Origin of the sequence: Flavobacterium gilvum (genome assembly GCF_001761465.1) — a bacterium.
Taxonomy (GTDB): domain Bacteria; phylum Bacteroidota; class Bacteroidia; order Flavobacteriales; family Flavobacteriaceae; genus Flavobacterium; species Flavobacterium gilvum.
This window is the reverse complement of the sequence record NZ_CP017479.1, coordinates 1,959,668-2,190,353: the sequence shown is the minus strand read 5'-3', so window position 1 is coordinate 2,190,353 and position 230,686 is coordinate 1,959,668. Positions and strand designations below refer to the sequence as shown.

At 35.5% G+C, this 230,686-nt stretch carries 203 protein-coding genes and 2 tRNA genes (2 of these 205 cut by a window edge); 74 read left to right on the top strand and 131 right to left on the bottom strand.

Annotated elements, in window-relative coordinates; genetic code table 11:
- On the top strand, window positions 1-1,357 hold the 3' portion of the coding sequence (gene uvrB, locus EM308_RS09205; protein ID WP_035633757.1) for an excinuclease ABC subunit UvrB. Its footprint begins 632 nt before the window's first position; the window shows 1,357 of its 1,989 coding nt (coding positions 633-1,989); its start codon lies beyond the left edge, outside the window; its stop codon occupies window positions 1,355-1,357.
- On the opposite strand, the gene EM308_RS09200 is transcribed toward uvrB, so the two are convergent.
- A complete protein-coding gene (locus EM308_RS09200; RefSeq protein ID WP_035633759.1) occupies window positions 1,354-1,755 on the bottom strand; it encodes a tellurite resistance TerB family protein in 402 nt (133 codons plus the stop codon). The genes uvrB and EM308_RS09200 overlap by 4 nt on opposite strands.
- A gap of 166 nt (window positions 1,756-1,921) precedes the next feature.
- Between EM308_RS09200 and EM308_RS09195 the strand changes: the two genes are divergently transcribed.
- Window positions 1,922-2,494, top strand: coding sequence for a hypothetical protein (locus EM308_RS09195; RefSeq protein ID WP_035633762.1), 573 nt, complete (start codon window positions 1,922-1,924; stop codon window positions 2,492-2,494).
- Window positions 2,495-2,609: 115 nt separating this feature from the next.
- Window positions 2,610-3,419: an alpha/beta hydrolase gene (locus EM308_RS09190; RefSeq protein ID WP_035633765.1), complete on the top strand. Its 810-nt coding sequence runs from the start codon at window positions 2,610-2,612 to the stop codon at window positions 3,417-3,419.
- Window positions 3,420-3,610: 191 nt separating this feature from the next.
- On the opposite strand, the gene EM308_RS09185 is transcribed toward EM308_RS09190, so the two are convergent.
- Entirely contained in the window at window positions 3,611-5,122 is a 1,512-nt protein-coding gene (locus tag EM308_RS09185) for a thioredoxin-like domain-containing protein (RefSeq protein ID WP_035633766.1), read from the bottom strand.
- A gap of 179 nt (window positions 5,123-5,301) precedes the next feature.
- On the opposite strand from EM308_RS09185, the gene EM308_RS09180 reads away from it, so the two are divergent.
- Entirely contained in the window at window positions 5,302-5,769 is a 468-nt protein-coding gene (locus EM308_RS09180; protein ID WP_035633770.1) for a DUF1456 family protein, read from the top strand.
- Window positions 5,770-5,966: 197 nt separating this feature from the next.
- Here EM308_RS09180 and EM308_RS09175 read toward each other — a convergent pair whose 3' ends face one another.
- Window positions 5,967-7,532: a protein adenylyltransferase SelO gene (locus EM308_RS09175; protein ID WP_035633773.1), complete on the bottom strand. Its 1,566-nt coding sequence runs from the start codon at window positions 7,530-7,532 to the stop codon at window positions 5,967-5,969.
- A gap of 165 nt (window positions 7,533-7,697) precedes the next feature.
- Window positions 7,698-8,891 (bottom strand): ADP-forming succinate--CoA ligase subunit beta, encoded by a 1,194-nt coding sequence (gene sucC, locus EM308_RS09170; protein ID WP_035633776.1) that lies wholly within the window; start codon window positions 8,889-8,891, stop codon window positions 7,698-7,700.
- Window positions 8,892-9,510: 619 nt separating this feature from the next.
- On the opposite strand from sucC, the gene gltB reads away from it, so the two are divergent.
- From gltB to lysA, 3 genes are all read left to right on the top strand, one after another.
- Window positions 9,511-14,031 carry a glutamate synthase large subunit gene (gene gltB, locus EM308_RS09165; protein ID WP_231560024.1) on the top strand — a complete coding sequence of 1,507 codons (4,521 nt, stop codon included), beginning with the start codon at window positions 9,511-9,513 and terminating at the stop codon, window positions 14,029-14,031.
- A gap of 4 nt (window positions 14,032-14,035) precedes the next feature.
- Window positions 14,036-15,496: a glutamate synthase subunit beta gene (locus tag EM308_RS09160; RefSeq protein WP_035638273.1), complete on the top strand. Its 1,461-nt coding sequence runs from the start codon at window positions 14,036-14,038 to the stop codon at window positions 15,494-15,496.
- A gap of 489 nt (window positions 15,497-15,985) precedes the next feature.
- Window positions 15,986-17,209, top strand: coding sequence for a diaminopimelate decarboxylase (lysA, locus tag EM308_RS09155; protein ID WP_035640244.1), 1,224 nt, complete (start codon window positions 15,986-15,988; stop codon window positions 17,207-17,209).
- A gap of 84 nt (window positions 17,210-17,293) precedes the next feature.
- Here lysA and EM308_RS09150 read toward each other — a convergent pair whose 3' ends face one another.
- The 13 genes from EM308_RS09150 to EM308_RS09090 all read right to left on the bottom strand — a co-directional run bounded on the left by EM308_RS09150 (window position 17,294) and on the right by EM308_RS09090 (window position 35,570).
- Window positions 17,294-18,262 (bottom strand): c-type cytochrome, encoded by a 969-nt coding sequence (locus tag EM308_RS09150; protein WP_035640247.1) that lies wholly within the window; start codon window positions 18,260-18,262, stop codon window positions 17,294-17,296.
- Between the two features lie 142 nt (window positions 18,263-18,404).
- Window positions 18,405-20,021, bottom strand: a complete 1,617-nt coding sequence (gene pafA, locus EM308_RS09145; protein WP_035640242.1) for an alkaline phosphatase PafA — start codon at window positions 20,019-20,021, stop codon at window positions 18,405-18,407.
- Between the two features lie 211 nt (window positions 20,022-20,232).
- Complete coding sequence (locus EM308_RS09140) at window positions 20,233-20,646, bottom strand: hypothetical protein (RefSeq protein ID WP_035640241.1); 414 nt, start codon at window positions 20,644-20,646, stop codon at window positions 20,233-20,235.
- Between the two features lie 37 nt (window positions 20,647-20,683).
- Window positions 20,684-21,628 carry an NAD(P)H-dependent flavin oxidoreductase gene (locus EM308_RS09135; RefSeq protein ID WP_035640239.1) on the bottom strand — a complete coding sequence of 315 codons (945 nt, stop codon included), beginning with the start codon at window positions 21,626-21,628 and terminating at the stop codon, window positions 20,684-20,686.
- Window positions 21,629-21,641: 13 nt separating this feature from the next.
- Window positions 21,642-23,255: a S8 family peptidase gene (locus EM308_RS09130; RefSeq protein WP_035640238.1), complete on the bottom strand. Its 1,614-nt coding sequence runs from the start codon at window positions 23,253-23,255 to the stop codon at window positions 21,642-21,644.
- Window positions 23,256-23,427: 172 nt separating this feature from the next.
- Window positions 23,428-24,615 carry a tRNA 2-thiouridine(34) synthase MnmA gene (gene mnmA, locus EM308_RS09125; protein ID WP_035640237.1) on the bottom strand — a complete coding sequence of 396 codons (1,188 nt, stop codon included), beginning with the start codon at window positions 24,613-24,615 and terminating at the stop codon, window positions 23,428-23,430.
- Window positions 24,616-24,873: 258 nt separating this feature from the next.
- Window positions 24,874-25,587, bottom strand: coding sequence for a toxin-antitoxin system YwqK family antitoxin (locus tag EM308_RS09120; protein WP_035640235.1), 714 nt, complete (start codon window positions 25,585-25,587; stop codon window positions 24,874-24,876).
- A 252-nt stretch (window positions 25,588-25,839) separates the two neighbouring features.
- Entirely contained in the window at window positions 25,840-28,584 is a 2,745-nt protein-coding gene (gene fdhF / locus EM308_RS09115; protein ID WP_035640233.1) for a formate dehydrogenase subunit alpha, read from the bottom strand.
- A 3-nt stretch (window positions 28,585-28,587) separates the two neighbouring features.
- Window positions 28,588-30,240, bottom strand: coding sequence for an NADH-ubiquinone oxidoreductase-F iron-sulfur binding region domain-containing protein (locus tag EM308_RS09110; protein ID WP_035640231.1), 1,653 nt, complete (start codon window positions 30,238-30,240; stop codon window positions 28,588-28,590).
- A gap of 4 nt (window positions 30,241-30,244) precedes the next feature.
- Complete coding sequence (fdhD, locus tag EM308_RS09105) at window positions 30,245-31,072, bottom strand: formate dehydrogenase accessory sulfurtransferase FdhD (RefSeq protein WP_070261925.1); 828 nt, start codon at window positions 31,070-31,072, stop codon at window positions 30,245-30,247.
- 461 nt (window positions 31,073-31,533) lie between these two features.
- Complete coding sequence (gene yidC / locus EM308_RS09100; RefSeq protein WP_035640229.1) at window positions 31,534-33,435, bottom strand: membrane protein insertase YidC; 1,902 nt, start codon at window positions 33,433-33,435, stop codon at window positions 31,534-31,536.
- A gap of 120 nt (window positions 33,436-33,555) precedes the next feature.
- Window positions 33,556-35,169, bottom strand: a complete 1,614-nt coding sequence (locus tag EM308_RS09095; protein WP_035640227.1) for a CTP synthase — start codon at window positions 35,167-35,169, stop codon at window positions 33,556-33,558.
- 170 nt (window positions 35,170-35,339) lie between these two features.
- Window positions 35,340-35,570, bottom strand: a complete 231-nt coding sequence (locus EM308_RS09090; RefSeq protein WP_035640226.1) for a DUF3820 family protein — start codon at window positions 35,568-35,570, stop codon at window positions 35,340-35,342.
- Window positions 35,571-35,732: 162 nt separating this feature from the next.
- Between EM308_RS09090 and EM308_RS09085 the strand changes: the two genes are divergently transcribed.
- Window positions 35,733-36,533, top strand: a complete 801-nt coding sequence (locus EM308_RS09085; protein ID WP_035640225.1) for an endonuclease/exonuclease/phosphatase family protein — start codon at window positions 35,733-35,735, stop codon at window positions 36,531-36,533.
- Window positions 36,534-36,603: 70 nt separating this feature from the next.
- Here the strand turns inward: EM308_RS09085 and EM308_RS09080 are convergent, their stop codons facing one another.
- From EM308_RS09080 to guaA, 4 genes are all read right to left on the bottom strand, one after another.
- Window positions 36,604-37,005 carry an OsmC family protein gene (locus EM308_RS09080; protein WP_035640223.1) on the bottom strand — a complete coding sequence of 134 codons (402 nt, stop codon included), beginning with the start codon at window positions 37,003-37,005 and terminating at the stop codon, window positions 36,604-36,606.
- 111 nt (window positions 37,006-37,116) lie between these two features.
- Window positions 37,117-39,099, bottom strand: coding sequence for a LysM peptidoglycan-binding domain-containing protein (locus EM308_RS09075; protein WP_035640221.1), 1,983 nt, complete (start codon window positions 39,097-39,099; stop codon window positions 37,117-37,119).
- Between the two features lie 96 nt (window positions 39,100-39,195).
- Window positions 39,196-41,082: a LysM peptidoglycan-binding domain-containing protein gene (locus EM308_RS09070; protein WP_035640219.1), complete on the bottom strand. Its 1,887-nt coding sequence runs from the start codon at window positions 41,080-41,082 to the stop codon at window positions 39,196-39,198.
- Between the two features lie 64 nt (window positions 41,083-41,146).
- Window positions 41,147-42,676 carry a glutamine-hydrolyzing GMP synthase gene (gene guaA / locus EM308_RS09065; protein ID WP_035640218.1) on the bottom strand — a complete coding sequence of 510 codons (1,530 nt, stop codon included), beginning with the start codon at window positions 42,674-42,676 and terminating at the stop codon, window positions 41,147-41,149.
- 235 nt (window positions 42,677-42,911) lie between these two features.
- Between guaA and EM308_RS09060 the strand changes: the two genes are divergently transcribed.
- Window positions 42,912-43,442 (top strand): hypothetical protein, encoded by a 531-nt coding sequence (locus EM308_RS09060; RefSeq protein ID WP_231560004.1) that lies wholly within the window; start codon window positions 42,912-42,914, stop codon window positions 43,440-43,442.
- A 32-nt stretch (window positions 43,443-43,474) separates the two neighbouring features.
- Here the strand turns inward: EM308_RS09060 and EM308_RS09055 are convergent, their stop codons facing one another.
- Window positions 43,475-44,173 carry a hypothetical protein gene (locus tag EM308_RS09055; RefSeq protein ID WP_051877748.1) on the bottom strand — a complete coding sequence of 233 codons (699 nt, stop codon included), beginning with the start codon at window positions 44,171-44,173 and terminating at the stop codon, window positions 43,475-43,477.
- 417 nt (window positions 44,174-44,590) lie between these two features.
- Here EM308_RS09055 and EM308_RS09050 point away from each other — a divergent pair, with 417 nt between their 5' ends.
- From EM308_RS09050 to EM308_RS09020, 7 genes are all read left to right on the top strand, one after another.
- Window positions 44,591-44,977: a RidA family protein gene (locus tag EM308_RS09050; protein ID WP_035636580.1), complete on the top strand. Its 387-nt coding sequence runs from the start codon at window positions 44,591-44,593 to the stop codon at window positions 44,975-44,977.
- 87 nt (window positions 44,978-45,064) lie between these two features.
- Window positions 45,065-46,294 (top strand): voltage-gated chloride channel family protein, encoded by a 1,230-nt coding sequence (locus tag EM308_RS09045; RefSeq protein ID WP_051877747.1) that lies wholly within the window; start codon window positions 45,065-45,067, stop codon window positions 46,292-46,294.
- A 255-nt stretch (window positions 46,295-46,549) separates the two neighbouring features.
- Window positions 46,550-47,554, top strand: coding sequence for a DHH family phosphoesterase (locus EM308_RS09040; RefSeq protein WP_035636576.1), 1,005 nt, complete (start codon window positions 46,550-46,552; stop codon window positions 47,552-47,554).
- 103 nt (window positions 47,555-47,657) lie between these two features.
- On the top strand, window positions 47,658-48,293 hold the full coding sequence (gene gldI / locus EM308_RS09035) for a gliding motility-associated peptidyl-prolyl isomerase GldI (protein WP_035636573.1): 636 nt from the start codon (window positions 47,658-47,660) through the stop codon (window positions 48,291-48,293).
- An 8-nt stretch (window positions 48,294-48,301) separates the two neighbouring features.
- Window positions 48,302-49,426 (top strand): peptidylprolyl isomerase, encoded by a 1,125-nt coding sequence (locus tag EM308_RS09030; protein ID WP_035636571.1) that lies wholly within the window; start codon window positions 48,302-48,304, stop codon window positions 49,424-49,426.
- Between the two features lie 142 nt (window positions 49,427-49,568).
- Entirely contained in the window at window positions 49,569-50,636 is a 1,068-nt protein-coding gene (locus EM308_RS09025) for a peptidylprolyl isomerase (RefSeq protein ID WP_035636568.1), read from the top strand.
- Window positions 50,637-50,760: 124 nt separating this feature from the next.
- Window positions 50,761-51,870, top strand: a complete 1,110-nt coding sequence (locus tag EM308_RS09020; RefSeq protein ID WP_035636565.1) for an acyltransferase family protein — start codon at window positions 50,761-50,763, stop codon at window positions 51,868-51,870.
- Between the two features lie 66 nt (window positions 51,871-51,936).
- On the opposite strand, the gene EM308_RS09015 is transcribed toward EM308_RS09020, so the two are convergent.
- The 6 genes from EM308_RS09015 to EM308_RS08990 all read right to left on the bottom strand — a co-directional run bounded on the left by EM308_RS09015 (window position 51,937) and on the right by EM308_RS08990 (window position 57,217).
- A complete protein-coding gene (locus tag EM308_RS09015; RefSeq protein ID WP_035636582.1) occupies window positions 51,937-52,374 on the bottom strand; it encodes a hypothetical protein in 438 nt (145 codons plus the stop codon).
- 88 nt (window positions 52,375-52,462) lie between these two features.
- Entirely contained in the window at window positions 52,463-53,062 is a 600-nt protein-coding gene (locus EM308_RS09010; protein WP_035636562.1) for a GNAT family N-acetyltransferase, read from the bottom strand.
- A 267-nt stretch (window positions 53,063-53,329) separates the two neighbouring features.
- A complete protein-coding gene (locus EM308_RS09005; protein ID WP_035636559.1) occupies window positions 53,330-53,686 on the bottom strand; it encodes a hypothetical protein in 357 nt (118 codons plus the stop codon).
- Window positions 53,687-53,797: 111 nt separating this feature from the next.
- The gene (locus EM308_RS09000) at window positions 53,798-54,976 is read right to left on the bottom strand and encodes an AIR synthase related protein (RefSeq protein ID WP_035636556.1); all 1,179 of its coding nucleotides are present in this window, start codon (window positions 54,974-54,976) and stop codon (window positions 53,798-53,800) included.
- Between the two features lie 172 nt (window positions 54,977-55,148).
- The gene (locus tag EM308_RS08995; protein WP_231560003.1) at window positions 55,149-56,033 is read right to left on the bottom strand and encodes an OmpA family protein; all 885 of its coding nucleotides are present in this window, start codon (window positions 56,031-56,033) and stop codon (window positions 55,149-55,151) included.
- A gap of 59 nt (window positions 56,034-56,092) precedes the next feature.
- Complete coding sequence (locus tag EM308_RS08990; protein WP_035636550.1) at window positions 56,093-57,217, bottom strand: SDR family oxidoreductase; 1,125 nt, start codon at window positions 57,215-57,217, stop codon at window positions 56,093-56,095.
- A 1,111-nt stretch (window positions 57,218-58,328) separates the two neighbouring features.
- Here EM308_RS08990 and EM308_RS08985 point away from each other — a divergent pair.
- Window positions 58,329-63,476 carry an Ig-like domain-containing protein gene (locus tag EM308_RS08985; protein ID WP_157503397.1) on the top strand — a complete coding sequence of 1,716 codons (5,148 nt, stop codon included), beginning with the start codon at window positions 58,329-58,331 and terminating at the stop codon, window positions 63,474-63,476.
- A gap of 379 nt (window positions 63,477-63,855) precedes the next feature.
- On the opposite strand, the gene EM308_RS08980 is transcribed toward EM308_RS08985, so the two are convergent.
- Entirely contained in the window at window positions 63,856-66,045 is a 2,190-nt protein-coding gene (locus EM308_RS08980; protein WP_035638402.1) for a glutamine synthetase III family protein, read from the bottom strand.
- A 662-nt stretch (window positions 66,046-66,707) separates the two neighbouring features.
- Between EM308_RS08980 and EM308_RS08975 the strand changes: the two genes are divergently transcribed.
- Window positions 66,708-67,724, top strand: a complete 1,017-nt coding sequence (locus EM308_RS08975) for a glutamine synthetase beta-grasp domain-containing protein (protein ID WP_035639034.1) — start codon at window positions 66,708-66,710, stop codon at window positions 67,722-67,724.
- 339 nt (window positions 67,725-68,063) lie between these two features.
- Window positions 68,064-69,038: a TerC family protein gene (locus tag EM308_RS08970; protein WP_035638981.1), complete on the top strand. Its 975-nt coding sequence runs from the start codon at window positions 68,064-68,066 to the stop codon at window positions 69,036-69,038.
- Between the two features lie 116 nt (window positions 69,039-69,154).
- On the opposite strand, the gene EM308_RS08965 is transcribed toward EM308_RS08970, so the two are convergent.
- The 3 genes from EM308_RS08965 to EM308_RS08955 form a co-directional block, all read right to left on the bottom strand.
- Window positions 69,155-69,688 (bottom strand): hypothetical protein, encoded by a 534-nt coding sequence (locus tag EM308_RS08965; RefSeq protein ID WP_035638983.1) that lies wholly within the window; start codon window positions 69,686-69,688, stop codon window positions 69,155-69,157.
- A 283-nt stretch (window positions 69,689-69,971) separates the two neighbouring features.
- Window positions 69,972-70,829 carry an alpha/beta hydrolase gene (locus EM308_RS08960; RefSeq protein WP_035638985.1) on the bottom strand — a complete coding sequence of 286 codons (858 nt, stop codon included), beginning with the start codon at window positions 70,827-70,829 and terminating at the stop codon, window positions 69,972-69,974.
- Window positions 70,830-70,985: 156 nt separating this feature from the next.
- Window positions 70,986-71,858, bottom strand: coding sequence for an AraC family transcriptional regulator (locus EM308_RS08955; protein WP_035638989.1), 873 nt, complete (start codon window positions 71,856-71,858; stop codon window positions 70,986-70,988).
- Window positions 71,859-72,043: 185 nt separating this feature from the next.
- Here EM308_RS08955 and EM308_RS08950 point away from each other — a divergent pair, with 185 nt between their 5' ends.
- Complete coding sequence (locus tag EM308_RS08950) at window positions 72,044-72,448, top strand: T9SS type A sorting domain-containing protein (protein ID WP_035638992.1); 405 nt, start codon at window positions 72,044-72,046, stop codon at window positions 72,446-72,448.
- A 68-nt stretch (window positions 72,449-72,516) separates the two neighbouring features.
- Here the strand turns inward: EM308_RS08950 and rhuM are convergent, their stop codons facing one another.
- Both rhuM and EM308_RS08940 read right to left on the bottom strand, forming a co-directional pair.
- Entirely contained in the window at window positions 72,517-73,503 is a 987-nt protein-coding gene (rhuM, locus tag EM308_RS08945) for a RhuM family protein (protein ID WP_035638996.1), read from the bottom strand.
- A gap of 284 nt (window positions 73,504-73,787) precedes the next feature.
- Entirely contained in the window at window positions 73,788-77,240 is a 3,453-nt protein-coding gene (locus EM308_RS08940; RefSeq protein WP_035638999.1) for a methylmalonyl-CoA mutase family protein, read from the bottom strand.
- Between the two features lie 330 nt (window positions 77,241-77,570).
- Here EM308_RS08940 and purU point away from each other — a divergent pair, with 330 nt between their 5' ends.
- Window positions 77,571-78,425, top strand: coding sequence for a formyltetrahydrofolate deformylase (purU, locus tag EM308_RS08935; protein ID WP_035639002.1), 855 nt, complete (start codon window positions 77,571-77,573; stop codon window positions 78,423-78,425).
- Window positions 78,426-78,649: 224 nt separating this feature from the next.
- Here the strand turns inward: purU and EM308_RS08930 are convergent, their stop codons facing one another.
- Both EM308_RS08930 and EM308_RS08925 read right to left on the bottom strand, forming a co-directional pair.
- Window positions 78,650-79,693 carry a methyltransferase gene (locus EM308_RS08930; protein ID WP_035639004.1) on the bottom strand — a complete coding sequence of 348 codons (1,044 nt, stop codon included), beginning with the start codon at window positions 79,691-79,693 and terminating at the stop codon, window positions 78,650-78,652.
- Between the two features lie 19 nt (window positions 79,694-79,712).
- Entirely contained in the window at window positions 79,713-80,393 is a 681-nt protein-coding gene (locus EM308_RS08925; RefSeq protein ID WP_051877849.1) for a VOC family protein, read from the bottom strand.
- A 187-nt stretch (window positions 80,394-80,580) separates the two neighbouring features.
- On the opposite strand from EM308_RS08925, the gene EM308_RS08920 reads away from it, so the two are divergent.
- The gene (locus EM308_RS08920) at window positions 80,581-81,303 is read left to right on the top strand and encodes a DUF4197 domain-containing protein (protein WP_035639006.1); all 723 of its coding nucleotides are present in this window, start codon (window positions 80,581-80,583) and stop codon (window positions 81,301-81,303) included.
- Between the two features lie 320 nt (window positions 81,304-81,623).
- Here the strand turns inward: EM308_RS08920 and EM308_RS08915 are convergent, their stop codons facing one another.
- The 4 genes from EM308_RS08915 to prfA form a co-directional block, all read right to left on the bottom strand.
- The gene (locus EM308_RS08915; RefSeq protein ID WP_035639008.1) at window positions 81,624-82,436 is read right to left on the bottom strand and encodes an alpha/beta fold hydrolase; all 813 of its coding nucleotides are present in this window, start codon (window positions 82,434-82,436) and stop codon (window positions 81,624-81,626) included.
- Window positions 82,437-82,551: 115 nt separating this feature from the next.
- Complete coding sequence (locus tag EM308_RS08910; protein ID WP_035639038.1) at window positions 82,552-83,349, bottom strand: ABC transporter substrate-binding protein; 798 nt, start codon at window positions 83,347-83,349, stop codon at window positions 82,552-82,554.
- A gap of 214 nt (window positions 83,350-83,563) precedes the next feature.
- Complete coding sequence (gene pyrF, locus EM308_RS08905; protein WP_035639011.1) at window positions 83,564-84,385, bottom strand: orotidine-5'-phosphate decarboxylase; 822 nt, start codon at window positions 84,383-84,385, stop codon at window positions 83,564-83,566.
- 162 nt (window positions 84,386-84,547) lie between these two features.
- On the bottom strand, window positions 84,548-85,624 hold the full coding sequence (gene prfA, locus EM308_RS08900) for a peptide chain release factor 1 (RefSeq protein ID WP_035639014.1): 1,077 nt from the start codon (window positions 85,622-85,624) through the stop codon (window positions 84,548-84,550).
- A gap of 191 nt (window positions 85,625-85,815) precedes the next feature.
- Between prfA and EM308_RS08895 the strand changes: the two genes are divergently transcribed.
- The 14 genes from EM308_RS08895 (at window position 85,816) to EM308_RS08830 (ending at window position 107,581) form a co-directional block, all read left to right on the top strand.
- A complete protein-coding gene (locus EM308_RS08895; RefSeq protein ID WP_035639017.1) occupies window positions 85,816-86,466 on the top strand; it encodes a hypothetical protein in 651 nt (216 codons plus the stop codon).
- Between the two features lie 222 nt (window positions 86,467-86,688).
- Complete coding sequence (locus EM308_RS08890) at window positions 86,689-87,648, top strand: nitrilase family protein (RefSeq protein WP_035639018.1); 960 nt, start codon at window positions 86,689-86,691, stop codon at window positions 87,646-87,648.
- Between the two features lie 314 nt (window positions 87,649-87,962).
- Window positions 87,963-89,873, top strand: coding sequence for a S9 family peptidase (locus tag EM308_RS08885; protein ID WP_035639021.1), 1,911 nt, complete (start codon window positions 87,963-87,965; stop codon window positions 89,871-89,873).
- A 323-nt stretch (window positions 89,874-90,196) separates the two neighbouring features.
- Window positions 90,197-92,500, top strand: coding sequence for a type IA DNA topoisomerase (locus EM308_RS08880; RefSeq protein ID WP_035639024.1), 2,304 nt, complete (start codon window positions 90,197-90,199; stop codon window positions 92,498-92,500).
- A 172-nt stretch (window positions 92,501-92,672) separates the two neighbouring features.
- Window positions 92,673-93,164, top strand: a complete 492-nt coding sequence (locus tag EM308_RS08875; protein WP_035639026.1) for a DUF6265 family protein — start codon at window positions 92,673-92,675, stop codon at window positions 93,162-93,164.
- Between the two features lie 159 nt (window positions 93,165-93,323).
- The gene (locus tag EM308_RS08870; protein ID WP_035639029.1) at window positions 93,324-95,690 is read left to right on the top strand and encodes a TonB-dependent receptor; all 2,367 of its coding nucleotides are present in this window, start codon (window positions 93,324-93,326) and stop codon (window positions 95,688-95,690) included.
- Between the two features lie 53 nt (window positions 95,691-95,743).
- Window positions 95,744-96,877, top strand: a complete 1,134-nt coding sequence (locus EM308_RS08865) for a PepSY-associated TM helix domain-containing protein (RefSeq protein ID WP_035639031.1) — start codon at window positions 95,744-95,746, stop codon at window positions 96,875-96,877.
- A 456-nt stretch (window positions 96,878-97,333) separates the two neighbouring features.
- On the top strand, window positions 97,334-98,860 hold the full coding sequence (locus tag EM308_RS08860; RefSeq protein ID WP_035639237.1) for an ankyrin repeat domain-containing protein: 1,527 nt from the start codon (window positions 97,334-97,336) through the stop codon (window positions 98,858-98,860).
- Window positions 98,861-99,088: 228 nt separating this feature from the next.
- A complete protein-coding gene (locus EM308_RS08855) occupies window positions 99,089-99,571 on the top strand; it encodes a DUF2271 domain-containing protein (RefSeq protein ID WP_035639234.1) in 483 nt (160 codons plus the stop codon).
- 110 nt (window positions 99,572-99,681) lie between these two features.
- Window positions 99,682-101,865: a PepSY domain-containing protein gene (locus EM308_RS08850; protein WP_035639231.1), complete on the top strand. Its 2,184-nt coding sequence runs from the start codon at window positions 99,682-99,684 to the stop codon at window positions 101,863-101,865.
- A gap of 219 nt (window positions 101,866-102,084) precedes the next feature.
- Entirely contained in the window at window positions 102,085-103,089 is a 1,005-nt protein-coding gene (locus EM308_RS08845; RefSeq protein WP_035639228.1) for an FAD:protein FMN transferase, read from the top strand.
- A 443-nt stretch (window positions 103,090-103,532) separates the two neighbouring features.
- Window positions 103,533-105,815: a TonB-dependent siderophore receptor gene (locus EM308_RS08840; protein WP_035639226.1), complete on the top strand. Its 2,283-nt coding sequence runs from the start codon at window positions 103,533-103,535 to the stop codon at window positions 105,813-105,815.
- 315 nt (window positions 105,816-106,130) lie between these two features.
- The gene (locus tag EM308_RS08835) at window positions 106,131-106,982 is read left to right on the top strand and encodes an NAD(P)-dependent oxidoreductase (protein ID WP_035639223.1); all 852 of its coding nucleotides are present in this window, start codon (window positions 106,131-106,133) and stop codon (window positions 106,980-106,982) included.
- A gap of 173 nt (window positions 106,983-107,155) precedes the next feature.
- The gene (locus tag EM308_RS08830; RefSeq protein WP_035639220.1) at window positions 107,156-107,581 is read left to right on the top strand and encodes an HIT family protein; all 426 of its coding nucleotides are present in this window, start codon (window positions 107,156-107,158) and stop codon (window positions 107,579-107,581) included.
- Between the two features lie 138 nt (window positions 107,582-107,719).
- On the opposite strand, the gene EM308_RS08825 is transcribed toward EM308_RS08830, so the two are convergent.
- A complete protein-coding gene (locus tag EM308_RS08825; protein ID WP_035639217.1) occupies window positions 107,720-110,353 on the bottom strand; it encodes a valine--tRNA ligase in 2,634 nt (877 codons plus the stop codon).
- A gap of 252 nt (window positions 110,354-110,605) precedes the next feature.
- Between EM308_RS08825 and EM308_RS08820 the strand changes: the two genes are divergently transcribed.
- Window positions 110,606-110,995, top strand: coding sequence for a DUF1573 domain-containing protein (locus EM308_RS08820; protein ID WP_035639215.1), 390 nt, complete (start codon window positions 110,606-110,608; stop codon window positions 110,993-110,995).
- 43 nt (window positions 110,996-111,038) lie between these two features.
- Here the strand turns inward: EM308_RS08820 and EM308_RS08815 are convergent, their stop codons facing one another.
- Complete coding sequence (locus EM308_RS08815) at window positions 111,039-112,370, bottom strand: PDZ domain-containing protein (RefSeq protein WP_035639214.1); 1,332 nt, start codon at window positions 112,368-112,370, stop codon at window positions 111,039-111,041.
- 125 nt (window positions 112,371-112,495) lie between these two features.
- Between EM308_RS08815 and EM308_RS08810 the strand changes: the two genes are divergently transcribed.
- The 5 genes from EM308_RS08810 (at window position 112,496) to lgt (ending at window position 117,583) form a co-directional block, all read left to right on the top strand.
- On the top strand, window positions 112,496-113,713 hold the full coding sequence (locus EM308_RS08810; RefSeq protein WP_035639212.1) for a pyridoxal phosphate-dependent aminotransferase: 1,218 nt from the start codon (window positions 112,496-112,498) through the stop codon (window positions 113,711-113,713).
- A gap of 209 nt (window positions 113,714-113,922) precedes the next feature.
- Window positions 113,923-114,594, top strand: a complete 672-nt coding sequence (gene folE / locus EM308_RS08805; protein ID WP_035639209.1) for a GTP cyclohydrolase I FolE — start codon at window positions 113,923-113,925, stop codon at window positions 114,592-114,594.
- A gap of 137 nt (window positions 114,595-114,731) precedes the next feature.
- Complete coding sequence (gene cysS / locus EM308_RS08800; RefSeq protein ID WP_035639206.1) at window positions 114,732-116,210, top strand: cysteine--tRNA ligase; 1,479 nt, start codon at window positions 114,732-114,734, stop codon at window positions 116,208-116,210.
- A gap of 98 nt (window positions 116,211-116,308) precedes the next feature.
- Complete coding sequence (gene yidD, locus EM308_RS08795) at window positions 116,309-116,575, top strand: membrane protein insertion efficiency factor YidD (protein WP_051877855.1); 267 nt, start codon at window positions 116,309-116,311, stop codon at window positions 116,573-116,575.
- Window positions 116,576-116,653: 78 nt separating this feature from the next.
- Window positions 116,654-117,583 (top strand): prolipoprotein diacylglyceryl transferase, encoded by a 930-nt coding sequence (gene lgt, locus EM308_RS08790; protein ID WP_035639203.1) that lies wholly within the window; start codon window positions 116,654-116,656, stop codon window positions 117,581-117,583.
- Window positions 117,584-117,619: 36 nt separating this feature from the next.
- On the opposite strand, the gene EM308_RS08785 is transcribed toward lgt, so the two are convergent.
- Window positions 117,620-118,213, bottom strand: a complete 594-nt coding sequence (locus EM308_RS08785) for an NAD(P)H-dependent oxidoreductase (RefSeq protein ID WP_035639200.1) — start codon at window positions 118,211-118,213, stop codon at window positions 117,620-117,622.
- Window positions 118,214-118,317: 104 nt separating this feature from the next.
- Between EM308_RS08785 and EM308_RS08780 the strand changes: the two genes are divergently transcribed.
- The gene (locus tag EM308_RS08780; RefSeq protein ID WP_035639196.1) at window positions 118,318-119,211 is read left to right on the top strand and encodes a LysR family transcriptional regulator; all 894 of its coding nucleotides are present in this window, start codon (window positions 118,318-118,320) and stop codon (window positions 119,209-119,211) included.
- A gap of 93 nt (window positions 119,212-119,304) precedes the next feature.
- Here EM308_RS08780 and secDF read toward each other — a convergent pair whose 3' ends face one another.
- The 11 genes from secDF to EM308_RS08725 form a co-directional block, all read right to left on the bottom strand.
- Complete coding sequence (gene secDF, locus EM308_RS08775; RefSeq protein ID WP_035639193.1) at window positions 119,305-122,280, bottom strand: protein translocase subunit SecDF; 2,976 nt, start codon at window positions 122,278-122,280, stop codon at window positions 119,305-119,307.
- A gap of 222 nt (window positions 122,281-122,502) precedes the next feature.
- Window positions 122,503-123,438, bottom strand: a complete 936-nt coding sequence (locus EM308_RS08770; RefSeq protein WP_035639189.1) for a malate dehydrogenase — start codon at window positions 123,436-123,438, stop codon at window positions 122,503-122,505.
- A gap of 60 nt (window positions 123,439-123,498) precedes the next feature.
- Window positions 123,499-125,439: a DNA topoisomerase (ATP-hydrolyzing) subunit B gene (gene gyrB, locus EM308_RS08765; protein ID WP_035639186.1), complete on the bottom strand. Its 1,941-nt coding sequence runs from the start codon at window positions 125,437-125,439 to the stop codon at window positions 123,499-123,501.
- A gap of 449 nt (window positions 125,440-125,888) precedes the next feature.
- The gene (locus EM308_RS08760; RefSeq protein WP_070261817.1) at window positions 125,889-126,470 is read right to left on the bottom strand and encodes a hypothetical protein; all 582 of its coding nucleotides are present in this window, start codon (window positions 126,468-126,470) and stop codon (window positions 125,889-125,891) included.
- Window positions 126,471-126,714: 244 nt separating this feature from the next.
- On the bottom strand, window positions 126,715-130,044 hold the full coding sequence (gatB/aspS, locus tag EM308_RS08755; RefSeq protein ID WP_035638004.1) for a bifunctional amidotransferase subunit GatB/aspartate--tRNA ligase AspS: 3,330 nt from the start codon (window positions 130,042-130,044) through the stop codon (window positions 126,715-126,717).
- Window positions 130,044-131,441: an amidase gene (locus tag EM308_RS08750; RefSeq protein WP_035638002.1), complete on the bottom strand. Its 1,398-nt coding sequence runs from the start codon at window positions 131,439-131,441 to the stop codon at window positions 130,044-130,046. Before EM308_RS08750 ends, gatB/aspS begins: the two co-directional genes overlap by 1 nt.
- A 1-nt stretch (window position 131,442) precedes the next feature.
- A complete protein-coding gene (locus EM308_RS08745; protein ID WP_035638000.1) occupies window positions 131,443-131,712 on the bottom strand; it encodes an Asp-tRNA(Asn)/Glu-tRNA(Gln) amidotransferase subunit GatC in 270 nt (89 codons plus the stop codon).
- Between the two features lie 275 nt (window positions 131,713-131,987).
- Window positions 131,988-132,437 (bottom strand): hypothetical protein, encoded by a 450-nt coding sequence (locus tag EM308_RS08740; protein WP_035637998.1) that lies wholly within the window; start codon window positions 132,435-132,437, stop codon window positions 131,988-131,990.
- A 124-nt stretch (window positions 132,438-132,561) separates the two neighbouring features.
- Window positions 132,562-134,379 carry a TonB-dependent receptor gene (locus EM308_RS08735; RefSeq protein WP_231560022.1) on the bottom strand — a complete coding sequence of 606 codons (1,818 nt, stop codon included), beginning with the start codon at window positions 134,377-134,379 and terminating at the stop codon, window positions 132,562-132,564.
- Window positions 134,380-134,440: 61 nt separating this feature from the next.
- The gene (locus EM308_RS08730) at window positions 134,441-135,304 is read right to left on the bottom strand and encodes a PhzF family phenazine biosynthesis protein (RefSeq protein ID WP_035637996.1); all 864 of its coding nucleotides are present in this window, start codon (window positions 135,302-135,304) and stop codon (window positions 134,441-134,443) included.
- 103 nt (window positions 135,305-135,407) lie between these two features.
- Window positions 135,408-138,422 (bottom strand): tetratricopeptide repeat protein, encoded by a 3,015-nt coding sequence (locus tag EM308_RS08725; RefSeq protein WP_035637994.1) that lies wholly within the window; start codon window positions 138,420-138,422, stop codon window positions 135,408-135,410.
- Window positions 138,423-138,821: 399 nt separating this feature from the next.
- Between EM308_RS08725 and EM308_RS08720 the strand changes: the two genes are divergently transcribed.
- Window positions 138,822-139,505, top strand: coding sequence for a cell division ATP-binding protein FtsE (locus EM308_RS08720; protein WP_035637992.1), 684 nt, complete (start codon window positions 138,822-138,824; stop codon window positions 139,503-139,505).
- Complete coding sequence (locus EM308_RS08715) at window positions 139,505-140,401, top strand: glycosyltransferase (protein ID WP_035637990.1); 897 nt, start codon at window positions 139,505-139,507, stop codon at window positions 140,399-140,401. Before EM308_RS08720 ends, EM308_RS08715 begins: the two co-directional genes overlap by 1 nt.
- Window positions 140,402-140,528: 127 nt before the next feature.
- Here the strand turns inward: EM308_RS08715 and EM308_RS08710 are convergent, their stop codons facing one another.
- The 3 genes from EM308_RS08710 to EM308_RS08700 all read right to left on the bottom strand — a co-directional run bounded on the left by EM308_RS08710 (window position 140,529) and on the right by EM308_RS08700 (window position 143,331).
- Window positions 140,529-141,605 (bottom strand): glycosyltransferase family 4 protein, encoded by a 1,077-nt coding sequence (locus EM308_RS08710; RefSeq protein WP_035637988.1) that lies wholly within the window; start codon window positions 141,603-141,605, stop codon window positions 140,529-140,531.
- Entirely contained in the window at window positions 141,602-142,006 is a 405-nt protein-coding gene (locus EM308_RS08705) for a sugar 3,4-ketoisomerase (protein ID WP_035637986.1), read from the bottom strand. The genes EM308_RS08710 and EM308_RS08705 overlap by 4 nt, the downstream gene beginning before the upstream one ends.
- Before the next feature lie 230 nt (window positions 142,007-142,236).
- Window positions 142,237-143,331, bottom strand: a complete 1,095-nt coding sequence (locus EM308_RS08700; RefSeq protein WP_035637984.1) for a glycosyltransferase — start codon at window positions 143,329-143,331, stop codon at window positions 142,237-142,239.
- Window positions 143,332-143,379: 48 nt separating this feature from the next.
- On the opposite strand from EM308_RS08700, the gene EM308_RS08695 reads away from it, so the two are divergent.
- Window positions 143,380-144,276 (top strand): glycosyltransferase, encoded by an 897-nt coding sequence (locus EM308_RS08695; protein ID WP_035637982.1) that lies wholly within the window; start codon window positions 143,380-143,382, stop codon window positions 144,274-144,276.
- A gap of 103 nt (window positions 144,277-144,379) precedes the next feature.
- On the opposite strand, the gene EM308_RS08690 is transcribed toward EM308_RS08695, so the two are convergent.
- The 5 genes from EM308_RS08690 to EM308_RS08670 form a co-directional block, all read right to left on the bottom strand.
- A complete protein-coding gene (locus EM308_RS08690) occupies window positions 144,380-145,102 on the bottom strand; it encodes an acyltransferase (RefSeq protein WP_231560021.1) in 723 nt (240 codons plus the stop codon).
- A 25-nt stretch (window positions 145,103-145,127) separates the two neighbouring features.
- On the bottom strand, window positions 145,128-146,615 hold the full coding sequence (locus EM308_RS08685) for an O-antigen translocase (protein WP_035637980.1): 1,488 nt from the start codon (window positions 146,613-146,615) through the stop codon (window positions 145,128-145,130).
- A 4-nt stretch (window positions 146,616-146,619) separates the two neighbouring features.
- Entirely contained in the window at window positions 146,620-147,720 is a 1,101-nt protein-coding gene (locus EM308_RS08680; RefSeq protein ID WP_035637978.1) for a DegT/DnrJ/EryC1/StrS family aminotransferase, read from the bottom strand.
- 20 nt (window positions 147,721-147,740) lie between these two features.
- On the bottom strand, window positions 147,741-148,718 hold the full coding sequence (locus tag EM308_RS08675) for a GNAT family N-acetyltransferase (RefSeq protein WP_035637976.1): 978 nt from the start codon (window positions 148,716-148,718) through the stop codon (window positions 147,741-147,743).
- Window positions 148,719-148,866: 148 nt separating this feature from the next.
- On the bottom strand, window positions 148,867-149,478 hold the full coding sequence (locus tag EM308_RS08670; RefSeq protein ID WP_035637974.1) for a trimeric intracellular cation channel family protein: 612 nt from the start codon (window positions 149,476-149,478) through the stop codon (window positions 148,867-148,869).
- Between the two features lie 359 nt (window positions 149,479-149,837).
- On the opposite strand from EM308_RS08670, the gene EM308_RS08665 reads away from it, so the two are divergent.
- The 5 genes from EM308_RS08665 (at window position 149,838) to nudK (ending at window position 155,835) form a co-directional block, all read left to right on the top strand.
- A complete protein-coding gene (locus EM308_RS08665; RefSeq protein WP_035638008.1) occupies window positions 149,838-150,623 on the top strand; it encodes a TrmH family RNA methyltransferase in 786 nt (261 codons plus the stop codon).
- Between the two features lie 189 nt (window positions 150,624-150,812).
- The gene (locus tag EM308_RS08660; protein ID WP_035637972.1) at window positions 150,813-153,032 is read left to right on the top strand and encodes a RelA/SpoT family protein; all 2,220 of its coding nucleotides are present in this window, start codon (window positions 150,813-150,815) and stop codon (window positions 153,030-153,032) included.
- A 301-nt stretch (window positions 153,033-153,333) separates the two neighbouring features.
- Window positions 153,334-153,813, top strand: a complete 480-nt coding sequence (locus tag EM308_RS08655; RefSeq protein WP_035637971.1) for a Fur family transcriptional regulator — start codon at window positions 153,334-153,336, stop codon at window positions 153,811-153,813.
- An 18-nt stretch (window positions 153,814-153,831) separates the two neighbouring features.
- Window positions 153,832-155,103: an adenylosuccinate synthase gene (locus EM308_RS08650; RefSeq protein ID WP_035637969.1), complete on the top strand. Its 1,272-nt coding sequence runs from the start codon at window positions 153,832-153,834 to the stop codon at window positions 155,101-155,103.
- Window positions 155,104-155,253: 150 nt separating this feature from the next.
- Entirely contained in the window at window positions 155,254-155,835 is a 582-nt protein-coding gene (nudK, locus tag EM308_RS08645; RefSeq protein WP_035637967.1) for a GDP-mannose pyrophosphatase NudK, read from the top strand.
- An 849-nt stretch (window positions 155,836-156,684) separates the two neighbouring features.
- Here nudK and EM308_RS08640 read toward each other — a convergent pair.
- From EM308_RS08640 to EM308_RS08630, 4 genes are all read right to left on the bottom strand, one after another.
- The gene (locus EM308_RS08640; protein ID WP_070261816.1) at window positions 156,685-158,334 is read right to left on the bottom strand and encodes an autotransporter outer membrane beta-barrel domain-containing protein; all 1,650 of its coding nucleotides are present in this window, start codon (window positions 158,332-158,334) and stop codon (window positions 156,685-156,687) included.
- Between the two features lie 136 nt (window positions 158,335-158,470).
- Window positions 158,471-158,650, bottom strand: coding sequence for a hypothetical protein (locus EM308_RS18070; RefSeq protein WP_156101361.1), 180 nt, complete (start codon window positions 158,648-158,650; stop codon window positions 158,471-158,473).
- Between the two features lie 1,104 nt (window positions 158,651-159,754).
- A complete protein-coding gene (locus EM308_RS08635) occupies window positions 159,755-160,393 on the bottom strand; it encodes a peroxiredoxin (protein ID WP_035637963.1) in 639 nt (212 codons plus the stop codon).
- Between the two features lie 318 nt (window positions 160,394-160,711).
- Window positions 160,712-161,623, bottom strand: coding sequence for an AEC family transporter (locus EM308_RS08630; protein ID WP_035637961.1), 912 nt, complete (start codon window positions 161,621-161,623; stop codon window positions 160,712-160,714).
- 174 nt (window positions 161,624-161,797) lie between these two features.
- On the opposite strand from EM308_RS08630, the gene meaB reads away from it, so the two are divergent.
- The 5 genes from meaB (at window position 161,798) to EM308_RS08605 (ending at window position 167,202) form a co-directional block, all read left to right on the top strand.
- Window positions 161,798-162,892 (top strand): methylmalonyl Co-A mutase-associated GTPase MeaB, encoded by a 1,095-nt coding sequence (gene meaB / locus EM308_RS08625; protein ID WP_035637959.1) that lies wholly within the window; start codon window positions 161,798-161,800, stop codon window positions 162,890-162,892.
- Between the two features lie 269 nt (window positions 162,893-163,161).
- On the top strand, window positions 163,162-164,106 hold the full coding sequence (locus tag EM308_RS08620; protein ID WP_035637958.1) for an NAD-dependent epimerase/dehydratase family protein: 945 nt from the start codon (window positions 163,162-163,164) through the stop codon (window positions 164,104-164,106).
- Between the two features lie 135 nt (window positions 164,107-164,241).
- Complete coding sequence (locus EM308_RS08615; protein ID WP_035637956.1) at window positions 164,242-164,955, top strand: glycosyltransferase family 2 protein; 714 nt, start codon at window positions 164,242-164,244, stop codon at window positions 164,953-164,955.
- Window positions 164,955-165,587, top strand: coding sequence for a lipid-A-disaccharide synthase N-terminal domain-containing protein (locus tag EM308_RS08610; protein ID WP_035637954.1), 633 nt, complete (start codon window positions 164,955-164,957; stop codon window positions 165,585-165,587). The genes EM308_RS08615 and EM308_RS08610 overlap by 1 nt, the downstream gene beginning before the upstream one ends.
- Window positions 165,568-167,202 (top strand): ArnT family glycosyltransferase, encoded by a 1,635-nt coding sequence (locus EM308_RS08605; protein WP_035637952.1) that lies wholly within the window; start codon window positions 165,568-165,570, stop codon window positions 167,200-167,202. The genes EM308_RS08610 and EM308_RS08605 overlap by 20 nt, the downstream gene beginning before the upstream one ends.
- Before the next feature lie 85 nt (window positions 167,203-167,287).
- On the opposite strand, the gene EM308_RS08600 is transcribed toward EM308_RS08605, so the two are convergent.
- Together EM308_RS08600 and EM308_RS08595 are read right to left on the bottom strand one after the other, a co-directional pair.
- Window positions 167,288-167,515 (bottom strand): hypothetical protein, encoded by a 228-nt coding sequence (locus EM308_RS08600; protein WP_035637950.1) that lies wholly within the window; start codon window positions 167,513-167,515, stop codon window positions 167,288-167,290.
- Between the two features lie 121 nt (window positions 167,516-167,636).
- Window positions 167,637-169,016 carry an MATE family efflux transporter gene (locus EM308_RS08595; protein ID WP_035637948.1) on the bottom strand — a complete coding sequence of 460 codons (1,380 nt, stop codon included), beginning with the start codon at window positions 169,014-169,016 and terminating at the stop codon, window positions 167,637-167,639.
- Window positions 169,017-169,351: 335 nt separating this feature from the next.
- On the opposite strand from EM308_RS08595, the gene EM308_RS08590 reads away from it, so the two are divergent.
- Window positions 169,352-169,864, top strand: coding sequence for a hypothetical protein (locus EM308_RS08590; protein WP_035637946.1), 513 nt, complete (start codon window positions 169,352-169,354; stop codon window positions 169,862-169,864).
- A gap of 81 nt (window positions 169,865-169,945) precedes the next feature.
- Here EM308_RS08590 and EM308_RS18065 read toward each other — a convergent pair whose 3' ends face one another.
- Window positions 169,946-170,095: a hypothetical protein gene (locus EM308_RS18065; RefSeq protein WP_156101360.1), complete on the bottom strand. Its 150-nt coding sequence runs from the start codon at window positions 170,093-170,095 to the stop codon at window positions 169,946-169,948.
- A 16-nt stretch (window positions 170,096-170,111) separates the two neighbouring features.
- Here EM308_RS18065 and EM308_RS08585 point away from each other — a divergent pair, with 16 nt between their 5' ends.
- The gene (locus tag EM308_RS08585) at window positions 170,112-170,942 is read left to right on the top strand and encodes a DUF6929 family protein (RefSeq protein ID WP_035637945.1); all 831 of its coding nucleotides are present in this window, start codon (window positions 170,112-170,114) and stop codon (window positions 170,940-170,942) included.
- Window positions 170,943-171,171: 229 nt separating this feature from the next.
- On the opposite strand, the gene mtaB is transcribed toward EM308_RS08585, so the two are convergent.
- Complete coding sequence (gene mtaB / locus EM308_RS08580) at window positions 171,172-172,500, bottom strand: tRNA (N(6)-L-threonylcarbamoyladenosine(37)-C(2))-methylthiotransferase MtaB (protein ID WP_035637944.1); 1,329 nt, start codon at window positions 172,498-172,500, stop codon at window positions 171,172-171,174.
- Window positions 172,501-173,019: 519 nt separating this feature from the next.
- Between mtaB and EM308_RS08575 the strand changes: the two genes are divergently transcribed.
- Window positions 173,020-173,541 (top strand): hypothetical protein, encoded by a 522-nt coding sequence (locus EM308_RS08575; RefSeq protein ID WP_035637943.1) that lies wholly within the window; start codon window positions 173,020-173,022, stop codon window positions 173,539-173,541.
- 72 nt (window positions 173,542-173,613) lie between these two features.
- Here EM308_RS08575 and EM308_RS08570 read toward each other — a convergent pair whose 3' ends face one another.
- From EM308_RS08570 to EM308_RS08530, 9 genes are all read right to left on the bottom strand, one after another.
- Entirely contained in the window at window positions 173,614-175,206 is a 1,593-nt protein-coding gene (locus EM308_RS08570) for an ABC-F family ATP-binding cassette domain-containing protein (protein WP_035637941.1), read from the bottom strand.
- A 185-nt stretch (window positions 175,207-175,391) separates the two neighbouring features.
- Complete coding sequence (locus EM308_RS08565) at window positions 175,392-176,204, bottom strand: Cof-type HAD-IIB family hydrolase (protein ID WP_035637939.1); 813 nt, start codon at window positions 176,202-176,204, stop codon at window positions 175,392-175,394.
- 74 nt (window positions 176,205-176,278) lie between these two features.
- Window positions 176,279-176,497 carry a putative signal transducing protein gene (locus EM308_RS08560; protein ID WP_035637937.1) on the bottom strand — a complete coding sequence of 73 codons (219 nt, stop codon included), beginning with the start codon at window positions 176,495-176,497 and terminating at the stop codon, window positions 176,279-176,281.
- 102 nt (window positions 176,498-176,599) lie between these two features.
- A complete protein-coding gene (locus EM308_RS08555) occupies window positions 176,600-177,331 on the bottom strand; it encodes a DEAD/DEAH box helicase (RefSeq protein WP_081907306.1) in 732 nt (243 codons plus the stop codon).
- A gap of 105 nt (window positions 177,332-177,436) precedes the next feature.
- Entirely contained in the window at window positions 177,437-178,600 is a 1,164-nt protein-coding gene (locus EM308_RS08550) for a sigma-54-dependent transcriptional regulator (protein ID WP_035637935.1), read from the bottom strand.
- Window positions 178,601-178,756: 156 nt separating this feature from the next.
- A complete protein-coding gene (locus tag EM308_RS08545) occupies window positions 178,757-180,073 on the bottom strand; it encodes an ABC transporter permease (protein WP_035637933.1) in 1,317 nt (438 codons plus the stop codon).
- Window positions 180,074-180,133: 60 nt separating this feature from the next.
- Window positions 180,134-181,066, bottom strand: a complete 933-nt coding sequence (locus EM308_RS08540) for an ABC transporter ATP-binding protein (RefSeq protein ID WP_035637931.1) — start codon at window positions 181,064-181,066, stop codon at window positions 180,134-180,136.
- A gap of 120 nt (window positions 181,067-181,186) precedes the next feature.
- Entirely contained in the window at window positions 181,187-182,290 is a 1,104-nt protein-coding gene (gene dnaJ / locus EM308_RS08535; RefSeq protein WP_035637929.1) for a molecular chaperone DnaJ, read from the bottom strand.
- Between the two features lie 130 nt (window positions 182,291-182,420).
- Window positions 182,421-182,963, bottom strand: coding sequence for a nucleotide exchange factor GrpE (locus tag EM308_RS08530; RefSeq protein ID WP_394332831.1), 543 nt, complete (start codon window positions 182,961-182,963; stop codon window positions 182,421-182,423).
- A 429-nt stretch (window positions 182,964-183,392) separates the two neighbouring features.
- On the opposite strand from EM308_RS08530, the gene EM308_RS08525 reads away from it, so the two are divergent.
- Together EM308_RS08525 and EM308_RS08520 are read left to right on the top strand one after the other, a co-directional pair.
- Complete coding sequence (locus tag EM308_RS08525; RefSeq protein ID WP_070261923.1) at window positions 183,393-183,758, top strand: ISAon1 family transposase N-terminal region protein; 366 nt, start codon at window positions 183,393-183,395, stop codon at window positions 183,756-183,758.
- Window positions 183,739-184,722 (top strand): ISAon1 family transposase, encoded by a 984-nt coding sequence (locus EM308_RS08520; protein ID WP_070261769.1) that lies wholly within the window; start codon window positions 183,739-183,741, stop codon window positions 184,720-184,722. Before EM308_RS08525 ends, EM308_RS08520 begins: the two co-directional genes overlap by 20 nt.
- 188 nt (window positions 184,723-184,910) lie before the next feature.
- Here the strand turns inward: EM308_RS08520 and EM308_RS08515 are convergent.
- Window positions 184,911-184,985, bottom strand: a tRNA-Pro gene (locus EM308_RS08515).
- Window positions 184,986-185,136: 151 nt separating this feature from the next.
- On the opposite strand from EM308_RS08515, the gene trxB reads away from it, so the two are divergent.
- Window positions 185,137-186,111 carry a thioredoxin-disulfide reductase gene (gene trxB / locus EM308_RS08510; RefSeq protein ID WP_035640823.1) on the top strand — a complete coding sequence of 325 codons (975 nt, stop codon included), beginning with the start codon at window positions 185,137-185,139 and terminating at the stop codon, window positions 186,109-186,111.
- 110 nt (window positions 186,112-186,221) lie between these two features.
- Here the strand turns inward: trxB and EM308_RS08505 are convergent, their stop codons facing one another.
- From EM308_RS08505 to EM308_RS08370, 28 genes are all read right to left on the bottom strand, one after another.
- Entirely contained in the window at window positions 186,222-187,055 is an 834-nt protein-coding gene (locus EM308_RS08505; RefSeq protein ID WP_035640836.1) for a GIN domain-containing protein, read from the bottom strand.
- 83 nt (window positions 187,056-187,138) lie between these two features.
- Window positions 187,139-187,879 (bottom strand): head GIN domain-containing protein, encoded by a 741-nt coding sequence (locus EM308_RS08500; RefSeq protein ID WP_035640826.1) that lies wholly within the window; start codon window positions 187,877-187,879, stop codon window positions 187,139-187,141.
- Window positions 187,880-187,881: 2 nt separating this feature from the next.
- Window positions 187,882-189,609, bottom strand: coding sequence for a PspC domain-containing protein (locus tag EM308_RS08495; RefSeq protein WP_035640828.1), 1,728 nt, complete (start codon window positions 189,607-189,609; stop codon window positions 187,882-187,884).
- Between the two features lie 5 nt (window positions 189,610-189,614).
- Window positions 189,615-189,944: a PadR family transcriptional regulator gene (locus EM308_RS08490; RefSeq protein ID WP_035640831.1), complete on the bottom strand. Its 330-nt coding sequence runs from the start codon at window positions 189,942-189,944 to the stop codon at window positions 189,615-189,617.
- Window positions 189,945-190,187: 243 nt separating this feature from the next.
- Window positions 190,188-190,649 (bottom strand): DUF4870 domain-containing protein, encoded by a 462-nt coding sequence (locus EM308_RS08485; protein WP_035640833.1) that lies wholly within the window; start codon window positions 190,647-190,649, stop codon window positions 190,188-190,190.
- A gap of 323 nt (window positions 190,650-190,972) precedes the next feature.
- Complete coding sequence (locus EM308_RS08480) at window positions 190,973-191,611, bottom strand: thymidylate synthase (protein WP_035635639.1); 639 nt, start codon at window positions 191,609-191,611, stop codon at window positions 190,973-190,975.
- A gap of 190 nt (window positions 191,612-191,801) precedes the next feature.
- A complete protein-coding gene (locus EM308_RS08475) occupies window positions 191,802-192,125 on the bottom strand; it encodes a hypothetical protein (RefSeq protein WP_035635636.1) in 324 nt (107 codons plus the stop codon).
- Window positions 192,125-192,499: a hypothetical protein gene (locus tag EM308_RS08470; protein ID WP_035635634.1), complete on the bottom strand. Its 375-nt coding sequence runs from the start codon at window positions 192,497-192,499 to the stop codon at window positions 192,125-192,127. Before EM308_RS08470 ends, EM308_RS08475 begins: the two co-directional genes overlap by 1 nt.
- A 34-nt stretch (window positions 192,500-192,533) precedes the next feature.
- Window positions 192,534-193,589: a Vgb family protein gene (locus EM308_RS08465; RefSeq protein ID WP_051877696.1), complete on the bottom strand. Its 1,056-nt coding sequence runs from the start codon at window positions 193,587-193,589 to the stop codon at window positions 192,534-192,536.
- 2 nt (window positions 193,590-193,591) lie between these two features.
- Window positions 193,592-194,734, bottom strand: coding sequence for a hypothetical protein (locus tag EM308_RS08460; protein ID WP_035635631.1), 1,143 nt, complete (start codon window positions 194,732-194,734; stop codon window positions 193,592-193,594).
- Between the two features lie 2 nt (window positions 194,735-194,736).
- Window positions 194,737-195,549 (bottom strand): hypothetical protein, encoded by an 813-nt coding sequence (locus EM308_RS08455; protein WP_051877695.1) that lies wholly within the window; start codon window positions 195,547-195,549, stop codon window positions 194,737-194,739.
- 4 nt (window positions 195,550-195,553) lie between these two features.
- The gene (locus EM308_RS08450) at window positions 195,554-195,970 is read right to left on the bottom strand and encodes a hypothetical protein (RefSeq protein ID WP_156101327.1); all 417 of its coding nucleotides are present in this window, start codon (window positions 195,968-195,970) and stop codon (window positions 195,554-195,556) included.
- A gap of 43 nt (window positions 195,971-196,013) precedes the next feature.
- Window positions 196,014-196,883: a hypothetical protein gene (locus tag EM308_RS08445; RefSeq protein ID WP_035635625.1), complete on the bottom strand. Its 870-nt coding sequence runs from the start codon at window positions 196,881-196,883 to the stop codon at window positions 196,014-196,016.
- Between the two features lie 3 nt (window positions 196,884-196,886).
- On the bottom strand, window positions 196,887-197,189 hold the full coding sequence (locus EM308_RS08440; RefSeq protein WP_035635622.1) for a hypothetical protein: 303 nt from the start codon (window positions 197,187-197,189) through the stop codon (window positions 196,887-196,889).
- Window positions 197,186-197,476, bottom strand: coding sequence for a hypothetical protein (locus EM308_RS08435; RefSeq protein WP_051877694.1), 291 nt, complete (start codon window positions 197,474-197,476; stop codon window positions 197,186-197,188). Before EM308_RS08435 ends, EM308_RS08440 begins: the two co-directional genes overlap by 4 nt.
- Window positions 197,477-197,482: 6 nt before the next feature.
- Window positions 197,483-197,911, bottom strand: a complete 429-nt coding sequence (locus tag EM308_RS08430; RefSeq protein ID WP_156101326.1) for a hypothetical protein — start codon at window positions 197,909-197,911, stop codon at window positions 197,483-197,485.
- Between the two features lie 62 nt (window positions 197,912-197,973).
- Window positions 197,974-198,960 (bottom strand): hypothetical protein, encoded by a 987-nt coding sequence (locus EM308_RS08425; RefSeq protein ID WP_035635619.1) that lies wholly within the window; start codon window positions 198,958-198,960, stop codon window positions 197,974-197,976.
- The gene (locus EM308_RS08420; protein WP_035635616.1) at window positions 198,961-199,581 is read right to left on the bottom strand and encodes a DUF6046 domain-containing protein; all 621 of its coding nucleotides are present in this window, start codon (window positions 199,579-199,581) and stop codon (window positions 198,961-198,963) included.
- Window position 199,582: 1 nt separating this feature from the next.
- Complete coding sequence (locus EM308_RS08415; protein WP_035635614.1) at window positions 199,583-201,286, bottom strand: tape measure protein; 1,704 nt, start codon at window positions 201,284-201,286, stop codon at window positions 199,583-199,585.
- A gap of 165 nt (window positions 201,287-201,451) precedes the next feature.
- Entirely contained in the window at window positions 201,452-201,871 is a 420-nt protein-coding gene (locus EM308_RS08410) for a hypothetical protein (protein WP_035635611.1), read from the bottom strand.
- Between the two features lie 15 nt (window positions 201,872-201,886).
- Window positions 201,887-202,321: a hypothetical protein gene (locus tag EM308_RS08405; protein ID WP_035635608.1), complete on the bottom strand. Its 435-nt coding sequence runs from the start codon at window positions 202,319-202,321 to the stop codon at window positions 201,887-201,889.
- Between the two features lie 4 nt (window positions 202,322-202,325).
- Entirely contained in the window at window positions 202,326-203,486 is a 1,161-nt protein-coding gene (locus EM308_RS08400; RefSeq protein WP_035635605.1) for a DUF2586 family protein, read from the bottom strand.
- Window positions 203,486-203,896 carry a hypothetical protein gene (locus EM308_RS08395; RefSeq protein WP_035635603.1) on the bottom strand — a complete coding sequence of 137 codons (411 nt, stop codon included), beginning with the start codon at window positions 203,894-203,896 and terminating at the stop codon, window positions 203,486-203,488. Before EM308_RS08395 ends, EM308_RS08400 begins: the two co-directional genes overlap by 1 nt.
- A gap of 23 nt (window positions 203,897-203,919) precedes the next feature.
- Window positions 203,920-204,432 carry a hypothetical protein gene (locus EM308_RS08390; protein ID WP_035635601.1) on the bottom strand — a complete coding sequence of 171 codons (513 nt, stop codon included), beginning with the start codon at window positions 204,430-204,432 and terminating at the stop codon, window positions 203,920-203,922.
- On the bottom strand, window positions 204,429-204,941 hold the full coding sequence (locus EM308_RS08385; RefSeq protein WP_035635600.1) for a glycoside hydrolase family 73 protein: 513 nt from the start codon (window positions 204,939-204,941) through the stop codon (window positions 204,429-204,431). Before EM308_RS08385 ends, EM308_RS08390 begins: the two co-directional genes overlap by 4 nt.
- Complete coding sequence (locus tag EM308_RS08380) at window positions 204,938-205,273, bottom strand: hypothetical protein (protein WP_156101325.1); 336 nt, start codon at window positions 205,271-205,273, stop codon at window positions 204,938-204,940. Before EM308_RS08380 ends, EM308_RS08385 begins: the two co-directional genes overlap by 4 nt.
- Window positions 205,274-205,343: 70 nt before the next feature.
- A complete protein-coding gene (locus tag EM308_RS08375; RefSeq protein WP_035635597.1) occupies window positions 205,344-206,300 on the bottom strand; it encodes a phage capsid protein in 957 nt (318 codons plus the stop codon).
- 12 nt (window positions 206,301-206,312) lie between these two features.
- Window positions 206,313-207,305 (bottom strand): phage protease, encoded by a 993-nt coding sequence (locus EM308_RS08370; RefSeq protein WP_035635596.1) that lies wholly within the window; start codon window positions 207,303-207,305, stop codon window positions 206,313-206,315.
- A 145-nt stretch (window positions 207,306-207,450) separates the two neighbouring features.
- On the opposite strand from EM308_RS08370, the gene EM308_RS08365 reads away from it, so the two are divergent.
- Genes EM308_RS08365 through EM308_RS08345 form a run of 6 tightly spaced genes read left to right on the top strand, consistent with a single transcriptional unit; the run spans window position 207,451 to window position 212,856 of the window.
- Window positions 207,451-207,894: a terminase gpP N-terminus-related DNA-binding protein gene (locus tag EM308_RS08365; protein WP_035635594.1), complete on the top strand. Its 444-nt coding sequence runs from the start codon at window positions 207,451-207,453 to the stop codon at window positions 207,892-207,894.
- Window positions 207,887-209,434, top strand: a complete 1,548-nt coding sequence (locus tag EM308_RS08360) for a hypothetical protein (RefSeq protein ID WP_035635592.1) — start codon at window positions 207,887-207,889, stop codon at window positions 209,432-209,434. Before EM308_RS08365 ends, EM308_RS08360 begins: the two co-directional genes overlap by 8 nt.
- Window positions 209,434-209,595 (top strand): hypothetical protein, encoded by a 162-nt coding sequence (locus tag EM308_RS18060; protein WP_156101324.1) that lies wholly within the window; start codon window positions 209,434-209,436, stop codon window positions 209,593-209,595. The genes EM308_RS08360 and EM308_RS18060 overlap by 1 nt, the downstream gene beginning before the upstream one ends.
- 1 nt (window position 209,596) lies before the next feature.
- Window positions 209,597-210,067, top strand: coding sequence for a hypothetical protein (locus tag EM308_RS08355; protein ID WP_035635590.1), 471 nt, complete (start codon window positions 209,597-209,599; stop codon window positions 210,065-210,067).
- Window positions 210,068-210,070: 3 nt separating this feature from the next.
- The gene (locus EM308_RS08350; protein WP_035635588.1) at window positions 210,071-211,384 is read left to right on the top strand and encodes a phage portal protein family protein; all 1,314 of its coding nucleotides are present in this window, start codon (window positions 210,071-210,073) and stop codon (window positions 211,382-211,384) included.
- 17 nt (window positions 211,385-211,401) lie between these two features.
- On the top strand, window positions 211,402-212,856 hold the full coding sequence (locus EM308_RS08345) for a phage minor head protein (RefSeq protein WP_156101323.1): 1,455 nt from the start codon (window positions 211,402-211,404) through the stop codon (window positions 212,854-212,856).
- Here EM308_RS08345 and EM308_RS08340 read toward each other — a convergent pair.
- Window positions 212,849-213,127 carry a hypothetical protein gene (locus EM308_RS08340; protein WP_035635583.1) on the bottom strand — a complete coding sequence of 93 codons (279 nt, stop codon included), beginning with the start codon at window positions 213,125-213,127 and terminating at the stop codon, window positions 212,849-212,851. The two genes, EM308_RS08345 and EM308_RS08340, sit on opposite strands and share 8 nt — an antisense overlap.
- 60 nt (window positions 213,128-213,187) lie before the next feature.
- Between EM308_RS08340 and EM308_RS08335 the strand changes: the two genes are divergently transcribed.
- Both EM308_RS08335 and EM308_RS08330 read left to right on the top strand, forming a co-directional pair.
- The gene (locus tag EM308_RS08335) at window positions 213,188-213,748 is read left to right on the top strand and encodes a hypothetical protein (RefSeq protein ID WP_035635581.1); all 561 of its coding nucleotides are present in this window, start codon (window positions 213,188-213,190) and stop codon (window positions 213,746-213,748) included.
- Between the two features lie 2 nt (window positions 213,749-213,750).
- Entirely contained in the window at window positions 213,751-214,242 is a 492-nt protein-coding gene (locus EM308_RS08330) for a hypothetical protein (protein ID WP_035635579.1), read from the top strand.
- 307 nt (window positions 214,243-214,549) lie between these two features.
- On the opposite strand, the gene EM308_RS08320 is transcribed toward EM308_RS08330, so the two are convergent.
- The 22 genes from EM308_RS08320 to EM308_RS08220 form a co-directional block, all read right to left on the bottom strand.
- On the bottom strand, window positions 214,550-215,122 hold the full coding sequence (locus tag EM308_RS08320; RefSeq protein ID WP_035635575.1) for a hypothetical protein: 573 nt from the start codon (window positions 215,120-215,122) through the stop codon (window positions 214,550-214,552).
- A gap of 377 nt (window positions 215,123-215,499) precedes the next feature.
- Complete coding sequence (locus EM308_RS08310; RefSeq protein WP_051877692.1) at window positions 215,500-216,024, bottom strand: hypothetical protein; 525 nt, start codon at window positions 216,022-216,024, stop codon at window positions 215,500-215,502.
- The gene (locus EM308_RS08305; RefSeq protein WP_035635571.1) at window positions 216,021-216,305 is read right to left on the bottom strand and encodes a hypothetical protein; all 285 of its coding nucleotides are present in this window, start codon (window positions 216,303-216,305) and stop codon (window positions 216,021-216,023) included. Before EM308_RS08305 ends, EM308_RS08310 begins: the two co-directional genes overlap by 4 nt.
- Complete coding sequence (locus EM308_RS08300) at window positions 216,286-216,831, bottom strand: hypothetical protein (protein WP_035635569.1); 546 nt, start codon at window positions 216,829-216,831, stop codon at window positions 216,286-216,288. Before EM308_RS08300 ends, EM308_RS08305 begins: the two co-directional genes overlap by 20 nt.
- Before the next feature lie 78 nt (window positions 216,832-216,909).
- Window positions 216,910-217,173, bottom strand: a complete 264-nt coding sequence (locus tag EM308_RS08295; protein ID WP_035635568.1) for a hypothetical protein — start codon at window positions 217,171-217,173, stop codon at window positions 216,910-216,912.
- Between the two features lie 21 nt (window positions 217,174-217,194).
- Window positions 217,195-217,629 carry a hypothetical protein gene (locus EM308_RS08290; RefSeq protein WP_070261815.1) on the bottom strand — a complete coding sequence of 145 codons (435 nt, stop codon included), beginning with the start codon at window positions 217,627-217,629 and terminating at the stop codon, window positions 217,195-217,197.
- Between the two features lie 3 nt (window positions 217,630-217,632).
- The gene (locus EM308_RS08285; protein WP_051877691.1) at window positions 217,633-217,983 is read right to left on the bottom strand and encodes a DUF4406 domain-containing protein; all 351 of its coding nucleotides are present in this window, start codon (window positions 217,981-217,983) and stop codon (window positions 217,633-217,635) included.
- A gap of 136 nt (window positions 217,984-218,119) precedes the next feature.
- Window positions 218,120-218,452 carry a hypothetical protein gene (locus EM308_RS08280; RefSeq protein WP_156101322.1) on the bottom strand — a complete coding sequence of 111 codons (333 nt, stop codon included), beginning with the start codon at window positions 218,450-218,452 and terminating at the stop codon, window positions 218,120-218,122.
- 1 nt (window position 218,453) lies between these two features.
- The gene (locus EM308_RS18055) at window positions 218,454-218,597 is read right to left on the bottom strand and encodes a hypothetical protein (RefSeq protein WP_156101321.1); all 144 of its coding nucleotides are present in this window, start codon (window positions 218,595-218,597) and stop codon (window positions 218,454-218,456) included.
- Window positions 218,584-218,760, bottom strand: a complete 177-nt coding sequence (locus EM308_RS18050) for a hypothetical protein (RefSeq protein WP_156101320.1) — start codon at window positions 218,758-218,760, stop codon at window positions 218,584-218,586. Before EM308_RS18050 ends, EM308_RS18055 begins: the two co-directional genes overlap by 14 nt.
- Before the next feature lies 1 nt (window position 218,761).
- Window positions 218,762-219,205: a hypothetical protein gene (locus tag EM308_RS08275; RefSeq protein ID WP_156101319.1), complete on the bottom strand. Its 444-nt coding sequence runs from the start codon at window positions 219,203-219,205 to the stop codon at window positions 218,762-218,764.
- 64 nt (window positions 219,206-219,269) lie between these two features.
- Window positions 219,270-219,506, bottom strand: a complete 237-nt coding sequence (locus EM308_RS08270) for a hypothetical protein (RefSeq protein WP_070261814.1) — start codon at window positions 219,504-219,506, stop codon at window positions 219,270-219,272.
- Window positions 219,507-219,527: 21 nt separating this feature from the next.
- Window positions 219,528-219,594 (bottom strand) — tRNA-OTHER (locus EM308_RS08265).
- Between the two features lie 11 nt (window positions 219,595-219,605).
- Window positions 219,606-219,806 carry a hypothetical protein gene (locus EM308_RS08260; RefSeq protein WP_035635557.1) on the bottom strand — a complete coding sequence of 67 codons (201 nt, stop codon included), beginning with the start codon at window positions 219,804-219,806 and terminating at the stop codon, window positions 219,606-219,608.
- A 116-nt stretch (window positions 219,807-219,922) separates the two neighbouring features.
- Window positions 219,923-220,633 carry a DUF3164 family protein gene (locus EM308_RS08255; RefSeq protein ID WP_231926277.1) on the bottom strand — a complete coding sequence of 237 codons (711 nt, stop codon included), beginning with the start codon at window positions 220,631-220,633 and terminating at the stop codon, window positions 219,923-219,925.
- An 8-nt stretch (window positions 220,634-220,641) separates the two neighbouring features.
- Entirely contained in the window at window positions 220,642-220,881 is a 240-nt protein-coding gene (locus EM308_RS08250) for a hypothetical protein (RefSeq protein WP_035633719.1), read from the bottom strand.
- Window positions 220,878-221,063 carry a hypothetical protein gene (locus EM308_RS08245; RefSeq protein WP_035633718.1) on the bottom strand — a complete coding sequence of 62 codons (186 nt, stop codon included), beginning with the start codon at window positions 221,061-221,063 and terminating at the stop codon, window positions 220,878-220,880. Before EM308_RS08245 ends, EM308_RS08250 begins: the two co-directional genes overlap by 4 nt.
- Window positions 221,064-221,420 (bottom strand): hypothetical protein, encoded by a 357-nt coding sequence (locus EM308_RS08240; RefSeq protein WP_035633716.1) that lies wholly within the window; start codon window positions 221,418-221,420, stop codon window positions 221,064-221,066. It lies immediately after the preceding gene.
- Between the two features lie 21 nt (window positions 221,421-221,441).
- Window positions 221,442-222,071, bottom strand: coding sequence for a hypothetical protein (locus EM308_RS08235; RefSeq protein ID WP_051877629.1), 630 nt, complete (start codon window positions 222,069-222,071; stop codon window positions 221,442-221,444).
- Complete coding sequence (locus tag EM308_RS08230) at window positions 222,065-223,027, bottom strand: AAA family ATPase (RefSeq protein WP_035633714.1); 963 nt, start codon at window positions 223,025-223,027, stop codon at window positions 222,065-222,067. The genes EM308_RS08235 and EM308_RS08230 overlap by 7 nt, the downstream gene beginning before the upstream one ends.
- Window positions 223,027-225,108 carry a hypothetical protein gene (locus tag EM308_RS08225; protein ID WP_051877628.1) on the bottom strand — a complete coding sequence of 694 codons (2,082 nt, stop codon included), beginning with the start codon at window positions 225,106-225,108 and terminating at the stop codon, window positions 223,027-223,029. Before EM308_RS08225 ends, EM308_RS08230 begins: the two co-directional genes overlap by 1 nt.
- 9 nt (window positions 225,109-225,117) lie before the next feature.
- Complete coding sequence (locus tag EM308_RS08220) at window positions 225,118-225,321, bottom strand: hypothetical protein (protein WP_035633711.1); 204 nt, start codon at window positions 225,319-225,321, stop codon at window positions 225,118-225,120.
- Between the two features lie 104 nt (window positions 225,322-225,425).
- Between EM308_RS08220 and EM308_RS08215 the strand changes: the two genes are divergently transcribed.
- The 4 genes from EM308_RS08215 to EM308_RS08200 form a co-directional block, all read left to right on the top strand.
- On the top strand, window positions 225,426-226,148 hold the full coding sequence (locus EM308_RS08215) for a LexA family transcriptional regulator (protein WP_051877627.1): 723 nt from the start codon (window positions 225,426-225,428) through the stop codon (window positions 226,146-226,148).
- Window positions 226,149-226,776: 628 nt separating this feature from the next.
- Complete coding sequence (locus tag EM308_RS08210; RefSeq protein WP_035633708.1) at window positions 226,777-227,229, top strand: DUF4442 domain-containing protein; 453 nt, start codon at window positions 226,777-226,779, stop codon at window positions 227,227-227,229.
- 160 nt (window positions 227,230-227,389) lie between these two features.
- Window positions 227,390-229,885 carry a DUF2339 domain-containing protein gene (locus EM308_RS08205; RefSeq protein ID WP_035633705.1) on the top strand — a complete coding sequence of 832 codons (2,496 nt, stop codon included), beginning with the start codon at window positions 227,390-227,392 and terminating at the stop codon, window positions 229,883-229,885.
- Window positions 229,848-230,686, top strand: the 5' portion of a protein-coding gene (locus tag EM308_RS08200; RefSeq protein WP_051877626.1) for a hypothetical protein. It continues 409 nt past the right edge of the window; the window shows 839 of its 1,248 coding nt (coding positions 1-839); its start codon is at window positions 229,848-229,850; its stop codon lies off the right edge, out of view. Before EM308_RS08205 ends, EM308_RS08200 begins: the two co-directional genes overlap by 38 nt.

Below are 230,686 nucleotides of genomic sequence, written 5' to 3'. Positions count from 1 at the left end.
GATTCACTTTTTTGGAGATGAAATAGAAGAAATCGAAAGCTTTGACATAAAGACTTCAAAAGTCATTGAGCGTTATGAAAAGCTCACTATTTATCCCGCCAATATGTTTGTGACTTCACCAGATGTTTTGCAAAATGCGATTTGGGAAATCCAACAGGATTTAGTCAAACAGGTGGATTATTTCAAAGAAATTGGCAAGCACCTCGAAGCCAAAAGACTCGAAGAGCGCACGAATTTTGACTTGGAAATGATTCGGGAGCTGGGTTATTGCTCTGGAATCGAAAACTATTCACGTTACCTTGACGGAAGGGAAGCCGGCACCAGACCTTTCTGTTTGCTTGATTATTTCCCAAAAGATTATCTGATGGTTGTTGACGAAAGTCACGTAACGGTTTCTCAGGTTCACGCGATGTATGGTGGTGACCGCAGCCGAAAAGAAAATCTAGTAGAATATGGATTCCGACTGCCTGCTGCGATGGACAACCGTCCGCTTAAATTTGAAGAATTTGAGGCGATGCAAAACCAAGTGATTTATGTCTCGGCCACCCCAGCCGATTATGAATTGCAAAAATGCGATGGCGTTTATGTAGAACAAATCATTCGTCCTACTGGTTTGATAGATCCTGTTATTGAAATTCGCCCGAGTTTGAACCAAATTGATGATTTGATTGAGGAAATTCAACAACGGTGTGAGTTAGACGAACGTGTTCTTGTCACAACTCTTACCAAAAGAATGGCAGAGGAACTAGCAAAATATCTAGCGAAGGTTTCCATTCGCTGTCGATACATTCACTCTGATGTGGATACTTTGGAACGAATCGAAATTATGCAGGATTTACGAAAAGGATTGTTCGATGTTCTGATTGGGGTAAACTTATTGAGAGAAGGATTGGATTTGCCCGAAGTGTCTTTGGTTGCGATTTTGGATGCTGACAAAGAAGGTTTTTTAAGAAGCCATCGTTCCTTAACCCAAACAATTGGTCGTGCCGCCAGAAACCTGAACGGTAAGGCCATAATGTATGCTGAAAAAATCACCAACAGCATGCAAAAAACAATAGACGAAACCAATTACCGCAGAACCAAACAAATAAATTACAACACCGAAAACAATATTGTTCCACAAGCCTTAAACAAAAAATTAGACAATGTCTTTACCAACAATAAATTGGTAGAATATGAATTAGGACATATCGAAAAATTGGCTGCAGAACCGGAAACAGCTTATATGTCCAAACCCGATTTGGAAAAACTCATTCGCGAAAAGCGAAAAGCCATGGAAAAAGCTGCCAAAGATTTGGATTTTATACACGCAGCAAAACTTCGTGATGAAATTAAAGCTTTGCAGGAAAAAATTTAATTATGTTGTTCCTGAAAATGTTCTAATAAAACTTCGGGAGAAATTATAGCAGTTGGAGCAGTTTTCATCAATTTAAGAATTCGACTTGTTGCACTAGGGTTCAATCCCATATTTATGGCAATTTGCCGAATGGCATCTTCTTCTTTTTGGTGTAACTCGCCATCGACATGCATCAACAATGCCAAACGATAAAACTGTTGAACTCTTTCAAATTCAGTTTTTAAAACACCTGTTGGCAATTCCTGATGAAACAAATCCCTAAACTCTTTTTTGTCAATACCCAATTCTTGAGCAACAATCCAAAGAAATTGGTATTCTCTGTCATGCAACCGGCCATCAATAACTGAAAAGGCAATCATTTCGGACAATAAACTGATTTTTTCTTCCTTTGTTCCCATGCTATTTATTTTTATTGCTAAAATACAATATCAAAGTTTAATTTATTGATTATCATCATTCCAAAAAACACGCTAACCATATAAAAGTGCGTATATTTTGACAAAAAACAAATAAAAGATGTTATATTTATATCAAACAAAAATAATTAAATTAGAAATACTAATTATGACAGCATATATAATTTCTAAAAAAATAACATCGGCATATAAATTCTTGGTTTTACTAGCATTTATAGTAACTCTTTCTTGTTCGACTAAATATAATAGTTATCCAAATAGGGAGTATGAAAAAGCTGCAAAAACGTATTCAGGTCAACTTACAACTGAACATTATAATACCTTGATAAAAGAATTAGAAAGAGAGTTAAAGACAACAATACCAAGAGACAAATCAATTCTTATAAATTACCAACAGGATGCACGGAATTGCATTTTAATACGCTTTGACAACAACGAAATAAAAAGAGTGACAAAAAATATCATCAACATTTCTAAGCAAATGACTAGTGAAAATAATGCTGTCGATTATTTTGTTTACAAAGGGGATTCACCTTTAAAACAATATTATCCCAAAAATTTTAATTTAATTTTAGATTCTGGATATTTTGCAAATAATGTATTTACGAATAATGAAATTTGTGCAGCTTTTTTTATTGTAAAACCAAATGGAAAATTTATGACGCATTTCGGTGATGACTATTTTACTGAAGTACAAAATTTTCTGCAAAGCAAAGATTAGACTTCGTAAAACAATTTGAAAATAACTCTAATGCAATTTTTTATAAAACATAATTAACTTTGTCAACTGAGTATATAAGATACTTTATAAAACACCAATAAAAAAATAAAACCTCTTGAAATTAATCTATATCCTTCTGCTATTTTTATTTTTTACTGAAACAAAAGCACAGGAAAGCACTGCATCCAGACAGGTTTCCTCTTTTACTGTTGAAGCTCCACAGCTAAAAACGAACCGAAAAATATGGCTGTATTTACCTAAAAACTACGAAACTTCGACCAAAAAATATCCTGTCATTTATATGCATGATGCTCAAAATTTATTTGATGCAAAAACTTCCTTTGCAGGCGAATGGAATGTGGATGAAAAACTAGACAGTTTGAAGGCACAGGTCATCGTCGTAGGTATTGAAAACGGTGGTGAAAAACGACTGGAAGAATTGACTCCATATAAAAACGAAAAATACGGAGGAGGTAATGCTGATAAATATCTTGACTTTATCGTGAACAACCTAAAACCTGAAATCGACAAAAAATACCGAACAAAATCCAATGCCAAAAACACTACCATAATGGGAAGTTCATTGGGTGGTTTAGTTTCTTTTTATGCTGTTATAAAATATCCAGAAGTATTTGGTAAAGCTGGCGTTTTTTCTCCCGCTTTTTGGATTAACCGAAAGGATATCAATGATTATATGTCAAACAGCAAAAAACTTAAAGCCAAAATTTATTTCCTCTGCGGCGATTCTGAAGGGGATGATGACAGTATGGTAACCGATCTCAATCACATGGAAACCTTGTTGAACACAAACCGTTGTTACTGCCTTCATCTCAACAAAAAAGTAATTGTAAAAGGCGGTCATCACAATGAAAAATTATGGCGTGATGGTTTTACAAATGCTTTTCTTTGGTTGGGTTATAAATAGTAAAAAAGGTTACGCAGAGACTCACAAAATAAACACAGAGATTCGCAAAGAATTATAAAAACTCCGTGATTCTCTGTTTTTTTACTTTGTGCAACAGTGCAAAACAATTTATAAAAACTCTGTGAATCTCTGCGTAAGCTCCGCGAATCTCAGTGAAACAATAAAAAAGGTGAATCTCTACCCGAAGCAGACTATTTCTTAGCGTACTCTTTTTCCATTTGTCCAATAATGCTTTTTATAGATTCTGAGCCAATTCCTTTAGCCTTTATGACTTTATTTTTATCGAGAATATAAATCACTGGCGTTGTCACAACATCGTATTTATCCTTCAGATTGTTGATGTGAACACCATCATAAACATTAATCCAATCGACTTTATTATCACTAATGTATTTTTTGTATTTGTCAAATTCATTTTGTGTGTAAACCCCAAAAACTTTTACATCTTTCTTTTCTTTTAGAAAATCATGATACATTTCCAGAATTTTAGGTACTTCTTTTTGGCAATGACCGCAATCTATATCCCAAAAGAGGAGCACAAGATAGTCCGCTTTTATGCTGGATAAAGTCACGTAATTTTTCTCAATTTCCGATTTATTATCATAATAAATTTTGGTAATTTCTTCACTAGTTTTGGCTGTATCAAACCCCATTTTGGCAATTTTATCATGACCTGGAATGTCTATCATATATAAATCTGGCGCCGTTTTTCCGAGTTGCAGTGGTGCCAAAGTATTACCTCTATTGATAATAAGTTTGATTACGCTGTCATCATAAACACCCTTGGCTTTTCCCGTTTTAAAGTAATTATCAACCATATATACAAAAACTTTGTCCATTCCCATTATTTTTGGAATCTCATAAGTTGAAGTAAAATAAGCCAATAAAAGCATATTCATCTTAGTCCCTTGCTTGGTTTTCATCATCATCCTATCTATTTCGGCACAAATAGAATCGGGATGCTGCACCACAACCGAATTAAAATATTGTTTTATTTTATTGGCAAAAAAAGGATTGCGCATCATGGCATCATCCTGAAAATTAACTCCATCCCAAAAATGTTTTTTGAAATAATGATAAACAAAAATGCTGTCCGGTCTTCCATTAGAAGCTTTGGGAACTTCCTTGGCTACTTTTTCAGTCTTTAAATTGATAATTTCAGAAAGATAATTCCCTTTGTTTTCGGCAATGTATTTTGAATCATTTTCCTGAATGGATTCATTCAAGACTTTAAATTCCTTGGTCAAAACAGCTGTAGAATCAGCTCTTTTCTGCTCTTTCACAGATTTTTTAAAACTATCATATTCCTTGTTTTTTGCCGAAATAAAACGAATATAGCTAAAAAAATTTTCGTTCTGTTTTGAATTAACCGCTTTGAGATTTGTAACCAAATTGGTTTTATCCGAAATAATCTGCTGTTTTTGAGATTGCTCATCAACAATGAAGTCAAAATAATTTCCTTTTTCCTGACTTAGCAGAAAATAAACACCTTTGTCTAAATTCTTTTTCCCCTTGAAAACAATATTTCCGTTGACTACTTTTTTGCAAGTATCAGAAATGTACAGTTTGTCAAATTGATAATAGGCCAAATAGGCTATAGTATCTTTGCAATTTTTTAAATTAATTCTAATATCATATCCTGACTGAGCCTGAGTCGACATTAGCCCAAAAAACAACATTAAACTTAGTATGATTTTTTTCATTGAAATACCCTTTGAAATATTTTAAACAATTTTCAGAAAACAATTCTCATTATCGTTAGTCAAAAATAATCCAATTAAAATCTAATTTCAAACAATTGGCAAAGTGTTTTACTGTCACAGCAACAATAATGTCTAATTGATTTTGCAAATGTGTATCTTTGCCTTTTAAATAATGAAAAATGACAAATAACGATATATTCAAAAAACTTCGAGTAGCCTTGATGTTACGAGATGACCAAATAGTAGAAATTTTAGAATTGGTAGATTTTAGAATTTCAAAATCAGAATTGGGCGCTTTTTTCCGCGACGAGAAACACCCAAATTACATGGAATGTGGCGATCAGGTTTTACGTAATTTCCTTAACGGATTGGTGATTCATTTGAGAGGAACCAAAGAAAATCCTAAAAATCCAAATGAGGTTATTGCCAAACACAAAGCTCAAATCCCTGCAAAAGAAGGTGATTCTAAAAGACCTGAATTCAAACCAAAAGCAAAAGACCCAGAAAAATCAAGAGGTGATCAAGCACCAGGTAAATCTGATGGAGCAGCAAAAAAACCTGCCAAAAAGAAATTCCCAAAAGGAAACGGAAAGCAGTCTGTCGTCGAAAAAGTAAAATTCAATTTTGGCAAAAACAAAAAATCCTAAACTTATCAAATTTAGATTGCATAAAAAATATGAGGCTGCCTATTTTAGACAGCCTCATTTGTTTTTTATTCAATTATAAACAATCGAAAAAACTGTCTAAAATTTATTCGAAAAAAAAGTATTAAAAAAGCAATAAAACGGTATTCTCATCAATTAAACGCAAACAAAATTTTGGTAACATTTGCTTAAAAAAGTCTTTACGAACTACAACTTAACATAGAACAACCCACTTTGTCCCTTGCCCAATCAGGTCTTTTGGCAAACCATTTTTGATTCTCAGGCTGTTCATCATAAGGTTTTTTCAGCAATTCATTCAATTCATTCAATAAAGAATAATCTCCTTTGTCGGCAGCGTCAATACACAATTGCGCCATATAATTTCGCAAAACATATTTAGGATTTACCGTATCCATCAGTTCTTTTCTTTCGTCATCTGAAAGAGTTTCTCCATTAATTCGGTCAATATAATACCCGAGCCATGTCTGCCAATTATTCAAAGCAGATTCATCAAGACCTTTTTCATTATAAAAAGATTCTTTTATTTTATCAAAAGCAATTTGAGCCGAATCCGTTTTTAAAATAGTAGCTAAATTTCTAAAGAAAATAGTCATATCGGTTTCTGCCAATTGAAGCAATTCGGTCAAACTTTCTATCAAAACAGCATCTTCTTCCTTCGTTGTCTTAAAACCAAGTTTATTTCGCATCATATTCAAATAGCCCACTTTATAATTAGTACCAAAATCATTGAGAATTTCTTCCAAAGGTTTGGCATCATTAACCAAAGGAAACATAGCATTTGCCAATTGATATAAATTCCAAAGCGCAATATTGGGTTGATTTCCAAAACGGTATCTTTTATGCTGTCTGTCTGTTGTATTAGGTGTCCAACCAGAATCATAATCTTCCAGCCATCCGTAAGGACCATAATCAATTGTAATTCCGTGAATAGACATATTATCGGTATTCATGACTCCGTGAACAAAACCTACCCTTTGCCAATGAATAATCATATCAAGAGTCGTTTGGCTCACCGTTTGAAAAAAGTCAACATATTTTTGTTTGTCTTCACTTTTAATTTCCGGAAAATGATGTTTAATGGTATAATCTGCCAATAATTTAAGCGTAACAAGATCATTTCTGGACGCAAACAATTCAAAATTTCCAAAGCGAATAAACGATGGCGCTACTCTACAAACAATCGCTCCTTTTTCATAAGCCGGGTTTCCGTTATAAAGAATATCACGTAAAACGGGATCGCCAGACAGCATTAATGAAAGTGAACGAGTAGTTGGGACACCTAGATAATGCATCGCTTCGGCACATAAATGTTCTCGAATCGAGGAACGCAACACTGCAAAACCATCGGCAGTTCGGGAATATGGTGTAGGTCCTGCCCCTTTCAATTGCAATGTAAATAACGTATCATTATGAACGACTTCAGTTAAATTAATAGCGCGTCCGTCACCCAATTGCCCTGCCCAGTTACCAAACTGATGTCCGGCATAACTCAAAGCATAAGGTCTTGTATCAGGATAAACGGCATTTCCCGAAAAAACATTTAAAAAATCAACCGAAAGAATGTCCTCCTGCGACAATCCCACCATATTTGCCACTTCAGCCGAAGCATGAATCAAAGACGGATTGGAGGGCTGTTTCGGTGTTACGTAGGAAAAACAAGCTTTCTCGACCTGCCTTGGAATATTGATTTCATTGGGATCAGCTGGCAATTCAGTAATGAAATTATTTTGAATATGAAGTTTCATTTTTGGCTACATTAAAATAAAGTATAAAGATACGCCATGAATAAGAGATTAAAGAATACTTAGGATAACTTTAATTTATTATCAAAATCATTTTGTTTATCTAAACAAAAAATCCTGAGCTCTCACTCAGGATTTTCTAAAATATATAAACTTTTTTTATTTCAATTAAGAAAGTGCAGCTTGAACTTGATCAGCAGCTTCTTGGAATTGTACTGCAGATAAGATTGGCATTCCAGAATTATCAATTAATTCTTTTGCAATCTCAGCATTAGTTCCTTGCAAACGAACAATGATTGGCACTTTTATTGCATCTCCCATGTTTTTGTATGCATCAACAACACCTTGAGCAACACGGTCACAACGGACGATTCCTCCAAAGATATTGATCAAAATTGCTTTTACGTTTGGATCTTTCAAGATGATACGGAAAGCGGTTTCAACACGTTTTGCATCGGCAGTTCCTCCTACGTCAAGGAAGTTTGCAGGTTCAAAACCAGCATACTTAATCAAATCCATAGTTGCCATTGCAAGACCAGCTCCGTTTACCATACAACCTACAGTACCGTCAAGATCTACATAGTTCAATCCTACTTCTTTTGCTTCAACTTCGATTGGATTTTCCTCACGAATATCACGCATATCAGCATATTTCTTTTGTCTGTACAAAGCATTATCATCGATATTTACTTTAGCGTCTACCGCCAAAATTTTATCATCCGAAGTTTTCAAAACCGGGTTGATTTCAAACATAGAAGCATCAGAACCAATATATGCATTATATAAAGAGTCGATGAATTTAACCATTTCTTTGAAAGCATTTCCAGAAAGACCTAAGTTAAAAGCAATTCTTCTTGCTTGGAAACCTTGTAATCCTACAGCCGGATCGATTTCTTCTGTAAAAATCAAATGAGGTGTGTGTTCAGCTACTTCTTCGATATCCATTCCACCTTCAGTAGAATACATAATCATGTTACGACCTGTAGCTCTATTCAAAAGAACAGAAACATAAAACTCAGAAGTTTCACTTTCACCTGGATAATAAACATCCTCAGCAATTAAAACTTTGTGAACTTTTTTTCCTTCAGCAGAAGTTTGAGGAGTAATCAATTGCATTCCGATTATTTCGCTCGCAATTCCTTCAACTTTGTCAAGACCTTTTGCAAGTTTAACTCCGCCTCCTTTTCCACGACCACCTGCGTGTATCTGCGCTTTTACAACATACCAGCTTGTACCGGTTTCGGCAGTTAATTGTTTTGCAGCGGCTACCGCTTCTACTGGGCTATTAGCAACGATTCCTCGTTGAATGCGAACTCCATAGCTAGCTAAAATTTCTTTTCCTTGATATTCGTGTATGTTCATAATATAGATTTTGTCTGGATTCTGAATCTATTTCAGAATAAAAGTGCCACAAAAATAGCAAAATTTAGTTTACTTGAAATTTTTTTTAATTATAATAACTGATAAAAAACAATAATTAACTCGATGGGTGTAATTATTTTTAAACACATAGAAACATAGAATTTATTGTATTTAAAAAAGACTTGATAGTCGTTTTACTCCTCACATAGCTAATCTATGTGAAAAATAATACTATTTCTATTCAATCTTTAATGATTTACTATTAAATCTATGTATCTATGTGCTTGATTTTTTATTTAAACTGAATTTCACCTCTTGGGTTAATAATTAACGAATTCTTTATCTCAATCGTTATCGTGTGAAAAATTTAAAAATTATTCGCTTTTTTGTTAAAATAAAAAATTCAAAAAAGTATAATCATATAATTATTACAAAAAAGATGGGTTTTTGAAAAACTATAAAATAAATTTTGAAGATATGACAATTGAAAAGTAAAAATTCCGCATTATTATCAATTATACATACCTTTTTTAATTTTATAACAAAAATATATGCTAAGTGTTCCATTTCTTAGGTATGTGTTATGAAATCTTTAATTTTGTAAAAAAAAATATCAAGCATGAGAATTAAAGAACAAGGCCTTTATTTGCCAGAATTCGAGCATGAAAACTGTGGAGCTGGTTTTATCTGCAACCTTAAAGGTGAGAAAACAAATCAAATTATTCACGACGCATTAGAAATTCTAGTAAAACTAGAGCACCGTGGTGGTGTAAGTGCTGACGGAAAAACGGGAGATGGAGCTGGACTTTTGATTGACATTCCCCATGAGTACTTCAATAGAGTTTGTGATTTCAAATTACCTGCTGCACGTGAATATGCTGTTGGGATGGTATTTTTGCCTAAAAATCAAAATCAATATGTTTATTGTAAAGACATATTTGAAAAAGAAATTAAAGCGCAAGGACTTTCTGTTTTAGGATGGAGAGAAGTTCCTGTAGATTCTACGCAACTAGGTGAAATTGCCGCTGCTTCAGAACCTACTATCGAACAAATTTTTGTTGGAAAACCAGAAGCTATTGACATTGACGAAGCTACATTTAAAGCTAAGCTATATGCTGCCCGTAAAATAACTGAGCACACTATTGCGAATTCTAAAATATCGCAAAGCTCTTATTTTTACGTACCTAGTTTATCTACTACTACCTTAATATATAAAGGTATTATCATGCCCGAAGATATTGGGCCATATTATACTGACTTGCAACAAACGGATTTAGTAACTCGTTTAGCGTTAGTACACCAACGTTTCTCTACTAATACAATGCCTACTTGGGAATTATCTCAACCTTTTAGATACATGTGTCAAAATGGTGAAATCAACACTTTGAGAGGTAACGTAAGCAGAATGCGTGTTCGTGAAGAAATCATGAAAAGTGATGTCTTTGGGTCACAAATTGAGAAATTATTCCCGATTATTTTACCAGGAAAATCGGATTCAGCTTCTATGGATATGGTGGTTGAATTATTGACACACACCGGAAGATCATTGCCTGAAGTAATGATGATGATGATTCCTGAAGCATGGGAAAAACACAAAACCATGTCTGAAGAAAGAAAAGCATTCTACGAATACAATGCTTGCATCATGGAGCCATGGGATGGACCAGCTTCTGTACCTTTCTCAGATGGTGATTACGTAGGAGCTTTATTAGACCGTAATGGTTTGAGACCTTCTCGTTATACTGTAACCAAGAGTGGTAAATTAATTATGGCATCAGAAATTGGTGTTGTAAACATCGATCCAGAAGACGTAGAAAGCCACGGTAGATTGGAGCCAGGAAAAATGTTCCTTGTAGACATGAACGAAGGACGTATCATCAATGACGAGGAAATCAAAAGCAAAATTGTTTCTGAAAGACCTTACCAAGAATGGTTAAAACAATACCGTTTGAACCTAAGAGATGTTCCTACTACGAATAAGGTTTGTCCTATTGAAACTATCGATTTAAAAACAAGAGAGCGTTTATTTAATTATACATTAGAGGATATTCAAGATATGATTACCCCTATGGCCCAGGATGGAAAAGAAGCTCTTGGTTCAATGGGTACCGACACTCCTCTTGCTGTATTATCTGACAGACCTCAATTGATCCCTAACTATTTCAAACAATTATTCGCACAAGTTACCAATCCTCCTTTGGATGGTATTCGTGAAGAAATTGTTACTGATATTGCTCTGAATTTAGGACAAGACAGAAATATTTTTGATATTTCAAGCAAACAATGCAGAAAATTAAGAATTCAAAATCCGGTTATTTCTAACGATGACTTAGAAAAAATCAGAAATATCGATATCGATAATTTCAAAGCAGAAACTATTGAAATCCTTTATACTAAAAGCAAAGGTTTAAATGGTTTAGAAAATGCATTAGAAGATATCATTGTTCAAATCACTAAAGCAGTAGACAGAGGAACAAACATCATTATCTTATCGGATAGAGGTGTAAATAAAGAATTTGCTCCTATCCCTGCTTTACTAGCTTGTTCTTATGTCAACCACCAAATGAACCGTTTGCGCAAGCGTTCTTATTTTGATATCATTATCGAATCAGCAGAGCCACGCGAACCACATCATTTTGCAACATTATTCGGATACGGTGCCAGTGCAATCAACCCTTATATGGTTAACGAAATCATTCGTGTTCAGGCACAAGAAGGTTTCATCACTGGAATTAGCGAGCAAAAAGCGGTTGACAACTTCAACAAAGCAATTGGTTCTGGTATTTTAAAAATCATGAACAAAATTGGAATCTCTACTTTACACTCGTACAGAGGTTCTCAAATTTTCGAAATTGTTGGTTTCAACTCTAAATTCGTTGAAAAATACTTCCCTTACACCGCTTCAAGAATTGAAGGTATCGGATTGTACGAAATTGAAAAAGAAATTAGCGAAAGATATAACTACGCATACCCAGATGTACTAATTCCTAATCGTTTAGGATTAAACATTGGAGGAGAATACAGATGGAGACGTAATGGGGAAAGACACATGTTCAACCCTACTACTATTGCAAAATTGCAACAAGCTGTACGTTTAAGCGATCAGGCTAGTTATGATGTATATGCTAAAACAGTAAATGATCAGGCTGAAAGTTTAATGACTATCCGTGGTTTATTTGAATTTGACAACTTAGACCCAATTCCATTAGACGAAGTAGAACCTTGGACTGCTATTGTAAAACGTTTCAAAACGGGTGCAATGTCTTACGGATCTATTTCTAGAGAAGCACACGAGAATTTGGCGATTGCAATGAACCGTATTGGAGGAAAATCCAATTCAGGTGAAGGTGGAGAAGACAGAACTCGTTTCCAGCCAGATGTAAATGGTGACAGTCGTAACTCGGCTATCAAACAGGTAGCTTCTGGACGTTTTGGAGTAACTTCTCACTACTTGACAAACGCAAAAGAGATTCAGATTAAAATGGCTCAGGGTGCAAAACCTGGAGAAGGTGGACAATTGCCTGGTGATAAAGTATTGCCATGGATTGCAGCGGCTCGTAACTCAACTCCTTTCGTAGGATTGATTTCACCTCCACCACACCACGATATCTATTCAATTGAAGATTTGGCTCAATTAATCTTCGATTTGAAAAATGCTAACAGAGAAGCACGTATCAACGTGAAGTTGGTTTCTGAAGTTGGTGTTGGAACAATTGCTGCGGGTGTTGCCAAAGCAAAAGCTGACGTCGTATTAATCGCCGGTTATGATGGTGGTACAGGAGCTTCTCCATTAACATCATTGAAACACGCAGGTCTTCCTTGGGAACTTGGATTGGCCGAGGCACAACAAACTTTGGTATTAAACAACTTAAGAAGCCGTATCGTTGTAGAATGTGACGGACAATTAAAAACGGGTCGTGACGTAGCTATAGCTGCTTTATTAGGTGCCGAAGAATTTGGTTTTGCTACTGCTCCATTAGTTGCTTCGGGTTGTATCATGATGCGTAAATGTCACTTGAATACTTGCCCTGTAGGTATTGCAACTCAAGACAAAGAATTACGTAAAAACTTCAAAGGAACACCTGAACACGTAATTAACTTCTTCTACTATGTTGCAGAAGAGTTAAGAGATATCATGGCGCAACTTGGATTCAGAACTCTGGAAGAAATGATTGGTCAAACACACAAAATCAATTCTAACAAAGCAATTACACACTATAAAGCCAAAGGATTAGATTTATCTTCTATCCTACACAGACCGGATCAATACAAATACATGACCGTTCGTAACACGGAGAAACAAGATCATGGATTGGATGACGTAATGGATTTCCAAATCTTAAAAGATTCTCACCGTGCTTTATACAGAAAAGAAAAAACAACTTTAGAATATCCTATTAAAAATACCGACCGTTCTGTGGGAGCTATTGTTAGTAACGAAATTTCTAAAATATACGGACACTTAGGTTTACCAGAAGACACCTTGAATGTTAATTTCACAGGTTCTGCCGGACAAAGTTTCGGGGCATTCAGTGCGCATGGATTGACTTTTACTGTTGAAGGAAATACAAATGATTATTTAGGAAAAGGATTATCCGGAGCCAAATTAATCATCAAGAAACCAGCTAAAGCAACTTTTGTTGCCTCTGAAAACATCATTGTTGGTAACGTTTGTTTATTTGGAGCCATCGAAGGAGAAGCTTTCATCAACGGTATTGCAGGAGAACGTTTTGCAGTTCGTAACTCAGGAGCCACAGCAGTAGTTGAAGGTGTAGGAGATCACGGTTGTGAATACATGACTGGTGGAAAAGTAGTTGTCCTAGGTAGAACAGGAAGAAACTTTGCTGCAGGTATGAGCGGTGGTATCGCTTATATTTACGATCCTGAAAACAAATTCACAAATGGCTTATGTAACACTGAATCTATCGATTTTGAAAAAGTGGAAGGAACAGAAGCTGATGAATTGAAAAATTTAATAGAAAGACACGTTGCGTACACAGACAGTACAAAAGGTAGCGAATTATTAAATGATTGGGAAGCAAGCCTAGAAAATTTTGTAAAAGTAATGCCTACAGAATACAAAAAAGCATTAAAGCGTTTGGAAACTGAGGTTCAAATGGTAGAAGAATTAACAGCATAATACAATGGGAAAAGTAACAGGTTTTAAAGAATTCGAAAGACAAGATGAATCATACACAGCAGTACAAGAGCGTGTAGGACATTATAAAGAATTTACAGTTCCTTTGAGTGATGCTGAAATTACAAAACAAGGATCTCGTTGCATGGATTGTGGTATTCCATTTTGCCACAGTGGATGTCCGTTAGGGAATTTAATCCCCGATTTCAACCACATGGTACACCAAGGTGAATGGCAAAAAGCTTCTTGGATATTACATTCAACGAATAACTTCCCTGAATTTACAGGGCGCTTATGTCCTGCGCCATGCGAGAAAGCATGTGTATTGGGAATCATCAACGAGCCAATTTCTATTGAAAATATAGAAAAAAATATTGTGGAACGTGCCTTTGCAGAAGGATGGATTAAACCACAACCACCAAAAACAAGAACTGGAAAAACTATTGCTGTTGTTGGTTCAGGACCTGCTGGTTTAGCAGCCGCGCAACAATTAAACAGAGCAGGACACACTGTTACTGTTTTTGAAAGAGACAATGCAATTGGTGGATTATTACGTTACGGAATTCCTAATTTCAAATTGGAAAAAGAAATTATCGACAGACGTATTGCCATTCTTGAAGCGGAAGGAATTACTTTCAAAATAAATACTAATGTTGGTGTAAACTATGATATCAACGATTTAAAAGCATTTGATTCTATTGTCCTTTGTGGTGGAGCTACTCAAAGAAGAAGCTTACCAACCCCTGGTGCTGATGCGGATGGTGTAGTTCAGGCAATGGATTTCTTAACGCAACAAACTAAAGTTGTTTTTGGAGAAAAAATTGAAGATCAAGTTTTAGCTACTGGAAAAGATGTAATCGTGATTGGTGGTGGAGATACAGGTTCTGACTGTGTAGGAACATCAAACCGTCAAGGTGCAAAATCGGTGACAAACTTCGAAATTATGCCAAAACCACCAGTTGGAAGAAGCGAAACAACTCCTTGGCCTTTCTGGCCTTTACAGTTAAAAACTTCTTCTTCTCACAAAGAAGGTGTTGTAAGAAACTGGTTAATCAATACCAAAGAATTCATCAAAGATGCCAATGGTAAATTAACAGCTCTTAAAACTGTAAATGTAGAGTGGAAAATTGTTCCTGGAAAGGCTCCTCAATTAATCGAAATTGAAGGTTCTGAAAAAATATGGCCTTGTGACTTGGCTTTATTAGCACTAGGATTTACAGGTCCAGAAAAAACTTTGGCAGAACAATTGGGTCTTGAAACAGATTTTAGAAGCAATTATAAAGCTGAATATGGTAAATACCAAACAAATGTTCCAAACATATTTACCGCTGGAGATATGAGAAGAGGTCAATCATTAATTGTTTGGGCTATCTCTGAAGGTCGCGAGGCCGCCAGACAAGTAGATTTGTACTTAATGGGAACTACAAACCTTCCTACTAAAGAAGGTGGAGATTTACCAGGAGTATAACATAAGTATAAACGTTTCCTAAAGACCTTGATTCATTTCAAGGTCTTTTTTTGGTTTAAAAAGAAATCATAAAGGGGAGGAATATGTATAAAACATCTTTATCTGATAACCTGAATTCTATTATTAATGTTTTTTATAGTGATAATTATAAAAAAGCAAATTCTCTATCTTTAGCCCCGATTGAAGCGGCATCCTTTTTCTTTTTTCTTTAAAAAGGAAAAGATATAGCGAAAAGCGGGACCAATGCTTACTGAAAAAACCATATCTTTCTGCTTCAAAAAATTAATAATGAAACCAAGACTAATAGTAAAAACAACAAAATTTTAAAAATTTTAACGATAGTTATATTTTTAAAATAAAGTTAAATTTATACCTCAACAAGAACTATTTGTTTGAAATAAAACAAAATGTTATGTTTTGTTAAATAACATTTAATTGTTTGGTGATAATATCAAAGAATAATAAATTTGCCAAAAAATAATGAGCAAGATGCAAGCAAACGATTTACTACAATTAGCAGAACAATTTGGCAGTCCACTTTATGTGTATGATGCAGAGAAAATACAATCCCAGTACAATCGGTTAACGAAGGCTTTTTCTAAAGTCCCTAATTTACGCATCAACTATGCAATGAAAGCATTGTCCAATGTTGCTATTTTGCAACTATTGAGAGATATGGGTTCTGGATTGGATACTGTTTCTATACAAGAAGTTTTACTAGGTCTACATGCTGGTTACTCACCAGAAAAAATATTTTATACCCCAAACGGTGTTTCTCTTGAAGAAATTGAGGAAGTACACGCTTTGGGCGTTCAAATCAATATCGATAACTTATCTATATTGGAACAATTTGGTGCAAAACACCCACACGTTCCGGTTTGTATCCGCATCAATCCACACGTAATGGCCGGTGGAAATGCAAATATTTCTGTTGGACATATCGACAGTAAATTTGGTATTTCGGTACATCAATTACCACATTTGGTTCGTATTGTTGAGAACACAAATATGAATATTGTGGGGATTCATATGCATACTGGATCAGATATTTTAGACATTGAAGTGTTTTTATATGCTGCCGAAATTTTATTTGATGCTGCAAAAAACTTCAAAAACCTAGAGTTTTTAGATTTCGGAAGCGGATTCAAAGTTCCTTACAAAAAAGATGATATCGCTACCGATATTGATGAATTGGGCAAAAAATTATCAAAAAGATTCAACGCTTTCTGTACTGAATATGGAAAAGATTTAACTCTAATATTTGAACCAGGTAAATTCTTGGTAAGTGAAGCTGGTTTCTTTTTAGCAAAAGTAAATGTGGTTAAACAAACAACCTCAACCGTATTTGCAGGTATCGACAGTGGTTTCAATCACTTGATTCGACCAATGCTTTATGGTTCATCACATTTTATAGAAAACATCTCTAATCCAAAAGGAAAAGAGCGTTTTTACTCTGTGGTGGGATACATTTGTGAAACGGATACTTTTGCAACCAACAGAAGAATTGCTGAAATAAAAGAGGGCGATATTTTATCATTCCGTAATGCGGGAGCCTATTGCTTCTCGATGTCTTCAAATTACAATTCAAGATACAAACCAGCAGAGGTTTTATGGATGAATGGCCAAGGCTATTTAATTAGAGCTCACGAAAAATTCGAAGATTTACTTCAAAATCAAATTCCGTTGCCTGTAGACGTTGCAGCAACAGTTTAATAAAACAAGAATCCCGTCTCTCTAAAAGGACGGGATTTTTATTTCAAAAGAATTGAGATTCTGATTTATTTTAATTTTAAGACGCTATTGACTTACAAATTTCACAACGTTATTACGTATCGGCTTTATTGTCTTTAAATAGGCGAAAATCGCTTTTAAATCCTGCTCATTCATCCCTCCATACATTGTCCAAGGCATAACGGTATTAAAATTCCCTTTTTCTATTTTATTAGGAACATAAGTACTGTCTGTATAGGATTTGAATCGTTTGACAAAGTCAGCTTCTGTCCATTTGCCGATTCCAGTAATTTTGTCTTGAGTAATATTGGCAGAACGCACAGTTCCTCCGGTTATAATAGGGAATTCAAAACCTCCGGCAAATTCCATTCCAGCGATAGCTTCACCCTTTTCTTGTTGTGTATGACACATTATACAAGATGCAGCATTTACTAAATAAGCACCGTAAGCAACCGCATTATTTTTATCTGGAATTTTTGAAAATTGAGCTTCCTTCGGAATAGTGTTCACTATAAAATTCATCGGAAAATCAGGTTCAGATTTTGGAACTATATTTTTAATAGGTTTCAAAGTTCGTAAATACACAATTATCGATTCCAGATCTTCTTTATCCATTTGCCCAAAATGAGGATGCGGCATTACAGGAAACAATGCAGAACCATCTTTGGAAACACCACTTGAAATAGCGCGCAAAACTTCGGCATCTGTCCAATCACCAATTCCTGAAGGCGTAATATTTTTAGAATAAAAACTACCCGGAAAACCAAACCTCTGGTCAAAAACTTCTCCTCCCATACCGATAGTTCCATCAACCAATGGCCCAGAAAACTCATTCCAGTTCCTACTCGAATGACAGTCAATACATACGCAAACATGGCTAGCAAGGTACTTCCCTCTTTCAATTTTGCTTATTGTCGGCTTAATACTGAGATATTTCAATTCCCCAACATTAGGCAAAGCAAACTTTACATACGACAAAACAATCATTACAAGAATGACAAACGACAATAAAACCCATTTGATAATTTTCTTCATAATTTCCATTTATTTAAACTAAACTTCTAAATTTAACAGTTTAATTTAAAAAAACAGCAACAATCAGCAATATAATCGATGAAACAAAAAAAAATCCCATTCATCTACACGAATGGGATTTTTGAAACTGAAAAAAAAAAAATTATTTCTTAACAAATAGCTCTTCCAAAACTTGTGATTCTGAGCCGTTTGGAGTCGTAATTTTTAGCATTTTAGAAAGTGTTGGAGCAATTTCTGTTATATATTCTTTTTTATTCGATTCTCCTTGCGGAACGTGCCAACCGTAGAAAAGCAAAGGAACATTGGTATCATAGCTATTAGGCGTACCGTGGGTCGTTCCTGTTTCGTTATTTTCCATATACCCAGCTTTATAAAGAACAACTAAATCTCCGTTCTGTTTTGGATCATAACCTTTGAAAATAAAATTCAGATAATAATCGGCACCTGATGCATTTAAAATATCTTCTTCGGAATAAACTCTTTTAACCTGATCCAATCCCATTAAAAAGTCTTTAAAACTTTGTTTTACATTGGCCAACTCCAATCCTTTTTCTTTGATAATCTTTTTATCAAAATACAAATTAAAATTAGAGTAATTCAGTACTACGTTTGCACCAAATGTATCAACAGAAAACTTCTTCAACAAAGCAGAAACATCTTTAGCAGCATCATTGGTAACATCATATTTACGATCTTTCAGATAATTAATATTCTCTGCAACGGCATGATCAGCAGTAAGGAAAACCAAATAATTATCCTTTCCGACAGTTTTATCCAAATAATCCAAAAAAGTAGCAATGGAGAGATCCAATCGTAAATAAGTATCCTGAATTTCCATAGATCTTGGACCACACAAATGCCCAACATAATCAGTTGAAGAAAAACTTACTGTCAGAAAATCTGTGTTTTCATCTTTTCCTAAAGATTCACTTGAAATGGCTTTCATTGCAAAATCAACCAAAAGATCATTTGAAAAGGGAACAGATCTCATGATATCAGCTCCGCTCGTCTGATAAATTTTATTCAAATCATAAGGAAAAACTGGTCTAGCCGTTTTATCAAGTTTTCCTTCATAAGGATTATCATCAGGAAGGCTTTCATTGTAGGTCTCAACAGGACGCAACAGACTCCAGCCTTTCTTTATATAATCCATATATTTTTTTTCTTTATTGAATTCTGTAACCCAATCCGGCATTTTGTCCCCATAAAAACTACTCGAAATAAAATCTCCCGATTTGCCGTACCAAAAAGCCCAATTTGCAAAATGTCCCGCCGGCAAAATTGCCCCACGATCCTTCATACTCATCCCGATCACTTTACCTTTGAAATTTGTTGCCATACGCAATTCATCTGTAATGGTTGTACTCAAAAGATTTTTTGGAGACATTGCTCCTTCTTTTTCAGTACCCGGCACCAAAGTTTTGGCATTGGCATCATCCGTACAATAAATGCTTTTTCCTAAAGAACGAACAAACCAATCATTCCCCATAATTCCGTGAGTTGCCGGTGTTGTACCGGTATAAATAGAAGCGTGCCCCGGAGCGGTATAAGTAGGCACATAATTATAATTCATGTTATAAAAAGTAAACCCTTTATCCATCATTCTTTTGAATCCATTTGCCGAAAAATCATCTGAAAATCGATATAAATATTCCATTTTCATTTGATCCACCACAATTCCAACAACTAACTTAGGACGCTGTTGTGCCTGACTATAAATAGAAAAAACACAAACAAATAACAAAATAATTTTTTTCATAATATAATTTAATTGGTCACAAAAATACATTTTATCTGTAAAAAAAAGTTTAAAACAATTTTATCTAAATGATAAGTTTGGTTAATCGTTTAACCGCTTAATCGCCAAACTGTTTAATTGCTTAGAGCCGTTAAAAGTCAAGCGAAATAATCAGTTAAAGAAACTATTGCAAAAAAGGGGGGATTTTGGCCTGAAATTTAACTCCTTTTTTTTACTCAAACTTGACAATATTATACGCCAACACCCTGTCTTCATATTTGACATAGAGTTGCATTCTGTTGTCTTGCTTTTTTCGGGTAATAAAAGAAAGTGTACAGTTTTCGCCACTGTTGTCTTTACAAACAAAAGGGTAAATAAGGTCTGAACTGTTTTCTTCAGTAGGAAGATATTCGACAATATCAAACACTTGAATTGCCTCGGAATAAATGACAATTCGGTTTTTATTGGTATCCAAATTGACCAAAATTTTAACCGATTTCAAATCGGTCCAATTACCAAATTTTCCGTTTGCTTCTTTTGCAGAAACACTCAAACCGGTTGTTTTGAATTTATAAACCTGACTAAATCCTTGGCTTACGCCAAAAAAAAGCAAAAGCAATATAAATCCTGTTTTTAATTTATTCATTATTTAAAAAAATTTAACAAAAACAAATGTACCATTTTTAATAACCAAATGAAACCACTTCCTGTTTTGCCTGTTCAAATTCGGTTATCATTGTATTAATTATCTCTTTTGCAGGCAGAATTTCTTTTATCAATCCAGCTATTTGACCTATTTCCAGTTCCCCTTCATCCAAATCACCTTCAAACATCCCTCGTTTGGCTCTTGCTCTACCTAACAAAGCTGCCAATTCTTCTTTACTTGGACATTTTTCATACAATTGCTGAATGTCCTGATAAAATTTATTTTTAATCAAACGAACAGGAGCCAGTTCTTTCAAGGTTAATTGCGTGCCTCCTTCCTGCAGTTCAATAATAGTTTGCTTAAAATTATTATGAGATGAAGATTCCAATGAAGCAGCAAATCGACTTCCAACCTGCACTCCATCAGCCCCGAGTATCATTGCAGCAAGCATACCGCGACCTGTTGCAATTCCGCCTGCAGCAATCAACGGAATCGAAATTTTATCTTTCACCATCGGGATTAAAGTAAAAGTCGTGGTTTCCTCACGACCATTGTGTCCTCCTGCTTCAAAACCTTCGGCGACCACAGCATCCACACCAGCATCTTGGGCTTTTAATGCAAAAACAGAACTGCTCACCACATGCACAACTGTAATCCCATTTTCTTTTAAAAATGGCGTCCAAGTTTTAGGATTTCCAGCCGAAGTAAAAACGATTTTCACTCCTTCATCTACGATGATTTTCATTATTTCTTCAATGTTGGGATACAACATTGGAACATTGACACCAAAAGGTTTATCGGTTGCTTTTTTACATTTTTGGATATGTTCTTTCAAAACCTCAGGATACATGGAACCGGCACCTATCAAACCCAATCCTCCCGCGTTACTCACCGCACTCGCCAGTTTATAACCACTATTCCAAATCATTCCTGCCTGTATAATTGGGTATTTAATATTGAAAAGCCTCGTAATTTTATTCATATAAAATTGAAGTTTATTGCTTGATTAATTTTCCTGTGGTTACTTTTCCGTCCCAATCTATTTCATAAATATAGATTCCAGATTGCAATGCTTTTAATGAAACCGAAGGCAAAGTTTTAGAAATTTTCTGTTCCGTTATTTTCTGCCCGGGAATTGAATAAATTCGAATTGTGGCTGTATCCAAATTATTTGGAAAAGAAACAACACAAAAATCGCTTGTTGGGTTTGGATACAAAACGAAATCATTTTTCAAAAAATCATTAACTCCCAATCCATTGGACAAAGCCAAACTGAAATCAGGAATCCCGTATCCATATTGATTATTGGGTGCAGTATATCGATCTGCAGATTTTATGATTAAATCTCGAATCTCTTTATTGGTTTTATTGGGAAAAGCCTGCCAGAGACAAGCCACCAATCCCGCTGTAATCGGACTGGAAAAAGAAGTTCCATTTGCCGTTCCGATATTTCCCGATGAATCCGACAAATACACTGATTGCCCCTGCGCCATAACATCCGGTTTAATTCTTCCATCAAATGAAGGTCCGATTGAACTAAAACTGGTTACCGTTTTGGAGGCAGTCACAGCTCCAATTGTAAGTACCGAAATACCATCCGCTGGCGCAGCAATATGTGGATTTACAGTTGCCCCTTCATTACCAGCGGCCACCACCACTATCATTCCGCGGGAAAATGCAATTTCGGCACCTCGGGTCATGAAAGCCGTTTTACCATCCATTTCAGCATACGTATGACTGTATGCTGTTTTATCAAACTCAAAATACCCTAATGAAGTATTAATGACATCCACACCCAAACTATCCGCTTTCTCAGCCGCTTCTACCCAATACGATTCTTCAACAGGATTTTCAGACGAAACATCTTCCGTTCGAAACAAATAATAAGAAGCATCCGGAGCAGTGCCTACAAGAGCGTTTTCTTTGTATCCTCCCATCGACGATAGAACCATCGCACCATGAGAATCGCTTGTATAAAAATTGGAACTCCTACTCACAAAATCATAACCACCCAAAATTTTATTATTATCTCTTAGTCTCTGAAATGGTTGCGCTGTATTCACACCCGGAAAACCAGTATCCATAACAGCAATTATTTTCCCAGAACCTGTGTAGTTTTGTTTGTGCAAAATATCACCGTGCAGCATTTGTATTTGATTGGCTGATGTACCGTAGGCAAAATCTACTTTGGATTCCAATACTTTTTCAACGGCTTTTATCTTTGAGGTAATGGTTTTTTTACTTGTTGAATTCAATGATTTATTAGCAAAATCTATTTTTTCCACAAATGAAAAAGATTTCAAAGAGTTAATGGCTGTTTGAGTCCCACGAATGTGCAACGCGTTCAACCATTTTGACTTGGCCATTATTGTAATCCCAGAAACGGCTTTTATTTGGTTAATGTAACTAATGTCAATTGGAATATCTTTGGAATCCAAAGGAATGTTTTGAATTGTTCTCCGATCCAAAGCTCTTTGCGAAAGCATCAGCAAAGGATTGTTATAATAACTTTGAGAATTATTTTTTACATTAAAATATATCCAGGCATCTTCTTGGGAAAAGCCCGCAAAACAGGAAAACAATAAAATAATAGTAACTATTTTTTTCATGTTTTATTCAAAACTAAAGTTTTATTGAACCAGAAAGTTATTAATCTAAAATACAAAGAAACATTTTATCTAACCATATAAGGCATATAAGTTCATTTAAGTTTTCTTATATCAACTTAAATGCCTTATATGGTTAAAACTTTTTACTTGTATCGTTTAAACTTTTCCTTTTTTACGAAATAACTCCAGAACCTATCAGTTCATCATTATGATACCAAGCTGCAAACTGCCCTTCGGTGATGGCTGATTGCGGGTCTTCGAATGAAATATACATTCCATCCGAAAATTGATGTAAAGTCGCTTTTTGCAAAGGCTGTCTGTAGCGGATGCGTGCCATAACTTCCATTGTTTCGCCATTGGCCAAAGCCAAATCCTCACGAACCCAATGCACTTCGGATTTATCTATAAACAAAGCTTTTTTGAACAATCCGGGATGCATACTCGACAAACCGGTATAAATAGTATTGGTTTCTACATCGGTAGCAATAACAAACAAAGGATCTGTTGTTCCGCCTACATTCAAACCTTTTCTTTGCCCAACGGTAAAATAATGTGCCCCTTGATGTTTCCCCATTACCTTTCCCATTTTTGGAGTATATGGTATTTTTTTCGATGCAAAAAGCAATTGTTCCTGAACAGATAATCCACTTTGCATTTCATTACAATATACCGGATCATTTTTGTCTATCTGAATAATTGTTCCTTCTTTGGGCTGCAGTTTTTGCTGTAAAAATTCAGGCAAACGTACTTTTCCGATAAAACACAGTCCTTGCGAATCTTTCTTTTCGGCGGTAACCAATTCCATTTCGGCTGCAATTTCACGCACTTCAGGTTTGGTCAATTCACCGATAGGAAACAATGCTTTGGATAATTGCTCCTGTGATAATTGACATAAAAAATACGATTGATCTTTATTTCCATCAACTCCTGCAAGTAGTTGGTACACTTTTTCACCATTTACTTCGATTTCACTTTTTCTACAATAATGTCCCGTTGCCACATAATCGGCACCAAGACTTATGGCGATTTTCATAAAAACGTCAAATTTTATTTCGCGATTACAAAGTACGTCAGGATTTGGAGTTCTCCCTTTTTCGTATTCGTTGAACATATAATCAACGATTTTTTCTTTGTATTGTTCGCTTAAATCAACTGTTTGAAAAGGAATCCCCAATTTTTGGGCGACCAATAATGCATCATTACTATCTTCCAACCAAGGACATTCGTTTGAAATGGTCACCGAATCATCGTGCCAATTTTTCATAAAAAGACCTATTACCTCATATCCTTGTTGTTGCAACAAATACGCCGCAACACTCGAATCCACACCACCAGAAAGACCTACAACTACACGTTTCATTATTGGAAATTTAATTTAATCTTTTGCAAAAGTACGAATAATATAACTTATTTCTAAAGGCGACAAAATGGGGAGGCCCTTTTTGAAACCCATGTTTTAAACATATAAGGCATATAAGTTTATTTAAGCTAATCGTTTAAAAAGGTTTTTTTTAAAAGGCCAAATAAGTTTCCCCTTTTGTGTTCTTAAATAAAATATTCCAATAGAACTTTTAGTTTTTTATCAAATGAACTTATATGACTTATATGTTTAAATAAATTATTTTTTCACACTATCCCTTTTCAATTGTATTTTTTTCGGCTTATCCATGTTTTCTTCACTTTCTAATTTTCCGTTTACAAAAAACTGCCACTTCCCTACTTTTTTTCCGTTTTTGAATTTTCCTTTGGCAATGACAAGATCGTTTGGATCTTTGTAAGTTGCTTCTCCTTCGTATTCATTGTTTTTGAAAAAACTGTTTTCTAAAACAATCCCCTTCTCCGAATATCGTTTATAAACACCTTCTTTCAAACCGTTTTTATAAATGGTTTCATCCACAATTTTACCACTTGGATAATAAACGGTTCGAACCCCATCGAGTTTCCCATTTTTATAATTCTCCAAAGTCATAATTGTTTTGGATGCTTTATGGTAATATTTCCATTGCCCTTCACGCAATTTATTTACCTCTTTGCCTTCACTCACAATATTTTTATTTTGATCATAAAAAATGGTGTAGCAGGAGTTGTCCTTAGCGTTAAAAGTTCTTGTCGCAATAATTGATTGGGCTTTTGTATCATCAAAAAAATTAAAGACACCCACTTCTTTTCCGTGTTCAAAAGTTCCCTCGTAACGCTGTCTGCCCGATTCTTCATAAAAGCCTTTCCAAACGCCATGTTTTTTCCCATTCTCATCTACTGGGTTATTATTCACTTGCGAGAAAACAACTTGGCAACACAATACAAGAGCAAAAATTCTAAAAATAGAAAACATACAATTTCAATTAAATTATTCTGAAACAAAAGTACAACCCTAAAACCAAATGATTGTAAATAGATTTTTTATTTTTTTGAAAATATGACATCTCAACTCAACAAATTGGTACTTCAATAGAATTTATCAAAATATTTCTCAGCGTAACCACATAGTTTGCGATAAATATTTTTTTAACTATTCGTAACTAGTAAGAAAACAAAACCCCTTTGCCTAAATGACAAAGGGGTTTTCCTGTTTTCTTGAATACTATTACGAAAGGGCAATTTTATCCAATTTCTTTTTGTTGTCGCCTTTACTTTTACGGATATTGACGGCTACAACTTTGTACTCCGGGCACATCGCTTCGCAATCGTGCTCGTTGCCGGTTATCAGATTGAGTAATACATCCGGGAAATGGAAAGTTGTGCTCAAAATTCCGGGTTTCACCTCATCTGAAACACTGGCTCGCATATCGACTTTTCCTCTGGCCGACATTACACATACCAAATCCTCGTCTTTAATCGAAAATTTTTCGGCATCAATCGGGTTGATTTTTAAGTGATCTTCAGTCAGAATCTTTACGTTGTCGGTTCTGCGGGTCATGGTGCCGGAGTTATAATGCTCCAAACCACGATTAGTCGTCAAGATATAAGGAAAATCTTTTCCGTTTTTGACAATTTCATTGGTTTCCTTAAAGTCATAAAAATTGAATTTACCTCTTATTCCTCCTTCAAATTTTTCGGTATGGAGGATCTTGGTACCTAATCCATCCTCTTTTACAGGCCATTGCTTACCGTTTATTCCTAATCCTTCCCAAGTAACCCCTGAGAAGAATGGAACTATTTTAGAAATTTCACGAAGCACCGCCTTTGGTTGATACGGTGCTTGGTAATACCCCATTTTGTTCATCATATCCACTAGAATTTGACCATCGGTTTTTGCTCCGTCCAAAACTTCGACTACTGCGTTCACCTGCTGAATTCTTCTTTCACCATTGGTAAAAGTTCCCGTTTTTTCAAGGAAAGAAGCTCCCGGAAGCACTACAGTGGCATGTTTGGTCGTTTCGGAAAGGAATAATTCCTGCACTACTAGCAATTCTAAACTTTCTAGAGCGGCAATCACCTTATTGGTATTTGGATCGGTATGTACCACATCCTCACCCATTATCCACATGGCTTTTAGTTTTCCATCTAAAGCGGCATCAAACATTTCTGGAATTTTATATCCATAGCTCGTCGGAATTTTTCTTTCGTAGAAAGCTTCATAATGTTTGTTAATTTCAGGATCGTAAGCGCTCATATATCCAGCTCCCATATTAGGCTGACAACCCATATCGGCAGCGCCCTGAACATTGTTTTGTCCTCTGAGCGGGTTTACGCCTACTCCTCTTCGGCCAATGTTTCCGGTAATCATGGCTAAATCAGCGATAAGCATTACAGCGTGAGACCCCTGAGAATGCTCAGTAACTCCCAAACCATGGAACAACATGGCGTTTGGAGCTTTGTCAAATACTAGCGCAGCTTCTCTCACGAGATTTCTGTCAACACCGGTTATTTTCTCCATTTCGGCGATGTCAATTCCTTTTATTTTCTCACTGAATTCTTCATAACCCTCAGTGCGGTGTTTGATAAATCCTTTGGAAACATAACCTTCAGTAATGATGTAATAAAGAATCATATTCAAAAGTGCCACATTCGTTCCCGGTCTCAACTGAAGATGATAGGTCGCGTATTTGGCAATTTCTGTTTTTCGAGGATCAATAACGATAGTCGTTTTGCCTTTCATGGCAAACTGCTTAATTTTTGCGCCTGTAACCGGATGAGCATTGGTTGGATTTGAACCAATAACCATGATACAATCGGTAAGTTTGATATCTTCGATTGAGTTTGTAGCCGCTCCTGTTCCAAATGCTTTTTGCATTCCGAAAGCGGTTGGACCATGACAAACACGTGCACAACAGTCAATATTATTGGTTCCAATGGCAGCACGCATGAATTTCTGCATCAGATAGTTTTCTTCATTTGTACATCTTGAAGAAGAAACTCCCGCAACAGCATCAGGTCCGTTTTTTTGAATGATTGCCGTCAATTTTTCGGTTATAAAATCGTAAGCTTCTTTCCAAGTGGTAGGCTCCAATACTCCATTTCTTCTGATTAACGGAGTTTTGATTCTGTCCTGATGATCGTAGAAAGAGAACGCATAACGTCCTTTCAGGCAAAGATGACCTTCATTTACTTCAGCATTAATAGGCGCCTGAATTGATTTTACTTTTCCGCTCACTACAGAAACTTCGAGATTACAGCCAACGCCACAATACGAACAAACAGTTCGTATTTTCTCATCAACATTAATTGATTTTGATTCGAATACATCCGAAATGGCCGCAGTTGGACAAACCTGAGCACAAGCACCACAACTCGCACAATCGGATTCGAAGAAATTATTTTCATAGCTTTTCACTACATGGCTGTCAAATCCTCTTCCTGCCATGCTAAGCACCAATCCTCCCTGAATTTCATCACAGGCTCTCACGCAACGGAAACAATTGATACATTTTGAAAAATCCGAAGTCATATAAGGATGACTCAAATCTTTTGGCGTGTCCAAATGATTTTTACCTTGCGGATAACGAACATCCCTTACCCCAACTTTTGCCGCAACCGACTGCAGCTCGCAATTATTGTTTACCTCACACTGCAAACAATCCATGGGATGGTCGGTTAGAACCAATTCAATAATGTTTTTTCTCAGTTTTTTAATATGATCGGTATCAGTATATATGTAGGAATTCGGAATAACCGGAGTATGGCAAGAAGCCTGAGTTTTGGTTGGCCCGTCTTTTACCAAAGCAACTTCAACGCTACAAACTCGGCAAGAACCAAATGGTTCTAATTTTGGTGCATCACACAAGGTTGGGATACGGTCTTTTCCGTGATTTCTTTTAACAAATTCTAAAATGGTTTCACCTTCAACTATCGTGTGCCATTTGTCATTAATAAATGCTACTTGTCCCATAATTTATTTATTAAAATAGTCTGCTAATTCTGAATTAAAATACTGCATCGCATTTCTTACCGGCAAAGGCAATCCTCCGCCCAAAGCACAAAGTGATCCTGTTTGTAAAGTATCCAAAAGATCGGACATCAATTCTTGATCAATTTTATAATCTTCGTTTTTGGCTTTTGCAATCAACTCATAACCACGAGTTGACCCAAGACGGCAAGGAAAACATTTTCCACAGCTTTCGTGAGCGACAAACTGAAACAGATGTTCTATATAATCAATCATTGGATAGTCTTCTGGGATGCAAACAATAGAAGCATGTCCTAGTAAAAATCCTAATTTCATGAACGAATCATAGTCAATACTCAGCCTTTCAATCAACGAAATAGGCACCAAACCTCCTAGAGGCCCGCCGATATGCATGGCTTTTACAGGCATGCGGAAACCACCTCCCAAATCTTCAATCACTTTGGTCAAGCGAGTTCCCATATTAACTTCGTAAATTCCTGGTTTGTTGAAATGACTGTCAAGCGAAATCAATTTGGTTCCGGTTGATTTTGGAGTTCCTATTTCGGCATAGGCTTTACCGCTATGTTTCATAATAAACGGAATATTAGCCAATGTTTCTACATTGTTTACCACTGTTGGTTTATTAAACAATCCCTTTTGAGTAGGATATGGCGGACGTACTCTCACTTCCGGACGCTGTCCTTCTATAGACGACAACAAGGCTGTTTCTTCTCCGCATACATACGCACCTTGAGCACTTATCACTTTAAAATCAAAATTGAAATCGGTTCCTTGGATATTTTCTCCCAAAAGCCCCAAACTGCGTAGGTGTTCAATGGCTTCGCCAACAATTTCTATAGATTCCGGATATTCTCCACGAATATATACCACTCCATGTTTTGCCCCAATGATATATCCAGAAATCATCATTCCCATCAGCATATTGTGCGGGCGTTGTTCCATTATATAGCGATCCGAATAAGCTCCTGGATCTCCTTCATCGGCATTGCTCACGATGAATTTGGTATCGTCTTCCGTATTTTTACAGGATTCAAACTTAAAAGCAATCGGAAAACCGGCACCTCCACGCCCTCTCAATCCAGAATCACGAAGTTCTGACAAAAGCTCATCGGGAGTTCTTGTCAGACAATCGGTAAATATTTTATAGAATGCCGAAACATCTCCATAATCGCCGGTTAGAATTGGAGTCCCAAGCGAATCAACGTTGTAGGTTTCTTTCGTATTAGTTTTTCCGGCTTTAATTTCCTCGATGAAGTCAATGTCATTTCCTGAATAATTTTTTTTATTGATATGAAAAGCACTGTTTTCATGACATCTTCCCAAACAACACATTTCGCCAATTTCATCTTCACCAAAATGATTGCTCAATTTCGCTTTCAATTCATCCTGAGTATTCGACAACATACAGGCGCTTCCATTACAGGCATACACTTTCTTGTTTTTGTTTGCTGGTTTCAGGAAATCATAAAAAGAAACCGCTCCATAAGCCGTTGCTTTACCTATTAAAAATTCTTCCCTCAATTTTTCCAGCTCCTCAATATTAGGAGTTCCGGTAGCTTTTGCCAAATTTCCATACTCTTCGAACAGGTTTTTGGCAAGTCCTTTACGACTCGATAATTCACTTAAATTTTTTGACATGTGATTAATTTTTTACCTCATCACCAATCCAAAGAGGGGAATTTTGGATTACCTGATTAGAATTTGTGTAAATAGTTAATTTATTTTTTCTGCAAAAACCCATTAGAGTAATTCCAAGCTCCTCGGCAGTAGTAATTGCCAAGGAGGAAGGCGACGAAACGGAAGCTAAAAAAGTGATTCCTGCTTCTTTTGCCTTGCTTATAATTTCATACGAAACACGACCGCTTACTGTCAAGCAGGCTACTTCTCCCATTAAATTGTTTTGAATCAGATGCCCGATGACCTTATCTACCGCATTATGTCTACCGATATCTTCCTGAACTTTGAGCAGTCTTCCGTCAATAGTAAAAGCTCCGGCAGCGTGACTACCGCCTGATTCTTTGAAAACTTTTTGATTTTCATAAACTTCATCAAACATCTTTTCCAATAATCTGATGTCAATTTTTTTTGAAACTTTACTATTGGCAACGCCCAAATCATCCAATTCCGTTTTTCCGCAAAGTCCACACGACGAAGATGAAATCACATTTCGATTTCCTGCAAAATCTTTTAAAACCAAATGGGAAGGCACAACTGCATTAATCGATGTAATCGCTCCACTTTTGTCTCTCGATTTGATTTCCATTCCAATCGGCAGACTGTTTTGGTATATTTTTTCAGTAAATAATATACCACGAACCAAATCTCTTTCATTCCCGGGCGTCTGCATTGTTACTGTAAAAGGAACACTGTTTACGGCAATTTTTAATGCAACTTCTGTAATAATGGAATCTTCCACTTCAGAAATCTGATCTCCGTTATAAAAAAATCCTTTATGTTTTTTAATATCCATTTTGCCAATCATATTTAAATCTTCATTTTCCTACTTCATCTTTTTGTTTAGCAATCGAACCACATTCTCAGCAATTTATCAATCTTTTTACAAACCTCACAAACCTCAGTTATTCAAACGTTTAGACGTTATAAAATAAAACACGAAAACGTTATATTTTACAAAACTAAATTTTAATCAATTTTCAAAAGATGATTTTTATCAGTATTCTAAAATTTAGAAACAAAACAGATAGTGAATAAATTGTTACATTTCAAACTCTAATACAATATTTCTTTGGAAGAGAAAATTTTTGTTTTTTTCAAATAATGATTTTAACCGCAAGGTTCGCAAAGAAAGAACACAAAGTTCACAAAGCTTTGCGTTCATAGTGTTTTACCTTGCGGTTAAATATTTTATGTCAAAATAGGACCAAAAAAAAAGCTCCTTTTTCAAGGAGCTTTTGCAATATTCTTTAATTCTTATTTCTTTTTTGTTTTTTTCTGAGCTTCGGCCTGTTCCATAGCTTCTTGTAAACGCTGCTGAAATTTACCAGGTTTCTTAGGCTCTTTCAACTTATTCTCTTGAATTTGAGCATGAATTTTATCTGAATCAACAATATGATTTTTGATTACAAACATAATTCCGATAGTGATTAAATTCGAAATGAAGTTATACAAACTCAATCCGGCACCATAACTATTGAAGAAAATCAACATCATGATTGGCGAAATGTAAATCATCATTTTCATCATTTTGGCCATATCCGGCATTCCTTCTTGTTGTGGAGCTGCCATTTGCTGGTCGCCAGAAGTCATTTTCATATAAAAGAAAATCGCAATAGCCGCCAAAATCGGAAACAAACTGATGTGATCTCCATATAATGGAATGTGGAAAGGCAATTTATAAACAGAATCAAATGAAGATAAGTCATCAGCCCAAAGGAAACCTTGTTGTCTCAATTCGAAAGCAGAAGGGAAAAACTGAAACGAAGCATACATAAACGGAATCTGAATCAAGGCCGGAATACATCCCGCCATTGGATTCACACCCGCTTTAGAATACAATTTCATTGTTTCCTGTTGTTTCTTCATTGGATCCTTTTTAAATTTTTCTCCAATTTCAGCTATATCAGGACGCAACACTTTCATCTTTGCCTGAGACAAGAATGATTTATATGTAATAGGTGACATACCTATTTTTATGATAATCGTAAAAATGATAATCGCAATTCCCAAAGACATTCCCATGGTTGTACTTAAAAACCCAAACAACGGAATAAAAATAAATTTATTAATCCATCCAAAAATTCCCCAACCTAGCGGAACAATTTTTTCTATGTCTTTATCATACTTTTTCAGAGTGGTATAATCTGTTGGACCAAAATACCAATTCATTTTATAATCCACTTCTCCATTACGGAAAGCTAATGGAACTGTAGCTTTAAGATCTTTTATAAAAATTGTGTCTTTTGTTTCATCCAAAACTAATTTATTCGATTTCAAAACAGACTTTTCAAAAGGAGTATTTGTCAACAAAATAGAACTAAAAAAATGCTGTTTGAAAGCGATATAATCCACTTTATCAGGAGTTTCTTCTTTGTCTTTCCCGTCAGACACATAACTATTTTTGCTTTCTTCGTATTTATAACGGATTTCTGTATAACGGTTTTCGTAAGCAATACTTTTTTCGCTTCGGTACGTTTTCATATTCCATTGCAAATCCAATGGTTTAGCCGTATTCAAGACTTTGTTCAACCCTTGAGACTGCACATCAAAACCTACCATATAATCATTAGGTTTCAAAATGTATTTGTATTCCAAATATTCATTGGCACCCGCTTTCAATTTCATCGAAAGAACTTGTTCTTCACCAACTTTTGATAATGTTGGTTCAAAATACAAATCTTTTGTATTTAAAACTCGATTATCACTAGTTTGCAACTGAATATTCAAATCGGCATTGTTGTCTTTTATCAAAGAAACCAATTGACCCGAATTTTTCTTGAATTTTTCAAATTTTTTCAAAGTGGCTTCAACGATGTATCCTCCTTTGTTGGCTATTTTTAAGAGTATAAAATCATTTTCGAGCGTTGTAACATCATTTTTTGCTGATGGCAAAGTAGCCGAATAAGCAAAATTACCTAATGTTTTTTGCAATTGAGCCAATTGAGTAGAATCGCCTGGTATTAAAGTTGCTGGAGTTGTACCTGTTTTTCCAGCTACTCCCTGAGCTTTTGCTTCTTTGGCGAGCATTTCCTTTTTGGCCTTTTCAGTAGCAAGTTGTGCCTCCGAAGGTTTGTTTTGGTAGGTCATCCAAATAAAAATACCAATAATCAAAACAATCCCTATAACCGAGTTAAGGTCTAATTTTCTGTCTTCCATTTTATTTTTTTGTTGTTTTTCGTGTTCCTAATTGAGCTGAATTAGAAACTGATTTCTTTAGTCATCAAAAAACGGTTAACGTTACATTTTGACAACTATGATTTTTCAATTAAAACCTTATTATTTTTTTTTAGCTTTTACAGCAGCCGCTACAAAATTCACAAAAATAGGATGCGGATTTGCTACCGTACTCTTGTATTCAGGATGGTATTGCACACCTATGAAGAACGGGTGGTCTTCTAATTCTACAATCTCCACGAGCCCTGTATCAGGATTTACACCAGAAGAAATCAGACCCGCTTTTTGCAACTGATCTACATATTGACTATTGTATTCGTAACGGTGACGGTGACGCTCTGAAATGGATGTTTTTCCGTAAATTCTATGAGCCAATGTATTAGGTTTAATCTCACATTTCCAAGCTCCAAGACGCATTGTTCCTCCTTTGTCGGTAACATTTTTTTGATCTTCCATCAAATTGACAACTGGATTCTTGGTTTTGTCATTCATTTCGGTAGAATTGGCATCGGCTAATCCTACTATATTTCTTGAATATTCGATAATAGACATTTGCATTCCTAAACAAATTCCGAAAAACGGAACTTTATTTTCACGTGCAAAACGGATAGCTTCAATTTTTCCTTCAATTCCTCTCTCTCCAAAACCAGGAGCAACAAGAATTGCATCCAAACCACTCAATTTTTCTTTGATATTCTCTGAATCTATAAATTCTGAATGTATAGAAATAACATTTACTTTGGTTTCATTGGCAGCACCTGCATGAATGAAAGCCTCAAGAATAGACTTGTAGCAATCCTGCATTTCTACATATTTTCCTATCAAACCAATGTTTACTGTGTGTTTTGGAAATTTTAATCTACGTAAAAAAGTGTTCCAATTTTTTAAATCTGGAGCCGCTTTTTTAGGCAAATCCAGTTTTTTCAATGCCACAATATCCAATCCTTCTTCCAACATTAAATTTGGCACTTCGTAAATAGTTGAAGCATCAATAGATTGGATTACCGCTTCTCTTTTTACATTACAAAACAAAGCTAATTTATTACGGATATCATCAGCAATTTCATGTTCGGTTCTACAAACCAAAATGTCTGCTTTGATACCGCTTTCCATTAAAGCTTTAACAGAATGTTGTGTAGGTTTTGTCTTTAATTCTCCTGCTGCGGCCAAATAAGGAACCAACGTTAAATGGATAACTATCGCATTATTTTCGCCTAAATCCCACACCAACTGACGTACAGATTCAATATAAGGCAAAGATTCAATGTCACCCACTGTACCACCAATTTCGGTAATAACAATATCATAATCACCGGATTTACCCAGCAATTGCATTCTTTCCTTAATTTCGTTGGTAATATGAGGAACAACTTGAACGGTTTTACCCAAGAATTCACCTCTACGTTCTTTTTCAATTACAGAAAGATAAATTCTACCAGTCGTTACGTTATTAGCCTGAGAAGTCGGAACGTTCAAAAAACGCTCGTAGTGACCTAAATCCAAATCGGTTTCAGCTCCATCATCCGTTACGTAACATTCTCCATGTTCATAAGGATTTAAAGTTCCTGGATCGACATTGATATAAGGATCAAATTTCTGAATTGTTGTCCTATAACCTCTTGCCTGTAACAATTTTGCCAACGATGCCGCTATAATTCCTTTTCCCAAAGAAGAAGTCACACCACCTGTAACAAAAATATATTTCGTTTGATTCATCTGTTGTTGTTTGAAATGTAGTTGTTTAAAAAACGTGGCAAAAGTACAAATTTAATTAGACAATTTGCTAATTAGAAAATTAGAAAATGATGAATTAAATTCATTTCAACCAATATTATAATATCCATCTTAAATTATCTAATTTTCTAATTGTTCAATTAGCAAATTATTTAAGGTTTTGGATATTTCTTTTTTATGTTCCGAATTAGCTCTTCGAGTCCATTGAGCTTTAATTCATGAATTAATTTCAGTTGTTCGCCCAATTCTCCTTTTGGAAAACCTTTATTGCTGTACCAAACAATGTAATACTCCGGAATGTCTATAAGAAACCAACCTTCGTATTTCCCAAAAGGCATTTTGGTATGCGCCAATTTTATAAGCTGTTTTTGGTTTTGGTCCATTGTTTTGCTGATTTTTTCGCAAGGTAAAATATTAGCCCGACAAAATTGTTTTCAAAAGTCTTTGTTCAGAAAAAAAATCTAAATATTTTTTTGCCATTTATTACAAAACATTTCACAATTATATCTACATTGTGCTCGAAAACAAACCTAAAACGATTTACTATGAATTTAAAACCATTTCTGATTCCATTATTACTTTTCGCAGTTAGTTTAACATTCGCGCAAAGCGAACAAAAGGACAAAAAAATAATAAAATTTCTAACCTTCAACATTTATCATGGCGAAACCATGAAAGGCGATTTTAACCTTGATGTTATTGCTAAAGTAATAAATGATGCCAATCCTGATTTTGTAGCACTACAGGAAGTTGATTACAAAACAAACCGTGCCAGAAAATACGACTTGGTAACCGAATTGGGTATCAGAACCAAAATGTCTTCTCTTTTTGCAAAAGCAATGAAATTTGACGGTGGAGAATATGGCGAAGGAATTTTATCCAAACACTCTATAGCCTCTTCCAGAAATGTAAATTTACCTTACACCAAAGGCAATGAACCCAAAAATGCAGTAGAGATTGTATCGGTTCTTCCTTCTGGCGACACGATTGCTTTTGTTGGCACTCATTTGGATTATAAAGAAATCGAAACAGACAGAATCAATCAGGTTAAAAAAATCAATGCTGTTTTTATAAAAAATAAATACCCAACAATTTTAGCCGGAGATTTAAACTCCTTGCCAGACAGTAACCCAATGAAAATTCTGGAAGAAAAATGGGGAACATCTTATGACAAACAAAACCCACAATCACAATTTACTTTTCCGTCAAGCAAACCAGACAAAACAATTGATTACGTAATGTATTCTCCAAAAAATAGATGGAAAGTTATAAGCAGAGAAGTCATTCAGAATTCAGTAGCCTCCGATCATTGTGCTTATTTGGTCACTCTTGAACTTTTGGATTAAAGATTAAAAGAAATAAAAAAACTGTCTCGCGACAGTTTTTTTTTGCATTTAGAAATCTTCTACTTCCAATTTATTTCCAATTAAAAGTAATTCGTTTATCGATATCATCATTCAAACTCAGGAAAACAGGACAAGTCATTGCAGCTCTTTCCAAGATTGTTTTATCTTTTTGCTCTGTAACACCCTGCATTTCAAAAACAATTTCGATAGCACCAATTTTTCTAGGCTCGGCATTCATAATTTTAGTAACTGCCGCAGTTGAACCTTTAAAATCAACATTCATGGCTCTTGCTTTTATTCCCATGATGGTCATCATACAGGTAGCCAAAGCATTTGCGACAGCATCTGTAGGAGAGAAAGCCTCTCCTTTTCCATTATTGTCAACCGGAGCATCTGATAGTACTTCAGTACCCGATTGAATGTGTATTGAGGAAGTTCTTAAATCTCCCAAATAAGTTACTTTTGAAGTCATTTTTTTTTTAGTTATGAGTTATCAGTTGTCGGTTATCGGTTGTCAGTTATTGGTTTTGGGTTTTCAGCTATCAAAACCGATAACTCATAACTGAAAACCGAAAACAGTTTTTCACTTCGCTTCTTTAATTGTCAAATCAGTGTCGTAATACAAGATATATACACCTTTATTTGCATAACCTTCATCTTGGTTTTTATGATATTCAAATTTGTTCTCCACCTGTTCTGTAATCATCGTTTCGGCTGTTTCCTGATAGGTTTTATCTTGTGACAAACGCATCATAGTGTCAAAAGTAATATCAAAACCACGAATAGCATACGAACTTGGATTTACTTTATTCTTTTTTCTGTAATTCTGCATAAATATCTGTGCTTCGGGAGAATTATTTTCTCGAGTTGCAGAAGGATACATCAAATGCAACTTGGTCAGATTTGCAAAACTAACTTCGTCTGTATCCAAAGTATCATTAGGTTCCAAAATCACCAATTGCACTTGATAACCATTGGCCATAGCCCAAAGCATGGTGTTTATAGTGTACTTAACCATTCCCGTATTGGCCGACTCCAGAATAACATAATTCATTCTGTCTTTTACCAATAATTTTTTTAAATTCTCCACATCTAAACCGCCTGTTTCTGTCAACGGAGCAATTTTTACAGCTGTTTGATTTTCCGAAATATATTTTCTGATCGATTCTCTTTTCTTGTCGATTACTGCTACCAAATTTCCTTGTTTGGCATTCAAAAAATCAAACATTGCAGTTTTCAGCACTGATGGTGGCACAATGGATTGATATAAATTCGGTATCGGATTACCTGCGTCTTTTGACAGAGGAGAAATCACTGGCACATTATTTTTTGCAAATAACACTGCCGCTTTTTCCACATTATTTTGATAAAAAGGCCCAACAACTGCATCTACATCTGCAAGATTATTGTCATTAAAAATAGAACCTATGTTGGAAGTTGTCTTGGTTTCATTAGAATCAAAAATCTTCACATCAATATTAACTCCAACTGTTTTTGCAGAATCAATCGCCATCAAAGCTCCCGAATAAAAATCCAGAGTCATATTCAAAAACTTGTCATTATTCAATCGATTAACTGTAGAAGTAATCGTGTCACCACTATTTTTGGCCAAATTAAAAGGGAACAACAACACAAGAGTCTTTTTGTCCTGACTGTATTTTTTAGTCAAAACAACTTTTTGCTTAGCCGAATTAACCGCAATTTGATTCGATTTTGACGGTACTTTCAAAACCATTCCTTCCTGCACACCCGAGGATAAAATTGGATTTAATTCAACTAATTGCTGTTGCGTCAATCCAAACATTTTTGACAAACTGTAAAATGTTTCTTTTGGTTTTACTGTATAATCTATATAATGTATCGGTTCTGAAACCTTCACTACAGATTTCTTTTCGGTTGTAACAGAAGCTTTTACAGGAACGCTTTGGGCAACCGGTTTGGGTCTGTTTCCTTTTATCAGCAATTCATATCCTATCTCCAAATTGGCTACGATATCAGGATTTTTTTGTTCCAGTTCTTCGATAGTAATATCATACTTCTTAGCTATAGAATACTTGGTTTCTTTTGGTTGCACAATATGATAAACAGGAACATTATTCTTTACAAGAACACTTTGTTTTACATCACTTTGAGAAGGAATATTCAAAAGCTGTCCTATTTGCAAACCGTTTTTTACAAGATCTGGATTGGCTTTTTTCAAAGCTTCATCGCTTACATCGTATTTTTTTTCAATTCCAAATAAAGTTTCTTTTGCAAGCACCAAATGTGTTTTAGGCGATTGTGCCACTGATTTTGATGGAGACGGAGTAGTTTTCACGGGTGGAGCCGCATTAGTTTTCACGCTACTCACATTACTTTTTGGAATCAGCAAAACAGCATTTGGCTTCAATCCATTTTGTACATCTGGATTGAGTTTATAAATTTCGTAAGGAGTAATTTTAAATTTTTGAGCAATCTGTGCTACAGTTTCCCCTTTGGCAACAATATATTTATCAATTTTTTCCTGCGAAAAACTAGAGGACACTGAAAATAAAACAGTACAAAGTACAGCTGAAAAATAGTTCATATTAGTAGGGTTTATGTGCATTATAAATTTCAGTAAAAATACTGTGTTTATAGGAAAACATCGCTTCTCATCTTGTTAATTTATTCCTTAATTAGTTTATTCGGAAACTACATTTGCTATAAACATTTTTTCAAAAAGAGGTTTCCCTTGTTTTTGAATACATTCATAAAGTGCTTCTTCCTTGGTCGCAACCATTTTAGAATAAACATAATAAGAAAGTATATTCATATTATAGAAAAAATTAGCTTCCAAAGAACCAGAATCACTCAATTTCCTGATAAAAGAATCTCTCGCAGCGGCCTCCTGAAAATTACCCAAAACAACATAATATCCCGATTTCAAGTCTTTAATTCCTTCCACTTTTTCCACTTTAATGGCTTTTACTTTTGCAGGTTGCTTGGCTAATTCTTTTTTTATTTGTTCCAAAGTAAGCGACTTGGACACCACTCCTGTTTTTGCTTTCGATTGGGATTCGGATGCTTTATTCTGATAGCTTTGGTTTTTTAATTTCGCCAAATTATCATCAAAAGCCCGAGCCTGTTTGCTGTAAAAAGTCGCCTTACTGATGTGCAATTTCAATTCTGATTTACTTTCATTATTCAAAGAATCCAGTTTGGTAATCAGTTTCAAATTATTCAAATCGCGCATACGCTGTTCCATTTCCATGTTTTTCAAATCCACGGGAGTCAATTTCACAGCCTTCACATTTGCTTTTCCTTTTTCGTTTTCACGAATACTTTTCTTGTATTCCTGATTTTCTTCAACAACAATACGCTCAGCTTTGTCCATCAAACCCGAATACACTTTTCTATTATCTGCCAATTGTTTTTTAAGCTGTTGAGACAATTCATTTGTTTTCGAAATATTCTCATTGGAAATCTTTTGCATACGAATGGATTCGTCAAGATCCACTAATTCGGTTTTTTTCAGTTCGTTCAAATCTTTACTCATTGTATTCACCAAAGAATCCAATTTAACCAAAAGAATCTCCTGTATATTTTTATTTGCTTCTAAAACCATTTTTAGTTTTTCGGCAGAGCCCTCTTTGGTATTGTCAATTTCTTTTAAATCCACCAAAAGACCATTTACTTTAATTACTTTTTGGTTGATTTCATTCTGCAATTCCAATTTTTCTTTTAGGCTGTTGATTTCTTTGGCATTGGCTTTGGATTTTTCGACCACCACTTGTTTTTCTGCCAAAGCAAGCATCAATTCCTCATTTTCATTGCTCGGCTTCACTTCTTTGACATTGATTGCCAATCGATTTCCTTCTGTCAATCCGTTTACAATTTCTGGATTTTGAGATTCTAATTGTTCTACGCTAATCCCAAATTGTTTTGCTATCGAATATTTGGTCTCTTTGGCTTTCACCACATAAAAAACAGTTTCGCCATTGATAACTCTCACTCTTCCATCAAGTGTTTTCTTTTTATTCGGAATTTTAATTTCCTGACCCACCTGCAAACCATTTTTCAAAATATCCGAATTGGTTTTATCCAAATCTTCCACAGATACATTATATAATCTGGCAATACTAAACAATGATTCTTTAGGTTGAACCAAATGCGTTTTTTTTGCGACAGCAACTTCTGTTTTTGGAGCATTATCCTGAGGAATAATTAATTGTTGTCCTACCTGCAATCCATTAGCAAGTACAGCAGTATTTGCATTTTGAATAACGTCAGCTTTGACATTATATTTTGTTGCCAGCCCAAACAATGTTTCTTTTGGGGCAACAATGTGAGTAATTGTATTTTTGACTTGAGGAAGTAATTCTGGAACGATTAGAATTTGATTTTCAGAGATTCCTTTTTGAGCTTCCGGATTCAGTCTGTAAATTTCAGAAGGAGTTGTGTTGTGATTTTGGGCGATTTGGGCTATGGTTTCGCCTTTTAAAACGGTATGTTTAGTTGCAGATTGCTGTCCGAGGGAGACATTTGAAACAAAAGCAACAAACAAAAAAAATCTTAAAATTTTTTTCATAAATAAGTAGGTTTAAACAATTAAGTCGTTACAAATGTAACGACTTAATGTTAAAAAAATTATATTATTCCCACTCAATTGTTGCCGGTGGCTTCGAACTTATATCATAAACTACGCGGTTTACACCTTTTACTTTATTGATAATATCATTAGACACTTTCATCAAGAAATCATAAGGAAGGTGTACCCAGTCTGCGGTCATTCCGTCTGTTGATTCTACTGCTCTCAGGGCTACTACTTTTTCATAAGTACGTTCATCACCCATAACTCCAACGCTGTTGACAGGTAGCAAAATCGCTCCGGCTTGCCATACTTTATCGTATAATCCCCAAGATTTCAATCCGTCGATAAAAACTTTATCTACATCCTGAAGGATTTGAACTTTCTCCAAAGTAATATCTCCCAAAATTCTAATAGACAATCCTGGCCCAGGGAAAGGATGTCTTCCTAATAATTCTGGATCAATTCCCAAAGTTGCACCCACTCTACGTACTTCGTCTTTGAAAAGCATACGCAAAGGTTCAACCACTTTCAATTTCATATAATCTGGCAAACCACCAACATTATGATGTGATTTGATAGTTGCAGATGGCCCTTTTACAGAAACCGATTCGATTACATCAGGATATATAGTTCCTTGGGCTAACCAAGTAACATCTTCGATTTTATGGGATTCATCATCAAAAACTTCGATAAAAGCATTACCAATCGCTTTTCTTTTTAACTCTGGGTCAGTAACTCCGGCCAAGGCATCATAAAAACGTTGAGAAGCGTCAACTCCTTTTACATTCAATCCCATTCCTTCGTACTGATCCAAAACGCTTTGGAATTCATTTTTACGAAGCAATCCGTTATTTACAAAAATACAATACAGATTTTTGCCAATTGCTTTATTCAATAAAACTGCTGCTACTGTTGAATCCACACCTCCTGAAAGACCTAAAACAACTTTGTCGTTTCCGATTTTTTCTTTCATTTCGGCTACAATTTCTTCAACAAAAGCATTTGGTGTGAAATTTTGAGGAACTTGAGCAATTTTTACAAGGAAATTTTCCAATATTTTTGTTCCTTCAGTAGAATGATAAACCTCTGGGTGATATTGAATAGCATAAGTTGTTTCGCCTTCAATTCTGTAAGCGGCAAATTCTACATCGTGCGTACTGGCTAATTTCACCCCATTTGCAGGCAATGTTTTGATACTGTCACTGTGGCTCATCCAAACTTGGCTGTTTGGAGAAATCCCTTCGAAGAAAACTTCATCTTCCTTAATATAGGACAAATTTGCTCTACCGTATTCTCTGGTATTAGAAGCAGCTACCTCACCTTCACTGAAATGAGCCAAATACTGAGCTCCGTAACATACGGCCAGCATAGGGAGCTTACCTCTAATTTGCGACAAATCCGGGTGTGGCGCATCTTCTCCTCTAACAGAGAATGGGCTTCCACCAAGAATTACGGCTTTATAACTTGATAAATCATCTGGAAAATGATTGTAAGGGAAAATTTCGCAGAATATATTTAATTCGCGAACTCTACGCGCAATAAGTTGAGTATATTGCGATCCGAAATCTAAAATAAGTACGTTGTGTTGCATGCGCAAAAATACTTTTTATATTTTGATTTCAAAAATTGAATTTCGAAAAAAAATATTTTCTTTTTTTATTAAAAAAATATTCAATTCTCAATCTCTAGCTTTACATTTGCAACGATTTTTTTTGAAAAACACTTCCCCACAAAAATCAAAAAAAATAGATTAGAAAAACAAACATCTAGTTCTCATTAGATAATAACCAAAAAATTAATACGTTATAATCTTCAAAAACCTACAAATGATGAAAACAAAAACAATCGCAATTACAGCTCTTATCTTTTTATTGACTATTTCCTGCAATGAAGTGGATAAATTATTAACCTTCAAAATTTCAAACGAAACTTCGTTCAAAATTAGTCCCGGAGCATCACTTAACACTCCGTTTGAAGTTCCCACTCCAGACGTTACAACAAATTCTACAGCTGAATTCAAAAACAACAACACCAATGCAGATTTGGTTAAAGATGTAAAATTGGACGAATTAAAACTAACCATCACCAATCCTGCCGATAAAACATTCAGTTTTGTAAAATCGGTTCATTTGTACATTTCAACAAATGCTACGGATGAAATCGAATTGGCGTATCAAGACAATATCAGTTCTACTAGCAACACAATTAATCTAACCTGTACAGACCAAAAACTAGACAAATACATTAAGTCTTCTAGCTATAAAATACGTACATCGGTAACAATTAATCAAACTTTTAGCCAAGAAGTAACGGTTAATGCCAGAATGACTTTTAAAGTTACAGCAGATCCTTTTTAATCTTATTTTATAAAAAAAGAGTAGTTGAAAAACTACTCTTTTACTATAACAAACTTTCCTTTTACACCAGCATCCCAATTATCCCAATATTCATGAATAATTAATTTGCCGGCGGCATCATATATATAAAACTCGCCAGTATTTCCACCTAAACTACCTCTATTCAAGGCCTCCAGTTCAAATACATTTATTCCGTCATGGAAATAAATAGTAAATTCCTTAAAATAGGCTTGCAATTCTAATGCCCCTCTTACCACTTTCTGATCAAGAATACCTTGGATAAAATCTCCATCAATAGCACCATAATCCCTGCATTTTATAACAAAATAAGCTGATTTTGTCCGTATTTCGCCGAAACTAACATCTTTTTTTACCAAATATCTGGTATCTTCTTTTAGCCCCTCCTTAATTAACCTTCTATCCATATCCTTGGCTAACTTATCCCTAACTTCGTCTCCGGGATTTATAAACTCATCTGTGGGAATCATCGAAATCTCACTCTTAACTTTTGGTCTATAATCAGTAACTGGATTGGGCGGCGACTGCACATTCGGATTTTTATAAACATTTGGAGGAATAATAGTAGAAGTATCTACCGGCGGAGGTACACTTTTCTTTTCTTTCGGTTTTATATTTACTGGAGGAATTCCCTTGAACTTATTATTAAACTCAACCTGAGCATAAGTACAAGTCACAAAACCCATAAGGAAAACAAAAAAAAATTGCTTCATAGTTTAAAAATGGTAGGTTTTCTATCTTAAAAAACAGTTTTTCCAAAAATAAAAAATCAACTATAATAAAATCACAAAACTAACATAATTTATTCTCGATTACCTGTTAAGATATTCTAAATTTTTAAAAAACATAACAAATCATCAGCTAAAAACCAGACAAGAGCACATTCATTTTCTTAAAAAAAGCAACACATCTGCAAAACAATTTATCTCCAAATAAAAAATACAAATCATTAAATCGTAATAAGAAATTAAAACAAAATTCCTTTTTTGTTATAAAAAACAGAAAATGCTCCATATAAAGCCTCTACCACAAAAGTGTCTCTTTTTTTAATTCTAATTTTTATAAATTGCGGGCTTTTTGAGAATTCCTCTATCCTTAAAAGTAATTAACATCAACTAAATAATAAAATAATGGAAAGAAAAAACATCTTAACCGGTTCACCTTGGGAAGACAAAATGGGATATTGCCGTGCAGTTCGCATTGGAAATATAATCGAAGTATCCGGAACTGTTGCAATCGTTGACGGCGAAAAAGTTAAAGCTGATGATGCCTACGCTCAAACTTTAAATATCCTTGAAAGAGTTGAAAAAGTACTGGAAGATTTAAATGTAGGCATGAAAGATGTAATCCGTACTCGAATTTTCACTACCGATGTTTCTACATTTGAAGACGTTGCAAAAGCACACGCTATTTTCTTTAAAGACATAAAACCAACCACTGGATTTTACGGCATCAACCAATTGGTAGCTCCTGAATATTTGGTTGAAATCGAATTAACCGCAGTTGTTGCTGAATAATCCAAAAAAACACTACGTTTGTAATACTTTTAAACCTTTTTTTAAAAAGTATTAGAATTAATCGATTTGGAAAAATTAAAAAATATAATGCCTATCACGCTCAAATGGATTCTCATTTGTTGTCTGATAGGCATTTTTTCAGGATCGGCATCAGCATTTTTCTTGGTTTCTTTAGAATTTGTAACCAAAGTCAGAGCTCATAACGAGTGGATTATCTGGATGTTGCCTCTTGGTGGTCTACTCATTGGTTATAGCTATTTTTATGCTGACTCCAAAATCGCAAAAGGCAACAATTTACTATTGGAAGAATATAATGAGCCTGATAAAAGGGTTCCCTTTCTGATGGCTCCACTGGTTCTTTTAGGAACATTAATCACGCATTTTTTTGGAGGATCTGCAGGACGTGAAGGAACTGCTGTACAAATGGGCGGAGCGATTGCCGATTTATGCACTCCTATTTTCAAACTTAATCATTCTGAGAGAAAGACACTAATGATTCTGGGAATTAGCGCAGGTTTTGCATCGGTTTTTGGAACACCGTTAGCGGGAGCAATCTTTGCTTTAGAAGTCGTTTTTTTTCATAAAATAAATTTAAGAAGTATTGTCCTTTCCTTTTTAGTAGCTTACATTGCTTACTTTACAGTTGAGTTTTGGGAGATAAAACATACTCATTATAGTATCCCATCAGTTCCCGAAATGGATTTTACCGCACTATTCTGGATAATTATTGTTAGTATTTTATTTGGGCTGGCAGCATTACTTTTTGCAAGAAGCACTCATTTTTGGGGCAAATTATTTTCCAAAAACATAAAATATCCGCCGTTAAGACCTTTTGTTGGCGGAATCATATTGGCTCTTTCGATTTATTTTATTGGAACAACAAAATATATAGGTTTGGGAATCCCCATGATTGTTGATGCTTTTAGTCTTCATAATGCACCTTACGATTTTATTCTAAAAATTCTCTTTACCGGATTTACGTTAGGAGCTGGATTCAAGGGAGGCGAAGTAACTCCATTATTTTTTGTGGGAGCTACTTTGGGAAGTGCATTGTCAGTAATTGTTCCTTTGCCAATTGCTCTTTTGGCCGGAATGGGATTTGTCGCAGTATTTTCGGGATCAACCCACACTCCTATCGCCTGTACTATTATGGGAATAGAACTTTTTGGTTTGCAAAGTGGAGTCTATATCGGTATTGCCTGCATTATAGCTTACTTTTTTTCCGGCAGTGTCGGTATTTACAAATCACAGATTTTGAAAGGTCCGAAATCTATTTTATACCAAAGTATTCGAAAAAAAGGATTGAAATACCTCTAGATTATTTTTAGTTTTAATCAGACAAACTCATTAGTTGTTTTTTAATGACCGCAAATTCGCAAATTTATTTTTAAAAAACCTAAGCCTGTAATTTTAAGAATATAATTTGCACTTAATTTAGCTAAAAGCGTCTCAATTTATAATAGTCCTTTTAATTAAAATTTGCGAATTTGCGGTCAAAACAACTCATTCCTTACTCATTAATTTTCCTAAAAGTTTTCAACTTTTGGTTTAAAAAATGTATTTTCGCAATCTATGAATACACTAGACATACAAGCGATACAGTTGCTATTGGCAACTCCAAAAAAAATTGCCATAATTCCTCATCGTGGTCCAGACGGAGACGCTATGGGTTCGACATTGGCGTTATATCATTTTTTGATAAAAAACAATCACCATCCTACTGTGATTTCCCCAAATGAATTTCCTGATTTTCTGGCTTGGATGCCGGGTTCCGAAACAGTAAAACTATACGAAAAAGACAAGGAAAACTCCACCAAAATACTGGAGGAAGCAGAACTGGTTTTTACTTTGGATTTTAACGCACTACACCGGGCGGGCGAAATGGAACAGGTTCTAGAAAAACTGACCGTTCCCTTTATCATGATTGACCACCATCAATGGCCGGACGATTATGCCACCTACACGTATTCGGATGTAGCTTATGGTTCTACCTGCGAAATGGTGTACAATTTCATTGATTTTTTGGGCAAAAAACAAGATTTAGACAAAACAATCGCAACTTGTATTTACACAGGAATCTTGACTGATTCAGGTTCATTTCGTTTTCCAAAAACCACTGGAACAACCCACCGAATTATCGCCGAATTGATTGACCTTGGTGTAGAAAACACTTTGATCCCAACCTTATTATTTGACAATAGTTCCTACAACCGTTTACAACTTCTTGGACGTGCTTTGCAAAATATGAAAGTGATGGAGGATAATAAAACCTCGTACACTACGTTGACACAAGAGGAATTAAACAGTTTTAACTATGTAAAAGGCGATACCGAAGGAGTTGTCAATTATGGTTTAAGCATAAAAGGAATCGTTTTTACAGCCATTTTCATCGAAAACAAAGAGGAAGAAATCATCAAAATCTCTTTCCGTTCCCAAGGTAATTTTGATGTCAATCAGTTTGCCCGAGATCATTTTAATGGCGGAGGACATATCAATGCCGCCGGAGGAAAATCAGAAACATCAATGGAGGAAACCATTAATAAATTTGAGAGTTTAGTACAAAAATTAAAAATATAAAGCCCCCATGAAATCGCAATTAATAGCAGGTTTATTACAAATAAACACAGTTAATAAAAAGGCGATAACATATATGCCCCCTATCAAATAAATTTTTACATATATGAAATATTTTAAAGTATTGCTAATTCCTTTTTTTACAGCCGTTTTATTAACAGGCTGCAAACAACATCAGGAAGCCCGAAGACCTGTTTCACAATCGTCTGGAAGTTTCATGAAACAATCAATAGCCCGCAATAAGAAAATGATTGCCGGTGAAGAAGATCAAATTAAAACAGTAATAAAAAGTGACCCTTCCAAAAAATATATTGCTTCAAAGAAAGGCTATTGGTATTATTACGAAACCCGAAATCTTGCCGACAGCCTTACTCCAAAAAAAGGTGATATTGCCCTATTTGATTATGAAGTAAAAGATTTGAAAGGCAATATCATTTATTCCCAAGAAGAATTGAAACCTCAAGTCTACAAAGTGGACAAACAGGAAATCATGATGGGACTGAGAGATGGTATTAAACTCATGCGAAAAAAAGAAAAAGTACATTTCCTTTTCACTTCGCATATGGGATATGGCTATCATGGTGACAATAACAAAATCGGAACCAATCAGCCATTGCTATGCACCGTAACGCTACATGATTTTATGACTGAAGCCAAATACAATGCGCAAATTCAAGCTAGTGCTGTGCCAAAAATAAAACCAGCAGTAAAACAAACAATAAAAGACACTTTAACAAATTAAAAAACAAAATGAAAAAAAGCATTTTATTTGCAATGTTCCTCATTGCAACTTTAATTTCCTGTAATAAAAAACACAGCAATCTACCCGATGGTTTATATGCCGAAATCGAAACCAACCGAGGCAGCATTTTATTAGAATTGGATTATAAAAAAGCGCCGGTAACCGTTGCCAATTTCATAACCTTGGCCGAGGGCGACAATGAATTTATTGTTAATGACACTCTTAGAGGAAAACCTTTTTTCAACGGATTGAAATTTCATCGCGTAATCAAGGAGTTTATGATACAAACCGGAGATCCGCTGGGAACAGGATCTGGAGATACCGGTTATAAATTCAAAGACGAATTCAGCGATTTAAGATTTGACAAAGGCGGAATGTTGGCTATGGCCAATAATGGTCCGGGAACAAACAGCAGTCAGTTTTTTATCACGCATTTAGAAACGCCTTGGCTGGATGGACTTCACACTATTTTTGGACATGTTGTAAATTATGATTTGGAAGTAGTCAATAAAATTGAACAGGATGATTTTATCAAAAGCGTAACAATCATCAGAAATGGTGAAGATGCCAAAAAATTTGATGCCAAAAAGACTTTTTATGATTATTTCAAAATAGAATCTGAAAACCAAAAAAGAAAAGTAGAAGCCGAAGCCGCTGCCAAAAAAGAATACGAAGCCAAATACAAAGCTGTTTGTGATCAAAAAATAGCTTCTTTTGCTGAATTGAAAGGAAAATCTACTAAGACCTCAACAGGCCTTCGATATGTAATTACCAAAAAAGGAACAGGCAAAAAACCAGCCGCAGGAACTACTGTCTATATTCATTATGCAGGATTTTTAGAAAATGGTATTTTGTTTGACACCAGTGAAGCAGAAACCGCCAAAACTTTTGGAAAATTCATTCCAGAAAAGGCAGCTGCCAATCAATATGTGCCAATTCCTTTTCAGGCTGGAAGTAAATCTGGTTTGATTCCAGGTTTTATTGAAGGAATTGAGAAAATGGCTATTGGCGACAAAGCAACTCTTTTTATACCATCTTATCTTGCATACGGCGAAGCTGGTGCTGGCGAAGTTATTCCGCCAAATGCCAATATCATTTTTGAAATTGAGCTAATGGACAAAATGTCGAATTAATTTTCAAAGATGCTAAGATTCTGAGAAGCTAAGTTTTTTCTGTTGCTTATGAATACTTTATCTTGTAATGAACGTCATTTCAAAATCTTAGAATCTTAGCATCTTGGCAACTTTTTTTTAAAACTAAATAATTATCTGATAAATGAAATCTAAAATCACATTATTACTCTTTTTAGGACTATTCAATTTATATGCCCAACCCAAAAAAGTAGGACCTGCAAAAAAACCAGCTACGACAGCTGTAAAAACCACTACTCCTACTGAAGGAATTTTTGCAACCATCGCTACCAATAAGGGAAACATTACCCTTGAATTATTTTATAAAAAAACGCCTGTTACGGTTGCTAATTTCATAAGTCTTGCCGAAGGAAAAAATCCATTTGTTACTATTGAAAAACTTAAAGGAAAGCCTTTTTTTGACGGTTTGAAATTCCACCGAGTTATTAGTGATTTCATGATTCAGGGGGGAGATCCTAACGGTAACGGTTCTGGTACACCGGGATATTCATTCAAAGACGAGTTCACCGACTCCAAATTTGACAAAGGCGGAATTCTCGCTATGGCAAACTCTGGACCGGGAACAAACGGAAGCCAATTTTTTATTACTCACAAAGAAACATCGTGGTTAAACGGAAAACACACCATTTTTGGTCAAGTAACACAAGGAATGAATGTTGTGAATACTATTGCACAGGATGATGTTATCACAAAAATAACTATCACAAGAAAAGGCGAAGCAGCCAAAAAATTTGATGCCGTAAAAGTATTCTCAGACTATTACAGCAATAAGGCTACCGATGAAAAATTACAAAAGGAAAAAGAAGAAAAAGAAAGAGCTGCCAAAAATGCAATTGCTTTAAAAGAATTTGCCAACGGACAAACAACCGCTAGCGGACTAAAATACATTGTACTAAAAGAGGGTACTGGTGCAACACCAAAGATTGACAGTAACGTAAAGGTTCATTACACTGCATCTTTTATAGATGGAACCGTTTTTGACAGTAGTATCAAGCGCGGTGAACCCATCGATTTTAATCTAAATCAGGTGATTCCTGGTTGGACAGAAGGTGTACAATTAATGAAAGAAGGAGCAAAATATAAATTTTATGTTCCTTATACATTGGCTTATGGAGAGCGCGGTTATCCAGGTGCCATTCCTCCAAAAAGTGACTTAATCTTCGAAGTGGAATTGATTAAGATAAATCAATAAAACAAAAAACTTTTTATCATTTTCTTTTAAGTAGTAAAAACTTAAAAAAAATTAAAATTGAAGCCCAAATTTTGCGAATAATTTCGTTAAGTTTGGGCTTTCTCATAAAACAATAATTTTTGCAATGAAAGACATCGAATTGATTAAAAGTAAACAGCATTACGAAATCCTTGACGGACTTAGGGGAGTTGCAGCCATATCAGTGGTAATTTTCCATTTTTTAGAATTTGTATATCTCGACGAAGGCCCAACTAAAAATCCTTTTGCTCATAGTTTTTTGGCCGTTGATTTTTTCTTTTGTCTTTCGGGCTTTGTGATTGCTTACGCTTATGATGACCGAATTGCAAAAATGGGTGTTATCGAATTTTTCAAATCACGTCTTATCCGATTACATCCGTTGGTAATTCTAGGATCTATCTTAGGCTTGATTGGTTATTTTCTTGTTCCTTACGGAGATATTGCGAGCAGAAGTACGGGTGAACTGATTTTTATATTTATTTGTTCCTTATTATTGATTCCGCTTCCGATAATGAAAGACCGCTACCTCAATAATTTTGGGTTGAATGCTCCGGCATGGTCCTTATTTTGGGAATACATCGCAAATATTGTTTATTCCTTAATTCTATGGAGTTTGCCTCGCAAGATTATGGCAGTTCTAACACTTATTGCTGGAATTATTTTAATCTACGTTTCATACAATTCCAAAGGACTTGTAGGCGGATGGGGAGGCGATACCTTTTGGGATGGAGCTGCTCGTGTTTCTTATTCCTTTTTTGCTGGTATCTTAGTGTACCGTTTCAAATGGATTATTTCGTCAAAACTTGGCTTTTTGGGACTCGCAATACTTTTAATGCCTGCATTTTTATATCCTTTTAACGAAGCCTTAAATTATATAACAGAACCTCTTGTTGTACTGTTTTATTTCCCTCTTTTAGTTGCCTTGGGTGCTGGAGCTGTGACTTCTGTTAATACCAAAAAAATCTGTGTGTTTTTTGGAAATATATCCTATCCATTATACATGACTCATTATTTTGCAATATGGATTTTTGGAACGTACCAAAGTATTTATAAGTTCAGCGGAGTGACACTCTTTGCCATTGTTGCTTTAAGTACGCTTACGCTAATTGGCTCGGCTTATTTGATAATGACTTATATTGATGCTCCATTACGCAATTATTTAACAGAAAAAAGAAAATCCAAATTGAGCAAAAAAACAGTTGTTTTAAGCGAATAATTCATTTACTAAAATAATAGAACAAAAAAAATGGGATACTATAAAATATCCCATTTTTTTTCTTTGTTATTTTTTAAACTTCCAGTCAAATTCATCTTTGTTATTGATTATCGCTCCGATTTCGAATTTGACCACTTCATCAAATTCGGTTTGAAGAATAATCCAATTTTCCTCATTGAAGTAATTTTCAAATGTATCAAACTCTTCTTCGGTAAATTTGGTTATTCCTTTTTGAGCCAAATCCTTCTTGACATCACTTATTTTTCTGTTGATGATTTTATTTCCAAACAATTCCAAACTTGGAGATGATGCCACTAAATATCCCAACTTCAACTCTTCTTCGTCATAAAAAGTCAACCTGATTTTGTGCTCTTTATAAACATAAATCACATTATCATCTTCGTCTTTGTAATTTTTATCGGGTTTACCGTAAACAGCAACAACATCGTTTTGCTTCATCCCAAAAATTAATTTATCAATTCCGTTTTTTGGATTTATCTTCATATTGACTTTTTTTTTATTACCGCAAAGATACCTTTTTTGAGGAAATTGTTCTCCCTTTAAACAATGATACATTTAAAAAAAATCTCCTTCAAAGTTTCTTTTTCAAATTTTCTTTAACCTCGCTAAACCATTCGTCTTTAAGGATACTTAACACAATGCTGTCTCTGCGAACATCACTATCTGCAGTTGGCATATGGCTTCGCAATACACCTTCTACTTTGCAACCTATACTTTTCATGGCGGCAATACTTCGTTGGTTGTTGTTGTCTGCGCGAAATTCTACCCGTTCTATTCCTAATGTTTCGAAGGCAAATTGAAGCAAAAGATACTTGCAATGTTTATTGAGTCCAGTTCCCCTAAAATCTTTTCCGTACCAAGTGTATCCTAATTGCAAAGTTTTGAACTGCAAATTAATATCGTAAAAACGAGTACTTCCAGCATATTTCCCTGATTTTTTATCAAAAACGATAAAAGGAAATTCTGTTTTATTTTCTTTGGCTTTGAGCGCTAAGCGAATATAATTTTCAAGGTTTTCTTTTCCGTTGGCACGAACAAGGGAATACTCCCAGGTTTCGGGTTCATTGAGGGAAATATCCAAAAGATTTTCGAAATCAGATAATTGTAGTGAACGAAGAAAAACCATTTCGTCTTCGAGTATTATATTTTGCGGAAATTGAGAAATAGACATTATTCTTTTTTATACTAATTTATAAAAAATATGCTTATTCGCTATGTTGTCTATAAGCCGAAGATAGGCCACAGATTGAACGGATTAAACTGATTATCACAGATTTTTTTGATCATCAATCCATAGATTCAATAATAGTTCCCATTTCAACAATATCTACTGATGTTTTAGCCCAGATAAAAGTGAAAAGCCCACAGCGCGAGGACTTGTAACGGATAGCTGACACGAGCGAAGCGAACTGACGAAGTAAATTAGCTACAAAAAAAATTATTCATTCATCTCGTCGTAACGAACCGGAACTTGCGGGTCGTACAACGGGCATTTGAATTCTTCCAAAGTATCAGCGATAAGATTCATCGTTTTGCCTTCGGTTCCGTAGCAATCGATTTGGACACTTTGTGGGGTTGTTTTTACCTGAAAAGCACCTTTCCCTTTGGTGTTTTTCCAACTGTTTTCATCTACTTTTTCCCAAGTTGAAAACACAGAATGAATCCGATTCAAAATTACCTCCACGGGAAGTTCTTCCAAACCTTCGACTTCTTGTTGTTCTACCAAAGCTTCGTAAACCAAATGATGGTTGAGATAGGTTCCTTCCTGATATCGCCAAAAAAGTAGTTCGTACATAATTTTTAAGTTACAAAGATTCTGAGACTCTAAGATACTAAGACTCCTTACAACTGAAGATAACGTAAAATCTCAGCAACTTAATTTCTTAGTTTCTTAGCAACTCTTTAATTAATACTCGAAAGTACCGTATTCGCTGTTGATGGTAAGTTTTTTTGAATCCGAAGCTTCTACTCTACCTACAATTTGGGCATCGACATTAAATGATTTTGAAATTGCGATGATATCCTCAGCAATGGTTTCGGGAACGTATAATTCCATACGATGACCGCAGTTGAATACCTGATACATTTCTTTCCAATCCGTTTTTGATTGTTCCTGAATTAATTGGAACAAAGGCGGTACGGGAAATAAATTGTCTTTTATAATATGTAGATTTTGTACAAAATGCAAAATTTTTGTTTGCGCACCTCCGCTGCAATGTACCATTCCATGGACTTCCTCAGAAGTATATTTATCTAAAATCTTTTTGATTATCGGTGCGTAAGTTCTGGTTGGTGAAAGCACCAATTGTCCAGCATCGATTGGAGAATTTGCAACCGCATCGGTCAATTTTACCTGACCAGAATAGATTAATTCATTTGGAACAGCTGCATCAAAACTTTCTGGATATTTGCTGGCCAAATACTTTTCGAAAACATCGTGACGGGCAGAAGTCAATCCGTTACTTCCCATTCCTCCGTTATACCCTTTTTCGTAAGTCGCCTGACCAAAAGAAGCTAATCCAACGATGACATCTCCTGCTTTTATATTAGCATTGTCTATCACTTTGGAACGTTTCATTCTGGCTGTCACGGTAGAATCTACGATGATGGTTCTTACCAAATCACCAACATCGGCAGTTTCACCTCCAGTTGAATGAATGGTTACACCAAAAGAATCCAACTCTTGAATCAATTCTTCGGTTCCGTTGATAATGGCTGATAAAACTTCACCCGGAATTACATTTTTGTTTCTTCCAATGGTTGACGAAAGCAAAATATTATCGGTTGCGCCTACACACAATAAGTCATCAATATTCATAATTAAGGCATCCTGAGCGATTCCTTTCCAAACCGAAAGATCTCCGGTTTCTTTCCAATACATATAGGCCAATGAGGATTTTGTTCCCGCACCGTCTGCATGCATTATCAAGCAATAGTCTTCGTCCTGAGTCAAATAATCAGGAACAATTTTACAAAATGCTTGAGGAAATAAACCTTTGTCTATATTCTTGATGGCGTTATGCACATCTTCCTTGGATGCCGATACACCACGTTGTGCATATCTTTTTGAAGTATCTGAACTCATTCTTTTTGTTGTGTGTATGTCGGGCAAAGATAATTTTAATGTAACAATTATACAATAGCAATATCAAGGGTAAAAATCAATGGCAATATCAATGTGAAATTCCAAATCTCAAATTCCAAATTCCAAGTTTTCAGAAAATCTTAATTCTTAATTCTGAAATCTTAATTCTTCATTAATTGGCTATGATTTCGATTTCGACGCGGCGGTTTGCTTCTCTTTCGGTCTCATCTTTTTCGGGAATGGCAAACAATGGTTTTGTACTTCCGAATCCAACAAAGGTCATGCGACTTTTACTGATTCCATTGAATTCTAAAAATTTATAAATGGCTTTGGCCCTTTGGGTACTTAAATCCCTAAAATCTTTGGTAACGCAACAAATATGTCCTTGGATTTGTATTTTCAGATCCGGACAGTTTTGCATGACGGTAAGCAATTCAAACATTACCGGTCTGGATTGCGGCATAATTGCAAAAGTATCCACATAAAAATTCATACTTTCCAGTTTCAGCTTTTCACCAACACTGGCAACACTTACTTTTCTCATAAAAACGGTGTCGATTTTAATACTTGAAGTAGAGCCATCTGGATTTTGATAGACATACACGTCAGGAAATTTGATTTTCGGCTTTTCCTTTTCTGCCTGAACTTCCTGATTGGTCGCTATTATTTTTTCTTCATTCACAAAATCACTTGGAAGAATATAATACAAGGTAACTTTTCTGTTTTCGGCTTTGATAGGAGATAAGGCATGCAGTTTTCCAAAACTTCGTGTTTTAAAATCCTCCCGAATCTTTACTTTATTTTTTATAATATTAAAAACATAATCGATTCGTTTTTTGGCCAAAGTATCATTATACCCGACAGTTCCAACCTCATCACAAAAGCCGTAAACTCCAACAACTTTTACTTCTTTATTTGCAGTTAACCAATTATTCAATTTTGTAAGTTCTTCTTTTTTCAAAACAAACTTATCGCTATCAAAAAAAAACGAAACTTGCTCCTGCGCAAAGGCACAAGAAGCCATAAGGCTAAATAGTAGGATGGTAAAAAACTTCATGATTGGGGTGTTTTAATTCCCAAATTTACGACAAAAACAAATTGATTCCCCAACCGGAATTAAACATTAATATCTCTAAAATTGTTGAGTTTGCCGTACCGAATCATTTGGGTGAACGTTTCATCGTCTAATATTGGGATTTCTAGAATAGAGTTGAGTAATGTGGTATTATACTCTTTGGCACTAGAAACAAGATAAGGTTTAAGGTGTTTACCAATACTCTCATAATATAATTTTTCGGTTATATTATGATATTCAAAATGTGGTGTATTGGGCACTATAGCGTAATTGGAATAACCAACTTCATCCATAATCAGCTGCAATCCTTTCACCAAATTCAGACTTTTATGACTTACAATATTGAGTTGCTGAATATCTTCTCTTCTAAAAACCGAAACAATTACTTTGGCAACATAATCGACCGCAATAATATTCAATCCCGTTTCTTTGTTCATTATAAAACGTACATTCTCTTGCTCTGTAATCCTTTGGGATGCAAAATAAAAAAATTTGGCCAAGAGATAAAAAACCATGTACTTGGAAATGAAATATCTATTTTCGTCCCCAAGCATTTTTCCGCAAATAACACTTGGGCGTAAAATTTGAAAGGGTAATCCCAATGCTTTACATCGTTGCGCAACAAAGTTTTCTGAGTGAAATTTTGCATTTTCGTAAGCATTGCGATGTTTTGGGATAAAACCCAAATTATGAAAGTCATTTTCAACAAGTCCCGAGCGCTCACCCGATGAAAAAGCAGTTCCTATATAAATGAATTTTTTTATGAAATGATGAAAATTATTCAAAATGATTTTGGTAATCTTCGTGTTTTCCTCAAAAATCTTTTCCCGATGTTCTTCATCCGTAGATAAATTGACATATCCGGCAGAATGAATAAAATAGGCACCTTCTATTGTGGTTGAAAAATTTTCCTCCACTGCATCCAAATCCGTATCTACAATCTCGATATAGGCATCCAGCTTTTCGAGTCCAATGTCTCTTAAAAATTGAGGTGTATAACTACTCGAAAGCAATTGATTTATCCGCTCTAAGGCGGTTTTTTTTTTCTTTCCTCTTACAATCAAAATAAGTTTCCCTTCAATCGATTCTTTTACGAATAATTCAAGAATTTCATACATAATCTGTGAACCCAATACGCCTGTTGCGCCTGTCAATATAATTTTCATCGAAAAGTTATTTAATTGAAGACTGATTTGATTAACTAACTATTAAAAAAATAAGAAAGGGCGATTAGTTTTTTAAAGCATTTGGGGTTCAGAAATTTAAAACTAAAGTCTTCATTAAGAGTGTAATAAAGTTAAGGTTTTTTTTTATTTTAATAAATGATTGTTGATTAAAATTAAATCACTGAGCCAATAATTTTTAGCTTAAAAAATTAAAGCAAGATATTTCCATCAGATTCTTTCTGATATAATTTTGGTTTAAAATTTAACCTCAAAAAAAACTGTTTTTAACTTAAAAAACTGTCGATTTTTTTATGAATTAGCTCTTATAATGATAACACAGTTACTTTTATACGTTTTTATGTTCAAAAATCAAAAAAAACAACAAGTAATTAATTGATTATTAGTAAGTTATATTAAAGTCATTTATGCTATGCAAACTACTTTTTATGTATTCTTATTCCTATTCAAGATGCATTTTGTCGTTTATATATGAATTTTATCGATGATTAAAATCTTTTCCGGTCGTTTAGTTTTTAATTTAAGTAATTTTACAGCATCACTCTTAGGGTGATTTTGGCAACTCAAAATGGAAGCCAAAAAGTCAATAAAAAATTGGTTATTGTTCTTTAATAATATTAAAATCTTTTGATGATTTAGGAATAATCCAGACTCGACCCCACAGGATTTCCGAAAAAATTATTACAAGAAAAAAGCTTTGTTCTTCAATATTTTTTGAAGTTAATCATTTGCCTAAAGTCACATTTTCTCTAAAGGTGAGCTTTTGGTTTTTAATCTATTCACAATTAATTTATTTTTTTTGGAGCATTTTTGGGAATCAAAGTTTCCTGGTTTTAAACAAATTTGTTAGAAAAAGAATTTAATTATTGTTCCCCACAATAGAATCTCTTTTTGATGCTTGTCTACTTTGTAAATCTGTTTATGAAGTTGTTATCTTTTTTCCTTATTTTTTAGTTTTTTGTACAGACTTTTAAAAGTTTGTTCCCTCTTAATTTTAATGACGCAATATGAAACAACATTCATTGGTTTTTCGGAAACCCTTTGTCTACTAATCTTTTCCTATTAATAGTATGGCCTAAAAACCATTACTAATATGAAAAAAAATTTCTCTTTTAAGATAAAAAGCGTCCAAGAATATTGTTACGCTTTTTCCTGTCATCTCAAAACAGGACTCTCGAATTTTAACCTTACGGACACTTTAATTCGAGTTTTAAAACCCCGGTTTGCCAACTGGTATCAGAATCTAATCTTACCTATGGCTTTTGTGGGGATTCTTATGACCGGATATACAACGGTCTACTCACAAAATATTCAAGGAGTAGCGCCGGTATCAACTCCCAAATTGGGAGATGCTATCGATGGTAATGCCTTTGCTCACCAACCACTCAGTAGCATATACTTTGGCGTTGGTGATTTATTTGACTCAGATCATCCGCTTATTGGTGGACATGGATTAATTAATATAGATCCAACGAGTCCAGATGTAGGAAAGGTTTTTTACCCACCTGTAATTCAGCCTCCATCACCTGCTCCACCTATTCCTCAACCTGTTCCAGTTACTATTCAATTAAAAGATCGTTATCTAAATGACCTAACGATATTCACCAAATCTAATAAAATTAATGACAATCCAAATACGTATGAATGGGGAGCAGGAAGTTCTCCAAATAAAAATGAAATCCAAAATTGTGGAGCTCATTTTAGTTATGGTGATCCAGATAATTTCCCCGGTCCCGGAACAGCTACAATTCCTCAGGGTCGTTCAACTGACTTATGGTGTCTATTTGCTGGTGACCGTCAAGTAACCAATGGTAGTAGCTATATCGATTTTGAATTTCTGCAAGCACCTTTAACAATTACGGGCGCCACTTACGGCCCTATAGACCCTCTTACAAATGTTTCTCAAATTTCTGGAGGTAGTGGTTTTTTTCACACAGAAGCACCTGACTCAACTGGTGGTCGTACCCCTGGTGATATATTAATTACCATTGAATTTACACAAGGGGGTGGAGATGCTAATGTCGTGATTAGAAAATGGGAATTAGTAGGCTCTACCTACCAATATGTAGTGTATCCAAACTCTAATTTTGCGGGTCAAATATTTTGTACGAATAATGATGAAGATACATTTGTCCCTTTTGATGTATATGGAAGTGGTGCCACAGGTACTTATGCCCCTAATCAATGGGCAGAAGGAGCCATAAACCTCACTCAGGTGCTAACTTTCTTCAAAAATAATTGTACTTCAATCAGTACATTGTTTATCCGAACCAGAACATCTGGAAATTCAGCTCAATCAGAATTAAAAGATTTCCCTGGGGCTCCAATTCAATTGAATTTGAATTTTAGACCAGACCCCCCAACTACAACTAATGTAACAGTTTGCGGTCCTGGTCCAGTTCAAGTTAATCTTTCAGCAAGTGGTTGCACTGGAGGAACTTTAAAATGGTATGATGCCGCTACTGGTGGCACTAAAGTTAATGAGGGACTCACATACTCTCCAACCATTTCAACAACGACTAGCTATTGGGTAAGCTGTACCAGTGCTTCAGACTGTGAAGGTCCAAGAACGCAGGTTACCGCAACTGTGAATATCGTTAATCCGGGCGTAATTGCAGGCGATCAAACACTCTGTACTCCATTTGATCCAGCCGCATTTACCAATACTACGCCGGGAAGCGCCAGTGACGGAGGAGTAATTACCTATCAATGGCAAATAAGTACAACTGGCTGTAACGGAACCTGGTCAGATATATCAGGAGCTACATCTGCAACTTATGATGCCGGAGCAGTATCCGTAATAACCAATTTCCGAAGAGTTACAACTGCTACACTCAATGGTGTTGCCTGTTCTGCAAACAGCAACTGTTTGACAGTCACTCCTAACCCAATAACTCCGGGAGTAATCGCTGGAAGTCAAATTGGTTGTACTCCTTTTGATGCAGTAGCCTTTACAAGCACTACACCGGGAAGCAGTACAGGAGTCGGAGTAATCTCTTACCAATGGCAAATGAGCACTAATGGCTGCGAAGGTACTTGGGCAAATATCGTAGGGGCTACATCAGCAACCTTTGATCCACCGGCAGTAAGTGTAATCACAAATTATCGCAGAGTCGCTACTTCAACTCTCAATGGTGTTATGTGTTCCGCTAACAGCAACTGTTTGACAGTCACCCCAACTGGAATAGTTCCTGGTGAAATTGCCGGAAACCAAACACTATGTTCTCCATTTGACCCTGCGCCGTTTACAAGTGTTACACCTGGTTCTGACCATGGCACAATAACTTACCAATGGCAAAGCAGTATCGTAAGTGCTGTTGCAGGTTTCGCAAATATTGCAGGCGCGACATCTGAAACTTATGATGCACCGGCGGTAGCTGTTAAAACTTGGTTCCGAAGAGTTGCTTCTTCTGACGTAGGTTGTTCTGCCAACAGTAATGTTTTGGTTGTAACTCCAAATGACATTACCCCTGGTACAATTGCAGGCAATCAAACACTCTGTACCCCATTTGATCCAGCCGCATTTACCAATACTACGCCGGGAAGCACAACCAACGGTGGCACAATTTCCTATCAATGGCAAATGAGTACAAATGGATGTGAAGGTACTTGGACAAATATTCAGGGAGCTACATCTGCAACTTATGATGCCGGAGCGGTATCCGTAATAACCAATTTCCGAAGAGTGGCTACTTCAACACTTAACGGTGTTATGTGTTCTGCCAACAGCAACTGTTTGACAGTCACTCCTAACCCAATAACTCCGGGAGTAATCGCTGGAAGTCAAATTGGTTGTACTCCTTTTGATGCAGTAGCCTTTACAAGCACTACACCGGGAAGCAGTACAGGAGTCGGAGTAATCTCTTACCAATGGCAAATGAGCACTAATGGCTGCGAAGGTACTTGGGCAAATATCCTAGGGGCTACATCAGCAACCTTTGATCCACCGGCAGTAAGTGTAATCACAAATTATCGCAGAGTCGCTACTTCAACTCTCAATGGTGTTATGTGTTCCGCTAACAGCAACTGTTTGACAGTCACTCCAACAGGAATAGTTCCTGGTGAAATTGCCGGAAACCAAACACTATGTTCTCCATTTGACCCTGCGCCGTTTACAAGTGTTACACCTGGTTCTGACCATGGCACAATAACTTATCAATGGCAAAGCAGTATCGTAAGTGCTGTTGCAGGTTTCGCAAATATTGCAGGCGCGACATCTGAAACTTATGATGCACCGGCGGTAGCTGTTAAAACTTGGTTCCGAAGAGTTGCTTCTTCTGACGTAGGTTGTTCTGCCAACAGTAATATTTTGGTTGTAACTCCAAATGACATTACCCCTGGTACAATTGCAGGCAATCAAACACTCTGTACCCCATTTGATCCAGCCGCATTTACCAATACTACGCCGGGAAGCACAACCAACGGTGGCACAATTTCCTATCAATGGCAAATGAGTACAAATGGATGTGAAGGTACTTGGACAAATATTCAGGGAGCTACATCTGCAACTTATGATGCCGGAGCGATATCCGTAATAACCAATTTCCGAAGAGTGGCTACTTCAACACTTAACGGTGTTATGTGTTCTGCCAACAGCAACTGTTTGACAGTCACTCCTAACCCAATAACTCCGGGAGTAATCGCTGGAAGTCAAACAAAATGCGGACCATTTGATCCTGATCCATTTACTAGCACCACAGATGGAAGTAGTACAGGAATTGGAGTTATTTCTTATCAATGGCAAATCAGCACAAATGGTTGCGAAGGTCCTTGGACAAATATCCCAGGGGCTACCTCAGCTACTTATGATCCGTCAACAGTAAGTGCAACAACCAATTACCGTAGAGTGGCTACTTCAACTCTCAATGGTGTTATGTGTTCCGCTAACAGCAACTGTTTGACAGTCACTCCTGGCGAACTACCAACACCATTCACACTACATGACCTAGAAATTTGTGCTCCATTGCCATTAAATCTTCGTTCAGCCATTCTTGATGCATTGCCAGATCCACTTGTAGAAAGTGTAACCTTCTGGAGAGATGTTACAGCAATGAATGATGAAATTACTGGTAACAACATTACAAATTACACAGCTTCGGTTGGTGTTCACACCATCTATATAAGATTGACATTTGTTGCAACAGGTTGTACTAGAGTACAACAGTTCTCTGTAGATGTTAAATCTTGTAGTGCCGCATTATGTACTTATACTCAAGGTGCCTATGGTAATGCTGGAGGTATGTCTTGTAGCTTTGACGCTCAATCAAATATGTACAAACAGTATTCAACTGTCGATTTGATTAAAAAAGCACTGACTTCTTACCCTAGCAACACCATGACAATTGGTTCATCAACTAGAGGAATTTTGTTTACCTACAATCCAATCTTAAATGATTTGACAGATGTAAATGCAATTATTCAATATTTACCTGGTGGAGGATCAAGTAAAGTAATAAGAAGCGGTGATTTATTCCATATTTCAGAGATAGGCAATAATGATAATAAAGGTTATTATCTTAAAAATGGTAAAATCAATAATACTTTATTGGCTCAAACCATCACTTTAGGCCTTAACATAGGTATAGATGGCGCCCTTGGTAATTTAGCATTGCAACCGGGAACTTTTGCAGTTGCTGAACCTGAAGGTGGTTGTGGATCTAATATCCCAAAAACCAGACAATGTTCTCCTGGCGGATTTACACCGGTAATCAACGAGTATAAATATTATACTATACCAACAAAAGTCATCAATGCACTTTCAACAAAATCTGTTCAAGGATTGTTTGCTTTGGCAAACCAAGCTTTGGCTGGCGGAAGTACAAATGGCTTGACATTGTCTGAAATCGCTAGTGCTGTTGATTTAATCAATAATGCTTTTGATGAATGTAGAATATTTGTAGGTTACGGTATTGAACCACTTGTTTGTATGGCTCCTCCAATAGGGGAATCATTAATTGGAACTAATACTTCCAGAATAGCTGATACTAATACATTTATAGCCTCTCCGGTTCCCTTCAAAGATCAGCTTACTGTAAGCTACAACTTTGATTTTGTTACCGATGTAAGAATTGAAGTGTTCAACACAAACGGATATGTAGTAGCAAAAAGCTACGACACAAACGGTTACTTGAACAAATCTGTTCTACTAAACATCCCAGGTACTGGCCAAGAGGAAGTTTATGTAATAAAATTGACTACCAATAAAGGAAGTAGTACTCAAAAAGTACTTTCTTCCAGATAATTTAACCAATTTTAAAATGAAAAGCATCCGCCACAAACGGGTGCTTTTTTGTTTTAAACCTGAGTCGATTACTACTGTTTTTTTCTTTTTGGGATGATTATAAAGAGGTAAAATCGCTCTCTTTTAGCCCCGATAGAAGTGGAAATCCTTGTAAGTCTCGTCTTTTGGGACGAGACTTACAAGATTGTAACGGATAGCGGGACCAATGTTTACTGAAAACATCACCCGAGCGACAGCGAACAGGCGAAGCAAATCTTTCTGCTCCAAAAAATTAATAATTGAACTCAGTTTTTTACTTTCTTTCAGAAGAAAAACATCAAAAACAAAAAAAGGCTTCCCGTAGAAAGCCTTTTTCAGTTTTTATAAATATACAATCAAACTACTTTGTCAAAAGCAATTCTCGGTATTTGGTCAAAGTCCAAAGTTCATTATCAACCAGCAACTCTAATTTGTCACAATGATTTCTGATGATTTCAAAATAAGGTTTTACGTTATTGCAATATGCTTCGGCCATTGCGTGAGCATCCGTCAAATTATTGGCTTTTTTTCTTTCTTCGGTCATCTCTTCTACTTTAGAATTAATGCCTTCAATATGTCCCGAAATCTCTTTTATCAACGTAATTTGCTCTTTGGCAATAGATTCAAAATCAGATCCAAAAATATCTTTCAATCCTTTCACGTTCTCTATCAAAGTATTTTGATATTTAATAGCTGTTGGAATCACATGATTTTTGGAAATATCTCCAAGAACCCTTCCTTCAATCTGAATTTTTTTGGTGTATTCCTCCAATTCAATTTCATAACGGGCATGTAATTCAACATGATTCAAGATTCCCATTTCGCCAAATAAATCGATGGCTTGTTTTGAAGCTCTCACTTTCAAAGCTTCGGGAGTGGTTCTAAAATTACTCAAACCTCTTTTGGCAGCTTCTTTTTGCCAAGCATCGCTATAGCCATCTCCTTCAAAAAGGATTTTTTTGGATTGTTTGATATATTCTCTCAAAACATTAAAAATGGCATCATCCTTTTTCATGTCTTTGGTTTCTATCAAAACATCTACAGCCGCTTTGAAATCCTTTAGTTGTTTGGCAACTATCGTGTTCAAAGTTGTCATGGCATTCGAACAGTTTGCCGAAGAACCAACGGCTCTGAATTCAAATTTATTTCCTGTAAAAGCAAATGGTGACGTTCTGTTTCTATCGGTGTTATCCAAAAGAACATCCGGAATTTTTCCAACAACATTCAGTTTCAAATCAGTTTTTTCCTCTGGAGATAATTTTCCGGTAGAAACACCTTCCAATTCAGCCAAAACTTTGGTCAATTGTTCTCCGATAAAAACCGAAATAATAGATGGTGGCGCTTCATTGGCGCCAAGCCTGTGGTCATTACTTGCCGTAGCAATCGAAGCTCTCAACAAAGCTTCATAATCATTTACGGCTTTGATTGTATTAATAAAAAAAGTAAGGAACTGTAAATTTGTCATTGGAGTTTTACTTGGACTCAACAAATTCACACCAGTGTCTGTAGACAAAGACCAGTTGTTGTGCTTTCCAGAACCATTAACCCCTTTAAAAGGTTTTTCATGAAGCAAAACTTTCAAATCGTGACGTTCGGCTACTTTTTGCATAACGTCCATTAATAGGCAGTTATGATCCACAGCTAAATTAGCTTCCTCAAAAATTGGCGCAAACTCAAACTGATTTGGAGCTACCTCATTATGGCGCGTTTTCACCGGAATTCCCAGCAACATACATTCTTGTTCCAAATCTCTCATATAAGTCAAAGCACGAGTTGGAATGGAACCAAAATAGTGGTCATCTAACTGTTGCCCTTTGGCAGAAGTATGCCCCAGCAAAGTTCTTCCTGTCATTACTATATCCGGACGAGAATTTGCCAACGAGCGATCAATTAGGAAATATTCCTGTTCCCAACCCAAAGTAGCTGTCACTTTCTTAACATTTTTATCAAAATACCTGCAAACTTCCGCAGCAGCCTCATCAATAGCCGACAAAGCTCGTAATAATGGAATTTTATTGTCTAAAGCCTCACCGGTATACGAAATAAATATAGTTGGAATACATAATGTTGTACCAAAAATAAAGGCTGGCGATGTAGGATCCCAGGCAGTATATCCTCTTGCCTCAAATGTATTTCTTATTCCACCATGCGGAAAACTTGATGCATCCGGTTCTTGCTGAACCAATTGTGCCCCACCAAATTTTTCTAAAGGATCGCTTCCATCAAATGAAGTTTCAAAAAAAGCGTCGTGTTTCTCTGCAGTAGTCCCTGTAAGTGGCTGAAACCAGTGTGTATAATGGGTAACGCCTTTAGACAAAGCCCATTCTTTCATCCCCATGGCAATATAATCTGCCAGTTTTCTATCTATTTTGGTTCCGTGCTGAACCGCACCCTGCACACCTTTGAAAGCATCCGAAGTCAAATATTGCTTCATTGCTTTGTCGTTAAACACATTAGCTCCAAACAAAACCGATTTTCTTCCTGTTTCATGAAACTCTAGTAACTTTCTATTTGAAGCTTCTTTTAAAGCTTGAAAACGAATTGATGACATATGTTAAAACTTAAATTAATAATTTTTTTATAAACTCATACAAATATAAATCATTCTATCAAACAAACCGTAAATGAACCCACTAACCTGAGTTCGAATATTATTTTTTGGAGCAGAAGAATTAGGCATTTTCAGTAGGCATTGGTCCCGCCATCCGTTGCAATCTTGTATGCCGAACCCCGGCATACAAGGATTTTCACTGCTGTCGGGGCTAAAGAGAGAGATTTTTGTTTTTTACAATCATCCAAAAAAAACCTGAGCTCGATTATTAAATTACAGTTTGCTCCTATGGAGCTTATATTGGTGACAATCCTATTTTCTAAATATTTCTGCTTAAAAAATAATAATCGAACTCAGTCCCATAATAAACAGCACCAAAATTCATTGGTAATAATATCAAAAAAAAGAGTTTCAATAGTTTGATTTTAAACAATAGTAAATAAATTCTTAACTAAACATTAATTCCCCCAAATAACTTCATTACGAATTTAATTATTATACCTCCTTAAAATTACAATTTTTCAATTACACCCCCACCAAAATGCAGTAATAACAAAAATTAAACACACACAAATAAAAACTACCCCCTAATTTTACAACAAAAACAAATTATTTTATATTTGCAGCAGAAAAAAATCAAAAAACAAATTATTTATAATATTATGGCTAAAATTAAATTAGAGTACATTTGGTTAGACGGATACGAACCAACACAAAATTTAAGAAGTAAAACTAAAGTTGAAGAACACGATAACTTTCAAGGAACTTTAGCAGAATTAGGAAACTGGTCATTTGACGGTTCATCAACAAAACAAGCAGAAGGTGGTTCTTCAGACTGCCTATTAGTTCCTGTAGCAATTTACCCAGACCCAACACGTATCAATGGATACTTGGTAATGTCTGAAGTAATGTATGCAGACGGAACTCCACACCCATCAAACGGTAGAGCTACTATTGATGATGAAGATGATGATTTCTGGTTTGGATTCGAACAAGAGTACTTTATCATGGATACAAAAACTCAACTTCCTCTAGGATTTCCAGTTGGAGGTTACCCTGCTCCACAAGGGATGTACTACTGTTCAGTAGGTGGAAAAAACACACACGGAAGAAAATTAGTTGAAGAGCATGCTGATTTATGTATCGCTGCTGGTATCAACTTTGAAGGAATCAATCAAGAAGTTGCTTGTGGACAATGGGAATTCCAATTGTTTGCAAAAGGAGCTAAAAAAGCTGGTGACGAAATCTGGGTTGCCCGTTACTTACTAGATCGTTTGACTGAAAAATATGGTTACTATATTGAATACCACCCAAAACCACTAGGTGATACTGACTGGAATGGTTCTGGTATGCACGCAAACTTCTCTAACGAAGTACTAAGAACATGTGGTTCTAAAGAAACTTACGAAAAAATATGTGAAGCTTTCCGTCCTGTAACTGCTGAGCACATTGCAGTTTACGGAGCTTACAACGATCAACGTTTGACTGGTAAACACGAAACTGCTTCTATTCACGATTTCTCTTACGGAGTATCAGACAGAGGATGTTCAATCCGTATTCCATTAATGACTGTTCAAAAAGGATGGAAAGGATGGTTGGAAGACAGAAGACCAGCTTCTAACGGTGACCCATACAAAATTGCTGCAAGAATCATCAAAACTGTTAAATCTGTTTTGTAATCATAAGCAAATCATAAATCAAAAGTGCCTTCGCAACCCGAAGGCACTTTTTTTTATAATGACTATCCGTTAGTAATACAAACCCAAATTTTGCAGGTTTTAAAAAAAATAAAGTTCTTTTATTTTCTTGAAACCATTAAGAGATTAAGGTTCATTAAGACTGAAAACTTAATTTTCTTAATCTCTTAATGGTAAAAAAGAACATTCCTTTTTTTCATCCGATTGACAAACAGGCCAATTTTTTATTTAAACAAATTGCAGTAACTTTAAACAATTAATTAACTCGAATTAAAAAAATCAAATTTTACATTTGCTGCACAATAAAAAACAAAAAACATTATGATTGTCTGGATATTATTTCTTGTGTTGATATTTACATTTCTTGCGCTTGATTTAGGCGTTTTCAATAAAACCCCTCATGTTATCAGCACCAAAGAAGCCAGCAAATGGACCGCAATATGGTTTACAATTTCGATGTTATTCTCGGGAGTCGTGTACTGGCTATACACCACCGATTATGTCATGAATCCAGACCGGCTAAAACCCGCCGTTGCCTCAATGAAATTCATAACAGGTTATCTGATTGAATTATCACTAAGCATCGACAACATATTTGTAATCGCTTTGATTTTTGCTTCATTCAAAATACCCAAAAAACTCCAGCACCGTGTTTTATTCTGGGGTATATTGGGAGCAATTGTTTTTAGGGGGATAATGATTTACTTCGGAGTTTTGTTAATTCAAAAATTCAGTTGGACCTCTTATGTTTTTGGAGCATTCCTATTATTCACAGCCATGAAAATGTTATTCACTTCAGAAGATGAAGAAGAATTTGATCCAAAAAAATCAATTATATATAAAATTTTAGGTAAAATAATTCCCATATCAACCCATACCGACAAAGAACATTTTTTTATTAAAACAGAAAGAGGAAACGCTGCAACTCCCCTATTTGTGGCATTAATTATTATAGAAGTAATGGATGTGGTTTTTGCTGTAGACAGCGTTCCGGCGATATTGGCAATTACTGCTGACCCATTTTTGGTATTTAGTTCCAATATTTTTGCGATACTTGGATTGCGATCCCTCTATTTTTTCCTTGCCAATATGCTCGAAAAATTCAGTCATCTTGAATACAGCCTGATTGCCATTTTGAGTTTTGTTGGACTAAAAATGCTACTACACGACTATATCGAAATTCCGGAATGGGCTTCTCTAGGTTTTATTGCCTTATCATTGGCAATTGGCGTTATTGTATCTTTGCAAATAAGCAAAAAAGAAGATACCAAAAAGCATCACAACAAACATCAATAGGTTTTTTCTTTTATAATTCAAAAGTCAATAATCACACAAAAACCATTTCATATCAAATAAGCACAAAAAAAAAGGAAATCGAGAGATTTCCTTTTTTTATATACATTCAATAGTGATTACTGTATGTCTATTTTCTTCACCTGACTTTCAGTAATATTATACTTTTCAACAACAGCATTATAGTCAGAAAAATTCGATTTACTCACTTTCTTACTTGTATTACCTGTAACATAACCAGGAATTATAACAATTCTAAAAATTTGATTCAATCTAAAATTAGTACTAACCCCAGCCAAATTTTTCGCCTCTAAATAGAGAGCAACATCATTAATACTAAAATCAAAATTAAATCCGAAATCACGAGTCCCATCACTTAAAAAATAGGTATCAGGAAGCGCTGTCCAGATATCATTACCGTTAGTTGATCCTGATAACCTATACACTAAAACCATATCAGATGGCAATATTGCGGGAACCAAAGGTATTATTGGGTTATAATTATTTGTCGCATCAAAATTTACTTTAGTTACCTCATATACCTCGGCAAGTAACCCATCTTGCCCTGCAGGCCCTGGAGGTCCCTCAGGTCCTTCGCAAGCCTGAAAGCCAAACATTGCTATAACCGCTAAAATTGTAATTATTTTTTTCATTTTATTTAAGTTTTAAAGTTCTGTAAAGATACCTCAAAAATCAAGCCAAAAAAAATATTTCAGCGTTTTCATTAAATACAATTCAAATATTCACCTAATATTAAGACAATAAAAGCCAGAAAACCAGAATTCATTATCAAAAAAACATTTTAATATATCTCAACAAAAAACATATTTCAACAACAATCAATCACTTATTAAAACTGAAAAATTTGAATTTTATATTTGAAATATGATTACACAAAATTTTTACTAAGAAATAAAAATCATATTGCTTCATTCACTAAATCCCATTACTTTTAAAAACTTTACTAAAAAACAAAACCTGATATGGCAATGCATTTTCCCAATATTCCCAAGTATGAGACCCCGGCCTTTCTATATAATCATGGGCAACTTTACCATAAACCAATCTCCTATGCAACTCTCTATTTGGTTCTATAAGAAAATCATCCACTCCACAGTCAATAATTAACGCCAACTTATTTACTTTTATTTTATCGACCATTCCAATTACTGCATTTTGGGCATACAAATCCGGATTGTTACTTTGATCACCAAAAACAGATTGCATTAATTTAACAACTTGATCATTTGACTGCCTATTCAACATAGTTCCCATATCTACAGCACCACTCATACTTCCGGCAGCACAAAACAAATCGGGATGTTTGGCCGAAAGATATAATGCTCCATGACCTCCCATAGACAATCCTGTTATTACCCGCCCTTTTTTCTGATTAATGGTTCTGTATGTTTTATCAATTTTTTGCACCACTTCTTCGGTGATATAGGTTTCAAACTGACTCCCTTTGTTTACGGGACTATCAAGATAAAAACTGTATGTTTCTCCTTCCGGCATTACAATTATAATATTGTATTGATCCGCCAAATCCTTGACTGTATTTTTATTGGGAGTGTTTGACAGCCAATCCGAAAAATGTCCATATGCTCCATGTAAAAGATAAAGCACCGGGTATCGAACTTTTGATTTGGCATAAGAATTCGGTAACACCACATTTGCCCGATACGTTTTATTCATAGCAACACTCGGAATTTGCAATGTATCTACCGTTGAAGCTAATGACAAACCAATGTTTCCACATATAAACACAATACATACAAGGAGCTTTTTTTTCATATTTTCTTTAATTTTGATAGAAAGTAAATATACAATTTCTAAAAATAAAAAAGATATCCTTTTTTAATGACTTTAAAAACTAAAAAATACACATTATTAACAAACAGCACATTACATATAATTCATCTTGATTTTATAATAAAAAATATTTCTAAATCAATCCATTATTGATTTTAATTCATGGCGATATTGCGAAGCACTTTTCCCGGTAAAAGCTTTGAAGGACTTATTAAAATGACTAAAATTATTAAATCCGCTTTCGTAACAAATCTCGGTAATGCTTTTTGTATTCTCCGACAAAAGTTTTGAAGCATGAACCAAACGGTAATCATTGACAAAAGTGGTAAAAGTTTTATTGGTCATTTTTTTAAAATACCTGCAAAATGAAGGAGTTGTCATACTCACCATACCCGAAACGGTAGCCAACTGTATAGGTTCCTGAAAATTATCTTTCACATGATTAAAAACCACATTTATCCTGTCATTATCTTGAACCTGCATTTCTAATGTAAAACCTTCGGCATTCAAAATTGTGTATTCATCACTTACCCCAAGGTCATTCAAAATCCTAATCATTCTTAACAATCGATCAAAACTAGACCGATTTCCCATTTCTTCTATTATGGGTGCAATTCTTTTTATGGTTTCTTTACCAAAAGCAATCCCTCCTTTTGCTTTCTTAAAAAGATGCTGAATGTTTTTTAGTTCTGGAACTTTCAAAAAATCACTTCCCAAAAAATCAGCAGGCATCTGGATAACAATTTCATTTTTATTTCCCGTTTGCTCATTAGTAAATCCGCAGTGCGGCAAATTACTGCCAATAAGGACCAAATCACCATCTGAATAATAGGATATATGACTCCCTATCTGTCTTTTGCCAGAACCGCCGTTTACAAAAACCAATTCGATTTCGGGGTGATAATGCCACAAATCCGATTTACAATTCGCATTTTCAACATAACTTGAATACGTAAAAGAACTCCCAAAAGGAGGAGTGATAAGTTCGAGTGTGGGGTTCATTTTTTTCATAGGTTTTGCATTTTGGATATATTCAAATTTACCACAAAACAATCTTATTTTACCAAAAATTAACCTACAACGATTTCGAAAGGTTAAAATAAAACACTAATCAGAAAATAGAGTTGTGCACATTATTTAATTACAAAACTACCTTAGTACCAGACAATTAATTACTAATTTAAAACAACAGTATTATGAAAACAATCTTAAAATTTAGTCTGGTGGTTTTAGTAGCATTTACTACAATGAGTAGCTATGCAATCGATGGTGATTTTTTACTTAACGTAAAAAAAGGAACTGGCAAAATAATTAGTTTTTCTGTAAATGAAATTCAAAAAGCCAAAGTAAAAATATACGACGTCAATCATGAAGAAATCTATTCTGAATATGTGACCGGAAAAGGTGGCATCAAAAGAACTTACAGTCTTGAGGAATTCCCTGACGGGGTTTACTATCTCGAAGTGGAAACCAATTTAAAAAGAGTAACTCACGAAATTGACATTGCTCACGAGGTACCAACATTATCAAGAAAATCAATTGCCGAAGTATACAAAGGGGAATTGAAAATGAAAAATGATAATATCGCTACAACAAATTAATTTGGTTTTTTTTTAATTAAAAATGGAAACAGCTCCTTTATTTGGAGCTGTTTTTTTAAACACTTTTTTTAAGACTGTACTTTTCTATTATTAATCAAATTAACAACAACCTTAACCATCATGTCTTTATCATCCGATTTTGATTCAGCTATCATCAAAGTCAGTGCCACTAGGGCATTATCATCTATTACTTTGTTACCTAGATAATACAACAATGCATTACGATCAAGAAACCAAACAAACAAGAAAGCAGCAATACGCTTGTTCCCGTCGGAAAAAGAATGATTTTTTGTTACAAAATATAAAAGATGTGCAGCCTTTTCTTCAATAGTTGTATACAATTCTTTACCATCAAAAGTCTGATAAATTGTCTCCAAAGAACCTTTGAAAGAATCGTCCTTTTCATTACCAAATAATTGCGATCCTCCAAATTTAATTTTCAATCCTTCAATTGCTTTTTTAGCTTCAGTATAGGAAATTCGAAAAACTTCTCTATTATCCGACTCTACAATTTTTAATGTTTGATGATCATATTGATCCAAGACATCTAAAGCAAAAGCATAATCACCTAATACTTTCAACAAGCCTTGGGCTTCATCCCCTGTAATAGCTTTTGTCGTCGCAATAGATTCTAATAAAGAAACAGCCTGTTTTAATTCCTGAAACTTATTCTCGGCTTCTTTTAAACGTTTTTCATTTATAGCATAGCCTTTAACTAAATAATCGTTTAAACGCTGAGTAGCCCATTGTCGAAATTGAGTTCCTTGTTTAGATTTCACCCTATAACCAACGGAAATTATTACATCGAGATTGTAGAAATCAACATGATATGTTTTCCCGTCAGTAGCAGTTGTCGCAAAATTTGCGACAACTGATTTTTTATCCAATTCGCCTTCCTCAAAAACATTATTAACATGCTTTCCAATAGTTTTTATATCTCGATCAAATAAGATAGAAATTTGTTGTCTATTTAACCAAACTGTACCCTGATCTAGACTTACATTTAACTCAATTTTATTGTCTAACGACTTATATATTTCTATTTGATTTACCATGCTTTATAAATTACTGTTCAAAAAAATTACCTTGCTAAGTTAAACAATAATTATATAAGAAAAATACTAAAAACACAAGTTCTTTAAATAATACCAATTAGAAATACAAAATAGTCTTTTTATTTAACCTCACCCCAACCCTCTCCAAAGGAGAGGGGGTAAAGATTGGATTATTTTATATTTCTAAATGTTATAAAAGCAATAATCCTATAAAAATCAAAAAACACATTCAACAAAACTTATATGTCTGCCGAATGTGTTTTATATTGTAAAAGCAAAAAAAATTACATATTCCTTCTATACTGCCCACCTACGTCAAATAAAGCGTCTGTGATTTGTCCCAAAGAGCAAACTTTTGTCGCTTCCATCAAATGTTCAAATAAGTTTTCACCTTTAATAGCTGCTTCCTGCAAGGTGTTTAAATGCTCTTTTACCGAAACAGCATTGCATTGATGTAAATTATCGAGCATTGTAATTTGGTATTGTTTTTCTTCTTCGGTGGCACGAATCACTTCGGCAGGAATAACCGTTGGAGAACCTTTGGAACTCAAAAAAGTATTCACACCTACAATTGGAAATTCGCCTGTGTGTTTCAAGGTTTCATAATACAAACTTTCCTCCTGAATCTTAGAACGCTGATACATTGTTTCCATCGCACCAAGAACACCACCACGTTCTGTAATTCGGTCAAATTCCTGCAGAACGGCTTCTTCTACCAAGTCGGTTAATTCTTCGATAATAAATGAACCCTGAATAGGATTTTCATTTTTGGCTAAACCTAATTCCTTATTTATAATCATCTGAATTGCCATTGCCCTGCGAACCGATTCTTCGGTAGGCGTTGTAATTGCTTCATCATAAGCGTTGGTATGCAAGGAATTACAATTGTCATAAATCGCATACAACGCCTGCAAAGTAGTACGAATATCATTGAAATCAATCTCCTGCGCGTGCAATGAACGACCCGATGTCTGAATATGGTATTTCAACATTTGAGCTCTTTCATTGGCTCCGTATTTATTTTTCATGGCTTTCGCCCAAATTCTCCTTGCCACACGGCCAATAACAGCATATTCTGGATCGACACCATTGGAGAAAAAGAACGATAAATTGGGACCAAAATCATTGATGTCCATTCCGCGGCTCAAATAATATTCCACGTAAGTGAAACCATTTGAAAGCGTAAAAGCCAATTGAGTAATTGGATTGGCACCCGCCTCGGCAATATGATAACCCGAAATAGAAACCGAATAGAAGTTCCTTACGTTTTTGGCAATAAAATATTCCTGGACATCTCCCATTAATCGCAAAGCAAATTCGGTGGAGAAAATACAAGTATTTTGAGCTTGGTCTTCTTTTAAAATATCGGCCTGAACTGTTCCTCTTACTTTCGAAAGTGTTTTTTCTTTAATCTCATTATAAATTTCCAAAGGCAAAATCTGATCTCCGGTTACACCCAATAGAAATAACCCCAAACCATTATTTCCCTCTGGTAAATCACCCTGATAATGAGGACGCTCTATACCTTTTTGCTTGTAGATTTCGTTTATTTTTTCCAGCACCGATTCCGTTAATTCGTGTTTTTTGATATAAATTTCGCATTGCTGATCGATAGCGGCATTCATAAAAAAACCAAGCAACATAGGTGCAGGCCCATTAATAGTCATACTCACCGAAGTCATGGCGTGCACCAAGTCAAAACCGGAGTATAATTTTTTAGCATCATCCAAACAGCAAATAGATACCCCTGCATTTCCTATTTTTCCATAAATATCAGGTCTCAAATGAGGATCGTTACCGTATAAAGTTACACTGTCAAAAGCGGTGGAAAGTCTTTTGGCAGGCAATCCAGCACTCACGTAATGGAAACGTTTATTGGTTCTTTCCGGCCCGCCTTCACCGGCAAACATTCTCGATGGATCTTCGCCTTCCCGCTTAAACGGATACAATCCTGAAGTAAAAGGAAATTCACCAGGAACATTTTCCTGTAAAGACCAACGCAGAATATCGCCCCAAGCTTTATACTTTGGCATTGCAATTTTTGGAATTTGCGTATGCGAAAGCGACTCGGTATGTGTAGCCATTTCTATTTCTTTATGACGCACTTTAAAAGTGTAAACCGGATCTTTGTACTTCTTAACTTTTTCGTTCCAATTAAGAATCAATTTCCAATTGTGTGGATCCAAATCCATTTTTACTTTATCAAATTGATTCAGTAACAGATTTAAAAAGATTTTATTCTCAGCAACGCCCGGTTTTTCAGATTCTAAAGCACTTGGTAAAACCGAATCCTCATCGATTCCTGCTTTATTAACCAAAGGAATTTTTCCAGAAACACTTTCAATCGTTTTGAAAATTCCATATAATTTTTGAGCCACTTGTTCTTGGCTCAAAGCCGTTTCGTCGTATTTTCTATTATTCTCTGCAATCTCTGACAGGTAACGCGTTCTATGTGGCGGAATCACAAATTTTTTCTCACTCATTTCACGGGTAATTTGAAAAGTCGATTTCAAATCAGCACCAGTTTTCTCAACAATTTTGTCCATGATGGATTTGTACAACGTATTCATCCCCGGATCGTTGAATTGAGAAGCAATAGTTCCAAAAACCGGCATTTCATCAGGGTTTTTATCCCATAAATTATGGTTGCGTTGGTATTGTTTTTTTACATCACGAAGAGCATCCAAAGCACCACGCTTGTCAAATTTATTTAAGGCCACCAAATCGGCAAAATCAAGCATGTCGATTTTTTCCAATTGGGTTGCCGCGCCAAATTCGGGTGTCATTACGTAAAGTGAAACATCCGAATGATCCATAATCTCCGTATCGGATTGACCAATTCCCGAAGTTTCAAGAATAATGATATCGTATTTTGCCGCCTTCAAAACTTCAATGGCTTCGGCAACGTATTTTGACAATGCCAAATTTGATTGACGCGTTGCCAACGAACGCATATAAACTCTAGGATTATTGATGGCATTCATACGAATTCGATCACCCAATAAGGCTCCCCCTGTCTTTCTTTTAGAAGGATCGACAGAAATCAATCCGATTGTTTTTTCGGGAAAATCGATTAAAAACCGGCGCACCAATTCATCCACCAAAGATGATTTTCCAGCTCCTCCCGTTCCTGTGATTCCGAGAACAGGGATTTTGGAGGATTCATTTTTTGAATGGATTTTATCAAAAAAAGGTTTGGCTATTTCCGGAAAATTCTCGGCTGCCGAAATCAAACGGGCAATAGCTGTAAGTTTTTTATTTTCCAATGAATCCAATTCACTTGTCAATTTGTCTCCAATAGGAAAATCAGAACGTTGCACCAAATCATTAATCATTCCCTGCAGTCCCATTGCTCTCCCATCATCGGGAGAATAAATTCTGGTAATGCCGTAATTTTGCAATTCTTCTATTTCCGAAGGCAGAATTACCCCTCCGCCTCCACCGAAAATCTTGATATGACCCGCTCCTTTTTCCTGAAGCAAATCATACATATATTTAAAATACTCATTGTGTCCACCTTGATAAGAAGTCATGGCAATGGCATTTGCATCTTCCTGAATGGCGGTATTCACCACTTCTTCGACACTTCGGTCATGCCCCAAATGAATTACCTCGACTCCTGTGGACTGAATAATTCTTCTCATTATATTGATTGCAGCATCGTGACCATCAAAAAGAGATGCGGCTGTTACGATTCGGACTTTGTTTTGGGGTTGGTAGGTTTTTATTAATTCCATTTTAAGAATATGATAATTTAACAGTGCAATTTACGTAAATTTTAAAATAAAACTCATCAAAAACAACTTAAAACACAAAATATGACAACGTTGTTTTTTATTAAGAAAACAAGCTCTGTTTTTGGAAAAAAATTGGTATTTTCGAGTTTTAGCCCCGATAAAAATGATTTAAGATTTTTGATTAACGATATTTGATTTTTGAAGTTATAAAACTCGTAAAACCAAAAATATTTTAAGTTTAGCAGTACAAAATCTAATATCAGAAATCGTTAATCATCATTCAAAAATCCATAGGAATGCTCCTAATTATTTTTAGAAAATTTTAAAGAAATGCAAAAAATCACCATACTTATCCATTGCGAAGACAAAAAGGCTATTATTGCCTCGGTGACGAATTATATCGCTTCGATTGATGGAAATATCACTTACCTTGACCAACATGTTGATCCCGACGAAAATGTGTTTTTCATGCGCCTGGAATGCGAACTCAGCAAGGCCGATTGGAAAATTGAAGCTATAAAAAGTCATTTTCAAACCAATCTAGCGGCTCCTTTTAATATGACTTGGGCGATGTACCCACAGGATGAAAAGCCAAAAATGGCGTTGTTTATTTCAAAATATGACCATTGTTTGTATGATCTTTTGGGACGATTTTCAGCGGGTGAATTGCCTCTTGAAATCCCTTTGATTATAAGCAATCACGAAGATTTAAAATCGGTGGCGGAACGTTTTGATATTCCGTTTTTTTATGTTCCTTTTACAAAAGACACTAAAGAAGAAGGCGAGAAAGCACAAATTGAATTATTAAAAAGATTTGATATTGACTTTATTGTTTTGGCGCGTTATATGCAAATTATCACACCCAAACTTATTGAACTTTATCAAAACAGAATTATCAATATTCATCATTCGTTTTTGCCCGCATTTCCGGGTGCCAAACCGTATCATTCGGCTTTCAAGCGTGGGGTGAAAATTATTGGCGCCACGAGCCATTATGTTACTGAGGAATTGGACGAAGGCCCAATTATCGAACAGGATATTACGAGAGTTTCGCACAGCCATTCGATAGAAGATTTTATTACAAAAGGGCGTGATCTAGAACGAATGGTACTTGCCAGAGCTGTCAAATTGCACGCCGAGCGAAAAACCATCGTGTATAACAACAAAACGGTTGTATTTTCATAGGAAAATAACCGCTTACCAAAATTAAGTATTGGCACACAGATGACACAGATTAAACGGATTTATACAGATTTTGATTGTTTTAAATGTGTAAAATCCGCGAAAGTCTGCGTCGTCAGCGTGAAAAAAAACAATAAAATCCTAATGCCAATTTTGGGTTTATATAATTTCATCTGCTAAATCTGCGTTCTATATTTTCGCGCAGACTTCGCAGACTTTTTTCTCATTTATTTGTAGGCAATCGCAGCACTTGTAGGCCCCGTCAATGGAACAATCGAAGTCGATTTGAAACCAACATTTTTTGTCCATTTATTGAAACTGGAAAAAGTATAGTCAAAGCCAGTTCCGGTTTCTATCAGCATGTTCAGGCTCATCATCATTCCGAAAACATTTTTGGAACGCTCATCGTCGATTACATTTTCGATAGCAACAAAAGCACCGCCTTCGGGAAGAGCGTCATAGGCTTTTTGAAGCAGTAGTATTTTTTTATTTTCGTCCCAATCGTGTAGAATATTCCCCATGACCACCACATCGGCTTTTGGAAAAGGGTCGGCAAAAAAATCGCCACTAGCCGTTACAACTCTATCTCCAAAAGATGTTTTTGCAATTTTTTCTTTGGCGATAGGCTCGACAACCGGAAGGTCAAAACTGGTGCATTTCATATGTGGCTGATACTGGGCAACCATCGATGACAATGCCGCTCCGCATCCGCCGACATCCGTCAATGTTTTGTATTTTGAAAAATCAAACTGCTGTGCAAAGGCATTAAAATTCCCCATTTGAATACTTCCCATTGCATCGATGAATTCCAATAATCTTTCGGGTGATTTATAGAGTTCCTCAAATAAATTATCATTGCCTGATTTGATTTCATTTTGTGGCAAACCTGTGAGTAAACCGTCCTCGAGATTTCCCCAATGGTGATACAAACGGTTATTCAGCATTTCGAGCATTCCCCCAATATAAGAAGCTTTGCTCTTTACCAAAAAAGCATCGGAATGAATACTATTGGAATAAATTGCCGATTCCAAAAGCCCTTTTCGACTGAGAAAACCAAGACCAGTTAAGACATCAAGAAAATCATACATATGAATATCGGTACACTTCAGGTTCAGTGTTGCCTTTATTTCCTGAGCTGCCATCGATCCTTTTTCGTCAAGCTTCGAGAATAATTGAAATTTTATTGCTGCAAGCAACACTTTTGATGCCCAAAATCCCGAACCGATTTGCATAATACTTGCCGGTGAAGGCTGATTGTCTTGATTTTCCATTTTTTTGTCTATTTAAATTTTACAATAATTTTGATTTATTTCCTTCTAAAACTTCCAACACTTTGTTTTCTCCTTTATAACTGAACAAAATTTTTGTCCAAAAGGATTTTGATTTTTTATCGGTTGTCGGATACCAATTCCTGTTTTCTTCAACAAGAATAAAAAGTCCGGTTACGGTTCCTAAAACAATAAATTTAGGTAGTTTGGGTTGTTTTGAATAAGGCGTCAATCCGTATGTTTCAAACAGTTCGTCGCATTGTTCGTTGACATTTATGGAAACTAGTCCAATCTCGCTTACAGATATAATAGACTTGCCATCAAATGGTTTTTCAGTGGCGTTGTTCAAATCGTATCGTGCAATAAATTCTATAATATTTCTATTATTGTCATAAAAATAAAAGGACTTGGCATTCCAGTTATAGAAATCAGCAATTTTATCGGGCGGAACCACATACATGATTTCGGTTTTGTCTTCTATCCAGGAAAATGCTTCAAGTAACTTATTATTGGGGACATCAAATGCAAAATGATAAACCGGTTTTTCATTTTGGGAAACATGAAAAGTCAGTTTTGTGATGCCTACTTGGAATGAAACAGTAGAACTATCACAATATAAGGTTTCCAATCCCAAAACCCGATTATAAAAAATTTCAGTTTTTGGAATATCATCCGATAATAATTCCAATTCGAGTATTTTCATCTCTTTGAAATTGCAATTATTTTCACATCAAAAACAAAACACAAATATCTATATTTCAATATATTACAAATATACAGAATAAATTCGATGCTGCTTCTTTATTAAATCGATGCTTTTTTACATTTCATCGATAAAGTACTACCAATCGGTTCACATTCTTTACTTATTTTTGAAAAAAATAAACAAAATGAAAAAAACCTTATTCCTACTTCTCCTCCTACCTGCAATCAGTAATGCCCAACTAAAAGATATACTTACAAAAGCTGCCGATAAAATTGGCACTATCACAAAATCAAACAGCAGTCTGGATATTGCCGCCGGGCTAAAAGAAGCGCTTAATAAAGGAGTAACAGTTCAAGTATCAAAACTCACCGCAACCGATGGATTTTATAAAAACGAAGCCGTAAAAATTCTTATGCCTGAAGAATTGGCAAAAGTCGACAAAACGCTTCGAAAAATGGGACTTTCAAAATTGGCTGATGAAGGAATATTAGCCATGAACCGCGCCGCCGAAGATGCCGTAAAAGAAGCAACACCAATATTTGTTTCGGCTATCAAAAACATAACAATAACAGATGCGAAAAGCATTTTGCTGGGACAGGAAAACGCTGCAACGGTCTATCTACAATCATCAACCCAACAACCCCTTTATGCTAAATTTAATCCAGTGGTTCAACAATCCATAGGAAAGGTTGGTGCCGATGTAATCTGGACCAAAATGATAAAACAATACAACATGATTCCGTTAGTCACCAAAGTAAATCCCGACCTTACGGATTACATCACCAAAAAAGCATTGGATGGTGTTTTCAAAATGATTACCGTTGAAGAAAAAAACATTCGTACCGATTTGAATGCGAGAACTTCGGACTTATTAAAAAAGGTATTTGCATTACAGGACAAAAAATAAGTCAATGGCAATGTCAATATCAATTTAAATAAAATGATATTGCTTTTTTTATCATTTTATAAAATTTAAAGCAAAACAAAAGCGACTTTGATAATCGCTATTTTACGCTCAAAAAAACAAGAATAATAGTCTGTTAAAATTAACTTGAAAAACTTAACTTTTTAAGAAAAAGTAATAACAATTCCTTAACAACGATGCTTAAACATTATTCGCATCTTTGCAATGTAATAAACTGGTTATTTATTACTTTGGTTTTGGTTAGTTATAAAGTTGCCCGCATCTTAAATGATGCGGGCATTTTTAGTTACAATAAGTTCGATTTATTTTGTTGTTTGTATAAAAGACAAAACCGCAGTATTGAAGGCATTAGGTTGCTCAACATTGACCACATGTCCGCAATTTTCGATTACAAATAACTGAGAAGTTTTGTAATGATTTTCTGCCACTTTACGTACCGAAGGCAAAAACATATAGTCTTCTTCACCCATTACATAAAGCGTAGGGATATTCAATTCTACTTGTCTGAACCATTTCAGCACTGGATTTATCTCGGCAGTTAATTTAAACCATTTGATAAATTCCTTTTGATACAATTTTTTGGCTTCGTTTATAAAAAGAGACCTTGATTGCTTATGACTTTTTTTGGGCATAATCACAAAAGCAAAAAACTTATACAAAACCAAATAAGGTAAAACATACTTAAAAGTGTTTCCCAAACGCATTAATATTTGAGAACGAAAATTCATTTTTAGGATAGCTCCGCCAAGAATCATGCTTTGCACTCTGTCAGGATACATTTCTGCCAATTGCCTGATGAGGATAGTTCCCAATGAAATTCCAACAAAATGTGATTTTTCAATTTTAAGATGATCCAAAACCTCCAGTATATCATGGGCCAAAGCCGAAAAAGTATATTTTTGTTTAAAAGCGGTTTTCAAGGTTGGTTTTGACTCACCGTGCCCTCTCAAATCCAACAACAAAACATTGTAATCTTTTCTAAAATCCCTTATTTGCTTGAACCAAATAGATGAACTTCCTCCAGCTCCATGCACAAATGTGACCCATTGCTTCGCCTGTTCGCTACCGCTCGGATGATCGCTGTTCTCGTTCTTATAAATTGTAAAATTAATCACTAGGCTTTTTTTGTTAGCAAATATAGTACTTTTTACGACTTCTAGATTGTTAGATTACTGAACTTTGGCTTTTGACAATTGTCGTTTTGACTTTTGACAAATCGATTCTATCTTTCTAAATACTTTTATGAAGAAATTTAAAATACTCCAAAGCCTTAATCAATCTGCTTCCGTGCCAAGAAAACATTTCCCCGTCTACTAGAATCGCTTGCGCATTATCCCCAAACGATTTGACTATTTCATAACCATCTTCAGTTTTAAACGGAAACGGTTCTGACGAGAGCAAAATCAAATCCAATTCATTTTCTTCATCAATTTTTTCAAGATCAATTTCGGGATACCTTTCTAAGGAAACAAAATAATTCTGAAAATGGTTCAGCTTTAATAATTCATCTATAAAAGTTCCTGAACCGGCAACCATATATGGATTTTTCCAAATAAAATACGCCACTTTCCTAACCGGAATATTATTGATAAATTTTTTAAAATCGCTCAAGGCAAAAGCCAATTTATCATTCCACTTTCGGGCTTCTGTTCTTTTATCAAAAACCTGACCAAAGTCGGTAATCATTTGAAAATTAGACTCAAACGAAGCAACATTCGTTACCCAAACAGGGCAAATCTCCTGCAATTCCTCGACCATTCCCTGCGTATTCTCTTCTTTGTTGCAAATGATAATATCCGGTTCCAATAACTTGATTCTATCATAATGGACATTCTTAGTCCCGCCGACAATCTTTTTTGTAGATTTCAAATGAAAAGGATGCACACAAAACTTGGTGATTCCAACAATGTTTTCTTCCAAACCCAAATCGTACAATAATTCGGTTTGAGAAGGAACGAGAGAAACAATTCGCTTTGGAGTCGAATTAAAAGTGTGAATATTTCCTATTTGGTCTTTGAATTGCTTCATCTTTTTGTTTAATGTTTTTAATTTGTTTAAAGTTTTGGATTGTGTAAAAAACCGCAAAGTTCGCAAAGTTATTACCTTTGCGAACCTTGCGAAAAACTTTGCGAACTTTGCGGTTAATTATACTCAAAGAGAATTGCTATAAACGTTTAAACAACTTTAAACTTTAAACAATTTAAACCTTTAAATAACTTTAAACTTTAAACAATTTAAACTTTTAAAATTTCAAACTAACTATTTCTTCCATTTCTTGTTGCATTTTCAAAGCTTCTGCTCTTGCAACATCAGCAAAATCAGTTCCATTCGAAGCATAAATAATCGCTCGTGAAGAATTAATCAATAGTCCAATATTGTCATTCATTCCGTATTTACACACTTCTTGAAGGCTTCCCCCTTGTGCACCAACACCCGGTACTAGCAAGAAACTATCTGGAACAATCTTTCTTATTTCTGTAAAATACTCGGCTTTGGTAGCACCAACAACATACATTAAATTTTCAGAATTTTTCCATGTTTTAGATGTTTCCAAAACCTGCTTGTACAATTCTTTTCCGTTAACCTGAAGTGTCTGAAAATCAAAAGCACCTTCATTAGAAGTTAACGCCAACATAATAGTGTGTTTATTTTCAAAAGCGAGAAAAGGCTCTACCGAATCTTTTCCCATATAAGGAGCCACAGTTACGCTGTCAAAATTCAAATCTTCAAAAAAAGCTTTGGCATACATCGACGAAGTATTTCCAATATCACCTCTTTTGGCATCGGCAATGGTGAAAATTTCAGGATGTTTTTCATTGATATAGTCAATCGTCTTTTGCAATGACTGCCATCCTTTTAAACCATAAGCTTCAAAAAAAGCAATATTGGGTTTATAAGCCACAGCCAAATCGTGAGTCGCATCAATAATAGCTTTGTTGAATTCAAAAATAGGATCTTCGGTAGTTAATAAATGTTTTGGTACTTTATTTAAATCCACATCCAATCCTACGCATAGAAATGATTTTTTAATTTTAATCTGGTCTATAAGTTCTTGTGTTGTCATTTGAAAGAAAAGTTTAAAATTTAAAGTTTAAAGTTTCAGGTTGCCCAACTTTGAACCTAATTATACATATCAGTTATTTTAAAATTAAAAAAAATGCCAAAACTTAATTCAGTATGGCATCTTTTCCTTTATTCTATTTTGTATACTCCAGCATCTATTTTCTTAAAAAACTTCGCTAGCTTCTTTTAATTTCTCCATATTGTTAACCAATGCTAATTCGGAAACAATTTTCTGAATATCACCATTCATAATGTTACCCAAATCGTAAAGAGTCAAACCAATTCGGTGATCGGTTACACGACCTTGCGCGTAGTTATACGTACGAATCTTAGCCGAACGGTCACCCGAACTTACCTGAGAACTACGCTTTTTGGCATCTTCCTCTTGTTTTTTGGCCAATTCCATTTCGTACAAACGAGAACGCAATACCATCAAAGCTTTATCTTTATTTTTATGTTGTGATTTTTCATCCTGACATTGTGCCACCAATCCGGTAGGAATGTGAGTTAAACGTACAGCCGATTTCGTCGTATTCACCGATTGTCCTCCAGGTCCTGACGAACAAAAGAAATCCACACGAACATCATTCATATCTACCTGAACATCAAACTCCTCAGCTTCTGGAAGTACCATAACCGTCGCAGCCGATGTATGTACACGTCCCTGAGTTTCCGTTTGAGGTACACGTTGCACACGGTGAACACCCGCTTCAAACTTCAATGTTCCGTAAACATCTTCTCCTGTAACTTCAAAAATAACCTCTTTGAAACCACCCGAAGTCCCTTCATTCATATCCACAACAGAACTTCTCCACCCCATGCTTTCACAATATTTGGTGTACATTCTGAACAAATCTCCTGCAAAAATACTTGCTTCATCCCCACCCGTTCCGGCACGAATCTCCACCATAACGTTTTTCGCATCTTCAGGATCTTTTGGGATCAGCATAAATTTAATTTCATCTTCCAATTGTGGCAGGCGATCTTTGGCTTCATCCAACTGCATTTTGGCCATTTCCACCATTTCGGCATCACTTCCATCGGCAATAATTTCGTTTGCCTCATCAATATTTGCCAAAACTATAATGTATTCTTCTCTCTTTTCAACCAAGGCTTTAATGCTTTTGTATTCTTGGTTAAGCTGCACATAACGTTTTTGATCAGCAATGACATCCGGCTGGATAATCAAATCCGAAATCTCATCGAAACGCTGCTTTACATATTGAAGTCTATCTAACATTTTATAAGTCCTTTTATTTTGGACTGCAAAATTACAAAATTTTTATTGAAAGTTCCCGCTATAAAATTTTCAAGTTTTTTATTCAAAATAATCCGAAAATTCTTCTTTCTTACAACACGATTATATTATATTTGTTCATATAAAACCTTCTTGTAAGACTATCATTAACAAGAATATAAGCTAGAAATATCATGAAAATCGTCAATTCTACAAAAACAATCATACTATTTATATTTATACTGTTCAATACATTTTGTGATGCACAAGATTTACCAGAAAACGGGATTTACTTTGACCAAAATGAAAATAAAATTTCAAAAAAAGAATTTCTTATTATCGCTCAAAAAAACAATTTAATGATTGCCAAAAATGATTCATTGGAAAAATATCGATTATTACCAAAAGACAGAACCGAACGAGGTAAAATCAATAATCTGGAAGAAATTATTTTAAAAATTGAAGAACGAACTAATTCACAAATTGATCGAACTAAACCACTTGTTGCAATATTTTATCCTGGAAAAGACCCATATAATTCATCGGGCACAGCAACTCGACAATCTTACAAGGAATGGTTTACGACATTGGAAAAGAAAATTTTTAAGATTTCGAAAACCAAACCTATTTATTTGTATAGACGTAACGAAGGTCTGGAGAAATTTGATGGGATTATAAAGTGGTACAAGGACCCTGAGAATATAATAGAGAAAACATTTTTTAGGTTTCATTATCCATGTTACAGCTATGTAATAGTTTCACCAAACGGAAATTATATTTCTTTTTTTGGAGAATTTTCAAAAGATATGCTTTGGACACATTTAAAAGAGTTAAAAAAACAATAACGAAAAAAACAAAGTGAGTTTACTCCGTATCTCGCAATGAAATGTAAAAATTAATACAATAGTTAAACACAAGCAGACCAGACACCACGAAAAACATTTCTTAAAATATTTTTTTATTACGTATATATCTTTCAATTTTACACATAAATCAATTGTTATGAATACAAAACTAACATTGAAGATTAAAAATAAAACAATCGACTAAACATTGTAACTATTACTATGAACAAAATAAAAATATCGACAGCACAGTTTGAAAACAAAAGTGGTGACAAAGCTTATAATCTCTCTATTATTGAAAAACTTTCCCAAAAAGCATCAAGTGAAGGATCGAACATAATTGCTTTTCATGAATGTTCTATTACTGGTTATACATTTGCCAGAAATCTTTCGAAAGAGCAAATGCTTGATTTAGCAGAATTTATTCCTACTGGAGAAAGTGTTTTGAAATTAACAGAAATAGCAAAAAAATATGACATTGCAATATTAGCAGGCCTTTTTGAAAAAGACGAAAATGACAATTTATTCAAAGCCTACGTTTGCGTAGACAAAAATGGAGTAGTTGCAAAATATAGAAAATTACATCCTTTTATAAATCCGAACTTGACACCCGGAAATAATTATTGTGTTTTTGAACTTAATGGGTGGAAATGCGGAATTTTAATTTGTTACGACAACAACATTATTGAAAATGTAAGGGCAACAACTTTATTGGGAGCAGATATAATTTTTATGCCCCACGTAACGATGTGTACACCTTCAACACGACCAGGAGCAGGTTTTGTAGATCCAAAACTTTGGGCAAATCGTGAAGTCGATCCTACTTCGCTACGATTGGAATTTGATGGTATGAAAGGACGGGATTGGCTAATGAAATGGTTACCATCCAGAGCTTATGATAATGCTGTTTATGTTGTTTTTTCAAACCCAATAGGAATGGACGATGATCAGCTAAAAAATGGTTGTTCTATGATTATTGATCCTTTTGGAGACGTTCTTGCCGAATGTCGTTCATTTGATGACAGTTTTGTAACCACTACAATTAATCCAGAAAAACTTATTCAGGCGGGAGGACATCGATACATAAAAGCAAGACGACCAGAACTATACAGAGACATTATTGGACAAAATCATAAATCAGAGCAAAGTGTAATTTGGCTTAACTCTGACGAGAAACAATAAAATTCCACAATCATAGTCTTTGCGAAGCACGAAGCAACCTTACTATCAAAAGTAAAACCTAAAAAGAATATTCTTAATGTATTTCCTTCGTTCCTCGCAATGACACAAAAAACAAAAAATTCAACACCACCTTCTAAATCCCACATTTCGTTACAATCAAAACAATTTGTAAAATAATTCGGCTTTCGTTCTAAATATTAAAAACTTTTTCTTACTTTTGAAATCATACACATCACATTTTCAATATCATACAGTATTGTAGCCCCATTTTCAAGAGCAGTTTTTAATTCCAGAAACATCAAAAAAAGCAAAATATGATTAGAAAATCCGTTTTATCCGTTTTAGTTGTTTTGGCAACATTTTTTATTTCCTGCAAACAGGAACCCAAAGAAACTCCTGCCCCATTAATTGACGTGAAAACTTTCTTCAAGAATGGAGAAAAAAGCTCTTTTAGAATCTCACCCGATGGAAATTATTTTAGTTATCGAGCCGACTACAAAGGAAAAACCAATATTTTTGTTCAAAAAGTAGGCGAAGAAAAATCGGTTCGTGTTACCAATGATACACTAAGAAGCATTTTTAATTATATGTGGAAAGGTGACAGAATTGTGTATGCACAAGACATTGGCGGAGATGAAAATTTTCAGCTTTTTTCGGTAAAAGCAGACGGAACAGATTTAAAAAAATTAACACCTTTTCCTGGTGTAAGAAGCGATATTACAGATGCTTTGATTGACATCAAAGGAAAAGAAAAAGAGTTAATTGTACAGATCAACAAAAGGGTAAAAGAATATTTTGACCCGTATCTTTTAAATGTCGAAACTGGAGCTTTGACACTACTTTATAACAACAAAGAAAACTTTGACAGCTGGGTTACAGACAATAATGGTGTTATTCGCCTTGCTTCAAAAACTGACGGCGTAAACATTACTTGGAATTACCGAAATTCAGACAAAGAACCTTTTACTCCTTTGATTACTACGACTTTCAAAGATTATTTTATACCTTCATCTTTTGATAAAGACAATAAAAATATTTATGCATTAAGCAATATAGGAAAAGATAAAGTGGTTTTAGTTGAATACGACCCAATCGGCAAAAAAAACGTAAAAGAATTGTATGCTGACAATAATTATGATTTAAACGGAATCACTTACGACAGAAAAAAACAAACTTTGGTTTCTGTTGATTGGGAAGCTGAAAAAAAAGAAAAACATTTCTTTGACAAAGAATGGGAAGAAATCAACAACAATCTGAAAAAACAAATTGAAGGCTACGAAACCGACATCGTAAGCTATGACGACGCTAGAACCAAAGCTATTGTCTGGGCAGGAAATGACAGAACTCCGGGAAAATTTTATTTGTATGATTTCAAAACTGCAGAAATTAAAGAAGTTGCAGATCCATATCCTTGGATTAAGGAAAATCAAATGAGTCACATCAAACCAATCACTTATAAATCAAGAGACGGTTTGGAAATTCACGGTTATTTAACGCTTCCGATTGGTATTGAACCCAAAAATCTGCCTGTAATTATTAATCCTCATGGTGGCCCTTGGGCAAGAGACGGCTGGTATTATAATCCAGAAGTTCAGTTTTTAGCTAATCGTGGTTATGCAGTTTTGCAAATGAATTACAGAGGAAGTACAGGTTATGGAAAGAAATTTTGGGAATTAAGTTTCAAACAATGGGGAAAAACCATGCAGGACGATGTTACTGACGGCGCTGAATGGCTGAAAAAAGAAGGCATTGCCGAAGAAAAAAGAATTGCGATTTACGGAGGCAGTTATGGCGGTTATGCCACTCTTGCCGGAATCACTTTTACTCCTGATTTATATGCAGCTGCGGTTGATTATGTTGGCGTAAGTAATTTATTTACGTTTATGAATACGATTCCGCCTTACTGGAAACCGTACTTAGATCAGTTTCATGAAATGGTGGGAGACCCTAAAAAAGATAGTTTACTACTTGCATCGTCTTCACCGGCTCTGCATGCTGATAAAATTAAAACACCTTTGTTTATAGCTCAGGGCGCAAACGACCCGAGGGTAAATAAAGCCGAAAGCGACCAAATGGTAGAAGCCTTGAAAAAACGTGGTGTTGCTGTAGAATATATGGTAAAAAATGACGAAGGACATGGTTTTAGAAATCAAAATAACCGTTTTGATTTTTACTCAGCGATGGAGAAATTCTTAGAAAAACATTTGAAACAGAAAATCAAATAGATTTCAAAACTGAATTTGATATAAGACAAAAGCTGCAAGTGAATTTCTTGCAGCTTTTTGTCTTTAATATAAAAACAGGTTTTTATCCCCCTAACTAGTGCGCAATGTCATTAAGTTAAGGATTTCTTGCTAATTTATTTCTGAATATAACTCTCGCAAAGACGCTGAGGCGCAAAGAAAATAGTCTAAAACTTTGCGACTTTGCGACTCTGCGAAAAAAAACAAGGCTTAACTTAATGACATTGCTCTCTCCTTAGCGCAAAACAAAATTTCAATACCAATTTGAAAATCCCTAATTTCGCCTTCAAATTAGAAGTCAAAAAATGAAGGTCTGTATTGCCGAGAAACCAAGTGTAGCACGAGAAATCGCATCCGTTTTGGGTGCCAATACCAAGCACGACGGTTATTTTGAAGGCAATGGCTATCAAGTCACCTACACTTTTGGGCATTTATGCACCTTAAAGGAGCCCAACGATTACAAGCCTCACTGGAAAGGCTGGGATTTGAACAACCTCCCGATGCTCCCCGAAAAATTTGAAACCAAAGTAGTTGATAATTCGGGTATCCAAAAACAGTTTAAAATCGTAAAAAGTTTATTTGACAAAGCCGAATTAGTAATAAACTGCGGGGATGCTGGGCAGGAAGGAGAACTCATTCAGCGCTGGGTGATGAATGAAGCGCAGTACAAAGGCGAAGTAAAACGCTTGTGGATTTCGTCCCTAACCACCGAAGCCATCAAAGAGGGTTTTGAAAATCTAAAACCATCAACCAATTACGATAATTTATATTACGCTGGTTTTTCAAGAGCTATTGGCGACTGGTTACTCGGGATGAATGCCACCCGTTTGTACACCGTAAAGCATGGCGGTTACAAGCAAGTATTATCCATCGGACGAGTGCAAACGCCAACATTGGCAATGGTTGTGGACCGTTTTAAGGAAATCGAGAATTTCAAACCGCAACCGTATTGGGAGTTGCAGACTTTATACAGAGAAACGCTTTTTAGTTATGAAGAAGGTCGTTTTTTGAAAAAAGAAGATGGAGAAATTTTGGCCAATAAAGTCAAAGAAAGCGAGTTCGAAATTGTTTCTGTCGAAAAAAAGAACGGAAACGAATACGCTCCAAAACTTTTTGATTTAACAGGACTGCAAGTCTATTGCAATCAAAAATTTGGCTTTTCGGCAGATGAAACGCTGAAAATTGCGCAAACATTATACGAACAAAAAGCAATCACTTACCCTAGAGTTGACACGACTTTTTTACCAAATGACATTTATCCGAAAGTGCCTGGAATTCTGCAAAAATTAACCAATTATGCCGAGTTGACACAACCTCTTTTGGAGAAAAAAATAAAAAAATCACCCAAGGTTTTCAACGACAAAAAAGTAACCGATCACCACGCGATTATTCCAACCGGCGTGGAAATTAATTTACAATACAATCAGCAACAGGTGTATGATATTATTGTAAAAAGATTTATTGCCGTGTTTTATGATGATTGTTTGGTTGCCAACACGACTGTAATAGGAAAAGCGGCTGATGTCACTTTTAAAGCCACGGGAAAAGAAATCCTAAAAAAAGGATTTCGAGTTGTTTTTGAAGACCCAAACGCCAAAGAAAAAGAAGCGGATATATTGCCAAGTTTTATTGTGGGTGAAAAAGGACCGCATGAACCTTCTTTCCTTCAAAAAGAAACAAAACCGCCCAATCAATTTACAGAGGCAACATTGTTACGTGCCATGGAAACCGCCGGAAAACAGGTTGACGATGAAGATTTACGTGAATTGATGAAAGAGAACGGCATCGGGCGTCCGTCAACGCGGGCAAATATTATCGAAACGCTTTTTAAACGCCAATATATTATTCGGAACAAAAAACAGGTATTGCCTACACCAACGGGAATTCAGTTGATTGATACCATTCAGAATGAATTGATTAAGTCAGCTGAACTTACTGGAACTTGGGAAAAGCAATTGAAAGACATTGAAAAAGGGGAATTTACCGCTGGATCATTTATCAATAACATGAAACGCATGGTCGAAGCTTTGGTCTATGAAGTTCGAAGCGAAACCAGACGTGCCAATATATCGCATGCGCAAAGCATCCAAAAACAGGAAATCGCGGTTGAGAAAAAAAAGGCTGATGGAATTTTGGCAGAAATCTGTCCGAAATGCCAAAAAGGAAATTTCATAAAAGGAAAATCTGCTTACGGATGCAGCGAATATAAATCAGGCTGCGATTTTGTATTGCCTTATGTTTTTGCAGAGAAAAAAATATCGGAAAATCAATATTTACGATTGCTTCAAAAAGGCTCAACTGTAAACATAAAAGGCTTTAAAAATGATTCTGGAACCATTGAAGGTTTAATTCGTTTTGAGGAAAATTACAAGTTGAAATTGGAACCAAAGAAAACAGAACCAAAAACCTCATCAACAACATCGGAAACATTAACTTGTCCAAAATGCAAAAAAGGAACCGTGCTGAAAGGAAAAACGGCGTATGGTTGCGGCGATTACAAATTGGGTTGCGATTTTAAAGTAACTTTTGATGAAGTTCGGGCAAAACTGAAAGACCAAAAACCAACAAAAGAATTGGTTTACTCGATTTTACAAAAAAGCTTTTTATAAATTTAACCGCAAAGTTCACAAAGAAAGCGCAAGGAACGCAAAGCTTTGCGAACTTTGCGTAATTCTTCGTGACCTTTGCGGTTAACTATCCGTTATACTTCGTCTCTGTAACTCATGGCTAACATTTTTTTTCATAATTTAGCGTCTCAATACAAAACCAAACACTCAAAATATGTTTCAAAAAACAACCCTTATACTGCTTTTGTTAGTCATTATTTCCTGTAAAAAGAATCCTGAAGCAACCGAAAAAGACCAAATAAAAAAAGCCAATTGGTTATTGGGTAAATGGGAAACTAAAACTGATGATGGTGTTCTTTCTGAGAGTTGGAAACAACTTAACGACAGTACTTTTCAAGGAGAATCTTTTTTTATTAAAGAAAAAGACACGCTGCATTTTGAAACCATGACGTTGCAACAAAAAGGAGAAGAACTATTCTACAATGCAACCGTAAAAGGACAAAACGATGATAAAACAGTTCCTTTTAAAATGACTATTATTACAGAAAAACAATTGATTTTTGAAAACCCAAAACATGATTATCCACAAAAAATAACTTACTCACTAATTAAAAAAGACAGTCTTGTGGCTTCCATTTCGGGAATACAATTGGGGAAACCAAGTTCCGAAAGCTTCGGAATGAAAAAGGAGGAGCAAACAAAATAATTACAAATTCATAAAACATTATCAATAAACTGGTAATGTTTTTTTTTGCCTCAAAACCAACATCAATCAAAATTATTATTTATAATTAATCTTAATTAATTTCATTGATAAAAAATTAGTCAATAAATTTGCAACCTAAATTAATTGATTCTAAAATAAATGAAAAATATATTCCCTTTCTTTATTGCTTTTCTGTTTTCGGTAATATCTGTATTCGGACAGGGAAATGCAAGCATAAAAGGAGGAACTATAAAAGGAATCATCCAAACCAGCGACAATAAACCTGCAGAAGGAGTGTCTCTTTCGATAAAAGGAACAAATAAAAACACAATATCCGGGAACAATGGTATTTATGAAATTAAAAATATCCCAGCCGGAACACACATATTGATTGTTACCTTAGTAGGCTATAAAGACATTAATAAAGAAATAATAATTACATCAAAAGGAATTACCATCCAAGATTTAAAACTCGACTTGGTGAATCAAGAGCTGAATCAAGTTGTAATTTTGAGTAACAAAAGTACTTTTAAAACCAATAGAATTTCCTCTTCGCTGCGATTGCAAGGTCCTATAATCGAAATTCCACAAAACATACAAGTGATTACCGGAAAGTTGATGCAGAATCAGCAAATTTTTGATATGCTCGAAGGAGTTTCCCGCAATGTAAGTGGCGCAACAAGAGTAGAACACTGGGATAATTATGCCCGAATTACCATGAGAGGAAGTCAGGTTTCGGCTTTCAGAAATGGAATGAACATGAGTACAACTTGGGGGCCATTGACGGAAGATATGAGCATGGTAGAACGTATTGAATTTGTAAAGGGCCCAGCAGGTTTTATGCTTGCAACCGGAAATCCAAGTGGTTTTTATAATGTGGTGACCAAAAAACCAAGCGGAAGGAACAAAGCCGAAGCGAGTTTTACCTACGGAAGCGATAATTTATTCAGAGGCACTTTTGACCTCGACGGTAAACTAACCAAAGATGGAAAACTCTTGTACCGCCTGAATGTTATGGGACAAAAAAGAGACAGTTATAGAGATTTTGATTTCAATGACCGTTATTCATTTGCCCCAGTATTAAAATATTTGCCCACAGACAATACTTCAATCACACTCGAATATACCCAACAATTCTCAAAGGTAAATGCCATTGGAGCCAACTATCTTTTTATGAAAAATGGCTATGAAGAATTACCAAGAAGCAACACCACATCAGAACCCAACTTAGACCCAACCGATATGCTCGAAAGAAGTCTTTTGGGAATTATCGAACATAAATTCGATGATAATTGGCGCGTTACTTTTCAGGGTGATTATATGAATTACCAACAAGAAGGAATCAAATTATGGCCTAATGGTTTTGACCCAAACAACGATGCTATCCTCAAAAGAGCGGGAAGCAATTGGGATATTTTAGGAAAAACCTATATCGCCCAATCATTTGTAAATGGTAATTTCAAAACTGGTGCTGTCTCCCACAAACTTTTGGGAGGTATAGATATAAGCGAAAAAACCTATTATCACGACTGGAATCAATATTTTACCATGCCTGATTTGGACGTTTACAATCCGGTGCATGGAACATTGCCCTCCTCTCCTACTTTTGACAGAAGTAAGGATATAAAAGAGCGCGGCGTAAAATACAAAAACAATTATACGGCGAGTTATATTCAGGACGAAATAGGATTTTTGGACGATAGACTTCGCTTAACTTTAGCAGGAAGATATACCTTGCTGAAAGCAACAGATGCTTATTCGGGCGGAACATCCAATGATAAATTCACGCCTCGCATTGGCTTAAGTTATTCATTAAACAGCGACAACTCTTTCTATTTTGTACGCGATGAATCTTTTACCGAAAATTATGGAACCGATTGGCAGGGAAAAAGCTTCAATCCGCAAACGGGAACCAATCTGGAGTTGGGATATAAAAAAGATTGGTTCAACGGAAAATGGAATTCGGTATTGGCTGCCTACCAAATTACGATGAACAATGTTCTTACCATTGACCCCGACCATTCGAATGGATCAATGCAATACAACAAAGAAGGCGGTCAGCATAAAATTAAAGGAATCGAAGTTGATGTAAGAGGAGAAATTCTTAAAAACTTTGACGTTATTGCCAACTATGCTTTTACTGAAGGAAGAGTAACTGAAGATACAGACCCAACAATGGTTGGAAACCAAATTCCGGGCTCAACCAAACACATTCAAAGCACATGGTTGAATTACACTTTTGATAATGGTTTCTTCAACGGATTTGGTGCTTCGTTAGGCTATCAATACCAAGTAAAAAGAGCTCCTTGGTTTATTTCTCCAAATAATACCGGTTCTCTTCCAGATTATTTCCGTCTCGATGGAGGGCTTTCATATCAATTCAAAAAAGTGTCTATCAACCTTATTGTGAACAATATTTTGAACCAATACTTATACTCTGGCGGATATGACAGCTATGGTGACATGTATTATCTGCAGGCCGAAGCCGGTACAAACGCAAGAATAAATATTACCTACAAATTTTAATACTTTATACCCAACAAGACTTCCCATTAAGCACGAAGTTGAATTCATTTATAATGAAAAACAATAATTTCAAAAAAGCAATCGGTAAAATACATTTATGGCTCGGGTTATCCTCGGGCATCATTGTATTTATAATTGCCATCACCGGTTGTTTATATGCTTTTCAGGAAGAAATACAAAACTATACCGAAGAATATCGATTTGTAGAAAAGCAAAATAAAGCTTTTCTCCTGCCCTCGCAATTGGAACAAATTGCAAGAAAAGAACTTCCCGGAAAAGTGCTTCATTCTATCAAATACAATGGAAGAGAAAAATCGGCAGAAGCCATTTTTTTTCATTACGAACCTACTTATTATTATATCATTTATCTGAATCCTTATACGGGCAAAAAATTGAAAACCATCAATATGGATGAAGGTTTTTTCAGTTTCATTCTCGACGGGCACTTCTATCTTTGGTTACCAGAAAAAATTGGACAAACTGTTTGCGCAACAGCCACATTAATTTTCCTAATTCTCATTATTTCAGGATTATTTCTTTGGTTTCCAAGAAATAAAAATGCTGTAAAACAACGCTTTTGGTTCCGATGGAAAGACACAACAAAATGGAAACGCAAAAACTATGATTTGCACAACATCACCGGATTTTACGTTTTATTGATTGCACTTGTTTTTGCCATTACCGGTTTGGTTTGGGGGTTTCAATGGTTTGCCAATTCTTATTACAAGTCTCTTGGAGGTAAAAAATCGTTAATCTACCAAGATGCAGTTTCAACAAAAAAAAGTACTACTATAGCCAAACCATTAGATAAAGTTTGGCAAATGATGCAAAAAGAATACCCAACTGCAAAATCCATCGAAGTGCATCCTCCGGAAAACGACAGCACGGCCATAGCTGCCAATATCAATCCCGAAGTTGGAACGTTTTATAAAATAGATTATCGCTATTTTGACCAGTACACATTGAAAGAAATACAAGTGAATCACATTTTCGACAAATATGCAGATGCCAACGTTGCCGATAAATTAATACGAATGAATTATGACATTCACACCGGAGCGGTTTTTGGTCTGGCAGGAAAAATATTTGCCTTTTTAATCAGTTTACTTATTGCTACGCTTCCTATTTCTGGTTTTTATATTTGGTGGGGAAGGAACAAAAAGAAAAAAGAAAAAACAGCCGCTTAATTTTTTTAAAAAAATCAAAACTGATCTTGTAGATGTCTCATTTTTTTCAAAAAAAATAATATGAAAGAAATTCAAGCAGTGGGCTGATTCTGAAATATCACGTAATACTTATCCACAATATTGTCATTCCGTAGGAATCTCCGCAAGTGGCTCCACAATAAGAATCTTTAACTTTATGGAATAGCATTTGAGATTCCTACGGAATGACAATATTGTGGATTATTGGAATGTTGAAAAAACTTCATCGGTAGACTTTTATAAAAAAAACTTACATAAAGGCATAAAATCCTCACTTTAAACCTTTTCATTTTTTAACAGTCCAATATCACAAAAAACTGGAATTTTATAAAATGAAACACTTTAAAAGGTAATATTAATTTTTATATTTGCACTATTTTTATTTAATCTAAATAATGCATTGCAAAAATAAATATCCCTCCTATTAATAAAACTTTTATGAAAAAAAATCTTTTTTTCCCCCTCGCTTTCATTGCTACTTTGTTTGTCAGTGCACAGCAAAAAAACACGCTTTTGGAACAGTCTTTCTGGAAAACTAATCCTGATGTAGCATCGGTTCAAGCAGAAATCGCAAAAGGCAACAACCCATCAGAATCCAATGACAAGGCTTTTGACCCAGTTGTTCTCGCCATAAATAATGACGCTCCAAATGCTACTATAAAATACTTACTGGAACAACCTGGAAACAGCGTTAACAAACCAACACACGATAACCGAATTTACCTTCATTGGGCTGCTACTAAAGGTAATGTAGAAATCATAGAATATTTAATTGCTAAAGGCTCAAACATTAATCTTGAAGACAGCCACAGCAGTTTCCCAATCACTTCTGCAGCCAGCAGCGGTCAAAAAAACACAGCAATCTATGATGCTTTTTTCAAAGCAGGAATTGACCCAAAGAAAAAATACCAAGATGGTGCAAACCTATTGCTTTTGGCCATAGCCTACGACAAAGACCTTACGCTTACCAATTATTTTATTTCAAAAGGAATGTCCCTTAAAGATGTTGATTCCGATGGAAATACTGCTTTCAATTATGCGGCAAGAACTGGAAATATTTCTTTGTTAAAAAACCTTTTGGAAAAAGGAGTAAAATACAATGATAACGCACTTCTTTTTGCTGCACAAGGTTCCCGTAGAGATGCCAACACACTTGAAACCTACAAATACCTGGTTGAAGATTTAAAAATAAAACCAACGGCCACTAACAAAGAAGGACAAAACGTATTTCATTCATTGGTAACCAAAGCCAAGCAAACCGAGATTATCAACTACTTTATTTCCAAAGGAGCAGATAGCAACAAAGCAGATATTGACGGTAACACACCATTAATGATTGCCGCTTCAAACAGAGAAAACATTGAAGCTTTGAGTCAATTGTTGCCTCTCACCAAAAACATAAATGCTCAAAACAAAAAAGGAGAATCGGCGCTGACAAAAGCAATTCAATCCGGGACTGTTGAAGCAGCAACTCTTTTGACAGAAAAAGGAGCCGATGTAAAAGTGCTTGACAAAGACGGGAATAATTTAGGTTTTTACTTAATCGATTCTTACCGCCCGCAAATGCAAGGAATGGGAGGAGGACGTCCTACCGAAGGCGGCAATTCACCAAGACAAGATGCTTTTGCTACCAAAATAAAACTATTGCAAGACAAAGGATTGGACTTGGCTGCTCCGCAAAAAGACGGAAGCACACTTTACCATTTTGCTGTTGCCAAAAATGATTTAGCTTTGCTAAAGAAAATTGCCAATTTAAACATCGATATTAATGCCAAAAATAAGAATGGTTTGACCGCTTTGCACAAAGCCGCGATGATTTCAAAAGACGACACAATCTTAAAATACCTTCTTTCGCTTGGCGCAAAAAAAGAAATCAAAACCGATTTTGACGAAAGTCCATACGCCTTGGCAAAAGAAAACGAAACATTAAGCAAAAACAAAATATCATTGGAGTTTTTGAAGTAATTAATCGTTAGCTAAAAATTCTAATCCTGTAATAAAAAAATGAGACACATAGAAACATAGATTAAAAACTGATGAAAAAGACTGAATAGAAATAGTACTATTTTCCGCATAGACAACTATGTGAAAAGTGAAACGATTATCTAGTTCTTTTCAAAACTATAAATTCTATGTTTCTATGTATTAAAAAAAACTATCAACTCGATAACACCCATAATTCATAATTCAAAAATGAAATCAACACTAAAAATAGCCTTAACCGGAACATTAATCTTATTATTATCATTCCAAGCCTCAGCTCAAACTAGCAAATACAAATGCATGTTGCAAATGTCCAACTATGCTGGCGAAGGTGCTTACATTGTTGTGTCGCTTATCAACCCAAAAGGGGATTACGACAAAACCCTCTATGTAATGGGCGATGATAAAAAATGGTACAAAACACTTAAACAATGGCATAAATTTTATTCCAAAAGACCAACCGACATCAGTGCCACAACCGGAGCTTCGGTAACTGGCGGCGATCGTAGTGTGACAACTTTGGAAATTGAAGATGCTAAAATCAACAAAGGATATAAATTACGTTTTGAAACTGCTGTTGAAGACAACAAATATTATACAAACGATATTGAAATTCCGCTTACAACAGAAGGAATCGCAGATAAAACAGAAGGCAAAGGATACATTCGCTATGTGAGATTGAGTAGAATCTAATTTTTTCATCTGCGTTAGTCTGCAAAAATCTGCGAGAAAAAATAATCACACTGACTTTCGCTGACTTACGCAGATTTTATTTTTAATAATTACCAAAACACATTATATCAATGACTCTTTCTTTTTGGCGTTATTCACATTTGGCCTTGGCGGTGGTTTCTTCTTTGTTTTTACTATTGGCATCCGTAACGGGAACCATTCTTGCGGTAGATGCTATCCAGGAGAAATTACCTCCTTACAAAGTGGAAAATTTCGACAAAATAACGCTGGAAGAAACTTTGCCAATACTCAAAAAAACATACCCCGAAATAACCGAGTTGGGCGTTGACCACAACCAATTTGTAACGCTAAAAGCCATTGATAAAGAAGACAATGATATCAATTCCTATATCGACCCAAGAACCGGAAAAATACTAGGTGAACCCATCAAAAAAAGCGAATTTATTCAATGGATTACAGGACTTCACCGTTCTTTATTTCTTCACGAAGCTGGACGTTTTTTCGTTGGATTAATCTCTTTTATTTTAGGACTAATTTCCATTTCGGGATTTGTGCTTCTTCTCAAACGACAAAAAGGGCTTAGCAACTTTTTCTCAAAAATCGTCAAAGACTATTTTGCACAATATTATCATGTGATTTTGGGTCGATTCGCTCTAATTCCGATATTGATTATTGCCGTAACAGGAACTTATTTGACACTCGAAAAATTCAATTTTTTTATACCAAAAAAAGATTCGGAACAAAAAATAGAAACTCCAATTTCCAAAAAAGAGTCAAATTCTTCCGTATTCAAAAACACTTTTCTTTCCGATGCTGAAAAAATTGAATTCCCGTTTTCAGACGATCCAGAAGACTATTACATCATAACGCTAAAAGACCGCGAAATCGAAGTCAATCAAATCACAGGAGCTGTGGTAAGCGAAAAACGTTTCCCTACAACCACCCTTTTGTCCAGTTTGAGCCTTGATTTACACACCGGAAGAAGCAACTACATTTGGGCTTTTATTTTAGGATTAGCAAGTTTGAATATTTTGTTTTTTATCTATTCGGGTTTTGCGATGACTTTGAAAAGGAGATCGAGCCGAATCAAAAACAAATTCAAAGCTGGCGAAAGTAAATTCATTTTGCTTGTCGGTTCCGAAAACGGAAGTACACTTCGATTTGCCAATGCCATTTATAAGCAATTACTCGCTCACGGTGAAAAAGTTTTCCTTACCGAAATGAATAATTATTCCGCTTACGCAAAAGCGGAACACCTCATCGTTTTCACCTCAACCCACGGATTGGGAGACCCTCCTTCGAATGCAAGTAAATTCATTTCGCTCATTAACAAAACCGAACAAAATCAAAAAATCAACATTTCGGTAGTTGGATTTGGTTCAAAAGCCTATCCTGATTTCTGTGGCTTTGCCCAAGAAGTCGATACTTTATTGGCCAATCAAAATTGGTCAGAACGCCTTTTGGAATTACAAACCATAAACGACAAATCGGCCGAAGAATTTGTCAATTGGATAAAATTATGGAGTGCCAAAACAGGAATTTCTCTCTCTGCAACTCCATCTTTATACAATCACACACCCAAAGGTTTGCAAAAACTGATGGTGTTAAACAAAACTGAAACCTCCGAAAACGAACATACTTTTATACTCACGCTTCATGCCAATTCGAGAACTAAATTCGAATCCGGCGACTTATTGGCGATTTATCCGGCAAACGACACGCGGGAACGCCTCTACTCCATCGGAAATCACAATGGCAACATACAATTGGTTGTAAAACTGCATCCTTCCGGTCTTGGCTCTGGATTTTTACACAATCTTGAACCGGGCGAGATCATAAAAGCACGAATCATTAAAAACGTAACATTTCATCTTCCAAAAAACACTTCAAATGTGGCCTTAATTTCAAACGGAACCGGAATTGCACCTTTTCTTGGAATGATTGAACAAAACAGGAAAAAGACAGCGATCCATTTATATTCCGGTTTTAGACAGGAAACCGAAACTGTTTTGGAACACAAAAAATTTGCCAATGAAATGATCGAAAAACAACAACTCCAAAGTTTTTATTTGGCTTTGTCCCGCGAAAAAAACCATGATTACGTGATGGATTTAATACGAAAAGATGCCGATTTCTTCACGGATTTACTGACTCACGGAGGCATTGTTATGATTTGCGGCTCGCTCTCGATGCAACGGGACGTAGAACATGTATTTGATGAAATTCTTAGCCAAACTTCTTTGAATATTTTGGATTATAAAACCAAAGGACAGGTGCTGACGGATTGTTATTAACCTAAATACAATTTCTTGTTACATATATTTACCGCCACGAACGCAAAGATTTTCATTGCTTTATAAATATTTCCCAAGGGTCGCAAAGCTTTGTGTTCTTTGCGATTATATCTTTGCGCTCCTTGCGGTTAAATTTGTGATGCCAAAAAAAGTAAAATTGCAACAATCAATTTAGAATCTACTTAGCAGAAAAATAGTATTCAAAACATAAATTACACGATGAAGCCAAAATATAGATTTTTTCCACTTTTGATATTAATAATTTGTGGTTTTTCAGGCAACAGTCAAGTCTTAAGAAAAAGAACCACCCTGCTTATGGGCGGGCGTTTTGATATAACAATTGTAGCACAAGATTCTCTTACAGCAGAAAAAAACATAAACGAAGTAATCGCCGAAATCACAAGAATTGAATACCTTATCTCTGATTGGAAACCCAACACACAAATATACGAAGTAAATAGAAACGCCGGAATACAGCCGGTAAAAGTAGACAAGGAAGTTTTTGAACTCACCAAAAGAGCTCTTCATTTTTCGGAAATTACCAAGGGAGGCTTTGATATCAGTTTTGCAGCTATGGACAGAATCTGGAAGTTTGACGGATCCATGACCGAAATGCCTTCGGCGGAAGCCATAAAAAAATCGGTTGAAAAAGTGGGTTACAAAAACATCGTTTTGGACAGCTTAAACTCGACCATTTTCTTAAAACTAAAAGGAATGAAAATTGGTTTTGGCGCTTTGGGTGAAGGTTACGCAACGGACAAATGCAGAGAAATGATGCTCGCCAAGGGAATCAATGCCGGAATTGTAAACGGCTCAGGCGATATGAGTACCTGGGGAAAACAACCCAACGGAAAGCCTTGGAAAATTGGCATTACAAATCCTTTTCATCCCCAAAAACTTTTAACCACGGTTCCATTAGAAAAAGGTGCGGTCACAACTTCTGGGAGCTACGAAAAATTTGTTGTTTTTGATGGCAAACGCTATTCGCACATCATCAATCCGGCAACAGGTTATCCTGCAACGGGATTGTGCAGCGTTACTGTTTTTGGTCCAAATGCCGAAACTGCCAACGGACTCAGTACTTCTTTAATGGTTTTAGGACAAAAAGCAGGACTTGAATTACTCAACCAATTTCCTGATTATAGTTGTCTAATGATTACTGATAGCGGAAAAATAGTAAAATCCAAAAACTACAAATTGAAGAAAAAAAGTGTTAGAGATTAAGTTCGATTCTTTCTGTTTCCCTCTTTGGAATGATTATTTAGAACGCACAATCCCTCTCTTTAGCCCCGATTACTTCACTATTTTTTTATTTTCATAGGAGTTCAGTGAACTTTCGTTTGCAGTGGAAATCCTTTTCTTTTTTCTTTAAAAAAGAAAAGATTGCAACGAAACGAGCGGGACCAATGATTACTGAAAAAGCCTAATCTTTCTGCTCCAAAAATTAATAATTGAACTTAGGTTAAAAGTCATTAATACAAACCAAAACATCTCTAAAAAGAGTTGTCAGCTTCAATAAACAGCTTTTACACAAAATCAAAATACTGAAATACAATTAGTTAAATATTTACAAAAATATTATTAATATTTATTCTAAATAAACTTTGTCATTCCATAGTTTGAACTTATATTTGCATCGTTATTTTTAATTATTCCAAATAAACGATATGAAATATATTTTATTCCCCCTAATTTTTGTTGCATTCTGCCTTAATACCCAAGCACAAGATATTGCAAGTAACTCAAACGACTCAAAAGCCGATAATCTATATTATTTTTCATCAGACACTATAAAATCAACAAACGATACTGTCAAAAAAAGAAAAGGACAAGAACTAAAAGAAGTAATCGTAAACGGGAATAAACATCAAAAACCTGTATCGGCTTTACGTTCTGGACTAAAACCGATGGATACTCCGCAAAGTGTTCAGATAATTGATGGTGAAGTTATAGAACAACAACAAGCCATTCGCTTAAGCGAAGTCGTAAAAAATGCAAATGGTGTTTACGTAAGTTCAGCTCGTGGTGGAGCTCAGGAATCTTTTTACTCAAGAGGATATGATATGTCTGCCAACAACATGTTCAAAAATGGTTTCCGCTATAATGCAGGTTCCATTCCAGATGTTGCCGGTTTAGAGAAAGTAGAATTCTTAAAAGGTGGAGCGGCATTACTATACGGAAACGTGGCCCCGGGCGGAATTTTGAATTTGGTTACCAAAACTCCTTCTTTCAAAAGTGGAGGAGAAATTTCGATGCAAATGGGAAGCTATGCTTTCTATAAACCTTCATTTGATTTTTATGGCCCGTTAAATAAATCTATTGCTTACAGAATCAATGGTTCTTATGAAAACTCTGAAAGTTTCAGAGATGTTGTAAAAAATGAGCGTATCTACTTTAACCCTTCGGTTCTTTTTAACATAAGCGATAAAACCCAAATTACGGTACAAGGAGATTACCTGGATGCCGATTGGACTCCGGATTTTGGAACAGGAGCTATTACAACAACAACTTCATCCACAATTGTAGATGTACCTCGCAACAATTTCTATGGTGCGCTTTGGTCAAATGGAAACACAAAATCAGCAAGTGCTTCAGCTTTGGTAAACCATGATTTTAACAAAAACTGGAAACTGAATTTCAACAGCTCTTTTCAGACTTATGACAGGGCTTCAAAATCAACCGCTCAATTAGCAACGGTACTTCCTAATGGTGACTGGACAAGACCATTAGTAGAAAATAAAAACCTGGAACAAATTTTGGGCGACCAATTAAGCCTACAGGGAACTTTTAACACTGGAAGTGTAAAACACCAAATATTTACAGGAGCAGATTGGGAAAATTCATTTGCGACAGCATATACTTATGTGTTTACTCCTGCAAATTATGACACAATTAATCTTTACACTTTTGATCCTTCAAAACAAAGAAATGATGAGCCAAATTCAAGAAATACTCAAATAGCAAAAACAGAAACCAACCGTTTTGGGGTTTATTTCCAGGATTTGATTTCGGTTACTGAACAAATTAAAGTTTTGGCGGGTATTCGTTGGTCTTGGCAAGAAGCCGAAGTTACTACTTACAAAGAAGTTTATGATGCAAAAAAAGCAATTCAAACTACAGCTCCAGAAAATGCCGTTCCTACAGTTGGTGCCAAAAAACTGGACAATGCTTTTTCTCCAAAAATCGGATTGGTTTACCAACCAACAAAAGACATGTCAATTTTTGGAAGTTACTCTAGCTCATTTACACCAAACACCGGAACTACACCGGATTTAAAACCAATTGCCCCATCGATAATCGACCAATATGAAGCCGGTATCAAGAAAGATTTCTGGAAAGGACTTTTGACAACAAACGTAACCGTTTATCAAATTACCAATAGTAACTTGGCTCAAATGGCAGAATTCAAAGCTGATGGTTCTCTTAACTCGGATACAAACATAAAAACTCTGAATGGTGGAACCAAAAGTAAAGGTATTGAGGTTGACGTTACATCACGTCCAATCGAAGGTTTAAGCATTATTGCCGGATACAGCTACAACGATATGCGTTATACCCATACATCTGGATTAAACGGAAGTAATATAGAAGGCGATCGTTTGGTAAGAACACCACAACATACAGCCAATTTGAGCTTTTTCTACAATGTATCATCAGGACTTTTGAAAGGAGCATCTTTTGGAGCAATAGGAAACTATATTGGTGATCGTCTTGGGGGTTGGAATGATCAATATGACAACACCAAACCTGACGGAATCTGGCACAGAGAAATCCCTATCGACGGATATACAACTATTGATGTTTCGGCTGGTTATACTTGGAAAAAAATATCAATCTTATGTAAACTTTCAAACATAACAAATGAATTGAATTATACGGTACACGAAAATTACAGCGTAAACCCAATTGCTCCTCGTCAAGTAATGACCAGTATAAAATACCAATTCTAAAAGATTTTTTTAGTTTTAGTTTTTGATTTAATTACCCCCAAATCTACAAACCTCGTTTAGAAATAGACGAGGTTTTTTTTTATAAAATAGATTGGATTTTGCCACAGATTAAAAAGATTTACACAGATTTCTTTAATAATTTGTTTGTAAAATCTGTGATAATCTTTTTAATCTGTGGCTAATTTTCTCCTTTGTCAATATTGATAAAGCGCCAAATTTCTTAATTTGCAAAACCTGCGTGCCTCATAATTTTCGTAAATTTACATTTCAGATTCCATCGTAAACCGGAATCGTAATCATTAAAACAAAAAAACAATGAGTACAGAGAAAATAGGATGGATTGGCCTTGGAAATATGGGCATCCCGATGGTGAAAAACCTTCTCAAAGCCAATTATGAAGTAACCGTTTTCAACAGAACAAAAGAAAAAGAACAGGAATTAATCAATCTTGGTGCAAAATCGGGCGCAAATCCGCAGGAATTAATTCAGAATTGTGACGTCGTATTTACAATGTTAACCAATGATGATGCAGTAAAAGAGGTTTTCCTAAGCGAAACAGGTCTGTTATCCAAACCCGAAACCGGAAAACTCATCATAAATATGAGTACGATTTCACCTGAAACGTCAAAGTTCTTGGCTGAAATATCCAACAAACATCAAATTGAATTTCTAGATGCTCCCGTATCAGGAAGTGTAAAACCCGCTCAGGATGGCGCACTTATTATTCTTGTAGGCGGTAGCACAAAAAATTACGAAAGAGCCAGACCTTTGCTTGATATATTGGGAAAATTGTCACTTCTCTTGGGAGAAATAGGCGTTGGAAGTTCAGCAAAATTAGCTATCAACTACTTTCTGGCATTAAACATACAGGGATTGGCCGAGACCGTTTTATTTGCCGAAAAAAATGGAGTGAGCCGCGAAAATATGCTTACCATTGTCAACGAGGGAGCTTGTGGAAATGGGATAACCAATATAAAAACACCGTCCCTTTTATCCAACCAATATCCAGCTGCATTTCCGTTGAAACTTTTACATAAAGACCTAAATCTTGCCAAAGAAGAAGGCTTAAACACGCCATTATTTCACCCGCTATTTGAAAGCTTTAAACAGGCAAAAGACAATGGCTTGGGGGAGGAAGATGTAATGGCAATCATCAAAAGTCTTTAATTGAAGAAAAAACTTTTTGAACCAGAATCAATATTTTCAGAAGGTTTTGTCACTTTTCTCGAGTTCCCTTTCTATACGAAAAACCTAATTAGTGTAAATATTACATCTTTTAACTTAAGCCAAAGCTTATTTTTATTAGCTTTGGATTCATCAAAAAATTAAAAAAAAATAATATGGCTAGTCCCGTTTCAGAATGTCTATATTGTCAAAATAATGACACTTTACACAATTTAATGATCAAAATTTGTGATTTGGAAGTATCACAATTATTCCTTTTCAAAGAGCAATCCTACTCAGGCCGTTGCAATGTTGTCTACAAAGATCACGCCGTTGAGCTTTATGAATTGAGCGAAGAACAACGAAACGCCTTCTTCCGTGATGTGGCCAAAGTTGGTAAAGCAATCGCTGCCGCTTTTAACCCAACCAAAATTAACTACGGAGCCTACAGCGACACTCTTTCTCATTTACATATGCACATCGCTCCAAAATACAAAGACGGATATGGTTTTGGAAGTGTTTTTGAAATGAATCCACAAAAAACGTATTTATCCGATGCCGAATATGCAGCGGTAATCGAAAAAATAAAATCGAATTTGTAACAAAAGTGATTAGTAATTGGTAAGTAGTGATTAGCCATCACTATAGATGCTTTCCCATTCGCTACAATACATTAAAAAATCCCAATCCTGAAATTTTTTCAGAATTGGGATTTTAATTTTTTATAAAAGTCTAGATTACTATTGCAATCCAGCCAAACTTTGCTCAATCGTTTCTATTTTAGAAAGAGCGTCAGCTTCTTTTTTGCGTTCGTTTTCTATGATTTCAGGTTTGGCATTGGCAACAAATTTTTCATTTGACAATTTAACCTGCACTGATTTCAAGAAACCTTTAATGTAATTTAGCTCTTCAGTCAATTTAGCAATTTCGGCTTCCACATCAATATTACCTGAAATTGGGATAAAATATTCATTCGATTTTACACGGAAAGACAAAGCACCATCCACTTTATCCGAAACGTATTCCAGTGAAATGATATTCCCCAATTTAGTCACGATAGAATCAAAATAAGTCGAAAGCTTATCGTTATTAATCGCTTTCAATTCAATTCCATCTTTAAACGGAATATTTTTATCTTTACGAATCGTTCTGATTCCCGAAATCACTTCAATGGTATTTTCAAAATCTGAAACCAATTGTGCGTTGAACGGTTTTATTTCTGGCCAAGTCGAAACAATCAAAGCTTCTTCTGGTGTTCTTTCTGCGATGTGCTGCCAAATTTCCTCTGTCAAAAACGGCATAAACGGATGTAACAATTTCAAATTATTTTCTAACATTTCTATCGCTTTCGCAAAAGTTACGCTGTCGATTGGTTTTTGGTAAGCTGGTTTAATCATTTCTAAGAACCAAGAACAGAAATCGTCCCAAACCAATTTGTAAATCGCCATTAAAGCATCTGAAATTCGGTATTTTTCGAAACCATCTTCAATTTCAGCCAAAGTTTGTTGGAACTTCGCTTCGTACCATTCAATCGCCACTTTCGAAGATTCCGGCTGCGGAATCGTATCAGATACTTCCCAACCTTTTATTAATTTAAAAGCGTTCCAAATTTTATTTGTAAATGCTTTTCCTTGGTTACATAATTCTTCATCAAACATAATATCGTTACCGGCAGAAGCGCTCAAAAGCAATCCCACACGAACACCATCAGCACCAAACTTTTCGATCAATTCCAAAGGCTCTGGTGAATTCCCTAGAGATTTAGACATTTTACGTCTTTGTTTGTCACGAACCAATCCCGTCAAATACACATTCGAAAATGGTTTTTTATCTGTGTATTCATATCCGGCAATAATCATTCTCGCCACCCAGAAAAACAAAATATCCGGTCCAGTAACCAAATCATTTGTTGGATAATAATATTTAAAATCTTCGTTTTCAGGATTCATAATTCCCCCAAAAACAGACATTGGCCACAACCAAGAAGAAAACCAAGTATCCAGAGCATCGGCATCTTGTTTTAAATCGTTTGTGGTTAATTGTTTATTGTTTGTAGCTTCCTGTGCTAATTTTAAAGCGTCTTCAACGTTTTCGGCAACAACGAAATCTTCTTTTCCATCACCATAATAATAAGCCGGAATTTGTTGTCCCCACCACAATTGACGGGAAATATTCCAGTCACGGATATTGTTCAGCCAATGCGCATAAGTATTATCAAAACGTTTTGGGTGCAATTTAATGTCTCCATCTTCCAAAACCGATTTTATGGCAGGTTTTACCAATTCTTCCATTTTCAGGAACCATTGGTCAGACAAACGAGGTTCGATTACAGCCTTGGTTCTTTCAGAAGTTCCTACTTTATTCAAATGGATTTCGGTTTTGGCCAAAGCTCCAATTTCTTCCAATTCTTTTTCAATTTCCTTGCGAACCACAAAACGGTCTTTCCCTTGGTAATGCAAACCAAAACTGTTCAGCGTAGCATCTTCATTGAAAATATCAACTATTTCCAAATTATGTTTATCTCCCAACGTTTTATCATTTACATCGTGAGCAGGAGTCACTTTCAAACAACCGGTTCCAAATTCTACATCTACATATTCATCTTCGATAATAGGAATTACTCGGCCACAAATAGGAACGATTGCTTTTTTTCCTCTCAAATGAGTAAAACGTTCATCATTTGGATTGATACAAATAGCCGTATCCCCGAAAATAGTTTCAGGACGAGTAGTTGCTATAGTAAGAAAATCTTCTGAACCTTCTATTTTATATTTAAGGAAAAATAACTTTCCGTTTTGTTCTTCATAAATAACTTCTTCGTCAGAAAGAGTCGTCTTAGCCTCTGGATCCCAGTTTACCATTCGGTAGCCGCGATAAATCATGCCTTTGTTATATAAATCCACGAAAGATTTAATTACAGAAGCAGACATATCCGGATCCATTGTAAATTTGGTTCTTTCCCAATCACAAGAACAACCCAATTGTTTCAATTGTTCCAAGATGGTTCCTCCGTATTTATCTGTCCAATCGTAAGCATGTTTTAAAAACTCATCTCGAGTCAAATCGAATTTATTAATTCCTTCCGATTTCAATTTGGCTACCACTTTGGCTTCGGTTGCAATAGAGGCGTGATCGGTACCGGGAACCCAACAAGCATTAAACCCTTTCAATCGGGCACGACGAATCAACACATCCTGAAGCGTGTTGTTGAGCATGTGTCCCATGTGTAAAACTCCGGTAACATTCGGTGGAGGAATTACAATCGTGTAAGGTGTTCTGTGATCTGGTTTTGAATGAAAATAATTATTTTTCATCCAATACGCATACCATTTATTTTCACTTGTTTTAGCGTCAAATTGAGCGGGAATAGTCATCTTATTGTGGATTCGTTTAATCGTTAATTTGTTTATTTATCAAATCGTTGAATTGTTTAATCGTTAATTAGCTATCTTAATTCGAATAAACGATTTAACAAATACACGAATAAACTTCTCTTTTGGTTTGATTTTTGATATTGAAATAAAGGACAAAAGTAAATAATTAAGAACAGTATAAAAAGCGAAATAAAAAATTGTGCATTAATTAAAAGATGCTATATTTACTTTACCTACTAAAAAATCAAGGAAATGAAAAACAACATTGCTTTTATCGTATTGCTATTTTTGAGCAACATTGGCTTAGCACAAAGTGGTCCAAAAATCAAAATCCTTCAGGCTGAAAACACTGTTGATTATGGAAAAGTGTACAAAACAAGCGACAATGGCGTCCGAAGTTTTACATTTACCAACACAGGTGATGCTCCATTAAGCATAAACGGAATTCAATCTACTGCAAGCTGCACTATATTGTACAAACCAAGTCAATCTATTTCTCCTGGAAAATCAGATCGAATTGATATTAAATACAACATGGTTCCCGGTCCGATCCGCAAAACCATTACATTGGAAACAAACGCAGTAAATTACGATGAAGGACGAGTACCCTTAAAAATAAAAGGAGAAATACTCTCCAACTAAAACAATTTCTTCAAACACTTTTTATATTGAAAAGCGTTTTTTTTTATAAAATATCATGTAGTTGGAAGGTAAATTTTAATATTTGATTATTACGTTCCACTTCGAGATAAATCCATTTATCATCTTCCGATTTAAACATTTCGTTCAGTTTTTGAAGCGAATATTTATATACTGATGCTTTATTAACCGTAATTATAATATCCCCAACCTGTAAACCAGATTCTGCCGCCGGTGATTTTTTCCGGATGTTGGCAATTTCATATATTGGTTTGAGTTGGAATTTATATTTAAAATCGTTAGTAGTATTTTTTCCATTGCTGTCAAATGAGATAGCTCCCGCCACAGGAACCGTCTCCATTTTTACAGTTTCCTGTACCCACTGCAAACCATTGTGTCTTATTTCGATACCACTCTTATTATAACTGAAAGGCTCATCATAATGGGCATTTTTTCTTAAATAAAGTTTTGCATTTTGATAATCAAAAACAACCGAAAAACGCTTTAAAATTTCGCCTCCAACAGAACCCACCCGATCTTTGACCATGCGCACACTTTTTATGGAGCTGGAATCAGGAAATGCAACAATCGGAAGCTTAAAGTCATAATCATCAAATGAAAACTCAGGAACTCTTGCTCTTCGCCCTTCTACATCACCACTGAAACCTTTCCCTAAAAAATCTTCAAAATTTTTGGTTGGTACTTTTATTTGTTCTGATATATTTTGAAAAAGCCAAACCGAATCACTGTTCCCTATATCAATCAATAATTTAACATCTACACCTGATGTATTCATTACAACATTTCCTTTCAGATACGGTTTAAATCTTTCGACTGTGATTGGTGTCACGTTGAATTTTTTCTCAAGTCTATTTCTATTGACTTCATTGTTTTTATAAATAATTACTTTTTTTGAAATATAATCAATCCGAACCAAATTATCTTTAAAAAACTGATAACCAATAATACCATTTACAGGAATTCCAATTTGCGAAGACAGATTAAAACTCTGATCCAAAATAACATAAATAAGCTGATGATCAGATTTCATCCCATCAAGTTCCAAAATATTATTGGTAGTTTTCAAACCCTCAATAGGTTCTTCACTCCCCAATCCTCTAAAAGTTACTTTTTCGGTATTAAAAAAAGTCACTCCCGGATTGTCTTCCAAACTAAAAAGAATAGTTTCCTCAACACCAGTATCCAAAAGGAAATTCAATTGCGCACCATTTACTTTTATTGGAATAAAAACTAAATTATTAATCAATACCAACGGCACGGTTACCTTTTCTACTCCTTTGTCAAACACAAAACCGTCCTGGCCAAAAATTGGCATTATCGTAATTAATAAAAGAAAAAAAGCACAATTTTTTTTCATTTAGTTATTTTTCCATATTATTACCCAATTATACGATAATAATGAACGAAAAACAACAAAAATGCTATATAGTTTGCTCTTATTTTGGAAAATAAATTGCAAATTTGCACCTCAACAAAATAAAAATGCCAAAAATATCAATTAGAGGTCGAAGAATGCCGGAATCGCCAATTCGAAAATTGGCACCTTATGCAGAAATAGCTAAGAAAAAGGGACATAAAGTTTATCACTTAAACATTGGTCAACCCGATATAAAAAGCCCTGAAATTGCTATCCAAGCAATAAAAAACATTGATTTATCAATCATTGAATATGGTCCTTCGGCGGGATACGAAAGTTACCGAAAAAAATTAGCCCAATTTTACACCAAGCAAGGTGTCGAAGTTGACTATACCGATATAATGATTACCACAGGTGGGTCTGAGGCGCTTTTGTTCGCCCTTGGAAGCATCATGGATCCGGGAGATGAAGTCATTATCCCTGAGCCTTTTTATGCCAATTACAGTGCCTTTTCTGAAGAATCGAGTGCAAAGGTTGTTCCTGTAATTTCTAACATTGAAAGTGGTTTTACCCTTCCTACAATTGAGGAATTTGAAAAAGCAATTACACCAAAATCCAAAGCTATTTTAATTTGCAATCCGAACAATCCAACAGGATATTTGTATTCGGAATCCGAAATTAAACAGTTAGGCGAATTGGTAAAAAAATACGATTTATTCCTAATCGCCGACGAAGTGTATCGCGAATTCATATATGACGAAAAAGACAAACATTTCTCGGTAATGAATCTTAAAGGAATTGAACAAAATGTCATCATGATTGATTCGGTTTCTAAAAGATACAGTATGTGTGGTGCCCGAATTGGTTGTATGGTAACCAAAAACAGAGACGTAATTGCTGCTGCAATGAAATTTGCTCAAGCTCGTTTATGTCCGCCAACAATCGAACAAATTGCTTGTGAAGCGGCTATTGACACACCGCAAAGTTATTTTGATGAAGTAATAGTCGAATACAAAGAACGAAGAGACACTTTAATCAGTGAATTGAACAAAATTGACGGAGTTATTGTAAAGACTCCAAAAGCTGCTTTTTATTGTATCGCACAACTTCCTATTGATAATGCCGATGACTTCGCTCAATGGCTTTTGGAGAGTTATGATTCGAATGGAGAAACTGTAATGGTTGCTCCTGCAGCTGGTTTCTACTCTACTCCTGGAGTCGGACTGAACCAAGTACGTATCGCTTATGTTTTGAAAAAAGAAGACTTGATCAGTGCGGTACGAATTTTAAAAGACGCTATTTCAGTTTATAATTCAAAAAAACTATCATCGTCTTTGTCATAAACCAAAAAAGACAATGATTATATATTAAATAACAAAAGACAATAACATTAACTTGTTGTTGTCTTTTTGGTTTTATTTTGAAACATTGTAATTCATAATTAGAAACCATTTTACGTACAATTAAAAGCAAAAACGATAGAAAATGTTTCCTTTTTATTAATTATCTTTACCCCTTAAAAATTAGACAATCATAAAAACAGTACATTTTAATGATAAACAACGAAGAATTTCAAGACGAAATAGGAAACAATCATATTAGTACCAATGCAAAAAATCCATTAAGAAACGATGCTTTTGCAATAACAGATGAAGAGAAGATTGATAAAATAAAAAAAGATGTCGAAAACATTCTATTGACATTAGGAATGGATTTGACAGATGATAGTTTGAAAGGAACCCCAAACCGTGTGGCAAAAATGTTTGTTAAAGAAATTTTTGGTGGATTGAATCCTGAGAAAAAACCAAAAGCCTCCACTTTTGAAAACAACTACAAATATGGAGAAATGTTAGTTGAAAAAAACATTACAGTTTATTCAACCTGCGAACACCACTTATTGCCTATCATCGGGAGAGCGCACGTGGCCTATATATCTAGTGGAAGGGTTATTGGTCTTTCCAAAATGAACCGTATTGTAGAACATTACGCAAAAAGACCTCAAGTTCAAGAGCGTCTGACAATGCAAATTGTTCAAGAATTGCAACAAGCCCTTGAAACAGAAGACGTAGCTTGTGTAATTGATGCCAAACACCTTTGCGTGAATTCTAGAGGAATCAAAGATATCGAAAGCAGTACGGTAACTTCTGAATTTGGTGGAAAATTCAAAGATCCCCAAATAAAAAGAGAGTTTTTGGATTATATCAAATTAGACACTAATTTTTAATAGTTTATTGTTTAATCGTTAATTTTAAAATTTTCAACCATTAAGAAATTAAGTAAAATTAAGACTTAAATTCCTTAGTTATTCTTTTTTACAAAACACACAATTTTCTAATTGTCACATTTTCTAATTACACTAAAATGTCATTACACAAGACACAAACCTTAAAAATATACAATTCCCTTTCGGGAGAAAAAGAAACTTTTACACCAATTAATGAAGGAAATGTGGGGATGTATGTATGCGGACCAACGGTTTACAGCAATGTGCATCTTGGAAATGTGAGAACTTTCATGTCTTTTGACGTAATTTTCAGATATTTATTACACTTGGATTACAAGGTGCGTTATGTTCGAAATATTACTGATGTTGGACACATTGTGGACGATGTCGATGAAGGTGAAGATAAAATTGCCAAAAAAGCACGTTTGGAACAACTAGAACCCATGGAAGTCGTACAACGTTATACTGTAGATTTTCATGATATTTTGAATGCTTTCAACTTTTTGCCGCCAAGCATCGAACCCACTGCAACAGGGCATATTATTGAGCAAATCGAAATCATAAAAACAATTATCGATAAAGGAATTGGTTATGTAGCGAATGGTTCTGTTTATTTTGATGTGGTTAAATTCAACGAGACCAATCATTACGGAATTTTAAGTGGCCGAAATATTGAAGATATGCTAGCCAATACCCGTGACCTAGACGGACAATCCGACAAAAAAAATCCTCAGGATTTTGCGCTTTGGAAAAAAGCCGAACCACAACATATTATGCGATGGCCTTCGCCCTGGAGCGACGGTTTTCCAGGATGGCATTTGGAATGTACAGCGATGAGCACTAAATATCTTGGGAATCATTTTGATATTCATGGAGGTGGAATGGATTTGAAATTCCCACATCACGAATGTGAAATTGCCCAAAACGAAGCTTGTACCGGACACACACCTGTAAATTATTGGATGCACGCCAATATGCTTACCCTGAACGGTAAAAAAATGGCAAAATCTACCGGAAACAACATCTTGCCTGGAGAAATTTTAACAGGAGACAACGCTTTTTTAAGCAAAGCATTTTCTGCTTCGGTTACACGATTTTTTATGATGCAGGCACATTACAGAAGCATTCTTGACTTCTCAGACGAAGCCATTATTGCTGCCGAAAAAGGATATAAAAGACTGATGGAAGCAATGGAATCCTTAAAAGGAATTTCGGCAAGTACAAATAGTTCTCTAGACATTGCTGGTTGGAAACAATTGTGCTATGATGCCATGAATGACGATTTCAATACGCCAATTCTAATTGCGCAATTATTTGAAGGTGTTCGTTTCATTAATTTATTAAAAGATGGAAAAGAAACTTTGAACGCAGCCGATTTAAAATTATTTACAATAACTATACAGGCATTTGTATTTGACGTTTTGGGATTGGAAGAAGAAAAAACCAACGGAAACACAGACAAATTAGAAGGCGTGGTTAATATGCTAATCGGCATGCGTAAACAAGCCCGAGATAATAAAGATTTTGCTCTGTCTGATCAAATTCGCGATCAGTTAATCGAATTGGGAATTCAATTGAAAGATGGAAAAGAGGGAACTACTTTTAGCATAAATTGATTTTTGATATTAGATTAACGATTTTTGATTTCAGATTTCACAGCAACCGAAATCAAAAATCGTTAATCTTAAATCGTTAATCTTAAATCAAAAAAAACATGAAATTCCTAACGGCACCTTTCATATTGCTCGTGCGCTTTTATCAGGGAGCTATATCCCCTTTTACCCCTGCGGCCTGTCGGTTTGAACCCACCTGTTCAAGTTATATGATACAGGCATTACAGACTCACGGATTATTTTATGGTGGATATTTAGGAATAAAAAGAATTTTGAGATGTCACCCTTGGGGAGGAAAAGGTTATGACCCAGTTCCAACTTCACCCCAACCCTCTCCAAAAAAGAGGGAGAAAGAAAATAAAAAATGACACTCATTGAATCTTACGTTTTTGTTAACACAACCTATAAAATGAAAGTAATATTTTCACAAAAAAAATAAAAAATAAATGACACACGCTTTAAACATTGTTTGGAATCCCTCTGAAGGTATTGATTTAGGTTTTTTCATTATTCGTTTTTACAGTTTAATGTTTGTAATCGCTTTTGGATTGGGCTGGTACATCATGAAGCATATTTTTGAACGAGAAAACGTTGCCATAGACAAACTGGACTCCTTATTTGTTTGGACTGTTTTGGCTACATTAATCGGTGCGAGATTGGGACATGTTTTCTTTTACGATTGGGAATATTACCGTAACAATTTGGCCGAAATCATTTTACCTTTCCGTTTTACTCCAAAGTTTCAATTCACAGGATATCAAGGATTGGCAAGTCACGGAGCTGCTATTTCTATTATCGTTGCAATGTATTTTTTCAGCAAAAAAGTACTTCAAAAACCACTTTTGTGGATATTGGACAGAGTAGTAATTCCAGTTGCAAGTGGTGCTATTTTTGTGAGACTTGGAAATTTTTTCAATTCTGAAATTGTAGGTAAAGAAACTACTTCATCATTCGGAATCCGTTTCGTGAGAGATCAATTCTCCCCGAGAGAAGCTGTCAATGCGACCCAACTTCCTACACCAAAAGAAGCATACAACGCTATCGCTACCAATCCCCAATATGCCAATTTACTGAATCAAGTTCCTGCCAAACATCCAGCGCAATTGTACGAAGCTTTTTGCTATATCTTTGTGTTTGCCGTATTGTTTTTCCTCTATTGGAAAACAGAAGCCCGAAAAAAATCAGGTTATTTATTTGGCTTATTCTTAGTATTATTATTCACGGTTCGTATCATAGTAGAATCGGTAAAAGAAAGCCAAGGGGGATTTGAAAGTGACTTAGGAAACATATTATCAACCGGGCAATGGCTCAGTATTCCATTCATAATCGTGGGATTGTATTTTGTCATCACAGCCAAAAAGACTAACGAGATTTAAACAAAAATGCCACTGTAAATTCAGTGGCATTTTTGTTTAGTTCAAAAACAATTGCGTCAAATGATTTTCGTATAATTTTAAATCTTTAACAACATCTGCATTTTTTTCGATATCATGAAAGTGCAGACTATCTAATGGCTTCATCCCAGTGAAAGCATTCATTCTATGAAAACCAAATAGCGGTCCATCATCAACGCTAGTTTCACCAAAGAATTCACCAGGCAGCGTGAAAGCTTCTTTCGGCGCATTCCAAGAAGTTGTTATCATGTATTTCTTCCCATGAAGCATTCCTCCCGTTCCATAGTTTATCGCAGGATTTTTTGATGAACGCCCATCGCTTTTGTATATCCCTTTGTCATGACCTTCGGTAAAAACAACGTCTATGTATTTTTTGAATCCGTGAGGCAATTGAAACCACCAAATCGGTGTATGATAAATAACTACATCTGCCCAAACAAATTTTTCGACTTCTTGTGCAGGATCATAATTGTCGTTTACATCAGTACTTTTTACCTCAAAATCTTTATGTTTTAAGAAAAATTCAGCAGTCGCATTTGCTATTGTCTGATTGAATCTTCCACCAGAATGCCCGAACTTTTGCCCTCCATTTATAATAAATATCTTTTTCATTTTTTGTCTTATTTAATTTGATGGTACAAATTTACACATGATATATCTATTATTAAAATAACATAATTCATACCTTTGTATCATAATTATAATACTAAGGCAAAATGGTAAATCTAGAATGGTATCGAACTTTCAAGTATGTTTACAAAACAGGAACACTAACCGGAGCTGCTGAGGCGTTGTATATTTCACAACCTGGAGTCAGTTTGCATTTAAGTTCACTAGAAAGTTACGTTGGTTATAAATTATTTGACAGAACCGGCCGAAAAATGGTTCCTACCGAAAAAGGAAAAGTCCTCTATAATTTCATTACCGATGCATTATGCAAATTGGAAGAAGCCGAAAAAAACTTTCAGCGAAGCACCGAGAAAAACACGCCAACTATCAGCATCGGAATGTGTTTTGAGACCTTTCAAATTACTTTGGAGCCTTACCTCGCAACCTTTCCATTTAACGTAATTATCCAATTTGGTGAATATCCGGAAATGATTGAAAACCTAGACAAAGGCATTTTGGACTTAATCATCACTCCACAAATGATTACCAAAAATACTATCGACTATCAAGCCTTTTCTTCAGAAACCATAATTCTTATAGCTGGCAACGAAACTGATTCGGATACTTTTGATATTTTAAAAAAAGAAAAAAACTTTGATGGAATAGAAAATTGGCTGAAACAACAAAGATGGTACGGAACGACAGGAGACATGGAGCATTTGAGACGTTTTTGGCAACTTAATTTCAACAAACATGCCGATTTTAGACCAAACTATATTGTTCCAAATTTAAACTCCATAGTGCGCTGTTTAAGCAATAGTAACGGATTGGCAGTAATTCCAGATTTCTTATGCAAAACAGAACTCGAAACTGGCAAAATTAAGCTTTTGTGGCAAGGAAAAACACCACTAAAAAACACGTTGTACTTTGCAAACAAAAAGAAAACAGATTACTCAGATGAAATACAATTAGTAAAAGACACTTTTATAAAAATAATGTAGTCAATTCAGCAAATAACTAGCTAACAAAAGAGCATAAAAAAAGGATTCAACTTAAAGCTGAATCCTTTTCTTTATTTTAAAATGTGAGATACTTTATACAGTAGCTTCTTGTTGGTGTTTAACTTCAACATCATGTTTCTCGTCTTTAGAAATGGTATCAACCAAAACTGGAGTAGCAATAAACAATGAAGAATAAGTACCAATAATAATACCGATAAGCATTGCAAAGATAAATCCTCTGATAGATTCTCCACCGAAAATGAACATGATCAACAATACAAAAATCATTGTCAACGAAGTATTGATAGTTCTTGACATTGTAGAGTTAATAGATTTGTTCACAATTTCAGAGAAAGAACCTTTTGTTTTTCCATCCAAGAACTCACGAACTCTGTCATATACAATTACTGTATCGTTCATTGAATAACCAATTACTGTCAAGATAGCTGCAATAAAGTGCTGATCGATTTCCATACCGAAAGGCATATATTTCCAAAGCAACGAGTAAGCTCCCAATACAAAGATAACGTCATGCGCTACCGCTGCGATTGCACCCAAACTATATTGCCATTTTCTAAAACTTACAACTAGATACAAACCTACAATAAGCATTGCTCCCAAAACTGCCCAATAAGCATTAGTTTTAATATCTTCAGCCACTGTTGGTCCAACTTTTGAAGCTTGAACAACACCTAATTTTTTACCATCATACGCATTGATAAATTTATCATAAGTCATTCCTGTATAATGCTTTTTCAGAGTTTCAAATAATTTCTTATTTACATCTTCATCAGCAGCACTACCTGTTTCCTGAATTTTATACTTTGTCGTAATTTTTAACTGATTGTCTTCACCAAAAATTTTAACCTCGGCACTACCAAATACAGCTGCCAATTCATCTTTTACTTCCTCTGGTTTCATTGATTTATCGAAACGAACCTGGAAAGTTCTTCCTCCAACAAAGTCAACACCCTGATCAAAACCATGAGTTGCAATAGATGCGATACTCACAATAGTAACGATAATAGAGAAAAGGTAAGTCCATTTTTTAATTCCCAAGAAATCAAAATGGAAATTAGTAAAGAAATTTTTAGAGAAATTTGTCACGAAAGACAAATTGTTTTTACCCGCAATATTTCTATCAATAAAGATTCTCGCAATAAAAATAGAAGTAAATAAAGAGGTAATAATACCTATTAATAAAGTAGTAGCAAATCCTTTGATTGGTCCAGAACCGAAGATAAACAACACAGCTCCTGTAAGGATGTGAGTTACGTTTGCATCAACAATAGAACGCATTGCACCAGTCCAGCTATAAGAAGCTTTTACTGCTTCGTCCAGAGATTTACCAGCCCTTAATTCTTCTTTAGCCCTTTCATATATAATGATATTCGCATCTACCGCAGTACCCATTGTTAATACGATACCCGCAATACCTGGCAATGTAAGTACAGCACCTAAACTTGACAAAATACCGAACATGAATAATAAGTTGACAGCCAAAGCAATATTTGCATACCAACCTGATTTTCCGTAGTAAACAATCATCCAAAGAGATACCAAAAGTAATCCAATCACAGCAGAATTAGTTCCATTATCAATAGCTTCCTGACCCAAAGATGGCCCTACCACTTCAGACTGGATAATTTCAGCTGCCGCAGGCAATTTACCAGCTCTTAATACGTTTGCTAAATCTTTAGTTTCTGTAACATCAAAATTTCCAGAAATCTCAGATCTTCCTCCTGCAATCGGTCCACTTGAAACTCCAGGTGCAGAATATACGATATCGTCAAGAACAATAGCAATAAATCCTTTTTGAGTATATGCTTTTCCAGTTAATTCTTCCCATTGTTTTGCACCAGTGTTATTCATTTGCATTGAAACAGCTGGTTTTCCCATTTGGTCAAAAGTGTCGCTGGCATCAGTTACAACACCACCACTCATTGAGGCAACATTGTCTCTGTTTCCTTTTAAAGCATACAATTCAACTACTTCAACCGTTTTTTCTTTAGCATCTTTGATGGTAGTTGGTTTACCCCATACAAATTTTGCATAGCGTTGGTCACCTGCCAATAAAATTCTGATATCCGGTCTTTTGAAATAAGAATTAATTGTAGCTGTATCTTTTGGTAAGAAAAGACCAAGAACTGGTCCTCCACCTTGAGCAACAATTTTATCAATTATAGGATTATTTCCTTTTTTAGTAGCTGTAGAATCTTTTCCATCAGTCAACAAAGCGCTCAATGAATCTTTTGCAACAGCTTTAGATTCAACTTTAGCAACTTCAGTTTTTTTCAAAGCCTCGTTGGCTGCCATGATGAAATTACCAATTTCTTCAACTTTATAAGTTTCCCAAAACTCTAACTGAGCAGTACTTTGTAACAATTTTTTGATCCTGTCAATATCTTTAGCACCCGGAAGTTCCACAAGAATTCTTCCAGATTCACCTAATTTTTGGATATTTGGCTGTGTAACACCAAATTTATCGATACGCTCTCTCAATACTTTATAAGCACTTTCTACAGATTCATCAACTTTTCTTTTGATTACTTTTTGAACTTGCCCATCTGTCATTTGAAAAGTAACACCTCCGTCACCTTGCAAACTTCTGTTAGCAAAAATTTCTGGAGAAGCTAATTTTACAGTTCCTTTTGAATTGGCTTCAAAAGCTTCAAAGAAAGCATCAAGATAACTTTGATTCCCTTTTTGGTTTGCAGTAGCATCAGCTAAAGATTTATTAAAAACAGGATTTTTCGAATTATTTGATAACCCTTTCAAAATGTCTTTAACAGAGATTTGAAGAGTTACGTTGATTCCTCCCTCCAAGTCTAGTCCTTTGTTGATTTGCTTGTCTTTTACTTCGTTGAAAGTAAAATCAGTAAATCCTAAGCTAAACACTTTTTCCTTACCAATAGAATCCAAATACTTTAATTCTTTTTCTGGGTTTCCGCCAGCGAAAGTTTTTGCATCACTTTTAACTTTGCTCGAGACAAAAGTGAAAGAAAGTTGGTAAATACTTACCAATGCAAATAGAATTGCGAAAAATTTAATTAGTCCTTTATTCTGCATTACTACTAAAAATTAATTATTTTTTTATTGTTTTTGTTCTAAACCCTATAAAACAAGCAATTACGTCGAATTTGAAAAACAAAAACGAACCGCACGATTTATATCATTTTTTTAAACCGAGCAAATATATAATTAACGAAATGATTAACCAATTTATTTATTGATTAAAATCAAAAAAAAGACTGCAAAAATTGCAGTCTTCTGTTTTTTATACGTAAATTATTATGCTAGAACACTTTTCAAATCAGCATTCATATTTCTTACAGCGTCTGCACTTTTTGCAAAAGCAGCTTTTTCAGCATCATTTAATTTAATGTCTACAATTTGCTCAATACCGTTTTTACCTATAATACAAGGCACCCCGATACAAATGTCATTTTGACCATACTCACCTTCCAAAAACACGGAACAGGCAATCATTTTCTTTTGGTCATTCAAAATACTGTCCACCAAATAGGCAACAGACGCTCCAGGAGCATACCAAGCTGAAGTTCCCAGTAAACCAGTCAACGTAGCCCCTCCCACCATTGTAGCAGCAGCAACTTTTTCTAACTCTTCTTGAGATAAAAATTCCGAAACCGGAATACCATTATAAGCAGCCAATCTTGTTAAAGGAATCATAGTCGTATCTCCGTGCCCGCCAATAACCATAGCAGAAACATCATTCGAAGGTTTATCTAATGCTTTGGACAAATAATATCTAAAACGAGAACTATCCAAAGCTCCACCCATTCCGATAATTCTGTTTTTTGGCAAACCTGTAGCCTTCAATGTCAAATAGGTCATTGTATCCATTGGGTTTGAAACCACAACAATAATTGCGTTTGGAGAATGCGCCAAAACGTTATCAGCAACAGTTTTTACAATTCCTGCATTAATCCCAATCAATTCTTCTCTAGTCATCCCAGGCTTTCTTGGAATCCCCGATGTGATTACAACTACATCACTATTTGCAGTTTTGGTGTAATCATTAGTAACCCCCGAAACATTAGTATTAAAACCAGTATTTGTGGCACATTGCATGATATCCATGGCTTTCCCCTCAGCAAAACCTTCTCTGATATCCAATAATACTACTTCACTTGCAATTCCTCTATAAGAAATTGAATCTGCACAGGATGCTCCCACATTCCCGGCTCCTACAATGGTAACTTTCATTTTTATTTATTTTTTTATTAATATCAAAACAAAAAAAGAAAATACAGTTACACTCAAAAATTACGCATCTATATTTGCGTAAACTGCATTTTTCTCGATAAACTCTCTCCTTGGCGGCACTTCATCACCCATTAACATCGAAAAAACCCTGTCTGCTTCTACCAAGCTATCAATTGTAACCTGTCTTAGTGTTCTGAAACTTGGATCCATTGTAGTTTCCCACAATTGCTCTGCGTTCATCTCTCCAAGACCTTTATATCTTTGTATTGCTGCGCTTCCTCCCATTCTTTCATTGGCCTGATCACGCTGAACATCTGTCCATGCATACTCTTTTTTATTTCCTTTTTTAACCAAATACAAAGGCGGAGCAGCAATATAAACATGTCCTTCTTCTATAAGTTCCTTCATAAAACGGAAAAAGAATGTCAAAATCAAAGTAGAAATGTGGCTACCATCGACATCGGCATCACACATGATGATTACTTTATGGTAACGCAATTTTGAAATATTCAAAGCTTTGCTATCTTCTTCTGTCCCTACAGTCACACCAAGTGCTGTAAATATATTTCGAATCTCTTCGTTCTCAAATACTTTGTGGTGCATTGCTTTTTCCACATTCAGAATCTTACCTCTTAAAGGCAAAATCGCCTGAAAATTACGGTCACGACCTTGTTTTGCAGTTCCACCCGCCGAATCTCCCTCGACAAGATATACTTCGCATTTTGCAGGATCCTGCTCAGAACAATCCGATAATTTCCCTGGCAATCCCCCACCGCCCATAACGGTTTTACGCTGAACCATTTCACGCGCTTTCTTGGCAGCGTGACGAGCCTGAGCAGCAAGAATCACTTTTTGAACAATAATTCGAGCATCATTTGGGTTTTCTTCCAAATAATTTTCAATCATTTCACTTACCGCTTGACTTACGGGCGAAACAACTTCTCTGTTTCCTAATTTGGTTTTAGTCTGACCTTCAAATTGAGGTTCTGATACTTTTACCGAAATAATCGCTGTTAGTCCTTCACGGAAATCATCTCCAGAAATATCAAACTTCAGTTTATCCAACATTCCGGAAGCATCAGCATATTTCTTCAACGATCTTGTAAGACCCGTTCTAAAACCCTGCAAGTGAGTACCTCCCTCATGCGTGTTGATATTATTTACATAAGAAAAAATATTCTCGCTATAGCTTGTGTTGTAAATCAAAGCAACCTCAACCGGAATTTCTCCTTTTTCGTGATCCATAGAAATTACGTGGGCAATAATTGGCTCACGATTTCCATCTAAATACCTGATATATTCTTTTAACCCTTCAGTAGAATGAAAAACCTCTCCTAAAAAGTTACCGTCTTTATCTTTTTCTCTTTTATCCGTAAAAGTGATTGTAATTCCTTTGTTCAAGAAAGCCAATTCACGCATACGAGCCGAAAGTGTATCGTATGAAAACTCCGTTGTTTGCGTAAAAATTATTGGGTCAGGGTAGAAAGTCTGTCTAGTACCTTTTTTATCCGTTTCACCAATTTGTTTCACCGGATACATCGCCTTACCTCTTTCGTACTCTTGTTCATAGACTTTTCCATCTCTGAAAACAGTCGATTTCATATGAACCGAAAGCGCGTTTACACAAGAAACCCCAACTCCATGGAGACCTCCAGAAACCTTATACGAATCTTTATCAAATTTACCTCCGGCACCAATTTTTGTCATTACAACTTCAAGTGCCGAAACGCCTTCTTTTTTATGCAAATCTACCGGAATACCACGACCATTATCTTCAACCGTAATAGAACCGTCTTCATTGATATCAACTCGAATCGTGTCACAATAGCCTCCCATTGCCTCATCGATAGAGTTATCTACTACTTCATAAACTAAATGATGTAATCCTCTTACACCTACATCTCCAATATACATCGATGGACGCATTCTCACGTGCTCCATTCCTTCTAAAGCCTGGATACTGTCTGCTGAATAGCCGCCCTTCTTAATCTCTTCGCTCATATAATTTAATCTAAAAAATGTGTTTTTCGTCTTACGCACAAATATATGAAACCATATAAGAATTATTGGTTAAAATCCCATTTTAAGTTGTTAAGTTATTAACAAAAAGACGGAAATATCTGTTTGAATTTCGGTATCGATAAAAATAATACTTTTAAAATTCAATATCTATGACAAAAATCAATTTCAATAGCAAAATTCAATATCAATGGCAATAGCAAAAGTCAATTTCAATTACAAAAGTCAATTTCAATGGCATTGCCAGAATGGTGATTATTTTTCTTAGGAGCAGAAACATTTGGCTTTTCAAGAAGCATCCTCCCTCTTTGCGCTATATCTTTTCCTTTTTAAAGAAAAAAGGAAAAGGATGTCGCTTCAATCGGGGCTAGGAATCAACATTCTGCTTTTTTAGAAGTAATTACCCCCCCCTTTTAAATGGAAAAATAATATCAATTTAATCTTAAAAACAAATCGATATATTCTGTTAGCTTAAATGATTGCTTAGAATAATATTCAAGAACAATTTCAATGTGTTGTTTAATAGAGTTACTAAATTTCGAGATGCTTCCAGGTTCCAGATATAATATATTTCCTTTTTTATTCTCTTTATTCTCTTTTTCCATATCTAGAGTTAATAATCTGTATTTCTCATGATCGAAATCAGAGCCTAAAAACTCTAAAACTTTACTAATTGAGGGATATATATTATGAATATAATCGTTGTAATCAATATTTTGAAGATTTTCCCATTTTCTAATCCCTTGCTCAAAATCTGGTCTATATTCTACCAAAATCACTTCTTGATCAAACATTTTTTTTTCATCTGATCCGAAAATTTTAATATTCTTACAAGCAATAGCACTTTCAATTCCACAAATTTGAGCATCTATAAGTATAATATTTTGATATATAGATTCAAATAATAATTGCCCTTGTTTCAAATCTCTTCTTGAAGCATCTTCACTTGTAGCTTTTAGAAGAATATTAAATTCTTTACAGTTTTTTGTATATTCAAAAAAAACTAACTTCATTAATTTAAATTATTATTTGTTTAAAATTTTGTAAACATTACACACTTCAAATGATAAATAATATCTAAATTATTTATTAATCTAAAGTATAAATATTCATCAACAAATTACTAAAATAAATTCTATTTAAAACATAAAATTTCAACAATCGAATAAAATAAAAAACTCAATTCTCTCCATTAAAAAAACGGATTTACATCTTTCGATGTAAATCCGTTTTTTATTGTTATGTTTTAAAAATTACTTATCTAATAATCCTCACATTCATTTCTTCCACCTTTTTATCAGACAGCAGCGTTGGCGCTCCAAACAACAAATCATCGCTTGTTCCCGTTTTCGGAAAAGCCATAACTTCCCTGATGGATGATTTTTTCTCCAAAATCATCATCAAACGATCAATTCCCCATGCAATTCCTCCGTGTGGCGGCGCACCGTACTGAAACGCTTTATACATCGTTCCTACACTCTTAATCATTTCCTCTTTATTGTAACCCATATTTCTATAAGTCGCCTCAAGAATCTCCGATTTATGCGCTCGAACTGATCCTCCTCCAATTTCGTAACCATTCAGGATTAAATCGTATTGCTGCGCAATAATAGTTCCTATTTCGTTATCATCACCCTTCATATGTTTCTCCAAGTCATAAACCGCCGGCATAGAGAACGGATTGTGGGTAAATGTCCATCTTCCCTCATCAGTTCTTTCAAACATTGGAAAATCAACCACCCAAGCCGGACGCAATTCCTTAGGATTAATCAAATGCAACATTCTACCCATTTCCTGACGAACAGCATCCAACGCTTTGTTTGCCGTTGCATAATCTGCCGCTGAGAAGAATACAATATCACCCACTTGCGCATCTGTAGTTTTTATAATTCCTACCGCAATATCTTCTCCCAAGAATTTAATAATTGGCGATTGTAACTCATCTTCATTTACAATAATATAAGCCAATCCGCCTAAACCGTGCTGTTGTGCAATCGCGGTAAGGTTTTCGATCTGACCTTTAGACATTCGCTTATTGCCTTGCTCTTTGGCCGAAACCTTGATACATTTTACAATTCCCCCATCTTCAATTGGTTTACTGAATACTTGAAAAGTCGTATCTTTTACAATTTCGGTGATATCTTGCATTTTCAAGCCATAGCGCAAATCAGGTCGGTCACAACCGTAATAATCCATGGCTTCTTTATAGGTAATCACTTCAAACGGTTTCAAAATCCACTTGTTGCCATATATTTTCTTCACTACTTCATTAAACATTTTGGTGTTTAAATCGATAATTTGCTGCATATTCCCATAAGCCATTTCCAAATCCAACTGCGTAAATTCAGGCTGACGATCCCCGCGGGAATCTTCGTCCCTAAAACAGCGGGCAATCTGGAAATACTTTTCATAACCACTTACCATCAACATCTGTTTGAACTGTTGCGGTGCTTGTGGTAATGTATAAAACGCACCGGCTTGTTTTCTTGAAGGAACAATAAATTCACGTGCTCCTTCATCAGTTCCAGCGCTCAAGATTGGAGTTTCGATTTCCAAGAACTCTTCTTCATCCAGAATGTCACGCAATAATTTGATTACTTTATGACGGTTTACAATAGCTCTTCTTACCTCTTCATTTCGGTGATCCAAAAACTTGTATTGGAAACGAACTGTTTCGTTTGATTTTGCTGCTCTTTTAATTTCGAAAGGCAATGTTTTGGATAAATTTAAAATTTCCAACACCGAAGTTTCCAATTCTATTTTACCCGTACGTAAACCGGCGTTATAATCATCTTCATTACGACCTACTACTTTTCCTGTAACAGAAATTACCGATTCCGGTTTCAATTTCACTAACTCATCAATATTAGGAAATGATTCTCTACTGATACGCACTTGGAAAATCTCATAACTCGAATCACGCAAATCGATAAACATCAATTCTCCGTGATCACGAACACTCGAAACCCAACCTGCCAACATCACTTCTTCACCGATGTTTGCTTCTGTTAATTGCGAAATTTTATGTGTTCTATACGTATCCTTTATGATAATAGGAATTTCCGGAAGTGTTTCTTCCTGACTTTCCTTTTGCTCTGCAACGGCTTCTTTAGAAACTTTTTCAGAAGCTTCTTGCTTTTCCAAAACAGCGGCGGCGCCTAATTTGTCCAAAATAATTTGGCGGATCAATTTTCCATTGGCTCCTTTTCCGATAATGCCTAAAATTTTACCAACCAAAATACCGGCTTTTCCTTGATCACCCGCTTTTATATCATTGGCAACAGCCTCATTTTCTGAAATTACTTTAGCAATAACTTCTTGAATCTTATCTTCTGAAACCGTGTTTTCTTCAAAATATTTATTATAATCAAAAGTTCGGTCTTTCAAATAACCAACAATAGCATTTTGAACCAAAACTGCCGTGATTTTTTCAGCCTTAAATAATTGGAAAATTTCGATTAAATGCGCGATACTATGAATTTCGGCATAATCTTCGATCTTTAAATTATTGGCCAAAGTTTTAGCCACAAACGAAGGATCTTTAATTTCGTTATTAATTTCCACAAATGTTTGTGAACGCAATTTATCTGCTGTAAAAAACTTCGCATCCTGTGGCAAAACACCACCGCTGATTAAAATGGATTCAACTGCATAAGGCAATGCACTTGTATCAACTTTAATTGCTTCAATTTCTTTTTTGATATTTACAAAAGGTAAATCTGGTTCAGAAATAAAACGGTAATCGGCTTCAAATTCCTTTTTACGCATGGTTTTGGTTTGCTTCAAATCGGCATCCCACAACACAGTCGTTTGGTCAGGTCGAAACTCTTTATTTTCTATAAAATAATTGAATTGCTTCTCCACTTCTTCTTTTAAAGCCTCCACCATAAACTTAAACGAGTTCAAGTTCTTGATTTCAGTTCTTGGATTCAAATCATAAGAATGTTTCTTGCGCAAAGACACAGAAACATCTGATTTAAATTCTCCTTTTTCAAGGTTCGCTTCAGAGATTCCCAAGTTTTGAACAATACGTTGAATGTACTGCGCATAAGTTGAAGCGTCTTCAATATTACGGATACATGGTTCTGTTACAATTTCAATCAACGGAACACCTGCTTTATTAAAATCAACTAACGAAATTTTCTTTTCGTGCATCAATTTCGCAGCATCTTCCTCAATATGAACCTGAGTCAAATTCACAGTAAATTGTGTACCGTCATTTCGGTAACAAGATACGTGACCGTCAGGAATTATAGGATTATGAAATTGTGTAATCTGAATATTTTTCGGGTTATCCGGATATTCGTAGTGTTTTCTATCCCAAGAAATCACTTCATTACTAAATGACGAATCAACTGCTTTACCAAAGTAAATCGCCTTTGTAACCGCTTCTTTGTTTACGGCAGGCAAAACGCCCATTTGTCCAGTACAAACCGAACATATATTTTGGTTAGGTGTTTCAATTTCTTGATTTGGACAAGAACAAAACAACTTGGTTTTGGTATTCAATCGAACGTGTGTTTCCAGTCCAATTACCAATTCTAAATCGTGGGCTTTTATCGCCGCTGTTAATTGCTCCAATTCCATTATATTGTATCTTTTAAGAAGTTTGCAAATTGCAACACTAATTCATCATTATTTTTTGCTGCAGTAATTTGCAGTCCTGTGGCAGTTCCTTGTGGCACGGTCAAAGTTGGCAATTGCCCCAAACTAAAACCAACCGTATAAGCATCCGATAAATACATCGCCAAAGGATCTTTTAAACTGTCTCCGATTTTAGGCGGAGTACTTGGTGTAACTGGAGATAAAATAATATCTACTTCTTTGAAATCTTTACTGAAGTTTTCTGAAATCTGATCTCTTAAAGCCAATCCTTTTAAATAAATTTCATCTGAAAAACCTTGTGACAATACTTGGTTTCCACCAACAATTCTGCGTTTTGTTTCTTCTGAAAAGTTTTCAGAACGTGTTACGGCATACGTATCAATCAAATTCTCACCTTCAATGCGGTTTCCATAATTGGTTCCATCCAAACGGGATAAATTCGAAGCTGTTTCGGCCATTGCCAAAGTATAATAAGTAGAAACCAAAATATCCGATTTGAAAAAATCCAGTTCTTTCACTTCAATTCCTTTGGCTTTAATTTTTTCGATACTTGCTAAAAAGTCGGCTTTTATTTTAGCATCAATAGCATCGCTTTCAACGAAATTTTTAAAATAACCCACTTTTTTCACAGATGAAGTTGCAATGGCGCCTTCAGTAATTTCTGTTGAAGTGATTGAGGTTTGATCTTTTGGATCTTTTCCGCTCATTACATTCAGCACAATTCGGATATCTTCAATTGATTTTGCCAATGGCCCCACACAATCTGTAGAGGAAGCGTAAGCCATAAGTCCAAATCTTGAAACTCTTCCGTAAGTTGGTTTCAAACCGTAAATATGGTTGTACCCAGCCGGCTGACGAATCGAACCTCCTGTATCTCCACCAACGGAAAATACGGTATAATCTTTGGCAACATTTACCGCAGAACCACCGCTTGAACCACCGGCAACCAATTCCGGATTGACAGCATTTTTTACAGCTCCAAAAATCGTGTTTTCACTCGATGAACCGTGACCAAAACTGTCGCAGTTTTCTTTTACCAATGGAATAGCACCCGCATCGAGTAATTTTTGAATGGCAGTAGCAGTGTACGGCGATTTATAATTTTTCAACAAATCAGAACTTGCAGTTGTGTAAGTTCCCTGTAACATATAAACATCTTTGATTCCAAAAGGAATTCCTTCCAAAAGACCGATTTCCTCTCCTTTTGCGATTTTAGCATCAACTTTAGCTGCCAATTCCAACGCCAAAGTATCCAACAGGGAATTTACAGAGTTATATGTATTTTGTTTAAGTAAGTCTAATTTTTCTTGTACCAAAGCCGTACAAGTTATTTGTTTTGACACCAATTGTTGGTGTATTTGTTTTATTTGAGAATCCATTTTATCCTTCTATAACTTTAGCAACTACTAAAAAACCATTTTTTTTGTTCGGGAAGTTTTCCAAAATAAGCTGTTTTTCGATAGCCGAACTCTCTACCACAACATCATCTCTTAAATCACTTACAGACACGCAATTATAATTGACAGTATTTGCAGGATTATTATTTGAAGGATGTGCATTTTTAATTACATCAAACAATTGGTTCACGCTCTCCGAAGGCTGCGCTCCTTTAATACTCGACAAGATGTCGACTGTCATTATTTTGCTCATAATTTTACCTAGTTTTAAAGTCAGACTTTTAAGCTGGCGAAATTACAAAAAGTTTTATTAGGGAATCATCTTTTTTTAATGATTTAGATAGTTTACAACGAATGCAAACACCGATTTAACATTATGTTTAATTTGACTACATTATTTAACAGTGTTTTGAGAAATGATAAAACTTTAACAAAAGTTGGATGTATTGCAGATTTATAAATCTAACAATTAATTTTTAGCCACAGATGACACGGATTAAACGGATTTCACACAGATTAATTTATGAATCAGTTGATTTCCTCAATCAAATACTTTGTCCCATTAATTTCAAAAGTAAAACCAACCGTATTTCCAATTAACTTATTTCCAAGTGGAGATTGCGGAGACAAAGCAATAACATTTATACCTTCAATATTAATTTTTGGCAAAGCCAAAGACAGGTACAAATAAATTCCGTTGGCTTTTACCAAACTTCCCAAAATAATAGTTTCTGCCACAAACGAAGCGTCGAGTTTATCCAAAACCGCTTTCTGCCCCAACACCTCTTTGAGTTTGGCGTTGAGTTTTTCCTGCTCGATATGCATCATCGACAAAGCAGTTTCGTGTTTATCGCCGGCAGAACCTTTCGCATCATTTTTGGAATCTTCGGTCAAAGCCGAAATCATATCCCTGAAAGCGTCGATTCTGTCTTGTACTAATTGATTATATCGGTGGTGTATTTTTTGTTTGAAAGTCATTATGAAAAAAGTTACTAAGTTGCAAAGTTACTAAGATCCTAAGATATGAAGTCGTTAAGCAGTAATATTCCGATATCTTCATAACTAAAAACTTAGATTATTAGATTCTTAGCAACTCAGAAACTTAAAAATCAAATTTATAATTTCCTCCCAACATTACCTGAAAACCTTGAACCGGGTAATTTAGCCATTTTTGGTAACCGTTATTCAAAATATTATTCGCTTTCAAAAAGGCGGTAAATCTATCGTTGTGTTTGTATCTCAAATTGGCATTCAAATCAAAATAACCATCCAAAGTAATTGGACTTGGAGCCGTAACATAAACAACATTCGTATTCAATTGTTGGTCTTTACGTTCGCCAACATAAAATAAATTAATTCCCATCAACCATTTTTCGGTTATAGCGAAATCAACTTTTGAATTCAGTTCAATCGAAGGCAAATTCCAAGCTTCTTCTTGGAATTTAGTCGTATAAGTACTTAGGGTTGCATCGGCTTCCACAGTCACCCCTTTGGCTAAATCGGCTTTGATTTCACCATACACACGCATCGTTTTCAAATCATCATAAACGACTTGAAAGGAATTCCCGAAAGCGTAATTGGCATTCGTACTATTTTCATTGTAGTCATTACTTCTCAACAACGCTTTATTTTCATCAGAGATGAACGACGCTTTAACATCATAACTCACTGTACTTGCCAATTTCCCTTTTAGTCCAACATTTACATCATACAATTCATTGGTTGGTTTAATCTGCAAAGTGGGAGAAAGATAAGGATTTCCATCTACAAAATCTTTATAGTTGTTTTGTTTCAGGTTTCCGTTTGCACCCGTATAAAACACCATCAAATCGCCAACTAAATTATAAGAAGCCTTAACAGCCGGATATATATAAAACTTATTAGTATCATTTTCTTTGCCCATACTGTAAACAAAACCTGCACCAATATCGATTGTCCAATCGTCTCTTTTCATTACAAAACTAGGAACGATTCCAAAATTTGTAAATCCGTATTGAAGGTCTGCAGTATTGGTTCCCGAATAATCTTTCTTGAAACTACCATCAAGATAATCGACAAAAACTTTAGTTTTTACGGCTTCGTCCAACACATCAAACTTAAAAGTTGGCGCTACCAAAAAACGATTTTCAGCAGAACTGTAAGCATCCGTAAAATGAGTAAAATCCAAATTAACATCTTGTACCGCACTTTCGTCAAAAGCCAACGAACCACCCGCAGTAATCGTATTATAAGATTGTTGCGGATTAATCCCATTTATCAAAGCCATACTATCAGCAAGGGGCAATGTATTTCCAAAACCGGAAGGCAAACCGTACCAATTGTAAATTTGATTTTGATAACCCGCTTTTATTTTCCAAGACATTCCCTCCTGATTTCCTCCGTAAAACAAATCGATTTTGGTATCATAAAAATAATCGTCTAACAAAATATCTTTTATACCGCCTTGAGAAGAATTATGGCGAAACATTCCTCCAATATATTCACTGTTATTAAGGTCTTCATTCACGTACAATTCGGCATTCAAATGACCATAATTCCCTAAACCAAGGGTCGCATAATTTTTGAAAATTCTTTCCTGTTTTGCTTTATCAACCCCTTGCGCATTTCCTTTGGAAGGTGAAAAAGTCGAAGCCACCGGAAAAGGCAAAATCGAATATTGCACGTTTTCTTTTTTGGCATTTTCTTCATTGGTAATCACGGGAACTTCTTTTTCTTTGAACGCATCAGAAATTGTCGGGGTGAACGGTTTTACGACATTGACAACTTCTGTACCAATATCATCCTTTTTGTCTTTTTTGTCTTGGGCAAAAGAAAATTGGGTAAGGAATAAAAGTAACCCCACCCCAACCCTCCCCAAAAGGGAGGGAGCCAGGAACGTTAAATACTTTCTTGTGAATGTTTTTATGCTTTTGATTTTCATCTTTTTTCTATTTTCTATATTCTATTTTCTAAAATCTGATTTCTGCCTTCTGCCTTCTCTTTTATACTTCCCATTCGCCTTTGGCAATAAATTGTGTTTTACCACCAATTTTTATATCAAAATAATCTTCTGATAATTTTCCGTCAAAATAAATTCGGGAGGGTCTATTGATGAAATCACCTTGATGATTGACTGTTTTAATTTCCGCCGAATGGTATTTCAAAAGAAAAGCTTGCAAACAGGTACTTGCACTTCCAGTCGCCGCATCTTCCATGATTTGGTTGCTTTCGATATACAACATTCTGCTGTAGAGTTTTCCCTCGCCAAAACAATAGAAATAAAGTGCTCTATGATTTGTTTTGCAATGAAACAAAAGCCATTCTTTCATTTTCGGCAATTCGAGATTTAAGTTCTCCAATGCTTTTTTGCTTTTAAGCGGTACAATCACAAACGCACTTCCCGTGGTCACTTCCTGAACCGGAAAATCCGAATCAAAATCAGATAGACTTAAATTACTGAAAGGCAGTAAACCTTCCTTTGGGAAAATATCCAAAAATTGAGGCTGTGCGGCCTGCAACCAAACTAAATCTCCCGATTGCTTAATTGGGATTTCTCCAATTGGAACCGTCAATTTCAAAGTGCGTCGTTGACTTTCGAATATTTTATTCATCAAAACCCAAGAAGTTCCAATCACAGGATGACCGGCAAACTTCATTTCGTGTTCGGCGGTAAAAATTCTGATTTCGGCACTGTTGTTTTCGGGCTGAAGAACTGTGATAAAAGTACTTTCTGCAAAATTTATTTCTCGTGCAATTTTCTGCATCATTTCCGAATCCAATTCTTTGGCATCCAAAAAAACCGCCAATTGATTTCCGGCATATTTTTCCTCAGCAAAAACATCCACTATATAAAAAGGTAATTTCATATATGTAAAAATTATTTATTATAGGTCATATATGGTATCACCTTTTTTTGTTGATGTTTGTTTGCAACAAACCCGCTATTAATGGTGATTTCATATTGCTTTTCTATTTAGTGATTGATGAATTTGTTTTGGCTTCCTCCGCTTTTATTCTATTCAATTCGGTTTTGGCTTCTTCAACAACATCCGAATAATTGCTGAAATTCTCGATTACATTATCCAAAACATAAGTCGCCTGATAACTATCTTTCAACCCGTAATAATTTTTTGCCATCAAAACCAAACCTTTGGCTCCAAAATAACGGTAGCTCGAATAATTTTTGGCTAATTTTTGAATGGCAGTATTCGAAAGTTCAAATTTTCCGTCTTTGTTTTTAAAGTAAGCATCATAATACAAAGCTTCGGCGGCGAGTTCCCCTTTGCTTACACTTAGTAATTTTGCGTAAGCGGTTCTGGCTTTTGCCTCATCACCAGATTGCATTGCGGAACGGGCTACAATGATTTGGGCATCGCTTTTTACATTCTCCTCCGTTTTTGGATTGTTCAAAACTCTGTCAGCGTACACCACTGCATTTGCATAATCTTTTGTTTCATAATAACATTTCATCAAATTCGCTTGCGCAAATGTTTTATTCTGAGGAAAATCGGCTTCTTTTTCAATGCGAACCAAAATCGGATTTGCTTTGTCGCAATTAGTCTCTTTCAAAAATATCTGAGCCAATCTCACCAACGACTGTTCCGTATATTCGCAACGAGGCTGACTTACAACATACTCATAATTAGGAACCGATTTGCTCTCTGAACCTTCTGAATAATACAATTGTGCCAATTGAAAATTAGCTTTCAAAGCATTTACCCCATTTGGAAATTTCGAAATATAACCGCTGTAACCCGAGATTGCCTGCTTGTTGTTTCCTTGCCCCAACTGTTTTTCGGCGGCCTCAAAAGTGTCGTTATCCAACTCCAAATCGGTTACTGCCACAAAATCCAAAGTGCGTACCCAACTCGCATATTCATCTACTTTTCCATTATCAACATAAATAATTCTTGCAGTCGAAACGGCTTCGTAAGCTTCGGGCGTTTTAGGAAATTCTGAAGCTACTTTTTTGAATTTGGCTATAGCCAAATCATCCTTATCCGAATTATAATAAATCAATCCCTGGCGCAAAATTGCTCTCGAAGTATAAGAACTGTTTTTGAAACCTGTCACGATTTTATCATAGGTTTTTATCGCTAAATCCGTTTTGTTTTCAGCAACATACGTATTTCCTAATTCAAACAAAGCATCATCCTGAAAATCTGATTTTGGATACAATGACAAAAACGAATTCATCTCTTCGATTTTTTTACTGTTTTTTGAAAGAAATCCATAACAAAGCGCTTTTTGAAAATAAGCATAATCACCATCCACGCTTTTGGATTCAATTACTTTGATGTAAGCATCCAAAGCCGGTTGGTATTTTGCGGTTACGAATCGACAATCAGCAAGACGCAAATAAGAATCATTCAATCGAACTTTATCCGTTTTATTATTGTCAATTTGGCTTTGGAAAGAATTCCCCGCGGCATCATATTCCTTCAGCTTAAAATTAGCGTAAGCAATATTGTAATTGATGTTTTTGAATTCGGGCGTTTCTTTGGCTTTCGCCAAATTTGCAAATTGCTGATAATCCGACAAAGCTTCTTTATAATCCTCTAAATTAAACTCCGATTCTGCTTTCCAAAAAGAAGCACGCGCTGTAACAACAGCATCTTTTGGTTCCTTTATTGCTTTTTCGAACATCAATAATGATTCCGAATAATTTCCTTCATTATACAATTCCAATCCTCTGTAGAAAACCACTTTTTGATACGCTGCCCTATTTTCCGGAGTTTTATTTTTATCTAATAAAACCAAAGCTTCTTTGTAGTTTTTGGAAGAAATATAAGAATCAATCAATAGTTTTTCTATCGTTCCATTATTCGGATTTGCAGGGTATTTATTAATGAAACCCAATAAAATTTCTGGAACACTTTGGTACGAATTCCCAATTTCATAACTCAGTTTTGCATAATTAAAACTCGCATCCTCCTGCAATTTTAAGTTAAAATTCATTTCCGAAGCATTTTTGAAAGCATTCAAAGCTTGTTGCTTTTTCCCTGATTTCAAATAACTTTCTCCCAAATGATAATACGCATTTTGGGCCACAAAATCATTTCCGTCAATTATTTTATTGAATTGTGAAATGGCGTTTTCATAATCTTTTTGCACATAATAAGCATATCCCAATTGATAAAAATCGGTATTGTTCCATTTTCCTTTTTTGCCTTTATAACCTACCAAATAAGGAATTGCTTTATCGTATTGTTTTAGATTAAAATAGCTTTCGCCAATGATTTTATTCAATTCCGATTTTTCCTCTGGAGTAGAATTTGGCATTGCTTTGATTCCTAAATCGATGGCTTTTTGAAAATCGCCGGATTTAAAACTCATATCCGATTTATAATAAGACAATTTTTCGGAATATTTTTCATTAGTAGCAACCTGGTCAAACTGTTTATTCGCCTCAGCATAATCATCAGATTCATAAGCCATGAATCCCATATAATATTTGCTTTGCGTTCCGTATTGATTGGAGTTGGCTACTTTACTGAAATAGTTTTTGGCCTCCTTTGTTTTTTTGGAATCAAAATAACAATATCCTTTTTCGAAATTATATTTATCACGATCACTGTTTTTCAGAACACTTTCGTCTACTTTATTAAACCATTGCAAAGCCTCTTTGTATTCCTTGTGGTCAAAATAATAATAGGCAACATCAATGTAAGCCTGATTTTGCTTGCGACTTGAAGGGTACTCCTCCACAAAACGATTTATCAGCTCCTCGGCATTTTCCTGATCGGTTCGAATAGCACAATTGGCAATATAATATGCGCAATCCGACTGCAATCCTTCAGTTGTGGCAGCATCTTTTACATTCTTAAAAATAATTTGAGCCGAAGCATATTGCTTATCCTCATACAAAGAAAGTGCTTTGTCAAATTCTTTTAACGAATATGTGTAAATCGTCGATTTTTGTGAATAAAGTGATGTTATTTGAACAGTAGAAAAGAATAAAAAGAGCCAGGGAAGTTTACGCATTGTTGTTATTATTTATTATGGTCAAATATATTATATATGAATTTATAACGGAAGCTCCTTTGTTTTTATTATAAACTATTTTTTGAACAGTTACCTGAACTCTCTTTTTTATACTATTATTTATGCTAAAATTTTCTCTCAGAGATTTTTAAAAAAATTCAGTTCTCGCAAAGTCGCAAAGTCGCAAAGCTCTGAACCATTCTCTTTGCGACTCTGCGCCTTTGCGAGAAAAAATCAAGTCCAAAACTTATACAATTTTTAAGTTCAATCGTAGTTAGCTATTAAAAATAAAATTAGAATCATTTTTTTTAGAATTTAACTTTTGCTTTTTATTTTTCTCCTTTTACTTTTGTATTTGGATTTTATCTTTTTACTTTTACCCAATAAACACATTTTATCATGTCACAATCTGTACTGTCTTTAAAAAACGTAAACATATACCAAGAAGGAAAAACTATTTTATCCGATGTTAATCTTGAAGTCAATCATGGCGAATTTTTATACATCATCGGGAAAACGGGTTCCGGAAAGAGTAGTTTATTAAAAACATTGTACGCCGATTTACCTTTATTAGAGGGTGAAGGAAAAATTGTGGAATTTGACTTGGCTACTTTAAAAGAAGATGATATTCCGTTTTTGAGAAGAAAAATCGGGATTGTTTTTCAGGATTTTAAATTATTGCCGGACCGTACGGTAAAAGACAATATGCTTTTTGTTCTGAAAGCGACGGGTTGGACTGATAAAGCAGAAATGGATGCCAAAATTGATGATGTGCTAGACAAAGTCAACATGAAAGATTTTGCCAACAAAATGCCTCACCAACTTTCGGGTGGTGAACAACAGCGAATTGCCATCGCAAGAGCCTTGTTGAACGACCCTGAATTTATCCTTGCCGATGAACCAACCGGGAACCTTGACCCACAAACCAGTGTTGAAGTTCTTGAAGTTTTAAGACAAATCAACAATCTTGGCAAAACAGTTATCATGGCAACTCATGATTATGCATTGCTAATGAAATATCCATACAAAACATTAAAATGTGAGGATGCCACCATTTTTGAAGTGGTGCAAAGAACCGTGTAATGCTTTCCATTCTTATTCCGATTTACGATTACAATGCTTTTCCGTTAGTGAGCGAATTGCATCGACAATGTGTGAAATGTAATTTGGAATTCGAAATTTTATGCCAAGATGATGCTTCTGTTCTTTTTTTAGACCAAAACAACGAAATCAATAACTTAGAAAATTGTTTTTTTTCTACCAATGAAACTAATTTTGGCAAAAGCAAAAATATCAATCAAATAGTTGTTAAAGCTAAGTTTGACTGGCTTCTTCTTTTGGACTGCGACACATTTCCGGAAAGTTCAAATTTCATTTCTAATTATCTAAATGAGATTCAGAAAAAAGAAAACAAAGCTGTTTTTGGCGGACTTCTTTATGAATCCAAACAACCACAAAAAGAGCAATTATTGCGATGGATTTATGGCCGAAACAGGGAATCACTTTCGATAGAAAAAAGAAAACAAAACCCAAACAAAAGTGCCTTAACTTCAAATTTAATATTGAAAAAAGAGCTCCTTCTGCAACATCCATTTGATCAAACCATCACAAAATACGGCTACGAAGATTTGTGTTTTTTATCAAAATTAGAAGCAAATAAAATAATTGTTTCTCATATTGAAAATCCTGTTTTTCATTTGAATCTGGAGACTTCAATTGTTTTTTTAAAGAAAACCCAAACTGCTTTGGAAAATCTAGTTTTATTATATAATTCTAATAAAATAACAGCCGAGTCTAGCAAGATAATTTCCTGTTTTGTTATTTTAAAAAAATTAAAATTAACCGGATTGACTGCTTTTCTTTTTCAAAAAACCAAAACCAAAATCGAAGCCAATTTACTTTCTCAAAAGCCTTCCTTGTTTTTATTTGACCTCTATAAATTGGGTTTCTTTTGTACTTTAACGCAGATTAAGCAATAAGAATAAATTTCACGAAGATACTCAGAGGATACACGAAGATTCGCAAAGAAAAAGTATCTCCTTGAAAATGGCTTTGAAAATTTCGCGGTACTCTGCGAATTCTTTGCGTTTCTTTGCGAAATGAAATCTAACGCAAATTTTCCAAAAACACCTTCCACTCCTTCATTATTTTTTCGGCTGAAAATTGCTTTGAAGTTTCTGTTGCATTGGAACCAAATTTCAATCTTTGCTCTTCATTTTCAATCAAAAAAGTAATTTTTTCGACAAAGATCTCAGCATTTCCGTCAGGAATTAAAAAACCGTTATAATTGTCTTTAATAATGGCGCGTGGGCCAGTCGGACAATCGTAAGCTACACAAGGCAAACCCAAAGTCATTGCTTCCAAAAATACCATCGGCAAACCTTCGGTTCTTGAAGTCATCAATAAAAAAGACGCTTCCAAATATTTTTCTTCAATGTTTTTTACAAAATTGAGATAATTAATTCCCGAATTGATTCCAAAATCAAGGGCTTTTTTTTCTAAAGAAACAACATCATCCGTATAAATATCCAAAATCCAATCGGGATATTTTTGATTGATTTGTTTCCAAATAACCAACAATCGATCCAAACCTTTTTCATAAGAATTCCGCGCTATTGCAATAGCTTTTTTGTATTGTAAATTGGCTTTGTTATGGTTTTCAATCCAGGAAGGATTCTTAATGACAAAGGCATTTTTAACGTTCCATTCTTTTAAACTTTCCTCGGACAAAGCTACCATTTTGGTAAATTTCCCGGCAGCAAAATCTTTAAACCAATATTTTAATTTCAAAAGAAAACTAGCTTTCGACGCTTTTTCTTCAACATATTTGGAACCGTGACATTCAAAAACAATTGGCGTTTTTGTTTTTAAAATAAAAGGATATGAAAACGCCTTCAAACCATTATCGGCAACCAAAACCACATCGGGATTAATCGCTTTAATTTTTTGATTTACACTTTTTTGAAACAAAAAAAAGAAACGAAAAATATTCCCTCCCAAATTCATATTATGAAAAATAATTTTGGAATTGAATGAATAAAAGGGTTCTAAATTATCTTCATTTTGAGACAAAACATGAACTTCGTAACCAAAATTTTCGACAAAATAATTGGCTTTTATACTCAAAACGCGGGCAACACCTCCGGCGCATTTTATTTTGGGAACAATGTAAAGTAGCTTCATTTTTTTGTTTTCAAAAAAGCATCATAATCCCGAATATAATCGGATTCATCAAAAACATCGGAAGCAAAAACCAAACAAACAGCACCCGAAGAAAAATTTTCCAATTCTCTCCAAATCCCTTTTGGAAGATACAATCCAAAGTTGGGTTTGTTTAACAGAAAACTCTTTTTGTCCTTTCCGTCATGCATCACAACTTCAAAACTACCACTTAGTGCAACCAAAACTTCTTGCTGTTCAATATGGGAATGTCCGCCTCGAAACGCAGAACTTGGCACATCAAAAAGATAATAAACACGCTTAAATTCAAATGGTAAAACTTCTTTTTCTACAAAAGCAAGATTACCGTTTAGGTCTTCTACAACGGGAATTTTGAGCAATGAAATATCTTGTATTGTTGTCATATTTACTGTTCCTTACTCATTGGGTAAAATTATTTTTAAACACATAGAAACATAGAATTTATAGTGTTTAAAAAAGATTTAATAGTCGTTTTACTCTCACATAGCTAATCTATGTGACCCGAGACCGAAGGGCGAACTGACGAAGTAAAAATAGTTCTATTTCTATTCAATCTTTAATAATTTACAATTAAATCTATTTGCCTATGTGTTTCATTTTTTTAAACTGAATTTTATTCATTCAATAAATTCAACCATAAAGCACCAACTTTTTCAAGATGAAAAGGAGCTATACTTTCGAATGTATTTTCTTTTAGTTTTTGATATAAAACTTCCTCTAAAACAAGCTGATTCATCGCTTCGATAAGTTTTCCCCAATTTTGATTTTCTACTAAAATACCATTTTTAAAATTCGTAATCATATCTCTTGGTCCAAAATCACAATCAAAAGACACAACCGGAGTTTTACAGGCCAACGATTCCAAAATCACATTTGGAAATCCTTCATTTTTACTGCACAAAACCAAAAAGCGAGCTCTTTTCATAAACTTAAACGGATTGTTTTGGTATCCTAAAAGATGAATAAAATTGGAAACATTATTCTTCGAAATAATTTCTTTCAGCCTAGATTCATCACCATTTCCCACAATCACCAAATGAATTTGTTTTTGAGACAAAACTGATTTTGAATATGTCTCAATCAGCTTATCAAACTGTTTAATATCGTTTTCATATTGCCCGACTGCGAGAACAAATTCAAAATCAAAATCTATATTTTCATCTTGTTTTTGAAGAATTTCTTCGATATTAATCGAATTTGGAATAGCGACTACATTCTTCAGCTGATGACTTTTTTCAATGTACAATTTCATTTCGTCGCCAAGAGCCACATTTGCCAAGCAATGATTGTACATTAATCGCGTCAGCCATGAATTATTGGGCATATAATGGTCAATCAAAAAACTATGAACCGTAAAAATGGTTTTGACATTATAAATCAATCGAGCCAAAATAAGTTCCTGAATGATTTTGGTACGAAAACGAAAATCGATAATAAAATCAAATCGATTCGTTTGCAAATAATTGCATAACGCGCCGAGTCTTACCATTTTATTAAAAAAACCATTGAATTTATTTTTCAGCAAACCTAAGTTTACCAATTTCCCAGCATAAGGATAACTCACTTCGTCCAACACAATAATTATGTCAATTTCATAGCCTTGACTTTGCAAAAAAAGAGACAGATTTGCCATCACTTTATCGCTTCCGCCTCCGCTTAAGCGATAGCCAATCAAAGCAATTTTCTTCTTTTTGTGAGACAATATCATATTCGAATTCTTATTTTCGTATCAAATATATAACTCTTTAAAAACAATATGCAAGATAATTCATTGGTCACCGTTATTTGCCTATGTTACAATCATGAAAAGTTTGTTACGGAGAGTTTGCTTTCGGTTATCAATCAGGATTATCCTTTTGTAGAACTGATTATTGTTGATGATTGCAGTACCGACAATTCAAAAACAATCATTTCAGATTGGCTTAAAAAAAATCCCAAAGTCCAGTTTATTGCCAATGAAACCAATTTGGGAAACACAAAATCCTTCAACAAAGCATTAAAATTCGCCAAAGGAGAATTCATTATTGATTTGGCTGCCGATGATATTTTATTACCCAATTGTATTTCACTGCAACTAAAAAAATTCAAAGAGAGTCGTTATAAAAAATTAGGCATTGTATATGGAAATGCCGAATTAATTACGGAAGAAGGAGCCTTTGATTCGTGTTTTTTTCCATTAGACGAGAATAAAAAAACCATCGAAAACAGACCAACCGGCGACATTTACCTTTCTGTTCTTTCGGGGGGCAATAGCATTTGTTCAGTCTCGGCGATGATAAAGAAAACTGTTTTTGACCATTTGGGCGGTTTTGACGAAAATCTTGGTTACGAAGATTTAGACTTTTGGATTCGGACATGCCGACTGTACGAAGTTGATTTTATAGATGAAATTTTGATACAAAAAAGGATAACCACAAATTCTTTGGGAACTCATTTTTATATCAAAAAAGACCCAAAAGCGAGAAAAATAAATTATTCTACCTATTTGATAATTAAGAAAGCAATTGCACTAAATCAATCCAAAACAGAACACAAAGCTATTTTAAAAAGGATTCATTTTGAAATGATTTTGGCTTATAAAAACGCGGATTTCAAGTTGATGTTCCGGTATTTTTTGCTTGAAATAAAACAAAGAATTCGGACCCTTTTATAACCACAAATTAGCACAAATTAAATTTGGAGTTTTATTACCCGATTTGAGTTAATTTCATCTACGAAAATCTTCGTATTAAAAAACATTAGGAATCTTAAAGCTTTCAAATCATCAGAAACGCATCCAAAGCTTCTTTTTCCCATTCCCAATCTCTTGAAATATTTTCTCTGATTAATTTTGCGGGGATTCCTCCAATTAGAATATTGGAACCCATTTTGAAATAATCTTTATTGCAAATACTATTGGATGCAATTGTGCAATAATCGGCTGTTTTTGTTTTTGACATTATGGAAACCCTATTTCCAACATAATTATAATTTCCCAAATTGATTGGAGCTGTCATCGATAATTTTTCACCAGTAAGCGTATCAATCATTGGGTGGAAATTGGAATCCATAATTTGTGATTCGTGACCAATTCGACAATATTCTCCCAAAACAATTTTTTCGATACAAATCAATTTTCCGTCTGTGCCCAAAGACGACATATTTCCAAGTTCACAATAAGCATTCTTGCCTATGTAAATAAAATAATCTTTCCCAAACTGCATATAACCATTAAAAATCATTTTTCCCTCGATAAAAATTTCAGCAATTCCTTTATGCAAAGTGTTCATTTCATAAGGCTGACCAAAACCAATCATCCCTCTTTTTATATTCCCTCGAATTATGATTTCTCCTTTTATTGAAGTGAATTTTACTTTTCCATAGAAAAAAAAAGGAAGTTTTTTGGCTATTGAAAAAGGGAATTTTTTAAAATTAAAATACAGCGTTTTAGCCCAGTTTACCGAATAGTAAAACTTGATTTTGTGATAAATCGTTCTCAATTTTCTATATTTATTTTTAGCAAAATCAATCATTTCTTCTTTTACTTATCGAATTAAATAAATATTTCAGTCCTATTTTTTTATCCAAATGATACAAAACAAAACCAAAAAACAGAATAATCATCAGGGTCATCAGACTGTATTTTAAAATCGGGTTTTGAATGTATCGCATACAAAAAACGGCAACACACATCGCTATGCAAATTATATATGTTCGAAAAAAATTATCCTCAAAATAGAAATCATATCGTTTTCCTGTGATTATTTTCATAGCCACTAAATGTACCAAATAGTAAATCAAAAAACTAAAACCAAGTCCGTCCAAACCATAAAAATAATAGCCTAATATATTTAAAATAACAGATAGAAAATTAAAACAAAAAGCCGTTTTAATGAACATCTCCGAATCTCCTTTGGCTATCAAAATAAATCCCATTGACCAAGAAACTGCTCGAAACAACATCCCTAAAATCCCAAAACACACCATAGGAATAATCGATAGAAATTTCGAAGTGAACAAAATTTGAACAATAATCGGGGCAAATATCAGGAACAGAATTACTATTGGCGTCATAATAAAAACTGACATATAAGACTGCTCTATCACACTCACCCTGATTTTTTGTTTATCGTTGCAAATGGAAGATAATTTCGGAAAATAATCGGTGCTCATTACCGTAAAAACAATTCCAACATAGGAATTCAGTAAAGTAAAACCCGAGTTGTAAAGTCCAACTTGATTCAAACCGCCCGTTTTTCCGACATAAATCTGAATGATGTAGGATGCCAACAACGTCATCAGTCCACTTAATGACATCATCAATCCCAGTTTGACAATGCCTTTTCCTTCTACTAATACTTGAGAATTCGGAATAGTGATTTTCTGAATTTTAATTTGTTTCGAAAAATAAAACGATACTAATAATGACGACAAAGAAGTTACCACAATAGTAGGCACAACCGCATCTATCCGATAAAAATAATATAACGGAACAGAAAGCAACAAACCGATTAGATTTCCGTAAAAGTTGGCTTTCGCCAAAGTTTTGAGCTTTCTTAATCCCTGAAAAACGACCATTTGACCAACCGTCAATTGCCGAAAAAAAAGTGTCCCCGACAAGTAAACAAACAAATATGTATAATTGGAATTCCCAAAAGTAAGTTGACTCAAAACGCCTGAAAATGCAGTAACCATCAAAGCACCAAAAATCCCAACCCAAAACGTCATTTTTCTGACGACAGTAACAATTCGGGAAACCGATTGTAAATCCTCCTCATTGTGTTGTTCTGAAATGTGTTTTACTGCGCTGGTTTCGATGCCCAAACCTGTGATTCCGCCAACTGTATTCAAGGCCGAATTAAGCAATGCAATAATCCCCATTCCCGCGGGACCGATAAACAATGCAACCAATTTTGTTCTGACAATGGAAATCAAAATATTTAAAAATTGCATCCCACCAAAAATGGAAGTCGCTTTTAGAATTTGTAAATATGACGATTTGCTTTCGGTCACAATTTTAATATTTATTTAAAATCGAAATCACATAGGTTACTTCATTATCCGTCATTACAGGGCTAATGGGCAAACTCAACACTTCGTTGTGAATTTTTTCAGTTAACGGAAAAGAAAGATTATTCCAAGATTTCAATGCTTTTTGTTTGTGTGGCGGAATTGGGTAATGAATCACCGTTTGGATTTGATTTTCCAATAAATAGTTCTGCAAATCGTCTCTGTTTTCAGTTCGAATTACAAAAAGATGAAAAACATGATTATGGCTTAAATCCCAAAACGGCAAGATAATTTTATCGTTTTTTATTTCGGATAAATACCGTTTGGCGATGGCTTTTCGCTTTTGATTATCAGCATCCAAATTGGGTAATTTCAGATTCAAAAAAGCGGCCTGCAATTCATCCAATCGAGAATTTACCCCCACAAAATCATTCTGATATTTGATTTCAGAACCGTAATTCCGAAGCGACCGAATAACTTTAAAAAGCAATTCATCATCAGTCACAACTGCTCCGCCATCACCGAGTGCACCAAGATTTTTTGTTGGATAAAAACTGTACGCTACGCTCGATTTCAGATTTTTGATTGCTGATTTTTGATTTTTGATTGCTCCTGTTGATTGAGCAGCATCTTCTACAACTATCAAATTATTTTGCTTTGCTATTTCATGAATGGCGTCCATTTCTGCCAATTGACCGTACAAATTGACTGCAAGAATCGCTTTGGTTTTTGGAGTGATTTTTTCAGAAATTAAATTGGGATCAATCGTATAAGTTTCCAACTTTGGTTCTACCAAAACAGGAGCCAAACCAGCCTGAAGAATGGCAAGGATACTTGCGATATAGGTGTTCGCCGGAACAATAACTTCGTCTCCTTTTTGTAATTTTCCCAACTCAACATAACCACTAAAAATCAAAGTCAACGCATCCAATCCATTACCAACTCCAATACAATATTTGGCTCCACAATAGTTAGCAAAACGAGTTTCAAACTCTTGAACTTCCTTTCCCAAAATATACCAACCCGAATCCAAAACCGTTTTCAGTTTCTGCTGAAAAGCGGTTTCATAAGGTTCATTTATTTTCTTTAAATCCAGGAATTTTATCATTGTTTTGATTTTAAATCAATTCATTTAAAAACATTTACCAATTTGTAAAAATTGCTCGTTGTTACTTCATAATAATCCTGAATAACGGTGCTTGCCCCAAAACTTTCTTTCCAAAACGACAATCCTTTATTCAAAATTTTTCCCTGATTTTCATTGGAAGTCCCAAAATCAAAAAACCGTTTGTGACTAAAAATTTCTGTTATTAAATGGTGGTATAAAAAATCCAGACTTCCCGTTTTATTTTTGTTTTTTCCCGCCGAGATATACTGCGAATGAATCACATTATTACTTTCAAACAAAGTTGCACCTGCTACAATTTGTCCTTTATCATATACATTAAACTGACGGATATTTTCGGGGAAACTCTTTTTTAAATTGGTTATTTCCTGCAAAGTATGAACTGGTTTTGCGTTATGTTTTTTGGCTAAATTCGGAATCAGGATGGAATTCCAAAATCCTTCAAAATCATTTGTTTCCTTTACTTCTAATCCATTTTGAATTCCTTTTTTTATACCTTCCTGTCTGCCTTTTGAAATCAAAATCGGTTTTGATAAATCAATCACCGCAAGTGTATCCCTTCCGATTAATTTGGCTTCCGCCAAAAACAGTGCATAATTCAACTCTTCAGCAGGTTTATCGTGATAAATCGATGGAAGCATCTTTATCTGAATTTTTGAAATAGTATTGTCATTCAAATAAATCAAAATGGCTTTGAATACTAAAATCACAGCAGTCAATTTTAATTTTTCACCATAAACCAAACCTCCATAAGTCAAGCCTTGATGCGAACAAACACATTCTCCCACCTTGTTGGCAGGTAAAATTGCGACTAATTTTTCGCCTTTGTAAACCAGCAAAGAATAATCCTCAAAACGGTCTTTATGATAATCCATAAAATCACGATGAAACAGGAAAGTAGCGTTTTTGGCTTTGCCTACAAAGGCATTCCAATGCTCATAATCTTCTTCGCGATATCGTTTTACGGTGTAGTTTTTCACATTTGTACGTTAGGAATTCGAAAAGTACGCAATTAGCGTAATATTCTAAAATACGATGATGAAATCCTTAGTAAAAAAAAACAGAAAAAGGTAAAATCGAAAACGTCAATCAACAACCAAAACCAAATTCCTTTTTTCAGAAAGAAATTTAGAAATTCTCAATTTTGAGTGGCTTGATTTGCCATTTGTATTTAACAGCCAATAATCGCACTGTGATAATAAAAATTGACGTTATCAAATACAACACTTCGTTATCCAAATTGATTTTTTTCAATCCAAAAAAAACAATTCCACCTGCCACGCAAATAGTCGCATAGATTTCCTGTTTAAATAAATTTGGCACCTCGGCACATAAAATATCCCGTGTCACTCCTCCAAAACAAGCTGTAATTGTTCCCAATGCAACACATACAACTGGATTTAACCCGAAATTCAAACCCTTTTCGAGCCCAACCAAAGTATAAATCCCTAGTCCGATTGTATCGAATAAAAATAGGGAAATCCGAAAATATTCTAATTTTTTATGAAAAAAAACAGCTAATAGATAGCCCACAACGGCAACATAAATATAGACCAAATTTTCAGTTTTTAGCCAGAAAACCTTTTCGCCCATCAATACATCACGTAAAGTTCCACCACCAAAAGAAGTCGCCAAAGCAATAACAAAAACACCAAAAAGATCCATTTTTTTGTGCATACCCGTCAAAGAACCCGACATGGCAAAAGCTGCAACACCTATTACTTCTAAAAATTCGAACATTTAAAACAAGAATTTATTATTTTTTTGTAAAATTAAATCAAATGGTTCTATTTCTTTTAGACGATACCCGATAATTTCAGATTAACCTAAAATTAGGTTTTTATTTTTTTTCACGCAGACAACGCAGATTATCGCAGGTTTATTTTTCAACCAAAGAAAAAAATAGTACATATGAGTGTAATTCGTGTCTAATACTAAATGTAGGGAGAATTTCCGCAATCTGAATTCGATTATTAATTGGAAACGGAATAATTGGTAAAAACTATTTTATCTTTCAATATGGTATAATACTCAAATTTCAAACAGGCTCTGAAAAAATCTTAGTATTTTTGCCAAATCAAACCACTTATTTTTTTAAATTGAAACAGATTACTTCCGTCCAAAACCCTTTTATAAAATCCTTGGTATTATTGCAGGAAAAAGCAAAAGCCCGCAAACAATCAGGAACGTTCTTAATTGAAGGGAAACGTGAAATTTCGCTTGCCTTAAAAGGCGGTTATGAAATAGAAACCCTTTTGTTTTTGCCCGAAGTTTGTTCAGAAACTGAAACACGCAAATTATCAAACAAGGCTGAATTGATAGAAATCAACAAGGACGTTTATCAAAAACTGGCGTATCGTGACACTACCGAAGGTATTTTGGCTGTGGCCAAAACCAAATCGCTGCGATTATCTGATTTAGAATTATCTGAAAATCCATTAATTCTCATTGCCGAAGCTCTAGAAAAACCAGGGAATATAGGAGCAATATTGCGCACTGCCGATGCGGCAAATCTTGATGCCGTAATTATTGCCAACCCGAAAAGCGATTTGTACAATCCGAATGTAGTTCGTTCCAGCGTGGGTTGTTTGTTTACCAATCAGATCGCAACAGGAACGACTTCGGAAATTATTGCTTTTTTGAAAGAACAAAACATCAATTTTTATTGCGCTACTTTACAAAATTCGACTTCCTATCATACTCAGGATTACACTTCGCCAACTGCCTTGGTTGTTGGGACAGAAGCTACGGGCCTGACACAAGAATGGCGCGATGCCTCAACCCAAAACATCATCATCCCAATGCAGGGAGAAATCGACAGTATGAATGTTTCTGTAGCCGCAGCTATATTAATATTTGAAGCCAAAAGACAGAGAGGGTTTTGATTGCTGATTTTTGATTGCTGATTATAGATTTTTTGATTTTAGAATTAATCTAATCTCTTAAAAGTATATTCTCCATGTTCTATGCTCTCAATTCTAAATTCTTAAATCTTAAATCTAAATTCTAAAATCCTTTTCCCCCTTGCACATATCTTTTAAAATTCTTATATTTAGGAATTGAACCATGCCGTTATGATAGAAATTGATATAGAAAAAGAAAACAAAGCTATTGCTCAAGAATATAAAGAGTTACTACGCATCAGTTACCAGACTTTGACCGCCGAGGATAAAAAACTGATACGAAAAGCATTTGATGTAGCAGTTGATGCACATAAAGACCAACGAAGAAAATCAGGAGAAGCCTATATATTTCATCCAATTGCCGTGGCCAAAATTGTGGCTTCCGATATTGGTTTAGGATCAACTTCCATCGCAGCGGCCTTGCTGCATGATGTTGTCGAAGATACACCAATCACAGTCAAAGACATCGAAAAAATGTTTGGTCCCAAAATAGCCCAACTGGTCGAGGGATTAACCAAAATTTCCTTGGTGCAAAAAGACTTAAATGTTTCGATGCAGGCCGAGAATTTCCGAAAAATGCTCTTAACCCTCAATGATGATGTTAGGGTAATCCTCATAAAAATAGCCGACAGATTACACAATATGTTGACTATGGAATCGATGGAAAATCACAAACAGATAAAAATCGCATCCGAGACTTTATATATTTATGCTCCTTTGGCACACCGATTGGGACTTTATAAAATAAAAAACAAACTGGAGGATTTAGGACTAAAATACACTGAACCTGAAAGATACAACTCCATTGTCAGCAAAATAAGAGAAACCAAAGAAGAACAGGACTTATACATCAAAGACATTTCCGAAGTGCTTCAAAAAGCATTGGATGAAGAAAACATTGATTTCATCATCAAAGGAAGACCGAAATCAATTTATTCGATTAACCGAAAAATGTTGGCACAAAACGTAGGCTTTGATGAAGTGTACGACAAATTCGCCTTGCGCATTGTTTACAAATCCAATCCTCACGACGAAAAATTCCTGGCTTGGAAAATTTATTCCATCGTAACCGATCATTACAGACCCAGTCCAAGCCGTTTACGCGACTGGATTTCCTCGCCAAAATCAACAGGTTATGAAGCGCTGCATATTACCGTAATGGGACCAAAAGGCCGTTGGGTAGAAGTACAGGTCCGCAGCGAACGTATGGACGAAATTGCCGAAAAAGGATATGCGGCACATTACAAATACAAAAATGGAGCCACTGAAGAAAACGGACTCGACGTATGGTTGAATCTTTTGAAAGAAGCCCTTGAAAATTCAGAAACAAGTGCGGTCGATTTTGTCGAAGATTTCAAAATGAACCTGTACTCCAAAGAAATTTACATTTTCACCCCAAAAGGAGACATAAAATGTTTACCCAAAGGAGCCACATCACTTGACTTTGCTTTCAGCATCCACTCCGAAATAGGAATAAAAACCAGAGGAACTAGAGTCAACGGAAAATTAGTTCCGTTAAATTACGAATTGAAAAGCGGGGATCAGGTCGAAATCATCACCTCGCCAAACCAAAAACCAACTATCAACTGGTTGGATTATGTAACTACTTCAAGAGCAAAAAACAAAATCCGAAATGTCCTTAACGAGGATATCAAGAAACTTGCCGAAGACGGAAAAGAACTTCTTACCCGAAAACTAAAACATCTTAAAGTAACTCTAAACGAACAAACGACCAACGAGTTAGTCAATTTTTTCAGACTCAAAACAAGTTTGGATTTATTTTACAGAGTCGGTGTCGGGTCAATAGATAACCAGCAATTAAAAGATTTTGCAGCGCAAAAAAGCAACACATTAATCAATTTCTTCAAAAACAAAATCAAGCGTTCCCACAGCACTGCCGACGAAGACATACACAAACAAATCATCAGCAGTAACTATGACATGCTCGTTTTTGGAAAAACCCAGGACAAACTCGATTACAAGTTATCGAGTTGCTGCAATCCGATTCCGGGAGACGACGTATTTGGTTTTGTGACCATAAACGAAGGCATCAAAATACACAAAAAAGACTGTCCAAACGCCATTTCACTACAGTCCAATTATGCCTATCGCATCATTCAGGCCAAATGGATCGACTCCACACAACAGGATTTCAAAGCAACGATTAACATCATGGGGATGGACTCACTTGGACTTACAAACGAATTGACAAAAGTCATTTCGAACAACATGAACGTAAACATCCAAAGCATTTCGCTCAACGGTGAAGCCGGAATTTTCAAAGGACAAGTCTCCGTAATTGTACCCAACATTACCATTTTGAAAAAAATGATGGACAACATCAAAAAAATAGACGGAATCGACAAAGTGACACGCGTATATAAAAACTAAAAAACAACTTTCCATATAAAAATTGTGATAATCGCAACCAAAAAATAAATTTGGGGGTGCCCCTGTTGAACAAAGTGGCTTGCCTATTGCAACGCTTATTCAGCCCCTTTGCTCAACAGGGTCGGGCTATCCGCGCTACTTCGGTAGCTTGCTTCTATCCCTCACCCACAACACAGGATGTTTTCTTTTTCATAAAAAGACAACCTTCACCCCCTCATTAAACCTTAAAAATGAAACAGTAGAATTATAATTAAACCCTAAATTTTTATACTTTTAAAATAAAAATTTATCTTTGCAAGATATGACACTCATTTCCACAGATAACAATAAAAACCAAGAGATTGTAAAAAATGTTTTTACAATGTATCTTGAAAACAAAGGGCACCGAAAAACTCCTGAAAGGTATGCTATCCTTCAAGAAATATACGACAGCGAAGAGCATTTTGACATAGAAAACCTCTATCTCAAAATGAAAAACAAAAACTACCGTGTCAGTAGAGCCACTCTTTACAATACTATCGAATTATTGTTGGACTGCGCCTTGGTTCGCAAACATCAGTTTGGACAAAACCAAGCTCATTACGAAAAGTCCTATTTCGACAAGCAACATGATCATATCATCATGACAGACACCGGAGAAGTAATTGAATTTTGTGACCCTCGAATTCAAACTATCAAAAAAACAATCGAAGAAATTTTTGATATCGAAATCACCAATCATTCCCTGTACTTATACGGAAACAAGAAAAAGACAAACACAGAAAATACAATAGAAAATTAACTGCAAATAAAACTTAGAATGACTGTAGATTTATTATTAGGATTACAATGGGGAGATGAAGGAAAAGGGAAAATTGTTGACGTTCTTACATCAAATTATGACATAATCGCTCGTTTTCAAGGAGGTCCAAATGCAGGACACACTTTAGAATTTGACGGAATAAAACACGTTCTCAGAACCATTCCATCTGGAATTTTTCATAAAACAGCCATAAACATCATCGGAAACGGAGTAGTAATTGACCCAGTAGTTTTTCAAAAAGAAATCGAAGGTCTGGCTAAATTTAATATGGATATCAAATCCAAATTAATTATTTCCAGAAAAGCACATTTAATATTGCCTACACACCGCTTACTCGACGCAGCTTCTGAAGCTTCAAAAGGGAAAGCAAAAATTGGTTCTACACTTAAAGGAATCGGGCCAACTTACATGGACAAAACCGGAAGAAACGGATTGCGTGTAGGTGACATAGAATTGGAAGATTTCAAAGATCGTTACAGAGCTTTGGCCGACAAACACGAAGAAATGATTAAATTCTACGATGTTAACATTCAGTACAATCTGGCCGAATTGGAAAAAGAATTCTTCGAATCAATCGAAGTATTAAAAACATTAGACTTTATTGATAGTGAAGAATATTTGGCGCAAGCCCAAAAAGCAGGAAAATCAATTCTTTGCGAAGGCGCTCAAGGTTCATTATTGGACGTTGATTTTGGAACTTATCCATTTGTAACTTCATCAAATACAACTGCTGCAGGTGCTTGTACCGGTTTAGGAATTGCTCCAAACAGAATCAAAGAAGTGTACGGAATTTTTAAAGCTTATGTAACTCGAGTAGGAAGCGGACCTTTCCCAACCGAACTTTTTGACGAAGACGGTGCCACAATGGCTAGAATAGGAAACGAATTCGGTTCTGTAACGGGAAGACAAAGACGTTGCGGATGGTTGGATCTAGTAGCTTTGAAATATGCTGTTCAAATCAATGGTGTAACACAATTAATGATGATGAAAGGAGATGTTCTTTCAGGTTTTGAAACTTTAAAAGTTTGTACCGAGTACAACTACAAAGGAAAAAACATTTCTCACTTCCCATACAACATCGAGCCAGAAAATGTAACTCCGGTATTCAAAGAATTCAAAGGATGGCATCAGGATTTAACAGGAATGACTACTTATGAAGAATTGCCAATCGAGTTGAAAGAATACATTGAATTTATAGAAAAAGAACTAGAAGTTCCAATAAAAATTGTTTCTGTTGGACCAGACAGAAAACAAACAATATTAAAATAAATACCTTAAACGCTCTGAATTTCAGGGCGTTTTTTTTTCAACAAAGCACTTTTTATTTAAAATCATACTTATAAATATCAAGCTCAAATTAGTAAATTAAACAGGTCGAAGTGAAATTAATTTGCGAATTTGCGGTAAAATAAAAATCAAATGAGAGACCCTAAGATATCTATTCAAAAAACCGAATTACTTTCAGACAATTGGTATATCCTAAACAAAGTGACATACGATTATTTACAAGAAGACAGCAAGCCGGAAACCCATATTCGGGAAGTGTATGACCGAGGAAACGGTGCTGCAATTTTACTTTATAACCCTAGTCAAAAAACAGTTATTTTGACGCGTCAATTTCGTTTGCCATCATATCTCAACGGAAATAAAACAGGAATGATGATTGAAGTTTGCGCAGGACTTTTGGATCAGGACAATCCAGAACAATGCATCATTCGGGAAACCGAAGAAGAAACAGGTTACCGCATTCCAACAGTCAAAAAAATCTTCGAAACTTTTATGTCACCCGGAGCCGTAACAGAAATTCTGTATTTATTTGTGGGCGAATACAATGAATCAATGAAAGTAAGCAAAGGAGGCGGACTTGATGCCGAGCAGGAGCATATCGAAGTAATAGAACTCCCTTTTGAACAAGCTTATTCCATGATTGCATCTGGTGAAATAAAAGACGCTAAAACTGTAATGTTACTGCAGTACGCAAAAATTCATAATTTAGTTTAACAAAAAAAGAGAAACATATTAAACAAGTGAATGTCGTCGTAAGGAGATCTTTGTTGAATTAAAAGAGACCGAAATTAATCTCCCAAATAAAAACAATCAATTTAAGACTTACTATCTTTCAGAAACTAATTCTAAACAATAGAAACCTCGTTTTTGCTATTTTAAGCAATTTCGAGGTTTGCTGCTTTAAATAAAAACCTATTTTAAAATGGGAAGTCCTATAATTATAAAACCTGATAATCCTATTTTCTACAAACATGACGCTCCTAACAGAGCTTGATAATACTAATTTCATCAAAAAAGAGAGCCACAGAGTGGCGAAATGTTTATAGAAATCAACAATTAGTTGACGATTCGGAGCTCCTCCGAAGGTGAGGCAAGCGAAGCCGAAGAAAAGGCCGCCGAATTATAATTGCAGTTACCCCTATCGGAAATATGAACTTCACTGTCTGGTAAGTTCTCACGTAGCCATCAACATGGCTGTATTTGAAGCATCGCTCCAAGTAGTTCCATCTATGAAGGCAAAATGCCCTTTGGGTGAGGTACGGCCAATACCCATTATTCCTGGCAAAAAGCCGTTGCCGCCACTAAGGAAACTTAAATTGTCCCATGCACAGCAGTCTGCACGCCGTTGAAAATGTAAGCGTTCCCGAAGCTTCCCGACTGACTCCAACCATAGGCAAAGCTCAACAAAACCTACAGCAGTAACAATTCATTTTTGAAGTTAATTTTTGAGTCATTGCCTGTTTTTCTTTTAAAGATTTAATAGAATTCTTTTCCTATTATAAACCAGTCATCACACTTAATTTCAGTCAAAGGACCTGCTACATAAAACGTGTTTTGCAAAATTTACAGGCTTCTTATGGCTACATTAAATGCGTAACCGGTAACAGAAAGAGATCCTGTTGTATCTGCATAGAGGGTAAATGTATAAGTTCCTGGAAGTAAATAGAGTGTCATTCTAGACGATCGTCTTCGATTTGAATAAGCATCATCAATAAAATCTCCCATATATTCAGAAAATGAGTTAGCCGGACAGTCCAGCATTACCAAATACCTCCCGGTAATCGTTCCAAAAGAATTACAGTCCCATGAAACATTATAGAGACCGGCTTGAGTAACTGTAATTGTTTTCAAACCGGGAATTGAATATTTCTGCCCCCCTGTTGACATATTAAGCGTAAATGTACCTGTACCAGCTGAAAGCGCTTGAGGTGTCGCAGGCCGTTGGTACCCAGAAATCCATGTCCCCACCCCGTCAGCATCAGAGGTTAAAACCTTTCCAACACCTTGTGTACCATCAACAATTTTAATAGCACCGGCAGTAGTGCCGTTGTTTACTTCAAGTTTTGTTCCCGGAGCGGCAGTACCAATACCTATATTTCCCGCACCTACGGTGTTAGAATTTATGCCCGTGCCGAAAATGGTATTACCAATATTTAACTGGTTTGAGCCCGATTTGTTAGTAAGATTCAAACCATCACTGTCAGGAACAGATCCAATTACGATATTGTAACTACCTGAATTTTGGAAATAACCTGCTTTGTTTCCTAATGCAACGTTATTATCCCCTACAGTAAATGAATACAAAGAGGAATTACCAATAGCCGTGTTGTTACTACCTATAGTATTTTGATACAAAGAATTAAATCCATTTGCTACATTGTAACTTCCTGTAGTATTACTGTATAAAGCTCTTAATCCTGACCCACTATTACCACTACCTATCGCATTGGCAAATAACGATTGACGACCAACCGCCACATTCGATACGCCTGTCGTATTTGAATACATGCTCTGTTCCCCAACGGCCACATTAGACAAACCGCCTGTTTTATTGTTGTACAAGGTTTGATATCCTAATACTGTATTAGATGGAAATTGCCCTCCTCCTTTACCAACAGTAAGACCATTAATGGAAACGTCTCCTCCTTCTACCGTAAGGACAGCATTTTGTTGTGTAGTTGTAGAACCGCTTGTGGAGGATGCGACTGTTGCAACATTGGCCGTACCGGCAGTACCCGCTCCATACCCTATGGTATAATTTCCCGTAGAAGTAATTCTTGCGGCACCCTTGTTACCTGTCTTAAAAACGAGATCCTGAACGTCTGTTGTTCCCACAAAATTAGTTGTAGGACTTGTGCCTGCATTACCAAGCAATGCCCAGTCATTAGATATGGCTATATCATCTTTGACAATCATCTTTTTCCAGATGTTAACATCCCAATAATAATATCCTGTACCAGCCGCATTTGTACCAGTAATACTGCCATTTGTATTATACACTAATAACGACTGAGCCGGATTGCCTCCAGCTATTCCCGTTATATCGCTGGTGGATGCTAAAGAAATACGTGGTATCAATAGCCCCTTGTTGTTTGCATTAAGATCCAGAACCGCCGATTTATCCGGATTATTACCTTGTATTCCAACTTGGGCAAAGCTTTTTGCAAAACTAAAAACCGCAATTACTAAAACTGTTTTAAAATTTAAATTCATTTTTCTAATTTTTTTGGTTCTAAAAGATCCTATCTTAGTCTCATTAATACTCATTTTACAATTCAATTAAATCACTGATAACCAACCAATAACAATCAAATTAAATCTGCAATTTTGAAATAGTATACCACATCCCTCATGATGTACTGTGCATAACCTGATAACCTACGTTTGCTCCAACTATTGTTACAGCACCATAAGACGCAGCCGAATCGTCTATAGTTATAGAATCTCCATTAATGATGACATTATTGGACGATATATCTGAACCTACGCGCTTAATAGTGGTAAACAACTCCAGCATCCCGGTAGCCACACCATTAGAATCTGAAGTTAAAACTTAACCATCACTCTCCGAACCGTTTTTGATAGTTACTTTACCTTTGCCTTTACTAACAGAAAACATACTTCCGTTAGCTGCCTCGACTTCCAGATAGACATTTGAATTTACCTTTGTAGAATTATTTCTAATTTTTACTTACCCTTACGTTGCTAGACCTGAAAACAAACCTATCAAAATCATGCTTTTGAAAATTTTAGTTTTTTCATTAGAATCATTTATTTTGATAATTTGATTTTTATTAAAAAACAATTAACTCAAATCCATTTTTAAACATTGAGTAAAATTGATTTTAAAAATATTTCAGATATAATTTCTTTGTATTAACAAATTGGTCTCCATTAAAATTGAAGAGAATAAAGTTATTAATACTACTAACATTAAAGAAGTGGTGTTTTTTGTATTCATATATACGTTTTAAAATCATGCAAATTTAAATCACTAAAAAACAACCATATGTAGTATAATACACTTAAGATAAGTAGCACTAGTTCTACGTGATAACACGGTAAAATTGAAGAAAATTCACTTCTCCAGAGCCTTTCAAAAAAATTTGTCGTGAAGTGTATTTATTCAATAAAAAAGGTTTGGACTATTAAAACAGAAAAAAAATTTCTTCTAATTTTTAAGAATGGAAATAATACTAGTCTTTGAAAAAGCATCAATGACAACATTTGATCTACAAAATTTGAAAACTCAAATGATTACAGATGCAGTAAATTTCAAAATGGGGAATATGAAGTAAATTTACTAGTAACGATTACAATGATTAATAATCAAAAGACACTAAGATAAAATTTTAGAGTATTATCTCGGTTTAATAAGGTAGTTATTGTGAGAAGAAAAACAGGTATAAGTAATCATTTCTTAGAAAGAAATCGAATATTACATTCGATAGAATAAAAAATAAGAAAACAAAAATGAAATTAAATACTGTCGATTTTAGTACCAAAACTAATTTTAAAAGAAAACCCCATCTTTGACTCTTTTTGAGTAATTCCGGGGTTTGTCTCTTGTAATAAAAACACATTTTACAAAAAAATATTTGTTTTCTTATGAATGTGCAAAAAAATCAACTTTTTATAAATTTGGTTGCGGGGTCATTCTCAAATAAGGTTTTATCGGAGTATGTCCTTTTGGGAATTTACTGGGAATATCACTATCTGGAATGGCAGGAACAATAACTACATCTCCACCATGTTTCCAGTTAGCAGGAGTTGCCACACTATAATTTGCCGTCAATTGCAGGCTATCAATAACCCTAAGCAATTCTTCAAAATTTCTTCCTGTCGAAGCTGGGTAAGTCAATGTTAATTTAATTTTCTTATCGCTTCCAATAACAAATACCGAACGAACAGTAAATTTTTCGCTTGCATTAGGATGAATCATATCGTAAAGCATAGCCACTTCCCTGTTTTCGTCAGCAATAATCGGGAAATTTACCGTTGTATTTTGAGTCTCATTGATGTCTTTTATCCATTCCAAATGTGACTGCAATCCATCAACACTTAAAGCAATGACTTTTGTATTTCTTTTTTCAAATTCAGGATAATAATTGGCCACAGTACCTAATTCAGTGGTACAAACTGGAGTAAAATCTGCCGGATGAGAAAACAACACTCCCCAAGAATCGCCAAGCCATTCATGAAATTGTATAGTACCCATTGATGTTTCTGCTTTAAAATCCGGAGCAGTGTCTCCTAATCGTAATGTTCCCATAATTCTATCTATTTAATTAAGTTTAGAACAATAAAATTAATCAAAAAAACTTCTCTTTTAATATAATATTCTAAAAATAAATTAATTATAACAATTAATTTAGACAAATAGGAAAACGAAAGATTACTTTAATTTTAACATATAAGTCAAAAAAGATTATTTAAAATACTCTCTTCATAAAATCTCTTCAGCAAAAGAAAACCCATAAAAGCACAAAACACCTATTTTATTCTTTTATAACCTTATAAATAGTGTCAAAAAAAAAAAAAAAATCTAAACAAAAACTTATATGAACTATATGTTAAAAAAAAAATCCATTTAAATAAAACGCATCAAAAGCCCCCAAAAGATTAATGTTATAAATGACAATGGTATTCCAAAACCTATCATCATACTACACAATCTGGGTTTTAATCCATAAGAAGAAGCAATAATACTTGATGAAATCATTGGAGCCATAGCAGCTTCCATCACAGAAACTTTAATCATTGTTGAATGTTGATTCAAAATCACAACATACAATAAATAAATCAAAGCTGGAGTGAGTATTAATTTATATAAAAGTCCCAAACGCAAAAATTTAAAATGCTTGCTTTTCTTATCAAATTGCAATTGTAAACCCACCGAAAGCATTGCCAATGGAGTCATTATACTTCCCACTTTTTGTAAGGAGAACTGAATGAATTCATGAAAATCATAATGAAATACATTCATAAAACAAGCCAGTAGAAAAGCAATAAAAGGCGGAAAAAAAAGTATTTTTTTTATAATCTGCAATCCATTTGCACTACCTGTAGAATAATATGTAGCGATAAAAACTCCTAAAGTAGAAAGTACAACAAATGTTCCAGGCTGATCTACCAAAATAGCCATTTTTAATCCTTCTTCACCATACAAAGCCTGAATTATAGGAAAACCTAAAAAAGAAGTATTGCTAAAACCTGCAGTCATAATCATGCACCCTGTCAGTTTTCGAGACCATTTTAATTTCCAACCTAAAAAAGAAAAAAACAAAATGGATGTAGTAAAACCAATCCAACTTACCGCTATCGGATATAATAAATGACTGTCTAACTGAATCTTCGGTATAAAAAACAGGGCTAATGAAGGAAGGCAAAAATAAATAACTATGTGATTAAACAGTTTGTAAGCATTTGTTGGAAATCGCTTTACTTTTTGCAAAAGAAGTCCAAGCAACAAACAAACGAAGATTATAATAATGTTATACATAGCGCCAAATTGACTGCAAAAATACCACTAAAAAAATTCTTAACACAGAACCAATAGTTTAAATTGAAAGCCAACGCTGTTAAACAATGTTTAACACCTGAACAGTTTCAGGAGTTCGTCTTTTGAAACTGTTTTTGTTTTGATTACTTTTACGTATCAAAAAAAACTATCATTTTGTCCATCCGAAAATCAAAATCAAGCGCTTTGAATGAAAAAGAAGGTATTTCGCTACCAGAAATAACCAATTCTCATGCTATTGACCAAATTAAAAAATCCAGAAAGAAACAGCCTCCAACAAAAGAATTGATTGATGGGATTTTGAAAGGAAATACAACTGCACTCAGCCGTGCCATTACTTTAATTGAAAGCACAAACCCACTACATCAGGAGAAAGCAAATCAAATCATCAATGCATGTTTGCCACATGCTAATAAATCAATTCGTATTGGAATTACAGGAGTTCCAGGCGTTGGAAAAAGTACTTTTATAGAAGTTTTTGGTAAACATCTAACAGATTTAGGCAAAAAAGTTGCCGTGCTTGCTGTTGATCCTAGCAGTACGATTTCGCACGGAAGCATTCTGGGAGATAAAACCCGAATGGAGGAATTGGTAAAACACAAAAATGCATTCATTCGACCATCGGCATCTGGGGAAAACTTGGGTGGAGTTGCGCGAAAAACCCGAGAATCTATAACTCTTTGCGAAGCTTGTGGATTTGATGTTATTCTAATAGAAACCGTTGGTGTGGGACAAAGCGAAACTGCCGTTCACAGTATGGTTGATTTCTTTTTACTACTAAAAATTGCTGGTGCAGGCGACGAACTTCAAGGCATCAAACGCGGTATCATGGAAATGGTCGATGCTGTCATGATCAACAAAGCCGATGGAGATAACGTTAAAAAAGCAAATTTGGCCAAAGTTGAATTCAACAGGGCTTTGCATCTTTTTCCTAAAAAAAAATCAGGATGGATTCCGACTACCGCAACCTGCAGTGCATTGACCAAAGAAGGAATTGATACAATTTGGCAGACAATTTCGAATTATTTTGAATTGGTTAATGCTAATCATTATTTCGAAGAAAAAAGAAAGGAACAAAATCTTTTCTGGATGATAGAAACCATTGACCAACAATTAAAAACGCATTTCTACAATCAGCCAAAAATTACTGAATTATTGGAATCTACAAAAAAAGAGGTTCAAAACAACACCATTTCTCCTTTTGCGGCAGCGCAAATAGTATTGGATAATTATTTTAAAAATTATGACTAAATCTTGACTAATACAAAACAAATAAAATTAGCCAAAATTATAAAGATTATTTAATTGCCATGTTCCTACTTTTTTAAAATTGCTTTAACAATAAATAGAATTAGTCTATTTTTCTTATTTTTGTCTTTTAGAAAATTCACAATAATAACAAAATGTTTGTTTTTTTTCTTTTATTAAAACAATATTTTTGGTCATTATTTTATGACTCCTCAAAGTTGAATCTTTTAAAAAACTGGCTTTAAGCCAATAAAATAATTAAAGCAGAAAATATGAAAATATTAATTACGGGGGCCGCTGGATATATTGCATCGCATACAGCTGAACACCTGCAATCAATGGGACATGAAGTAGTAGGTTTGGATAACTTTTCAGATTATTATGATGTGTCTTTGAAACAGCTCAATGCAAATGCTTTGACAGAAAAAGGAATCGGAATCGAAAAAATCGATTTACGTTTTGCAGAACAGCTTCAAACATTACCAATTGATTTTGAATATATTTTCCATTTTGCGGCCCAACCAGGCATTTCAGTTACTTCCAGTTTTGAGGATTATCTGGGAAACAATGTGATCGGAACCAAAAACCTGCTTGATTTTGCCTTAAAAAATAAAAATCTAGCCCTCTTTGTAAATATTGCCACCTCATCAATTTATGGAATTCATGCCACATTTGATGAATCCGAAACCCCAAAACCGGCTTCTTTTTATGGTGTTACCAAATTGGCCGCCGAACAATTGGTATTGGCAAGCAGCAGATTAGGGCATTTGAAAGCCTGTTCTTTACGTTTGTATTCTGTTTACGGACCGCGCGAAAGACCAGAGAAATTATACACAAAACTGATTGCTAATGCATTCAACAATATTCCTTTCCCTTTGTACAAAGGAAGCGAAAGCCATTTAAGAAGTTTTACATACGTTCAAGATATCGTTGATGGAGTTGTGAGCGTGATTGGAAAAGAAGATCTTGTTAATAATGAAATCATCAACTTAGGCACCGAAGAGGAAAACACAACCCAACAGGGAATCGAAATTGTCGAGCAGATTTTGAACAAAAAAATTGAATTGCAAATTGTTGAAGCAAGAACTGGTGACCAATTAAGAACGAAAGCCGTTATTGACAAAGCAAGAAAATTATTGGGATACGACCCAAAAACTAGTCTGTACGAGGGTCTAAAAGCACAAGTAAAATGGTATCAGGACAATTTTTGCAAATAAACACTTAACCTGAGTTTAACGCTTTGGTTTGAAACTTTCCTTTACCAAAGCAGAGTTTCGAAAAATTAAACCAAATGTGATAAAATCAATCATTTTTACTAAAAATAAAATACTTTTGTCGAAACTTTCCCTAATATGAACTTTGAATTAACAATCATTATCCCTGTCTATAACGAAGAGGACAATCTTGACCGCGTACACCAAGAAATGAAACAGTTTTTGTCTGTTTCTAAAAAAAAGACTAAAATCCTGTTTGTCAACGATGGATCCAAGGATAACAGTCAAACTTTAATCGAAAAAATCTGCAAAGACACTGACGAATTTACTTTTATTTCTTTCGAAAAAAATACTGGATTAAGCGCCGCCATCAAAGCCGGTTTTGATTATGCCGATACGCCGTGGGTGGGTTATATTGATGCCGATTTGCAAACTGCACCAGAAGATTTTAATATTCTAATGGAATTTTCCGGAGAATATGACTTAGTTACAGGAGTTCGTTCCAACAGAAAAGATTCTTTTACTAAAAACATGTCTTCGACCATTGCCAACGGTATCCGAAGAGCTTTTACGGATGATGGTATGGACGACACAGGTTGTCCCCTGAAAATAATCCGTACGGATATGGCAAAAAAAATACCAATGTTCAACGGATTGCACCGTTTTTTACCAGCCATGATTTTGTTGCAAAATGGCAAAATAAAACAAACACCAGTAAGACATTTCCCGAGAGTAGCAGGAGTATCCAAATTCAATCTTTGGAACCGATTATTGGGTCCATTACAGGATTGTTTTGCGTATTTGTGGATGAAGAAAAAGTACATCAATTATAGCGTAGCAAAACAAGGATAATGAACAACATCGTCATTTATTCCATAGGATTCATTGCTCAGATACTGTTTTCGAGCAGAATGATTTTGCAATGGATTATTTCTGAAAAAAATAAAAAAGTATTGACCCCTATTTTATTTTGGGAAATCAGTTTGTTTGCTTCTTTTTTACTATTTGTTTATGGTTATTTTCGCCATGATTTCTCTATTATGCTGGGGCAAACTATTACTTATTACATTTACATTCGTAACATTCAGTTGCAAAATGATTGGAAAAAACTTCATGTCGCCCTCCGATGGTTCATCCTGTTATTTCCGGCTTTTATCGTTTTGTACGGCTACAACAATAACATCTATGATTTAGACAATTTGTTACGAAACGAGGCTATTCCAAAATGGTTACTTTGGACAGGAATCATCGGGCAGGTATTATTCACATTGCGCTTTGTTTACCAATGGATTTATTCCGAAAAGAAAAAAGATTCCGTTTTACCATTGGGCTTTTGGATAATTAGTTTGACGGGTTCTTTAATTATTTTTGTTTACGCCATAATCCGTAGAGACCCTGTATTATTAGCGGGGCACGCCATAGGATTAATCATTTATTCGAGAAATATAGTAATCATAAAAAAAGATGTCAAAATTAATTCATAATTATACTTTTTGGCTTTTTATAGTAGCCTGCTTGATGCTTTTCCCGCATTTGGATGTTATCGAAACCAACATTATGGAATCCCGAAACTTCATTACGGCCAGAGAAATGGTAACCAATAACCATTGGATTCTAACCACCCTAAATGATTTGCCTCGCTACGAAAAACCACCATTGCCAACATGGATAACCGCCATTTCAGGAATTGTTTTTGGTTTTGAAAGTATGTACGGAATGCGTGTTCCGGTTGCATTAATCACATTACTGCTCGTATTTGGTGTTTATAGACTTTCTGAAAAATTGGGTTTATCCAAAAAACAAAGCTTTCACAACGGTTTGATTTTGATTACCTCTTTCTATATCTATTTTGCTGGAAGAGACAATCAGTGGGATATGTACACCCACAGCTTTATGGTGATCTGTATATTGTTTTTATGGGATTTATTGAATGATGCAAAAAAACCGTTTTTCAATACAGTCATGGCGGGATTATTTTTTGGATTTTCTTTTTTAAGCAAAGGACCCATTTCAGTTTATGCTTTGTTTTTACCTTTCTTAATTGCTTACGGATTCACCTATAAATTTCAGCTAAAAGACAAAAAACTATATCTCTTTTTAGTTCTTGTGATAGGCTTAATCATCGGTTTGTCATGGCCTTTGTATGTAAAATGGACCGACCCGGAAACCTACTTAAAAGTGACCAAAATAGAAAGTAGCCGTTGGGGGAACTACAATACCAAACCCTTTTACTATTACTGGAGCTTTTTTACCCAAAGCGGAATTTGGACAGTTCCCGCATTTATTGCCTTGCTTTATCCATATTTGAAAACCAGAGTTAGTAATCTGAAAACTTATCAATTTACCTTAATCTGGACATTGGCATCGGTAGTTTTGCTTTCGATAGTACCCGAAAAAAAATCAAGATACTTATTACCTGTTTTGATTCCGATGGCTTTGAATACAGGGTTTTATATCGAATATCTGATAAATCAATTTAAAACTATCAGTCTGAAAAAAGAAAAAACAAGTATCTATTTTGCTTTTGGACTTATCGTCTTGATTTGTTTTGCGATTCCGATTGCCATTTTCTTTATTGCAAAAAAAGACATCAGCGGATTTAAATTTTGGTTCATCGCATTGACGTTATCTTTATTTGCAATCGGGTATGTTTTGTTTACCAATCTCAAAAACAAAAATTTCACAAAAGTGTTTTATGCGGTGATAGCTGTTCAGGTGGCGGTGGTGGTTTTTGGAATACCTTTTACCAACCTGCTTTTGAAGAATCCTGATTATGCTAGCGCGAAAGCCATTAGGGAAAAAGAAAAAAGTCTTGGCGTTAAAACCTATGAATTAAACTCATTTACGCCCGAAATCATTTGGGATTACGGTTCCAGTATTCCTCTTTTATTTAGTGAAGAAACTCAAAAACTAACCTTACCTACAGAGAATAAATTTGGTTTACTGGTCTTGGAAACTGACAGTATTAACTCCAAAAAAGAATTTCAGAATTACAATCTTGAAAAGGTTTCATATATCGATTTGAACCACGTACCGAAAGAGGCCAAAAAACACAACGACCGATTGGTTCGAATATACTATATCGTTACGAAGAAGTGATTAGAATTTAACCACAAAGTTCACAAAGTTTTTTGGAAAATCTTTGTGAACTTTGTGGTTAATAATGTATCTCCTACAATTGGTATTATTCCTCGTAACGAGCTATTTCTCTATCGTAAAATTCATTAGCTTGAACAATAAGTCCTTCCATTTCGGCGTTTAATTCGGCTTCATCAAGGTCTTCGGCTTCTTCCATAAATTCAACCTCATCATCCTTTAGGTTGATGATAAATCTTGGATAATCCAAATGAATAATAAAAATATCATCCGGAAAATCTGTATTGTCTCCCAATAAAAATTTTGGTAATTCCATCGTTTGTTTGTTTTAATATAAGGCTGTAAAAGTACACTTTTTATTGAAATTCTCTTTTTTAAATAACAAAGTATAAAGTGTGAAGAATCTGTTGAAAGTTTTCATTTAAAACAAAAATCCATTATTCTCCCTTCTCCAAAACCATTTTCCTAGTCAACCTCGCAAAGCGTATATACAAAAACAGCGCGGCAGCAGTAAGTCCTGCCAAAAGGCCAATCCAAACCCCAACCGCTTTCAAATCAGTATATTTCCCTAAGTAAAAAGAAATCGGGAAACCTACAATCCAATACGCCACAAAAGTAATGTACATGGGAATTTTCACGTCCTGCATTCCTCTCAAGGCACCTAAAACCACCACCTGAACTCCATCTGAAATCTGAAAAATGGCAGCAATCAACAATAATTTTGAGGTAATTCCAATAATTTCGGCGTTGTCAATCGCTTGGGTTGGGTCATCCATATTCAGAAACAAATGTGGTAGAAAATTATGCAGCGTAACAAAAACGAGAGCAAAAAAAGTTTCAACAATTACAACCAATAAAAAAATCGAACGTGCCACAACAATCAGGTTTTTATAATCTGCCAAACCTTTGGAATGACTCACCCGAATCATAGCCGTAACGCTCAAACCCATCGCTACCATGAAGGTTGACGAAGCCATTATCAAAGCAATTTGGTTCGCCGCCTGGCTGTTTTTTCCCAATGTGCCAGAAAGCCAAATCGCCGCCGTAAACAATGTCACTTCAAACAGCATTTGCATCGCCGACGGAATTCCCAACGCAACTATTTTTTTTACAATTGATTTTTTGATTTCTTTGAAAGTAAAATTTTTAAAATACGGTTTCATAATAGCATTATGTTTCATCAAATAATGCATGAAAACCACCATCATAATTCTGGAAATAACAGTTCCCAAAGCAGCACCGATTACTCCTAATTTTGGAAAAATCCAAAATCCATAAATCAATACGTAATTAAAAAATATATGCACCACATTTGCCAAAATAATAGCGTACATAGAATATTTAGTCAAAGATAATCCGTCTGCAAACTGTTTGTAGCCTTGATACATCACAACTGGAATCAGTGAAAAAGCTACCCAGTCAATATATGGCGCCGCCAACACAACTACTGCTTCAGGCTGATCCATAAAGTACATCAATTGCTTGGACAACATCGTCACCAAACACAACGAAACGCCCAAAACAGTACACAGCAACAATCCATGATGAAAGGTAGTCCTAATTTTCTTTTGGTTTTTCTCGGCATCCGCTTCGGCGGTCAAAGGCGTTATTGCTGTCGAAAACCCAATCCCGATTGCCAATGCCAAAAAGATAAAACTATTCCCCAAAGAAACGGCCGCCAACTCGGTTGAACCCAAATTCCCAACCATATAATTATCCACAATTCCTATCAAAGTATGCCCGAGCATCCCCAGAATTACAGGGTAAGCAAGTTTAATATTGTAAGCGAATTCTTTGGTGTATTGTGAAAAAGTCATTTTGTACTATTTGAATCGGCAAAGATAATCAGAACCTTTCAATTGCATTCAAACTCGTTAAAATTAATATTTCCAACTTAGCTACTAAGTTCACTAAGCGAGAATTATGAACACAAAGTTTAGTAATCCTTGTGCTTCTTTGCGTGCCTAATATCTATCAAAAACGCAAAGAAATTAGCTATGAACTTGGTGCCTTTTTTGTGTGACTTGTGGTTAAAAATCAACTAATCACATAATAATTCAAGTATTTACAGGTTTATATCCTTAAGTTATTAGTCTTACAATTTGTAAACTAAATAGCAATACGCCTCAAATTATTAATTAAAATTTTTAGAATGAAAAAAACGAAAATGTTACTCGTATTAGCAATCTCAGTATTTTTTGTTGGGAATGTAGAAGCTCAGGAAACAAATAAAGAATCGACAGTTTACGAAAAAGGTTTCCGTTTGGGACTCGGCTTAAATGGTGGTCTGCCTTATAACAACGATTTTCACAACTGGTCATTGGGAGGAGACGTAAGACTTCAGTATAATTTAAGCAAAAAAACTTCAGTTGCTTTAACTACTGGTTTCACTAATTTATTCAGAGGAAATGATATGAAAGATTTGGGTTTTATTCCTATTAAAGCAGGGTTTAAAGGTTTTGTTTGGAAAAATAAATTCTATCTATTAGGCGAAGTTGGCGGCGGAATTGCTGTCACTAATGGTTATAACCAAAATACCTATTTATGGGTTCCAGGAATTGGATATGCGACTAAATACATTGACGTGAGTTTACGGTATGAAAATTATACTGAATATAATACCGATCAATTTGCCCTTCGCGTGGCTTATGCTTTCAAATTGTAAAACCAACCGATTTTTACTCTATTTTTCAAAATAAAGACTCAATTTCTCACGACCTCCAAAAAAAGACTAATTTTGAGGAGCTTAATCCGGCTGTTCGTTGTAATCTTTTTCAAGAACCGCTATTTTTTCTAAGTCCTTGCAAGAGCTTCCGTTGGTCGCTTTGCCGGAACAAGAAAAAATGGCAGTTCTTTTCAAAAGGATTTCCACTTCCATCCGGGCTAGGGCATACATTTTCAAAACAACTTATATGGAAAAATTCACACTCGAACTGTTGTTTCATATTATCGGAATCGGTTCGGCTTCGGGGCTTATCTTCAAAGACAATAACTTATTTATCATAGGAGACAATAGCGGTTTTTTATACGAATACAATATCGACTCCAAAGACCTGCATCGCCACGGAATGATAGAAAACCCAACCGAAAATATCGCAAAAAGTGACAAACCCGATTTTGAGGCGATTACACATTTTGGCGATACACTCTATGTTTTTGGTTCGGGTTCTACAGAGAAAAGGAATAGATTGGTTCAAATCAACACTGCCGAAAAAAAAATAAGCTACGATGAACTCACCAATTTGTATGCGGTTATGCAACAATTTGGCGAAATAAAACCCGAAGATTTCAATATCGAAGGGGCTGTTTACACTGGTGAAGAATGGTATTTATTAAACAGAGGCAACGGAAAATCGGGTAAAAATGTACTCTTCACCATTCAAGGCAAAAACCTGATTAACGAATTCAGCATCGTTGCCAATAATTATAAATTACCCAAAATAAAAGGAGTTCGCAGTAGTTTCACCGATGCTGTTGCACTTGATGATAAAATTTATTTTTTGGCTACCGCCGAAGACACTGATTCTACTTATAATGATGGTGAAATTCTAGGAAGTTTCATTGGTTGTATTGATGCCAAAACCATGAAGATTACTTTTACCAAAAAAATCAGTGATTCTCACAAATTTGAAGGGCTGACTGTTTACAAAAATTCCTCCGATACAATTGAATTCCTTCTTTGTGAAGACAACGATACCGAAATTTTGGAAACTAATATTTATAAATTGAGTTTAAAAAAGTAAGTAATATTTTGGAGCCACGGAATTAAGAGCTTTTCTTTCAGACAAAAAAATTAACCGCAAAGGTCACAAAGAATTACGCAAAGTTCGCTAAGCTTTGCATTCATAGCGTTTCCTTTGCGCTCCTTGCGGTTAAAAATTAGTCCGAGATGTATGGTATGGATTGTCACCAATAAAAAAACTGCTCAGTTGAAACAACCAAGCAGTTCTCATTATTTTATTTTTTATTGGACTAAACCAATTGTGAGACAAACTCCATTCTCACACTGCCGTCTTCATCGATTTTTGTCAAATTGATTTCATGCAACGTATTTACCAATTCCGGATTCCAAGGCGTTTTTACTTTTACATAATTTTCGGTAAAACCGTGAATATAGCCTTCTTTATTTTCTCCTTCAAAAAGTACAGTTCTTGTACTTCCCAACTGGCTTTCGTAAAAAGCACGGCGTTTTTTCACCGATAAACCTCTTAGCATTTTGCTTCGTTTGGCACGGACATTAGAAGGAACAACGCCTTCCATTTCGACTGCTTCTGTATTATCTCTCTCCGAATACGTGAAAACATGCAGATACGAAATATTCAATTCATTAAGGAAATGATACGTTTCTAGGAAATGTTCATCGGTTTCACCAGGAAAACCAACAATCACATCCACACCAATACAGGCATCCGGCATTACTTCGCGAATCTTATTCACTCGTTCCGTATATACTTCACGCAAATAACGGCGTTTCATCAATTTCAAAATATCATTGCTTCCTGATTGTAACGGAATATGGAAATGTGGCACAAAAGTTCTGCTTTTTGACACAAATTCGATGGTTTCATTTTTCAACAAATTAGGTTCGATGGATGAAATACGCAACCTTTCGATTCCTTCTACTTGGTCAAGAGCCTGAACTAATTCCAGAAAAGTATGTTCGTGTTTTTTGTTCCCAAATTCTCCTTTGCCATAATCACCAATGTTTACGCCGGTCAAAACAATTTCTTTTATATTTTGTTTCGAAATTTCGTAGGCATTCTTCAATACATTTTCCAATGCATCACTTCTCGAAATTCCTCTGGCAAGCGGAATTGTACAATAGGTACATTTATAATCGCAACCGTCCTGCACTTTGAGAAAAGCACGGGTTCTGTCCCCAATCGAATAACTGCCAACGTAAAAATCGGCTTCGGCTATCTCACAGGAATGCACTTCTCCAAAATCATTCTTCGATAAATCATTGATATAATCCCCCAATTTGAATTTTTCGGTGGCACCAAGAACCAAATCCACTCCATCAACATTGGCTAATTCTTCGGGTTTCAATTGCGCGTAGCAACCCACGGCAGCGACAAAAGCTTTGTCGTTCAGCTTCATCGCCTTGCGAACCACTTGTTTGAATTGTTTATCGGCATTCTCTGTAACCGAACAAGTATTGATAACATACATATCGGCCACTTCTTCAAAATCGACGCGGTCAAAACCTTCATCTTCCAAATTACGTGCGATGGTCGATGTTTCTGAAAAGTTCAGTTTACAGCCTAAGGTATAAAAGGCTACTTTTTTTCTTTTTTCCATAATTACCTTAAACTAATGAAATCGTTGTCAAAAAATTTAAGTGCGCAAATTTACAAACAAAAATCAACACTATAAAACCGTTGATTGCTTATATTCCTATCATTTTCAATCGTTAAATAACTACAACGTTATATTACTATTGGAACAGATATAGAAATCTACATTAAAAAAGCTTTATTTTTTCTTTCCCGTTTTGTTTCTATCTATTTTAATAGTATTTTCACATCTCCAAAAACGATTTTAAAACGGCATTTCCTTCATCATTACCAAAATAGGGTAACGCTTGTATGCTTCCAAAATTTCGAAAATCGATTATTTCTAAAATTTTTTCTGCCAAAATGAAATAATAAATGATTTTATCAGTTGTATAAAGAACTTATAAAGGTATTGGCGTTGCATCATTATATTTTTTTAATAGACTTTCGAAAAATCAAATTTTACAAAAAAATCTATTTAATATTAATTAATGGGACTGCCGAAAACCATAAAGAGTAGGTCAAATTTTAATAGTACAAAAAAATGAAATCATTCCGTCTCACAATCTCCCTACTATTCATTACTATTTTTGCTCATGCCCAAGCTCCTGCAACGATAGCAACTAAAAATCCTTTTCCAACAATAAGTACTTTATCAAATTGGGCTAGCTATAATTCACAGGAAAAATTCAATATTGACGTAAGAAGTCTTGGTTTCAAATTTGAAGAAAAATCAGTTGAGGCAGCTTCAACCGCCTATACTTATATCCGAAAAGTTACAGTAGACAACATAAACTATACAGACAGAATCGTTTACAGAATTGCCAATGACAACTCGGCGAGCATCATTTCACTTGTAACCGCTTCAACCGATTTGGTTTCTTTTTTCACACCTCAATTGACTGGTTATAAAACGGGTAAATGTGACAACGAAATGTCCAAAGACAAGAAAACCACCTGTACTTGCTATGATAATGGAAAATTTGTCATCGATGTATGTGACGAAAGAGTAAAACTGACAATGGGAGACGGAAATAATTATTTTATTTCGGTCGCCAAAAAATAACTGATATTCAATAACCTACACTCTTACCCCCCTACCCCCGATAAACCGTTTTGTTTTACTACGAAACGGTTTTTATTTTGGGAGTTCTATTGCACGTTCAATATTTATTTGTCCCAAAAATGTTTCATCATGAGATACAACAATCAAAGTTCCTTGGTACTCGTTTATGGCTGTAGTCAATATTTCAACATTTTGAATATCTAAATTGTTTGTCGGTTCGTCCAGAATAATAATATCAGGTGATTCGCTGTTAATTGTCAAACAGCAAAGCAACAAACGCATTCTTTCTCCGCCACTCAACTCACTACAGGATTTGTCCCAATCATCTTTGGAAAACAAAAAACGGTTAAGCCTCATCTTGATTTCGTGCTCCTGCAGTGCAGAAATATTGAACTCTTCAGCTTGTTCGTATACTTTCAGTTTATTTTCAAGCAAGGAATAATCTTGGTCAATGTAAACTGATTTATTTTCTGCTCTATAAATTATTCCTGTTTGCTGTTCTATATTTCCTAAAATAAGTTTTATCAAAGTTGTTTTTCCCGAACCGTTTGTTCCTTTCAGAGCAATACGTTCACCACTTAAAATTTGAAAATCCATGTTGTTTTTCCAAAGCGGTTGTGCGCTGTAAGCAAAATTGATGCTTGTTGCCGCGAACAAAATTTTCCCTTTGTGCAACGCTGAATTATCAAAACCGAATTTAATTTTATCAATTTCAGGCAAAGAAGAACGAAGTTCCTGTAAATCTTGAGAAATCCCTCCAATCTTTTCCGCGTGAACATTCTTTATTTTTGAAGTGCTGTTTTCGGCATTGTTTCTCAAAGTGTTCATCATTATTCGGGCAACACCTGATTTTTCTTGTTTGCCTTTTCCCCGACTGTCTAATTTTTGAAGTCTTTCAATCGTTTCTCTTTCTTTTTCTTTGGCTTTTCGCAATGATTTTTCCTTACTTTGAATATCTTTACTCAAAGCATTGTTTTCAACTTGCTTTTGTACTTTGTAAAAATCATAATTACCACCATAAACTTTAATTCCATTTTTGCTTAATTCAAAAACGGTGTCCAAAAGATTGAGTAATTTTTTGTCGTGGCTAACAACCATCAATGTGCTTTTTGTCGATTGGATAAAGTCATACAAAAGTTGTCTGCCAGAAATATCCAAATGATTACTTGGCTCGTCTAACAAAACCAATTCGGGTTGATGAATCGAAATACCCGCAAGAAAAACTTTTGTTTTCTGTCCGCCACTTAATGTTTCCATCTTTTGCGACAAGCAAAAATCGGCCAATTGCCAATGCTGCAAGGCGTCATTGCAGCGGTCTTCAATAGTCCAATCATCGTCAAGCAACGAGTAATTTTTTTCGGTTACATTTCCGTTCAAAATTTCTTTCAGCGCATTGAGTTTTTTATCAATTTTCAACGCCTGAGCAATAGTCAAATGATTGTATTGACCGAAAATTTGCGGAATATAATAAGGCTGAACATCTGCACTTTGTAGTCCGCCTGAATATTGAAGATCATTTGCAATAATTTTGAGAAGTGTGGATTTCCCAATTCCGTTATTGCCTATTAACGCTGTCTTTTCGTGTTTATTTACCGTAAGATTGATATCACAAAACAGCAAATTTTTGTTTGGGTGTGTATATGAAATATTTTGAAGAATAAGCATAATTTCTTTTATTAAAATGAAACAACACAACAACCACAAAACGGTTGCTGTCCTAGTTTTACCTAAAAGAAATTATTTTTCACATTTCGTCTTTACTTAATTTTTTGTGTATGCAAATATACTGTTTTTCTGTTTAACGCAGTCGGTCGTTATTTAGCACGTAAATAGCCAAACCTGATTGGAATTTAATTCAAAATAAACCGTCTGATTACTTCAGCAACACCATCATCATTATTCGAAGCCACAATAACATCTGCTTTATCTCTCAATTCAGGTGTCACATTATCCACCCAAACACCCAATCCAGCGTATTCTACCATGGTTAAATCGTTTCCTGCATTTCCAACGGCAATGATTTCACTCTGATGAATATCCAATTTCTTAGCCAATTTTTTCAAACTATGCGCTTTGTCAATTCCCTGTTGTGCCACTTCAAGAAAAAACGGCTTAGACATAGACACACTCAAATGTGGCATAGCCTGTTTCAAATCGTCTTCAACATTTTTTAAATAAGATGGCTCTTCAAGCAAAATACATTTCACCGCATTCGATTGCACAGCATCCTTGAAATTATCTACTTTATTGTGTGCCAAACCTGTAATGTGTTTTTCGATTTCAATAAATTCTGAGTCGGTTTCACTAACAATTTCATCATTTACATAAGTAATGATATGTGTATTTGTTTTTTGACTATAATCATACAATTCGTGAATTTGCTCTTTGGTCAAAGTTTGCTCAAACAGAATTTTATCTTCTTTCAAATCGGTAATTACAGCGCCATTATAGGAGAGCATATAGGAATTATAAAAATCCAATTTCAGTTCTTTGGCATATTTTGTCATTGCCAAAGTAGGTCTTCCGGAAGCCAAAACAACATAAACTCCTTTTTCCTGAGCCTTAAAAATCATTTCTTTATTCTCATCAGATATAGTGTGATCGTCTGTCAACAACGTATCATCCATATCCAAAACAATCATTTTATATTCTACTTCTTTCATTGTACTTTTTTACATAAAAAAACCTTGATACATTAAGCCTCAAGGTCTTCAAAAATTAAATTCTTTTAATTTAATTAGATACTCAACCTGAATTCTTCGATGACAGGATTAGCTTTTGCAAAATCCTTTTCTTCAATAAACACTTCAACAGCTGAGTCCGAATTTGGAAAACCTGACATCCTTGCCGATTGAATGTTATTTTTCACCAAAGTCTCCACACCTGCAGCTTCTATTTTCTCTTGCAAAGCCAATGCCAAAATTTCACTTCCCGAAAAAACTTTCATTAATCCCATACTATTTTTTATTTTAAATTATTTGCATCTCAAATCATTAAACAAAAAAAGCATGAAATTATTGCTACTACAAATCCAGCTTCCCGTCTTCTGATTTATTAATTATTCCTCTTCTTCACCATCAATTTCTTCCTCTTCTTCAAAATCATCTACATCTGGTGTAACTGATTCTTCTTCATCAAAATCTTCTTCATCTTGGTCATATTCCTCTTCGTCGTATTCCTCTTCAAAATCAAAAACATAAGGCTCAACCAACATTTTGTCGGCTAGAATTTCAATTCGTTCAGTCAAACGATCAGTAAAAACAAGACGCTGAGTTTTGGCAATACTGTTTGAAATTCGCATGATTTTTGTTTCATGGCGCATTTTCAGAATCTCGTCAGCGTCATCGAGAATAAACATTCTCAATCGGTTTACATTATATCCAGCTGTACTAAACATATCACTCAACTTAATTGGAGTCCCAATAAGAACATCGATACCTGCCGAAATATAATTTTTATCATAATCCATATCGCCTTTTTCATGAACACCGTAAACCCTCAAATTGGTAAATTTTCCAAATTTTTCAAAAAGACTTTCCAACTCCTGAACTTTGGCTTTGTCTTCCACAATTATTAAGGCTCGAGGGGATTCCTCTCCTTCACAAACCAATTGCTGAATAACATTAATCACAATAGCGGTTGATTTTCCAGAACTTTTGGAAGAAACGATAATCGCATCAGCACCACTTTTTATGGTTGAAAAAGTTTCTTTTTGCATTTCATTGGCTTCCGTCAACCCACAATCGATTAAGGCTTCCTGCAATACTTGATTTATTTTCTTTAGTTTCATTTCTTATATATTGAAAAATTTAAAGATTAAAAAATTGAAAAATTGAAAAAACCAAACAAAGAATCTTTCAATCATTAAATCTTTCAATCATTAAATTAATGTAATTTATTTACTTGCAAAAGCTTTGACATCACTTTCTGAAATTTCGTTTCCACCAAGGATTATCAATCGTTCCACCACGTTGCGCAATTCCCTGATGTTTCCAGTCCAATCGTATTTCTTCAATAAATTAATCGCATCTGCAGAAAAATGTTTGACAGCATTTCCTTGTTCGCCCGCAATTTTAGAAGCAAAATGTTCAATCAACGAAGGGATATCATCTCTTCTGTCATTTAATGACGGAACTTTTATCAGAATCACAGCCAAACGATGGTATAAATCTTCTCTAAAACGACCCGCTTCTATTTCGCTTTTTAAATCTTTATTGGTAGCCGCAATCACCCGTACATCAACTTTTATATCGTTGTCTGCTCCTACTCTCGTTATGATTCCTTCCTGCAAAGCCCTCAAAACTTTGGCTTGTGCAGACAAACTCATATCACCAATTTCATCAAGGAAAATAGTCCCTTTATTGGCTACCTCAAATTTTCCCGCACGATCTTTCACCGCCGAAGTAAAAGCACCTTTTACGTGTCCAAACAATTCACTTTCGATTAATTCACTAGGAATGGCTGCACAGTTGACCTCTACCATAGGAGCGCTAGAACGATCGCTTTTGTCGTGCAATTGATGCGCAACCAATTCTTTCCCCGTTCCATTGGGACCGGTTATCAAAACTCTCGCATCGGTTTGAGCGACTTTATCAATCATGACTTTCACGAGATTGATTGTTTCGCTATCTCCTATAATTTCATATTTTTTACTAACTTTTTTCTTAAGAATTTTATTCTCAACCGCCAATTTTTTTCGGTCTAAAGCATTTCGAACCGTATTCAATAATCGGTTCAAATCCGGTGGTTTCGAAATATAATCAAATGCACCAAGACGCATGGTATTTATTGCAGTTTCCATATCGCCATGACCTGATATCATAACAATAGGAATCTCGGTATCTATTTTTTTTACGGCCTCCAGCAATTCGACACCGTCCATTTTTGGCATCTTTATGTCGCACAAGACCAAGTCATAGTCGTTTTCTTTTATTTTTCCCAGACCTGCAACTCCATCTTCGGCTACATCAACTTCATAAGATTCATTTTCTTCACAAAGAATTTTGGCTAATACCCTTCTGATGGCTTCTTCGTCTTCGATAATTAAAATTTTGCTCATTGTTTTTTTAAGTTTCTAAGTCTCTAAGATTCTAAGTTACTAAGTTTTCTAAAACTTACCAACTTAGAATTTCAATAACTTTCTTTTTGTTATTTTTAAATTCAATGCTTTAAAAAACTTAGAATCTTAGCTACTCAATAACTTAGCAACTTCTCTCTAATATTTAAGCCATTTATACAATTCTTTCCAACTCGGTTTTTTTCCATACATCAAAATTCCAACTCTGTAAATTTTTCCGGCAAACCAAACCACTCCAAAAAATGTTGCAAACAACAAAGATACGGAAATTGCAATTTGCCACCATGGCACACCAAAAGGAATACGCATAAGCATCACTATCGGGGATGTAAGCGGTATCATCGAGAACACCACTGCAACCGTCCCGTGCGGATTATTGATAACCGTAAAAAAACCGATGTAAACACTAAGCATCAATGGCATTATAATTGGCAAAAGAAATTGCTGCGAGTCTGTTTGATTATCAACTGCAGCCCCAATTGCGGCATAAAAAGAACTGTATAAAAAATATCCTCCTATGAAATAAACTATAAAACTGATTAAAATACTGGCGATAGGCAGATTCCATATTTCCCTGATATACATTTGGGCTGTTCCTGTAAATTCCTGTTCGGCCATATGAACCACCTCTGGAGAAACACTCGAAGTTGCCCCAATATTGACACCAAAAAATGCTGAAGCCGCAAACATTAGTGATAAACCGATAAGGGTCCAAATCAAAAATTGCAACAAACCGGCCAATGAAGTCCCGATAATTTTTCCCATCATAAGCTGGAATGGTTTTACCGAAGAAATAATAATCTCCACAATGCGATTGGTTTTTTCTTCGATGACACTGCGCATCACCATATTTCCATAAATGATTATAAACATCATAATCAAATAACCAAAAGCAGCTCCTATTGCAATTTTAATTTCATTGAGTCCCTTAATACTTTCCTCTCCCGAAGCCTTAATCAAATTCAGAACCACGTTGGCTTGGGCTTTTTTTATTGTCAAAGTATCCAAATGGGCATTTTCCAAATTAGTCTTTGTCAATTTATCAGCAATAATTCTTTGGGTTTTTTCTATAAAAACAATGCTTGGACTTTCATTCGAAACCAACATGATTTTTGTCTCCAAGTCTTTATTTACAGCCGTTTTTGGCACATAAAGCAAGGCCTCATAATTTTCTCTTGTAATACTGTCTTTCAACACCTGAAGATTAATTTTGGAGTAATCCAGGTATTTATACTCACTGTTTTTATGGTTTTGTGCCATGAATTCATTGACAAACAAACCTGATTCGTCATGAATGCCAATGAGTTTTGTTTCGGGTTTCATGGAACTCAAATACGCAACAAACCCGGCAACTGCAACAAACAGCAACGGACTCAAAAAAGTCATGACAATAAATGACCTATTGCGAACTTTGGCAACAAATTCTCTTTTTATAATTAATGAAATAATACTCATGCTTCGTAAATTACAAATTTCAAAATTCCAAAACCCAATACTTTGGAATTTGGAATTTTCTTATTGATTTTTATTTTCTGTTACAGTTTGAATAAAAATATCATTCACACTTGGAATTTTTTCGACAAAATGCATCACCTGACCGCGCTGTGATAAGACATGCAGTAATTCGTTTGGTGTGGCATTCCCGAGTTGAATCTCGAGTTTTATTTCGTCATTCAAAGATTTAAAACTCGCCTCGCCTACTTTAAATTTCTGGGTTACATCATACATCAGACCTTCCACATTATCCGACAGGACACCAACTTCAAAAGTATTGGTTTTGTATTTTCTTTTTACATCAATAAGTTTTCCTTCAATCAGTTTATTTGATTTGTGGATAAGCGCAATATGATCACACAATTCTTCAACGCTTTCCATTCGGTGTGTAGAAAAAATAATGGTGGTTCCAGATTCTTTCAATGCCAAAATTTCATCTTTGATGACATTAGCATTTACCGGATCAAATCCAGAGAAAGGTTCATCAAAAATCAACAATTTAGGTTTATGCAAAACGCAAACCACAAACTGAATTTTCTGAGCCATTCCTTTGGAGAGTTCCTGAATTTTCTTATTCCACCAACCTTGTATTCCCAAACGGTCAAACCAATATTCAAGCTGTTTTTTGGCTTCGGCTTTGGACAATCCCTTCATTTGAGCCAGATACAAACACTGCTCACCAACTTTCATACTGCTGTACAAACCTCTTTCTTCTGGAAGATAACCGATGTGTTGTATGTGTTTGGGCTGAAGTATTTCGCCATCAAGAATAATTTTGCCACTATCGGGCATCGTAATTTGGTTGATAATTCGGATCAATGATGTTTTTCCTGCTCCATTTGGACCTAAAAGACCGTATATACTACCTCGGGGAACAGTCAATGATACCTCGTTAAGTGCTACATAATCACCGTATTGCTTTACTACTTTATTTACTTCGAGAATAGTACTCATGCTTGTTTTTTAATTGGTGTCAAAAGTAAAAAATTTCAAACCGAAAAACTTCTATTTAGGTAACAAAAAACCCATCCTAAGTGAATAAAGGATGGGTTTGTATTTTTTTCTTCAAAAGAATTAAGAAAACATATCTTTAACTTTTTCAAAAAATGATTTTTCAGATTTTTCAGGATTTGGAGTAAAGTTGTCATCCGTCAATGCTTTTTCAAAAAACTGTTTTTGTTCTTTGTTCAAAGTTTTTGGTGTCCAAACATTTACGTGTACCAATAAATCTCCGCTTCCGTAACCATTGATACTTGGAATACCTTTTCCTTTTAATCTAAGAATCTTACCGGATTGAATACCTTCTTCCAGTTTGATTCTCACTTTTCCGTTTACGGCATCAATATCTTTTGAAATTCCAAGAACAGCTTCGGCAAAACTGATGTACAAATCGTAATGCAGATTTTCACCTTCACGTTTCAGGAATTCGTGTTCAACCTCCTCAATAACTACAATCAAATCACCCGGAACGCTGTTTCCTGGAGCATCATTACCTTTTCCGGAAACTTTCAATTGCATTCCGTCTACAACACCAGCAGGAATTTTTATAGAAACAGTCTCGTCTTCCACAACCATTCCCTGAGAATCGGCATTACTTGGCTTTTTGTCCAAAATCTGACCAGAACCACCACAAGTAGGACAAGTTGAAGCTGATTGCATTCTACCCAAAATAGTATTGGTAACTCGCATCACCTGACCTTGACCGTTACAGGTAGAACAAGTTTTGTAAGTAACACCCGGAGCCTGAACTTTACGCTTTACTTTTACTTTTTTCTCAACACCATTGGCTATTTCTTCAAGAGTCAATTTTACTTTAATACGCAAATTGCTTCCTTTTGCACGACGAGGACCACCTCCTCCTCCGCCAAAACCACCAAAACCACCACCGAAGATATCTCCAAATTGACTAAAGATATCATCCATATTCATGTGACCTCCGCCAAATCCTCCAGAACCGTCAAATGCTTGGTGTCCATATTGGTCATATTTTGCTTTTTTGGCAGGATCACTCAATACTTCGTATGCTTCGGCAGCTAATTTAAAGTTTTCTTCTGCCTCTTTGTCTCCAGGATTCTTGTCAGGATGGTATTTCAATGCGCATTTTCGATAAGCCTTTTTAATTTCGGCAGCATCTGCACCTTTTGAAATGCCTAATATTTCGTAAAAATCTTTTTTCATAATAATTTAAAGTAAATTCCAATATCTTAAATTCAAAATCCCAACTTAGCAAACTAATCCTTTTTCATCAAAAAACACATTAGCTCAAAAGATTTGGAATTTGGGATTTTATTTTTAGGATTTTATTTTTTTAGCTCCCAGTCACTACTTTTGGAAAACGAATAATTTTGTCTCCTAATTTGTATCCTTTTTCAAGAACATCAATAATTTTCCCTTTCATATCCTCAGAAGGAGCTGGAATTTGAGTAATAGCCTCAGCAAAATCAGCATTGAAAGAATCACCAACACTTACCTCAACTTGCTCTAATCCTTTGGCAACCAAAGTTCCTTTTAGTTTTTCGTGAATCAATTCCACACCTTTAACCAATGATTCATCTTCGGACTTACTGATTTCAACAATTGCTCTGTCAAAATCATCCAATACTGGTAACATGGCAAGCAATACTTCCTGATTGGCAGTTTTGAACAATTCTATTCTTTCCTTTGCCGTACGTCTTTTGTAATTTTCAAATTCAGCGAATAATCTCAAAAACTTATCTTTTTCTTTGGCTAAGTCTTGAGTTAATTGCTCTTCAACACTTAATTCTTCAATAATAAGTTGCTCTCCGTTAGCATTAGTCTCTAAAGTCGCGTCATCTAATTCTTGATCGAATTCTGTATTTTCTGTAGTCATATTACTTTTATTTTTAAAAATATTCTTAAACATGTTTTTATTGTTTATTTGATTGCAAAAGTACTGCCAAAACTTATAAAATGTCAAATTGTCATCTTTTTTTAAGAATAAAATTTCCAAATTCGATTAATCTCTTTTTACTCAGTAAAACTTTAATATATTTTTAAGACTACTTCGTTATAGTTTTTGCTATTTTTGGATTCAGATTTTTATTCGGTACCCCAAAGAATACAACTCTCAAATTTTTGAAGATAAGGTTGTTTTCTATAATAATTATTAATTCAGTATTGCCTTATATCAAAAAAAAAGCTTCGTTTTCAGTAAACGAAGCTTTTTTTATTTATACCCCAAAAGGATTTTTAGGATCAAGACGAAAAGTTGTGGAGAAATTTAAAAATCTAGACATTTGTCATTTCATATTATATGCCAATGCAAGATTCCTTTATCGACTTACTTAAATTGTTATTACCTGAAATAATTGTAGATTATTTTGAACTTACTTCTTATGAAAAAGGAGATGAGATACTTCATCTGTACCTTAGAGAGATTAATTCAGTTCCTAAAGAATACAGGGCGTCTAAATTAAGTTCAAAAGGATTCTTTGATGAGATAACGGTGCAGGATTTTCCTATCCGAGGACACCAAGTGTATTTGCATATCACTCGCAGAAGATGGCTTAACCAAGACACTGGAAAAGTGGCGTTTAGAGATTGGAGTTTAGTAGCGGACGGCACTCGAGTAACACAAGAGTTTGCGTCTTTTTTAAAAGAGATCAATAGATTCCAAACCAAATGATTGTAATGCCATTGCCTCTTTCTATGGAGTTTCAGGTAGAAATTTACAATATCAATACAAAGAGTTTTTAAGTAATTTCAAAGCTTGGGATCAACTCAAACATGCGGAAAAATGGCTTCTCTTTCCCCAAAATATAGGCAAACGCTTGTCAATAGATGAAACTTCCCTCTCCAATGGCGAACTATATACCGTTGTAACCAACAAAGCGGCTAAAGGAAGAAAAGGAACCATAGTTGCTATGATTGCTGGAACTAAAGCGGAAACGGTAATATCTTTCATTGAACAAATCCCAATCAAACAGCGCAAGCAAGTCAAAGAAATTACTTTGGATATGGCAGCAAATATGGGATTAATAGCCAAGAAATGTTTTCCAAATGCAATTCAAGTCACCGACCGTTTCCATGTTCAAAAACTAGCACTAGACGCTTTACAAGAAATCAGAGTAAAATACCGTTGGCAAGCGATAGACCTAGAAAACGAAGCTATTGAGAAGGCTAAAAGCAGTAAAATTAAGTACGAATCTCAAATGTTATCAAATGGAGATACCAATAAGCAATTATTAGCCAGAAGCCGGCACTTTCTCAACAAAAACAAGTCTAAATGGTCAAAAAGCCAAATAATTAGAGCTATAATATTGTTCGATTTATATCCTGAAATCCAAAAAGCATATGAATTAGCTCAAGACTTAAGAAACATCTTCGAGAATACACAGAATAAAATTATTGGACTCTCAAGATTGGCTAAATGGCACGAGAAAGTAAATCAATCCGGATTTAAATCCTTTAACACAATCTCACGATCAATAGAGAATCACTATCAAACAATCTTGAATTATTTTGATAACAGAAGTACCAATGCTTCAGCTGAATCTTTTAATGCAAAAATAAAAGCGTTTAGATCTCAATTTAGAGGGGTTAGAAACATTGGATTCTTCCTTTTCAGGCTAACCAATATCTATGCATAAATTTTACTTCCCCACAGGTTTTGGGATTGATCCTTAGAAACATTGGATTCTTCCTTTTCAGGCTAACCAATATCTATGCATAAATTTTACTTCCCCACAGGTTTTAGGATTGATCCGATTTTTAACTATCGGTTTTACGGAACTTTTTTTGGCACAAAAAAAGCCGAACATCACTGTTCGGCTTTTTGTCGGGGTGGCAGGATTCGAACCTGCGGCCTCCTGCTCCCAAAGCAGGCGCGATAACCGGGCTACGCTACACCCCGAAAAGCGAGTGCAAAGATAGGTTTTTATTCTGCTTTTCAAAACATTTTTTTAAAATAATTAAAATTTATTTCTGTATCAGTTTTTTGGATTTATTTAGGTAGGTATTTTTTAGTAATAAAGTTTACATTTGTAACTCAAAAAAATATAATTATGTCAGATACAATAGAAAAAATTAAATGCCTTATTATAGGTTCCGGACCAGCGGGTTATACTGCTGCGATATATGCCGCCAGAGCCAACATGAATCCTGTATTGTACCAAGGAATGCAGCCGGGAGGTCAATTGACAACGACCAATGAAGTGGAAAATTTTCCAGGTTATGTAGATGGAGTTACCGGTCCCGAAATGATGATTCAGTTGCAACAGCAGGCACAACGCTTTGGTGCAGATGTACGTGATGGATGGGCTACCAAAGTTGATTTCTCTGGAGACATTCATAAAGTCTGGATTAATGACAAAATAGAATTGCATTGCGAAACTGTAATTATCTCAACAGGAGCTTCAGCAAAATATTTAGGTTTGGAATCAGAGCAACATTATTTGAAAATGGGAGGTGGAGTTTCGGCTTGTGCCGTTTGTGACGGATTCTTCTACAGAAATCAAGAAGTTGTAATTGTAGGAGCTGGAGATTCGGCTTGTGAAGAAGCTCATTATTTATCCAAATTATGTTCCAAAGTAACAATGCTGGTTCGTAGTGATAAATTCAGAGCGTCCAAAATTATGGAAGCGCGCGTTCGCAAAACAGAAAATATTTCTATTTTGATGAACCACGATACAGTTGAGATTTTAGGAGACGGTCAAGTAGTAAATGGAGTAAAAGCAAAAAACAAAACTACTGGAGAAATTTTTGACATTCCTGCAACTGGTTTCTTTGCTGCTATTGGCCATAAACCAAATACTGATATTTTCAGAGATTATCTTACTCTTGATGAAACTGGTTACATTATAAATGTTCCAGGAACTTCAAAAACAAACGTAGAAGGTGTATTTGTAGCCGGAGATGCTGCCGATCATGTATATCGCCAGGCAATTACTGCTGCCGGAACAGGTTGCATGGCTGCTTTGGATGCTGAGCGTTATTTGGCCGCTAAAGAATCTGAAGTGGAAGAAAAAGTAATTAGTTAATTTGCAATAGCATTAAATTACTTTTAAAAAATTTCAAAAGGTTTAAAAGGTTAAAAAAAAAGTCCCAATTTAAAATTTGGGACTTTTTTTATGAGAAAGAAAAAACGCTATTATTTCGCTTTTTTAATCAACTGTGCTTCGCCAAGAAATTTTCGAACTTCTATTTTAGGTTTACCAAGTACAAAGATTTTAGAAGCATTATCAGCATCAATTATTAGTGAGGTATCAGCCAATACATTACAGATTGCAGCTCCTTTGGCTGTAACATCTGCATTTTTTATTGTAAAATTATTTCCTGTAAATATCGAATTGTTGTTTTGTTTGATAAAACCATTGACAACATCACCTTCAATGATTGCGGTCGCTTTTTCGGACAAGTCCAATGAAGCGTCTGTCGAGGCAATCAAAGCTTTTACTTGGGCAGTTTTGTTCAATTGAATATTTGCTTTTTCGGCTTTCAAATTCAATTCAACTTTGGATTTGTCATCAGCGACCAATGAAAAATTCTTTGAACTGACATTCAGATATAATTTGGAAAAATCCAATGATTTAAACGAAACACTGTCCAACATAACAGTTTCAAGCGCGTTTATAACGGTTGCATTTTTTGCCACTACCGAATGTAATTCACTGGTATATTTAATTTTAAGAACTAATTTTTTAAAATTGGTAATTTCCTTTGAAGTATAAATTCGAAGTGATTTTTCTTTTAGATCAAAGGTAATATTGTCGTGAATATTATCGTCTGCATCAATTTTTATCTCGTTTTTATCTCCTTTTTCTAGAAAAACAGTCAGATTGTCTTCGATTTCCACAGCAGAAAATTCTCCAACTTCTTTCGTTTTTTCAACAACATTTTTTGAACCTTTTATTCTTTCTTTATTTTGACCAATAGTCAATGTGGTGGCTAAAAAGAAGAATACAAATAAGCATGAATATTTCATTTTATACAATTTGGGTTGAGATGCAAATATAAAAAAATCACCCATTTTGATAGGTGATTTTTGATTTTTTTGAGTTTGACAGATTAATCCTGATGAATACTTCCACCTGAACTTTCTTCTTTTTGAACCGATTTTGGCGATCCTTTGTAAGAAATACTTCCTCCGCTTGAAGCTTCTGCTTTTAATTTTACGATCGGTTGCACGGTTATCGAACCACCGCTGGATGAACTGGCCACTACTAAGTTTGCTAATAGGTCTGTAGCATCAATAACACTTGCACTAGAAGTTTTTGCTTCAATTTGTAAGGATTTACCCTTAATGTCCTGGTTGCTCGCGCTGCTTCCGTTCAATTGAATAATTTCGTATTCGACTGAGGCATGTATGGATGCTCCACTTGATGATACTAAAGAAAGAATAATTCCTTTTAGTGTCGTACCAGAATTTATCGTTGCTGCCGAAGAAGCTTCTAATCCCTCTATAACAGGCATTTTTACTGTTATTTTTTTTGAAGTGATATTATTAAAATTACCTTTTGAACAAGAAATTACCAACGTGCCGTTTTCGTTTTTTGTGGTAATTTCTTTTTGCAAATTATCATCGGCCTCAACAATGATTTCTGTTTTGTCTGATTGTTCAATAACAAGGTCAAGTGCATTGCTTACGGTTACACTTTTAAAATCACCCGAAACTTCCCTTTTTTCGGTAGTTACGTGACCACTGCCAGTTATAGAATTCATATTTCCTATCTGGTTACAGGACCCAAAAAGCAAGGCCATCAGAGTAACGACTATGAAATTTGTGATTATTGTGATGACTTTTATCATGACTATTCTGTTTTGATAATTATACCGTCTTTGTTTATTTTCAATTCTTTAAATTCTTTTTTGGTTTTAACAACCGAATCTTTTTCGATAGTAACACCATTTTTTGTAATGGTCACGTTGGTTTCGCTGTCGTTGTTTTCCAAATCATCGTGATCATTTTCATCGGCTGGACAATCCAAGCATTTTACTTTTGATTCATCTACTTTGTAAGTGTATTTGTCTGAGCTATAATGAAGATTGAAAAATTCATCATCAGACCAGTCATAATCCTGAACACTAGAATCTGTTTTAAACAAAGTTCCTTCTGGTAAATAAAGTATGATTTCTACTTCTTGGTCACGAAATTTATTTTTGGATTCTGTAATCAAATAATTATCCAAAATCAATTGGTTCCCGATTATTTTATAGCCGTAACGAATTGCTTCCGATCTTTTTTTAGCTTCTGTCAATGACTTTCCTTTGGCTTCCTTATCAATTTGAAGATAGGCGTATTTTTCATCTGATTTTTGGATTTTGATGTGAACATTATTAGAATAAATAATATCATTATCCGAAGAGTCTTTTGTAATCATAAAATCATTTCGATCGTTTACATCTTTGGCAAAGTAATCATTGTGTACGAATTTTATCAACAGTGTATCTGCTGGTTTTAAAGCAATTGTCTCTTTTTTAACGGTTCTTCCGCTTATCGCAAAAGCTGTCATCTGGTTGATTCCAATAGATATAGCCAATGACACTGCGATTAACCAAACTCCCAATAAAGTGTATTTTGCAATATTTCCAATCGATTTCATATTGGGAGCCAACAATTTGAACCCTAATAATGTCATGAAAAAGAACGGGATACCTACAGCAAGAAACATTAATAAACCAAAAGCCCAAACAGGATAATCAGTCAAATTTCCGGCTTCGACAAAGCTTTGCCAAGGATAATGCATTGAAACGCTTGTCCCCAAAGTGAATATTCCTATCAGAAGTAAAACCAAAACAGTTAAACCTCCCATTATCAATAATACTCCAAGAAATTTTGCAAAAACTTTAAAAACAGTCATTATGAAATCTCCTAGTCCACTGCCTATTTTATTAGCTCCAGTCTTTACTTGGTTACCAAATTTATCGTAATCAACATTTTTCAATTTGCCTGAAACATTGTCAAATTCCTCGCGAACTTTTTTTTCGATGTTCGAAATAGTAACTGGTTCTCCGGTCATTTCCAGTTTTTCAGAGGTTGTTACCGCCTCAGGAGTTACAATCCAAAGGATGATGTACACCAAAATTCCTGTTCCGAATCCAGCAATTACGAATACCAAAAACAAAATTTTCAGCCATACAGCATCAATCCCAAAATAGTGCCCCAAACCTGTGGCAACTCCACCAATCATTCCGTTTTCTTTGTCGCGGTACAATTTTTTGGTAGTTCTTGGAGCCGAATAGGTACTGTAATTTGTTGGACTTGGACCATCTTCTTCAATAATGTAATCCTCCGGTTGTCCCATAACGGCAATCACTTCGTCTACTTCTCTAAGAGTCACTACGTGTTTTTCCGATTTTTGTTTTTCAGTCAATAATTCCGAAACTCTCATTTCGATATCCTTGATAATTTCGTCTTGTCCAGATGATTTTGACAGTGATTTTTTTATTGCATCAAAATATCGGGTTAATTTTTGGTATGCATCTTCGTCAATATGGAAGAACATTCCACCTAGATTTATGTTTACAGTTTTGTTCATGACTATTATTTTTGGTTGGTTATTAAGTTAACGGCATCAGACAGTTCCGTCCATGTGCCATCCAATTCTTTTAGGAAAGTTTGTCCAATTTCGGTCAGCCCATAGTATTTTCTAGGCGGTCCCGATGTGGATTCTTCCCAACGATAGTTAAGTAATCCATCGTTTTTTAATCGGGTCAAGAGTGGATAGATGGTACCCTCCACAACCAACAATTTAGCGTTTTTTAAAGTGTCTAATATTTCTGAGGTATAAGCGTCTTTCTCTTTTAAAACTGATAAGATACAAAACTCAAGAACACCTTTACGCATCTGGGCTTTAGTGTTTTCAATGTTCATAATGTTGCAATTTGAGTTGATTTTTTGATTAAACTGTTCATTTTTTGATTTTTTCCGCTACGCTCCAAACAATTCGTCTGCGCCTCGGGTGATGATTGATGATTATTATAGTACTTAGTAATTAGTCCTTAGTTGTTAGTCCTTAGTTGTTAGCTTTTATTTTTTTTTTAATTGTTAAAGATGAATCCTTTTAATTTCAAAAGACTAAGGACTAACAACTAAGGACTAATTACTTTAAAAAACCTATTTCAAAAATGGTATCGTAAACGGATAATTATATTCTTCGCCATTCGAAGCTTTGACCGATGCATAGATGACCAAAAAGAATTCGGCTATTTTAATAATGGCAATTATTAAAAGTGCCAAAACTGCAATTGTCAAAATCCCTATACTGTCTGCATAATTAAAATTTTGAAAAATGACATCTTCGTCAACATTATGTATAATATCATTAAAAGAGATGTTTTTCAAAACGGTATAAAGAAATATAGGAATAGCAATTACCGCCAAAACCAGTGAGTAAATTAATATGCTCAATTGAAAATTTAATGCTTGTTTCCCGTTATGGTTTACAAATTCCGATTGGTCTTTTTTGGATGTCCAAAATACAATAGGAAAAATATAATTTCCAAAAGGAATAAAATATTGGGTCAAAGTGCTCAAATGGGTCAGAGCGGCAATGTTTCTTTCGGTTGAAGTTTCCATTTTTTTTGATTTTTTTGATTACGTTTTTTGATTGATGATTGAGTAATAATTGATTGTTGAAAATTAAAAAGCAACTTACCTAGTAATTTCTTATACAAATATATGTTCAAAAGATAGTATCTTGTATCGCATAGTAGTATATATTAACATTTTGTTAACTAAAAAATGCTATTTTGAAAGTTAAAACTTATATTTTTATCTTTATTTATAATCGCAAAATTAAAATGTACACAAATCTAAAATGAAATGTACATTTTTTCACCTAAAACAAGCAAAGCCTGTACGTTACCGTGCAGGCTTTTTAACTACAATTTAAACACCATTTAACCAACGTTTAAATTAAATTTAACCGATTCGCCGCTCAATAGCTCCTTAGTCCCTTCAATATTATTCTCATACACATGAACGTTGCCCAGGAACAACGTAATAGACTTCAATGGCAGCGCAATTTGTTTGCTTATGAGATACAAGTGATAGATGTCCGCGGGTAAGCCTAGATTAGCGTCAGAACTACGTTGGTAAGCACTTACAACGAGCTTTCCTTTCTCTATTTGAAACTGTATTAGGCTAAGGCACGGCTGTTGGTTGCTCTCAGTGTTGTTGGAACCAAGGAACAACACATAGTTCTTTGAGGCGCGCTTTTCCTTATTGATGCGTTCAATAAGCCGTGGCAACTGCTCAAAGTACGTAGGATAGCTATTTACAAGGATAGGCCCGCAATAATCCCACCACGTTACGCCAATATCACGATATGCCTCCGTAGAGCGTTCACCGGCCATAAACAGACCTAATTCATCTTTTAGCTTTTTTCGTGCAACAGCGTGCCCCTCGAACAGCTCCAACAGGTCAATTGGCTTTAGTTCGAGCGGCTGGTTCAAAAGGTAAGTGATTGAACCCTTTTTGTTTTGTTGCACCTTTCCTTTGGTGATAATTTTGTTTAAGATTTGGTGATACTTATTCATTTGATTTTTGATTGATGATTGATTATTCTATATTTGCACCTCTCACGGATTATATAAAATAGCAAAAGCCAGCACTAGAAGACTTATGTCCTCCAACGCTGGCTTTGGTGCTAAAATTAAAATCCGTGAGAAGTTTTTAATTGTTGGAGGACTACTTTTTACTTCCCGTCTCCTGAGAAATACCTTCTAACTAATGGATTTCAAATATTGCATCCAAGCAATGTTTTTCACTCAAAATCCAAACGAGGACTTTCCCTGTTTTGGTCAATGATCCAAGTAGTATGTTTTTACCCAAAGCACTTGAAATCGTTTCTCCTTCCTTGCCGAACTTGTAACCGTTTTTGGTTATTAATTTTTTGTTCCAAAAGGTTCGAAACTCTCTACAGGCAAATATGTCAATTGATTTTGCTGATGAACGGAAATAGCCTTTTTTATCTTCTACAAAAAAGAAGTTTAGCAACGACAACGGCCAAAACAACAGGTAGGCGATTATGAAAAGTAGGAAGCCTAGCATTATTCTGACAACACCCAATTTTCGGGCAACAAATTGTAAATCGTGTGAATATTATCATCAAGTAAATCTGTTTGAACAAATGCTAATAGAGCTAATTTAGCTTTAAGCCATTCTCTTTCAAACTTTGGCATTGAAGCAAAATCAATCTCCAATGTGCTTAAATAAGCATCGAACTGATTTATCTCAACAATCTCTAATCTTTTTTGGCGTGAATTAATTAAGTGTTTTGCGCCACTCTCCAAAATAATTGAATCTTCAATTTCATAAATAGCAAAGTCTTTAAACATTTGCCAGTTTACTATTTCTACTAATAGAGTCCCTGTAAGGGAAACAGCGACTCCTGTGTGCGTGTAGGGGGTATTTGTTTGTATCATAATCGTGGTATTAAAATGATATATTAAAATTTATCTAGTATTTGTTATAGTACATATTGTAATTTGAAGCAGGTAATGTTGATAAATCGGAAGGTATTTGAGCATCAGATCCTATTATATCAGGAATATTAATTTTAGACAATTGCATTATTTGATTAGCCGCCCTCGGCGCAAAATATATTTTACCATTTGGAGCTAAAACACCAAATGCATATTTAGAAGAACTACTATAAATTCCACTTAATAATGATGTTGTATTAGTAGTCGGGTCTAATTGTAAAATTTGCGAAGCTCCATTAAATACAAAATATATTTTACCGTTTGGAGCTAAAACACCACCTGCATATTTATATGAGCCACCATACACACTTCCTATCAAAGAAGTAGTATTTGTGGCTGGGTCTAATTGTAAAATTTGTGAGGCCTGTAATGGCACAAAATATATTTTACCATTTGGAGCTAAAACACCGCCAGTATATTTTTCTACACCAGTGTACACACTTCCTATCAAAGAAGTAGTATTTGTGGCTGGGTCTAATTGTAAAATTTGCGAAGCTGAATATGGTGTAAAATATATTTTACCGTTTGGTGCTAAAACGCCACCTTGATATTTATTCGAGCCACTATACACACTTCCTATCAAAGAAGTAGTATTTGTAGATGGGTCTAATTCTAAAATTTGCGAAGTATCATGTGGCGCAAAATATATTTTACCATTTGGAGCTAAAACACCGCCAATCCATCTTGCTCCACCACCATACACACTTCCTATCAAAGAAGTAGTATTTGTAGATGGGTCTAATTGTAATACCTGATTAGCATTATTTGGCACAAAATATATTTTACCGTTTGGTGCTAAAACGCCACCTGCATATTTAAAAATGCCCATACTAGAATAATTACTTCCTATTAAAGAAGTAGTATTTGTAGATGGGTCTAATTGTAAAATTTGATTAGCCGCCCTCGGCGCAAAATATATTTTACCATTTGGAGCTAAAACACCGCCGTCCCATTTTTCAGAACCACTATACACACTTCCTATCAAAGAAGTATATTTTGATTTTCCAAAATAATATTTCTTTAATCCCATAATTAGAAATCTAATATTATCGTGTTAGTCGAACCTCTACGCATAAAATGACCTACTGTTTTCTCAGGGGTTGTGCTTGGTGTAGTCTCCCAAGTAAACGGAGCGGTAATAGCCCACGTAACGGTTACACCTGCCAATGTTCTAAAGACAAATCCAAGTGAGTTGTTCAATGTTGACGGTACAGTTATAGTGCAATTTGCTGCAAACAATACCGTTTGTCCGTGCCACGCATTAAGAACGTTGCTATTTGCCGAAACTTCTACTTGGTTGTCTTTGTCCTGTTTTAAATCATGTTGAGCCTTGGTCACGGCATGATTTGGCTTCGTTGCCGTTCCAACACCTACAGCTCCCGATCTTTCAATCTCATTATTTTTATTATTACCGGCATCTTTATTTGTGCCATATAAATAAAAAGTTGAAGCTTTTGAAGTAATGGTTTCTGCATCGTAAGTAAAAGTAGTTGCGTTATAAACCCAACTAGATGTATCCAATCCTATATATAAATTATTTACATCCGACTTTAACGAATTATCATTTGTTACCGGAGGATTGTTAGTGTCAAAAATTGTTGCTGTGGTAGGTGTATTTGCATTAACGTAAACTACCTTAGAATAATCTTTCGGAATTTTGGCTGATAGGCTATCAACCAACCCTTTCAACGTTTTTCCCATTTCAGCCGTTAAGGCTTTCGTGGTTCCACCAGTGGTCAGGTCATTCACCAAGATCGTACTAAGCGAAGTTTGAACCGTCTCAATCGCATCTACAATCTCCTGGACAGTATCAAGATTAATATTGTCCGAAGTCAATAAGGTGTTAATTGCGGTGATTTGACCTTGCAAAGTCGTTATTTGTCCAGCGGTCAAAACATCGTCTTCCTGCAAATCAGTAACTAACCCGTTAAGTGTTTCAATGGAAGTGGCTAGGATTTGGGCGTTTCCGGTGTAGCCTCCGTGGGGTAATTTGGAGTTAACTTCCGCCATTCCCGGAATACCTACAAAAAGCGAATCCAGCCCCTCAATATCGGCCACGGGAACCTTTTCGCTCTTGTGGCGAAAAGAATCCAACATAGCCCAAAATTGGGCTTGTGTGGGTTTTAAATGGGTTTTAAACCAGTTTTTTATAGTATCTAAAGCAGTAACAGCCATTTTTAAATCGGGATTAAAATATATTCATAATTAATATCCTGTATTGGTGTAGCGGTTTCCCTTATGGTAAGTTTGAAAGAAGTATTGGTTTTCTCTCTCACCGCTACAATCACATCGTTGTCATCGGCTGAGTTACTTGAATTCGAAATGATGGTACCCAGCACCATATAACTACTGGTTCCTACATCCGGAAAAGTAACCGTTCGGTAGGCATCGGCTGTAAGCACATCGCCAATATGATAGGAGCCTTTATATAAAATCGACACTAACGCTGGTTTGTTCTTGATGAACCCATCTTTTGTATTATCAGTCTCGTTCCAATCCGGCTGCACGTTTTCCTCAGCACTGTAAGCAATAGTGTCAAGTTTAAACTTCATCGCATTAACCAAAGTAACCAACGGAGTAAAGTCGTATGTATCTACTTTAGAATCCAACATTGGAGCAACCATATTCAACGGAATACATTCCACAAAATCAGCCCACGGATAACTTACCGTTGCCGTTCCAAAAGTGGCGTAACGTTTATAGAAAACAGTTCGAAGCTCTGTGTCTTCAAACTCTCTTAATTCGGTATCTTCAACAATAATCACGTTAGGCTGTTCAAAACCACCTACGAAAGGCAACAACTCCCCATTTACATACACGAGTCCATCGCTTACGCTAGTTCCTGTAGTCACACAGCCCGAAATAATGGAACGATCACCCGCTAACTCTCCAATTTTATTCAGCAAAAGCGAATAAGTGGCCTGCATGAAATCTAAGGTTTCGGTTTCTAATGGAAAACCACCGGGTTGGTTAAAATCTATCTTGTTCATATCGTTATAGTGTCAAAATTTCTATTCTGTATCGCTTGCCCGCCATTTTATAAAAATCACAGTAAGCCTTAATCTTTGCCAGTTGGTTATCGGTCATACCGGGCGGAATGTTCACAACAAAATCAGAACCCGAGCCTATATAATCTTCATTGGAATAAATGAACAACTTGCCCAGGAACTTCGGTTTGTTTTCCGCTTCGGTATAAATGTATTTTCTCGGGAAAGAGTTCCCGTCTGTAATGGTGATTCGCCTTAGTTCAGAGTCCACCTTATCGTTCAAAACCTTTCGTAAACGACACACTTGGCCTGTGTGGTTCATTTTGTACAAATTGTCGTCCCGTTTCAGCATCCACCAATAATGAACCTGAGCCACCGGTAGAACCATCACCTGTATAAAAACAACCGTCTTGATCTTCCGCATAAATGTGGGAAGCATCATTATGACAAACTTGCCCCAATCTACCTTATACCACATAATTGATATTGTCAAAATTTGTAACTTGGAAATAACCCGCTTCCGGTATTTTCTTTACGGCAATCCCCACAAAGTCGCCATAAGTATGACTCACCATGTTATAACTGGCCGAACTGGCCGAAAGAACATGAACGTTTATCACCCCATCAACCGCCCTCAAATAAGCGATAAAGTCGTTTATAATAAAGGCACCGTCAAACGGCAAAAGTTTCAAAAATTGTTTGATGGCATCGTCAATAGGTTTGTTACCATTGGCAATGCTAACACCGGTACTGTCAAGAACCAAAGGGTCGCGGTAAACATCCAAGTACAACAGCAGCGCATCGGCAGGGTTATTGATTACCGAGATTTTCACCCCTGCGTACTTAATATCGTTCATATAAGCCGTAAAACTGGCAATCTGTCCACTCAAAAGAGGTGACAGTTCCCCGCCCGTTTCACCCGCAATCTTTACCACAAGTCGGTTAGATTCCCCCGTTTCGTTCACCGAGCAATACTTCACGATTTTCGAAGCGGTTATCTCCTCATCGGTAAACCCGGTATTGTCAAACCGATCTGTGTCGGTCAACAACGCAAAACCGTACTGAAACGCCAAAGCCATGTTTTTATACCAGGGCACAGTTGCGCTTTTTTGCTGTGCGATTAGATCGTCAACTTCTTTTTTGTGGGTATCGAAGAGGGTTTCTAGGAGCCAGTGGGCAAAGGCAACAATACCAAAAGCAATACTTTCAAGACTGACAATAGAAAATTCATCCTCAAATACGGCACCTTCCGAAAGTCCGTAAGAATCACGCACCACTTCATTAGACAAATATGCTTGCCCTATTGTTTGTTTTATTTCTTTTATATCTCTTGCCATATTTTAGCTTACAATAAATGTTTCTTCTATGATCATCCAACCGATACCCAAATCAGGATCTAATAAGCTTTGTTGTTCTTTAGTTATGTCTGAGGCCGGTAATATTTCTGAAGTCGTTAAATAATCAAGCTCTTTTTTTGCAATTGTTAATCCATCAGGAATTACAATCATTTCGCCAACTGTCAAACTATCAGTTATCGACTTTCCATTAGCAAAAGCAATGGTATAGGCGTTAATGACAGCACCAGTATATTGAATGGCTATATCAAATAAACTTTGTCCGGATAAAACTGTTATATTTTTCATTCGTAAGAAGCGTCAATGTTAAACCCCTCATTAGTCATTATAACTGAGTTTACTTTCATCCCGTCAAGACCAAATTCCCTCCTTATCTCACGAGCCAAATTGTCGGGGGTGTTATCCTCCAAAAAGCGTCTAGCTCCAACACCTCGCATCGGTGTAAACTTTAGCTCTGTTTTTTCAATCAGAATCAAATTCTTTTGATTTTGCCCGATAACATCACCAATAACAAGGGATTTTTCCTTGATTAATAAATCTGAGTTCTCATCCAATAAGATTCCTTTCCCTTTCATTTAAACTTATTTTAAAAGCTGTTTAAATCGTGTTTTTAAAGTGGTAAATTCTGCTATATTCACCATTGATGTTGTATTGCCCGATGGCGTTACAAAAACCATATTGCCAATGGCAGCAAATAGGTCATCAAATAAAGTGGCGAGGCTTTCACCGTTAGCCTCAATGTGGACTTTATCAGTAAGCTCCATTTTCGTAATGCCTATTTCAAACCCAACCTTTTCAATTTCATCGGATGCAATCACCATCCAATCGTCGTCGTCTTCAATACGAATAGCCAAAACATAACTTCCGACTTTCGGTACCAGGACAAAACTCTTTTTACCGGAAAGAACTGGGCGAAGTCTTACATCAAAAAACTCCTGACCGTCTTCATCCTCCAAAATACAAGTGGCTTTGTTTTCGTCAACCGATTTCACCTTAGCGATGTTACTCACAGCTGGTCCGTGATTTTTTGCCAGCTCTTTAAGTAGCTCTCGTATTTGTTCGGGTGTCATAATTATTTTGCTATAAAACCAAGTTGTATTTTTTGTCTGCCTCCATTTTTTCCAAACTCTCCCGTAACCGTTTCAACAAAATAGCTTCCTTCACGTTCAGGGTATAGTTTATCGGTAATAACTGCAATCATTCCTTTGTTTGCTGCTGGTTCCAAAAATGCTGTTATATCACCTTCATAACCATTGTAATTTTTCTTTGTTTGTAACCGATTAGCAATTTCTTTCAATAAATTAGCAGGAATACCCGCTTTTATCTTTACTGTTTTATCGGGTCCGTATTTTTCAATATCCGACTTGGTTTTTCTTACCTCGCCATTACTATTTTTTTCCTCAATGACAATACGTACATTTTTGTCAACGATTCTCTTTTTTAAATCATCCTCTTTAACCGTGTTCCAACCCAATCGAAACTTAACCGTGTTTTGCTTTTTACCAAATTGAGTCCCGACATACAGCTCATTAAAATTGAAATACACTACTAAGTGACATTCCTTTTCTAACCATTCCAATACCTGAAATCCTGTAGCGTTTTTAAATCGAACATTCTTTAACGGAATGTTTGGCATTTCAGGGGACAGTACTATATCGGTGCCGGAACACACATCAGTCAATAATTGCTTAACCGTTACATTGGCATAGCTCTTATTAAAAATGATGTCATATAACAAATAGCTGTAACCTTCACATTCTATTTGTACAGGCATCCCCATATTGACTCTTTTAATAAATCCCTCAAAACGTTTGACATTGTTACCGTCATAACCTAGTGAAACACTTATTTTATCGTTTTCCTTAAACACATATTCTTTGCGTTCGTTTGGTTCTTGCATGTCTTCGGTTACAGTTCTAACCGTTTTCATATACGTGATCCTGGGCAAATCAATTGTACAAGTGTCTGTAAAACTATTCACGCTCGTTTTCCAAGTCACTTTTGATGCTTTTACTTGCTTGTAGCTTCCAATGGTTATGTCACTAGTGAGGTAAAACATCTATTCTATAATTAAGTTTTGTATAAAATCGGTTTCAATAATCATTGCAAAAGGACGAATCCAAGTAGCTTTCCCCTGTACTTCGGGAAAGTCAAGCGCACTTATGGCAACCCTACAACTTTCGTCCAGGAACATTTCAGGATAACCACCGTGCAACTCGATAGGCTCAGTTGTTTCAAACCATTCTTTCAATTGCAAAATTTGATCTTCGGGCACAATCCTGTTTTTACCAATCAAGAACCCCCTCACGGCAAAACGATAATCGTCAATAGCAAAGCACTCTTTAACCGTTCCTTTGCGTTCGCTAACGGCAGTGCGAATAATCGTTTTGCTTAAATTAACACCTACCGTACAGGCATCAATTTCAATAAGCTTTTTATTGGACTTCCATAGTTCAATTGGAAACCAAATGGCCTGACCGTAAGAACCAATTTTGTTTAAGGCAATGCTTTTACTCGAATAATCGATACTACCTCTAGGGCGTGGATTTTCGGTTGTTATTGCGTAGCCTGGCTCTTGTGTCAATGGTTCGTTGGAACCCGCTTTGGCAATGAAATAAGGCGAATTATTAAAGTATGTTTTATAAAGAGCGTGTATGTCAATTACTGTATTTGTACTCATTTTAAACCGTTTTTGCACCGTTATACAATACTCTCGCTAAGCACTCCAAAACAACTTTTTCGACTTCTGTAGCTGACTCAGTGGAATTCATTGTTGTAAAATTTATATTGTCAAAGAACTTTCCAACATGAATATTGACCACTTTAGGACCAGCACCAGAAACGGTGTCGCCTGCCGTTTTACTGGAATTGTTATTACTTGCCATTAACGAAGCTCCAGTACCTATAGGCGAATTAGGATCGTCGGTTTTAGGTTTTGGTTTGTTTAGGCTAGAAACTTTGATTTTTACAGTTGCTTCGCCTCCTTTAATCCACTTCCAAACTGAATCAACAGCCTGTAATATTGGTTTCAATACATTTTCCCATAGCCATATTAGTTTATCAAAAAGCCATCCAATGATTTTGAATGTTTTTTCCATAATCCAGCCTTGCATACGAAAAACGTCTTTTAATATTTCGGAGTTTTTAACAAAGTCAACAATTGAAGAAACCAAAGACCACAACTGAACTCCGATTTTTTTGGCAAACTCCCACATGTTCGAAAAGTTGTTCTCAGCAGTGGCCAAATAATCTGCCCAGCCTCCTGTAGTGTCTTTAATGGTAGTCACATAGTCAATCACCCTCCCAAATCCGTTCGCAAATCCATCAATATAAGGCTTAGTTCGTTCAAGCATAGGTGTGATGTTGTTGGCAAACTTGATTCCCAAATCCAAAAGCTTTAATATGACAGGTGAAAAAGCGTCGCCAATATCAGAAAGTCCAGTGACAACATTATCTTTAAATGTGTTCCATTTACCTGATTTTGTCGCACCTTGTGCTTGTAAAGCACCTTCATAGATTCCACCTTTACCAGCTGACATCGCAAGAGCCTTTTGCAATTGCTCATAAGTAACGTCCATTTCTTTAACCTGGGCAATGTTTTTACCTGTTGATCTCGCAAGCATTTCATATATGTTAATACCTGCTATACCAAACTGGCGTATATCCATTGCGGTAGCCTTACCGACGGTTTTAATCTGTTGCATATTAGCCGCCATTCGGGATAAAATATCATTGCCACCACCAACAGCCGAAACGGCATTGGCTAAGTTGAGCGTGTCGGCTCTAGCGGTCTTCGCATTCAGCCCCGCGGAAATCAAAGAACGGTTAACCTCCAATAACGCTGCCGTATCAAAAGGCGTGTCGTTGGCATCTTTTCGAATATTTTTATAAGCGTCTGTAGCTCCTTTTTTACCCAAAAACGTTGTTAGTCCTGTTATCGCTTGCTCTTTTTCAAAGCTTTTCGAAATCATTTCGCTAACTCCCGCCTTAATAGCACCCGCTGCCATAGAAAGCCCTGCTGTTGCCATCCCGCCTATCATGGTACCCATTGCAATACCTCCAAGTCCAATACCGCTGGAACTTGACCCCGAACTGCTATTAGTATTCCCAATATGATTTGCAGACTGTCTTTGTAAAGCGGCCAACTCTCTTCGAGCTGCGGCAATTTGACTAGGAACTGTACTTTTGCTAATAACACTTTCAACCTCTTTAATTTTAGATTGAAGCTCGTTAAAGCTCATACCTAAAATCTTATTTCGGCCTGTCATATTATCGGCCGACTGACTCATTTTGCTAAATGTCGATTGCGAGGTCGAACCAACTTTCGTTAAGTTCGAACTCAGCATATCGCGCATTCTTAAAACAAAATCAATCGTATTATTCATTAGTTTTCTTCTTTTTTGCTTAACTCTAAAGCAATACCGGTGCGATAAAAAAAGGTTTCCTCACCCCATTCCTTTAAAGCATTTGCGCCAAACTTCATACTCCCAAAAACTATCAGGTAATCAATACTGGCTTTCTTGTTTTGACAATCCTTTATTCCTTTTTCACTAAAAGCGAAAGTAGTCTGCTTTTTTCCCCTCCAATAGATTGTTTATTTGAAGGAATACAGCGATAAACTTGTCTTCATCTTCTACCAAAGGATGGTCCCCTTCGAGCCACAATTGTTCCAGGATAAAAGCAACCGCTTTACTCATTCCGTTTGTACCAATCGACATCATGTACTCTCCCAAGTCGTCAGCCGTTGGCGGACGTAAAACGGCCATGTCGTTTTCATGTTTCAAATAAATCAATTGACGGCCTCCGTACTCTTTTTTCCACTGATCTAATTTTTCAGCTCCAAAACGGTCTATAAAAGGTTTTCTCTTTTCTTCTATACTTACCTCTGAATCAACTTTTGCAGATTCTTTAGCTTGCCTATTTGCAAATACCGACCTTAAGTCGCTTGTTGGATTTGGTTTGGTTTTCATTTTGTTGTTTGTTTTTTATGGTAATTTGACATTCATTGCCAAATAAGGCAACGTGATTTCTCTAAATTTGGCGTTTTGCTCCAAGTCGGTTCCACACTCCGTAAAAGCAACTCCCGAAGCGGTATAAGTGCTAATTGGATCAATAGCACGCTTTTTATAAGCACACGTAATTACAATAAGCTCATGGGGTACATCGGTTATGTCTTCATAGCCTCCTGCACGAGCCGCTTTATTCATTGCGTCAGCCTCAAATCCTAAAACCTTGATGTTTCCAGAGCCTTTTTTGTTACCGCTTACAATGTCAATAGCTTCGTCACCTGCTGCAAACAAATGCTCTTTGTCTACTTCTTTTTTAAAGCCAAAGCCACGAAGTCCTTTAATGGTTCGCCCTAAAATTTGAATTTCAAAGCGTGACCAGGCACACTCATCGGATGTTATATTTACATTCATTGATCTATAAATTTGCGGTTAAACCTATCGTTACTGTTATCCAGGTCATATAACCCAGTGGCAACACTTTTACTTCAATTCCTCCGGTACTTGTGTTGATAATATTGGAATCCGTTGGTACATTCACGTCAACATCACTCACTTGACCCGCAAGCTGTGATTTTAATTGTTGCTCAATTGTGTCCTCCAAATGCTTCGCATCAGTAGCGTTAATAGTTCCGTCTGCATTCACACGAACCGTTGTTTCCAACAAAGGTGTTGCGGCTGCAACAGCTACACGTTGGGCTTTATCAATAACACGACCATGAACCAATATTCTGAAATCATCGTCAGTGGCCATATTATCTCTTCCGAAGTAATAACCCGCAGCACCATCACGACGGTGCATAAGGATAAAACCAGCATCGGCAAAAGCGTCTAGCTCTTCAGGGAAATACTCTTCAATGGTTTTGTCACCAATGTAGGCTTGTGGTATAGTAAGCGCACCATTTTGACCGCTTCCTATTTTGATGTGAGAGCCGTATTTTACAGCTCTAGCCAAAGCCAAAGCAACTCCACCGGCACTAGAACCGTCAGCAACATTGCTACTCAACACCACGCCCGCAAAACCATTCCCAACCTCATTAGGTTCAAACAAATCAGCTTCTAAATCGTTAGTTCTGCCCTCAATCAAAATACGGACAGGTTTATTAATACCTTGTTGATATTGGCCTAATGTTTTAGCCGCCAAAAGAGCGTCCTCAACATCTTTGTCAAGGAAGTGGTCAGCGACCATTGCATAACTTCCGGCTGGCTTACGAATAAGACCAACAACAGTAATTTCACCTTGTGCCGAATTCAACAATTTTTTCAAACCATTGGCATTCGTCGAAGTCGCCATTTGGGTTAAGGTCATTGTGTCCTCAACACCTAGAATGCGCAACGCCTGGTTACCGCCCAACTCTTGATAAAACAATTGAATGAATGCATTCAAAAACGGTTCTGCTACAGCGGTATATCCTTTGCTTACGGCATCATCATAGCTAAATACCGTTTCAATTACACCAATTTTGGTTGCAGCAGTTCCCACAATTCCCGCAACGCCGTCCAGTACTTGAACCTGACGTTGTAGGTTGCCAGAGGCTACGGCTACCGTAACCTTTGGCGTTCCTGTACCTTGTGTCATTAGGCTTTTGGTTCTAAGTTTGCTTTAGCAATTTCAAGAGCGGCCAATAAGTCAGGCTGTTTTAGCGTTGGAGTTCCAAGGCCTAATGCTTTTACTAAAGCTTTTATTTCTGGATACTCAGCCTTTGAAGCATCAAAGTTTCTCAAAGCTTCAATTGCTTGCGCTTTTTCGTCATCATCTCCTATGCCTCCGTTTCCTGTATCACCAGTTACATGATTTGGATCATTCACGTCGATGTTTTTTACATCAATTTCCTCTCTTTTAAAAGACTCAATTGTGTTGTTTTTCAAGGCACTTGCAAAACCTTGTGCCGATCCGATGGTGTGAAAAACACGACCGTCTGAGGTTATGTGGCATTCGTTGCTTGATGGGTGTCTGTCGAAATAATCGACTGCTAATTCTTTTTGCATTTTAAAATGGTTTTAAATGGTTTTTAAATACGATTTCTAAGGACGAATCCAAGACCGAGTAAAAAGGCTATGAATAAGAATATTCGCCCGAGTATAATTTGTGTTTTCTGCCACCAACTCAATTCTTTTTCGACTATATAAGGATGCTTTTGAATAACTTCAATAACTTTATTGATATAGGTTTCCTTCCATTGAGCGAATAATTTTTGCGCCTCGGCTTCACAATCGACTTTCAGCATATTGTCTTTGATTTCGACTTTTGGAGGCTTTAGATAACTTCCTTTTTTGGTTTTGACTTTTGAAGGCTGATTAATAACAACCTTGCCGTTGACACACTCTAAGTATGCTTCGTAATAGCTGCTATCTTTTTTTACTTCAAAAACAGTGTCGTGAATGATTTCTTTTACCGTTACAGTAGAGTTTGTTTGTGTAGTTGTTGGCGGAACAACACTAGTGCTTTTGCAAGCTACTAGCGTTGTGGCCAAAACAACAAAACAAAAAATGGACAAAAAGTGGTTTAGTTTTACGTTTTTCATGATTTTGGAATTAATTTTTCAATTGATTTTGCAATACTTTTTAAGGTAGTTGCGTAGCTCGGATCAGTAGCATAACCGGCTTTGGCTATTTCATCGATAAATTGGTAAGGGTCACTTTTTACAGTCATTGCCTTAGCATATCGCTTGTTTCGAATAAAGAAGTTTGCATGATCTACAAAGCTTTCTTTAGGAGTAGGATATTTTCTGAAATAATCCTTGATTTTGTATTTGAACCATTTTTGCCCGTTGCGCATTACTGGTGTTACCGTAATGATGTTAGGAAACTTCGCATTGGCACTTTTGGAATATTCTGTTGTTGTTATTAATTGTTCATTCCCGTTCACACCGTCAGTGTCTTTAACACCAAAAAGCATATTGCCGGGTGCAACTTTGCCCCATGCACTTTCTAAAGCTCCTTGTGCTAATTGGGCAACTGCTGAAATACCAGTTATTTTTTCACTGGCTAGCGCAAATGGGTAATAAAAATTAGTGTACTCCTGTTTTGTCATTCCTCATTCTTTTTACTTATCCCTAGCTTAGACTTAGCGTAAACCGAGGCTAGTTTTAAAATTTGTTCAATCTCATCCAAAATGAGCTTTGAAAAGACTCCTGACAATCCACAAGCTGCGAAAATGATATTTTCATTTGTCACCATTAAGTAGTCTTTACAGGCGATACCCATACAAATGGAAATAAAAATGGACACGATAACCGATTTAAAAAAGGCCATCCACGACATTTCTGTACGCATTCTGTGTATTATTGAGCCAATAGCCCCGCCTAATATGTATGGATTGAACCGTTTAAGAAAATCCATAATGCTGTCAATTACTTCTATCACAATCGTAGGTTTAAAAAAAGGCTGCAATCACTAAAGAGACAGCCTTTTGCTATTTATATTCTAAGGGTTATTAGGCTGCCTGAACAACAAGACCAACACCTTTCCAGTCTTCACGACGGCAACGACCACCCATTTTCACTAATCCCGAATGAATGTCACCATAGTACAATGGGTTGTCAAAATCTTGGAAAAGTTTAGTATCTCCCAATGCCTTAGTTACGCTATCTTTTTGCCAAAAGATACTTGCTAGGTTATCGGTAGCTGCTAAAGCTTCGCCCGGTAATCTAAATACACCGGCAGAAGTCAATGCTAAAACCGAACTTCTTTCTAAGAAGGTGAAGCCTGCAAATTTTCCAACAATTCCGTTTGTCAAATCGGCTGAAGCTTGGAATGCTGCCATTTGATTAGATGATAAGGAGTCAATAAATTGTTGGTACATGTAGCTTTCAACCATCGCGTAACGGTTAGCTTTGTCAACATTATCTTTATTGAATTTTGCTTGCATTGCCTGAACTTCCTTATACGTAAAGGCTTTACGTGTTCCTGTTTGACCGTCTTCAGGATTCACAGTTGTTGCAGCTCCTGTAGTTGCAATTTGTCTACCTGCTGGTAAATACTCAACAGTAGTACCACCGCCTGCGGCTGGCTTTACACCTTTAATCCAGCTGTAAGTCAACTCATCACCAATAGTTTCGGCAAGTGTACCAGTATGATCGCCCAGAACGCTGTCTGTTTTTTCATAGCTAATTTCGTTTGCTTCCGCCGCTGTGATTGCAGTTGGATCAGTTGTCCAGGTATCAAGCGCATACATAATCGCTGTATCGCCACGTTGCACAGCTGTAGCAGCTCCAAAACCTCTGTTTTTTACAACATTTGGTTTTGCTCCGGCTTGCGGTATGTACACCACTGAACCACCCATAATGTATTTTGACTCATCAAAACAAAGGGCAATGTGTGGATTTGTTCTACGTAGTTTTTCTACGATGTACGATGCCCAAAATTCTTGGGGTATTTTTGGATTTGCCATAATTAAATAAGGTTATGCGTTAGGATATTTCTCTTTTTTCAATTTTTCGTACAAGTCTGGGAACTGAGTGCGTACAGTTTCCAATTTGTTCGACTGGTACAAATCGTCCCAAGATTTACCGATAAACTCAGCCATATCTTTGTTGTCTCCCAATTGATCGGTAATCAACGTTTGAGCTGGCATAGCGTCAATTAAATCTTTCAAGCCTTTTGGGTCAGTTTTATAACTTTCACCCAATTTTGCCGAAACCTCTTTGGTTAGTTTTTTATCGGCTTCGCCTTTTGCCAAAAGATCTTGAACCTCTTTAGCTACGTTATCGGCTTTTAGGTCGTCCAACTCCTTTTCCTTGTTAGTTAAGGCAGTGGTTTTGTCCGCTAAATCTTTCTCCAAACCGGGTACTTTTTTAGCTAGGTCAACTAAGTCCTGAAACGCTTTGGTAGCGTCGTCATCAGAATACTTGTCGCTTAAATTTAAAGCCGTAAGCATGGCGGCCGTTAAAAGAATTTTACTCATTTCATTGGGTTTAGGTTTTACAAAATCAGAAAGGTTTAATTCGTTATCATCGATGTCGTATAGATTGGCAAGCGCATTATAGTTGCCCGGAATATCAACCAATGAGATTTCACGAGGAAACCATTCAGTTATGGTCAATCCTGTTTGTCCTGGTAACATCAAACTTTTTTCGTCTGAGGCGTCTAAGCAAACAATACGACCAACACTTGCAGCGTTTAAAAATCCGTTTTCTATTTCCGACACAATGTTTTCACCTTCAGGGTGTGCCAAGTTGATAACAGGTTTAGCGTAAACCTTGTCGCCATCAATTCGAAAGTCTTCCCATCTTACAACAATCCCGTTGTCACGGTTGTGCATCTTAAAGCCGATAGGATTTTTTTTGACTTCATCCATTAACATACCCGAAGTAAGACATCGATAGCCATACACATTTACAGAGTCGTCTGTAATGCAAAATTCTCTATCGATTTTCTTCAATTTAGGTGTACTCATTAGCCTTGCTCGTTTATGTGTTTCTTAAAGTGAGTACAAACTTGCGAATACTTCAAACCCTTTAAAAATAAGGGCGCAAGGCTTGCACAACTATTTTAAAACGGCTGTGTTTTTGGTCAATTTTGCCCTGTAATCAAGTAGTAAAATGGGAATTTCAAAGGCACAAGAGCGTGAGTACGCTCGAATATTATATGTAAACGAGCGCATCACCTTCAAGGAGATAGCCGAACGTACAGGCGTTACTGAAAAGACGATAGGTAAATGGGCTGAGGCTGACAATTGGGCGAAGCTTCGTAAAAGCTTGTTGACCACCAAAGAAGCTCAATTGGTTCATTGGTACAATCAACTTGATGCGCTTAATGAAGATATTGCCAAAAGAGACTTGCCAATACCTAGTGCAAAAGAGGCAGACATTATGTCGAAAATCACCGCAAACATCCAACGCCTGGAAACCGAAATAGGTTTAGGCGAATATGTGGAAGTTTCTCGAAAATTATTAACGTTCATCCAGTCAGTTGATCTGGACGAAGCAAAAAAATTCAAAAATTACATTGATGAGTTTATTAACTCAAAATTAAAAAATGGCTAAAAGAGTAACTGATAAGGAATATTTAGAAGCGTGGCGTGAGTTCTGTGAAAACATGGACAACGCAACACCTATAGACTTAAACGAAACTCATTCGGCAAAAATTAAGAGAAAAAATCATCTAGAAAAAAATCCTGAGGAATGGTTTAAATACTATTTCCCAATGTACTATACCAGTGAGCCTGCTGATTTTCACATTAAGGCAACCAAAAGAGTTTTAGCTAATGCCGAATGGTACGAAGTTCGTTCTTGGTCGAGAGAACTATCAAAGTCAGGTCGAACCATGATGGAAACTTTGTACCTGGGTATAGCTGATATTCCTGTTGAATTAAAAGTTGATACCATTCTTTTGGTATCGGATTCTTTGGATAATGCCGAACGATTGCTTTTGCCCTATAAAGGAACCTTAGAAAGTAATAACAGAATTATTAATGACTACGGTGTACAAAAAAAAATAGGCGGGTGGGAATCCACAGAGTTTACTACAAGAAAAGGATTGTCATTTAGGGGAATTGGTGCAGGACAATCGCCTCGTGGTACTCGAAACAAAGCCAAAAGACCCAATTTAATACTAATTGATGATATTGACACCGACGAATTATGTCGAAATATCGAAAGAGTAAAAGAACGTATTAAATGGATTGAGCAAGCCCTAATCCCAACTCGTTCTATTTCTTGTGGCTTACGAATTATTGCTTGCGGTAACATCATTGCAAAATATTGCTGTATTACTGAAATGGGTAAAAAAGCCGATAAATGGGAAGTAATTAATATCAGAGATAAAAGCGGTAAAAGTTCGTGGCCTCAAAAAAATAGTGAAGATGCTATTGACAGAGTTTTAAGCTTGATTTCATACGAAAGCTACCAAAAAGAGTATTTCAACAATCCAATGGATGGAGGTGACACTTTCAAAGAAATTCAATTCGGGAAATGTCCGCAATTACGCCATTGTGATAGTGTTGTAATCTATGCCGACCCTGCACCATCAAATAAAGATAAAACTAGTGCCTGTAGTAAGGCTATTGCTATCATAGCTAAAAAAGGACTTGATTTTTTCATATATAAAGCGTGGGTAGATCAAATGAGTAATGCCAATTTTTGCGAATACTTGTTTGAGGCTCACGACACCTGTAAACGTGCAGGAGTTGACCCAATATATGTATGGATTGAAAACAATTCACTACAAGACCCCTTTTATGAACAGGTTATTTTACCACACATTTACCGTATTGGTGACGAACGAAAAACCTTTTTACCTATTCGTCCGGACGATCGTAAAAAGCCTGAAAAATATGCTAGGATTGAGGGTACACTTGAACCTTTGAACCGTTTAGGACATTTGATTTTTAATGTTATGGAGGAATCCAATAAACACATGGAACGAATGGTAGCACAGTTTACTGGTTTTAACAGAAAGGCAAAATTAATGGACGGTCCCGATTGCGTTGAAGGTGGCGTATGGATTATTAATGAAATACAAATTACAACCGCTACAGGAGCTATCGAAACTTTTGAGCGCAAAAAATCTAAACACAGAATGTAATGGCAAAAGACAAACCACAATCCGTAACCTATCAGATAGGAGTTGACATTTTAGGCTTCCCGATATTTATTGAACATACTATTATTTGCGAAACGCAAGTCAATTTTATCAAGCCCAAAAAGACTTTAAACGTTTTACAACGAATTTTTAAACAGCATTAAAATGTTAGTACAACCATCAGAACTAAATACCGAGTTATACCCTGAGATTATCACAGCAATAACCCGAAGTGATCCAAACGAGGTAATCAAACAGATAAAAGCAGCTGAGGACTTTTGCAAATCATACTTGTTTAAATACGATTTAAAAGCCCTTTTTGGTGATGACAAAATTGATCCGGTTACAGCTCCAACAATTGAGGACGAGCAATTAAAAAAAACGGTTAAGATTATTGCTTCGTATTGGTTGGTACGCAAAGCAAATCCTAATGTAAACCTTGATTTATTTCGGGAGGATTGGGAGTTGATGATTGGCAATAAAGAAATACCCGGATGGCTGTATGACATAAAAGAGGGAAACATTAGTCCTGATTGGCCATACAAAGCCGATAACATCGAAACACCGGAAGACGAAAGCGCCGTCAATGACGGAACATACTGGAACTCCAACCCAAAACGTACCCAAAGATTTTAAGCTATGGCAGAACAAAAAGAAACCGCTCCTTTTATCATACACGATTTAACACTTGTTTCACCTGATAGGAGTAGTAAAGACATTGGTAAACTAAAAAATGGTATAGTAAGTGCCGAAAGCATTCATTATCCTAATCGTGTATTGCTTTATGATTTATACCACGACATCCTGTCTATGGATGGTTTTTTACGTGGAATTATTGAAAAGCGAATTAATGCCGTTTTAAATAAGAAACTAAAGTTTACCAAAAAGGGCGGTAAACAAGGAGACGAGCTGACCGATTTAATCAAGAGCCAAAGTGGGCGTGATCTTATCACGCTGTTGATGGAATCAAAAATTTGGGGTATCTCAGGGGTTGAGTTTGTTATTGGTGAAGAGTTAAACTTTAAGGAGGTTCCTAGAAAACACATTAAACCTGAAAAGGGGATTATCACTAAGTCACAATACGGAGTTTCAGAAGAGGCAGGCTTTAAATATCAAGATATGCCTTTTGTTTGGGTAGTTGGTAAAGAGAATGACTTAGGGCTTCTTTTGGCGTGTTCTATGTATGGTATATACAAACGTGGTACCTTCGGAGACTTTGCTCAATACGTTGAGATTTTCGGGCAACCGGTACGTATTATGAAATACGACGCTTATGACACCAAAACCAAACAGGAGTTAAAAGGCCTTTTGGATAACAGCGGTTCGTCATTAGCAATGATGATTCCTAAACAAGCCGAATTTGAAATGCTGGACGGCAAAACATCAAACGGTGACGGTAAGTTACAGGTTAGTTTAAAAGATGCCTGTAATGAGGAAATGTCCATTGCTATTTTAGGAAATACTGAAACAACGGTTTCAAGTAAGTCAAGCGGGTACGCTCAATCGAAAGAGCACGGAGAGCAACAGGACGAATTAACAGTATCGGATTTAATATTTGTAGAAAACTTGTTGAATAGCAAGAAATTTAAACAGATACTAAAATCATACGGTTTTGATGTTGACGGTAAGTTTGAATTTGAGCTTGATCTTAATTTAAACACACTAAAGCTTCGTATGGAGATAGACACCTTTGTAAGTCAAAAAGTGCCTATTGGTGACGACTATTGGTATGAAACTTACGGTATTCCAAAGCCTGACAACTACGATGAGTTAAAGGCAAAAATGGAAGCCGCAGCGAAAGAACCAGAGCAAGAACCAAACAACACCAACGGCAAAAAAACGTCTGAACAAAAGCCAGCCAAAAAGGGACAACTAACCGAAACCAAGAAGCAAAATCTTATCGATTTACTTTTTAAAGGTTTAGCCGATTTTTTCGACCAAGCCCAACAATAGTTGGGCAATTAAACAATTTGTATAGCGACACTTGCAATTGTTGTTCGTTATTGCCTGACTTAGCCGATAATGGCGAAAACTGGGACGATATTTACACCGAAATAGCAAGGCAGTTACTAGAAGGCGAAGACCTGGACACGGACTCTGTTTACAGAAAAACGGCAGCGGAATTGGTCGAGGCTATGAACAAAGGTTTTGGCGGAACCGTGTTTGATGACAATGACAGCCGAAAAGCATTACAAACGAAATTCACTCAAAATATTGAGCATTTTAGTTATGCCAAAACACTAACACAATTTCATTTGTTCAAGGATCACTTGTTTAATGATAAAGGGCAAATTCAAAGCTTTGCTGCTGTCAAAAAAGCCGTAGCAGACACAGGCGAAGTTTTCAATAACAACTACTTGCGTGCCGAACATCAATTCGTTACACAGTCGGCTATTATGGCCCACAAGTGGGATACTTTGAACTCTGAATATTTGGAATTTTCAACGGTTGGTGATAGTCTAGTCCGTCCAGAACACAAACTATTTGACAAGTTTACAGCACCAAAAACCGATAAAATTTGGCTGAGATTATACACGCCTCTTGATTGGGGTTGTCGTTGTACTGTTATTCCTGGCAAAGCCACGAATGTGAGCAAAGAGTACAATAGTGACTGGGCTAACAAAATGGTTGATCCATTGGTTAAAGGAACTATTTTTGATAATAATGTGGCTCTGACAGGGGTTATTTTCAATGACAAACACCCATATTTTAAAATTAGCGACAAGAAAACGGCTGGTATTAAAAAACCGTCAAAGGAGAATGTTATTGACCTGAACAACCATATAAAAGGAGAGTTCCCAACGAACAAAGAGATCAAAAACATATTAATGGAATATGCTAGGATTTCACCTAGTGACTTCCGTAACGGTTTGGATGATGTCAAGTTTTTAAAATCAAAGTCTTATATGATGCAACACTCCATGTCGTACAGCCCATATACTGGCGATTGGGTGGGAGGTTCTAAAATAACACTAAGCTCCTATGAGTTTTCAAGTATAAAATTCAACCCACTGGAAGAGTTTAGAGCTGGATTGGCTGCGATCAAGAAAGGTTCAAAAATGACCTTTAACCAGGAATACTCATTTGAGAGTTTGTGGCATGAGATTTTACACGCCAAGACGAAAACAAAGCCTAGTAGGTTGTCGCAGATTGGCACTAAAAACATGGAGACAATCAACCAGTTTTGCGCTCGTCATACTTACCCAGATTTTATAAAGAAACTAGGTGGTGAAGCCATACACCAAAAAGACATTTTAGATAATGGCTACGGTTATAAAAGTTGGATAACTGAGTTTAGGCAAGGTCTGAAAAATCGAAATATCGATGAGTTTAAGGCTGCCAAAGATTTGATGCCGTTCTTAATGACCGATTATAGCTCAATTGGTAGTAAAGTAGTGGAATATTATAAAGAGAATGCTAAATAGCAACGTCAAGGCAATCAAAACCTAAACCGTCGGTTTGATAGCTTTTTGGATGTTTTGCCCAGTATTCGTCTGCTTTAGCTTGGTCGTTTCTAAATTCGAACAAAACGGCTAAATCATAATAGGCATTTTCTTGGGAAACAAGTTCTTTATAAAGCTCAGGAGTAAGCTCTTTATTGGTGTCAATACCAAATTTTTGACATAGCGAAAGCGCATCGAAACGAATATCGATGAGTTCTTGTGGTGTTGGGTTAAAGTCAAAAATGGTTATCATAACAGCAAATTTAATAAATGTTCTCTGAACAACAATACATTAAGCAAAATAAAGTCAAAAATGAGTCCTGAAGAGTTCGAAAAAAAGCTACAGCAAAAGGCAAAGGAAATACAAAACTATGCCAGTAACCGCTTTCCATCGGTGGCGGGAAACATTGCTTTGCGCTTTATTAATGGAAACTTTAGGGCTCAGGGATTTCAAGGCCAAAGTTTTGAACGTTGGAAAAAAAGCAAGAAAAACAAAGGCACTACGCTAGTCGACAAGGGACCTTTGAGAGCTGCAAATTATTACACCACGCAACCAGGACAAACCACTTTAAAAAACAGTTCACCGTATGCCAAAGTACACAATGAGGGATTCGAGGGAATTGTTACCATAAAAACGCATAGCCGGAACCGATATAGCAAAGCCAAGAAAGGAACCGGTAAGTTTACCAAAAAAGGCAAAGAACGTACGCAAACCGTGACCTATAAATCAGGCAGTAGCCAAGTGAGGGAGCACCAACGCAAAATGAAGATACCAAAACGCCAATTTATGCCGACAAACGCTAATGACAGTCCAGTTCTAAACAACGCTATCATTAGGGAAGTGGCACGAGATATTAACCAAATAATGCAATAATTATGGATGATCCAGAAGCAGAATTATTACTTGCAATTCAAGACCGAATTCAAGAAAAGGTCCCCGAGATAAAATACACTGACCAGAACCTGGGACAATACCAAAATGAGAAGTTTAGAGAGAGTATGTTGTTTCCTTGCCTTTTGATAGATTTTCCCAGCACTTCTTTTAGTGCATTGCAAGGAAACAACCAATTAGGAGATGCTTCTATTGTGGTGACATTGTTTGTCGACATTTGGAATAACACCAATAGTTTGACTCCCATTGAAATTAAAAAAGCAGGATTAAATTATCTAGCTATCAATCAAAAGATATTTCAAGCTTTACAAGGTTGGAGCCCCGATTTTTGCACTCCTTTTGTAAGAGTTCAAAAAAAGAGCCATAATGATAACGAAATAGGTTTAAATGTTAAAGAAACGGCTTTCAGTAGTTCGTATGAAGACTACAGCTGTGAAAACGAAACAAGGGTAAAACTAAATTTAAGCGCTGAATAAGGACAATTGCGCTTGATTTTCTTTAGGGATTGGCATCCCTTTAATGTTCATCCACTGGCGGTATGAGATAAAGATATTGAATTTAGGAAATATAGTACGTACTATCTTAGTATCAGGCACATCAGAGTGTTTGGCGTTTTTATAAACGTCAATAATAAACTGGGCTCGCTTATTATAGTTCTTTTTATTGTAGGCCATGACACAAAAATAACTTACATTTTTATTCTGTGCAACACGAGTTTTCGGGCATAAAAAAACCCGTCCCGATAGCTATCGGGACGGGTTTTAAATTCTATTTAATGATTGTTTAATTCAATCGGCTTGACATATTTTTCAAGTACCAAAGGCCGTCGGTATTTGTTCTAGCAAAATTGTACCAATAACCGTCTTTATCTTTTCGAGTACTGTAAATACCTGTAGTCGTTGTTTTTTCAGTTGTTGCAGTTGGCTCAATGTTTTTTTGATAGAACGCAAACAAATCAAGGTATTTTCCTTTTACGTTATCAAAAACGTATTCCTTAGTGCCTTTGATTTCAAGGTCTTTATTTTCGCCAACTTTATTAACTTTAAAGTGAACGCACAAGCAGTTATCAAGTTGTAATTCATACCTTCCGGTATAGTTTGAAAGATAAGCCTCGATTGACTTCTTATCTGAGTCGCTTAAATCATCTTTGATATACACAAACGTGACTAAGTTCAAATATGTAGACTCTTTTGATGTTAAGTAAACATACTTCGTTTTTGCGCTTGTGCTAATCTCATCCGAAAGCGATTTAGCGAAGGTTAAATCACATTTATTAGCTTTATGCAACAAATCAATATTTTGTGATTGAACAAAACAACCAATTAGTAAAGCGGTTAATAATAGTACTTTTTTCATTGTTGTAAATTTAAAATTCTGATTAATTCGTTCTCGTGTTTTTCAAAATAGATGCAATAAACAGCAATCTCATTTTTATAGTTTTGTATAATATCAACATTTTGGTATTTTGTTGGAAAATGATTTTGCCAACTTATGCTATACTTTTCTTTATAATAATAGTGCATTGCCTCACTAACCCTTTTAGGTATTGATATTCTAATGTCCCTTGGATTAAGACCGCACTCATATTCTAAATACCTAAGTGAATCCCTTATAAATTGTTCAACTACAGAAAACATGCTTATTTGTATTTCATAGGTTATGCTTTTGGGAACATGTCTAGGGCTTTTCGAGGTGTTGTTTTTTGGCTCCATAGTTCAAATGTAGTATTTTTATTAATACCTAAAATCCGTCCAGTGAATAATTTTACCCGTGAAATCCTTATCGAAGTAAACAAAGAAATCCTCAATAGTATCGAAACCGTCGTTTTGGGCTAGTTGTAGAATCTGCTCTTCGTCGATTTGATCAATGGTATATATTTGTTTTCCATCGATTCTTACCCAAGGTCTTCTTTCTCCTAATGGAATTGTCAAGGGTATCCACTTTATTTCAATTTTTTGAACACTCACCACTGGCAGAACCGGAGCAAACCGGAACATAGTTGGTTGACGACAATTGATAAAGAAATCAATTTTGTTACCTGCTTTCCAACGGTCGGTTTTATCTTCACGGATGGTGTGGAGTTTTGGATGTATGCTATCTGGAATATCCCATTGATCGATTACATTATTTATTGCAGCTTCATCTCTAAATCTATGATAACCTATAAGGTTTAAATGACTTCTCAAAAGTCCAAGCCATATTTTTTCAATAAAATAATTGGGCTTTCCGTTGATCTGTGTGCTAAATGGTAGTATCATGAGAAATCGTTTTGGACGTTATATACTGAAATACTAATCACATCATCAACATAATAATGAGTATCATTTTTGTTACCCTCAAAGGTTTTAAGTGGTGGAACGGCAGCATTACCTTTATATTCCCTTAGCGCCTTTTCGTAAAGTTCTTTGATGTAGTTTGAAGCTTCCTGCTTATTCGCAAAAAGGGTAAAATCAACAGTCTTTAAATAATCATGTATTAAAAGCTGTAATTTGTTTTTTGTAGAGTAGGTCTTGGTAACCTTAGTGAATTGTTTTGCCATAATTGCTGTATTTTTCTTTTAATTGTTCGATTGTTTGTCCTGGCTTAATTTCGATTCTTGTTTTTGGGTTCAAGTAAAAGAAAGTCTTTTTTTGTGGTGGCGGTGCGGGCGGTGGTGGGTTGTTGTCGGGGTTTCGTTTGCCAAAACTGCCGTTGTCCCGGTTGCGTTCTTTGATGTTGTACCAATCGAGTTTGGAACGAAACAACTCCAATTGTGAGAGCTTCTTTTGAATATGCTTTGTTGTCCAGCCTTTTTGCTTTGGAAACTCTTTGTTGAATATTCTGCAAAGTTCCCGGTCGCCAATGGTTTGATAGTTGGCTTTTAAGAACTCAACCGCTTGGATTGGCCAGTATTCAAGCTCCATGCGCTGTAAACCCAACTCGTAAGCTTTCATGCGTACAATTGTCTTTTTCAACCCAAGCGCATCGGCTATTTGCTGATTGGTCATTGTCTGAAAATTGCCTTTGATAAACTGTATGTCCTGGTCCGAAAAAACAACTTTACCGTATTTGACTATTGTTGCCATTTTTTATTTAATTAGAATTCGGAAATAGTTAAGCTTTCCTTGTATTTATTGGTGTCTCTATTTAATTCTTACGCCATACTAGCCTTTAAATTCGGGTAAAATTCCTAAGTTGAAAAATTTACCGTTAACACTATTTACAGTCCTATAAGTGAATACTTTTTTGCCTTTATGATTTTCAAATGAATCTACTGCATCACCGCCTTGTTGCGCGTATTCACTTGAATAGTGAGTAGGAACACATTCTAATATATCGAGATAAAGTTCTTCATCTATTTCACAAGGTTCATTTAGATATTCATCCATATCTAAATTTGATTTTTCCCATCCTTTAAGTGTTTTCATAGTTGATAAGTTTTAAGTGGCTTAATCTTCATCATTAAACCTTTTTTGATTAATCCATGTTACTAAATGCGCTTTGGCTTGGCCTGTGGTTGCAAGGATTTGGTTGTAGCGTTTGAGCCTTAAAAAGCACTTTATTTTATCGGCATCGCTTAGTTTGTTCCAAGCCTTTTCAGATAGTTCTTTTTTGACCTTGTAATCATATCGCTTCCAGAAATTCGCAAAACTTAAATCGGCTTCGCCAACTTCGACGGTGGTGTGGGAATAGAGCTTTGACCATTGCTTGATTTGGGTTTCTTTCCAGGGGAACTTTCCATCCAAATACAAAAACTTTTCTTGTTTCTCGGACAAATCACCCTCCATTACATTAAAGTATATTAAAACGCCTTTTAAATTGTATTTAAACTGCCAGACGCTCCCGGACTGCATTTTGACGGTGTAAGTAGTTTCTAAGGCCATAATTTATATAATGAAGTAATGTTTGTTGTTCGGGTCAACAACCGGCATAAAATCGGGTTTGTTATAAAAAATTTCAAGTTCCAAAACGATAGCCAGTCGTATTTCAATTTTTGCCACTTTGCTATCATTCCAATCATCGAGAACCAAAATGGCATCACAATCAGCCAAAGCTTTAATACACTTTCTCATGGCTACGTCCCAAGGAATGTCGAAATCTTTAACCACTTCGATGGGATTAACAGCTTCGAAGCCTAATTTTTCGATTGTTGCTTGTGCAGTAGAAAATTTGTCTTTTACTTCTTGTGGGGGTAGTCCGGTTACTTTGCCGGCGATGTAGATTTTTTTTATACTCATTTTAAAAGGTATTTTACGGGTTTCGTGTGAATAAAGTTTTTTGATATTTAGAGAGCTTCTTTCTTTAGTCGTGCTTCAGTTTCAAAGATGCTTTCAGCTTTTTTGGTGGGTTTCGGGAGTTTACTTTTTACGGGCATTAGGCTAATTGTTGATTAAGGGTTGAGGCTATTTGATTGATGGCGTTTTTATCGTATTCACACATTGGAAAGGAATACATCGATACTAAATGTTGCTCTAAAAAATGCGCTTCTACGAGTTCCAGCGAAAAATCAAACTTTTTCTTTTGGTTGAAAAGATTGGAATCCTGTTGTACTTCCAATTGCCTTTTTCTAACTTTTAAGACTACTTTGTCTAGGACACTTTTTGCTACTTTGGCAACCCTCTCTTTGGGTGGTGTCCTTGGTGTTTGGTTGAACGAATACACCAGCGCACCTATTTGTTTTTCGGATAGTTTTAGTTTTATTTTCATCTTAACATTCGGTTTTTGGTTCTGATAATTCTTTGCCACAGGCAATACAAACGAGTACGGTTTTTTCACAGGTGGCGACACTTTCTAATACTCTTGTTTCGGCTATGTCGTGGGGACATACTTCGGTGATGCTATACTTGGTCATTATTTTGTTTTGACTTCTTTTGAACTGTTTTCCCGTAAAATGCCTTAAATGGAATCCCATTCTCATACATGTCTTCGTGTTCTTGACACATTTGCTTACCGTTCCCGATGTTCTTTTTTTTGCATCCATCGGCAGCGCAATCATTTACAAATACTATTTTCATCTTACTTATACGTTTTTCTTATCATTGATTTGAAACACTCTATGATTTTTGAAACCTCTTCGGGCGTCATTTGCTTTAAAGGCTTTTTAACTGGCGATTTATCACTCTTTAAAAAGTCACTCAATCGGTCGAGGTCGGCAACTTCGCCATGTCGTCCATGTTCTTTTGTCCATTGCAGTGTACGAAGCTGTGAGAGTAAATTTCTATGCTGTTGGTTGTCCTTATCGAATAAACCCCAATTGCTTTTACCTATGGTTCGACCTCCTTCAATGATGGTTTGAAGTTGTTGCTTTGGTTGGTTTACGTATTCGGCTCCTTCCTGCTGCATGATGATTTGCTTTGCCTGCGCTTGTGTGATTGATGTCAAGCTAGTGCGTTTGGTGTCACCGGTGACCCATTGCACCCATTCGGCTTTGATGTCCTCGTTGTACCGGCAGTTTTTCATTATCCGGTTGACCTGCCATAAGAGTATTGGATGATTGTCGCCTATGGTCTCGTTTGGTTTTAGTTTAGTTGCTGTCATCTTTTATAAGTTCTAATTGTTCGCACCATACTCGACTAATTATAATTCCTGTTGATGACTTAATATCAAGTGATACATTGCAGTCTCTATTTTTGCAAATGATTTCCACCTCTTCGTTTTTTTGAATTTCATCACCTCCAAGGTTTCTTTGCTTTACTAAAACTTTGGCTTTTTTGCCATTAAAAAAGGAGTTGCCCTTGTTTTTTAAAAATGTTGATGTCATGTTGTTTGTTTTAAAAGTTTGCTCCCGAGGCAGGCTTCGATCCTGCGACCCGCCACTTAAGGCACTCTACCAGCTGAGTTACTCGGGAAACCAAATTAACTAACCCTTGTACGTTGCTTTGGTGTGTTTTTTGAATGCTTTGTTGTTTATGACCAGTTTTTCGTACCGCTTGAATGCTCTCATTTCTTTATCACTCAAATCTGTTCGGCTGGCCCAATTGCCAAATTGGTCTTTGTAGACGTGATGACTATTGACGGAGTATTGTTCGTGATCAATTATGGGCTCTATGGTTACGCTCATTGTTTTCCTGTTGTTTGAAGTAAATACGAATCTTAAATCGGAGCCACTCGAAATAATTATAAATGGCCTTTCCGTTAAGTACTACCAGCAGGATTGCCAGTAGTACTGTTGTGGGGCTACTCGATAACATCGGTCTGGTGAATTTTTTCGCTGAAAAAATCAAACTTATAGGCTCCTGAGAATCCAACGGCAGACATAGACAACGGCACGTTGGTTTTGGTACCGTCTTCGTTGATGATGCTGGCTTCGATAAACCATGAAGAGCGAACCGGTTTGTATGCGGCAGCTATTATTGCCACACCATCTGTAAACTCTTCACTGTCGAAATCTTTTGTTAGCTTTTGAAGCTCCAAAACTCGTGAGCCTTTCAGATTTCCTTTGGCATCTTTCTTTAATAGGTTGAAAACTATTTTTACCAGTGCTGCCGTTTCATCATTGGTGGCAAGTGAGGTGATGTAGTTTTGCACTTTCTCAATTCCTGCGGTTACGGTATCATCCCAACCGTCATTGATGCGGTACCCGATTGTGATCTCTTCTTTGTCTGTTGAAAACGTGTGTGATTGCTGTTTTTCTTTCAATCCGTACACTTGATTTTTTAGGTCTAAGATGTTTTCAAAGAATTGAAACGTCTCGGTTTTTGCATTGCTTATTACCTCGGAGGCGGCACAAAGTCTGAACATTGCTTTTGGTACCGTTTCGGCAACTAACGCCTTATATGATTCTCGGTCTTTATCTTTTTTGGTTTCGATTTTCGCCAGGGCTGCTTTTAATTGTTCTGGTGAGAATTTTGTTAAATCTACTGCTGGTGATTGTGCTTCTGTCATCATAATTGTTGTTACTGTTTTATTAAGTTGTTATCTGATATTTTCTTAAGGGTGAACTGTATTTTAGACTCTAGTTCGGGAGTTTGCACCCAGGTGGTGTCTTCATTGAATAATCGGCTACGTTCTTGATTAATCATCCATCGCTCTACCGTGCCGAACACTACTGGTTTGCCTTTGTTTTGTTGGTCACTACAATATTTTAATATTTGGCCTAGAGCATTATTGCGTTCGTTTGGTCTGGGTAGCTTCATACGTTGTAAAAATTAGGTTCCCGCATATCGAAAGTGTCTCGCTCGTATGGTCGTGGGATTGATTCTTTTTTCAATTCCCTTAAATCGGATTGAATTTTGGAGCGGTCTGCATGGTTTGGGTTATCCTGTAGCCATTGCTCTAGCTGGGCAATTTTATTGGTACGTTGTTGGGGTGTCATCATTTAATTAACATTTAAAGCATTAAAGGCTGGAACACCTTTAACTTTTGGTTTAACAATTCCATTAAGCAAGGCCATTGGCCTAATATTGAATAGCTTTTGGGCGCAATCGGCGTAACATTTACTATAGTCCTTTGGAGTGACATTTGGATTAGTATAGTGGCGGGTTAGCATCAAGAATTCTTTTTCACATTTTGTCAGTTCAACCCTAAACCATGCGTTAATTGAGCTATTGGCTAATACTTGTTGGTATTCCCTTGTAGTTATTGATACAGATTGACACCAGTTGTTGTAAAAATTCCAAATCATTGATTCGTATTGTTCAGGGGTAATTGCTAGTTTTTCAAGTACTTTTTTCATGATTTTGTTGTTGTTTTAGTATTATTGACTTTCTCCTCTTGCTTTATCGTAACCTTCTTTCCAAATGATAAATAATCCTCCATTGGGTCCTATAGTTCTACCTTTACAGACCGATAGAAAACCACTTACGAATATTTTTTGTTTAGCATCATACATGATGTCTTTCTCTAGTTCTGATCTAGGATTAGCACCTTGTGCGTGTCCCGTTATGATGATAATTTTACTCTTAAACATTTCTTTGAATGCCAAATACTCAGCGAAGTTTTTAAAGAAGTAAGTTGCTGAATCTATGATTACCACTTTGGGCGAGTTCCTCTTCTTTAAATAAGCCGTTAGCTCTTCTAGCGTATATTTTTGCATTAAAAAATTATCCTTCACATCGTGCATATCGAACATGTCCACTCGTTCAATAACATCCGAGTCATCCAATTCCTCTTCCAGTAGGTTATAGAGCACTTTTTCATGTTTAGCGAACTCTTTCGCTGTTTGCATTACTTTTGAACTTTTACCACTACTGGAACCACCCCATATAAACCAAACACCCTTATTTTGTGGTTGTCTGTATGCTTCGTAAAAGGCTCCTGAAAATGGTATTCTTTTAATCTTTTGGGCTTTAATGTTGGCAACCGTCAGGGCTTTTTTTACTACCATAACAAATTACCTTCAGGAAGGTTAAACACCTTTCTAACCAAGTCCAGCGTGAGCGGTTCTTGAAGTCTTTCTGCCTCTCTTGATGCCGGAACAAGGACATCGTGCAACTCTCCATAATTCCCGCAATTGTTCAAAAGGAACTTTCTTAAATGGCGATCTTCAATGTCTGCCAGGAACAACTTATAGCTTCTATCGATGCTTGGTAACAATCTCAACCCAAATTTGATACGGCGGTGAAATTGTGGGATGCCTGATTTGTTGCGTTTTTTGAGTTTTTCGATGTTTTCGACCAACTGATCTGTGCCTATAAAAACCAAAGAGCAATAATCAGCTAAGTTGTCGTACAGTTCTTTCATGGCACAAAGAGCCGCTTGTTTCAGGTACTCACTTTCATCTATGATAAGCGTTGGTTTGTGTCCGTAGGTTTTTAACATCTTCATTTTAATGGCGACTTGTCGAATTTTGGTTGATTTGCTATTACCAGTCGCGTGAATGTTCAATTCCGAAACTATTTTGTCAATCAAGTCACCTAGTGTGTCGCTGGAACCTGCTGTGACGATAAAGGTGTCGATTGGATTTTTTGAAGCAAACATTTTGGAAGTGAACGACTTTCCGCATCCCGTTTCACCTATCAATACCGCTGTTGAATGATTGTTTCTTGCGTCTTCCAGGTGAGCCAAAATAGATGCTGTTTGTGCGGTAGGCTGTAAGCTCCAATAGGCTTTCTCAATTTGGTACCCGATTAAGGTAGCTAAGGAGTGGAAGTGGTGATTTGGAATAAAACCTTTGGCACCACCTCCTGCATCATACATAAAATCGCTGTTCTCTTTCAGCATGATAGACAGGTACTCTTTTCGTACTCCTGATTTGTTGGCAACATCTGCCTGTTTTAAATTGTGTTCCTGCATGTAAGCCGTTAGGCTTTGAATAATTTCTTTTTTGGTGATTTGGTCCATTAGATGTAATTGTTTAGGTCTATTTTGTTATTGATGTATTCGTCTTGTTCGTCTTGCCACGACTTTTCAGCCGCTTTTTGTATGATCCTTTCTTGCTTTAACAGAACCTTTTCGGCTTCCGGCTGTAATCGTTGTTGGCTTTTGTTGTCCTTGTGTTGTCCTCTCGAATCGGTTAGTAAATGTTTGGCCAGTGTGTCATTGAGTAGCGGGTTTTGATTGAAAAACTGATCTAACACGTTTGCGTTGTCACCTCTTGTATCAGCGATGTACTGAATTGCATTTTTGTTGTAATCCCTAACCATTTTCATGTGAATCGTGTCTTGTTCTGATTGTTCGGCAATAGCCATCGAGCCTATATGTTTTTCTTGGAGCATGAAGCGATGCTTTTGATCTGTCGAAATCGCTAAAACCTCGCTCAAATTTTCCTCATCATAATGAATACTCCAATTTCGATTTGATTGCATCCTGAAATCCAATTCAAAACAGTCGTAAGTGTGTTTAACCCCATTGATTTTGATGTTCAGTCCTGACCCCTCTAATTTGTTCGTGTGTCCTGATGTTTTACCAAGAGCCAGCAAGTAGTTTTCTGTTGGCATTGGTAAACGGTGTTCTTGTGCTGTGTTTTGCCATTGCTCCAAGTACTGTTTTTGTTTTTTGGAGCGTTCCGCTGCTATGATACTTTGCAACTGTAAACGACAACCCATTTCGTCGGGAAACGTTTTACTTAGTTTAGCTAACATTTCGGAGTTAGGCTGATTCTTAGACCCCGAACCAACACCAAACCCGCTCCAGTTGTCCATTAGCTTACAATACGTTTTATTGATGTGAGCGAAATACGGTTCAATTACTTTTGACTTAGCATTTTTCACCGCTGCGGGTGTGTAATGTTTAGTACATGCTTCGTAAACTGGTGTAAGTGCCTTTTTTTGGTAATTATCAGACTGTAATTGGTACGGCTTAAAACGTTGTCCGAATAATTCAGCGGTGTGATTGATAGCATTACGTAAAGCCTCTTTAATCAGTTCCGGTGTTTCATGCGTTCCAATGGCATACCCAACCGGATATTTATTGAAAGGATCAAGAACCACCACCATAGTTAAACGGTTGTGATAAGTCGTAACACTGTAACCTTTTTTGTTGCTTGTCGTTTTTTGGTACAAAAGTTCTGCGTCCCAGCCGTCCAAAGTCCAGTAAAGCATTGGTGATGTTGGAGCTTGTCTTTTGTTCTGCATCAAAATGTTATTAGACAATGCCGAAACTCCGTTACGCCCTGCATAGATCACTAAGTTTGATTTTTCCTTACGATTACCAACTGTTTGAGCCGTAATCGTTGGCCAGTTCTTTTGTTCGGCAACGGCATTGTAAACTGTAGCAATCAAAGTGTTATCTAAATTGGTGTGCTTTGCCAAAAGTTCGTCGAGTAAGGCTTCCTGTTCACGTTCTTTTACTTTCAAGGCGTTTTGCATTCCGAATTTGCCTGAGATCAAGCCGCCGTAACCTTCTTTTATGTATTTGTTTACCTTGTAGCGTAAAGAATCTTTTGTAGTTGGTAAATTATGTTCTACATCACGGAAAGCGTTTACATCACGACTCAAACTATCCCAAATATCTACTGAAGTATAGCCCAAAGCTTTCAGATACTGTTTGCGGTTGTTTTTCATTATGATAACTGTGTTCAGAACCGAGGCATTATAAGTGTATTGCTCTACGGTGTCCAATTCAAGCTTTTTTGTGCTCTTTTCACCGTAGCGGTACCCGATGTAAAAATCGAACGCCTCACGGTCGGCGATATAGTGTTGAGCGAACCACGATTTTTTAACCTCTTCTTGTGGTTTTCCAAACTTTGTTGTGATTTTATCCTTCCATTCTTGTGATAGACTACTAAACAACACCAATGCGTCACATCCTAACGACGCACGGCGAAGTTGCTTTTCAGAACATGTGTCAGATTTCATTCGCCCGTTTATAGCTTTGTAGCTAATTAACTTTAGGCTGTCATTATGAAAATCACGGTCAAAAATCAAATACTTGATTTTAAACCCTAATTTTTTTTCATAATATTCGTATGGTGTTGTTTCCAAATCGATTAATTATTTAATGATTTTGTTTTCTATCGCAATTTTTGAAGCGGCAACACTATCGTTGTAGTCTTTTATTATAGCATCTGCCATAAGTCCGGTACGGTCACCACGAAGACATTTTCTGATGTAGTCAAGTGAGTACCCATATTTTTTTTTGATAGCATCTAATGCCTCCTCGTTGTAATTGCTTCTTTTTTTATTAGATTTGTCCATTGCGTTATTTTGTCTTTTGCATGAGACAAATATATAAACTTTGTTTCGATTAATAAAAATGAAATATAAACTTTTTTTATATTAAATGTAATATTTCCTACTATATGACTAAAATTGAAAGAGTTAGAAAGCTGTGTAAGTGGCTTATTTATGATGGATTTGCGGAAAATGATAAAGAGTTAGCAGAAAAATTAGGCTATACTAAGTCTTCATTTTCGCAAATTTTGAATGAAAAAGTGCCTCTTTCAGAAAAATTCGTCGAAAAATTATGCGCTGTAAATGAAAATATAAACAAAGTTTGGATTGACTTTGAAGAGGGAGAGTTATTAAAGACTTTTTTATCCAATCAATTGAATGAAACCACCACTGTTTATAAATCAAAGACTGATACTATCCAGGAGAGGCAAATGGTACCGCTTTATGATACGCAGGCATCAGCCTCAATGGTGTCATTATTCAAAGACAGCAACGGACAAACGCCAATAGATCATATTTCAATACCTAACTTACCAAAATGCGACGGTGCTATTTACGTGAGTGGTGATTCTATGTACCCATTACTTAAATCGGGCGACATTATTATGTACAAAAGGTTGTCTGCATCAATTGAAAATATATTTTGGGGTGAAATGTACCTTGTGTCACTTGTCAACGATGATGGTGACGAGTTTGTAATGGTTAAGTGGGTTCAAAAGTCTGAACAGGGTGTAGAATACATCAAATTAGTGAGCGAGAATCGTCACCATCAACCAAAGGATTTTCACCTTAAAAATATCAAAGGTTTGGCCTTAATCAAGGCAAGTATTAGGGTTAATTCGATGTATTAAAAATCAAAACACTACAAATCAGACACTTATAAAAATTAAACATCTTTTTTTATATATTTCGGGGGGTGCTAACTCCCTTTTTTTATACTTTTAAGTTGCTAAAAGTGTTATTATGGGGTATTCTATCAAATATTTTACTACATCATAGAGGTTACCCATGAGGTTACCCATAAGGTTACCCAGTGAAATTAAAGTGCATTTTTTCAATTGTACAAATTATTGTTTAAATCGGCTTTTAAATACTGTTTAAATCAAAGTTAAACAGGGTTTAAAATGATAAAAAAGACTTGTTTTTGGTGGCTTTAAGCCATTTTTCACTGCTAAGTGGTATTATGGAAGGGCTAGTGGTAATTGATCGTTTCTAAAACGGTACAAAAATGGCACAATACGGAAGCAAACGAACATTTTAAATAATCACAAAAAAAGCCCTCACGTTTTTGTGAGGGCTTGATTTTGTTGGTTTTTTAGACCTTTTTCGACCTTTTTTGGTTGGAGTGGTATTGGTTATATTATTTTATAGCCCGTATATTTCTAAAAAAACAATGAAACGTATTTTTAATTCGAAATAAAGAAATTTCTTTTTATTATATGTACGCATAGTATTTTTTGTACATTAGCTAAAAAAACAATGGTCATAACAGCATCCAAATTAAACCGATTTCTGTTTTTCAAACTGCCTTCGGCGTATATATGCGGGGTGCGGGTAAAATCTATCGATAATGAAAAATGTGTGGTGATGGTAAAACACCGATGGATTAACCAAAACCCATTTAATTCCATGTATTTTGCTGTTCAGGCGATGGCGGCAGAAATGACAACTGGTGCGTTGGTGATGGATAAAATAACCAAAAGCGGAAAAAAAATTTCGATGCTCGTTGCCAATAATAAATCTAGTTTTTCTAAAAAAGCTACTGGCCGAATCACTTTTGTGTGTCAAGACGGCCACTTAATTGATGATGCAATCCAAAAAACAATTGCCAATGGTGAGGGACAAACGTTTTGGATGAAATCCATTGGAACAAATGAAGAAGGAATCCAAGTTTCTGAAATGGACTTCGAATGGAGTATTCGATTGAAGTAAGCTTTGACAAACAATTTCGAATAAAAATTCAAAAAGAAGATAAATCCTCAACTTCAAAAAAACACCAAACTCCAATTTTTGTCTTTTTATAAACCAGAAAAATCACCGAAAAATTGAAAAAATATTGTTATATTTACATATCAAATATTCAGTTTTTATTATGGAAATCTTTCTTTTACTCGGTGTATTCATATTCTTATTTGTCATTCTTAACACTATCAAACAACGATTTGACAAAATTGAATTTGATATTTTTTCATTGAATCAAAAACTAGAACTCCTCAAAAAAACAGAAAAGCCCGTTGAAAAAGTATTTGAGAAAGAAATTGAAAAAATTATTCCTCCAATAATTTCAACAGTTAAAGAGGAAGAACAAAAACCTATAGAACCTGTTCCTGTTGAAAAACCTATCGAGAAAATAGCTGAGAAATCTATTTTCGCAATGGATACCGATTCGAATCCAAAACCTATTTCACCAACATTTGAACCAAAGGAAAAAGTAATTTTTGAACCTGAAAAAACATTTTGGGAAAATTTCAAGGAAAAAAATCCAGACTTGGAAAAATTTATTGGTGAAAACCTCATCAATAAAATTGGAATCTTAATCCTTGTTTTGGGAATTAGCTATTTTGTAAAATACGCTATCGACAAAAATTGGATAAACGAACCTGCCCGGGTAGGAATTGGTATATTATCCGGTGCATTGGTTATGGGAATTGCCCATAAACTCAGAAAAAATTATGCAGCTTTCAGTTCGGTAATTGTTGCCGGAGCCATTGCTATTTTCTACTTCACTATCGGAATTGCTTTTCATGATTATCATTTATTCAATCAATCTTTCGCTTTTGGAATAATGGTTGTCATTACCGCTTTTAGTGCACTCATATCATTATCGTATAATCGTGTCGAACTTGCCGTTCTTTCCCTGATTGGCGGATTTGCAGTTCCCTTTATGGTGAGCACAGGCGAAGGCAATTATGTCGTCTTATTTTCATATATCACCATCCTAAATATCGGAATCTTAAGTCTGGCATACTTTAAAAAATGGAATCTTGTCAATATTCTATCCTACATATTTACAATCATTTTGTATGGTGCATGGCTGATAAAAGAAATGCACACGGACAAACCTCATTATTTAGGCGGATTACTTTTTGGCTTTGGCTTTTATTTCATTTTTATTTTGATGAACATCATCAACAACATCAGAACAAAAGGGGAATTCTCAAATACACAATTGACCATACTGGCCAGTAATACATTTTTATTTTATGGAGCCGGAATGGTCATTTTAAACAATTACCATCCGGAATTCAAGGGATTATTTACAACCAGTATTGCACTACTTAATTTAGTGTACGCTTGGTTTTTATACAAAAAATTCGGATTGGACAAAAAAGCTGTTTATTTAGTCATTGGCCTAACCTTAACCTTTGTAACCCTTGCAATCCCAATTCAGTTTGAAGGGAATTATATCACTTTATTTTGGGCCGCCGAAGCTGTGTTGTTAATGTGGTTGTCTCAAAAATCGAAGGTTACCGGTTATCGATTTGGATCGGTGATTGTCCATTTTCTAATGTTAATCAGCCTTCTTTTAGACTGGGAAAAGTTCTATAAAGGCGAAACGGTTCTAAATATAATTTTGAATCCAATTTTTACAACAGGAGTGTTTACAATTGTTTCTTTATTTTTAGTAATTCATTTACTTAAAAAAGAAACTGAAGAAATAACCTTAAACGGAATCAATTTTGATCCGAAACAATACAGCAAATATATCTATGTCTTGGCAACAATTATTTCTTATTTAGTTGGATTATTTGAAGTCATTTACCAATCCAATAACTATTTGCAGAATATAAATTCTGCACGCGCAATTCAAGCCATTTATCACCTACTCTTTTTCGCGGCACTAAGTACTTATTTGATGAAACGCAAAACGGACACCAACAATAAAGGAGTTATGATAATTGCTGTTGCCAACATCATTTTATACACCATTTGTTTCTCAAACTTTGCTTTCAAAGAACATTTTGCAATTATAAGACTAGAATTAGCAACTCCAATTGCTTTTTATCTACATTATATTTCTCTAGCATTGACATTCTATTTTGGTTATCAGCTCTATTTGTTAAACAATGAAAAACTGATTTTCAATTACATTGACAAGAAAAAAATATTATGGATTGCTGCTTTTCTAATCGTTTACATCTGCAGTTCCGAAGTCATGATTCACGGTTTGCAGATTCTCGATTCTCCCCTAACCGCACAAACTATTCAAGCTAGCCCTCAATATACAGATTACAAATTGGATTTACCTGTTTTGAAAGAAATTATATCTTCAGAAATCATTCAATCAACTAGAACCAAGATAATAAAAACCAGCTTTCCGATTCTTTGGGGAGTTTTGGCGTTTGTTTTTCTTATTATCGGAATAAAAAAACAAGTAAAAACAATCCGAATTATTGCCTTATCATTATTGGGATTGACAATAGTAAAACTATTCCTGTACGACATAAGCAACATTTCCGAAACTGGAAAAATAATATCATTCATACTGTTAGGAATCCTGATTTTGATTATTTCTTTTGTATATCAAAAAATTAAAATTCTGGTTATAGATGAAACAAAACCAAGCATTACCGATGAGATACAATAAATTCATACTACTGTTTTTTTGGGCAAACTTGACAATTGCACAAAACACCACTGCAAAAATTCAAGCAGTGCCACAAAATGGACTACACAAAATTGTTCTGCCACCTGCCATCCGCTCTTTTTCAAAACAGGACGTAAGTGATTTTAGGATTTTTGACTCCAAAGAAAATGAAGTACCTTACTTTTTGGTTCAAAATGAAAACGAAACGATTACAAATGATTTTGACGAATATAAAATTACTTCCAAAACGGTTCTTCCAAAGAAAAGTACTTCTGTTATTATTGAGAATCCTTCACCCAAAAATTACAGTCAAATTTCACTTTATATTGCCAATTCCAATGTGGTAAAAGAGTATTCTATTTCGGGAAGCAACGACCAAACCGAATGGTTTGGATTATCAAACAACCAAGAACTATCTGATTTGACTTCAATCAGTGAAACGTATGTTGTAAAAACTATTTCGCTTCCGCTAAGTTCCTATAAATTTCTCAAAATAGATTTAAACGACAAAAAAACCTTGCCCATCAACATATTGAAAGCAGGAAATTTTAAAAGTCATATTCAAAATAATTCGCTACTAGAAATTATTCCCAAAGAATTTTCAGTAGCGCAGATTCCTGCAAAAAAGGAAACAATAATCCGAATTGTTTTTGATGCTCCTCAAATCATAAATCAATTGGTTTTTGAAATTTCAAAACCTAATTTTTATACCCGAAACACGACCCTTTTCAAAAACGAGGCAATAAAAGTTAAACACAAAACAAAAATTCTGCCAACAACAATTACCAATTTTGAACTAAA

Excerpts from the sequence above, each read along its gene's own strand:
- EM308_RS09200 (WP_035633759.1), bottom strand. The coding sequence starts at position 1,755 with ATGGGAACAAAGGAAGAAAAAATCAGTTTATTGTCCGAAATGATTGCC.
- EM308_RS09195 (WP_035633762.1), top strand. The coding sequence starts at position 1,922 with ATGACAGCATATATAATTTCTAAAAAAATAACATCGGCATATAAATTC.
- EM308_RS09185 (WP_035633766.1), bottom strand. The coding sequence starts at position 5,122 with ATGAAAAAAATCATACTAAGTTTAATGTTGTTTTTTGGGCTAATGTCG.
- EM308_RS09180 (WP_035633770.1), top strand. The coding sequence starts at position 5,302 with ATGACAAATAACGATATATTCAAAAAACTTCGAGTAGCCTTGATGTTA.
- EM308_RS09175 (WP_035633773.1), bottom strand. The coding sequence starts at position 7,532 with ATGAAACTTCATATTCAAAATAATTTCATTACTGAATTGCCAGCTGAT.
- sucC (WP_035633776.1), bottom strand. The coding sequence starts at position 8,891 with ATGAACATACACGAATATCAAGGAAAAGAAATTTTAGCTAGCTATGGA.
- gltB (WP_231560024.1), top strand. The coding sequence starts at position 9,511 with ATGAGAATTAAAGAACAAGGCCTTTATTTGCCAGAATTCGAGCATGAA.
- EM308_RS09160 (WP_035638273.1), top strand. The coding sequence starts at position 14,036 with ATGGGAAAAGTAACAGGTTTTAAAGAATTCGAAAGACAAGATGAATCA.
- lysA (WP_035640244.1), top strand. The coding sequence starts at position 15,986 with ATGCAAGCAAACGATTTACTACAATTAGCAGAACAATTTGGCAGTCCA.
- EM308_RS09150 (WP_035640247.1), bottom strand. The coding sequence starts at position 18,262 with ATGAAGAAAATTATCAAATGGGTTTTATTGTCGTTTGTCATTCTTGTA.
- pafA (WP_035640242.1), bottom strand. The coding sequence starts at position 20,021 with ATGAAAAAAATTATTTTGTTATTTGTTTGTGTTTTTTCTATTTATAGT.
- EM308_RS09140 (WP_035640241.1), bottom strand. The coding sequence starts at position 20,646 with ATGAATAAATTAAAAACAGGATTTATATTGCTTTTGCTTTTTTTTGGC.
- EM308_RS09135 (WP_035640239.1), bottom strand. The coding sequence starts at position 21,628 with ATGAATAAAATTACGAGGCTTTTCAATATTAAATACCCAATTATACAG.
- EM308_RS09130 (WP_035640238.1), bottom strand. The coding sequence starts at position 23,255 with ATGAAAAAAATAGTTACTATTATTTTATTGTTTTCCTGTTTTGCGGGC.
- mnmA (WP_035640237.1), bottom strand. The coding sequence starts at position 24,615 with ATGAAACGTGTAGTTGTAGGTCTTTCTGGTGGTGTGGATTCGAGTGTT.
- EM308_RS09120 (WP_035640235.1), bottom strand. The coding sequence starts at position 25,587 with ATGTTTTCTATTTTTAGAATTTTTGCTCTTGTATTGTGTTGCCAAGTT.
- fdhF (WP_035640233.1), bottom strand. The coding sequence starts at position 28,584 with ATGGGACAAGTAGCATTTATTAATGACAAATGGCACACGATAGTTGAA.
- EM308_RS09110 (WP_035640231.1), bottom strand. The coding sequence starts at position 30,240 with ATGTCAAAAAATTTAAGTGAATTATCGAGTCGTAAAGGACTTGCCAAA.
- fdhD (WP_070261925.1), bottom strand. The coding sequence starts at position 31,072 with ATGGATATTAAAAAACATAAAGGATTTTTTTATAACGGAGATCAGATT.
- yidC (WP_035640229.1), bottom strand. The coding sequence starts at position 33,435 with ATGGAAGACAGAAAATTAGACCTTAACTCGGTTATAGGGATTGTTTTG.
- EM308_RS09095 (WP_035640227.1), bottom strand. The coding sequence starts at position 35,169 with ATGAATCAAACGAAATATATTTTTGTTACAGGTGGTGTGACTTCTTCT.
- EM308_RS09090 (WP_035640226.1), bottom strand. The coding sequence starts at position 35,570 with ATGGACCAAAACCAAAAACAGCTTATAAAATTGGCGCATACCAAAATG.
- EM308_RS09085 (WP_035640225.1), top strand. The coding sequence starts at position 35,733 with ATGAATTTAAAACCATTTCTGATTCCATTATTACTTTTCGCAGTTAGT.
- EM308_RS09080 (WP_035640223.1), bottom strand. The coding sequence starts at position 37,005 with ATGACTTCAAAAGTAACTTATTTGGGAGATTTAAGAACTTCCTCAATA.
- EM308_RS09075 (WP_035640221.1), bottom strand. The coding sequence starts at position 39,099 with ATGAACTATTTTTCAGCTGTACTTTGTACTGTTTTATTTTCAGTGTCC.
- EM308_RS09070 (WP_035640219.1), bottom strand. The coding sequence starts at position 41,082 with ATGAAAAAAATTTTAAGATTTTTTTTGTTTGTTGCTTTTGTTTCAAAT.
- guaA (WP_035640218.1), bottom strand. The coding sequence starts at position 42,676 with ATGCAACACAACGTACTTATTTTAGATTTCGGATCGCAATATACTCAA.
- EM308_RS09060 (WP_231560004.1), top strand. The coding sequence starts at position 42,912 with ATGATGAAAACAAAAACAATCGCAATTACAGCTCTTATCTTTTTATTG.
- EM308_RS09055 (WP_051877748.1), bottom strand. The coding sequence starts at position 44,173 with ATGAAGCAATTTTTTTTTGTTTTCCTTATGGGTTTTGTGACTTGTACT.
- EM308_RS09050 (WP_035636580.1), top strand. The coding sequence starts at position 44,591 with ATGGAAAGAAAAAACATCTTAACCGGTTCACCTTGGGAAGACAAAATG.
- EM308_RS09045 (WP_051877747.1), top strand. The coding sequence starts at position 45,065 with ATGCCTATCACGCTCAAATGGATTCTCATTTGTTGTCTGATAGGCATT.
- EM308_RS09040 (WP_035636576.1), top strand. The coding sequence starts at position 46,550 with ATGAATACACTAGACATACAAGCGATACAGTTGCTATTGGCAACTCCA.
- gldI (WP_035636573.1), top strand. The coding sequence starts at position 47,658 with ATGAAATATTTTAAAGTATTGCTAATTCCTTTTTTTACAGCCGTTTTA.
- EM308_RS09030 (WP_035636571.1), top strand. The coding sequence starts at position 48,302 with ATGAAAAAAAGCATTTTATTTGCAATGTTCCTCATTGCAACTTTAATT.
- EM308_RS09025 (WP_035636568.1), top strand. The coding sequence starts at position 49,569 with ATGAAATCTAAAATCACATTATTACTCTTTTTAGGACTATTCAATTTA.
- EM308_RS09020 (WP_035636565.1), top strand. The coding sequence starts at position 50,761 with ATGAAAGACATCGAATTGATTAAAAGTAAACAGCATTACGAAATCCTT.
- EM308_RS09015 (WP_035636582.1), bottom strand. The coding sequence starts at position 52,374 with ATGAAGATAAATCCAAAAAACGGAATTGATAAATTAATTTTTGGGATG.
- EM308_RS09010 (WP_035636562.1), bottom strand. The coding sequence starts at position 53,062 with ATGTCTATTTCTCAATTTCCGCAAAATATAATACTCGAAGACGAAATG.
- EM308_RS09005 (WP_035636559.1), bottom strand. The coding sequence starts at position 53,686 with ATGTACGAACTACTTTTTTGGCGATATCAGGAAGGAACCTATCTCAAC.
- EM308_RS09000 (WP_035636556.1), bottom strand. The coding sequence starts at position 54,976 with ATGAGTTCAGATACTTCAAAAAGATATGCACAACGTGGTGTATCGGCA.
- EM308_RS08995 (WP_231560003.1), bottom strand. The coding sequence starts at position 56,033 with ATGAAGTTTTTTACCATCCTACTATTTAGCCTTATGGCTTCTTGTGCC.
- EM308_RS08990 (WP_035636550.1), bottom strand. The coding sequence starts at position 57,217 with ATGAAAATTATATTGACAGGCGCAACAGGCGTATTGGGTTCACAGATT.
- EM308_RS08985 (WP_157503397.1), top strand. The coding sequence starts at position 58,329 with ATGAAAAAAAATTTCTCTTTTAAGATAAAAAGCGTCCAAGAATATTGT.
- EM308_RS08980 (WP_035638402.1), bottom strand. The coding sequence starts at position 66,045 with ATGTCATCAATTCGTTTTCAAGCTTTAAAAGAAGCTTCAAATAGAAAG.
- EM308_RS08975 (WP_035639034.1), top strand. The coding sequence starts at position 66,708 with ATGGCTAAAATTAAATTAGAGTACATTTGGTTAGACGGATACGAACCA.
- EM308_RS08970 (WP_035638981.1), top strand. The coding sequence starts at position 68,064 with ATGATTGTCTGGATATTATTTCTTGTGTTGATATTTACATTTCTTGCG.
- EM308_RS08965 (WP_035638983.1), bottom strand. The coding sequence starts at position 69,688 with ATGAAAAAAATAATTACAATTTTAGCGGTTATAGCAATGTTTGGCTTT.
- EM308_RS08960 (WP_035638985.1), bottom strand. The coding sequence starts at position 70,829 with ATGAAAAAAAAGCTCCTTGTATGTATTGTGTTTATATGTGGAAACATT.
- EM308_RS08955 (WP_035638989.1), bottom strand. The coding sequence starts at position 71,858 with ATGAAAAAAATGAACCCCACACTCGAACTTATCACTCCTCCTTTTGGG.
- EM308_RS08950 (WP_035638992.1), top strand. The coding sequence starts at position 72,044 with ATGAAAACAATCTTAAAATTTAGTCTGGTGGTTTTAGTAGCATTTACT.
- rhuM (WP_035638996.1), bottom strand. The coding sequence starts at position 73,503 with ATGGTAAATCAAATAGAAATATATAAGTCGTTAGACAATAAAATTGAG.
- EM308_RS08940 (WP_035638999.1), bottom strand. The coding sequence starts at position 77,240 with ATGGAATTAATAAAAACCTACCAACCCCAAAACAAAGTCCGAATCGTA.
- purU (WP_035639002.1), top strand. The coding sequence starts at position 77,571 with ATGCAAAAAATCACCATACTTATCCATTGCGAAGACAAAAAGGCTATT.
- EM308_RS08930 (WP_035639004.1), bottom strand. The coding sequence starts at position 79,693 with ATGGAAAATCAAGACAATCAGCCTTCACCGGCAAGTATTATGCAAATC.
- EM308_RS08925 (WP_051877849.1), bottom strand. The coding sequence starts at position 80,393 with ATGAAAATACTCGAATTGGAATTATTATCGGATGATATTCCAAAAACT.
- EM308_RS08920 (WP_035639006.1), top strand. The coding sequence starts at position 80,581 with ATGAAAAAAACCTTATTCCTACTTCTCCTCCTACCTGCAATCAGTAAT.
- EM308_RS08910 (WP_035639038.1), bottom strand. The coding sequence starts at position 83,349 with ATGAAGCAATTCAAAGACCAAATAGGAAATATTCACACTTTTAATTCG.
- pyrF (WP_035639011.1), bottom strand. The coding sequence starts at position 84,385 with ATGACAACACAAGAACTTATAGACCAGATTAAAATTAAAAAATCATTT.
- prfA (WP_035639014.1), bottom strand. The coding sequence starts at position 85,624 with ATGTTAGATAGACTTCAATATGTAAAGCAGCGTTTCGATGAGATTTCG.
- EM308_RS08895 (WP_035639017.1), top strand. The coding sequence starts at position 85,816 with ATGAAAATCGTCAATTCTACAAAAACAATCATACTATTTATATTTATA.
- EM308_RS08890 (WP_035639018.1), top strand. The coding sequence starts at position 86,689 with ATGAACAAAATAAAAATATCGACAGCACAGTTTGAAAACAAAAGTGGT.
- EM308_RS08885 (WP_035639021.1), top strand. The coding sequence starts at position 87,963 with ATGATTAGAAAATCCGTTTTATCCGTTTTAGTTGTTTTGGCAACATTT.
- EM308_RS08880 (WP_035639024.1), top strand. The coding sequence starts at position 90,197 with ATGAAGGTCTGTATTGCCGAGAAACCAAGTGTAGCACGAGAAATCGCA.
- EM308_RS08875 (WP_035639026.1), top strand. The coding sequence starts at position 92,673 with ATGTTTCAAAAAACAACCCTTATACTGCTTTTGTTAGTCATTATTTCC.
- EM308_RS08870 (WP_035639029.1), top strand. The coding sequence starts at position 93,324 with ATGAAAAATATATTCCCTTTCTTTATTGCTTTTCTGTTTTCGGTAATA.
- EM308_RS08865 (WP_035639031.1), top strand. The coding sequence starts at position 95,744 with ATGAAAAACAATAATTTCAAAAAAGCAATCGGTAAAATACATTTATGG.
- EM308_RS08860 (WP_035639237.1), top strand. The coding sequence starts at position 97,334 with ATGAAAAAAAATCTTTTTTTCCCCCTCGCTTTCATTGCTACTTTGTTT.
- EM308_RS08855 (WP_035639234.1), top strand. The coding sequence starts at position 99,089 with ATGAAATCAACACTAAAAATAGCCTTAACCGGAACATTAATCTTATTA.
- EM308_RS08850 (WP_035639231.1), top strand. The coding sequence starts at position 99,682 with ATGACTCTTTCTTTTTGGCGTTATTCACATTTGGCCTTGGCGGTGGTT.
- EM308_RS08845 (WP_035639228.1), top strand. The coding sequence starts at position 102,085 with ATGAAGCCAAAATATAGATTTTTTCCACTTTTGATATTAATAATTTGT.
- EM308_RS08840 (WP_035639226.1), top strand. The coding sequence starts at position 103,533 with ATGAAATATATTTTATTCCCCCTAATTTTTGTTGCATTCTGCCTTAAT.
- EM308_RS08835 (WP_035639223.1), top strand. The coding sequence starts at position 106,131 with ATGAGTACAGAGAAAATAGGATGGATTGGCCTTGGAAATATGGGCATC.
- EM308_RS08830 (WP_035639220.1), top strand. The coding sequence starts at position 107,156 with ATGGCTAGTCCCGTTTCAGAATGTCTATATTGTCAAAATAATGACACT.
- EM308_RS08825 (WP_035639217.1), bottom strand. The coding sequence starts at position 110,353 with ATGACTATTCCCGCTCAATTTGACGCTAAAACAAGTGAAAATAAATGG.
- EM308_RS08820 (WP_035639215.1), top strand. The coding sequence starts at position 110,606 with ATGAAAAACAACATTGCTTTTATCGTATTGCTATTTTTGAGCAACATT.
- EM308_RS08815 (WP_035639214.1), bottom strand. The coding sequence starts at position 112,370 with ATGAAAAAAAATTGTGCTTTTTTTCTTTTATTAATTACGATAATGCCA.
- EM308_RS08810 (WP_035639212.1), top strand. The coding sequence starts at position 112,496 with ATGCCAAAAATATCAATTAGAGGTCGAAGAATGCCGGAATCGCCAATT.
- folE (WP_035639209.1), top strand. The coding sequence starts at position 113,923 with ATGATAAACAACGAAGAATTTCAAGACGAAATAGGAAACAATCATATT.
- cysS (WP_035639206.1), top strand. The coding sequence starts at position 114,732 with ATGTCATTACACAAGACACAAACCTTAAAAATATACAATTCCCTTTCG.
- yidD (WP_051877855.1), top strand. The coding sequence starts at position 116,309 with ATGAAATTCCTAACGGCACCTTTCATATTGCTCGTGCGCTTTTATCAG.
- lgt (WP_035639203.1), top strand. The coding sequence starts at position 116,654 with ATGACACACGCTTTAAACATTGTTTGGAATCCCTCTGAAGGTATTGAT.
- EM308_RS08785 (WP_035639200.1), bottom strand. The coding sequence starts at position 118,213 with ATGAAAAAGATATTTATTATAAATGGAGGGCAAAAGTTCGGGCATTCT.
- EM308_RS08780 (WP_035639196.1), top strand. The coding sequence starts at position 118,318 with ATGGTAAATCTAGAATGGTATCGAACTTTCAAGTATGTTTACAAAACA.
- secDF (WP_035639193.1), bottom strand. The coding sequence starts at position 122,280 with ATGCAGAATAAAGGACTAATTAAATTTTTCGCAATTCTATTTGCATTG.
- EM308_RS08770 (WP_035639189.1), bottom strand. The coding sequence starts at position 123,438 with ATGAAAGTTACCATTGTAGGAGCCGGGAATGTGGGAGCATCCTGTGCA.
- gyrB (WP_035639186.1), bottom strand. The coding sequence starts at position 125,439 with ATGAGCGAAGAGATTAAGAAGGGCGGCTATTCAGCAGACAGTATCCAG.
- EM308_RS08760 (WP_070261817.1), bottom strand. The coding sequence starts at position 126,470 with ATGAAGTTAGTTTTTTTTGAATATACAAAAAACTGTAAAGAATTTAAT.
- gatB/aspS (WP_035638004.1), bottom strand. The coding sequence starts at position 130,044 with ATGGAATTGGAGCAATTAACAGCGGCGATAAAAGCCCACGATTTAGAA.
- EM308_RS08750 (WP_035638002.1), bottom strand. The coding sequence starts at position 131,441 with ATGGATTCTCAAATAAAACAAATACACCAACAATTGGTGTCAAAACAA.
- EM308_RS08745 (WP_035638000.1), bottom strand. The coding sequence starts at position 131,712 with ATGAGCAAAATAATGACAGTCGACATCTTGTCGAGTATTAAAGGAGCG.
- EM308_RS08740 (WP_035637998.1), bottom strand. The coding sequence starts at position 132,437 with ATGACTTTCAAACAAAAAATACACCACCGATATAATCAATTAGTACAA.
- EM308_RS08735 (WP_231560022.1), bottom strand. The coding sequence starts at position 134,379 with ATGAAAATCAAAAGCATAAAAACATTCACAAGAAAGTATTTAACGTTC.
- EM308_RS08730 (WP_035637996.1), bottom strand. The coding sequence starts at position 135,304 with ATGAAATTACCTTTTTATATAGTGGATGTTTTTGCTGAGGAAAAATAT.
- EM308_RS08725 (WP_035637994.1), bottom strand. The coding sequence starts at position 138,422 with ATGCGTAAACTTCCCTGGCTCTTTTTATTCTTTTCTACTGTTCAAATA.
- EM308_RS08720 (WP_035637992.1), top strand. The coding sequence starts at position 138,822 with ATGTCACAATCTGTACTGTCTTTAAAAAACGTAAACATATACCAAGAA.
- EM308_RS08715 (WP_035637990.1), top strand. The coding sequence starts at position 139,505 with ATGCTTTCCATTCTTATTCCGATTTACGATTACAATGCTTTTCCGTTA.
- EM308_RS08710 (WP_035637988.1), bottom strand. The coding sequence starts at position 141,605 with ATGAAGCTACTTTACATTGTTCCCAAAATAAAATGCGCCGGAGGTGTT.
- EM308_RS08705 (WP_035637986.1), bottom strand. The coding sequence starts at position 142,006 with ATGACAACAATACAAGATATTTCATTGCTCAAAATTCCCGTTGTAGAA.
- EM308_RS08700 (WP_035637984.1), bottom strand. The coding sequence starts at position 143,331 with ATGATATTGTCTCACAAAAAGAAGAAAATTGCTTTGATTGGCTATCGC.
- EM308_RS08695 (WP_035637982.1), top strand. The coding sequence starts at position 143,380 with ATGCAAGATAATTCATTGGTCACCGTTATTTGCCTATGTTACAATCAT.
- EM308_RS08680 (WP_035637978.1), bottom strand. The coding sequence starts at position 147,720 with ATGATAAAATTCCTGGATTTAAAGAAAATAAATGAACCTTATGAAACC.
- EM308_RS08670 (WP_035637974.1), bottom strand. The coding sequence starts at position 149,478 with ATGTTCGAATTTTTAGAAGTAATAGGTGTTGCAGCTTTTGCCATGTCG.
- EM308_RS08660 (WP_035637972.1), top strand. The coding sequence starts at position 150,813 with ATGATAGAAATTGATATAGAAAAAGAAAACAAAGCTATTGCTCAAGAA.
- EM308_RS08655 (WP_035637971.1), top strand. The coding sequence starts at position 153,334 with ATGACACTCATTTCCACAGATAACAATAAAAACCAAGAGATTGTAAAA.
- EM308_RS08650 (WP_035637969.1), top strand. The coding sequence starts at position 153,832 with ATGACTGTAGATTTATTATTAGGATTACAATGGGGAGATGAAGGAAAA.
- nudK (WP_035637967.1), top strand. The coding sequence starts at position 155,254 with ATGAGAGACCCTAAGATATCTATTCAAAAAACCGAATTACTTTCAGAC.
- EM308_RS08640 (WP_070261816.1), bottom strand. The coding sequence starts at position 158,334 with ATGAATTTAAATTTTAAAACAGTTTTAGTAATTGCGGTTTTTAGTTTT.
- EM308_RS08635 (WP_035637963.1), bottom strand. The coding sequence starts at position 160,393 with ATGGGAACATTACGATTAGGAGACACTGCTCCGGATTTTAAAGCAGAA.
- EM308_RS08630 (WP_035637961.1), bottom strand. The coding sequence starts at position 161,623 with ATGTATAACATTATTATAATCTTCGTTTGTTTGTTGCTTGGACTTCTT.
- EM308_RS08620 (WP_035637958.1), top strand. The coding sequence starts at position 163,162 with ATGAAAATATTAATTACGGGGGCCGCTGGATATATTGCATCGCATACA.
- EM308_RS08615 (WP_035637956.1), top strand. The coding sequence starts at position 164,242 with ATGAACTTTGAATTAACAATCATTATCCCTGTCTATAACGAAGAGGAC.
- EM308_RS08610 (WP_035637954.1), top strand. The coding sequence starts at position 164,955 with ATGAACAACATCGTCATTTATTCCATAGGATTCATTGCTCAGATACTG.
- EM308_RS08605 (WP_035637952.1), top strand. The coding sequence starts at position 165,568 with ATGTCAAAATTAATTCATAATTATACTTTTTGGCTTTTTATAGTAGCC.
- EM308_RS08600 (WP_035637950.1), bottom strand. The coding sequence starts at position 167,515 with ATGGAATTACCAAAATTTTTATTGGGAGACAATACAGATTTTCCGGAT.
- EM308_RS08595 (WP_035637948.1), bottom strand. The coding sequence starts at position 169,016 with ATGACTTTTTCACAATACACCAAAGAATTCGCTTACAATATTAAACTT.
- EM308_RS08590 (WP_035637946.1), top strand. The coding sequence starts at position 169,352 with ATGAAAAAAACGAAAATGTTACTCGTATTAGCAATCTCAGTATTTTTT.
- EM308_RS18065 (WP_156101360.1), bottom strand. The coding sequence starts at position 170,095 with ATGTATGCCCTAGCCCGGATGGAAGTGGAAATCCTTTTGAAAAGAACT.
- EM308_RS08585 (WP_035637945.1), top strand. The coding sequence starts at position 170,112 with ATGGAAAAATTCACACTCGAACTGTTGTTTCATATTATCGGAATCGGT.
- mtaB (WP_035637944.1), bottom strand. The coding sequence starts at position 172,500 with ATGGAAAAAAGAAAAAAAGTAGCCTTTTATACCTTAGGCTGTAAACTG.
- EM308_RS08575 (WP_035637943.1), top strand. The coding sequence starts at position 173,020 with ATGAAATCATTCCGTCTCACAATCTCCCTACTATTCATTACTATTTTT.
- EM308_RS08570 (WP_035637941.1), bottom strand. The coding sequence starts at position 175,206 with ATGCTTATTCTTCAAAATATTTCATATACACACCCAAACAAAAATTTG.
- EM308_RS08565 (WP_035637939.1), bottom strand. The coding sequence starts at position 176,204 with ATGAAAGAAGTAGAATATAAAATGATTGTTTTGGATATGGATGATACG.
- EM308_RS08560 (WP_035637937.1), bottom strand. The coding sequence starts at position 176,497 with ATGGGATTAATGAAAGTTTTTTCGGGAAGTGAAATTTTGGCATTGGCT.
- EM308_RS08555 (WP_081907306.1), bottom strand. The coding sequence starts at position 177,331 with ATGAAACTAAAGAAAATAAATCAAGTATTGCAGGAAGCCTTAATCGAT.
- EM308_RS08550 (WP_035637935.1), bottom strand. The coding sequence starts at position 178,600 with ATGAGCAAAATTTTAATTATCGAAGACGAAGAAGCCATCAGAAGGGTA.
- EM308_RS08545 (WP_035637933.1), bottom strand. The coding sequence starts at position 180,073 with ATGAGTATTATTTCATTAATTATAAAAAGAGAATTTGTTGCCAAAGTT.
- EM308_RS08540 (WP_035637931.1), bottom strand. The coding sequence starts at position 181,066 with ATGAGTACTATTCTCGAAGTAAATAAAGTAGTAAAGCAATACGGTGAT.
- dnaJ (WP_035637929.1), bottom strand. The coding sequence starts at position 182,290 with ATGAAAAAAGATTTTTACGAAATATTAGGCATTTCAAAAGGTGCAGAT.
- EM308_RS08530 (WP_394332831.1), bottom strand. The coding sequence starts at position 182,963 with ATGACTACAGAAAATACAGAATTCGATCAAGAATTAGATGACGCGACT.
- EM308_RS08525 (WP_070261923.1), top strand. The coding sequence starts at position 183,393 with ATGCAAGATTCCTTTATCGACTTACTTAAATTGTTATTACCTGAAATA.
- trxB (WP_035640823.1), top strand. The coding sequence starts at position 185,137 with ATGTCAGATACAATAGAAAAAATTAAATGCCTTATTATAGGTTCCGGA.
- EM308_RS08505 (WP_035640836.1), bottom strand. The coding sequence starts at position 187,055 with ATGAAATATTCATGCTTATTTGTATTCTTCTTTTTAGCCACCACATTG.
- EM308_RS08500 (WP_035640826.1), bottom strand. The coding sequence starts at position 187,879 with ATGATAAAAGTCATCACAATAATCACAAATTTCATAGTCGTTACTCTG.
- EM308_RS08495 (WP_035640828.1), bottom strand. The coding sequence starts at position 189,609 with ATGAACAAAACTGTAAACATAAATCTAGGTGGAATGTTCTTCCATATT.
- EM308_RS08490 (WP_035640831.1), bottom strand. The coding sequence starts at position 189,944 with ATGAACATTGAAAACACTAAAGCCCAGATGCGTAAAGGTGTTCTTGAG.
- EM308_RS08485 (WP_035640833.1), bottom strand. The coding sequence starts at position 190,649 with ATGGAAACTTCAACCGAAAGAAACATTGCCGCTCTGACCCATTTGAGC.
- EM308_RS08480 (WP_035635639.1), bottom strand. The coding sequence starts at position 191,611 with ATGAATAAGTATCACCAAATCTTAAACAAAATTATCACCAAAGGAAAG.
- EM308_RS08475 (WP_035635636.1), bottom strand. The coding sequence starts at position 192,125 with ATGCTAGGCTTCCTACTTTTCATAATCGCCTACCTGTTGTTTTGGCCG.
- EM308_RS08470 (WP_035635634.1), bottom strand. The coding sequence starts at position 192,499 with ATGATACAAACAAATACCCCCTACACGCACACAGGAGTCGCTGTTTCC.
- EM308_RS08465 (WP_051877696.1), bottom strand. The coding sequence starts at position 193,589 with ATGGGATTAAAGAAATATTATTTTGGAAAATCAAAATATACTTCTTTG.
- EM308_RS08460 (WP_035635631.1), bottom strand. The coding sequence starts at position 194,734 with ATGGCTGTTACTGCTTTAGATACTATAAAAAACTGGTTTAAAACCCAT.
- EM308_RS08455 (WP_051877695.1), bottom strand. The coding sequence starts at position 195,549 with ATGAACAAGATAGATTTTAACCAACCCGGTGGTTTTCCATTAGAAACC.
- EM308_RS08450 (WP_156101327.1), bottom strand. The coding sequence starts at position 195,970 with ATGCGGAAGATCAAGACGGTTGTTTTTATACAGGTGATGGTTCTACCG.
- EM308_RS08445 (WP_035635625.1), bottom strand. The coding sequence starts at position 196,883 with ATGGCAAGAGATATAAAAGAAATAAAACAAACAATAGGGCAAGCATAT.
- EM308_RS08440 (WP_035635622.1), bottom strand. The coding sequence starts at position 197,189 with ATGAAAAATATAACAGTTTTATCCGGACAAAGTTTATTTGATATAGCC.
- EM308_RS08435 (WP_051877694.1), bottom strand. The coding sequence starts at position 197,476 with ATGAAAGGGAAAGGAATCTTATTGGATGAGAACTCAGATTTATTAATC.
- EM308_RS08425 (WP_035635619.1), bottom strand. The coding sequence starts at position 198,960 with ATGTTTTACCTCACTAGTGACATAACCATTGGAAGCTACAAGCAAGTA.
- EM308_RS08420 (WP_035635616.1), bottom strand. The coding sequence starts at position 199,581 with ATGAGTACAAATACAGTAATTGACATACACGCTCTTTATAAAACATAC.
- EM308_RS08415 (WP_035635614.1), bottom strand. The coding sequence starts at position 201,286 with ATGAATAATACGATTGATTTTGTTTTAAGAATGCGCGATATGCTGAGT.
- EM308_RS08410 (WP_035635611.1), bottom strand. The coding sequence starts at position 201,871 with ATGAAAACCAAACCAAATCCAACAAGCGACTTAAGGTCGGTATTTGCA.
- EM308_RS08405 (WP_035635608.1), bottom strand. The coding sequence starts at position 202,321 with ATGAATGTAAATATAACATCCGATGAGTGTGCCTGGTCACGCTTTGAA.
- EM308_RS08400 (WP_035635605.1), bottom strand. The coding sequence starts at position 203,486 with ATGACACAAGGTACAGGAACGCCAAAGGTTACGGTAGCCGTAGCCTCT.
- EM308_RS08395 (WP_035635603.1), bottom strand. The coding sequence starts at position 203,896 with ATGCAAAAAGAATTAGCAGTCGATTATTTCGACAGACACCCATCAAGC.
- EM308_RS08390 (WP_035635601.1), bottom strand. The coding sequence starts at position 204,432 with ATGAAAAACGTAAAACTAAACCACTTTTTGTCCATTTTTTGTTTTGTT.
- EM308_RS08385 (WP_035635600.1), bottom strand. The coding sequence starts at position 204,941 with ATGACAAAACAGGAGTACACTAATTTTTATTACCCATTTGCGCTAGCC.
- EM308_RS08375 (WP_035635597.1), bottom strand. The coding sequence starts at position 206,300 with ATGGCAAATCCAAAAATACCCCAAGAATTTTGGGCATCGTACATCGTA.
- EM308_RS08370 (WP_035635596.1), bottom strand. The coding sequence starts at position 207,305 with ATGAGTACACCTAAATTGAAGAAAATCGATAGAGAATTTTGCATTACA.
- EM308_RS08365 (WP_035635594.1), top strand. The coding sequence starts at position 207,451 with ATGGGAATTTCAAAGGCACAAGAGCGTGAGTACGCTCGAATATTATAT.
- EM308_RS08360 (WP_035635592.1), top strand. The coding sequence starts at position 207,887 with ATGGCTAAAAGAGTAACTGATAAGGAATATTTAGAAGCGTGGCGTGAG.
- EM308_RS18060 (WP_156101324.1), top strand. The coding sequence starts at position 209,434 with ATGGCAAAAGACAAACCACAATCCGTAACCTATCAGATAGGAGTTGAC.
- EM308_RS08355 (WP_035635590.1), top strand. The coding sequence starts at position 209,597 with ATGTTAGTACAACCATCAGAACTAAATACCGAGTTATACCCTGAGATT.
- EM308_RS08350 (WP_035635588.1), top strand. The coding sequence starts at position 210,071 with ATGGCAGAACAAAAAGAAACCGCTCCTTTTATCATACACGATTTAACA.
- EM308_RS08340 (WP_035635583.1), bottom strand. The coding sequence starts at position 213,127 with ATGATAACCATTTTTGACTTTAACCCAACACCACAAGAACTCATCGAT.
- EM308_RS08335 (WP_035635581.1), top strand. The coding sequence starts at position 213,188 with ATGAGTCCTGAAGAGTTCGAAAAAAAGCTACAGCAAAAGGCAAAGGAA.
- EM308_RS08330 (WP_035635579.1), top strand. The coding sequence starts at position 213,751 with ATGGATGATCCAGAAGCAGAATTATTACTTGCAATTCAAGACCGAATT.
- EM308_RS08320 (WP_035635575.1), bottom strand. The coding sequence starts at position 215,122 with ATGAAAAAAGTACTATTATTAACCGCTTTACTAATTGGTTGTTTTGTT.
- EM308_RS08310 (WP_051877692.1), bottom strand. The coding sequence starts at position 216,024 with ATGATACTACCATTTAGCACACAGATCAACGGAAAGCCCAATTATTTT.
- EM308_RS08305 (WP_035635571.1), bottom strand. The coding sequence starts at position 216,305 with ATGGCAAAACAATTCACTAAGGTTACCAAGACCTACTCTACAAAAAAC.
- EM308_RS08300 (WP_035635569.1), bottom strand. The coding sequence starts at position 216,831 with ATGGCAACAATAGTCAAATACGGTAAAGTTGTTTTTTCGGACCAGGAC.
- EM308_RS08295 (WP_035635568.1), bottom strand. The coding sequence starts at position 217,173 with ATGAAAACACTTAAAGGATGGGAAAAATCAAATTTAGATATGGATGAA.
- EM308_RS08290 (WP_070261815.1), bottom strand. The coding sequence starts at position 217,629 with ATGGCCTTAGAAACTACTTACACCGTCAAAATGCAGTCCGGGAGCGTC.
- EM308_RS08285 (WP_051877691.1), bottom strand. The coding sequence starts at position 217,983 with ATGAGTATAAAAAAAATCTACATCGCCGGCAAAGTAACCGGACTACCC.
- EM308_RS08280 (WP_156101322.1), bottom strand. The coding sequence starts at position 218,452 with ATGAAAATAAAACTAAAACTATCCGAAAAACAAATAGGTGCGCTGGTG.
- EM308_RS18055 (WP_156101321.1), bottom strand. The coding sequence starts at position 218,597 with ATGACCAAGTATAGCATCACCGAAGTATGTCCCCACGACATAGCCGAA.
- EM308_RS18050 (WP_156101320.1), bottom strand. The coding sequence starts at position 218,760 with ATGAAAATAGTATTTGTAAATGATTGCGCTGCCGATGGATGCAAAAAA.
- EM308_RS08275 (WP_156101319.1), bottom strand. The coding sequence starts at position 219,205 with ATGAAAAACTGCCGGTACAACGAGGACATCAAAGCCGAATGGGTGCAA.
- EM308_RS08270 (WP_070261814.1), bottom strand. The coding sequence starts at position 219,506 with ATGACATCAACATTTTTAAAAAACAAGGGCAACTCCTTTTTTAATGGC.
- EM308_RS08260 (WP_035635557.1), bottom strand. The coding sequence starts at position 219,806 with ATGAGCGTAACCATAGAGCCCATAATTGATCACGAACAATACTCCGTC.
- EM308_RS08255 (WP_231926277.1), bottom strand. The coding sequence starts at position 220,633 with ATGATGACAGAAGCACAATCACCAGCAGTAGATTTAACAAAATTCTCA.
- EM308_RS08250 (WP_035633719.1), bottom strand. The coding sequence starts at position 220,881 with ATGAAGCTACCCAGACCAAACGAACGCAATAATGCTCTAGGCCAAATA.
- EM308_RS08245 (WP_035633718.1), bottom strand. The coding sequence starts at position 221,063 with ATGATGACACCCCAACAACGTACCAATAAAATTGCCCAGCTAGAGCAA.
- EM308_RS08240 (WP_035633716.1), bottom strand. The coding sequence starts at position 221,420 with ATGAAAAAAGTACTTGAAAAACTAGCAATTACCCCTGAACAATACGAA.
- EM308_RS08235 (WP_051877629.1), bottom strand. The coding sequence starts at position 222,071 with ATGGTAGTAAAAAAAGCCCTGACGGTTGCCAACATTAAAGCCCAAAAG.
- EM308_RS08230 (WP_035633714.1), bottom strand. The coding sequence starts at position 223,027 with ATGGACCAAATCACCAAAAAAGAAATTATTCAAAGCCTAACGGCTTAC.
- EM308_RS08220 (WP_035633711.1), bottom strand. The coding sequence starts at position 225,321 with ATGGACAAATCTAATAAAAAAAGAAGCAATTACAACGAGGAGGCATTA.
- EM308_RS08215 (WP_051877627.1), top strand. The coding sequence starts at position 225,426 with ATGACTAAAATTGAAAGAGTTAGAAAGCTGTGTAAGTGGCTTATTTAT.
- EM308_RS08210 (WP_035633708.1), top strand. The coding sequence starts at position 226,777 with ATGGTCATAACAGCATCCAAATTAAACCGATTTCTGTTTTTCAAACTG.
- EM308_RS08205 (WP_035633705.1), top strand. The coding sequence starts at position 227,390 with ATGGAAATCTTTCTTTTACTCGGTGTATTCATATTCTTATTTGTCATT.